Origin of the sequence: Lacticaseibacillus absianus (assembly GCF_013407595.1) — a bacterium.
In the GTDB taxonomy this organism is placed as follows: Bacteria; Bacillota; Bacilli; order Lactobacillales; family Lactobacillaceae; genus Lacticaseibacillus; species Lacticaseibacillus absianus.
Map to the genome: position 1 here is coordinate 381,865 of NZ_JABEKX010000001.1, position 230,686 is coordinate 612,550.

Sequence of the window (230,686 nt, forward strand, 5' to 3'; positions counted from 1 at the left end):
AGGACTACGACCACGCCATCAAGCGCGGGGCGCCGATCCTCGGCGAGGTCGCCGGCTACGGAACGACCAGCGACGCGTACCACATGACCGCGCCTGATCCGACCGGGACGCAGGCCGCCGCAGCGATGCGCTTGGCGCTGGCCGACGGTGGCTTAACGCCGGAAGCGGTCGGCTACATCAACGCCCATGGGACGGCGACACACGCCAACGACGAGATGGAGGCGCGCGCGATCGAGGCCGTATTCGGCGACCGACCGGTGCTGGTCAGCTCCACCAAGGCGCAGATCGGGCACTTGCTCGGGGCCGCCGGGGCGGTCGAGGCGATCGTGACCCTGCAGGCCATGGCTGCCGGTGTGCTGCCGCTCAACGCGGCCGCCGACACGCCGGACCCGGCGTGCGCCGTGCACTTGGTCACCGCAGCCAACCGGGCACAGACCTGCACCGCGGCGCTGAGCAATTCCTTCGGGTTCGGCGGCCATAACGCCGTCTTGGCGCTGAAGCGGGGGTGAGGGCATGGATGCAGAATTGATCAAGGCCCTGATGACCCAGCTGGAGGCGAGCTCGCTGTGCGAGCTCGAGCTCAGCCAAGGGGACGACCACCTGCGGCTCAAAAAAGCCGGCCCAACGGCACCGCCGGCCGCGGTCACGCCAGCCGCGCCGACACCGGCGCAGGCGGTGGACGCCGAAGCGACGATCACCGCGCCGCTGGTCGGGATCGTCTACCTGAGCGCCGAGCCCGGTGCGCCGGTGTTCAAGCAGGTCGGCGACCACGTGGCAGTCGGCGAAGTCGTGTGCATCATCGAGTCGATGAAAATGATGAACGAGATCCACAGTCACGTGAGCGGCACGATCAAGGCCGTCAACGTCGACAATGAGAGCCTGGTGGAGTACCACCAGCCGCTTTTCACCGTAGAGGAGGAACCTAATGCTTGAAGCAGATGAGATCATGCGGATCTTGCCGCATCGCTACCCGATGCTGATGGTCGACCGCGTGTTGACCCTGACCCCAGGGGAACAAGTGGTCGCGATCAAGAACGTCTCGGTCAACGAGGCGATCTTCCAGGGGCATTTTCCCGGCAACCCGACCTTTCCGGGGGTCTTGCAGCTGGAGGCGATGGCCCAAAGCGGGGCCATCGCCCTGCTGACGCTCCCGGCATTCAAGGGCAAGACCGCCTACTTAGGCGGGATCAAGAAGGCCAAGTTTCGCAAGATGGTGCGGCCCGGCGACACGCTGCGGCTGGAAGTGACGCTCGATAAGCTGATCGCCAACGCCGGCATCGGCCACGGCAAGGCGTATGTCGGCGACACGTTGGCCGCCAGTGCCGAGCTGACCTTCGCCATACAATAGGAAGTGATGGCATGTTTCAAAAAGTTCTAGTGGCCAACCGCGGTGAGATCGCCGTGCGCTTGATCCAGACGCTCAAGGAGCGCGGCATCACCAGCGTGGCGGTCTACTCTCAGGCTGACCGCGACGCCTTGCACGTCAAGCTGGCCGATGCCGCCGTCTGCATCGGCCCGGCCAAGGCGAGCGCCTCGTACCTGAATATGCAAAACATCGTCTCTGCCGCGGTCTTGACCGGGGCGGATGCGATCCACCCGGGCTTCGGCTTCCTCGCGGAGAACGCCGACTTCGCAGACCTCTGCGCCCGTGCGCATGTGGCCTTCATCGGGCCGCGGCCGGAGACGATCCGGCAGCTCGGCGATAAGGCGGTCGCGCGCCGCACCGTCGCCGCGCTCGGCGTCCCGGTGATCCCGGGGTCCGCCGAGCTGACCAGCTTGGGCGACGCCCAGGCTGCCGCGGCGACACTGGGTTACCCGGTAATGCTCAAGGCCGCGGCCGGCGGTGGGGGCAAGGGCATCCGGCTGATCGACTCGGAAGCGACGTTGATCAGCACGTTCGGGGCGGCGCAGGCCGAGGCGCAGGCGTCGTTCGGCGACCCCGCGATGTACCTGGAGAAAATCATCCGCCCGGCCAAGCACATCGAGGTGCAGGTGCTGGCGGATCGCCACGGGCACGTCTGGACGTTCCCGGAGCGCGACTGCTCGCTGCAGCGCCACAGTCAAAAAGTGCTGGAGGTCTCGCCGAGTCTGACGATGACCCCGCCGCAGCGCACGCAGGTCCAGCAGTTGGCGGCGACCATCGCCACCGGTGTGGGGTATGAGAACGCCGGCACCATCGAGTTTTTGCAAGACCGCGCCGGCGCGGTGTACTTCATGGAGATGAACACCCGCATCCAAGTCGAACACCCGGTCTCCGAGATGGTGACCGGGGTCGCGCTGCTGGCGCGGCAGATCGACGTGGCGGCCGGGGCAGACCTTGGCGTCAGCCAGGCCCTGGCACCGACCGGGGTCGCCATCGAGTGCCGGATCAACGCGGAGGATCCGGCCAACGGGTTCGCCCCGGCGGCCGGCACGCTGACGGCCGTGCGCTGGCCGCTGGGGGGCGCCGGCGTGCGCGTCGACCGCGGTGTGGACGCCGGCGATCTGATCAGCCCGTTCTACGATTCGATGATCGCCAAGCTGATCGCCCACGCTGAGACGGCCCCAGCCGCCTGGGCCAAGATGGCCCGCATGCTGGCGGAGCTGCAGATCCACGGCGTACGGACCACGCAGCGCATGCACCAGGCGCTGGTGCAGGACGCTCGCGTGCAGGCTGGCACCGCGACGACCGACTATCTGACCGAGACATGGCTTGCGCAGTGGCAGGCCGAAGGAGGGACCGACGATGAGCAATGAGAGCCAGTGGGCGGCCGACGCCTTGTCGCGCGAGGCCGCGCTGCCCAACGACTTGTGGCAGGCGTGCCCATACTGCCACAAGACGCAGTACAAGAAGCGCTTCGGCGCGCTGCGCGTATGCCCAGACTGCGGCTACGGCTTGCGGCTGGGCGTGACCGCGCGCATCGCGCAGCTGACCAGTCGCTTCGATCCGTGGGATCAAGACCTAGACCTGCCGAGCGCGCCGACCTTTCCCGGCTACGCCGAGAAGCGGGCGGCGGCGCAGGCCAGCAGTGGCCAGGTCGATAGCGTGGTCACCGGCCGGGCGCACATTGGCGGCCAGCGGTGCGCGCTGGGGGTCATGGCACCTGACTTCATGCTCGGTTCGCTCGGCCAAGTCGCTGGGACCAAGCTGACCCGCCTGTTCGACCGGGCGCGGGAAGCCCGCCTGCCGGTGGTGGTCCTGACCGCAAGCGGCGGCGCCCGGATGCAAGAGGGGATCCGCAGCTTGATGCAGATGGCCAAGGTCTCAAGCGCGGTGGCGGCACACAGCGCCGCTGGGCTACTGTATGTGACGGTCCTCACCGACCCGACGATGGGTGGGGTGACCGCGAGCTTTGCGATGCAAGGCGACGTGATCCTCGCCGAACCGCACACGATGGTCGGCTTTGCCGGGCGCCGCGTGATCGAAGCGACGATCAACCAGCAGCTGCCGGCAGAGTTCCAGCGGGCCGAAACGGTGCTGGCACAGGGCTTCATCGATGCGATCGTCCCACGAGCCGCGCTGCCGCAGACGATCGGCCACCTGCTGGCCTTGCATCAGGAGGTGGGCGCATGAGCGATGCGTTTGCAGTCGTTCAAGCGGCGCGTGCGCCGCGTCCGTACACCGTGCGCGGTCTGATCGACGGGCTCGTCGACGGGTTCGTCGAGCTGCACGGGGACCGCGGGTACGGCGACGACGCCGCGATCCTCGGGGGAATCGGGCAGCTCGCTGAGATGCCGGTGACCGTGATCGCAACAGTCAAGGGGGACACCCTGCAGGAGCGGCTCGCGACCCACTTCGGGGGCCCCGAGCCTTGGGGTTACCGCAAGGCCGAGCGCCTGATGCGCCAGGCGGCAAAGTTTCGCCGGCCGATCCTGACGCTGGTCAACACACCGGGGGCTTACCCCGGCCAGGAGGCGGAGGAGCTGGGCCAAGGGTCGGCGATCGCCTCACTGCTGACCACAGCCGCCACGCTCCCTGTCCCGATGATCGCCGTGATCATCGGCGAAGGTGGCTCCGGCGGGGCCTTGGCGCTGGCCGCTGGGGACCAGGTCTGGATGACGGATCAGGCGATGTACGCCGTGCTCTCGCCGGAGGGCTTCGCCTCGATCCTGTGGAAAGACGTCACCCGCGCACATGAGGCCGCAGACGTGATGGGCCTGACCCCGGACGCGCTGAAGGCCGCCGGCGTCGTTGAGCGCATCGTCCCGGACACCGGGCTGGCGCTGGCCGCTGACTTGAAGCAGGCGTTGATCCCGGCGTTCACGGCGCTGCGCCAGATGGCCCCGGCGGACTTGCTCGCCGCGCGGCGGGCGCGCTTTGCGCAGTTCTGACCTACACCAAACAGGGCGCATCCAGGAGATGCGCCCTGTTTGGTGTAGGTCTCAGTCCGACGACAGCGTGGTCAGCGCCGGCTTCTTGCCGTGGTTGGCCATGCGGACGAGGAAGTCGACCATGGAGAGCTTGAGGCTGCCGCCGCTTTGCTGGGCGAGGCGGATGATCGGCGTGTCCCAGACGATCGTGGCGAGGAACTGGCCTTCAGGCGACTGAGGGTCGGCCCCCGCTTTTTTCTGCATGTTGGCGATGACAACCTCGGCCACCTTGCGCGCGATGAACGAGTAGCGCGCAAGGTCGCGCGGCACGCTCAGGCGGGAAAAATCGCCGGGGCGCGGCGCGGTCGCTGGCTTGGGCTGGATCCCGCTGAGCGCGGTGAAGGCAGTCAGCGGTGGCTGGCCGCTCGGGGCCTGGTACCACGCCGGCGCGTCGACGCGAAAGGCCGGGGCGTCGACGGTCAGCGGCAGGGTGGCGACGAGGTCGCGGCTGCTGGTCCCGATGGCGACCTGCCACGCCCCACCGGCCAGCGTGAACTGCTGGTTGGCCTCATCCCAGCGCGAGAAGGCGCGGGCGGGCAGTGTCAGGGTGACGGCCTGCTGCTCACCTGGCTCGAGCCAGACCTTCTGGAAGGCGGCAAGTTGCCTGAGCGGCGTCAACTGGGCTTGATCCTCGGGCCCGACGTAGACCTGCACGACTTCTGCGCCGCGCACCGAGCCGGTGTTATGAACCGTCAGGGTGACTGTGACAGCGCGGTCGCGGACGGTGAGGCGCGCCTGCTCGAGCTGGGTATCGGCGAGCGTGAAGTGGGTGTAGCTGAGGCCGTGGCCGAAGGGGAACGCGACGGGCTGGTTCGCCTTGTCGTAGTACCGGTAGCCAACATAGAGGCTCTCGGCGTACGGAACGGTCACCGGGTCCTCACCGAACAGCGCGCTGGACGGCACGTCGGCGTAGCGCAGCGGGTAGGTCTCCGCCAGCTTACCGGACGGGTTGGCCTGACCGAACAGCAGGCGCGCAGCGGCGTCGCCGACAGACTCGCCGCCGAGAAACAGGTTCAAGATCGCCTGGGCGTCCGCCGCCCAATCGGTGGTGACGACCGAGCCTGAATTCAGCAGGACCACGACGTTCGGGTTTGCGCTGGCGACGGCGTGGAGGAGCGCGACTTGGTCGGCCGGCAGGGCCATGCTCGTGCGGTCCAACCCCTCGGCCTCTGCGGTGTCGGGCAGGCCGAGGACGACGATCACGTCATCCGCGGCGCGGGCGACTTGGACCGCCTTGGCGACCAGGGCCGGGTCGGCTTCACCGGACAAGGCGTAGCCCGGCGCGTACAGGGCGTCGTGCCCCGCGGCTTTCAGGCCGGCGCGGATCGAGGTACTCTGCGGGGTGGTGATGTGCGAGGAGCCGGCGCCTTGAATGCGCGTCTGGTCTGCCAGCGTCCCGATCAGGGCCAGCGGGCGCCCGGGGTGCAGGGGCAAGCGGCCGGTGTTCTTCATCAGCACCGCGGACTGCTCCTCGATGGTCTGCGCCAAGGCGGCGTGTGCGACGAGCAGGTCGCCCATGGCCGCAGGCGCGGCGGGGCGCTCCCGGTCGGCGATCGCCGCGATCGCGCTCACGGCCCGGGTGAGCCGGGCCCGGTCGAGCGTGCCGGCGCGCAAGGCGGCCAACGCCGGGCGGTCGAACAGGTGACCGGAGCTCGGCATCTCCAAGTCGTTGCCGGCGTTCAGGCTGGCGGCCTTATCGTTCAAGGCGCCCCAGTCGCTCACGACCGCGCCCTTGAAGCCCCACTGGCCGCGCAGCACCGTGTTGAGCAGGTACTCGTGGTCGGTCATGTAGGTGCCGTTGACCAAGTTGTAGGCGGTCATCACCGTCTCCGGCTGGCTGGCCGTGACCGCCAGGCGAAAGGCTTCCAGGTAGAGCTCGTGCAGTGCGGTCGCATCGATCAGCGAGTCCGAGCGCAGGCGCGCGGTCTCCTGGCTGTTGCCGGCAAAATGCTTGAGCGAGGCGCCGACCCCGTGCGATTGCAAGCCGTTGATCCACGCGGCGCCGAGCGTTCCCGCCAGCACGGGGTCCTCCGAGAAATACTCGAAGTTGCGGCCGCCCAGCGGGTTGCGCTTGATGTTGACCCCGGGTCCGAGGACCACGTCGACCCCCATGGCACGCGCCTCATCCGCGATCGCTTCTCCCATCTGCGTGAGCAGCGCCGGGTCCCAGCTGCTGGCCGAGGCGCTGGCGGTCGGGAAGGCCGTCGCCATTGCGGCGTCGTTGATCCCCAGGTGGTCGGCGGCCTGCGCCTGGTAGCGCAGCCCGTGCGGCCCGTCACTCATCTGAATGGCCGGGATCCCGCCTAAGGCTTCGGTCCGCCAGAAGTCGCGGCCGGAAGTCAGCTTGATGGCGTCCTCATCGGACAGCTCGCGGCGATGGGCGCCGCTTCCAATGATAATGGTCATGATCGATTTCCTCCAGTTCGCCAAGCGCTGGTCGGCGTTGGGGCGAACACATCTGATGGGTGGGTCAGTGGTTGAACTTCATATCGTCGAGCTTGATGTCGACCGGTGTCGGGAACGGCTCGGGCCGCGCGGTGACCGGGATCCCTGGGATCGCGATCGGTGGCACGCTGGCCAGGTCGGCCTGGTAGTCCTCGCCGCAGGAGCGGTAATCCGCCAGCAGGCCGAGCTTGATGAACAGGGTCTGCTGGTAGGCGATGCGTGCGTTCCACTCGACGGTCTCCATGATCCGGACCGCGATGTGCAGATCGGTCGCGGTGATCAAGATCCCGTGGCTGTCGAGCAGGAAAATGTTCTCCATTGCGCGGTCTTTGATCGCGATCAAGGCGTCATGGACCGTCGTGGCAAGCGCCTGGCTCGTCGCTGGTGCGAACGGCAGGACGCGGATGCGCCCGAGCTCGCGGGTCGCTTCGGTGACGTTAGGCATCTCGAGCCCGCTGGTGGCCCAGAACATCGACTCCGGGGCGTGGGAGTGGTAGACACACCGGATCCCGGGGTGCGCGGCGTACGCGCCTTCGTGCATGTTGATCTCGCGGGTGACTTCGCCGACCCCGTCGACTTTCTCACCGGTGAGAAAGTCGACCACGATGATCTGCGCCGGGTGCAGTTCGGAGTAGAACGTCTCCGCCATGAACGTCGGGGTGATCAGGATATAGGGGTGACCCTCTTGGTCAAAGACCTTCACCGACATGTTACCCCCGGCGGTATTGGTGTCTTTGCGGTCGAACATTACACGGACGGTATGGGCGAGATCTTCTCGTTCGCTTTGAAACATCATCTTCATGCTATTTTCCTCCATCCTCTTTTAGCGTTATTATAACTGAGAGGGGGATTTGTTAGCGTTCTTACGCTCGTCTTGGGACTTCGTCAGATAAGATCGCTAAACTTCTTCTTAATCATTCAAGATTCATCATCTCAGCAGCCCGCGCACCACGACCGAAGTGAACGAGGGGGAATGACCAGTGTTTAAAAACGACCGTTACAACAAGATCCTCGAGATCCTTGAGAAGAAGAAAGTCGTCTCACCCGCCTACCTGCAAGGGGAGCTCTACGCCAGCGGGTCGACGCTGCGACGCGACCTGATCGCCCTGGAGAAAATGGGCCGGATCACGCGCAAGTTTGGCGAAGTGGCACTCATCAAGCCGAATAACGTCGAGCTGTCCTACCTGTTTCGCGAGCAGGAACACGAGCAGGAGAAAAAAGACATTGCCAGGATCGCCAGCACCTTCCTCGGTGACAACCAGGCGATCTTCATCGATTCGAGCACCACGGCGTCGTTCCTGGCGCCGCACCTCAGCGTGCTGCGCAACACCATCGTCGTGACCAACGGGTTGCGCATCGCCGTCTCACTGGACGGCCTGCGCCAGGTCAAGACCTTCCTGGCCGGGGGCCGCTTGCGCGCCGGTTCGGGGTCGATCCTGGGCGACGACGCGCTGGACTTCATCGGGAACTTCCGCGCGGACCTCGCGTTCTTATCGTGCTCCGGCATCACTGAGGACGGCGTCTTCATGGCCAGCCAGGAGCAGGCGACGATCAAGCGCAAGATGATGCACCTGTCCGACCAGGTCGTGCTGCTGTGCGACCACTCTAAGTTCAATACGAAGGGCTACTTCAAACTCTCCGATCCGTCGCGGATCACCGCGCTGATCACGGATGAGGCCGCGGATAAGCGGCTGATCTCTAGCTGGGAACAGCAGGGTGTTGAGGTGCTCAACTGATCGCATCAGCGGCTCTTGCGTCGAGCCGGGGGGCGACACACGCCACGACCGGCATCGACCGACCGTGGCGTGTTTGCGTTCAGGCAACCGCTACCAAAAGAATATTTTTGGCGGACCATGCGTGAATTTTTTGAATAAATTGAATATTCGCCAACAATAATCATATTTGTTCAGTTTAAGTCTAAAAGCTGGTAACATCAAGAAACAGAAAGCGTTTTCCCTTAAAGGAGGAAATCAGAATGTTGGACATGACTTTTCCGAAGATCGGCATTCGGCCGACGATCGATGGCCGCCGGCACGGTATCCGCGAGTCACTAGAGGACCAGACGATGCAGATGGCGCAAGCCGTGGCCAAGCTGCTCGAGCGCACGCTGCGCTACCCGGACGGGACGCCGGTGCAGACCGTGATCGCCGACTCGACCATCGGCGGCGTCGCAGAGGCGGCGCGTGCTAAGGCCAAGTTCGACCGCGCCGGGATCTGTGGCACGATCACCGTCACGCCGTGCTGGTGTTACGGCAGCGAGACGATGGACATGAGCCCCGACCTGCCGCACGCGATCTGGGGTTTCAACGGAACGGAGCGCCCGGGCGCCGTCTACCTGGCGGCAGTGCTAGCCGCGCATGCGCAAAAAGGCATCCCGGCCTTCGGGATCTACGGCCACGACGTGCAAGACGCTGACGCCACCGCGATCCCGGCGGATGTGGCGACCAAGCTGATCCGCTTCGCCAAGGGGGCGCTGGCCACCGGGTTGATGCACAATAAGTCATACTTATCCATCGGCGGCGTCGCGATGGGGATCGCCGGGTCGACTGTCGATCCAGACTTTTTCCAGGATTACCTGGGGATGCGCACCGAGTACGTGGACATGTCCGAACTCACGCGGCGCATCGACGAGCACATCTACGACGAGGCGGAATTCCAGCAGGCGCTGGCCTGGGCGCACGAGAAGACGCCGATCGGCCCAGATCTCTACAACGCGGACAATCCGTTGCAGTTCGATGACGCGGCCAAAGAGGAACAATTGCAGGCCAGCATCAAGATGCTGATGATCACGCGGGACCTGATGCTCGGCAACCCGCGCCTCGCCGAGCTGGGCTTTGCCGAAGAGGCGGAGGGCCACTTCGCGCTCGCCGGTGGGTTCCAGGGGCAGCGCCAGTGGACCGACCACTTCCCGAACGGCGACTACATGGAGGCGCTGATCAACTCGCAGTTCGACTGGACCGGCAAGCACGCGCCGCAGATCCTGGCGACCGAGAACGACAGCCTGAACGGCGCGACGATGCTCTTCAGCTACCTGCTGACGAACACGCCGCAGATCTTCGTCGACGTGCGCACCTTCTGGAGCCCCGCGGCCGTCGAACGGGTGACCGGTGAGCGGCTGACAGGCCTGGGCCAAGACGGCTTCTTGCACCTCAGCAACTCCGGGGCCCAGACGCTCGACGCGACCGGCCAGGAGACCGAAGACGGGCACCCGGCGATCAAGCCGTTCTGGGCGCTCAGCGACGCTGAAGTCGAGGCGAACCTGGCGCACACGCGCTGGATCCCGGCCAACACCGGCTACTTCCGCGGCGGCGGCTTTTCCAGCAACTACGTCACGACCGGTGGCGACCAGGGCATGCCGGTGACGATGAGCCGCCTGAACCTGGTCAAGGGCCTCGGCCCGGTGTTGCAGATCGCCGAAGGGTACGCCATCGACCTGCCGGACCACGTGTTCGACACGATCAACCAGCGGACCGATCCGGGCTGGCCGTCCACCTTCTTCGTGCCGCGTCTGACCGGTAGTGGCGCCTTCAAGTCAGTGTACGACGTGATGGATAACTGGGGCGCTAACCACGGCGGCGTCTCATATGGGCACATCGGGGCAGACCTGATCACCCTGGCGGCGATGCTCCGCATTCCGGTGAACATGCACAACGTCCCCGAAGACCAACTGTTCCGGCCGCGGGCCTGGCAGTTGCACGGCACGGCGAACGCTGAGGCTGCAGACTTCGCGGCGTGCAAGACATTCGGCCCGCTGTACCGGTGAGCGGGCAGCGATCAGCGCCAGACGCAGTTAAGGGAGGGCAACAGCGATGACACCGAAACATCTGATTGCGATCGACCTCGGGGCCAGCTCGGGACGCCTGATCTCGGGGACCTTCGACGGGCGGACGCTGACGACCGCGCCACAGTTTCGCTTCAGCAACCAGCCGGTCGAACAAAACGGCCGGCGTTACTGGGACGTCTTGAAGCTCTATCAGGAGATCAAGTACGGCCTGAACCTCGCCAGCCAGGCCCTCGGCCGGCTGGACAGCCTGGCGGTCGACACCTGGGGCGTGGATTACGGCCTCGTCTCCGCGCGCGACGAGCTCCTGATGGCGCCGCACAGCTACCGGGACACCCGCGCCGTGCCGTACGCCCAGCAGTTCGAGGCCAAGCTGCCCGCTGCGACGCAGTTCGCCCAGACCGGCAACTTCCCGGCGGCGATCAACTCGAACCTGCAGCTGTTCGCCGACCTTCAGCGCCACCCCTTCCTGAGCGACGCGGTCGCACAGGTGCTCTTCATGCCAGGGCTGGTGAGCTGGTTCTTGAGCGGCCAGGCCGTCAACGAGTACACGATCGCCTCGACTAGTGGCCTGCTCAACGCGACCACACGGCAGTGGGACCACGCGCTGATGGCTGAGCTGGGCATCCCGCACCAGTGGTTCACACCGGTCAGCCTGGGTGGGGTCGACCTCGGGCCGATCCTACCAGAGATCGCCCAGGAGCGGCAGCTCAACCCCGACTTGCGGGTGATCGCAGGGGCGGGGCACGACACCGCGGCCGCGCTGCTCGGGCTTCCGATCGATCCGGCGGCGCGCGAAGACGTCGCCTTCATCAGCTCGGGGACGTGGTCGATCGTCGGGCGGCAGACTGCCCGACCGGTCTTGTCCGGCGCGGCCTTCGACCATGGCCTGACCAACGAAGGGACCTTCGACGGCGGCAACCGCCTGTTGAAGAACGTCACGGGGCTGTGGATCGTGCAGCAGCTGCAGGCCGAGTGGTCGTACCAAGGGGCCGTGGTGACCTACGCCGAGATGGCGGCCGAAGCGGCCGCGGTCAGCGACAACCACAGCTACATCGACCCCAACGACCCCTGGTTCAGTGAACCGGGCCAGATGGTGCAGCGGATCACGGACTACCTCGACTTGACCCAACAGGCCCGGCCGCGCTCGCGCGGCCACCTGTTGCGGATCGTGTACGAGAGCCTCGCCTTGGCCTACCGCCAGACGCTCGATCAACTCGCGGCGGCGACCGGCAAGCCGATCCAGGTGGTGCACCTGTTCGGCGGGGGGATCCAGAACCAACTGCTCGTGCAGCTGACCGCCGACTTCACGCAGCGCGAGATCGTCGCGGGACCGGTGGAGGCGAGCGTGATGGGGAACCTGGTGAGCCAGCTTCTTGTCGAGGCCCACTTGGATCCAGCTGAAGCGGTGGCGGTCCTTCGCGCCTCGTTCACGGTCGAGCGCGTGCAGCCCGCGACCGACGACCCGCACACTGCGGTCGCCGCCTTTGCGGCACTCGCACGCCCCGACACCACCCCGACACCACCCCGGCACCGCGCCATTGACTAAACAATAGATAGGACGGGTAAACATGATCAAAAACAAACGTGACCAACTGCCAGACTGGTTCAAGCAGGCCGACCTCGGTATCTTCATTCACTGGGGGGTCTACTCGGTCCCGGCGTACGCACCGGTCGAATCGGATGACTTCGACACGATCTCGCGTAACGAGAACGACGCCTACCTTTTCAAGCACTCCCCGTACTCGGAGTGGTACGCCAACTCGCTGAGGATCCCGGGGTCAGACGTCGCGGAGTTCCACGCGAAACACTACCCGGGCAAGCGCTACGAGCGCGATTTTGCCAACGAGTTCAAGCAGACCGCCAAGAACGTCGACCCGGAGCAGTGGGTGACCAGCTTCAAGAAGGCGGGCGCCAAGTATGTGGTGCTGGTCTCCAAGCATCACGATGGCTTCCAGCTCTATGATTCCAAGGTGCTCAACCCCTTCGCCCCCGAGTACCACCTGGACTTCGACTTCGTCGGCCAGCTGGCGGCGGCCTGCCGTGCGCAGGGGCTGAAGTTCGGCGTCTACTATTCCTCGCTGTTGGATTGGACCTTCACCGAGAAGCCGGTCCGGCTCCTGGCTGACATGCTGCTGGGCAACAACAACAAGCCGGTGTACACCGACTACGCCCTCAACCAGTGGAAAGAGATCATCGACCGCTACCACCCGGACCTGCTCTGGAGCGATATCGGTTACCCGGCAGATGACCGGATCGAGGACCTGTTCGCCTACTACTATAACGCCGTGCCGGATGGCATCATCAACGACCGCTGGAACCAGTACCCGAACTTCCTGCGCAACCCGGTGGGCCGCTGGGCGTTCGAGCGGGCAGCCCGCTACGTGACGAAGAAGCCGAACCCGTCCAAGAAGCTGATGGCCGCCAAGTACTACGACTACCGCACGACGGAATACACGCTCGACGTGGATCCGGAGGACAACTGGTTCGAGATGTGCCGCGGCATGGACCGGTCGTTCGGCTATAACCAGTATTCCCCGCAAAGCAACTACGTGACGGCGGCCGCTGTGCGCGAGATGCTCGCGAAGCTGGTGCCGATGCGCGGCCGCCTGCTGCTCAACGTCGGCCCGGACAAGAACGGGCAGATCCCTGAGTTCCAACAGGCGATCCTCGACGACCTTGCGACTACCGCCACTACTCAAGCCACGACTGGAGGCGATCAACTTGGCTAAGCCAGGTGTCGTGCCACCCGCTGAATCGACTGCCGCACCGGTGACTACGCGCTCGGAACGGCTCTCTTACTGGATCTATTACCTGGGCCAGGCGATGGCGTACGTCGTCTTGATGGGGTTCTCGACCAGTTACCTGATGATGATCGGCGTCAACCTGGGCGCCGTGGCCACCGCCATGTTCGTCGCCAAGCTCTGGGACGTGTTTGCCGACGCGATCTTCGGCGTCTTGTATGACAAAGTCAAATGGAAGAGCGGCAACAAGTCGATCCCGTGGCTGCGGCTCGCCAGCTTCACCGTCCCGGTCACCACGGTGCTCCTGTTCCTGATCCCGTCCGGCGTGAGCCCGGCCTTCAAGCTTGTCTGGTTCGTGGTCGCCTACATCCTGTGGGACACCAGCTACACGATGAGCGACGTGCCGATCTACGCGATGGTCACCAGCATGACCAACCAGGTCAACGAACGCAACCAGATCCTGTCGATGGCGCGCCTGTTCGCGCTCGGGGGCTCCTTCGTGGTCTCGGTGATCGCGCCGCTGTTGCTGAGTGAAAAAGTGGGGATGAGCTTCTCCAGCATGGCGCTGGTGATCTCAGCGCTGGTCCTGGTCACGATGTTCCCTGTCTCCGTCTTCGGCAAGGAGCGGATCAAGGTGCGCAGCGGCGAAAGCACGCACTACGCCTTCAAGGACATCCTCGCATACCTGAAGCACAACAAGTTCCTAGTTCTCTACTACCTGGGCTACCTGTTCTGGGGGATCTCCGCGACGGACACGGTCACCAGCCTGTTCACCGCGTACTACCTGTTCGGCACCGCCGCCTTTGCGACCGTCGCGACGCTGGTCGTCGCGCTGCCGACCATCATCATCTCCCCGTTCATGGGCCGGATCCTGCAGCGGATCGATAAGTTCAAGCTGTACTTCTGGAGCATGGTCGGCTTGGCCGCCATGAGCTATGTGATGTTCGCCGTTGGGTACCACAACACCACGCTGTACCTGCTGGTCTTGGTCATTCGCGCCATCCCGCTGGGCATCGTCGGGGTGCTCGGGTTGACTTTCACCCCGGACATCGTCGAGTACGGGCTGTACAAGACCCACATTGACGCGCGCGGGATCGCGTTTGCCTTCCAGTCTTTCGTCGCCAAGCTGAGCTCCATGAACTCACCGCTGGGGCTGTTCCTGCTGAGCCTGTTCGGCTGGAAGACCGTCGAGGCAGCCAACTTCGCGGAGCTCGCGCGCAAAGGCGTTGAGCAAAGCGCCGGGGCGCTCGGCGGGCTGTGGGCGACCAATGCGCTGGTCCCAGCGATCGGGTGCACCCTGGCCGTGATCCCGCTTCTGTTCTACAAACTCAACGACCATGACGTTCAGCTGATGGCGAAGTACAACTCCGGCGAGCTCGACCTCGAGGCCGCCAACCGCCAGATGACGCACAAATACTGATCCGGCCAGGCGCCGGGCAGTCACCACCAAATTAACCCTTGAGGAGTGGCGTAACGTGAATAAGAAGATCCGTAATTTTGGCCTGACCCTGGTCGCCGCCTTGACCCTGGGCGGCTACGTGAGCCCGGCCGTCGTGACCAGCGCCCAAGCGGCGACCATCGAGCGGCTCCCGGACCTCACCAAGTCCCCGAGCACGACGCAGGTGCAACAAGCCCTCGACGAGTTCGACGCGCAGTCCGGCGACCGCTCTGTCTCCGACTTACAAAAACAGATCGGCAACGCCTTGTTCAACCTGATCTTCAAGCAGGGGAGCCTGCAAGCCTTCCAGCGGACCCTGGATGACCTGGGCCTCGGCGGGCTGGTCGGCGGGCTGATGCCGGCCGCGAGCACGACCGCGATGAGCCCGGAGTACGCCGCCGTGCAGGCGGAGTTCAAGGCCTTTGAGGCCGGTACGACCAACTGGCTGGCGTCGGTCCCCAAGAAGCGCGACCTGACGATCGACTACAACGACGCCTACGGGCAGGGGAAGTTGCACGCGACCTACGTGCCGAATCCCACCCCGACCAAGAAGACGATGATCGTGGTGCACGGTTACCTCGCCTCCGGGGTCGAAAGCGCGCTGTGGGGCAAGCTGGCCGCCGACCTGGGCTACAACCTGCTGCTGCCGGATCAGCGCAGCCACGGTCAGTCTAGCGGGGACTACGTTGATTTTGGCTACTACGCCCGCTACGACTTGGTCAAGTGGGTCAAGGCCGTCGACCGGCTCAACGGGCCGGACTCCGCGGTCGTCTTGTACGGCAATTCGATGGGCTCCGGCGCGATCACGCAGGCCGCCGGGATGGCGGACCTGCCACGCTCGGTCAAGGGCATCGTCGCCGAGGCGGGCTTCGCCGATGTGCGCGAGCTGTTCACCAACTACACGGACAACCTGATCACCTACCTGCGTGAGCTGGGCCAGTCTTGGGGGCTGCTCGCGCCGGTCTACCAGTTCGGCTTGAGCAAGCTGCTGGAGGTCTTCGACACCCAGAAGCTGCTCAACGTCATCAGCACGCTGGTCCGCCAGCATGAGGGGATGGCGCTGGAGGCGATCTCGCCGAAGGCCACCCTGGCCGCCGAGCGGCCGGAGTTGAGCATGCTGTTCATCGACACGGAAGACGATTCGCTGATCCCGTACGAGCACACCGTGACCAACTACCAGGCGGCCGCGGCCCAGGACAAGAAGCTCTGGCTGCTGCCGGGGACGCTGGGTGGGCACACGTCGGCGATCCAGGACTACCGGCTGTTCAAGCGCCAGATGCAGCAGTTCACCACCCGCGTGATGGCGGGCAAGGTCATGTCGCGCGACGGGCTGCGCTTCCAGGAATTGTTCGCGCAGGCGCAGACGGTCAACCGCAACCTGTTCACCAACGCCCAGCTGGCCACCCGCGACGCGGCGCTGCGTCAAGTGCAGACTGACTCGCTGGCCGCCCAGCCGGATTACCCGGCGCTGATCGCCCGGCTGCAGACCATGCGGCGCACCGATCCCGTCGCCCCGATGCGCCTCAGCGCACCGGTGGCCTTGACCAACGCGACACGCTTTGCCGCGCTCAGCAAGGGGGACCTCGGCACCGTGCAAGTCGGCGACTACTCGACTTTCTACGTCGACGCGCCGGTCGCCGGCGACTACGAGCTGACTTTCGACTTCCAGACGCGGGATCTGATCACCATTCCGGGCACCGTGCTGGACAACAGCCTGACACTGAACCAGATCAAGACGGTGTACGGCAAGAACACGCCGACCCCGTTGGCCCGCTTCGATCTGCCGCAGACCTTCCAGCAGAAGGCGCAGATGAAAAAGACGATCCACCTCGCCAAGGGCCGCGCCGTGCTCCAGCTGGCCAGCCAGACCGACAAGCTCTGGCTGAACAACGTGACGCTGCGGCCGGCCCCGGCGGACCGCGCCGTCCGCCTGCCGGCAACGCCGCAAGGCACCGTCAGCTTTGCCGCCGCGTCGTTCTCGGCGGCGGCCGACGGGGGCTACTTCGCCCTTCAAGGCGACAAGATCGGCTACACCGGCCGAAGCGGCGGGCAGTTCCAGTACACCCTGGCAGCGGCACCGGCGGGCAGTTACACCGTGCAGTTCCAGTATGCGACGCCTAACCTCAACGCGAAGCTCCGCCTGGCGCTCGTTGATGCGACCCAGCAGGTGATCGCGACGACCGAGGTGCAGGCCTCGCAGAACAACTGGTTCGGCCTGTTCGACCGGATAACCACCAGCCCGGCGGCCAAGCTGACCATCACCGATCCGGCGCGGGTCAAGTACCTGCGCGTGATCAACCAGGGCGACTCGCTCGTCTTGGGCCAGTTCACCATCACACATGATTAGCACGACCGGGAGGGGCAAGCGCCCCTCCTTTTTGTCGTTATCATAATCGTGCAAAAAATATCAGATAAAATAACGAATCGTACGGAATCGTCCCACGAATAGGTCGGCAGGTGCACGCGTGGGACAAACCCGGTAAGTTAGGGCGGTTAGGCGATGCCAGTGTCGAGGGGTCAAAACCGAGACTTCTCACACCGCTTTTTTACCACACGCTAAAATAACATTTTTTGCAACGAGTTTTTACAAAATATGACTTAAAATCTAGCGGATCTGCATGGTAAAGTTGAGGGGTTAAACGTTCTGTCTGCGGCAGCGCGCAGTTGGGTGCCGACGCTGCCGGGGACTGGTTGGACACAGAGGAAGGTAGAGGGATATTATGACGAAAAAGTTGACATTGGGCTACGTACTGATGGCTGGGGCCGTCCTGGCGACACTGGCGGGCCAGCCACAAGCAGGCGTGCACGCATCGGAACAGGCGCCGGCCACCGCGACGAGCGCAGACGCGACGCCGCAGGCCAGTGAGGCGAGCGCTACGGCGACGACCAGCACGGTCCCTGCCGGTCAGACGGTCAAGACGACCGGGACGACGGACACCATCAGCCCCGCCGATGCGGACACGACCGACTACAAGAACGTCGGGGAGAACGCGAAGGTGATGGTCTCCCAGCAGTATGACGACGACGGGAACAAGCTCGACACCTACAAGGCCACCGCGGTGAACCGCGACGCCTTTATCGGCGACGATGCCCCAGACAGCAACGAAGGGGTGACCCTGCTGGATGCGGCGACGATCATGGACGGCGACACCACGCACTACGCGGAATACGTCAATGGCGCGTGGCAGGTCAACGGCCTGACCATGAACGGCGGCCAAAAAGTGGCCGGCCGCGAAAGCTTCGACGTGGATGTGACCGCCGTGCTCAACGGCAGCGAGATCACCCACGATTTCACCCTGGCGGATGGCGTCAAGGTCCAGGTCGGCAAGACCGAACACGACCAGGCGCTGAACGACAAGTACGGCAACACCATGGTCACCGGGACCTATCTGACCGTCTCCGTGTACGGGGAAAACACCTTCGACGACAACTGGCAGGGTCGCGTCGGTGAGCCTGACACCATCGGCCAGATGGGCACCGGGTTCGTGAACGTACCGTTCACCTTCCACTACTACACCGCAGCGGGTGAGCTGATGACCGGGACCCTGAACTTCGTGAATGGGGCCAAGGTGACCGCGCCGACAGACACGGACACGGATAAGGGCACGACCACCCCGGATCCGGATACGGACAAGGGCACGACCACCCCGGATCCGGATACGGACAAGGGCACGACCACCCCGGATCCAGACACGGATAAGGGCACGACCACCCCGGACCCAGACACGGATAAGGGCACGACCACCCCGGATCCAGATACGGACAAGGGCACGACGACGCCAGATCCTGACGCCGACAAGGGCACGACCACCCCGGCGCCGAAGCAAGACGCCCCGCAACCGGCCACCGATCCGAAGACCCCAGCCAAGGCGCCTGCGCCGAAGACCGTGACCAAGGCCGCGGCGACCAAGACGGCCAAGGCGATCGACCAAAAGGCTGCGCTGCCGCAAACCGGCGAGGCGAGCTCCAGCATGGCCCTGCTCGGGCTGTCGCTGCTGGCCCTGCTCGGCATGGGCGAGGTCGTACGCAAGCGCAAGGCCTAATCAAGACGAACACGGACCGTCCACGCGTTGGGCGGTTTTTTTGATCCGTCGACCGCCCAAAAAACGCCACCCGGCTCTGCGGGTGGCGTGAGGGTAGTCGGTCGCGGTTATTCGGCCGCCGGGGCCAGGGTCGGGTCCTGGGTCTTCGCCGCGGCGGCGTGGCGCGCCTGGGCGATGAAGCCACCGAGAATGGTGAAGACTGCGGTGGTCAGCACGACGCCGGCGAGCACCAGCGGGTTCAGGGTCACGGTGAGCGCGCCGCCGCTCAAGTTCTTGATCACCGACGGGACGATCAGCATCAGTGCGCCGGTCGTCAAGGCGCTGGCGCCGGTGAGGAGCCCACCGGTCAGCCAGGTCAAGCGGCGCAGCGCAGCCGCGACTTCACCGCGCGGCTTGTCCTTGACCCCGCCGAGGACGCTGAACAAGGCGGCGGTCACGCTGATCAAGCCGAGGAGCGCGAAGCCGAACCACGGCCATGCCGGGGCGCTGGTGGTCAGTACCGGGGCGACGGCGCGCCCGGCCTTGGGCTTTGTGATGGTGGTGCCGAGCGTCGTCAGCACGCTTTCCGCCTGCGCCAACTGTTTTTGGCCCGCGCGGAGCTGCTTGGTCGCGTCGGCCTTGCCGCTCACGTACAAGGCGTGGTTCTTGTCCCACTCGGCTTGCCCGGCGTCGACTTGCGCCTTCTGGGTCGTGTAGGTCTGGACCCCGGCCTGATAGGACTTCTCACCCTGCTGGAACTGGGCGAGGCCCGCCTGGTAGGCCGTCTCGTTGCGGTCGTACTCCGCCTGGCCGGTGAGGTACTGCTGCAGGCCATCGGCGTACTGTGCCCGCCCGTTGTAGTACTGGGCGGACTGGGTCGCGAACTCCTGGCGCCCGGCTTGCAGCGTCTTGGCGCCGGCTGCGAGGGCTTGCTCGCCGGCGGCCACCTGGCGTTGGCCGGCCTCATAGGCCGCGATCTGGGCCTCGCCGTCTTTGATCTGGGTCGCCAGCGACTGCTTCAGTTCGCTGAAGGTGGCCGTGAATTCGGCGCTGCCGAGAACCTTGGCGAGCGCGTCGGCCTTGGCCAGCCGCTGACTCAGCGTCGCTTCCGGCAGGGCGACCACGGTGGTCAGCGCGCTCAGGTCAGCCTGAGGGGCGAAGGTCTTGACCTGTGGCAAAAAGCCTTGGAGCTGCGCGGCCACCGGCAGGATCGCCTGCGTGACCGCGTCTAACCCCTGGCTGACCGCCGTGCCGGCCTGGTTGAAGCTCTGGATCACCGTTGGCTGGACTGCGGCGGTGACCTGCGCGGTCGTCGCGTCGATGACTTCCGTTGGGGTGCCATCAGGCAGGGCCGGCATGTTCGCCGCGACGGCCTGCTGCGTCAGGCCGGCATACAGTGGGGCGATGTCCGCCGCCACCGCGTCTTGCTTGGCCGTGGCCAGCGCCGTGGCCCGGGTGGCGAACTGGGCCCAGGTCGTCAGCCCGTCGAACAGCGGGGCAGCGTCGCCGAGCTGCGGACCGACCGTCTGGCGCGGGTCCTTCATCGCGGCGACCAGCTGCGGGAGCTGATCGCTGAGCTTGGCCAGGGCCGCCTGGGCCTGCTTGCCCTGCGCGATCGTCTGTCGGCCCGTCGCGACGGCCGCGGCGTTGGCGGCCAGCTGCGCTTTGCCGGCGTTCAGCTCCGCCTGCTTAGTCGCCAGGGTCTTGGCGCCGTCCGCCAGCTGCTGGCGGCCCGCCTCAAGCTGTGGGGCGGCGTCATCGAGCTGCTGCTTAGCGTCCGCCAGCTGACCCGCAGCGGCGTCGAGCGCCTGCTTGCCCGCGTCGAGCTGCACCGAGGCGTCCGCTAACGGGCCGCGGTTGGCGTCGAGCTGCTGCTTGCCGGTCGCGAGCTGGATCTTGGCTTCGGCCAGCTGCTGGTGGTAGCCGGTCAGCTGGTCGGCACCGTCGTCGAGTTGCTGTTTGGCCGAGCTGAGTTGCTTGGCGGCCGCCGCCTTGCCCTTGACGTAGGTGACATAGCCCTTCTTGTACTGCGCACTGGTCTGGTCGACCACCGTGCCCACCGCGGTCGTCGCCGTGACGGCGCCGGATGCGGCGGCCACCAGCAAGGCGCCCAATAGCGTGCGGGTCCCAAATGTATACTTTGACACCACTTATTCCTCCTTCGTTCGGTCCACTATAAAAATAACAAAATAATATCGTGTGTTTATCGTAAGCGCTACCAAAACTGATTTGAAGCCCTTTGTGCGAAGTTGGCATTTCGCCGTTTTTTGGTCATTATGCCGTCACAGATCGCCACAGTCCGCCATGGCGGTCGAGATAAAAAAACCTTTAGCACTCGCTTGACAAGAGTGCTAAAGGTGACTATCATGTATTATGTAAACAAGGAAAGAGTCACCGCCGGGCGAGCGGCAAACTTGCCCGCAGGCGCCGGACCTTGTTAGCATGAGTGTGGATCGAACCTGTCGCACTGTCAGGCGTCTCGCACGCTGAATCTATTTTTTGGGAGGAATTTATGATGGCGAATGATTTGATGAATCGTAATGACTGGTTGGCAGACCCGTTCTTCGATATGGGTCGGCGCTTCAATGAGTTCTTTGCCCCGGACAGCCAGGCCAAGGTGCTCAAGACCGACATCAAGGAAACCGAGTCGAGCTACGTCGCCAAGGTCGACGTGCCAGGGATCGCCAAGGACGCGATCAAGCTGAACTACCAAGACAACGTGCTGTCCATCAGCGTCAAGAAGGACGACTTTACCGACCACGCCGATCAGCAAGGCAACGTCTTGATGAGCGAGCGGCACTACGGCGCGATGAGCCGCAGCTACCGCCTGCCCAACGTCGATGAAGGCAACATCAAGGCCGCATACGCAGACGGCGTGCTGACCGTGACCCTGCCGAAGCTGACCGAGCAGCCGAAGAATCCCCACACGATCGAGATCGACTGATCGCTGACCGTTGATCATGACAACACCGCACCGACGCCTCATTTGAGGGGCACCGGTGCGGTGTTTTTGGCGTCTAATCGCGGCGCAGGCCGTAGTTGATCTTTCCTGCTAGGCTGATGAAGTACTCGGCCAGCTGGGTGGCCGCGGTCGGGTCGGCGGGGCCGAGCCCGAAGGCGATCTGCGGGTTCAAGATCGCCCGCGGGGCCAGCTTCTCTGTCGGCGTGTGCTTGGCGCGCTTCTTGGTCGCCGGCATGGTCTGGGTCAAGGCGCGCAGCGGCGTCTGGCCGAACGCCACCGGCGGATCCGCCTCGGGGGCCGGCGTGAGCGCTGGCAGCGCAGCCTTGGCCGGCGCGCTGGGTTCAGGCGGCGCCGCTGGGGCGGCCGGGGCCGCTGGCGTGCTGGCGACTGGCGCGGATGACGATGCGGCACTGGCGCTGCTGGCCGTCGCGGGCGTGCTGCTGGCGGCCGCCGGGGCGACCAAGCGGATGGTGAAGGTCGCTGGGGTGGCGGTGAAGGTCGCCGGGGTCAGCGTGTCGTTGGCCTGCACCTGGTAGCCGGCAGTCGTGTAGGCGAGCAGGACGTTGCCAACGTTGAAGGCGATCGCCGTACCGACGGTGCCGGTGTAGTGCTGCTGGGCCAGCAGGGCGCCAGTCTCATCGACGATGTTCAGCGTGGCGCGGCCGGTCTGGGTCGCGCTCGACTCGCTGGTCGCCTTGGGCTGCACGCGGATCGTCAGGGTCTGCTCGGCCGCCGTCAGGGTGTAGGACACCGCGATCGGCTGATCGGCGCTGCGGACGTAGCCATTCGGCGCGACGACGGCGAATGTGCCGGTGTTGCCGATCTGACCGGTCAGCGTGCTGACGGCGACCAGTGCGTTGTTGTCCGCCACGTTGACGTATTGGATCGTCAGCGTGGCCGCCGCGGCGACGGCATCCGGCTGCGGCGCGGCGTGGACAGGGGCGCCTGGCGTCGCGAAGTGCAGCGCCATCAAGGAGCCGGCGATCACCGCCGTCGTGGTCCCGACTTGGCGGAGCTTATGGCCGTCAAGCGTCATGGGGGGCACCCTCTTTCTTGAACAGGCGCGAGGTCTTGGCCTGCCGGATCATCAGGATCATGTCGGCGAGCTGGGACCAGTCGTTCGGCGTCGGCGGGTTCTGCCAGATTACCTGCGCGGCCCGGACTCCGGTTGCACGAAAATCCGAGATATAGATGTCCGTTTTGGCCGTGGCGGTGGTCTGGATCACGAGGTGGGCCTGGGTGAAGGCGTTGAGCGTCGTGATGATGTAGTCCGTGTACAGCGGACCCTGGGAGAAGTCGACACAGACGTAGACCTGGTCGTTCATCATCTGCGGCGGGATCGCCGAGATCAGTGCGAACATGTAGCTGAAATACAGGTTCGTCGCCATCGTCGTGGTCAGGGGCAGGGCGGTCGTGTGGCCGATCGTCTGGATGAACTGCACGAGCACGATGTCGAAGCCGGGGTACAGCTCGCGGAAGAAGGTCACCGCCTCTGGGTCGATGAAGGTCGTCGGCTCGATGAAGAAGGTGGTGAACTGCAGGTGCAGGTGGTACAGGGTCTCGCGCAGCTCGGTCTGATCCAGCGCTTGCGTGGCGAACAGGCCGCCTTGTTCGCTGAGCGCGGCCATCAGTGAGTCGGTCAGGGTGGTCGCCTGGGGGAAGGCCGCGGCCAAGCACGGCGCGTCCGGCAGCGGCAGGTAGCCCTGCGCGATCAGGAACAAGTAGAGGTAATCCAGCTCCGTCGCGCTGACGGGGATGGTGCTGGCCAGCACGGCCCCGCAGGCCCGCTGCAGCGTCTGGCCGGTCGGTGTGACCAGCGTGGGGTCCAGCAACGGGGCTTGGAAGGTCTCTGAATTCTGGACCCGCAAGAGCCACAGCTTCATGAACAGGCGCAGCTTGGTGGTCTGTGTCGGCTTGAGCGTGCCCAGCAGCGGCCCGATCGCCGTGAACAGGCGGTCGACCAGCGCGTCGAGCTCGGGGAACGCCGGGGCGACCCCGGCGTACATCGTGTAGTAGAGCTCGAACAGGCTCAAGCGGGTGGTGAACTCGGGATCGGTGACGCTGCCGGTCGGGGTGAAAAAGCCGGCTGCTTCCAGGTCTGTGTTCAGCTTGGCGGCCACGCTGTAGAAGGCCGGTGTGGAGATCGACTGGCGCTTGATATACTCGCGCCGCGTCATCTGGTTGCTGTAGAAGAAGTGGTATTCGAGCACCAAAAACGCGCTGGCGCGGTGCAGATACGTCAGCGCCAGCTGCTGTAGCGTGTAAGTGGTGATGTTGTTGGCGCGCCAAAACCCGCGAGTGCTTTCATCCAGATATGCCGGCACCGGCGGGTCGAGCGCCTTGAGGTCGAGGTTGATCATCTCGAAGGCCTTATTGATCTGATACGCCGTCAAGTCCCACTGCTCGCTCAGCGTGCGCTTGTCGAGCGCGACCGTCGCGCGCTGAAGGATCGACCGCAAGATCGCGTAGTGGCGCTGGTCGTCCTTATCGAAGAGAAAACTGTAATTCATCTGCACCGCTCCCGTGTCGTGTTGTCTGTTCCCATTATACCTGGTCTTTGCAGATTAATGGTCCCGATTTTGACCCCATCGGTGTCTGCGTTTATTGACCGATCAGCAAAAAACGCAGACACTGGCCGGCCGCGATCAGGCCAACGCGGGGGCGCCTTGCTTCGGTTCGGCTTCGCCTCACGCCGCAGGAATAGCGGCACGGGTCAGCGACGCCAGACCCCTCGGATCTAGGAGCGGTCCAAAGCGCCCGGCTAGGCTAGCCGTCCCGCTAAGGGCGGCCTTGCGCCGCTCTGGCACCGTCGAGCGCCGGACTCGCAACGCGGGCGCGTCTAGCCACGCTCAGCACGTCGAGCCTCAGTGCGGGCTCAACGCACTGAGCGAGGTTAGCCGTCCCGCTAAGCCCGCAGTCCTATGCGCTGGTTATCGTCGAGCGCCGCTAGGCCAACGCGGGCGCGTCTTGCTTCCGTTCGGCTTCGCCTTACTTCGCAGGACACATGAAACATAGCGGCATGGGTCAGCTACGCCGGGCCCCTCGGACCCAGGAACGGTCCAAGGCGCCCGGCTAGGTTAGCCGTTCCGCTAAGGGCGGCCTTGCGCCGCTCTGGCACCGTCGAGCGCCGAACTCGCAACGCGGGTGCGTCTAGCCACGCTCAGCACGTCGAGCCTCAGTGCGGGCTCAACGCACTGAGCGAGGCTAGCCGTCCCGCTAAGCCCGCGAGTCCTATGCTCTGGCAAAAAAAACAAAGCCCGGCAATGGTGGGCTTTGTCCTGGTGGAAGCTATGATCGACACCCGTGGGAGGAGTGCCGACGAAGTATTGTGCAGGTGCGTTGGGGGACGCACCATGAGGCTATCTTACCCAGCCTGACGGTGGCGTCAAGGGGGGCACCGGGGCGCCAGTCGGGCCGAAACCGTCAGGTGAGGATTTCTCCCGTTTTTGACGGGTTTGGCGTGGCAGCGCATCGGCCGGGGTAACATGGACCTTGTTCATCGGCCCCGTGCCGAGCTCACATTAATCCGTAGATGAGATGTCGCCCATGATCCTACGATTCCGTGCACCAAGTAAAGGAGGTCCACTCATGCAAGAGACGAAGCCGCAGCCGATGGTCAGACAAAACCGCCTGATCGTGCGCTACGTGGATCAAGATGGTCATAAGTTGAATGACGATCTCAGTATTTTTGGCGCGATCGACAGTGAATACACCGTGAACGTGCCAGCGTTCGCCGGGTTCCGCCTGATCGCCCAGTCGCGCCCCAGTACCGGGGTGATGCCGACCGATGAGGCCCCGACCCTGACGCTGACTTACTCGAAGCTCGCGTCGGTCATGGTGCTCGAAGACGGGCGCAAGCCGCAGGAACTGAAGTTGCAGGCGGACCCAGACGCGCCCGGCGAGCTGGTCCCACTGCAGCTCCCGCACCGCAGCGACGAGAAGCGCTACTACCTCAAGACCGCCAGCGGTTACGAGCTGATCACCGACCCGGCCCACTTCGTGCCGGCCGCGCCGTCGACGCGCACCGCGGTGTACGCGATGATGCCGCTGGAGTCGCTGGCCACCCCAGAAGTCCCGGCCGCCCCAGCGCCTGCGAAGGCCGCGCCTGCCGGTCGCGACGGCAAGGTCGACACCGCGTCGACCACCCCAGAAGTGCCCGCCGCGCACCGCCCGGCGGACCAGGCGATCGTTTTGCTGATGGCCAAGGCGCTACACCAGCAGGCGATGTTGCTCGACCACAACGTGGAGGCCGACTTGTTGAAAACAGAACAGGTCGCGACCCTGATGACGAACATGCGCGCGTTCATGCAGGCACTGGCCCTGATGACGCACTGACTAAGGAGGAACTCACATGAACTACGAACAGATCGAATCACTGATCAACCTGACCCCGATGAAAATGCTGACCGCTAACATGAAGCAAGTCGCTTAGGCGATCGAAGACTCCGTGGACCAAGGCGAGACGAGTAAGGTCAAGGACCTGGTCCGCAGCGGCAACCAGCTGCTGGATGCCATCGGCAAGCTGAACGGCTGACCACGCGCAGGCGCATGAAAGAAGGGGTGTCCTGATGATAGACCCACAAGAGATGACTGCGGTCACGTCGCCGAGTGTCGTACCGACGCCGCCGACGTTGCAAGGCGGGGCCATGGCGATTCAGCTGAATCGCTTCATCGGCGATCCGCTGAACGAAGACACGGCGCGACGGTTTGCCAGCATGCTGCAGACCGCGCAGTTCGAGGCGCTGGTCAAAGTGGCCACGACGGGTCAGGTGCAACGCGATGACGTCAAGCCGACGATGACCATGCGCCTCGGCGTCACCACCTATCTGGCCGACGGGCAGCAGTATATCCCGGTGTTCACCGACGCGGCGACGCGGCAACACTTCACGCAGCACATGGGCGCGAACCTCGACATGCGCAATTTCGCATTCGCGACCGCCGAGCTGATGCAGGAGGTCCGGCGCCTCGGCGTGCACGGTCTGCTGGTCAACCCCGGTCGCCAGTCGTTCCCGCTGACGCTCGACTACTGGGACTACATCACGCGCGTCGTGCCGGTGATGGAAGCCGAGGTCGAGCGCGTCAGCATCGAGGCGCTGACCATCGACAAGCTGGTCTTGTCCCGCGCGCTGACCCGTGCCGCCAAGCGACTGCACGGCGTCAAGCAGCTCTGGACGACGAATGTGCGTGAGACCACCAACGGCCCGCTGGCGCTCGCGATCATTGCCGATTACACCGGGACCCCGGCCGAGTTCGACCGCAAGTGTGCCCGCGCGTTGGTCGTGGCCTGCCGAGGCCTGCTGGCCGCAGATCAAGACGTTCTGATCGGCACGACCGCCGATCCGCTCGGGCAGACCATCAGCGGACAGATCACCCCGGTGTACCAGGCGACCGGGTTCTTGGGAAGGAAGATCAATTATGATTAGTCGTTACCGCAATCAAGTGCCGACCAAAAAAGAGGCCCAAGACTTCCAGCGCGAGCTGAAGCTGCTCAAGCCGCTGACCAAAAGCCCGGTGCGCGTCACCGCGATGGCCCCTGCAGCGACCTTCGGCGAACCCGTCGACCTGGGGATCTTCCCGCAGTTGACGGTATTGAAGCAACGCGAAGCGTAAGTGTGCGGGGCAAGGGGATGTGACACAACCCTGAAAAAAGGAACCAAGACTGGAAATCCGCTTAGGAGAATTTCCGATCTTGGTCCTTTTTGCTTCTCGTCAGACAGCCTTTTTAAGGCGGTCATGTCATCGGCCCCTGAAAAAAGGCAGAAAGGTGAGCCGTCCTGCTAAGAAGCCCGGGAGATGCGCACAACATTGTGGCTTTGGGGCTGACGTTGGGCGGGAACTCACCAATGGTTGGGTGCTTGCTTACTACTTCCCGATCGTCGTCGAGCTCTGCAAGGCCAACGCGGGCGCATCTTGCTTCCGTTCGGCTTCGCCTCACGCCGCAGGACACCTTGGACCCAGGAGCGGTCCAAGGCGCCCGGCTAGGCTAGCCGTCCCGCTAAGGGCGGCCTTGCGCCGCTCTGGTGACGTCGAGCTGCGGACTCGCAACGCGGGCGCGTCTAGCTACGCACAGTACGTCGAGCCTAAGTGCGGGCTCAACGCACTGAGCTAGGCTAGTCGTCCCGCTAAGTCCGCGAGTCCTCCGCTCTGGTTTCAGACACACCAAAGCCGCCCTCAGGGCACCTGAGGACGCCTTTGGCTGACTACCGCGGCTGTCCCGCGGGGGCGCCCGGCCGGGGGTGAACGGTCTGCCATCGACCAGCCGGGTGGTGACGCGGTCAGTCTGCGTCACCGTCTTGATTATCCCGCCAGATTCAGACCGTCTGGCGTGGCAGCGTGCAGTTGCACCGATCACCACCGTCTTGCCTTGTGCCCGGTGGTGTCATCCGACTTAGACCAGCTAACGTGAGCATACTCATCACGCCTCACCGTATCGATACTCCGGGCCTAGCCTACTGAGGAAGCAATATCCCCTGGATGATTTCGGCTACCCGTCGGTGAACGACCGCGTTGCGCTGACGCGATCACCAGGCGAGCTCCCCTTGGATTATCTGCAGTCTACTGCGAATCGGTTTTTGGGGCAAACAAAACGACTTGCGAGGGGAGCTGCGGGCGATCACAAGTAATCTGTAGACATCTTAAGGGCGCTGGATCGAATGAAGACGATGAATCGATTGGGACGGAGACGGTGCAGGTGCTTAATGTAGCGCTGACGGTGGCAGCGCAGAACGCTGGGTTGTTGGAGAGCGATGAGTGGACCGGGTGCAGGGGCCAGTGACCGGTGCCGGTCGGGGGCTTCTCGGTTTTTTGATCGACGGGCAAAAAACGCAGAAACAGAGGCGGTTAATTCCATTAACCAACATGCTAAGATGACTTCATCAGACGTCACCGTGAGAAGCGTGGCGTCATTGACGGAGTGTCAAGTGCGCCACGTGTGAGCATCTCGCCACGCCTTAAGACCACAGTGTGTTGACTTTGGGGAAAGTCGCACACGTTCAGCCGGTCGGAGGAAAACAGAGATGACGAATAATTACAGCGGTCAGATCGCCGCACCGCAGCTGCGGCTGGTCCAGCCCGGGGAGCACCCGGCAGTGAGCCCGCAGCCGGTGCCGACGAATTTTGCCGATCAGCTCGCGCAGTTCATCGCGCACCCACAAGACATGATGGTCGAGCGGCGCTTCGCCGCGCGCCTGCTGAAGTTGACCGTGTTTGTCCCGGCGCTTGAGGGCCCGGGCAAGCAGCGGCTGGCCAAGACGACCTACCTTGCAGACGGACAGGCCTATGTCCCGGCGTTCACCACGGCGGCGGCATGCGCCGCGTTTATCGCCACGGCGGCCGGGACCACCTGGCCGATGACGCCACAAGCACTCGAGATGAGCACGGTGATGACGGCCAGTGAGCAGTACGCACTAGCCGGGGCCCTGCTGGATCCGGGGACGAGCTCGATGCCCGTCACGCTGGCGTACTGGCGCTATATCAACCGGGTGATGCCGGTGATCGATCCCGAACTGAGTGCGGTCGCACTGCTGCCGGAGGCCTTCGACCTGACGGGGGTCAGCGCCGCGCTGGCGGCGTGTGTCGCGCAGGTGGCGGGGATCACCGCGTACTGGGCGGTGCCGGTGCGCCTGACGCCAGACGACACGGTGTGCTTGGCGGTGATGGCGGCGTACCGCGGTGATCCGGTGGTGTTCGACACCCAGATCGCCCGCGAGCTCGCGGCGGCGTGTCAGCCCGCCGTGCCCGCCGCTGTCGACATTGTCACCGGGACGTTGCAAGACGACCTGGGACAATACATCGCCCACCACTGCGCCTCGGTCCGCACCGAGACGCGCCAGCGACACCATGCCTGAGTGGGGGCGTGTGCAGACGCCCGCTCGCCCCTTCGAGGACCCATATCGAGGTGACGAGCGGACTTTTTTGGGTACAGACCCGCAGGAGGCAACGATGGAAGACCCGCTGATCGACCTTGGTGGTTTCACCCGCCAGTCGCAGACGACCTGGACGGACGCGCAAGGCCGCACCGTGACGCAGACCCAATACGACCACGCGCTGATCGTCGTGACGGTCGCTGACCCGGTGACCCAGACGATCCACGTGCAGAGCAACTGCCAGTGGCTGCGCGCCGGGCAGCGGTGGCGGCCGGACCTGAGCCAGCGTGACGCGGACTGGGCTCCACGGGGGGTGAGCCGATGACAGAAGTCGCCTTGATCGATTTTATCGACCAGACCCGCCGGATGAAGCACGTCTCGATCCAGGCCCTGGGGCGGTCGGCCGGGCTCTCGAGCTCGACGTACAAGCGGCTGCGTGAGGGGCAAGCAGAGCTCAAGATCCATGTCTTGATGAACCTGATGACGGCGCTGCGCCTGGAGATGAGTGACATCGACCCGTACCTGGCCGACGACCTGCTGACGACGCAGACGACGCTATCGGCGACGCAAGAGCTGATCAACGCGATCGTGAGGCGACAGGTGCCGCCGAGCGCGATGAGCGCCCACAGCCAGCGACTGCGGGCGGTCGCGACGCGCTCCGGCCTGCCCGGTGATGACTTACAGGCGCAGTACGCGGAGCTGATGGAGGCCAAACTGACGGGCGACGTCAGCGCGGCCGAACGCCGCGCGCTCGACTTGTACGGGGCGCTGACGACCTACACGGCCTGGACCGGCTTCGAGTACCAGCTGATCTTGCCGTGCATCAGCTTCCTCGCCTACACGCAGCTCAAGCGGCTGGCCGTACGCTTCTTCGGTGCGACGATGCCGGTGGTCTCGGCAGTCGCGGCGGAGGCGGTCGATGATGACTACATGGCGATGCTGAGCAACGTGATCGCGACGCGGCAGTCGGCACATGTCGGGCTGGTGATCGGCTGGATGCAGGCGCGCAAGACGCAGGCGGACCGCATGAAGTACCAGCTCTACCTGCGCTTCGCCCACATCGTCGAACAGGCGCTCCTGGTCGGCGCCGCCAAGGCTGAGGGGCAGTACCGGACGCTCCAGACCGTCTTGCTGCGGATCTGGCCGGACCAGGACTGCCCGTTCGCGAGCGTCTTCACCCGGCTCTGGGCCCAAGTTGAGCGGCTGTCTCGAGTCCGGCACCTGTCGACCCCGGCGGTGCCCAGCGGGGTGCCGATGCCGCTGGCGGCGCCGCTTGAGAACTTCGGTGCGCTGGTCAGCCGCTACCGGCAGGCCAAGCGGGAGCGCGGCGACGCGCTGCGCAAGGCGCTCTACGTGTCCAAGTCCGCGTTCTACCGCTTCTTCAGCGAAGGGGCGGACGCGAAGCTGACCGTGTTGATGGCAGCCTTCGACTACCTGCGCATCGACGGGGCTGACCTTGTCACGGCCCTAGAGGCGACCGAGCTGCCACTCGCCGCCGCCGCGCGGGAGACGTTCGCGCTGGTCGATACGCCACCGACGACGGCCATCGAGTTGCAGTACCTGCAGACGCAGATCGCCAGCCTGAAGACTCAGGCCGCCGCCACCGGTAACGTCGGCTTCGCGCAGCTCGCAACGCTGGTGGAGATCACGTGGCTACACGCGAGCGATGCGCCGCTGGCCGAGGCCAAGGCGATCGCGGCGCTGTACGCTGACCTGACCGCCTATGACAGTTGGAACGCCTTCGAGTACCGGCTGGTGATCCGGCTGCTGCCGGGGCTGGACTTCAAGGTCGCGGCCTTCCTGTTCGACCGGCTGATCCGCACCGAGCGCACCCGCAGCGCGACGATCAACGGTCTGACGCCAGAAGACCTCGACGCCGTCTACATGGGTTTGCTGCAGAGCGCACTGCGCTCCGGTGTGCAGGCGAATATTCAGCAGGCGACTGCGTGGATCATGGAGCGGCGCACGCCGTCCACCGCCATCGGCTTCCGGCTCAGCCAGGCGGTGGTCCGCGAGAGCATGAGCGTGCAGGAAGCGGAGGTCCGGCTGAACGACACGGATCTGGAGAATGCGCTGTGCGCGCTGTTCCCCGCGTCCATGGCGTTGCGGATCGCCACCCGCGTGCGGCTGTTCTGGCAGGACGTGGCGTGAGGGGTGAACTAGTGGCGACGGTTAACGATATAATGCGTTTTTTAATTCGTTTTTATTGAAATGTGACATAAAATGCGAAGATTCACATGATAATATAAATCCCGAATCAGTGACCCCCATGAACTAACTACTTACGGCCACCGGGCAACGTCTGCTGCGTAGGCGCTGTCCGGTGGCCGTTTGGCGCATCTTGGGCAGCAGTGAACGTGATGGCGAGTCCCTGATTTGACCGGTTTTCGCAACCCAGCGACCGGGCCCGGTAAGATAGTCACATAGCCTAACGTCGTCAGGCTGCCGCGTGCAGCTTGATCGCCGGTCAATGCCTCGGTAAGTGCCGGGCACGGGCCGCGTTCGGGCGAGACGAAGCATGACCTGACCACGAGGATCAGGGGCGTTCATGAGGAGGAATCGGAATGTATCGATGCAGTAAGGGGTCGCGGCTTCTACGCGACACAGCTGAAGAAAAGCGCCACTACAAGATGTACAAGAAGGGCAAGCTCTGGATGACCGCCGGGCTCTCTTTGCTGTATGCCGGCATGATGTTGACGAATCAGTTGCAAGAAGTCCATGCCGATGAAGCCGATGGCGCGACTGCCGTAGTGGCCGACCAAGCGGCGACGACGGAGACCACGACGCAAGGCGGCGTGGTGCTCCAGAGCAGCAAGCAGGCCGCGGCGACCACCGCAAGTGCGCAGACGACTCCAACGGCCGAACCGGCCGCGACTGGCGCTACCGCCAGTGCGGCGGGCAAGACGGCGACGGCTGATGCGGCTGAAGCGACCGAGATCACCGATCCGACGACCGCGACTGCCTCTGTCGCGGCGATCATCGGCACCGGCGTCACCCTGCAAGACCAGACAGTCACTAGTGACCAGGTCGAAGAAGCGCGGGTCTATTCGGTGACCCTGACCCAGGGCCTCGTCGCACCAGCATGGACCGCGGCGGATTTTGACGTCGCAAACTTATCGAGCGAATCGGGCACCTACGCCGTGACCTTGAGCGCTAAGGGCCTGCGCGCGCTGCAAGACGCGAACCCGAGTTACCGGGTGACGGCGGCCAATGTGGCCGCGGGGCACCTGATTGTGACCGCAGCGCAGTCCGCAGAGACCAAGACCTCAGCAACTGAGGCCGAAGTGACCACACAGGCTGCCCAGACGACTGCGGACACGGCAACGACCGAAGACGCCGCGACGATCGCTGCGACTGAGACCGAGACGACGCCGGTACCTGTCGCGGCCACCAACCGCTACAGCAGCGCGACGGCCCAGAACCTGGCCGAGGGTGCCGCCAAGACGCTGGCGCAGATCAAGGTCTTCGTGGCCCAAGACGACGCGCTGGCCGCAGCCGACGAGACCGACAACATCGTCAACAACGCGGCGATGAAGGCCCTTGAACAGCACATGACTACGGAAGCGGCAGCCATTGCTGACCTGACGGTGGAAGCTGAGGCGCTGTCCGTCACCGACGTCGAACAGGCGCTGGCGAAGCTGACTCAGGCCGCCAAGCTCCTCAACACGATGAACCAGGAACTGACCCAAGCGGCGTCGATGCTGGACAAGGACAAGTACGGCTACAAGCTCGGCGCCAAGCAGACCGCCGAAGATGCGCTGGCTCAAGCCGCGCTGCCGGATAACGTGTCCGCCATCGTCGATGACTATGGGGATCTGATCATCACGGCGTCCAGCGAGTCTAGCTACCAGGCCGCCGTGCAGGCACTGAAGGATCAGGGCCTGATCGGGGCGTTCCGGGAAATTGTAGACCCGAATGATCAGGCGGCGACGCATGTGGGGACGAATATCTTTGATGAGCAGGGGCACTATCGGGTGATCGCGGCATCACAAAGAGATTTCGCTGATGGGAAAATGACAGTCGCGGATATTGACTTGACGGGTATTGACCCAGACAACATTGTGGCGGCATATTTTGTGGCTCAGGCAGAAGCTGGTGATTCAGCTACACAGGCGAATCTGGTGAATGGTGGTCAGCTACAACTCTACTGGGATGACTTTACAATTAATCCAGGACGATATTTTGCGGGATATACGGCTGACAGCGACCATTCAAAGATCTCTTCTGCTGGGTTTGGTGGCTATCAACTCCCGGTTATGGCTGCGGGAAATGCGAATAACAATGCCTTCTTGGCGTACGTTAATGACCTTGATCTGGCGCGACAGTTAGCGGGAGGAAAGCATAGAGTAGCAGTTGGCTTGCCAGGGGTAAAAGCGGGTAGTTGGAATAGTGTATCTGTGTTCGTGGTCGTTCGTGACCCTAATGCGCCGCTTTCTCGCGTCACGATCAATGATTCAGGGGCTGCCACAGGTAGCACCAACAGTACCTCAGTTTTGACCATCCAATCGAATATTGCTAAAGGTTACCAAATCCCTGACGGGGCTGAGCTAAATGTCATGATTGGTCAGGGGTCTTTTCCAGATACTGGTGATTCTATCACGGGGACAGCCTCTGTTGATGGCGGGCCAGATACGCCACTAAACATCAAGGTGGTAGCGCCTGCCGAGGGCTGGATTAATGCTATCTCCGCAGATGTGAATGTGCAAGCGGGAGACACAGCGGGTTCGGTGACTGCTACGTTTAAGCTTTTTAATAAGGCGGGTTCCGGCCGGGATACCATGGGCTTTATCGTTCAGCAGATCGAGATCGAAGCCCAGGGGGCCAAGTTTCATTACCTAAGTAGCGAAACCGGTTTGCCAGTTGGCGTCGGTCTGCAGGGAGGCGAGCCGTTCACTGATGTGAACGGGGAGACGACCACACCGATGATCGACGAGAAAGGCACGTTCCTGCTTCAAGGGGCGCCTGGCGACCCGATCCCGCGGGAAGAAGTGGATATTCCTGGTTATTTCCTGTCTGGGAGCGAGACCGGCGACACCGACTGGAAGTTCAAGGCCAATGGGAGCACGATTGTCAAGTACTACTACACCCCGAACACTCAGAAGATCAATGTTACGTATGTGGATGACGACGCAACAGATCCACAGGACTTATCTGCCTTTGCTGAGACCATGAGTGGTAAGACGGACGCTGACGCTGACGACACCTTGTGGGACTTTGCCAGCGCTGGGTACGAATGGGTCGGAGAAGAGGACCAGTCGCAAGGCGCGCAAGGCTTGGGGACGAATGCCGATCACACCACGTTGACCGGGATCTACACGACGACCGAAGAGCTCGACCCAATCACGCGCAAACTCGTCACTGGCACCGAGACCGACCAATCCATCGTGATCCACCTAAAGCACAAAGTGACCGCGACTGAACTCGGGTTCTCGGTCAGTCGTGAGGTTCAACTTCTCGAACAGGGGACGGAGACCGAACTGCAGGCCCCACTGCTTCAGGCGGATCTGCCAGACCCGGCCGACCGCGTTACGGATGCGGATAAGTCTGGGGTGACCTGGCACGTGGTCTCTCTGTTCGATGAGGCGACACAGACGGACCTCGGTTACGACACGAACGGCGACGGGATCGCTGATACCAGCGATCCGTTGAGTGCAGCGTACCTTGATGCGGGCGAAAGCGATACCCTCGCGGCGATCACGGTCCCGACCATCAGCGGTTACACGGCGGTGGCGGTCACCGGGGATACCCAACCTGGGGATACCGCCACAACGATCGGGGCACTGACGATCGGCTCCGATTACAACGGCGCTAACGAGCTCAAGCTCACGGTTTACTATCAGAAGAACGTGGCCGAGGCGAGTGTGCAGATCAGCGGCTTCGAGAAGGTCTATGACAACGATTCGTCGCAGGATCCGACGACGTTCACCCTGACGTCTGCCGATCCGGCGCTCCAGATTCCGGCACTGACTGAGGACGATTTTGACCTGAGTGCCGTCTCACAAGAAGTCGGCACCTATGACATCAAGCTGTCCGCCGCCGGCTTACAAAAACTACAGGAGGCGAACCCGTCGTATTACCTCACGACGGCTTCGATTGGCGTTGGCCACTTCACCGTCACCCCGGCAGAAGTGTCCGTTACGCTGGCATACCTCCAGAAGATGTATGACGGCCAGGCGTTCCCTCAGGCGACGGCAGACGAGCAGGCGAAGATCGATAGCTATATCAATTGTTTCGACGTACCGACGCTGGGGATCACCCCAGTTCTGACGATCGGCGACCTGAGCGCGTTCGTCGATGTTGGGGACTATGACATCACCCTGGCACCTATCGACATGACGAGTGCGGCGAACCGGAACTATCACTTCACCGTTGAACCGGGGATCCTGCGCATCTATGATGCCGCAGCGACGAATCCTAACCAGTTGCTGATGAGCCAGCCGACCGAGACGATCACGTATCAATATGAGAATGGGGACCGTGCCAACGTCTGGAATACCGACGGCACGCCGGCACCGAACGGTGAGGGGCGGTTGAACACACACACCGAGACCGTCACCTTCACCCGTCTTGGGTACGCGCCGATGGCGTATACCAATATGATCGATTACAGCGAGTGGACACCGACCACGGTTAGCTTCAACGCTGTCGATACGCCGTCGATCGTGGGTTACACCGCTGATGTGACGACTGTGGCGGCGACGCCGGCGACGGCTGACGGGCAGCCGATCGCGGTCATCGTGACTTACAAGGCGAATGAGCAAAAAGCCGTGATCACCTACGTCGACGATAGCGCCGGTGGCGTGACCGTGCATACCGACACCATGACTGGCGGTAGCGCAGCGCAACTCGACTACACCGTCGTGCGTCGGGCGATTGAACATGGCCTGCTCACGCAAGGCTATCTGATCGACGGGGACGACCTACCGACCGGCAACGTGATCACCTTCGATACTGATGACCTGGTGAACCAAACCTACACGATCCACCTGAAGCATAGCGTCACCACGATCACGCCAGACGAGCCGGGCACACCGGGCGAGCCGATCAAGCCAGGGTTACCTGACTGGCCGGCAGACTCCGCAAAGGCGCAGCTTGAGCGGACCGTGACCCAGCGCGTGCAGTACGTCTACGCCAAGGGGGGTAAGGTCGCCGACGATATCATCACGACCAAGACCTTCCAGCGCACCGGAACTGTGGACAACGTGACCGGTAAGGTCACCAACTTCACCGACTGGGTGGCAGTAGACGGGGACAGCTTCGACGTGCTGACCAGCCCTGAACAGGCGGGTTACACGCCGGATCTGACCGCGACGGAGGCCTACACCGTGAACGCGAACACTGGGGATATGAACCTGGTGGTCACCTACACGACAGACGGCCAGCGGATCTTGATCAACTACGTTGATGACGATGCGAGTGGTGTGACGGTCCACACGGACACCTTGACCGGTGGCAGTGAGACGACGCACAACTACACCAATGTACGCCAGGCGATCGAAGGCGGGCTGCTTAGTCTCGGCTACCTGATCGACGGAGACGACCTGCCAATCGGCAACGTCGTGACCTTCGATACGGATACCAAGACAGATCAGACTTACACCGTTCACCTGAAGCACAGTACGACTGAGATCACGCCAGACGAGCCGGGCACACCGGGCGAGCCGATCAAGCCAGGGTTACCTGACTGGCCGGCAGACTCCGCGAAGGCCCAGCTCGAACACACCGTGACCCAGCGCGTTCAGTACGTCTACGCTAAGGGCGGCAAAGTGGCTGCGGACGTGGTCAATGTCAAAGTCTTCCAGCGCACCGGAACTGTGGACAACGTGACCGGTAAGGTCACCAACTTCACCGACTGGGTGGCAGTAGACGGGGACAGCTTCGACGCATTGACCAGCCCTGAACAGGCAGGTTACACGCCGGATCTGACCGCAACGGACGCCTACACCGTGAACGCGAACACTGGGGATATGAACCTGGTGGTCACCTACACGGCGGACCAGCAACAGCTGCGGGTCGTCTTCTTCGATGATACGACGCATCAGTGGCTGGCGACGAAGTACGCGACCGGGGAGACTGGCACGACGAGCCTGTACCGGACCGATTCCGACATCGCGATGTACCTGCGACTCGGCTTCGAGCTGGTGTCGGATGGTTATCCGACGACGGGCATCGTGTTCGACACCGACTCTACGCATCACCAGACTTACGGCGTGCACCTGAAGCACGGGATGGTCACGGCCACCCCAGCGCAGCCAGGGAAGCCGGGGCAAGCAATCGACATGGATAATCCGGACGGGCCGAAGTGGCCGGCGGAGACCGGAATCGATGGCCTACAGCGGGTGATCACGCAGACGATCCACTATTTCTACCAGGATCAGACGCAGGCGCATGCGGATGTGGTCGATCAAGTGACCTTCACCCGTACGGCGACGGTCGACAAGGTCACTGGCGCGACGGTCTTCACCGACTGGGTCGCCGTGGACCAGGATACGACTTTTGACGCCAAGACCAGCCCGAAGTTGACGGGATACACAGCGACGCCTCAGGCGATCGCGGCGGTCACAGGGCTGAACGCGGCAAGTGCAGATATGGAAGAGACGGTCATCTACGTCCGAGTGACGGACCCGACCGGCCCGACCGATCCGAAGGGGCCGAAGACGCCTCAAACGACAGTCGATCCGAATGAACCGCAGGGGCCAGCACTTCAGCCACTCGACTCACGCGTCGACGACACGACGACCGACACACCGGCAGTGGGGCAACTGCCGCAAACGGGCGACGAGAAAAATCAACTGCTTGCTGCGACCGGGCTCAGCCTGATCGGCATGCTTGGACTCGCGGGGGCGATGGTCAAGCGGCGGCGTGAGGAATAAGCGGAAAAATATGCGCATCCCTGAACTGGGGTGACATCACTGAATATTGTGGGGTATTCATCAAGTCGTCCTGATCCGTCAGGACGGTTTGGTTGAGTACCCCAAATATTTGGTCGAAATGGAGGAGCAAGATGCAAAAGTACTTATTTCATGAGGTGGAAATGGCGTATCGGCAAAGCGAGCACAAGCGGCTGTACAAAGCCAAGAAGCGCTGGCTCGTCAGCAGCCTCTCCGTGGCCACGTTAGCGCTTGGCACGATGGCGGTGTCCGAAGCGGTCCTTAGCCAGCCGGCGCAGACTGTGCATGCCGGTGGGATCCCGACACCGATGACCGTCAGCTTGGGCACGACGGTCAATACGAAGGTGTACGATGGCACGCCGGATTTTGCGGACATCCAGATTGCGAAGATCACCGGTATTTCTAACCCCAATGTGCCGACGTTGACGCCGGACGACATCGACTTCAGCGCAGTTGGTGCGGACGCAGGCAGCTACGATATCGCGTTGTCGCCAGCCGGTGAAGCCAAGGTGCTGGCGGCCAACCCGGATTGCACCGATGGCATCAAGAAGGCAAGTGGCAGAGTGACGATCACCAAGCGGCCGATCACGATCACGCCTGATAATCTGACTTGGGAAGTCGGCACCCCGAAGCCGGCCTACACGGCAACGGTGGACGGCCTGCTGCCGGGGATGACAGCGCCGGCATACACGATCCAGACGACGCGGGAGATCGCTGAAGGGAACTTCGGCACGACTACGCTTGAAGTGATCTATGACAAGAATGAGAAAAACTTCAAGATCGACGCCAAGACCGGCACACTGACGGTCACCGGGCACGTCATGTCCGCGCAGGTGGGCAACGTGACGAAGGAAGAAGACGGTTACAAGATCTTCACAACCGTCCCGACGGTCACCATGAGCAACGGTGACGTGATCACCGACTTGACCACCGATGATTTTAACTGGGATCAGGTCCAGGCCGCACCGGGCCGCTACGCGATCACCCTGAGCAATCAGGGGATCGCGGCGATCAAGGCCCGTTACGGGAGCAGTACCTCACTGCCAGACGACCAGATCACCGCGGGCTACGCGATCATCACGGCTAAAGGCGGGACGACCACACCGGCCACTGCCTTGCACGCGACCGTCGGCGGTCTGCACAAGACTTACGATGGCAACACGACCTTCACCGACCTGCCAGAGGTGACCCTGGACAACGGGGCGACTGTACCGACGCTAACGGCGACCGATTTCGACTTCAGTAAGGTCCAGGCGAATGCTGGTAACTACACGGTGACGTTGACGCAAAGCGGCGTGGACAAGATCGTTGCCGCGAACACGGACACGACGCTGGCACTCACAGATGTTAAAGCGGGCCAAGTCGTGATCGACAAGGCGGAAGCGACGATCACCGCAGATGCGGCAAATAAGGTCGAAGGCGACGCCGACCCAGCGCTAACCGCGACGGTTGAAGGGGCAGTCAACGGCGAGACACTCAACTACACGGTGGCGCGTGATGCGGGCGAAACCGCCGGCGACTACGCGATCACTGTGACGGCGGGGACTAACCCGAACTATGACGTCAAGGTGACAGGTGAAACCTTCACAATCACCGCTAAGCCAGTAGCGCCGAAGACGGCGTTGAAGGCGACCGTCGGTGATTTGCGCAAGACCTATGACGGCACGACGGACTTCGCTGACCTGCCGGCAGTCACCCTAGACAATGGGGCAACGGTACCGACGTTGACCGCAGCCGATTTTGACGTCTCTGCCGTGCTAGCAGACGCCGGCAACTATACCGTCACGCTCAACCAAGCGGGCGTGGACAAGCTCGTCGCGGCGAATGCCAACACAACCTTGGTCTTGGCCGATGTCACCGCAGGCCAAGTCGTGATCGACAAGGCGCAGGCGACGATCACCGCAAATGATGCGAATAAGGTCGAAGGCGACGCCGAACCTGCCCTGACGGCAACTGTCGACGGGGCGGTCAACGGGGAGACCCTGGACTACACCGTGGCGCGTGACGCGGGCGAAACGGCCGGCGACTACGCGATCACCGTGACGGCGGGGGCCAACCCGAACTACGCCGTCACCGTGGCTGGTGGGACGTTCACGATCAATGAACAGCCGGTAACACCGACAACCGTACTTCATGCGATGGTCGCAGGACTGACCAAGACCTACGACGGGAATGTAGACTTTACAGATGTGCCGGCAGTGATCCTGGACCACGGGGCGACCGTACCGACGTTGACTGCGGATGACTTCGATTTCAGCGAGGTCCAGGCGGATGCCGGGACCTACACCGTCACGCTTAACCAATCTGGCGTGGACAAGATCGTTGCCGCGAACACCGACACGACCTTGGCCCTGACCGACGTCACGGCGGGCCAGGTCGTGATCGATAAGGCTCAGGCAACGATCACCGCAGATGATGCGAATAAGATCGAAGGCGACGCTGAGCCAACGCTGACTGCCACGGTCGACGGGGCCGTCAACGGCGAGACGCTCAACTACACCGTAGCGCGTGACGCTGGTGAAACCGCTGGCGACTACGCGATCACTGTGACGGCGGGGAGCAACCCGAACTACGACGTCACCGTAGCCGGCGGGACTTTCACCATCACGGCGCAGGCGACGACTGCGCTTCACGCAACGGTCGGCGAGCTGCGCAAGACCTACGACGGCACGGCAGCCTTCACTGACCTGCCGGCAGTCACCCTAGACAACGGGGCAACGGTGCCGACGTTGACCGTGGATGATTTCGACTTCAGTGAGGTCCAGGCGGATGCGGGGACCTACACCGTCACGCTCAGCCAATCTGGCGTGGACAAGATCGTCGCGGCGAACACCGACACGACGCTGGCCCTGACCGATGTCACGGCGGGCCAAGTCGTGATCGATAAGGCCCAGGCGACGATTACCGCAGATGATGCGAATAAGGTCGAAGGTGACACTGAGCCAACGCTGACCGCAACGGTCGACGGCGCGGTCAACGGGGAGACCCTGGACTACACCGTGGCCCGTGATGCCGGTGAAACCGCTGGCGACTACGCGATCACCGTGACGGCGGGGGCCAACCCGAACTACGATGTGACCGTGGCCGGCGGGACCTTTACCATCACGGCACCGGCCTTCAAGGCCACGATCGGTGAGATCCGCAAGGTCTACGACGGCACGACGGCGTTCAGTGACCTGCCGGAAGTGACCCTGACCAACGGCGCGACGGTGCCGGTCCTGACGGTGGCTGATTTTAACTTCGACGCCGTGGGCGCCGGGGCTGGGCGCTACCAGCTGACGCTGAGCCAAAGCGGGCTGGATAAGCTTGCGGCGGCCGATCCAAGTCTGGCGCTGACCGCAGACGACGTGAGCGCCGGTCGGGCGATCATCGAGCAGGCGCAGGCAACCATCACGGTGGATGACCTGGTCAAAATCGATGGTGACCCTGATCCTGTGTTGACGGCGACCGTCACCGGGACCGTTGCCGGCGAGACGCTCGACTACACGCTCACCCGCGACCCTGGCGACAGGCTGGGCGCCCACGCCATCAATGTGACGCTCGGTGACAACCTGAACTATGCGATCCAGGTCACGCCGGGCACGCTAACGATCAAGCCGCGGCCAGTCGTGACCACGACGGCCCTGACGGCGACGGTCGGTGGGCTGCACAAAACCTATGACGGGACGCCGGCCTTCACTGACCTGCCGGCAGTCACCCTGGATAACGGGGCGATGGTGCCGACGCTGACCATAGATGACTTCGACTTCAGCGGGGTCCAGGCGGATGCTGGGACCTACACTGTGACGCTCAACCAAGCGGGCGTGGCCAAGATCGTGGCGGCCAACGCCAGCACGACCTTGGCCCTGGCCGACGTCACCGCTGGCCAAGTCGTGATCGACAAGGCGGAAGCGACGATCACCGCAGATGACGCGAACAAGGTCGAAGGTGACGCCGAGCCCGCCCTGACCGCGACGGTCGACGGCGCGGTCAACGGGGAGACCCTGGACTACGCCGTGACCCGTGACGCCGGCGAAACCGCTGGTGACTATGCGATCACCGTGACGGCAGGCGCCAACCCGAACTACGACGTCACCGTAGCCGGCGGGACCTTCACCATCACGGCGCAACCGGCGACTGTGCTTCACGCGACGGTCAGTGGCCTGACCAAGACCTATGACGGGACGCCGGCCTTCACTGACCTGCCGGCAGTCACGCTGGATAACGGGGCGACGGTACCGACGTTGACCGTGGATGATTTCGACTTTTCCGCCGTTGAGGCGAATGCGGGCAGCTACGTCGTCACGCTGAGCCAAAGTGGTGTGGATAAGCTCGTCGCGGCCAACGCCAACACGACCTTAGCCATGGCTGACGTCACTGCCGGGCAAGTCGTGATCGACAAGGCGCAAGCGACGATCACCGCAGATGATGCGAATAAGGTCGAAGGCGATGCCGAGCCAACGCTGACCGCGACGGTCGACGGCGCGGTCAACGGGGAGACCCTGGACTACACCGTGACCCGTGACGCCGGTGAAACGGCCGGCGACTACGCGATCACCGTGACGGCAGGGACCAACCCGAACTACGCCGTCACTGTGGCCGGCGGGACGTTCACCATCAGTGAACAGCCGGCAACGCCGACGATTGCGCTTCACGCGACGGTCGGTGGGCTGACCAAGACCTATGACGGGACGCCGGCGTTCACTGACCTGCCGACAGTCACCCTGGATAACGGGGCGACCGTGCCGGCGCTAACGGCAGACGATTTCGACTTTTCCGCCGTTGAGGCGAATGCGGGCAGCTACACCGTCACGCTGAGCCAAGCGGGTGTGGACAAGCTCGTCGCGGCGAACGCCAATACGACCTTGGCCCTGGCCGACGTGACCGCGGGCCAAGTCGTGATCGACAAGGCCCAGGCGACGATCACTGCCGACGCGGCAGGGAAGGTCGAAGGCGCCGCCGAGCCAACGCTGACGGCGACGGTCGACGGCGCAGTCAACGGCGAGACCCTTGATTACACCGTGGCCCGTGACGCCGGTGAAACCGCTGGCGACTACGCGATCACCGTGACGGCGGGGAGCAACCCGAACTACGACGTCACCGTGGCCGGCGGGACCTTCACGATCAGTGACCAGCCGGCGACACCGACGACTGCGCTTCACGTGATGATCAGCGCGCTGACCAAGACCTATGACGGGACGGCGGCCTTCACTGACCTGCCGGCAGTCACGCTGGATAACGGGGCGACGGTGCCGGCGCTAACGGCAGACGATTTCGACTTTTCCGCCGTTGAGGCGAATGCGGGCAGCTACACCGTGACGCTGAGCCCAAGCGGCGTGGCGAAGCTGCTGGCAGCGAACCCGAACACGACGCTGGCCCTGGCCGACATCACGGGTGGCGCCGTTGTGATCGATAAGGCGCCCGTCACGATCACCGCGGATGCGGCGACCAAGACTGAAGGGGCGGCCGATCCGACGCTGACGGCAACGGTCGTCGGTGCAGTCGCTGGGGAGACCCTCGATTACACCGTGACCCGAGACGCAGGCGAAGCGACTGGCGATTACGCGCTCACCGTGACCGTTGGGGATAACCCGAACTACGACGTGACCGTTGTGACGGCGGCCGCCGGGTGGTTCACCATCTCCGAACCGCAGGTGACACCGGCGACGGCGCTTCACGCGACGGTCGGTGGGCTGACCAAGACCTACGACGGGACGACGACCTTCCCTGACCTGCCGGCAGTCACCTTGGACAATGGCGTGACCGTGCCAGACCTGACGGCAGACGATTTCGACTTCTCCGCGGTTGACGCGAATGCGGGCAGCTACACCGTGACGCTGAGCCCAAGCGGCGTGGCGAAGCTGCTGGCGGCGAACCCGAACACGACGCTGGCCCTGGCCGACATCACGGCTGGCACCGTCGTGATCGACAAGGCCCAGGCGACGATCACCGCAGCAGCGGCGACCAAGGTCGAAGGGGCGGCGGAGCCGACCCTGACCGCGACGGTCACCGGGGCAGTCGACGGGGAGACCCTCGACTACACGGTGGCGCGCGAACCAGGCGAAGCGGCCGGCGACTACGCGATCACCGTGACCGCCGGGGATGACCCGAACTACACGGTCACCCTGGTCGGTAGCACCTTCACGATCGTGGCGGCAACGCCGGACGACCCAGACCAGTCAGGCGACCCGGACAACTCGGGCGATCCAGACCAGTCGGGTGACCCGGACAACTCGGGCGACCCAGACCAGTCAGGTGACCCGGACAACTCGGGCGACCCAGACCAGTCAGGTGACCCGGACAACTCGGGCGACCCAGACCAGTCAGGCGATCCAGACACGCCGGTCAAGCCAGACGTGCCGGGGACACCGGTCAAGCGGGTCACACCGACCGAACCGGCCGCACCGAACGCGACGGCGCACCTGGAGGAGGCGCCGACCACCGGGACGCAAGCGACAGCCGCAGCTGGCAGGGGTGCCAGCGCGACGACGCTGCCGCAGACGGGCGAGACCCCGTCGCTCCTGGGGCTGTTGGGCATGATGATCATGGGTATGATCGGGGCCTTGGGGATCCATCGGCGGTCCCCCAAGACCAAGTAACGACGCCATCGGCTGAGCGATCACGGCTCGGCGGGAAAAAGGGCCTGCATGCCAGGCCCTTTTTGGCGTCCAGTCAATCAGGTGTTCACGGTGCGGCGGAATACGGTATAGTAAGGGAAGATTCAGCAATGGAGGGGACAATGTGAAAGACGAAGGACCGCGCCAGGCGGTGCAGCTGCCCGCAGAGGTGTGTGCGCAGCTGGGGCTTGAGGCGGGGACGCCGATGCAGTTGGTGATCAAGAATGACGGGGTGACGATCCGCCCCGAGCCGGCCGAGCGGATGCGCAACCGCCGCTTGTTTCTGGTCTGGCCGCTGATCGTGTCAGCGGTGATGACGGTCGGCGTCTACGCGTACTGGGTGATGCAGGGCTACGAGACGATGTCGTTGACCGGCGGCCGCTACTCGGTGGCCAGCTTCGTGATCGGCTGCGGGCTGGTGACCGGGGTGCTGATGTTCGCCGGCTTCTTCATCAAAACGCGTAATGAAGGCGAAAACCGGTTCTCGCGGCAGATCTACTGGCGGAATTTTCCCGTCATCCTGCTGGCGTTCGGGGTGATCCTGGGGCTGGCGCTGCTGGGGATCTTCTGGGTCTTCGGCCAGATGTTCCCGGGGGCGAGCTTCGACCTGGTGACGGCGGCGCTGGTGTTCTTGGTGTTCATCCTGATCGCCAACGCCTGCATGGTCGCCGCCGCCTTATCGATCAACGCGGCGATGCTGAGCACGCTGCTGACGCTGGTGGTCATCACCGGGGTCGTGATCTCGATGGCGGCCAACGGCGAGCGCCGCTGGTGGCAGTACAACCTGAGCTTCTTAGGCACCAAGATGGCGAGCTACGCCTGGCAGTTCAACCTGACACTGGTGATGTCGGCGCTTCTGATGATCGCCTTAGTCGACTACCTGTTCGTCCAGCTGCACGAGCAGTACCCGCACAACTGGCGTCTGACGACGCTGCGGTGGCTGCTGACGCTGGTCGCCGTCGACTTGGCGCTGGTCGGGTTGTTCCCGAATGACGCCAGCTCGCACCTGCTGCACGACGAGGCGGCGGGGATGTTGGTCACGATCATCACGGTCTTGATCATCGCGATCCGCTGGCTGCTGCCAGGCGTCACGCGGGAATTCCTGTACGGCTCCTACGCGGTCGGCGGGGTGCTGATGCTCCTGAACTTCGGCTTCCGGCTCTTCCGCTACCCGTCGCTGACCGCCTTTGAGATCCAAGGCTTCGCGTTGGCGTTCGGCTGGTTGCTCCTGCTGTTCAACAGGATTCGGGTGCTGGCGGCGACCGGCACGGCGGTCTGGCGGGTGACGGTGATGCCACAGGATTGATTTTTCAGTTTAGAATCGTTATAATGTAGACAACGAGGAAAAACGGAGGGATCAGCGATGCACAATTATCGGCGGCTATGGGCAGTGTTAACGGTGGGGGCGGTGGCGCTCCTGTGTGCCTTCGGGTTCGGGCAGGCGCGCTGGGCGCAGGGCATCATCACGGTACTCGGCTCCCTGATCGCGCTGTTGATGCTGATCGACATGATCAAGACGCTGCGCGCCGGATCCTTCGGCGTCGACCTGCTAGCGATCACCGCGGTGGTCGCGACGCTGGCCGTCGGCGAGTACTGGGCCGCCTTGATCGTCTTGCTGATGCTGACCGGGGGCGACGCGCTGGAAGACTACGCCGCCCATGTCGCCAACCGTGACCTCAAGCGCCTGCTGGACAACACGCCGACGCAGGCGCACCGGCTGGTCGACGGGACGCTGACCAGTGTGCCCGTTGATGACGTCGCGGTGGGCGATACCATCGTGGTCAAGCCCAGCGAGCTGGTGCCTGTCGATGGGATCGTGACCGCAGGCACCAGCCTGGTCGACGAGGCGAGCCTGACCGGGGAGTCCCGGCCGGTGGACAAGGCCCCAGGCGCCGACCTGATGAGCGGTACGGTCAACGGTGACGCCGCGCTGACCGTGCGGGTGACCAAGACCGCTGCGGACAGCCAGTACCAAGGGATCGTCAAGCTGGTGCGCGAGTCCGAGGCGCGCCCGGCGCATTTTGTCCGCATGGCCGACCGCTACGCCGTGCCGTTCACGCTGGTCGCCTACGCGATCGCCGGGGTGGCCTGGGCGCTGTCCGGTGACCCGGTCCGGCTGGCCGAGGTGCTGGTGGTCGCGAGCCCCTGTCCGCTGATCCTGGCGGCGCCGGTCGCCTTGGTGTCGGGGATGAGTCGCACCAGCCGCGCCGGCATCATCGTCAAGTCGGGCACGGCGATCGAGCAGCTGGCGACCGCACGCACCGTGGCCTTCGATAAGACCGGTACGATCACTCAAGGGGTGCTGGCGGTCGATCAGGTCACCGCGGTGGCCGGTGACGCAGAGACGCTGTTGCAGCTAGCCGCCAGCGCCGAACAGCAATCCACTCACATCCTCGCCCGCTCGCTCGTCAGCGCGGTCGGCGCGGCCCAGCTGCTCGAAGCGACGGCGGTCGAGGAGGCGACGAGCTTCGGCGTGTCCGCGACGATCAATGGGCAGGCGGTGCGCGTCGGCAAGGCCGATTACGTCGGCGCCCCGGCACCCGTCGCAGCGACCGCGGTCTACGTCAGCGTCGCCGGCGCCTACGCGGGGGTGATCACCTTCACCGACCGGACGCGCCCGGAAGCGGCGCGGACGATCCGCGCGCTGCACGGCCTCGGTGTGCAGGAGACGCTGATGATCTCCGGCGATGCGCAGCCGATCGCGGCCGCTGTCGCCGAGGAAGTCGGCATCGACAACGTCTATGCCGAACAACTGCCAGCCGATAAGATCGCGGTGCTCGACGGCCTCAAGCCGACCCAGCGGCCGGTGATCATGGTCGGCGATGGCGTCAACGACGCGCCGTCTCTGGCCGTCGCCGACGTCGGCATCGCGATGGGCGCACACGGCGCGACTGCGGCGTCCGAATCCGCCGACGCGGTGATCCTGCGCGACGACCTGACCAAGGTCGCCGGGGCGGTGCTGATCGCCCAAGACACGATGCGCATCGCCAAAGAAGCCGTCTGGATCGGCATCCTCATCTGCACGGGGCTGATGCTGATCGCCAGCGTCGGCGTGATCCCCGCGATCATCGGGGCGATGTTCCAGGAAGTCGTCGACACCGTCTCGATCCTCTACGCCCTGCGCGCACGCAAGGGCCGGCGGGACGCGGACGCGGTGGCGCGGTGACCGAAGAAGCCAAAACAGCGGCCCTGTGCATCGTGCACAAGGCCGCTGTTTTGGCTGTTCGTCTCGGGGCTAGCGCAGTGCCGCCCCGTTGCTCTCGAAGACCTGCTTGAACCAAGCGAAGGACTTCTTCGGGATCCGGCGCAGGTCGCGGATCTCGCTGTTAGTGCGGTTGACGTAGACGGCGCCATAGCGCTTGTCCATGTTGCCGCCGGAGCTCGGGATGTCGATCAGGCCCCAGCCGAGGTAGCCGATCACCTCGACGCCATCTTGTTCGATCGCGTCTTTCATTGCCTGGATGTGCTGGCGGTGGTAGTCGATGCGGTAGTCGTCTTGGATCTGCTCGGTGGTGTCCGGCTCGCGGATGCCGATGCCGTTTTCGATCGCGAACATCGGCAGGTGGTACTCGTTGTAGACGCGGGTAAAAATGTCCCGGAAGCCCAGTGGATCGACGTTCCAGTCCCATTCATTGGCCTGCGTGTAGGAATTGTGCACCATGCCGTAGTCGAGGTAGCGATTCGGGATGGTGTTGATCGGTACCCGGCTGGCGTCGATCGAGTGAGAGCGATAGTAGGAGAAGGCGATGAAGTCGCTGTACAGGTCGTCGAAGGCGTCCTGGTCCGAGTCTTGCCAGTCGAACTGCAGGCGGTGGGTCTTGGTGAAGGTCAGCCACTCGTTGGAGTAGTGGCCGTGCACGAAGACGTCCAGCAGGTTGCGGTTCATGAACTCGTTGATCTGGCGGGCGTAGAGGATGTCGCGCGGGTTGTTCGTCGCCGGGTAGCACTCTTCGTAGGCGAGCATCCCGCCGATCTTGGCGTCGGTCTTGGCGTGCAGGTAGTTGGCGACCTGGGCGTGGGCGGTCATCACGTGGTGGGTGATGGTGTAGATCGCCGCGTCGCTTTCGCCGCCTTCCAGCGCCCCGGCGTAGACACGGGCGTAGCTGGTCGAGTAGAGGTTCTGCTCGTTGAAGGTGATCCAGTACGGCACGAGGTCGGCGAATTCGTCCACCATGCGCTTACCGAAGCGCACGAAGGCGTCGACGACATGGCGGCTGAGGAAGCCGTTGTATTTTTCGGCCAGGGCCAGCGGCATGTCGAAGTGGTAGAGGCAGATCATCGGGGTGATGCCGCGGGCGATCAGGGCCTTGATCTGGGCGCGGTAAAACGCGATGCCTTCCTCGTTGAACGCCCCGTCACCGGTGGGGCAGACGCGGCTCCAGCCGATCTGGAACCGGTAGCAGTTCATGCCCATCTGCTGCATCAGGTCGAAGTCTTCCTCGTAGCGGTGGTACTCGTCGATGGTGACGGCCCAGTCCATGTTGTTCGGGCCGGCTGGCCGTGGATCGTAGATGGACGGGCCGCGCCCGCCTTCGTGCTGGCCGCCTTCGGTCTGCATGCTAGACGTGGAATTGCCCCATAAAAACCCGGTTGGTAGTGCTTGACTCATGCTGTTAACTCCTCCTTGTCGACTTAGTGAACGCTGTTAGCGCTCTCATTTTAACGGAGAACGCGCCGGAGTTCAATTGCTGCTGAGGTGGGCTGAGTGGAAGTAGAAGCTGAACCCTGGATAGGCGTAGATCGAGCGTGAAAAGTTGAAGATCACGTTGTTGCGCATGTAGTTGATCTGCGCGAGCGACAGCATCGAGGTGCCGGGGCGCAGGTCCATCAAGTCGGCGCGGTCGGGGCCGATCGTGACCAGGGACATGAAGTCGTCGCTGGAGTACGGATCGATGTCGTAGGTGTCCTTGAGAAAATCAAAGACGGAGGTCTCCAGCGCCTCAGTCGAGATGAACGGCACGACGTCGCGCATGTAATAGGCTTCCTCCAGGCAGTACAGCGTGTCATTGAGGTAGCGCAAGCGGATGATGCGCCAGAGGTCCTCGTCTGGTGAGATCTTCATGGTCTGCGCCAGCGGGATCTGGGCCGCGTTGACCTTATCGAACGTGACGACCTGCGACTTCAGCGGGCCGTGCTTGACCAGCGACTTGCCCGCCCCGATGGACAGATTCACGGTCATCTTGCCCTGCAGCTGCAGCTCGTTGATATAGTAGCCGCTCCCTTGCACGCGCCGCAGCAGCCCGTGCTGGTACACGACGTCGATGGCCCGGCGGATCGTGTTCCGACTGACTTTGTACTGGTTCATCAGCTGCTGCTCCGTGGGCAGCTTGGTGGTGAACTGGCCAGACTCGATGGCCTGGATCAATTCCTCAGCGATTTCGTGATACATACGCGCCCTCCACAAATTTCTTGATACAGGTACTTGTTTTATTGGTACCCACGTATTATTATAGCATTGTAATGAAAGCGGTTAAACATCGCCGCAAAAAAAATATTTAGCTCAAGGGAGAGGTAAATTATGGCAGAAAAGACGATCATGCTGGTGTGCTCCGCCGGGATGTCCACGAGTCTCTTGGTTTCTAAGATGCAAAAGGCAGCCGCAGCAGAAGGCGTTGACGCTGAGATTTTTGCAACCGCTTCATCCGATGCAGACCACATGCTGGGCGAAAAGCACCCAGACATCCTGATGCTCGGACCTCAGGTTCGCTACATGCTCGGCCAGTTCCAGAAGAAGGTCGACATTCCCGTTGAAGTCATCAACATGCAGGATTACGGCATGATGAACGGTGAAAAGGTGCTCAAAGAAGCCCTGACCTCCATCGAAGCTGCCGGCAAGTAACCTGACCCACCGCACAAATGGGCCGATCCGACTGCGTTGCGTCGGCCTCATCTAAAGGAGTTTAAGCATGGCTGAAGAAGAAGAACAGAACATGGAGACCATCATGGGGCTCATCATCAATGGCGGTAACGCCAAGAGCTCCGCATTCGAAGCGATCGCAGCGGCCAAAGAAGGCGACTTCGACAAGGCTGACGACAAGTTGAAGGAAGCTGACGGCTTCCTGGTCGAAGCGCACAACGCCCAGACCAAGATGCTGACGGCGGAAGCCAACGGCGACCACGCGAAGGTCACCTTGCTCATGGTCCACTCGCAAGACCACTTGATGACAAGCATCACGTTCCGCGACCTCGCAGGCGAGATCGTTGACTTGTACAAGCGCTTGGACAAGTAGGCATCTGCGCAATCAAGCTGGGGCAGCGATGCCCCGGCTTTTTGTTACCAGAGCGCCCGCATTGCGACACCGGCGCTCGACGAACCAGAGCGGCGCAAGGCCGCCTTTAGCGGGACGTCTAACCTAGCCGGGCACCTTGGACCGGTCCTGGGTCCGAGGTGTCCGGCGTAGTTAGACGCGCCCGCGTTGGCCTTGCAGAGCTCGACGAACCAGAACGGCGGACGCGCGCCCTTAGCGCGACGCCAACCAGATCTCAGACCCATCGCACCGTCGGGGGGCGGGGCGGTGGGCCACCCAGCAAAGGAGTTTATGACAATGACAAAAGGTTACAAGATGCCAGAGGGCTTCCTCTGGGGCGGCGCCACGGCGGCGCACCAAGTCGAAGGTGGCTGGCAAGAAGGCGGCAAGGGGCTGTCGATCGCAGACGTGATGCGGGCGGGGTCTAAGGACGTCAAGCGCGTCGAAGATCCAGCCGTCCTCGACGGACAGATCTACCCGAACCACTGGGGCGTGGAATTCTACAGCCACTACAAGGAAGACATCAAACTATTCGCCGAGATGGGCTTCTCCTGCTTCCGGCTGTCGATCGCATGGACACGCATCTTCCCGAATGGGGATGAGGCGACGCCGAACGAAGAAGGGTTGGCCTTCTACGACGACGTCTTCGACACCTGCCTCGCCAACGGCATCCAGCCGATCGTGACACTGTCGCACTTCGAGATCCCGCTGAAGCTGGTCCAGGAGTACGGCGGTTTCCGCAACCGCCAAGTCGTGGACTTTTTCACCAAATTCGCGGAAGTCTGCTTCCGCCGGTACCACGACAAGGTGAAGTACTGGATGACCTTCAATGAGATCAACAACCAGACCAACTGGCACGACCCGCACCCGCTGTTGCAAAACTCCGGGCTGATCCTCGAAGACGGCGAGAACTGGGAAGAAGCGATGTTCCAAGCCGCACACCTGGAGCTGGTCGCCAGCGCCCAAGCCGTGCAGATCGCCCACGCCATCGACCCGACGCTGCAAGTTGGGGACATGATCGCGATGAGTCCGATCTACCCGCTGACCGCCAAGCCGCAAGACGTGATGATGGCCGAGCGCGCGATGCGCTACCGCTACTACTTCGGCGACGTGCACGCGCTGGGCGAGTACCCGGCTTGGCTGCTGAACTACTGGGCCAAGCGCGACATCCACGTCGACGTCACCGAGGCGGATGAGGCGATCCTCAAGGCCGGGGCCGTCGATTACGTCGGGTTCTCCTACTACAACTCCGGGGCCGTCGAGTACAAGGCGGACAATCCGGACATGGTCTACGACGAATCGAACTCGCAGGTGCCGAACCCGTACGTGCCGCGCTCCGACTGGGGCTGGCAGATCGACCCCGTCGGCCTGCGCTACGCGATGAACTGGATGCAGGCACGCTGGAACAAGCCGATGTTCATCGTCGAAAACGGCTTCGGTGCTTACGACACCGTCGAGGCGGACGGCAGTGTCCACGATGACTACCGCATCAAGTACCTGTCTGACCACATCGAGCAGATGGAAAAGGCCGTCGTCGAAGACGGCTGCCAGCTGATTGGGTACACCCCGTGGAGCGCGATCGACATCGTCAGCGCCTCGACCGGGGAGATGAAGAAGCGCTACGGCCTGATCTTCGTCGACGCCGACGATGCGGGTCAGGGGAGCTTCAAGCGCAGCCGTAAGGACTCGTTCTACTGGTACCAAAACGTGATCAAGACCAACGGCGCGGAACTGTAAGCGCCACGACTGCCAGCTGTTTATCAGCTGGTTTTTTGTTGTAGAGTGAAGCGGAGGCGTATATAGGGCGACAGGTTTCAGTGTAGCTCCAGACGGTCTGTGGAGTGAGGCAAAGCCGAATGGGAACAAGATGCTTGTCTGTTGCCTCCGTGTAGCACGACGATGCCAGAGCGAAGGCCCCACGGACTGATCGAGCCGTGTCCGGCGCTGGTACCCGCCAGGCACTTGCGGTATGCTAGTCCGCAGAAGCACGGAGGAGGTCACCTGGATGGCAGAGACACAACGGATCGCGTTACTGGCCGATATTCACGGCAATCAGACGGCGCTGGAGGCGGTGCTGGCGGATGCCCGCGCAATCGGGGCGACGGCGTATTGGTGCCTAGGGGATGTGTTCTTGCCCGGGCCAGCCACGGGGGCACTGGTCACGCTGCTGGAGGCGGTGCACCCACAGGTCTGGCTGAACGGCAACTGGGAGCAGGTGATGCTTGCGATCGCGGGCCACGCTCAGCCGGTGGACGCCCCGACGCTGGTCTATCTGGCCGAGCTGACGCTGTACGCGCAGGCGCACCTGACACCGGCGCAGTGGGCGGCGATCGCCGCCCGGCCGATCACGACGACCACTCAGGTCAACGGCCTGACGATCGTCGCGGCGCACAACGCGCGGACGAGCGCGGACGGGCGGATGCTGTACCCTGCCCAGCCGCAGTTGGCGTTCGACGCCTTGGTGGCGGGGGCAGATATCGCGGTGTACGGGCACACGCACCAGCAGGTGATGCGGCCGAGCAGCCAGGGCCAGATGATCCTCAACCCAGGCGCAGTGGGCCAGCCGTACAGCCCGTGGCAGCCGTTTTTTGCCGATCAGCGCGCGCATTACGCGGTGCTGACGATCGATCCAGCGGGGCGCTACGACGTCACGTTCCGCAAGGTGTCGTACGATATCGCCGCGGAGATCGCCCGCGCCAAGGCGCAGGGGGTGCCATACTTCGAGCAGTACCGCCACTTGCGCGAGACGGGCAGCACGATCACGCACGATCAGGACTTGCTGGCGCGAGTGAACGCCGAGACGGGGTACGACCGAGACGTTGCGGCGCACTTCGGGCGGTGATCAAGCGGGCAAAATCTGATTTTTTGACGCTAGCCGACATGTGAAACCTGTTACAATCAAGCCAATTAGATGAGTGATTTGTCTGGCAATGGGTTGAGAACAATGGGAGGCACACAAGATGATCTGTGACAAAGGGCACAAGAAGCGTTCAACTTGGGTAATCATCGGCGTGGCTGCGTTGACACTGTTTAGCGCGCAGCTAGGGGCACAGACGGTGCAGGCGGATACGGAGCCGGTCACGGCGACGACTGCGACGCAAGCAACGATCGCCGTTGAATACCGCGACACGGCCACGAATGAAGTGGTCGGTACACTGGATCTGACTGACCAGTACGACACCGAGTTCGCCACGCGCTCGCAAGAGATCGGGCAAAACATTCCGACGGGGTACACGCTCGACCAGACGCGCTTGCCTGACCAACTGCCGATGTACTTCGGCGACCCGACGGTGACCGCGTTAACGTTCTACGTGAAGCAACTCGCAGATGTGACGATCCCGGTCGAGTATCGAGACACGGCCACGAATCAGTTGGTCAGCACGCTGACCTTGACGGCCCAGTACGACACCGAATTTTCCACCCGCTCGCAAGAGATCGGGCAAAACATTCCGACGGGGTACACGCTCGACCAGACGCGCTTGCCTGAACAGTTACCGATGTACTTCGGCGACCCGGCGGTGCCCGCGTTGACGGTCTACGTGAAGCAACTCGCAGACGTGACGATCCCGGTCGAGTATCGAGACACGGCCACGAATCAGTTGGTCGGCACGCTGACCTTGACGGCCCAGTACGACACCGAATTTTCCACCCGCTCGCAAGCGATCGGGCAAAACATTCCGGCGGGCTATACGATCGATCAGACCCGCCTGCCCGTCCAACTGCCGATGTACTTCGGCGACCCGGCGGTGACCCGCATCACACTGTACGTGGTCAAGAAGACTCAAGGTGGCCATGGCGACAATGGGAACAATGGTAATGCGGGCGACAACGGTAATCAAGGGAATTCAGGCCACAAGGGCAACGGCAGTGATCAAGGACACTCAGGCAACCAGGGCAACCAGGGCAACACAGGCGGCAACGGCGGTGCGATCCGGCACACAACGACGACCAAGCCGCGGCGAGTGGCCGAAACAGGGGCTACACCCAAGCAGACGGTGACCGATGCGAAGGGGCAGCTGCCGCAGACCGGCGATGAGGCTGGCCACAACCTGCAAGCCGCAGGGGCGTTGACGCTATTAGCCGTCAGCATGATGAGCCTGCTCGGCGTAGCCCGCCGCAAGAAGCAAGGCTGATCGTGTTGGTCAGCGGCGTGGCCGCACGTCGCATTGAAACAAGCCAGTGGCGGGATCCTCGGATCGCCGACCACTGGCTTGTTTCAATGGGGCCAAGGCATGCGCAATGGCTGCCCAGACCAAGGCGTGTCGCCGAACGCCCGCTGAACCGATCGCGCCGCCTTCACCACGTGCCGATCAGGGGAGCTGCCGGTTTCGTGTGATGGACGGGAGCCTGCCCCCGGTGCGGGTCGTGCCCGCTCAGCGTCCTGGCGTGTCTCACCGCTCGCCCAGCGGCCGGTGCTTGAACAGCATCGTCGCGGCCACGGCCTGCTGCCAGCCCTCGTACAGGTTGGCGCGTTCTGCCGCTCCCATCTGGGGCGTGAAGCGGTGGCCGATCGTTGCGATCGCCTGCAGCTCATCGGTGCTCGCCCAGTAGCCGACCGCCAGCCCGGCGAGAAAGGCGGCGCCCATCGCGGTGGTCTCAAGGTTGGCCGCGCGTTCAAGCGGCGTGGCGAGCAGGTCGGCCTGGAACTGCATCAGGTAGTCGTTGTTCGCGGCCCCGCCGTCCACGCGCAGTGCGGGGATCGCGATACCGGTGTCTTGGACCATCGTGTCGACGACGTCGCGGGTCTGGTAGGCCAGAGCTTGCAAGGTCGCTTTGACAAAATCCTCGCGGGTCGTGCCACGGGTCAGCCCGAAGACCGCCCCGCGGGCATCGGCATCCCAGTAAGGCGCCCCCAACCCGGTGAAGGCCGGGACCACGTAGACTTCGTTGTGGCTCTTGGAGCGCAGGGCGATCTCCTCGGAGTCCGCGGCGTGTTCAAGCAGCTGCATCGCGTCGCGCAGCCACTGCATCGCGCTGCCGGAGACGAAGACCGAGCCTTCGAGCGCGTAAGTGACCTGGCCGTTCAGGCCGTAGCCGATGGTGGTCAGTAGGTTATTGGCCGACATCGTTGGCGTCGTGCCGGTGTTCATCACGATGAAGGAGCCGGTGCCGTAAGTGTTTTTGACCATCCCTGGCTCGAGCGCGAGCTGGCCGAACAAGGCCGCCTGCTGGTCGCCGGCCATCCCGGCGATCGGGACTGCGCTGCCGTAGAAGTGGGGGCCAGCGGTGTAGCCGTAAACTTCCGCGTTGCTGCGGACCTCCGGCAGCATCGCCCGCGGGATGTTCAGCAGGGCCAAGATGTCGGCATCCCACTTGAGCGTGTGGATGTTGAACAGCATGGTCCGGCTGGCGTTCGTGTAGTCGGTCACGTGGATCGCGCCGCCAGACAGCTTCCAGGCCAGCCAGGTGTCGATCGTCCCGAACAGCAGCTCGCCGCGTTCCGCCCGCGCCTGGGCGCCGGGGACCTGGTCGAGCAGCCAGCGGACCTTGGTCGCGGAAAAATACGCGTCGATGATCAGGCCCGTTTTGGCGTGGATCATGTCGGCGTGCCCCGCGGCCTTCAAGCTGGCGGCGATCTCGTTGGTCTGCCGCGACTGCCAGACGATCGCGTTGTGGATCGGCAGCCCGGTGTCCTTGTCCCAGATCACCGTGGTCTCGCGCTGGTTCGTGATGCCGATGCCCGCGATCTGCTTGGGCTGAATGCCGCTACTGATGAAGGCGCGCGATAGCGTGGCTAGCACCGCGGTCCAGATCTCGTTGGGGTCGTGTTCGACCCAGCCGGGTTGGGGAAAATACTGCGTGAACTCCTGCTGGGCATCGGCTTGGATCCGCCCAGCGTGGTCGATGATCAGGGCCCGCGTCGAGGTGGTGCCTTCGTCGATCGCTAAGATGTAGTTGTCTGTCATTCGAAACTCCTTTGCGGCGCATTTGCCCTAATGGTAGCGCAACCAGACGGCGCTCACAACCCGCCCCGGCCGCAAGCCGCACGTGAGTTCAGACCAGAGCCCAATGCCGCGCGAAGCTCGGCTTGGTAAAGTGAAAGGCAAAGGGGTGGGGTAGGTGCGCAAATGGATGATCGATCTCGGTGGGCTGGCGGTGATCTTGGCAGCGGTGATGCTGGTGGCCCCGCTGACGACACGCGACCAGACGACCCCCGGGGCGGCGATGCTCGACCGTATGAATCCGCTGCTGCCGACGCACACCGTCTATGTCAGCACCACTACCGATCACATCGAGCAGACCCGCAACGCTCACGGGGGTCTGGACTACCGCTATCGCCTGACCAGCTACGACCGCTGCGGGTGCCCACGCCGTCTGCTGATCACCGTCACCGACCACCCGCTTGCGCCGACCGCTTACCTGAAGGTCCGGGCCAAGGGGCAGACCGTGCTCGGCTGGCACGCGGTGCGCTACCGGCAGCTTCCCGCGCGGGTGCAAGCGCACTTACGCTGAGGGCTGAGCTGAGGCCCGGTGGCCACTGACGGTTGCGGTCTGCGCTGCGCCGCGGTATGCTGGATCGACGAAGGTGGGTGATCACATGGTGAGCGATCGACTAGATGAACAATGGGATCTTTATGACCGGGCGCTGCACCGGCTCGGCACTCAGCGCCGCGGTGATCCGATGCCGCCTGGGACGGTCCATCTGACCGTGGCCGCCTTGGTGTTTGGCCCAGACGGTCGGGTGCTCCTGCAGCGCCGCAGTCCGCAGAAGCTGCACCGGCCGAACACTTGGGACGCTTCTGCTGGTGGCTCGGTCCTGCTCGAGGAGACGCCGGCCCAGGCAGTCCGCCGCGAGGTGCAAGAGGAGCTGGGGCTGACGTTGGCGTTCGCCCCGGCGGATCGCTTCGCGCGCGTCTGGCACGCGACTTGGGTGGAGGACTGGTTCACGGTCGGGTTGCCGACGGTGCCGGTGCTTCACCGCCAGCAGACAGAAGTTGCAGCGTTGACGTGGTGCGCCGTCGCCAGCGCCTGTGCGCGCTTGGCGGCGCAAGGCGACGCGGCGTATGCCGACCAAGTGCGTGCCGCGCAGGCGTGGCTGGCGCGGCCATAGGTGGATCACGACAGGGACTGGGGTCAAGGTCAAACTTGACCCCAGTTTTTTGGGTCCGGCGATCGCGGTCGTCGCCCCCTATAGCTGAAGGAGCAAGAGCAGCGCCAAGGCGGCAACGGTCTGCAACCCCCCGACACCCAGACCGTACACCAGAAACTTGGGCCCTTGCTGCAAGAAGCGCGCGAGGTTCAACCGTAGCCCGATCGCGGCTAAGGCGATCGTCTCGAACCAGCCGGACAAGGTGTGGGCAGTCGTGGCCAGAGGCGCCGGCAGGCTGAGCGTGGAATTCAGGATGCACAGGACCAAGAAGCCGAGCACATACCAAGGCACCGGGAGTCGCCGCCCACGTTTGCGGGCCGCGATCGCGGCCCCGCCGCGAGGCTGGACCTTGCGGGTGAAGATGGCGACGACGGCGACGAGCATGATGATCCGGGTCAGCTTGAACAGCATGGCGTAGTTAACGGTGGCTTGGCTCAGCAGACTGGCCCCTGCGACGACTTGGCCGACCGATTGCAGCGTGCCACCGAGCAAGGCGCTTTTGGCGAGCAGGTCGTCACCGAAGATCGCGACGCCGAGGAAGGGCAACGTCAGCATCATCACGGTGCCGAGCAAGTTGACGAGGGTGATGATCTGGCCTTTTTCCTCGTCATCGGCGGCGATGGCCGGGGCGATCGCACCGATCGCACTAGAGCCGCAGACGGCGTTCCCACCGGCCATCATCAGGCTCATCTTCTCACCGAACCCGAGGCGCCGGCCGAGCCCGTACGCGCCTAGGATCACTGTGGCCATCATCGCGAGAACGTAGACCAGGCCGCGCCAGCCCATCTGGCCGATGGTCTGGAAGGTGACTGTTACGCCGAGCAGGACAACAGAGTATTCTAGTAGGCGGCTTTCGGCGAACTTGGTGCCGCTCGCCAACGTCGGGGCCTTCGCAAGCGTATTGCCAAGGACGATGCCCAGCAGGATCGCCAGCGTGGCGCCCCCGAGCTGAGGCAGCAGCAGGCCGAGGCCTTTGGCGGCACAAGCGACGAGCAGTGCGAGCAACAACCCGGGGGCAAGCGTCCGGGCGCGGGTGGTCAAGGGGTGTGACATGAATAGCGCCTCCGATCTGTAATGGTTTGAGTATACCGAAGTTTTGTCATCGATATAATTGATTGATATAATAGGCGTTATCAGAAAATGTGATCGAAAGGATCCGGCATGAAAAACCTCGAGACCTTCAAGGCGGTTTATGAGACACGCAGTTTCTCGCGGGCCGCGGCCCTGCTCTTTATCGCGCAGCCTACCGTCTCCGCACAGATCAAGGCGCTTGAAGCTGAGTTTGCCACGCCCCTGTTCATTCGCAACGGCCGCGGTGCGCTCGGGGTGACGCCGGCTGCCGAGCAGCTCTATGGTCGGGCCACCGCATTCCTTGACGACTGGGCGCAGCTGCATGCAAGCTTGGCCAGCGCCGCCCCTGTCAGACGGTGTCGCCTGATTGCCTCACACACCTTCGCCACGGCGTTGCTCCCCAGCCTGCTGCCGCGGCTTGTGGCCCAGTTCCCCGCGGTGCAGTTCGACGTCGCGATGGCGAATTCACAGGCGGTGCTGCGGGCGTTGAGCGCCCATGACGCCGATCTGGGCTTCATCGAAAAACCGCTGACCACGCCGGGGCTGACCCGCACGCCACTACAGCGCGACCAGCTCGTGCAAGTCGGTACCAGCGGCCCGTGGCTGGTGCGCGAACCGAGCTCTGGGGTGGGCTACTACACGCGGCGCTACCTGGCCGAGCAGAACCACCAGGAACCACAACTGCAGGTTGCCAGCAACGCGATCATCGTGGCCCTGCTGCATCAGGGCTTCGGGCGTGCGATCATCTCACAGCGCGCCAGTGCCGGGTTGGCAACCGTCGACCTCGGTCCGCGCTACCGCCGTCAGTTCTTCATGTTGGCGCGGACTGCGGCGGAGGCGGAGGCGGACCTCAGCGCCGCCGTCACGGCTTGGGCGCAGGCGGATCGCAGCGACCCAGACTTGCCGTGACCCCGCGGACTCGGCTATGCTAAGGCAAAGGAGGTGCCATATGTTACGTGTGTTCAAATGGCTGGGCATCGGGCTCGGTGCGGTGGTACTGGTGGTCGCCGGCTACATCGGCTACTTGTACCTGAGCTACCACCGCTTGCCTGACGATCAGGCGCTCACGCCGCAGCATCGGGCTGCCGGTGCGCCGGTGCGCGTGGGGGAGACCTACACGGCGATGACGTATAACATCGGCTACGGGGCGTACCCACCGAGCTACAGCTTCTTCATGTCCGGCGGCAAGTACTCGCGCGCCTACAACAAGCAGGTCGTGCAGGCCAACCTTGCCGGCGTGATTGGAGTCACGGCGCAGCAGGCGCCGGATTTTGCCTTCTATCAGGAAGTCGACGTCGCTGGGGACCGGGCGTTCAACGTCGATGAGGTCGCGTTGCTCGACCGCGGCCTGCCGACGTACAGCCGGGTCTACGGGCAAAACTACGATTCGGCGTACCTCTTCTACCCGCTGACCCAGCCGATCGGGCGCGCCAAGTCAGGGCTGGTGACGTTGAGCCGCCCCGGGATCACCAGTGCCCGACGCTACTCGCTGGCTGTCGACACCGATTACAACAAGTTCATGGACCTTGACCGTGCCTTCACCGTCACCCGCACCGCCGTGACAGGGGGCCAGACGCTGGTGATGGTGAACATCCACATGTCTGCCTTCACGCCGAACCCCGCGATCCATCAGGCCCAGTTCGATAAGCTCTTCGCGTTCATCGCCGCGGAGTACGCCAAGGGCAACTACGTGATGGTGGCGGGGGACTACAACCACCGTGTCCTGCGCAACGCACCGGCCGTCTTCGGCACGCGGGGAGCGGATAAGACATGGACCCACCCGTTCCCGGTGGCCGATCTGCCGGCCGGGTTCTATGTCCCGACCCAGGGTCTGGCGGCGGCTAAAGTCCCCTCAGCGCGCGGGATGGATCGTGCGTACCAGCCGGGCAAGAGCTTCGTCACGTTGATCGATGGCTACATCCTGTCGCCGAACATCGCTGCGCAGACCGTGCACGTGGTCGACACTGGCTTCCAGTACTCGGATCACAACCCGGTCGTGCTGACGTTCAAGCTTCAATGACAACGCATAACGCCCCGGTCAGCCGACCGGGGCGTTGTTTGGTCATTCAGTAGACAAAATCGAGGATCAACCAGCCCATTACCCCGAGGATCAAGAGGCCCAGAAGGTTCAAGCCGAAGAAGCCGAGGAAGAACTTGCCCGAGTGGTGCCGGCCGAAGTTCGTGTACTCTTTGTAGACCAGCAGGTTGTTCATCGAGCCGATGATCGTGCCCAGCCCGCCGATGTTGGAGCCGAGGAACAGCGCGGCCGCCAGGTTCGTGAACTTGCCGATCAAGACGGTCGACGGCACGTTGCTGATCACCTGACTGGAGATGATCGACGTGAGGTAGACGGAGTGCTCGGTGCTCATCAGCCCGGAGATCAGGGTCACGACCCACGGGATCTGTTGTAGCACGCTGACGATCATGAAGAAGCCGCCGAACGTCAGCACAATGGCGTAATCGACGTCGCCCATGATCTTGGGGGAAAAGGCGAAGGCCAAAGCGATCGCCGCCACCGCGCCGACCCATGATGGGAGGACGTCGAAGACCCCCGCGAAGATGACGCCGGCCACGATACAGGTGATCACAGTTGGGCGTGCCTGGATGCGGATGTCACGCACTGGCACCGTCGGGATCGGCTGTTTTTGGACGAACATCGTGAACAGGATCAGGAGCAAGACGCTGGCGATCAGCAGTGGGATGGACCAGCTGAAGAAGCGCGCGCCGTTGATGTGGTAGTGGTTCATCAAGAAGATGTTGTGCGTGTTCCCGAACGGGGTGAACGCACTCCCGAAGTTCGCGGCCATGCCGATCAGCGTGACCGGCAAGATCTCCGGCAGGTGGTAGCGCTTGGCGACGCGCAGGTACAGCGGCACCAAGGTGATGACCGTCACGTCGTTCGTGAGGAACATCCCGGCGACGGTGGCCAGCGCGACGAACAGCCACGTCAGCTCGCGCGTGTTCTCGGCGTGGCTGGTCAGGCGGTAAGCGAAGTAGTCGAGGATATGCAGGTATTCGAAGATCTGGATGATCGTCATCATGGCCAAGATGGACCACAATGTCGAAAAATTGATATCAGCCAGTCTTGGCTTGGCGAAGAACAGGCTGATCACTGCAATCACCGCGGTGATCTGTAGCACCCGGTCTTTTGCAATGTTTTTGATTACGGTCATGTTTACACTCTCCAAAAATGACTCAACGGTACTATTTTGCGCTTTATTGCGCAAGCTGACAACGGTCCGCATGTAAAACTATCGTAAATGTAACACGGGGTCAACTAACTCGAAATACACGAAAAAACGCGGAAGAATCGCCATATAAATCCCGTTAAACCGGCATTCTTGTTTTTACGCCTCTGCAAAGCGGGTTTTGGTGCCACCTTGGATGTTGTGTAAAAAACGCGTAATAAGTGCCGATCTTGTCAATTCAGCGTAAACATTATTGCGGCGAGATGTCGGTGTCGTCACACGGTGGCCAGACTGTATTATTTTTGGAAGCGCTAACATTAATGGGTAATGTTGCGAAAATTGTTTGGGGTTTACAAAAGTTGACCCAAACCGGCGGGGCGGCGTTGCGTAAAATAGAGGGAGAAGCGTCGCGGCGACCGCGACGGACCGGAGGAGACAGATGAACGCAACCACACATGGCCGAAGCAGGTGGCGGCAAGGCATCGGGGCAGGCCTGATCGTGCTTGCCGTGACGTTGAGCGGGTTGGCGATCGCCACCATTGCCCCAACACCTGCGGCAAAGCTCCCGGCGTCAGGCACGATCACGACGATCACCCTGGTGCAAGACAGGGAGGGCCAGGCGACCGGCTACATTGCCGCGCTGCTGGATGGCCGCCAGTTCGCGGTGGACCGCGGCGCCTACACACAGTGGATGCGCCTGGGCGCCGGCACGATCGGTGCGGATAAGGTCGTGACGCATGCACTGCTTGCGCCGCGCGCAGCCTATTGGCGCGCCGCGCTGTGGGGGGTGATGGCCGTGTGGAGCTTGCTCAAGGGGCTCGGCCTGCTGCTACGGGGACGGTGGCGGCCGGCCGGGGCGTGGCGCCAAGGGACCGGTGCGCTAGCTGCCACGGTCGTGATCGTCGCCGCAATGGGCGGCCTGGGGCAGCCCGCCTTACAGGCGCAAGCTGATCGGCACGCTGCGGCGGCGCCGACGAACGGGTGGGTCACCGCTAAGGCGGTCCAGCGCCTGGCCGTGGACCGCGGCCAGGCCACACACTTCGTCGTCGGCCTGAGCTATGTCACTGGCCAAGGGACCGTGGCCGCTTGGCAGCAAGTTGGGCCGACCACATACGCGCATCTGGCGCGCGGGCAGCAAATCACTGTGACACCGCTCACTGGTGGCGCAGGGGCCTTCATCCTCAAGGCCCCTGCCGGCAGCGATCCGCAGCTCGACTGGCTGTTGGCGCCCGCCCACCTGCTGTGGCTCATCTTATTGCCGGTGTGGACCGTCTTCGCCGTGGTGGACCTCAAGGGTGGCTCCCGGCGCCGTCGCCCGCCGCACGCCCCGAAGCCGGCGCGCCGACCGGGCCTTCAGCGGCCGCGGCAGTGGGCGAATGCGGCGCACCATCCCGCCCACCAGCTCGGCCGATTACCGCTACCGGTGGGCTGGCTGACGCTGACCGGTGCGCTGATCGTCATTACCGGCGGGTACGCCGTCTACCAGCCGCAGCTGCTTGCGCCGCAGTCGACTCACGCCGCGGTCGCTAGACCGCGTCCCGGCCAGCAGACTGTGAGTGCGGGCGAGGCGCGGGCCCACATTCTGGCGACCATGCCGGCGATGGCCCCTGCGGAACGCGGCCAGCAGTGGGCGGTGTAAGCGCAACTGACCGATGGGTACGCCCAGCTCGTCGCCGATCTGATGAACGGCCACAAGCGGACGACTGCGCAGCGCAAGGCGAACCGCACGCGCGTCGCGACGCTGGCTAAGCAGATCCAGGCGCCGACCAGCCACGAGGGCCAAGCGCTGCGCACCTATGCGCATGACGTGGTCGAAGCCTTGACCTTCTTCGACAGCGCCAACGCGGATCAGGATGCCTTCGACGACTACCTGCCAGATCACCTCGTCTACCTGTCGGCTGAGAGCATCGTCCTCAGCCACCAGTTCTACGATGATCGCGTGCCCAGCGGGCTGACTGCGATGGGCAAGGTGTACCAGAACGGCTGGGCGCAGGCCAAGCCGGCGGTCAGTGCCGCTGCGGCGTTCAGGGAAAACCAGACTCGCTGGTGCTACGCAACACAGCTGCAGTCCCGCAAGCAGATCCAAGCCAGCGCCCGACCGCTGTTGACCCTGTTTCAGCTCGAAGACGCCAGTCGCGCCGCCTACGACATCAAGGACGTGCACGTCGGCCAGCGCAAGCTGACGACGCCGGGGCTGACCCTGACCTTCGACCGCGCCCGTCGCGTCGGCAAGGACCGCCTGCTCGTCGTCTACACCGTCACGAACCGCACGAAGCGCGCCTACCTGGCGTTGCACCTGCTCAACAACTTCGGCGTCGGCTTCACCCAGCGGACGGATCAGCGAGTCGACCAGAAGCTGACCACACTGCCCTCGACGGCGGGTCTGACCGCCGCCGAGCGCAAGCTGGTCCAACGCGAGTCGCGCTACCTGCTGCCGGGCCAGACCAGCCAAGCGGCCGTGGTGGTCACCGGCACCGTGGCGACGGCCCCGGTCAATTACATCGTCGGTGGGGGCCGCAACCGGGTGCTGGCGACCTGGACACTGAGCGACTGAAGCCAAGCGTGGGGGCGCACCGCCCCCTTTTTTTGCTATACTGGGAGCAGCAAAAACTGGAGGAGCAGCGTATGAACATCAAGATCATCGGCGTCGGCAAGTTGAAGGAGAAGTACTTCAAGGATGGCATCGCCGAATACAAGAAGCGCCTCAATAAGTTCGCCAAGGTCGATATCGTCGAGGTGCCAGACGAGAAGGCCCCGGAGTCCCTGTCCGAAGCCGAGATGGCCCACGTCAAGGCCGTCGAAGGTGAACGCATCCTCGGCAAGATCAAGGACAAGGAGTGGGTGATCGCACTGGCCATCGAGGGCAAGCAGCGCAGCTCCGAGGCCTTCGCCCAGGAGCTCCAGGACCTGACCACCTACGGCCATTCCGACATCACCTTCGTCATCGGCGGCTCCCTGGGCCTCGCCCCGGCGGTCATGAAGCGCGCCGACAACACGCTGAGCTTCGGCAAGCTGACCATGCCGCACCAGCTGATGCGGTTGGTGCTGATCGAGCAGGTGTACCGGGCGTTCATGATCGGGATCGGGAGTCCGTATCATAAGTGAGGCGGTTTTCTGTCATCCGGAGGTATGTTAATGGCGATTCAGATTAGACGGTTTGAAACAGATGATGCCGAAGAAGTAGCGGCACTTGTCGCACGAACGCTTCGAGAATCGAATGGCAAAGATTACTCTGCGAAATATATCGAAGAGGAGATCCATCGAATGCCGGCAGCCTTCTTTGTTGAGAAGGCCAAACAGACTCATTTTTATGTCTTCTGTCATCAGGATCAAATCATCGGCACAGGGGCCATCGGATCTTACTGGGGAAGCGAGACTGAGTTCAGCCTGTTTGACATCTTTGTCCTTCCGGAATATCAAGGACGCGGTGTTGGTCGCCTGGTTATTGAAACACTTGAGGCAGACGAGTATTTCAAGCGGGCCCAACGGGTTGAAATCCCAGCATCGATTACGGGCGTCGACTTCTATCGTCACATGGGATATGACTTTAAGCGTGGTCATGCAGTCCTTGACGAGGAGCGGTTATACCGGCTAGAAAAGCACAAAGTACAGTGAGCAACGAAAGATGAATATTTGAGACTGAATATGCGGGATGCCGGCGGGTATCGTTTTCAGGTAACTGGATGTTTGACTGTTATCGCCAACCCCGGTTGATATTGGTTAAGTACGATGTTGATTATTCACGCGTTAAAGTGCAGGTAGACGAAATTGAACAGTTATATGCAAAAATCATACGCGCGACCATTAGCTATGCGCAGCGTATGGGCATCAGCGTAGAAGGATCTAGGAGGCATTATGATGACGATCGATGTGACGATAGCGTGGTCAGACGATCCGCAGGCGAATGTCCAAACGGTACAGACCATTTTGGCCGACTTACCTGAGTGGTTTGGCTTGCCGGAATCGACGCAGTCGTATATTGATGAGGCGGCGCATCTGCCGCTATGGGTCGCGAAGACGCAGGGGAAGATCATTGGCTTTATCGATCTCAATGAAACCAGTTCTGCCACGGCTGAGATCAGCTGCATGGGGGTCCTCAAACAGTATCAGCACTTGGGTGTGGGCACCTTGCTGGTTGGGGCCCTCACTCAGTTTGCCCAGCAGCAGTACCAGTACCTTCAAGTGAAAACGGTCGATGAGGGCCACTACAAGCAGTACGACGAGACGATCCGGTTTTATGAAGCGATGGGATTCGGTCGACTTGAAGTCTTTCCGACGCTCTGGGACGCATGGAACCCGTGTTTGATCTTGGTTCAGCACCTCGGTCACTGCGCGGATCGTGATCAGAGGGAGACCGATATTGCCAGGACCGGCGCCCATCAACCCCGTCACCGACAGGGCAACCAGCGGCCCGATCGGCGCACCAAAACCACCGCGAACGATTTCACGCGTTCGCGGTGGCTTTTTGCTGTGTGCTCGATCAGTTGCTGACGACCGGTTCGCCTAAGCCACTCAAGGTCTGGGCGAAGATGCGCAGGCGCTGGGCGTAGCTGGGGTGATCAGACTGCGCCGCGAGCACCTGCTTCAGGGTGCTGAGGTCGTCGGTGATGATCCCGTCAACGTCGGCGAAGACCATCGCGGCCATCGCGTCGCGGTCGTTGACGGTCCACGCCCACACGCCTTGATGGCGCGCGTGAACCGCGTCAACGAGGCTGGTATCGAGTGTGGAGTACTCGACGGTGTAGGCGCTCAGGTCAGTCTGCGGGGCGACCAGGCTGTACGGCATGATGAAGCTGACGTACAGCGCGGGGACTCGGCGGTGGAGCTGGACCATCAGTGGATAGTTCAACGAGTGCACGCGGTCACCGTGCGCGATCAGGCGTTGGGCGTAGCGCTGGATAAAATGGGCCAGCATCTGGGGACTGTCGGCGCTTGTCGTTTTGAGCTCAACGATCAGCTTCTGATCCAGGGCCTCGGCGGTCGCGAGATAGTCATCGAAGCTCGCGAGCTTTGCGTGGTGCCCGTTCTCACGCACTGTGATCTGGGTCAGTTGCGCCAGGGTCAGTGAGTGCGGGGTGCGGTCGATCCCGGCCAAGGCGCGCAGGTCCTCGTCGTGGAGCACGATGAACTGGCCGTCTTTGGTCTCGTGCAGATCCATCTCGACGTAATCGGGCCGTTCAGCCGCGGTTTTGCGCAGCGCCGGCAGGGTGTTCTGCACGCCGTTACCGGCGTCGACCCCGCGGTGCGAGATCGTCAGAGGCTGTTCTGTCAAGGCGCCCCGCATATAGACCGCGCCGAACGCGGCCATGATCGCCACGATGAGGCCGCCGACGCCTAAGACCAGAGCCCGGCGGAGCCAGTGATGCCGGGGACGCAGCGTGCTGGGGACGCGATCGGCCGTCGGCGACTCGGGGGCGACGAGGAACAAGAGGAACAAGACGCTGCCCATGCCGGCGAGCAACTCTTGCCCCGCCAAGAGCAAGGTCAGTGTGGTGACCGCTGCTGGGAAGGCCACGCGGGTCTGATCCAAGGTAGTCTGCAGCGCGATCAGGCCGCTAGTCCACGCGTAGCTGAGCACCGCCATCAGCACGGTCAGCAGTGTCACGCGCCAGAGGTACTGCCAGACATGGTGGCGCGTCGCTTGCCAGGAGTGCCGGGCCGCGACCATGAGGGGCTGATCGTGCAGGATCGTGTTCGGCAGCACGTGGATCCACCGGATGCCCAGCACCGTCACGACGAGGTAAAAAGCGAGCAAGAGGACGGCCAGCCAAGGTTTCGTCGCGATCCAATCGACGACAAATGTCGGGATCATCACCTTGCTCAGTAAGTCCGAGTGGATCACGATCCCGGCAAACGGCACGATCAAAAGCAGGTACAGGGCGAAGAAGCCGAAGCTCGCCAGCGAAAGGTGTCGCAGATCGCGAATGCCTTCCATGACGATCGTGCGAAGTCTGAGGCCGGTGCGGCGGCGGATATTGTCGATCCCGCCCAGCAACAGCGCGAACTGAAGGTAGACGAGTAACAAAATAAGCACTAGTAGCCCGAGCAAGCCGAGACTGGCGAACGGGTGCTGGGTGAGGACCGCCAGCACGTTATCCACGCCGAGGTAGGGGATGTGTGCGCGTTGCAGGAGCGCTGCTGTGATCCAGCGCAGCAGCGGCAGGATGACGCCCGAGGTCAGGAGCGAGACCGCGCCGACCAGGAGCAGGTAGCTCCCCCAGCGCGCGCCAAACTCGCGTAGCAGGTGATAGACATAACGAAACGATCGCATAAATTCGCCTCCGTGAATTTAGTCCAGCTTACCACAGGTCGCCGGCGGAACCTAAGCAGAGCACTCGGGCCAACCGAACGCCCCAAAAACGGAAAAACTGACCCGCACTCGGGCGTTGAGAACGGTATAATGGCGACACAATCACGTACCGACCAAAGGAGGGCCCCAACATGCAACTTGACCCAACGCACCGCTACGCCCAACAGGCGACGCCACGCACCCAACGACTGTTTATTGGCACCAGCGTGATGACGCTGGTCTTCATTGCCCTGACCATCTGGCACAGCTGGTGGTGGGGCCTTGGCGTGGTGGCGATCGTGAGCTTCTGGGCGCTGTATTCGACGCAGATGAAAACCGTCCCGGTCGCCGACCTGACCGATCAGCAACTGCTGACGGTGCCGATGGTCGAGTGGCGGGCGTTCAAGCAGGCGTACCCGACGCAAGTCGCGAAGGCCGGCACGCGCGTCTAACCGATCGACGCTGCCGTCAGGTTGCGGCGCGCACGACGACGAGCCGCCTTGGCATGCGCGGGCGGGCAGGCGGGCGGCTGAGTCGCTGACTTGCCTTAGCGGGCGAGATGCGGTATTATCACGCCAACACTAGAAGGAGGCGTGGGGATGAAGACAGCGGATCAAACAGCGCGGCAGGCTGGTAATCGCTACTATGGGGCAGGCGGTTTCAGCGCGGTCACGGCATTTTTCGGGAATTATGTGAATTTCAAGGGGCGCAGTACTCGCCGGGAGTATTGGTGGTTCACCCTATTTGCGGTGATCACCGGCTTCATCATTGGGGCGGTCTGGTTCGTGCAGATGTTCAGCCGGGTCGCGATGCTGACACAGCGGTATTCGGCGGCTGAGATCCAGGGGATGTCGCCGTGGGACCTCGTGTTCGGCGGCTCGGTGCCGCTGATGATCGTTGCCGGCGTCCTCTGGCTGGCCCTGCTAGCGCCGTCAACAGCGCTGGGGGTCCGGCGGTTCCGAGACGCCGGCGTGCACTGGGGCTGGTACATCGCGCTGTTAGTACTGGCGTGGACGGTGAACCTCCTGCCGGCGACTTGGATCGGGCTGAGAAGCATGATCAGCCTGAGCGACTCGATCGTGATCATCGTGATCGCAGCGCTCCCGAGCAAGCCGCTCCCGCCGCTTGACGAAGACTGACAAGCGTTAGAGGCTGCGCCACCAAGCGGTTGTTAGCCCAGCGGATACGTGCGCCCCTCTGTCAGACCCGAACTTAGGGGCGACAGAGGGGCGCACTGTTTTGGCGCGGCCTGTTCTGGACTCGTCAGGCGTCTCCCTCGGGCGTTGATTTTGGTACGGTCCCTTTTTGCCCGGATCAGGTGAGTTTGTGGTACATTAGTCATCAGATCGTTCGGGGAGGGCAACACATGCAACTATCCAAGACCAAGGCCAATACGCTGCTGATGCTGGCGGCGGTGATCTGGGGCGCCGGGTATATCTGGTCGAAACAGGCGACGAACGCCGGGCTGCCGGCGGGGGCGATCAACGCGCTGCGTGGACTGATCTACGCGGGGCTCGCCTACGCGTTCTTTCACCGTACGATCAACCGGATGACGCGACAGGACCTGCGCGTCGGACTGATCGCGGGTGGGATCAACTTTCTCGGCTATCAGTTGCAGACACTGGGGCTGAGCTACACGACCCCGGCGAACAACGCCTTTTTGACCGCGACATACGTGGTCTTGGTGCCGTTCATCGTGTGGTTGGTGTTCCACCAACGCCCAGAGCGCAAGAGCTTCTTGGCGATCCTGATTTGTATGGTCGGGATGGGCTTTTTGACCAACGTCTTCACTCAGGGGTTCGCCTTGCACATCGGGGACGCGCTGACCATCGTCTCGGCGGTGTTCTACGCCGGCCAGATCGTCTACTTCGGGATGGCAGACGGCACGCCGCCGTGGACGCTCGCCTTCATGCTGGGCGTGACGCAGGGCGTGTTCGGCGCGCTGTGGTCACTGCTGTTCGAGCGCGGCGCGTACGCGGCGATCGACTGGTCCGCCGGGCTGCCACCGGTGATCATCCTCGGGGTGGTCTCATCGTTTGGCGCCCAGACGCTGCAGCTGGTCGGCCAGCGGTTCACCGACCCCACGCCGGCGGGGCTGATCCTGATGACCGAGTCGATGTTCGGGACGCTGTTCTCCGTCGTGCTCGGCTTCGAGCCGTTCACGGCGAGCCTGCTGATCGGCGGCTCACTGATCGTTTTGGCCCTGCTGACGATGCAGGTGGGGCTGCGCCGCCTGTGGCCGTTTCGACAGCGCGTCCGTGACCACTGACTTGACGCTTACAAGGGGCTGTGCCATAACGCGGTTTTAGCCCAGAGTATAAGAGCGATCCCCTGAAAAACCCGAACTTAGGTTTTGCAGGGGATCGCTCTTATACGGCTAGGGCGTTGCGTTATGGCACGTAACGTTCTGGAATAGTCGTGCCACCAGAGGTTATGGCACAGCCCCTTGTCGTCTCGTGATGGGCGCTGTCCGCGTGATAGGGGCGTGGTTGGGGGGCAAAAAGGGCGTCGATCAGCCGGAGTTTGTGACGTTCTCATGAACGTCTCATCAAATTGCTTGACATTATGCCACAGTCTTGTAAGCTGAGTTAAATTTGACTTTCAGGATCGGAGGGATCGCTTTGCAGATCACCACAGTTACGGCTCACCAGATGACCCTTCAGTTGCGCCAGCCCGCCACGGTCACCTTTGCCACGTTTTCCACCATCCCTAGCCTGCTCGTACGGGTCGAGACGGACACCGGATTGGTCGGTTACGGGGAGGCCAATCCCGTCGAGCAAGTCACCGGCGAGACTTGCGCCACTGAGCGCGCCGCCTTGGCGGTGTTGGCCCCGGTACTAGTCGGGCAGGACCCGCTGGCGATCGAACGGGCGCACCGCTTGATGGACGCTGCCTTGATCGGACACACGGCGTTGAAGGCCGGGATCGATCTGGCGCTATACGATCTGTTGGGCAAACAGGCCCAGCTCCCGCTCTACCGGCTGCTGGGCGGCAACACCGACCGGGTGACGACAGACATCACGGTGATGCTCAACGCCGTCGACGTGATGGTGGCCGAGGCCGAGCAGCGTGTTGCCGAAGGGTTCACGCAGTTGAAGATCAAGACAGGCGTGGATGAGGCACACGACGTCGCGGTCGTCACCGGGATCCTGGCCGCCGTGCCCTCAACGGTGTCGCTCAAGCTGGACGCGAATCAGGGGTGGACCCCGAAGCAGACGATCCGCTTCATGAACCGCTTCGATGCGCCGAACCTGACGATCATCGAGCAGCCGTTGCCGGCCGCTGACCACGTCGGGAACCAGCTGATCCGGCCGCAGATCAGCCAGACGCTGATGCTGGATGAGCAGGTCCACAGCCCCGCGGACGCCGCAGCGGCGGTGGCCGCGGGCGAATGCGATGCGATCAACATCAAGCTGATGAAGTCGGCCGGGTTGTACGGGGCTGAGGGGATCAACCGGGTCGCAGAAGCAGCGGGGCGCCCCTGCATGATCGGCTGCATGGCCGAGAGCCGCATCGGGATCACGGCGGCGGTGCATTTTGCCGCGGCCCACGCCAACGTGCGCCACTGCGACCTAGACGCCGTCTTATTGTTGGAAGAGACACCGTGGCTGAGCGGTGGCTTCACTCAGGTGGGCGAGCAGATGATCCTCAGTGACGCCCCCGGGTTGGGGCTGACGGTGGATGAGGAGGCGTTCCATGACGACCTTTGAGTTCTACCAAAGCGGGATCCGCGAGGCGACGTTCACCGTTGAGGCGGCGCACACAGCCGTCAACGGGCGGCCGCTGACCGATGCCGACTGGCGCTTCTGGGCAAGCTGGGCTCACTTTGATTTGGCACGCTGGTTCGCCGACTGGGCGGACCAGCCGCTGCCCCCGGCCGTTGACGGCGTGATCACCGCCCATGGCCAACGGTACGTTGCGACCGACGACCCGCACTGTTGGCAGCAGCGGGCCGCACGGCCGGCGGTGAACCTGATCGTGGCCGCCGGGCGCGTGGTCGGATGCGAGACGACGAGCAATTCGCTGACTAGCGTCGTGATCCAGCCGGCCCATGTGGCGCTGTCGAGCTTGCGCCACTGGCAGCAAGCCGGGTTGTTACTGCAGACGCCGGCTCCGTTGCCGGCCCCGCAAGAAGCGCGCGTGCCGATGACTGACGGGGTCGAGCTGGCGACGACCGTTCAGCTACCGGCGACGCCGGGCCCGGTGGGCACGGTGTTCATGCGCACGCCGTACGGGCGCCAACTGTACGCGCAGGGATTGACGCATTTTGCCCAGCGCGGCTTTGCGGTGGTGATCCAAGACGTGCGCGGGCGCAACGACTCCGACGGGGTGTGGCAGCCGATGGTGCACGAAGAGGCCGATGGCGCAGATGCGCTGGCGTGGATCGCCGCCCAGCCTTGGAGCAGCGGCAAGGTCGGGATGTTCGGGGGGTCGTACTCCGGTGGGGTGCAATGGGCCGCGGCGGCTAGTCGCAGCCCGCACCTGACGGCGATGATCAGCCAGGTCACCTCAGGCGGGCCGTTCGATGACATGTTTTACCGCAACGGAGCCCCGCTGTCGGCGGTGGCCTCGTGGCTGTTCGCGACGGACGAGCGGTATTTTGACCCGGCCAAGATGCAGCGCACCGATTGGGATGAGCTGCTAAAAGTCCGGCCGTTGCGCGATATCCCGGTCGCGGGGCTTGGCCACGAGATCCCGGGGTACTCGCAGATCACGGCGCATCAGGATTATGACGCCTGGCATCAGGCGATGGACTGGCCGACCCGTGTTACCGGGATGACAGTGCCGGTGTTGATCCAAAGCGGCTGGTACGATGACGACGGCATCGGCACCACCGATGCACTGCAAGCCACCGCGGGCTACCCGGCGGGGCGCCAACGCGTGATCCTCGGCCCCTGGCTGCATGGCGGCAATGCCCAGTACGATCTCGGCCCGATCCACCTCGGCCCGCACGCCCTGCGCTTCGACCTCGACTTGATCCATCAGCAGTGGTTCGACCACTGGCTCAACGGGTTCGATAACGGCGTCGAGCAGGGGCCGACCGTCGAGTACTACGTGGTCCACGCCGACCGCTGGATGACGGCCGCCACCTTCCCGCCGTCGGGGACCCCGCGGACCTGGCACCTCGATGCGACGACTGCGGCCCTGACGCCGAGCCAGCCACAACAGGCCGCCAGCTTGCAGTTCGACTATGATCCGAGCGACCCGACCCCGCAGCTGCTGGACGTCAGCGCCAACGAGTTCGAGTACCCCAACGATTACGCGGCGGTCGAAGCACGGCCAGATGTGGTCAGCTTCACCTCGACGCCGTTGGCGGCGCCGCTAGTGATCGCCGGTTGGTTCGACGTCGAGTTCGACGCGGCCTCCAGCGCGGTCAACACCGATTGGGTGGTGCGCCTGACCGACGTGACCCCGAGCGGTGAGAGCCTGAGCATCGCCGATCAGGTGATGAACGCGCGCTTCCGCGCCGGGTTGGCGCACCCGAGCCTGCTGACGCCGGGGCAGGTCGAGCACTACCACCTGCAGACGCAAAAAACGGCGTACCAACTGGCCGCCGGACACCGGCTGCGGCTGGACATTGCCAGTGCGGCCGATCACCTGATCTTTCCGAACAGCAATACCGCCGCGGGGGTCGAAGGCCTGACGTCGGTGGTCGCGCACCAGACCATCGTGACCGGCCCGGCCGCTCACAGCGCGGTGCACTTCACTGAGATCAGCCTGTGAGGCGCTCGGTGCTGCTATTTCCCGCGCTGACGAGTGCACCGGCGATCACGGCGGTGCGGGCGCAGCATGATCCGCTGGCGGCACCCCACTGACGCTCGACTTTGCCGGCCCCGGTGCTGGCGGCCAGCCTCGATTGGTCGGCGCTGGCTGGCCGGGCCCGGATCGACCGGGTCGCGATCGCCCACATCCTGCCCAATAACGATTCGGCGGTCTTCGCCGAGTTGCCGCTGGGCTGACGCAACACCCCAAAAACGGGATCAGCGCTGTGGCTGGTCCCGTTTTTGGGTCCGATCGGTCATTGGTCGGCGTCGTGCTTGCGCCGCTTCCGCAGCAGATCGGCCAGTGCGGCGATCTCGGCGGCGCTGGTGCGCGTGTCATTCAGGTGCAGGTGGGGAAAGCTGCGGAGCAACCGGCGCTGGACGTAGCTCAGGCGCGGCAGCTTCTCTCGGCGCGCCGCGCTCGTGCGGTACTGGTCGAGCCACGGGTACTCCTGCTCGAGCTTGGCCCCGGTTGCCGCTGCCTTGGCCCGCAGCTCCTGCTTGGTCGCCTCGATCGTGTCGCCGATCCGCTTGGTCGCGGCACCGAATGCCAGCAAGTTGGCCAGGGTGAAGCCGAAGTCGAACATCAAGCCGGCGATCAAGGCGAAGGCGGCAAACATCCCGTAGGTCGTGTCAATGTGGCCGACGACCTGGGCGACCAGGGGGTGCAACCACTTGATCAACGCGACGACGCCCAGCCCCCAGAAGGCGGAGATCGGCAGGGCGACGCGCCCGTTGAGGTTCAGTGGCACGTTGCTGTAATCCCACCAGCGCGCGTGAAACAGCCGCTCCATCAGCCAGGACGTCACGTATTCGATCACGGTGATCACCAGCGCCGAGCCGAGGTACAGCGCAAGCAGGTTATCCCGCCACGGCGCCAACAGGGTGAGGACTGCGGTCATCGAGAAGCCGTAGACGGGGATCACCGGGCCGGTGAGGAAGCCGGAGTTGACCCACCGGCGTTTTTGGACGCTGACATAGGCACTTTCCCAGAGCCAGCCGACGAACCCGTAGGCAAAAAAGTACAGCACCCAGGTCGTGAACCCTTGTTCAAGTTGAAGCAGTTGCGCGGCGTGTGACATGGTGATCCCTCCTTGCCGCCAGTGTAGCACGCCCGCACACACGCCGCCAAGCCCGTCTGGTATGATGAGACATAACGATCAGGAGGTAGACGAGATGCAATTCGAATTACATGGTGAGCCCGGCAAGGTGATCCCGATGGCCCAGTATATGAAGGGTCAGTTCCCGTTCGTCGGCGTACAGACGGTGGCCCGCCGTCAGCAGAGCAAGCCGTTGCTGCTGGCGGCCCGCACGGCACCGGTGTCTGAGGTGCTGGACTGGGTGCGCGCCTTGTCTGCCCGCACCGAGCGGGAGTACCAGTACGTCGCGTACGACCTGGCGAGCAGCGTCGTTCGGCGGCTGAGCTGGCCGGAGCTACGATCATTGGTCCCACTGATCACGGTACGGCCGTGGTGGGATACCGTCGACGGCTGGCGGGCGGTGTACGGCGAGTACATCCGGGCACACCCATTGCGTAAGCGCGACGTGTTCGCCCAGTTTGCCGGTCAGCCGGACTTTTGGCTGCGCCGCGTGGCGATCACCCTGCAGCTGATGGAGAAGGGGAACACAGACCGGCACCTGCTGACGACGGCGATCGTCGCCGACGCCGAGACGGATGAATTCTTCATCCAAAAAGCGATCGGGTGGGCGCTGCGCCAATACAGCAAGACGGACCCCGCCTGGGTGCGCGCCTTCCTAGCGACGCACGCCCTCAGCCGGCTGGCGGTCCGCGAGGCCAGCAAGTTCTTATGACCTTGCGCCGCGTGACGATTAGGTGTTGAATGGAAGACGCACACTTGAAAGAAGGGCTTCCTGTTGTCTAAGCGTCAGATCACGATCGTCACCCTTGCCTTACTGCTATCCAACGCAATGAGCGGCCTCGATGCCACCATCGTCAACACCGCCTTGCCGGCGATCATCGCCGATCTGCACGGCCTGCGGTGGATGGCGTGGATCGTCGCGGTGTTCCTGCTGGGGACCGCGGTGTCGACGCTGCTGTGGAGCAAACTCGGCGAGCGCATCGGCAACAAGGCCAGCTACCAGCTCGCCGCGGTGTTCTTCGTGGTCGGATCGCTTCTGCAGGGGCTCGCACCGAACATGTTGACGCTGATCCTCGCCCGCGGTCTGGCCGGCCTCGGCAACGGCGGCATGGTGTCACTCCCGTACATTATCTATGCTGACCTCTACGCGCGGCCGCGTCAGCGCATGCAGGTGCTCGGCTTCGTCAGCGCCAGCTACAGCGCGGCGACGATCATCGGCCCACTCGTCGGTGGAGCGATCGTCGATACGCTGTCGTGGCACTGGGTATTCTACTTGAATGTCCCGATCGGGCTGCTGTCGGCGGTGCTGGTCCAGGTTTTTTACCGCCAGCCACGGCGGCCACGGCCGAGTGGCCCGACGGACACGCTGGGCGCTGGCTTGATGGTGCTCGGGTTGATCAGCCTGCTGGGTGGGATCGAGCTGATCGGGACCGCCAGTGCGCTGGCGGTGGCCGGTTGTCTGGTCGTCGCGCTAGGGGCCTTCGGCGGCTTGGTGCACGTCGAGCGGCGGGCCAGCGACCCGATCATCCCCGGCCGGCTGTTTCACGACCGGGCGCTGGTCGTGGATTTTGCCTTGTTCACCCTGATCTGGGGCGCCTTCGTCGGCTTCTTGACCTACAGTCCAATGTGGGCGCAGGGGTTGATCGGCACTACGGCGCTGATCGGCGGGGCGACGCAGATCCCGAGCTCGATCACGGATTTTTTCGGTTCTGAAGCGGTGCCTGAGCTGCGCCGGCGCTTCTCGCCCCACCAGGTGGTCGGGCTGGGGATCATCACCTTGATCATTGCCTTCGTGCTGATGGTCGGCGCAGGGGTGCACGCGCCGTACTGGCTGCTGTTGGTCGCCGGGGCCTTCGAGGGCTTCGGCAACGGGGCTTGCTTCAATGAGTTGCAGGTCAAAGTGCAACAAGACGCTGCGCCGGCGGATGTGCCGGTGGCGACGAGCTTCTCGTTTCTTATTCGGATGCTCAGCCAGACGTTCACCACGGCGATCTTCGGTCTGCTGATGAACCGCGCGCTGGCGCGGGGCATCGCGCACGCTAAGGACCACATCACGATGGCGATGATGAACAAGCTGTCCGATGCGGCCAGCCGCAGCGCCTTACCGCAGCACCTGCTGCCGCAGATGCGGGCGATCCTGCACGGTGGCTTGCACCAGATCATGGGCCTGTCGCTCGCGCTGATGCTGGTCGCCGGGGCGATCAACTGGTGGGCGCAGCGGCAGGCGCGCCTGGGCCAGGCTTGACCGCCCAAAAAAGCTCGTGGACGCAGCGTTAGCCGTGTTCACGAGCTTTTTTGGGGTCAAAGCGCGGCGTCAGTTCACCGCGAGTTGTGCAAGGTGTACGAGGGTCTCTGCCAACTTGCCCATCGCCTCGGTCGAGACGCACTCATAGGGGCCGTGGAAGTTGATCCCGCCGTTGAACAGGTTCGGCGTCGGGATGCCAAGGTAGGTGATCTTCGAGCCGTCCGTGCCACCGCGAAAGGGCAGGTAGTGCGGCGTCAGCCCGGCGGCTTCGATCGCGCGCTCCGCCAGGGTGAGGGGCGTGCGGTCTCGGTCGATGATGTCAGCCATGTTGTAGTATTGGTCCTTCATCGTCACCGCGTAGCGTGGGGTATCGCCTGCAGCGTTGAGGGTATCGATGACTTTCGCGAACGCGGCCTTGCGCGCGTCGAACTCGGCGCGATCGAACGCGCGGATGATATACGTCAGGGTCGCGGTCTGGATCGTCCCGCTGAAGTCATGCAGCAGGTAGAACCCTTCCCGCCCCGCGGTGTACTCGGGTCGCTCGAAGCGCGGCAGGGCAGCGTCGAGCTGCTCGGCCAACGTGATCGCATTGACCATCAGATCCTTGGCTTCACCGGGGTGGACCGAGGTCCTGGTGACGGTCACGACCGCCTGCGCCGCGTTGAAGGTCTCGTACTCGATCTGGCCGAGGTCACCGTTATCCAGGGTGTAGGCCCAGTCGGTGGCGAATCCCTTGGCGTCGAACCGGTCGGCGCCGGCCCCGATCTCTTCGTCGGGCCCGAACGCGAGCTTGATCTCGCCGTGGGCGACTGCCGGATGCGCCTGTAAGTAGCGGACGGCAGCGATGGCGGCGGCGATGCCCGCCTTATCGTCAACACCCAGCAGCGTGGTCCCGTCGCCGGTGATCAGGGTCTGGCCGAAGTACTGGCGCAAGGCGGGGAACGCCGTGGTGTCGAGGCGTAGGCCGTTGGCGAACACGATCGGCTCGCCGGTGTAATTGGGGTGCAGCTGTGGCCGCACCTGGTCGGCCGGGTAATCGGCGGTGTCCAAGTGGGCGATCCAGCCAATGCTGGGCGCTGGCGCGTCGGTCGTGGCTGGCAGCGTGGCGGTGACATAGCCGTTGGCGGGATCGAGGCGGACATCCACCAGGGCCATCGCGGTCAGCTGGGCGACCAGCGCCGAGGCGAGCTCGGTCTGGCCGGGCGTCGACGGCACGCGGTCGGCATGGCGCTCATCCGAGCGTGTGTTGATCTGAACATAGCGGAGAAAGTCTGCCTGCAGGGTCGAGAGGTCTAATTCCATTCTAATCACTTCTTCATCATTGATACCGTGATTATAGCCGTTGCACCTGCGCAGCGCCACCCACCTGCGCCAAGACGCGGCCGAGGGCTGCACAACCGGCGTCGATCTGCGCCGACGTGACGCCGGTGAAGCTCAGGCGCGCACTGTCGCGGTAGTGCCCCATCGGGCTCAGTGTTGCCCCCGGCACGATCGACACATGCGCCTGCGGCAGCAGGACGTCGCGCACCAAGGCGGTCAGGTCGACGCCAGGCACGGTCAGCCAGAGGAAAAAGCCGCCGGCCGGCTGCGTCAGGGTGGCGCCAGCCGGTAGAAGCGGGGCCAGGGCCGCGCGCATCCGGGCCATTTTGGCCGCGTAGACCTGGCGCAAGTGCGCGATGTGGGCATCGAGGTCGCTGTGCTGCAGGTAACTCGCGACCGCGTGGGTGACCACGCTGCTGGTCTCGAGGTCCGCGCCGCCTTTGAGCGCTAGCAGCGGCGCCAGGAGCGCAGGATCGGCGTTCACCCAGCCCAGGCGCAGGCTTGGGGCGAGGATCTTGCTGAAGCTCGAGAGGAAGATCACGCGCCCTTCGGTGTCAAAATGCCGCAGGGGCGGCAGCTGCACGCCGCTGTACCGCAGTTCGCGGTACGGCGCGTCTTCGAGGATCACGCAGTCGTAGCGGTTCGCCAAGGCGACCAGCGCCTTGCGCTTGGCCAGCGACATCACGGCCCCGGTGGGGTTGTGGAAGTCCGGCACGGTGTAGATCAGCTTGACCTGGTGCTTGCGCAACACGCGCTGCAAGGCGTGCAGGTCCATCCCGTCGGCTTCCATCGGCACCTCGTAGTAGTGCGGCTGGTAGCTGTCGAATGCGGACAGTGCGCCGATGTAAGTCGGGCCTTCGACGACCAGGCCGTCACCGGGATCCAGCAGCAGGCGGGCGACCAGGTCGATGCCTTGCTGCGCGCCTTGGGTCAGCATCACGTCTTCGGCGGTGCCGGGGATGCCATCGCGCTGCATCCGGACCGCGAGTTGCTGGCGCAAGGCGGCGGCGCCAGCGGGGGTGCTGTACTGCAGGGTCGTCGCCGTCGTGTTGGCCGCCAGCGCCGCGCCGAGCTCGGCTTGTGGGAACAAGGCGGGATCTGGATACCCCCCGGCAAAGGCGATCAAGTCTGGATCGTTGCCTGCAAACAAAGCATCCATCCCGTTGTTCTGATACGCGGCTAACCGTGCTGCAAATTTCATCTGACCCCACTCCGTTCGTTTTTATCGTTGACTTTAGGATAGGGCCCGCCTAAGATGAGGTAAAGCTCAACTTGTTCATACGAAGTTGAAATTAATTCACCTTTGGAGGTCGCGATGAGTAATTTTAGCTATGAAGTCTTTCGGGCGGTGGTCGAACAGGGCACCTTCATTCAGGCGGCCAGCCGCCTGAATGTCACGCCCAGCGCCGTCAGCCACAGCATCGCGCAGTTGGAGACGGACCTCGGGTTCCCGCTGTTCATTCGCAACCGCACCGGCGTCGAACTGACGCCAGACGGGGCGAAGATCCTGCCGACGGTGCAGTCGATCCTCAACCTGGAAGAGCAGCTGACGCAGATCGCTGACAACATTAATGGGCTCAACACCGGGCGGGTGCGGCTCGGCGCCTTCTCGTCCGTGTCGACGAACTGGCTGCCGCCGATCATCCTGAACTTCAAGCGCCGCTACCCCGAGATCGATGTCTCTGTGATGCAAGGCAGCTTCAATGAGATCGTGGCGCAGGTGCGGACTGGTGCGATCGACATCGGTTTTTCCCTGCTGCCGGCCGATCGGTCACTGGTCGTGCTGCCCCTGGTCAAGGACCCGATCTTCTGCCTGACGGCGACCAGCGATCACCCGCACAACGGACACGACATGACCGACGCCGACATGGCGGACAAGACCTTCATCCTGCAGCGCGGCGACTACGACCGCGACACCAAGGCGGCGCTGGATCGCTATAACGTGTCGACGAACTCGTTGTCGTATTCGATCGACGACCAGTCGATCCTGTCGATGGTCGAGGCGGGCCTTGGCTGGGGCGTGCTGCCCGAGCTGGCGCTGCAGAAGCTGACCGGTGCGGTCAACGTCTTCCCGTTCTCCGAACCCTTCGCCCGCACCTTGTGTCTGGTGATGAACCCGACGACGCAAAAATCACCGTCAGTCGCGCACATGCTGACGGTGATCCAAGCCTACTTGCAGGCCGAGTACGGCGAGCGGTGCCTGTTCGATTAAGCGGCAGCCTGTCGTGCGCGCAGCGCGGGGACGCGGGTGCAGTGCCACCTGACAGACCGGCACCGATGGCGCGTCGTCACGCTGGTCCCGTGTGACGTCCCGCTACGGGCGTCACAGCTGATCCATGGTGCGGTTCAGCGCGGCATCGACTTCATTGTTATGCTTGTTTGTCGCGTGGCCTTTGACCTTCTGGAACGTGAGCTGGTCGAAGCGGTCGACCTGGGCGAGCAGCTGCTGCCAGAGCGCTGCGTTTTTGACCGGCTGGCCCCCCTTGACCCAGTGGTTCTGGCGCCACTTGACGTACCACTTCTGCTGCATCGTGTTGATCACGTAGGCAGAGTCGGAGAACACGGTGACCGGGATGTCGGTGCGCTTGATCGCCGACAGGCCCTGGATCACCGCCATGATCTCCATGTAGTTGTTCGTGCGCCCGAGCTCGCCGCCGCTTAGCATCTTCTGGTGGTCACCGTACAGCAGGAGTGCGGCCCACGCGCTTTTGTCAGTGGGGCGGACCGACCCGCCGGCGACGTTGCCGGTATTGCGGTTGCCGCCGTCGGTATAGAGGTGGATCTCAGTCATGTGCATCGTCCTTTCGTGAACGTCCTATATTGTACGGTGAATCACGAATTTGGGCAAACGGACGATGTCTGGTAAGATAACCGGAAGAGTGAACGGAGGGACGGAAATGAAGCAAAAATTGATCGCGTTGGACCTCGACGGCACGACGCTGAACGATGATGGGCAGCTCAGCGCCACCACGGTGCAGGTGCTGCAAGCGGCGACGGCGGCGGGGCACCTTGTGGTGATCGCCACCGGCCGGCCGGACGGGATCTCCGAGCCGTTCTACGACCAGCTTGGCCTGACGAGCCCGCTGATCAACTTCAACGGGGCGCTGATCCACAAGCCGCACCAGGCCTGGGCGGCGGAGCGCGCGGTGACGATCCCCGTGCCGGTCGCACTGGGGCTGCGGCGCTTCAAGGCGGATTACCCGGTGCGGGTGATGGTCGCGGAAGGCAAGCGGATGCTGCTCGCCGACCACGGGTACACCGGAGTCCCGTTTTTGCCGGACATGCCGGCCCCAGCGACGCTGTTCGATGAGGCCGGCTTGGACCGGGCGCCGATCTCGGTGACGATGTTCATCGATGAGCCGACGTTGGCCCCGCTGAGCGCCGCAATCCACACCCAGTACCCGCAACTAGTGGGGAAGACCTGGGGGGCTTGGAGCGGCGAGCACACCGCGCTAGAGGTGACGACCGGCAACGCGTCGAAGTCGCGGGGGCTGGCCTATGTGGCTGGGGCGTATGGCATCGATCAAGCCGACATCATCGCGTTTGGCGACGACATGAACGACTTAGACATGATCGAATACGCCGGCGTCGGCGTGGCGATGGCCAACGCCCGCCCGGCGATCTTGGCCGCGGCCGACGCGGTGACCCCGACGACGAATGACCAAGACGGCGTCGCCAATTACCTGGCGACCGCCTTGGCGCTATAGCAAAGGAGCGACTCGTGACAGAACTGTGGATCGTACGGCACGGCCAGACCGTGTTCAATGTTGAAGACCGGGTGCAGGGAATGGCGAATTCCGCGCTGACGGCGCAAGGCGTGGCGGAGGCCACCGCACTTGGTCGTGGGCTCGGGCAAGCGGGGGTCCGCTTTGACGCGGCGTACAGCTCAGACCTCAGCCGCGCGCTGGACACGGCGCGGCACGTCTTGGTCAACGCCGGGCAGGCAGATCTGCCCCTGACGCTCGACGCGGGCCTGCGTGAGGAAAACTACGGCCGCTTCGAAGGGCAGTTGACCAACGACTTTGCCCAAACCCTGTTCGGTCTGCCGGACTTTGCGGCGGCGCTGCGCACGCACCAGATCAGCCTAGCGCAGATCGCCGACGCGACCCGCGCGGCCAACGCGGACCAGACCCCGAACCGGGCGGAGGACAACGCGATGGTCACCCAGCGCTTCGACGCGGCGCTCCGGCAGCTCGCCGGTGACCAGGCGGGGCGGCTCCTGGTGGTGACGCACGGCACGGTCGTGTTGATGTGGCTGCGTCGTCTCGGCTTCGACACGCGCGGCCAGGACATGCTGCACAACGCCAGCGTGACGCGGGTCCGCTTCGACGGGCAGACGTTCACGGTCACCGACTTCGACGATCTGACCTACGTCAACACCGGCAAGGAGGCCTGAGATGGATCACCGACTGACGAGACGCGAGCTGTTTTTTATCGGCGCGATGCTGTTCGGCCTGTTTTTCGGGGCCGGCAACCTGATCTTCCCCGTCTTTGTCGGCCAAGAAGCCGGCGTCCAGTTGTGGCCGGCCTTGATCGGCTTCCTCGTCTCCGGGGTCGGCTTGCCGTTGCTCGGGGTCGCGGCGATCGGCCTGACCAAGTCTGCCGGGGTCTTCGGCTTGGCCCAAAAAGTCAGCCGACCGTATGCCTATGGCTTCACCGTGCTCCTGTACCTGTGCATCGGCCCGGCCTTCGCCCTGCCGCGGTTGGCGTCGATCTCCTATGAGGTCGGCTTGACGCCCTTCGTCCCGCGCGCGCACGGCACGGTGGGGCTTTTGGCTTATTCGATCGCGTTCTTTGCGGTCGCTTGGTGGCTGGCGCGCAAGCCGAGCAAGATCATGACCACCGTCGGAAAGGTGCTGACGCCAGCGTTCTTGATCAGCCTCGGCGTGCTGCTGATCGCCGTTGTGGTGCACCCGCTGGGGTCAGGTCAGGCGGCTGCGGGCGCGTACCAGACCCAGCCGCTGCTGACCGGGTTCACCGCCGGCTACTCGACGATGGATGCGCTGGCGGCTTTGGCCTTCGGGATCATCGTCGTCGACGCGCTGCGTGAGCTTGGCGTGACGGCACCAGCGGCGATCGCCAAGGATACCATTCGGGCCGGGGCGTTATCGGTCGGGATGATGGCGGTGCTTTACGCCTTGCTGGCTCTGCTGGGCCGCAACGCCTTGGGGGCGTTCCCCCGGGCAGCTAACGGCGGCCCGATCCTCGCTAACGTCGCCCACGCCTACTTCGGACCGCTGGGGAACGCCTTACTGGCGGTGATCGTGATCCTAGCCTGCCTCAAGACGGCGATCGGATTGATCACGGCGTTCGGGGACACCTTCAAGACACTGTTCCCCAAGCTGCCGTATCCGCTGCTGATCGCCGTAGCGACAGTCGTACCGCTGATCTTTGCCAACGTCGGGCTGGACCGACTGCTCGCCGTGTCGACGCCGGTGCTGGTGGCGATCTACCCCTTGGCGATCACGTTGATCCTGCTGGGGTTGCTGTCACCGGTGCTGGGGGAGTCCAAGTGGCTCTTCGGCACGGTCACGGCCTTCACCGCGCTGCCGGCCCTGCTGGATGGGCTCAACGCCTTGCCGCCGGCGGCCCACACCGGCTGGATCGCGCAGCTCTTGCAGCTCGGCGCGTGGCTGCCGGGATTCGCTTACGGGCTGGGCTGGAGCGTGCCGGCGGTCGTCGGCCTGATCATCGGGCTGGTGGGCCAACATTATTCCGCCAAATAAAAAAATGGCTTTTTCGTCCTTTTTGGGATGAAAAAGCCATTTTTGATCAATTTTCTTCTTCAGGGGCGGGTTCGGGGTCGATGACCCCGCCGCCCAGGTTTTTCGTGATCGCCTTGAAGTTGATCACGATCTTAAAGTTCAGCTCAGCGGCGTTCTGGCGGTCGCCGGCTGCGTAGTCTGTGATGGTGAGCAGCGCGGAATTTTCGTAGACTTTTTGGACGGTGCCGGTGAACGGCGCTTCCATGTCCTCTTTCACCTTTGCTGTCACCGTATCGCCGAGGTGGATGTCTTCCTTCTTCAACAGAACCATTTCCTTTCGCATGATCAACCGGTCCAGCCGATTGATAGGTTGCATGGTATAACAAGCGATTAGATAAATCAAGCCATTTTGCGCAATAATTTACTTTCTATATCATTTCTTGCATAATCCGGGGGTTTTGCCCTATCCTAGTAAGGAACTTAAGATGAAAGGGTGGCTGTCGACCATGACAGAAGCAGCATTGACCATTGACGACCTGACCCCCGACGCCCAGCGCGCCGCGGTGAGTGGGTTCGCCAAGTTTTATTTGAACAAGTACACGCATGAGGGGTTGGACGTCCTCGCCCAGCGCAATAGTAGTGGGCACATCGCCGACATCAACCAGTGGCTGGTCGACAATGTCAACTTCTCGAGCGAGGAGAAACTGACCGGGTTGATCACCAGTCGCTACGACAACCTCGTCGCGCTCCTGAAGGCGCTGAAGACGCCGTTCAACAACCAAGGCATTCCGGCTGAGCCTTGGGCGGACTGGTTTGACCAGCAGCTGGCGCGGGTGGTCCAGGGCCGCTGAGCGATCGACGTGGGCGGGGGTGACCCCGCTTTTTTGATCCGCGCGGGTGTGCTGACGGTGGCGCCGGTGAATCCCGGTCCGGCGTCTGGTACAATAACGGCAGGAGGATGCTTATGGACAACTACTTGATCGTCAGCGATGTCGATGGCACGCTGGCGTATGATGAACAGCACATCACGGCCCGGACCAGCCGGGTGCTCAACCAGCTGATGGACGCCGGCCATGAATTCTACTTAGCGACCGGCCGCATGTACGCCCTCGCGGCTTCGATGGCGACGCAGGTCGGCCCGCGCGCTGAGATTATCGCTGCGAACGGCGCCGTGTACGATTTTGCTGGTGCACGGGTCCACCATCGCCTCGGCGAGGTGGGGCTCGCGGCGATCGAGCAGGCCGTGGCGGCCAACGACTTGGCTGCGCTGTACTTCAGCGATGACACCGTCTACTACACCCGGGAGCCAGTGGCGACCGTGCAGGCGATGCTGACCGCGTTCACCCCGGCCACGTCGCCGGTGCAGGTGTGTCAGGTCGCAGATCTTGCGGCGCACGCGGCGCAGATCAATAACGGGATCGTGTTCGCGCCCCACGCCCCCGTGGCGTTGGCGGCCACGCTGGCTGAGCTGAAGCAGTCCCCCGCGTTGGCCGTCTCGGCCAGCGATCCCACGAATCTGGAGCTGATCGCGAACGGTGTCGATAAGGCGGTGGCGATCGCCGAGCTCCAGGCCCGGACCGGGATCCCAGCCGAGCGGACCATCGTGTTCGGTGACGGGATGAATGATCTGGGGATGCTGCAGGCGGCGGGGATCAGCGTGGCGATGGGCAACGCGATGCCGGCGGTCAAGGCGGTCGCGCGCTACGAGACCGCGTCCAACAAGGAAGATGGCCTCGCCCAGTTCTTGGAACGATACTTCGACTGATGCTTGTGTTACCGTTGTCTCATGGAGGGATGTCTAATGTACGACGCAAAAACTGATCGATATGACCATGTGCCTGTGCGCCACGCCGGCACGAGCGGATTGATGCTCCCGGTGATCTCACTGGGGCTGTGGCAACACTTTGGTAGCGGCGATCCACTGGCTGCGCGGCGCGACGTGATCCTGGCGGCGTTCGACCGCGGCGTTTTTCACTTCGATTGCGCGAATCACTATGGCGACGGCGACTTCGGCTCCAGCGAAGCGTTGCTCGGCCAGGTGCTCGGCAACGAGCTTCGCCCGTACCGCGACGAGCTCGTGGTCTCGACGAAGGTCGGCTACGAGATCCACCCCGGACCGTATGGGACCGGCACGAGTCGCAAGGCGGTGATGCAGGGCATCGATAGCTCCTTGCGCCGCCTGCAGCTGGATTACGTGGACTTGTTCTACGCGCACCGGTTCGATGAGACCGTCGATGTCGCCGAGACCGTGCGCGCGCTGGACGACGTGGTGCGCGCAGGCAAGGCCCTCTACATTGGGGTCTCGAACTTCGAGACGCCCCAGGCCCAGCAGGCGATCACGCTGTTCAAGCAACTGGGGACGCCGTTCGTGGCCAACCAGATGAGCTACAACATGTTCAACCGCAACGTCGAGACCAGCAACTTGCTGGATCTCCTGCGGCGCAACGGGGCAGGGCTGGTCGCCTACGGACCGCTGTCGGAAGGGCTGCTGTCCGATCGCTACTTGGACGGGATCCCGGAGACCTTCAAGATCCACCCGACCAACCAGGCGACCTTCGCGCAGGGCAAAGCCCCAGTCGTTCACTGCTTGAACCAGTTGAACGACCTCGCCGCTCAGCGCGGGCAGACCCTGGCGCAGATGGCGCTGGCCTGGCTGCTGCGCGACCCGGTCGTGACCAGTGTGATCATCGGCACGACAAGCGTTGCGCACCTCGAGGACAACCTGGCGGCCGTCACCAACCTCGACTTTTCCGAAGCGGAACTGACCGCGATCGACCGACTGACCACGTTGGCCTGATCGAGTTTTGAGATAACGGCGCGTCTCTTATGAGGCGCGCTATTTGTGTGCTTTCGGGGCATATCAGAACAGCGTTTACAAATTTTTTTGTGTAATAACGAGCGTTCTGATTGTGGCGGATCGCACGAACTTGTTACGTTTAGTGTGGGACTGTTGACTAATGGTAACGATTAACGGATAGGAAAGGCTGGGTGACGAATTGAAGGCAAAAAAAAGAGTATGGTCAGTAGCGCTGCTCTGTGCGCTACTGATCCCATATCTGGTCACGCTGTGGACCAGTTGGCCGCGACATGTTCAAGCGGTCGACACGACGCAGCAGACCCTCGTCAGCAATGACAAAGTTCAAGTCAAGACTGCTTATGAGGTGAAGGGTGATGCGATCAACTGGACCATCACTTATGCGAAAAACCTCACAGACGGCCGGACTGGCCGGCTTAAATTCAAGAGTGAGGCCACGGATCAAGTGGCGGGCAAGGATTGGCTCAAGGTCAATGACTGGGTCGTGGAGAAGGACTTCACGGCCAAGAACCAAGGCCAACTGCAAGTCACCGTCCCGAAAACGACCCCCACAGTCCGGGTGACGGTGCAGTTGGATGAACAGGAACAAGTTGTCGCAACGGCGGAAGACACTGAAGACGATGGAGAGGCACCCATATCAGCAACCACTGAATTGATGACCTATCCGGACCAGTTGTCAACAGCTGAAGCAGGACCACATACGCTCACTGCAGAGATCCCGGCTGACAAGCCAACGACTGAGGCCCCTAAAGTCGAGGCGGCGGCCGATGACGCGACCGACGAGAAGACGTCGGCTGCGCAACCGGTGGTGGATGTGGCAGAAGAACTTGCCAATGCAGGGGTGACACAGGCACAGATCCGCGCCCCACGGATCAGTACCGACACAGAGGAAACCGAATTGTATCCGCTCAGTGCAACAGATCCGTATGTTTATACCGATCTGGCGAGTGCGGATGGCCAATACCCGAAGCACTATTACGAGGGAGAAGCCTCAAGTAACGTCCGTAACTATGACTACTCCAAAGCTGAGGATGCCGAGGACCCCGAGGCATCCAAGGCGCGGGCGATGGCCAGATTGCCATTTATCTGGTCGGAAAAAGCTGGTGGCCAGACCTTCGCGGACGGGTTCCTTGATTACAATAGTGCAGGATTGCGTAAGTGGGCGACCGCTGATGAAACCGACCCGAACAAGTTCAACATCACGCTCGAGGCGATCGGGAACGAACACAATCCGATGCCAGAAGTTGATATCGTGCTGGTTATGGATAAGTCGCCGAGTATGTCGGGAAGTAACAATGATCAGTTGATTGAGGCCGTGAACGCTTTTATTGATACGGTGATGGAGCGCAAGGAAAAAATCAGCGTTCGAATCGGGATGGTTGCATTCCGAGAAAATCACAATACGGTCGTCACTGAGTTCAGCGATGATGAAGAGACGCTCAGGGGCTCTGACGCGTTGAATGCTACCCCAGGTGGTGCAACTGGGATGACTTTCGGGTTAAAGTCGGCGACGGATCTATTTGCCACCTCCGCGCGTCAGGATGCGACGAAGTATCTGATCTTCTTTGGCGACGGTGGGGCCAATCGCTGGCATACGCCAACATATGGCGCGACGAAGTATCCCAATACAGGTGGCCTACTGATGCAGAATTTTGGCACGGTACCTTCGGGCGCTACTGCGATCACAGCGAGTGATGGTTACTATACGGATTATTCGAATGCTGTGAGCTCGGGCGGTGGTGCGTATGGTAATTCGGATTCGATGATCGCGACCACTGGGTACGTGCATTACTTGCGTGCTGAATATGAGGGGGGAAGTTGGACCGATCAGGGGATCACCCCATATGCTGTCGGCTACAAATTGGGTAACGAAGGGGCGGTCACCAGTTGGTACGCGGCCAACACGCTCACCAATATCGCGGGTGATCCAGATCGATATATGCAGACCGCTGACGCAGGCGAGTTGAAGGGACTGTTTGAGAAGTTGGCGGCAAAGGTGACCAAGACGGTCATGGACGCAACGATCGTCGATCCGCTGTCTCAGTACGTCGACCTGATCGGCACTGATGTCGACAGTTTCAAAATCAGTAGCTTCAAGTTGACAGAGGATGGATATGCGGATGCGGCAACCGCACACGTTAAGCCAGAATTTGACGCAAAAACGCAGACTTTCACGCTGAGTCAAGTTGATCTTGGCACGAACGAGGGGATCCGGATCGAGTACTCGGTGTCTCTGAAGGCGGACTACCGCAACAGTAAGTTCTATCCTGCCAACGAGGCAACCTATTTGGTCAATGGCGGCGGTGATGCTGAGAAGGAGCGTGCACACTTTGCCGTCCCATCACTGCGGGCTGCACCGGATACAGTCGACTTCACACTGACCAAAGAAATTGCTAAGACCAATATCGCCCTTGGCGGCGTGACGTTCCAGCTCGCCAGGGATAAAGACGGGCAAGATCTGGTCGGGGCACCGGTGACGTCTTCTGAAGATGAGGACGATAAGGGGACGTTGCAATTCACCGGTGTTGAACCGGGTGATTACTGGCTACACGAAACGGACACGCCGGATGGGTTCCAAAAAATCGACCCGATCCAGATCAGTGTCAGCGCTGACGGCGCAGTGACAGGCCTTGAAGGCGACGAGCATGTGATCGAGAACGCCCTCAAGCCGATCGACCTCAAGCTGATCAAGACCGATGGTCAAGCGCCACTCGGTGGTGCGACGTTCGTCTTGCAACAAGACGGCAAGATCATCAAGACATTCGATGATGCTAACGGGGTCCAGACCCTGACAGACGTGCAACCGGGGACTTACCAGGTGGTCGAGACCGTTGGGCCAGAAGGTTATGACGTGCTCGGCGAGATCGGCACGCTTGAGATCGGTGAAGACGGCCAGGTGACGTACACGATCAAAGGGCAAGCGGCTGCGGTCACGGTCAACAAGAAGGGCGCGCGGATCAAGGTCAAGCTCCCGGAAGTTGCCAACACCCTCAAAGACTACCAGCTGCAGCTGAAGAAGATGGATCTGGAAGACAACGCACCGCTTAAAGGCGCCCAGTTTGCGCTGTACGAAGTGGACCCAAGCGCTTACCCCACGGCTGTACCGGTGGCCACGGCGACGTCAGAAGAGAATGGCCTAGGCGTCTTTGTCACCGAAGCGGAAACTGCATATGGACTCAAAGTCGGCCAGACCTACTACGTGAAGGAGACTCACGCGCCAGACGGTTACGATGACCTGGCCGGAGTGATCCAGATCACCGTCACCGGCCCGACGACCGCGACGCTGAACTTCTCCGGTGAAGCGGGCATGGTCAAGCTGGGGAGCGTCGCCACGACGACCGCCGGCCTGAACACCATCAGCTTCAAGGCTTATAACCGGCCGGCGCCGGCGATCCTGCCAGTCACCGGCGGGCCTGGCCTGCAAGGCCTGATGGCGATCGCGATGACGATCATGATGATCGCAGGTGGCGCCTGGCTATGGATGCGGCGCCCAGGAATGGAGGTGCGTTAGGATGCTGAAGCGACTTTTGCTATTCTTCGCTGCGCTGGCCTGCGCGCTGCCGTTCATCGGCAACCGCCCAGCCCAAGCAGCCGACGGTGAAGTCACGATCACGCTGCACAAGCGCGTGTTCCGTGATGTGCGCGTTGACTGGGACAATTTTTACTACCAAAACGACGGGTTGGTGATCGACCCGAACAATCTGATCCCCGAAGAACAGGCGTTGCTGGACGGCTCATACGGGCTGAACGGCGTCCACTTCCGGGTCTATGACGCCACTGATCTGTTCCAGACGGCTAAGGACAGCGGCCAGAACGCGACGGAATTCGTGGCGAAATTCAACCAGATGACGCGGCGTGAGGCGATGAAATTCGTGCAAGACGAAGGCCTGACGGAGATCGACCACGTCGTGACCCGGACGGTCGACAACGAAGACGGGATCGCGCGCGGGACCGTCCCGTCGCGTATCGACGGCAAGTCCGCGGCGTACCTGATCCTTGAAACCGAGATCGACCCGGACAAGCTGTTGAACATCGACATCAACATGCACTCCAGCCCGATGATGATCGCCTTGCCGGTCGCGCATCCGCGCAACGAAGGCGAGATGCTGACGGACATTCACCTCTACCCGAAGAACGTTGGGTATATTCGTGATCCGTACTTCTTCAAATTCGGGAAGACCGTGGCTGGTGACGACGTGCGGCTGCAAGGTGCGATCTTCGCCTTGTTCCAGTACGACGACAACGGCAATAAGATCTACCTCAGTATGATGGAGAACGACTTGAAGAACCGCTGGGTGACCTCGACTGATCCGCTCAACGACACCGAAGTGAACAAGTTCATCTCGGACAAAGACGGGTTGGTCAACACCGGGGAGCGGTTCCTGCCGAGTGGGACCTACTACTTCGAGGAGTTACGCTCGGTGCCTGGCTACATCAACGATCTGACTGAGACGAGCGTCAAAGTCGAGATCCCGACAAGCTGGACGGACGACGACGGCAACTTCAACCCCGTACTCGTTAATGGCGAGGCCATGGACGAATGTATCTCCGGGGTCGTGCGGCCGGAGACGATCGTCAAGGGGCGCCCGCGCGTGTACAACCACCAAGACCCATCGAGCAGTAACCAAGGCAGCACCACACAAGATGATGACACAACGAGCACTGGCAACTTGCCGCAAACAGGCGCAACGATGAGTATCGCGCTGGTCGTGTTGGGGTTGCTAGTCATGACTTTCGCCGGGACGGCAGCGCGCCGCCGCCGGCATCAATAGGAGGACATTGATGAAAGCCACCAAACTGACACGCCTAGCACTGGCTAGCATGATGACGTGCACCATGGCACTGACGACGCTCAGCACGATGACGACGACCATAGTCGGCGCGACAGATACTGAGATCGTGCATGGGAATCAGGACAAGTTGCCGGAAAGCGTCACGATGAAGATCCACAAGATGAAGTTCCTGAAAAACTCGACGGCGGCGCAGCAGAACACTGGCCAAGTCCTGACGGGTTACAACGCCGACGCGGGACTGGGCAATGTCGATTTTCAGAGCTACGAGATCCGCGCGCTGTACGATGCACTCTTGGCGAACAGCGGGCAAGCAGGCTGGCCAACCGTCACGAAGGAGACCATTGCCGACTACATTTCGCTCAACTGGAACGCGTTGAAGGGTACGTACGGTGAGCTGATTGCGTCTAAAGGGATCCAGACGACGAGCAACTGGGATACTAGCAAAGGGATCGCCACGTTCACCGGGATGGAGACCAAGACGGGAACGGGTAAGTATGCCATTTACCTGTTCGAAGAATTAGAGAGTGAAGGCAACAAGAACATGCTGCAATCCTTGCCGATCATTGCGGGGTTCCCGATCAAGAAGGGGAAGACGCATTTGGATACGGTGCATCTGTACGTCAAGAACTCAGGGATCTCCAAGGCGTTGGATAAAAAGGGCGGGATCACCGAAGACCACAAAGCGTACAACTTTGAGGTCGGTGAGATCATCAACTATACGGCAACGGCACACATTCCAGTCGACCTGAGCAAGTATACGACCCTGAAGATCCAAGATACGATGACCCACGTTGGGACGGATCTCAAAACACTGACCGTATTTGCGGGGAGCGAGGATATCACGCAGCTACTGTTAGACGCCCAAGTGTTGACTCGGCAGAGCGACCCCGCGGGCTTTACGCTGGAGATCGATCTGACCAATTCAAAGATGAGCGACTTGGTGAAGAAGCTGGCTGGTAAGTCGCTGTCTTTCAAGTATGAGATGGTGATCAATGACCAGGCGGCGCCATCGCAGGACTACCAGAACAAGTTCACCGTGGCGCTGGATGACCAGCTCCTGGAGACGAACGCGCCGAAGATCGAGACCGGTGGCTACAAGTTCAAGAAGGTCGACTCTGAAGACGGTGCGGCGCTCAGCGGCGCGAAATTCGTGATCAAGCGTAAACTTAACAATCGGCCGACCGAGTATGCTCAGTTCACGGCTAACGGGAGCGTCCAGGAAGACTGGGTCGTTGAAAGCGGCCTCTACACGCCGTCAGACATCGAGTGGGTCACGGACAAGAAGGACGCCACGCAGATCACCTCCGGGACCGATGGCCTGCTTCAAATCAACGGGCTGAAGTCGGGTGACTACCAGCTGGAAGAAACCGCTGCACCGAATGGCTACGTGATGATGACGGGGACCACTAAGTTCACCGTTGCGAAGGGTAAAGCGGGTGAATCCTTCATCAAGACCAAGAAGACGGAAGTCAAGAACACCCCAGAAGACGGGCTGCTCCCGATCACTGGGTCGACCGGCATCGCCGCGTTCCTGATCATGGGGACCGCCGCGATGGGGACCGCAGTCGTGATCAAGAAGCGTCGCGCTTGATCTGAACGGTCGCAATAACGTGATGCGCTGACCAGCAGACTGCCATGTGACGGCGGTCTGCTTCAGTGCATCTTGTCTCGTCGTAGCAAGCCGCGCCCAGTCGCGTGACCGTCATGCCGCATCTAGAAAGGAGCCATCCCTATGGGTCGACCACGACCAGCTAAGCGCAAGCCGCGCAAAATGACCGATATCCTCGTGCTTTTGATCTTCGCTGCCGGGCTGGCCGTGTTCGCCTACCCATTCGTCGCCCAGGCAGTCAACCGGGTGACGGTCGCCATCCGCGTGCAGCGTGACGAGAAGTTGGCCGCAGAGAATGCGGCCAAGCTTGAGGCGGCGCAAGAAGCGTACAACAAGGAGCTGGCGAAGTACGGGATGCGCCCGACAGCTGATGCGTTCACCGAGCCCGGGCAGGGGATCCAGCAGGTCCAAGCGCTGGACGACCACTTGATCGGCGCAGTGACCATCCCGAAGCTGTTCGTCAACCTGCCACTCTATGACACCGTGTCGGAGACCCTGCTGCAGGCAGGGGCGGTCGTACTGCCCGGTACGAGCTATCCCCGCGGCGGCAAGAGCACTCACACGGTCGTCTCGGCGCACAGCGGGGTGCCGAGCAAGACGCTGTTTTCGACGCTGCACAAGCTCAAGAAGGGGCAGCTGTTCATCTTCACGGTGGGGGAGCAGAACCTCGCCTACAAGGTGGACAAGATCCAGACGATCGAGCCGGATGACACCCGCGCCTTGACGATCACCAAGGGGGAGGACCGTGCGACGCTGATGACGTGCACGCCGATCGGGATCAACTCGCACCGCCTGCTGGTCTCCGGTCACCGCGTTCCCTACACGGCGGGCACTGCCGAGTCAGTCAAGGCAAGCCAGCAGCGTGCTTGGTGGCAAAGTGGCGGGGTGATCGCTGCTGCGGTCGCGGCGCTCGGCGTGCTCGGGTGGCTGCTGGTGCGGACCCTGCGGCGCCACTGAAGACAGACGAAAGCGCTAGATCGAGGCGGCCCCGTCAAGGACGGCGATTGCACGATCTAGCGCTTTTTGGTGTGTCTAGGCGTTGAAGCGGGCGAGGTGTTCCGCCAGGTAACGACCGGTGTGGCCCGCGCTTGCCGCCACCTCTGTTGGTGTGCCCTGGGCGACGATCTGGCCGCCGCGGCTACCGCCTTCCGGGCCAAGGTCCAGGATGTTGTCCGCGTTGGCGAGCACGTCGAGGTCGTGTTCGATCGCAAGCACGGTGCCGCCAGCGTCGATCAGGCGTTGGCAAACTTGTAGCAGGGTGCGCACGTCCAGTGGGTGCAACCCGACGCTTGGCTCATCGAAGACGAACAGCGTCCCTTTGAGCTGGCGGCCCATGTGTGCGGAAAGCTTGAGGCGCTGGGCCTCGCCTCCAGACAGCTCTGGGGTGCGCTCACCGAGGTGGAGGTAGCCCAGCCCCATGTCGTGCAGGGTCTGCAAGCTGCCCGCAATGGCCGGCTGATCGCTGAAGACCGGCAGCGCGTCGTCGACAGACAGCGCCAGCAGGTCGGCGATGTTGTCGCCGTGCCAGCGGATCTCGAGGATGGCGGGGGCGTACCGGCGGCCACCGCAGGTCGGGCAGACTTGTTGCATGTCTGGCAAGTACTGAATGTCGAGGCTGATCTGGCCTGTTCCGCCGCAGGTCGGGCACGCCCCGGCGGCGACGTTATAGCTGAAGTGGCTGGCGGTGTAGCCGCGCGCCTGGCTGGCGGGCAAGGCAGCGAACAGGACGCGCAGCCGGTCGAGGATCTTGGTGTAGGTCGCGACCGTCGAGCGGGCGTTCTTGCCGACGGGTGCGGCATCGATCGCCACGACCCGCCGCAGGCCGCCGCGCACTAGGTCGCGGACGAACGCCGGCGCCGGGGCGGCCTTGGTCGCAGTCAAGGCCGGGACTAAGGCGTCAAAGACCAGGGTCGATTTGCCGGCGCCGGAGAAGCCGCTGACGACTGACAGCTGGTTGACCGGAAAGCGGACTGACAGCCCATGCAGGTTGAACCGGTCGGTGACGGTCAGCCCGAAAGTCTGGTCGGCGGTGACATGCGCCCGCCGTGCGGTCGGCCGCACGACGAGCTCGGCGCGGCCGCTGAGGTAAGGGCCGATCAGCGAGTCATCGGCGGCCGCCAGCGCCGCCGGGGGCCCCTGATTGATCAACTGGCCCCCGGCGGCACCGGCACTGGGGCCGATCTCCAACACCTCATCGGCGGCCTCGATGATCGCCGTATCATGATCGACCACGATCACGGAGTTGCCCTGTGTGACCAGGCCGCGCATCACGGTCAGGAGGCCCTGCACATTGGCGGGGTGCAGGCCGATGGATGGCTCGTCGAGGACGTACAGCACGCCGGTCGTCTGCGTGCGGAGCGTGCGGGCCAGCTGGATCCGTTGCAACTCACCGGTGGACAGGCTCGCGCCTGCGCGATCGAGGCTCAGGTAATTCAACCCGAGGTCGATCAGGGGGGTGAGGATCTGCGTCAGCTCACGGGTGAGGTCTTGCCCCAGCGCCTGCATGTCTGCGGGCAACCAGGTCAACACGCGCGGAATGAAGGCCTGCAGGGCGGCTAGGGACATCGCGGACACTTGGGCGATGTTCTGGTCTCGAAGCAGCTGGCCGAGTAGCTCGGGGGCGAACCGGGTCCCGTGGCAGGTCGGGCAGACATCGAAGCGGTAGAAGCGCTCCAGGCGGGCGATCGCACGCTCGTTGGTCGTGGTCGCCATCGAATCGAGGACCGCGTTGAAGGCGTTCTCGTAGACCGCGTTGTCCATGTGAAACACTTTGCCGGTCTTGGCCGGGATGTTGATCGCATAGTGCTCACGGGGCCCGTGCCAGACGAATTCCTGCTGGGCCGGTGGCAGTTGAGCGAACGGCGTGTCGATGTCGATCCCGGCGTACTGCGCCACGATCGGCATGAAGTTGCGCCCCGGGAGCCGCCACGACGCGACCGCCCCGTCGCGGATCGTCAGCTGCGGATCTGGGATCAGCCGATCGACGGCGAGCGTCTTCGCTTGGCCGGTGCCGTCGCAGGTCGGACACGCCCCGACGGAGTTGAAGGCGAACGACTCCGCCCCGAGCAGTGGAAACTCAACGCCGCAGACGGGGCAGGTGAGGGTCGCGTCTTTGCCGGCCGTGTCCATCTGGTGGGCGATCGCCAGCGTCGGTGGGAGCTGGTGACCGTTGGGACAGCGCGGCGAGCCGAGGCGCGAGAACATCAACCGGAGCACGTTCAGCGCCTCGGTGGTGGTCCCGACGGTCGAGCGGATGCCGGGGACCGTTGGCCGCTGGCGTAAGGCGATCGCGCTGGGGATGTGTTCGATGTGGTCGACCGCCGCGTGGCCGACTTGGCCGAGGCGACGGCGCGTGTAGGTGGACAGCGCCGAGACATAGCGGCGCATCCCTTCGGCGTAGAGCACGCCCATGGCCAGCGAGGATTTGCCAGAGCCGCTGCGGCCGGTGATCGCGACCAGTTGGTGCAAGGGGATGTCGACGTCGAGGTGGCGCAAGTTGTTCACATGGGCACCGCGGACTTTTATTTTGGTGGGAATCGTGGCATCATTCATTGAGAAGCCTTCCTTCAGTCAAGATCGATCAGACGCCCTTATGATAACACGCGGGCGCGCCACGCCAAAAAAACCGCCGCCGACAAGCGGCGACGGCTAGCGGTGTGATCAGGGGATCCTGACGTTGGCGCGCGCGGTGGTGCGGCAGTGATCGCAGTCGTCCGGATCGATCGACTCACCCATCAGGACCCGGTTGGCCTGCTCGAGCAGGCCGATCAGCTGGTCGAACTTGTGCGCGCCGAGCCCGTCGCGCAGCGCGCGCATCGGTTTGAAGTAGGTATCCGCCAGGTCGCGGACCTCCTGCTTGCCCGCTTCGGTCAGATCTAGCGTGAAGCTGCGGTTGTCCAGTGGGTCGGGTGTTTTGGTCACCAGGTGCTCGTCGACCAGCGGATTGATCATCTTAGTGATCGCGGCTTTGGTCAGATCCATCGCCTCGGCCAGCGCTGTGGGCGTCTGGGGGGTCTCTTCAGCGGCCAGCCAGAACAGCAGATTTTGCTGTGACAAGGCGCGGCTAGCATCGGCCGACGGTTGACTGAGTCGGTTGAACTGGTTGAGCGTCTGGTTCATCTGCAAATGTTTGAATTTCATCGCGGGCCTCCTTGGTTTGTGTCTCTAGTCAAATTGTATCGAGTCGACCCGCGTCGGCACAAGGAATATGCCCGGTGGGCAGGGAGTGAACACATGACGGAAGAAACGATCTTGATGGCGCACGTTCAGCGCGTGCTGGCGGCCGACGCGAGCGGCCACAGTCTGGACCACATCCAGCGCGTCGTGGCGACGACGCGGACCCTCTTGGCGCAGACGCCAGAAGCGGATGCGCGCGTCGCGGTCGCTGCCGCGATGCTCCATGACACTTATGACGATAAGCTCGTCGCCGACGTTCCGGCCGCCAAGGCGGCGACCCAGGCGGCGATGACAGCGGCGGGGTTGCGTGCGACCGAGCAGACGGCGATCCTGACCATCATCGACCACATGAGCTTCAAGCACAGCCTGGCCGGCCATCAGGTCCTGAGCCTTGAAGGCCAGCTGGTGCAAGACGCCGATCGCCTCGATGCGATCGGGGCGATCGGCATCGCCCGGACGATGATGTACGGCGGGGCTCACGCCAGCAAGCTCTACGACCCGGCGCTGCCGCCGCGGACCGCGTTGACCGCTGCGACTTACCGCAACGAGGAGAGCACGATCATCAACCACTTTCACGAGAAGCTCCTGACGCTTGCCGCGCAGATGAACACGCCAGCCGCCAAGCGCATCGCGGCACATCGCCAGCAGGTGATGCTGGATTTTCTTGCGGAATTCACGGCCGAATGGCAGGGCCAAAGTTAAGCAGGCGGGAACTTTTTTGGCCCGAAGGGTTGCACGATATGCGGAAATATTGTATATTGATTGGGCAGTTGTTTTTGGTTAAACAACCACGGAATGCCGTCTTAGCTCAGTAGGTAGAGCGCATCCATGGTAAGGATGAGGTCGCTGGTTCGAATCCAGTAGACGGCATCGACGAGGCCTTGAGGGCCTCTTTTTTTGTGTATTTTTCGCAAGATTAGTGATTATGCCCGGCGCCAAGGAACGTGGTATCATGGGCGTATTGGATAGACAAAGGACGTGACACCGTGAATTTCAAACGCTTCTTAGGGCGCGGGCTGATCGTGGCTGCGATCTTCTTCGCTTACCAGCTCATCACCGCGATCGTGCTCGTGCCGAGCATGATTGGGCCGCAGTCGACGCTATTCAACGCGCTGCTGTTCACCGTGGCGTTCGGCGGCCTGATCTGGTTCGTCAGCATTGTGTATCAGCGCTGGCTCCAGGCCGACCAGTCGCAACACTTCGGTATCCGGCGCTTCACCAGGCGCACCGCCTGGATCCTGCTGGCGGCGGTCGGCGCCTTGATCGCCTTGCAGTGGCTGTCGACCCTGATGATCCAGTGGCACTGGACCCCGGAGGCCGAGAACCAGACGGATCTGATCGCACTGATGCGTCAGGCGCCGCTACCGATGGTGCTGATCACGGTGGTCGGCGCGCCGCCGGTGGAGGAGCTGACCTTCCGGGGGCTCCTGATGCATAGCTTCCCGCACCAGGATCAGCCACGCTGGCGTTGGCTCAGCGGGGCGATCGGCGCGCTGCTGTTCGGCCTCGCGCATACCGGGTTCACCGACCCGCTGAACCTGTTGATCTACACGGGGCTGGGGGCGGTGTTCACCGCGGTGTACGCGGTGACAGGGGACCTGCGGTACTCGATCGGACTCCACTTCTTGAATAATCTGGCCGCCTTGTTCCTGTGAGGCGCCGGGCGCAAACGCGCCGGCCACGTCAGCATTCGATGAGGAATGCGACGCGGCCGGCGCGTTTGCGGTCATGCGGTGGGGTCAGTCGGGCAGCTGTGGGCGCCGGTTGGTCAGGTCCTTGAAAAACAGGCTCAGGTAGGTCTCGATCAGCAGGTCGGCTTGCACCATGATGAAGGAGCGCGAGGTGATGTCGTAGTTCTCATAGACATTCGTCGGGATGTCGGAGCTGAGGCTGATGTCCATCATCTTCGCGAGGCTGCTCTGCCCGTTGTTGGTGATCGCGAATAAGGCGACGTTGTCGATGTAGCGCATCTTGCGCGCTGCTTGGATGATCGTGTGCGTTTCCCCACTCATCGACAGGAACAAGATGATGTCGTTGGGCTTGGTGAAGGTGGGGATGAGCTCGATGATGTGGTATTCATAGGTGTACAGCGTCGATTTGTTGAGCTGCAAGAAGCGTTTGGCGATGTACTCCGCGATCGGCTTGGTCAGACCGACGCCCACGATGTACACCGTCGGGGCGAGCCGGATCTTCTTGGCCATCTGCTCCAATTTTTCGAGGTTCACGCTGTCGAACAGACGCTCGAAGTAGAACCGAAACTGAGCGAGCAAGTCTTGTTGCGGGATGAACTGCGTGCGGCTGGTGATCCGCTCGGCCATGTACTTGAACTCGGAGTAGCCGGACAAGCCCAGCTTCTTGGTCATGCGGATGACGGTCGTGTTGGAGGTCGACAGCTTCGTCGCCAACTCCGACAGCGTCATTTCGCGCACGGTCGAGGGGTGCTCGTCGATGTAGTAGAAGACATATTTCTCGGTCTCGGACAACTGTGCGATGTGTGAAGCGAACGATTCTTCGATGGCGCCCATGGCGGCCTCCTTGCGTATAATTATACGGATTATGAACTACATGCAACCGTTTTAAATGCTATAAATAGTCTGTTCATATATGGATAGTTAATTTTAAAGGGTAGCGAGGTGAGTGCCGGTGCTTGATAAATCAGTAGCGGAGCACTTAGAAAGAATATACCACGACGCGGCGACGCGGGCACAGGCAGAGACGTATTTTGATACGTTGTTGGCGGATTACCGCCCGGCGGATTTTGAACCCGTCGCCCCGTTGACCGCCCAGAACGTTTATCTGATCACGTATGGTGATGCGTTTCAGACCCCCGGCCAGCACCCGCTGGCGACCCTGGACCACGTGCTCCAGCAGACTTTGGCGGGGCTGATCACAGACGTGCACATCCTGCCGATGTTCCCCTACACGTCTGACGATGGCTTCGCGGTCACGGATTATACGACGATCGATCCCCACTTAGGGGATTGGCAGGACATCGCGACCTTGCGCCGGCATTACCGGCTGATGTTCGATTTTGTGGCCAACCATGTCTCCGCGTCTCATCCCTGGTTCCAGCAGTTCTTAGCCAATGTGCCCGCATTTCGCCACGCGTTCATCGAAGCGACCCCCGAGTTTGATGTCAGCCACGTGACGCGCCCCCGCACCACGCCATTATTTCATGAGTTTTCAGATGCGAGCGGGGCGGCGCGCAAGGTGTGGACGACGTTCAGCCGAGATCAGATCGATGTGAACGTGCAGGATCCGCAGATGCTGGTGCGGCTCACGCAGGTCCTCTTGGACTTCGCGCAGCGCGGCGCTGCCTCGATCCGCCTCGACGCGATCGGATTTTTGTGGAAGACGTCAGGGACCACGTGTATGCACCAGCCCGAGACGCATGAGATCGTGCGGCTCTGGCACACGTTGTTGCAACGGTACGCGCCGCACACCCAGATCATCACTGAGACGAATGTCCCGTACCTTGAGAATATCAGTTACTTCGGCCACGGGGATGACGAGGCGGATCAAGTCTACCAGTTCCCACTGCCACCACTATTGCTACACACGTTCCTGAGCGGCGATGCAACCGTCTTCAAGGACTGGGCCAAGACCCTGACGCTGCCGAGTGACCGGGCGACCTACTTCAACTTCCTGGCGTCCCATGACGGGATCGGGATGCGGCCGGTCGAAACACTGCTCACCGATGCGCAACGCGAGGCGCTTGCGGCGAATACCCTGGCACAAGGCGGGCGCGTCTCGTACAAGACGAACCCAGACGGGAGCCGCTCAGTCTACGAACTCAACATCAACTACGGCGATGCCCTGCGCCAGCCGGGTGACTCGGATTCACTCGCGGCACAGCGCTTGATCGCTGCGCACCACATTCAGCTATCGCTTGTCGGGGTCCCGGCGATCTATTACCACTCGCTGTTCGGCTCCCGCGGCGATCAAGCCGCGGTGGCGCGCACGGGTGACAACCGGCAGATCAACCGTGAACGCCTGCAAGCTGAGCCGCTGCTGGCCGCGATCCGCCAGCCTGGGTTCCGTCAGCGCGTGTTTGACGGGCTGACCCAGCTGATCCGGATCCGCCAGCAGGAGCCTGCGTTTTCACCGTACGGCACCCAGACGGTGCAGCCGAGCCCGGCGGCGGTCGTTCGCCTCGAACGGACCGCGGCAGGGGCCGCGCCGATCGTCTGCTTGACCAATATCACTGCCACACCACAGACTGTCGACGTCCCGACCGGACGCGAACTGATCCAGGACCGTGCCGTTACCGGCACGCTCACCTTGCCACCGTACGGGTGCGCCTGGGTCAAAGTCGATCACCACTAATACTGGAGGAAAAACTATGGATCTTAGTCAGATCACGAGCCAAGCACTGATCTTTGTCGATCAGCCTTGGACGACGCAAACAGAAATCTTGGATCACCTGATCACCGCGTTTGCCGATCAGGGGGTCATCACTGATGCCGCCGCTTTTCGGCGCGCCGTCGAGGCCCGCGAGCAGATCTCGCAGACCGGGATGGATAACGGCTTTGCGATCCCGCACGGCAAGTCCGCGACCGTCAAGACGCCACAGCTGGCGATCGCCACGCTGAAGACACCGTTGCAGCCTAACGACTGGCCGTCGATCGATGAGGCCAACCGGGTCGAAGCGGTCTTCTTGATCGCCGTACCGGAAGATCAGGCGGGGGACAGCCACCTGAAGATCTTGTCCCAGTTGAGCACACAACTGATGGATCCGGCCTTCGTGGACGCGATCAAGGCGGCGCAATCCCCGGCCGCTGTGCTGGCCGCGCTGCAGCAGGTGAAGCAGACCGCGACGCCGCAGCTCGCGACGTCGGGCAAGCACCTGCTGGCGATCACCGCATGCGCGACTGGGATCGCGCACACCTACATGGCGGCCGAGGCGCTCCAAAAAGCCGCCGCGACCCTGGGTGTCGAGATGAAGGTCGAGAAGCAAGGGGCTAACGGGATCGAAGATGCGATCACCCCAGCGGAGATCAAGGCCGCTGACGGGATCATCTTCGCCACGGATATCGCCGCCAAGGAGAAGGGGCGCTTCGAGGGCATGCCATTCGTCCAGGTCAAAGTCGCCGCACCACTGAAGGACGCGGCTGGCTTGATCGACCGCGTGTTGACCAACCCAGACGGGGAGGTCGAAGCCGACGGGGCGACGACCGTGCCTGTCGACGTGGAGAAAAAGCAGTCCGTCGGGAGCACCTTGATGCAGGCGGTCATGACCGGGATCTCCTACATGATCCCCGTGCTGGTCGCAGCCGGGATCATGATCGGGATCGGTCAGATCGGCGCAAGTGCCTTCGGGTTGAGCAAGACGATCTCCGATGCCGCGATGGCGACGAACCCGAACCAGATCGTGCGGATCCTGCACTTCATCGCACTGACCGGGTCGTTCACGATGACCTTCATGTACCCCGTTTTCACCGCCTTCATGGCGTATTCGATCGCGGATCGACCAGGCTTAGCCGCTGGGTTCGTCGGTGGGGCCTTTGCCGCCGGCTTGCACAACACGCTTTGGGGCATCACGACCGGGGTCCCATCCGGGTTCTTCGGTGCCTTGATCCTCGGCGCTGTGGTCGGCTATGTCTGCAAGTTCCTGCGCGATAAGATCCACCTGCCCAAGAACCTGTCTGCGATGAAGCCGATGCTGATCATTTCTGGCCTCTCGATCCTGGCGGTCTTCTTCGTCAACTACTTCCTGGTCGATCCCGTGTTCGGTGGGCTGAACCAGTGGCTCCAGCAGACGGTGGTCAAGTATCAGGATTCCGGTAATGTCGTCTTGTCTGTGATCATCTCCTGCCTGACTGCGTTTGACCTCGGTGGGCCGGTGAATAAAGCGGCCGGTGCCGTCGCGATCGGGATGGCGGCAGATAAGGTCTTCCCGCTGACGCCGCGCGTTTTGGCGATCGTGATCCCACCGATCGGGGTTGGTCTGGCGACGATCATCGACAAGTACGTCGTTGGGCGCCGGGTCTTCGATGAAAACCTGCGGGTGACCGGGCGGACCTCACTGCTGCTCGGGTTCCTGGCGATCGGTGAAGGCGCGATCCCATTCGCGCTCCAGAACCCGCTGATCACGATCCCGATCAACATGATCGGGGCGTCGCTGGGTTCCGTCACCGCCGTCCTGCTAGGCGCCGTTCAGTGGCTGCCACTGCCGGCGATCTGGGGCTGGCCGCTGGTCGAGAACTTCCCGGCCTACCTGCTCGGGATCATCGTCGGGGTCGGGTTCATCGCATTAGCTAACGTTTTTGTCCGCTTCGCGCTGATCAAGCGTAAGGAAGCCAAGCAAGGTAAGTAGGGAGTTAGTCAATTATGTCTAAAGAAGTCTATGCCGTTGCACATTCACACTGGGACCATGAGTGGTATTTTACCCATGAAGATGCAGATATCATCCTGGTGGAGAACCTGGATTATCTGATCAACACTCTGGAGCAGCGTCCGGACTTCACGTGTTACACCTTCGACGGCCAGTCATCGGTGATCGATCGTTACTTGAGCATCCGGCCAGAGAACCGCGGCCGGGTGGCAGCGCTGGTCGCGGCACGCCGGTTGTTCATCGGCCCGTGGTACACACAGGCCGATGCGCTGCTGGGCACGACGGAATCGCTGATCCGCAACCTCGCTTACGGGATCCGCTCGGCGCGGGCGCTCGGTCATGTCATGAACATCGGCTACGCGCCAGATATCTTCGGCCAACACGCGTATCTGCCGTCGATCTACCGCCGCTTCGGGTTGGATTACTCGGTGTTTCAGCGCGGCGTGTATAATGACCAGGTCCAAGCGCAGCTGAACTTCACCTGGGTCGCGCCTAACGGGGAGTCGATCCCGACGAACAATATCTTCTTTGGCTACGGCCCCGGCAAGTTCCTCAGCACGGAACCGGACTACGTCAAGGAGCGGCTAGCGCCGATCCTGGCGGCCCTGAGCGCGCGCAACCAGGCGACGACCAGCATCCTACTGCCTTCGGGCGGCGATCAGGTCCTGATCAATACGGCCTTCCCGGAGACGGTGGCCGCGCTGAATCAGACGTTGCCGGATTACCATTTTCAGCTGAGCGACTATGAGACCTTCATGGCTGCTGCCTGGACAGAGCACCAGGACTATCCGACCATCGAAGGCGAGCTGATCGCCGGGCAAAAGTCTCGGATCCACAACACCTGCCGCTCGGAGCGCTACGACATCAAGCAGTTGAATGCGCAGGTCGAAGACCAGCTGCTCCATGTGCTCGAACCGATGATCGCCATCGGTCGGCGCTTCGGCGTCACGGTGCCCGCCAAGTGGATGGATGAGATCTGGCTCAAGGTCTTCAAGAGTCAGGCGCACAACGGGATCGGGGCGTCGAACTCAGATCCCGTCAACCAAGATATCATCGATCGCCTGACCAGTGCGTCACGCCAAATCCTGGATCTGATCAACCTGATCGAGCGCAAGATCGGCTCAGGCAGTCAGGTGCCGGCACCGCTGCTAGTGTTCAATACTAGCGCGCGGGAACGTCACGAAGCTGTCACCGCGGTGGTGTTCACCGCGACCCCTGCATTCACGCTGCTGGGCCAAGACGGCCAAGTTGTGCCGTACACGCTGACCCAGCAAGCGGAGCTGAACGGTGGCCGCAAGGTGATCGTGACCGCGGCGGGTGAACAAGAGGTCGATGTGCCGAATTACTACCGCAGCGAGCTGCTGATCGCGCCGCTGACGCTGCCCGCACTGGGCTACGTCACGCTTCAGGTACAGGCAGGCACGGCGGTGCAGCGCGACCAGGTGACAGACACGCCAGACACCGAGATCGTCAATGACGCTTACCGGATCGCGTTCATTGACGGGCGGATCGACGTGACGACCGCGGCTGGTCGGCTGATCCCTGCTGCCTTCACGTTCAACGATACGGCCGATTATGGCGACTCCTTCGACTATTCGCCGCTTCCGGGGGATCAGCCGCTGACGCTCGACGCCGCGCGGCTGGTATCGGTGACGCGCAGCGCGACCGAGCAGACGATGACGGTGGCCCATACGACCACGTTACCCGCAGGGCTGGATGGCCAGGCACGCGGGGCGACCCAAGTCCCGTTCACGGTCTCGACCACCCTGACCCTGCGGCTGGGGGAGGACTTCATCCGGGTCCACCACGCGATCGATAACCACGTCAAGGATCACCGGGTGGTCGTTGACTGGCAGACCGACGTCGCGGATTGCACGACGAACTTCGGCGATCAAGGGTACAGCCTGATGCAACGGGCGAGTGAGAACCCTCACCTGGCCACTTGGCGGGAAGAAGGGTTCGTCGAGAAGCCGATGGCGATCTACCCGTTCGAATCAGTCGCCGGCACCGCAGATGCGACCCGGACGTTCAGCCTGCACACCGGGATGCTCAAGGAATATCAGGTGCTCCCGGCGACGCACACGTTCGAGCTGACGCTGTTTCGGAGCAACGGCCTGCTGGGCCGCGATGACCTTGCGTGGCGGCCAGGGCGGGCGTCGGGCATCAACAACAAGGTCGTGACGACCCCGGACGGGCAGATGCAACAGGCGATGACCTTCGATTACTTCGTGGCGTACACCGCCGGCCCGGCGGATCCGCAACGCTTGTTCGCGCGCTCAGAGGCATTCGAGACGCATGTGGTCGCCTACCAGGTGCAGGGCTTGAATTCGTTCGAGCACCGGATCGACCGGTTCCAAGTCCCAGCCCTTGGGACCGCGACCCCGGCCGTCAGCACCGGCTTGACACTGCGCAACTCGGCACTGTTCGTCAGTGCCATCAAGCCCGCCTTCGCGGGCGGCACGGTCGTGCGTGTCTTCAACCCGACTGATCAGCCGCAGCCACTCGCGTTGACTGGTGTCGCCCGCACCGCGCTCAAAGTCGTGGACCTGAATGAAGCGGTGATCGCAGACGACGTCCCGGCAGAATTAGCCGCCAAGGATTACATCTCGCTGTTAGTTGCGACGAACAAGGAGGAACTTCAATGACTTACGAGCTTCACCCGGTCATCGCGGTGAAGCAGGAAACGGCCACAGTCGGTGACGACATGTGGCCGCTTCTCGCTCACCAGCTTGGCCCAGATCAGATCTTATGTCTCGAGTGTTACCCCGGAGTCGACCTCGCCCGCCTGCGTCAGCAGGTCGAGGACCAGTTGCACCCAGCACTGCTGATCGATGCGGCCGAGTGTACGCTGGCCCCGGCGGTCGTCTCGGCCGCGCTGGCCCCCACATTGACGGATGACCGCGTGTTCGGCCTGATGACGCACGCCAAGATGGCGGACTATTTTGATCAGGCCGCCATTGCCGCTGCCCGTCAGGCGATCGCGGCGGCCGAGGGCCTGGTCGTCGTCTACGGCGTCGGGGCGAGTCTGGTCGCGCCACGGTGGGACTGTCTGGTGTATGTCAACATCACGCGCTGGGAGATCCAGAAGCGGTTTCGCAAGGGGTTGAACAACTGGTTAGCGGCCGCGCCCGAGCCAGATCAGCTCAAGAAGGTCAAGCGCGGTTACTTCTTCGAGTGGCGCATCGCCGACCGGCAAAAATCTGCGCTGCAAGCGCAGATCGATTACCAGATCGACGCGACGACGAACGAACGCTGGGTCATGGTCGCACAGGCGACCTGTGAACGCCTTAAAACAGCGGCGGTCACCCGTCCATTTCGCCTGGTCCCGTACTTTGATCAGAGCCCATGGGGCGGCCAGTGGATGAAGACGCACTTCGGGCTAGACCCACAGACCCCGAACTACGGCTGGGCCTTCGATGGCGTGCCTGAGGAGAACAGCGTGCTGTTCGAATTGGCCAATGCGCGCTTCGAGCTACCGGCGATCGACTTGGTCCACGAGCGGCCACTGGCGCTGCTTGGGGAGCGAGTCTACGCCCGCTTCGGCGCCGAATTCCCCATCCGCTTCGACTATCTGGACACGATGGGCGGGGGCAACCTCAGCCTGCAGGTGCACCCCAAAGTCGGCTATATTCAGTCCGAGTTCGGGATGGCGTACACCCAAAACGAGAGCTACTACATCATGGCCGCCGGGCCCGATGCGTCGATCTACCTGGGCGTCAAAGATGGCGTCGACAAGGCCGCGCTGTTCGAGGCGCTGACGCAGGCGCAGGCGGATCCGCAGGCCGGGTTCGACGATACCCAGTTCGTCAACCGCTTCCCGGTCAAAGCCCATGATCACTATTCCATCCCGGCTGGCACGATCCACTGCGGCGGGCGCGATGCCGTCGTCTTGGAGATCAGTGCGACGCCGTACCTCTTCACCTTCAAGCTGTGGGATTGGGGTCGACTGGGGCTGGACGGTCGACCGCGCCCGATCCACCTGGCGCACGGCCGCCAGAATGTCGACACGCGCTTCAACACGAGCTACGCCCAGGCGCACCTGTTTTCACCTGAGACCGCACTCCCGACGACGCAAGCGGAACACGTTGAGCGCACCGGCCTAAGCGACTTAGAGTTCATCGAGACTCGGCGGCATACGTTCGCTGAGCAGATCACGCTGCCGCACACCGGGACCGTGAACATGTTGAACCTCGTCGAAGGCACTGCAATCACGCTCCAGGCGGTCGATCAGGCGTTTCCGCCGGTCACGATCCACTACGGCGAGACCTTCATCATTCCGGCTGCGTGCGGGGATGTGCGCGTGATCAACGCCGGGTCGGCCCCCGCCAAAGTCCTGCAAGCATTCGTCAGATAGGAGAAGCAAACGTGAAAGTTGTGATTGCGCCGGATTCATTCAAAGGGAGCTTGAGCGCGCCAGACGTGGCGGCGGCGATCAGCCGCGGTGTCCGTCAGGTCCTGCCTGCACTCACGCCAGTCTGCGTGCCAATGGCGGACGGTGGGGAAGGGACTGTTGATGCGCTGGTGACCGCGCGGCAGGGTCAGCGGGTGACTTGCCAAGTCCACTCGCCGTACGGGCCGCAGACGGCTGCGAGCTACGGGCTGCTCGAAGGCGGTCAAGTCGCCGTGATCGAGGTCGCCGCCGCCAGTGGGATCCAGTTCATGACGCCGACCAGTGATGTGCGGTTAGCGTCAAGCCTGGGGACCGGTGAGCTGATCGAAGACGCCTTGGCCCGCGGGGCCAAGACGATCATTGTCGGGCTGGGGGGCAGTGGCACGAACGACGGCGGCGCCGGGATCGCGCAGGCGCTTGGGGTGCGCTTTTACGACGCACAGGGTCAGCTGTTACCGCTTGGCGGGGCCGCGCTGCGGCATCTGGCGACGATCGACTGCACCGCCCTAGATCCGCGGGTCGGCCAGGCGACCTTCATCCTCGCCAGCGATGTGACGAACCCCTTAGTCGGACCGAATGGGGCCTCTGCCGTGTTTGGCCCGCAAAAAGGCGCGACGCCGGCGATGGTCGCGGAGCTGGATGAGGCCTTGGCGCAATACGCGGCCGTCGTCACCGCGACGCTGGGGCGCCCGATCGCCGCGCGGCCGGGTGCCGGGGCGGCTGGTGGGTGTGGCGCCGGGTTACTGGCGTTCACGAACGCAACGCTGCGCCCTGGCGTCGAGATGGTCCTGAACGCGAGCCACTTTGAGTCACTAGCGGCCGACGCGGACCTGGTCTTTACCGGCGAAGGGGCGCTCGATTTTCAGACGCGCTTCGGCAAAACGCCGTACGGGGTGGCTCAGGCGGTCCGCCGGGTCGCACCGCAGGCCACCGTGGTGGGGCTCGCCGGCAAGGTGGGCGATGAGATCGAGGCGCTCTACGCACCTGTGGGCCCGTTCGATGCGATCGTGGCGATCGCGTCCGGGGCCAAGACGCTCGAGGCCGCCGTTCGCGATACGGCCGCTGATCTGACCACGACCGCTGCTAACTTGACGCGGTTGTACCTGGCGGGTCGCGCGCGCGGCGCCACCAGCTGACCGTGGGCACATAAACAGGGCTTCAGGACACGGCGCGTGCCGTTGCGATAATCCCTTCATGGTTATCGGATGAAATGTCATAATTCATCTGATAGTCATGGAGGGATATTTGTATGCCCAGATCTAAGTACTCGGCAGCTGAGAAGCTCGCATTTTTAGAAGCGTTTCATCAGTCCAATTTGCCTCGAACAACTTTTGCACGGCAACATGGGATTGGCAAAGCTACCTTTGCGACATGGTCGGTCCGCTATGCGCGTGACGGCATCGGAGGTCTTGAGGAGACACGGCGTAACCAACACTACACAAAAGAGTTGAAGCTTACAGTCGTTCATGCGTACCGCGCTGGCGAGGGAGCGTATGCTTTGTGGGTCAGCTGGTTCAGGTTCGTGCCCGGTCGGCGCAGAGCGAGGTTTTCCTGCACGCCGGTTTCGTGATCAAACTTGGGTTGCACCAATCGCGACTTCGCGGCAAGAGATTTGGCGTAGGCGCTTAAGGTCATGCCCAGGGTTGAAGAGGACGCCGAAAGTTTCTTAAACTCGGCTTCTGAGAGCCGGAAATTGATTTGCTTTTTACTGACGTTTTTTCGGTCTTCCGTCATGGTGAAACCACCTCGTTGTATAGCGTCAGCGCTCCCTATTCGGTCGCCCTGGCACCAAGGATATGTAAGCCTAATTGCTCGCTTCGCTCACAACCGATCTAACATATCCCACTATGATGGCAGGCAGTGCGAGTGCTAGACAAATGCTTCGCATTGTCTGCCCTCGCCGCTTGCCAAAAGGGGGCTCCGCCGCCTCTTTGGATTCCCCCAAAATCAAGATCAAGGGCAGCCCGATTCCGCTTCGCGAAACGATCTTAAAAGCATTGCCACTCGCTAGCGAATGGCAATAAAGAACCCCCGCGCCATCTGCGGGCGCGGGGGCGGATCAGTATGAGTCATCTTCATGGCGACGTTTAGAAGATTTCCTTTTTCTTTCCGAATCGAGAGGAAGGAAGGGCGCATTTAGATTCCGGGCGAGTAGTGTCAAGAAGCTGGAAACACCTCTAACCAAGGACTGAAAAATTTTTTTCATGCTCACACCTTCCTAAGCCAGTAACACTAGCTCTACTTGACGGGTCTTGGAACTTGCACTTGTAGAGAAATACTATGAATTCCCGGCATACCATAGACATGTGATGTCCCCCAAGACCAACGGTTTGCGTAGCCGCCAGAGGCAATGCTACCGCCACTAGAGCGACAACGACGATTCGTCATAATCAGTCCCCCTTATATTTGACAGTTGCGACCGCTGCCCCTACTAGCCCTGCAGTGCTGAGGAGTGCGGTCCAAGGTAGAGAAATAACACGTAACACGCCAAGACACATTGCTCCAGCAAAGATAGCCATTGAGACCCACCCCCACACGGAGCGCCCTAGAAATTTATACGACATCGCATTTCCTCCTTTGTCTTAGCTTTTTAAGAGTATAAAACTAAATTGCCAAAAAGGGAATCAGTAAGCCGCGTGCATACTGGCGCTAGTGCCACAGGCCGTTTATGCCATTAAGAAATTCCCACCGTTTACTATCGTGTAGTGGATTTTTAGTTGTTCTAGGTTGGCGGCGTAAATGGCCCTCATGCGCGCCAGTGTCTTTTTTTCGTCAACGGTGAGTTTCTGACCTTGAGATACCAGCTGGTCAACGCGGGCAATCTTGGCATTGATCTCTTCCAGATGTTCAGCCTCTTCTGGCATCAGCACCGTTTCGGCCTGAACCCTTTCGGCCTTCAACCAGTCGGGCAGCCCTTCGAAGAGGCTGAGTATGCGACGCACAGTTTGTTCCTTCTCGTCAGTGATCAGGTTGTTGTAGTGCACTTTGTCGAGCTTTTTGGCGCGGTCGGCATCTGACCCCCTTGAGAAGTCGTCAGATTTTTTGGCTTTTGGTTTCCACGTGAACGTGTAGCCGACTACAGGTTTGCCATGTCCCCTGCCGTGACGCTTAGTGATTTTGAGGCCTGGAAAAAGAGGCGCCAGCTCTTCCTTGGGCTATACGCCTGCTTGTCTACCTAAGTAGGAGTATAGCCGGGACTCCTTTCAGGACACTTTTATTATGGCACAAGTATCCTTAGAAGCAGACAAAGTGTATCCTATAACGCGCTGCGATACTATTCCTTCAAGGGTTGCAGCCACTCTAAGAGAGGTCTAAATGCACTGAAGCCCTGTTTGACGTCAGCTAGATCAGGTCGAGGCGTTGGTCGTTAAGCGCGTCTGCTCGAACAGCCCCGCCGGCAGGGCGGTCAAGAGTGGGCTCGGTGCATCTAGCGCCAGCAATACTAGCGTGTGCAAGGCACGTGAGGCCAGCGTATAGAGGATGTCGCGGTCTGAGTCGCGTGCGTAGGTCGACGCGGAGACGTCGTAGCCGATCACCGCGTCGAATTCAAGGCCCTTGGCGAGGTAGACCGGCAGGATCACACAGCCGGTGTGCATCTGATGGTCCTGCGGCGAGAGCAACGTGATCGGTACATCCAGCTGGAGCGTGGCGAACAGTTGGGTGGCCGTCGCCATATCTTTGGTCAGGATCGCTACGGTGTGGTGCGCCTGCAGCAGCTGGTTGACTTGACGGATCAGCCCCAGGCGCGCGGCGGCGCGCGGCAAGACCAGCAACTGAGGCAGCGCACCGTCACGGTTGAATGCCAGGATGTGCGCATGCGCCGGCAACAGGTGCTTGGCCAATCGTGTGATCGGGGCCGTCGAGCGGTAGCTGCGGTTGAGTTCGATCGACCGGATGCGGGCACCGGCGAACACCGCGCCGATCTCATGGATAAAGTCGCTGGGCTGGTAGTCACTGGTGAACACGTCTTGTTTGGCGTCGCCGAGTAGCGTCATCTTGGCCTTGGGAAACGCGTGGTGCAGGTAGCGCAGCTGCGCCATGCTGTAATCCTGCATTTCGTCGACGAACACGTACTGGATCAGGTGGTTCTGCCCGGTGCCGGTCAGGGTGTCGCGCAGATACAGGATGGGGGCAGCGTCGGCCAGCCGGAGCACGTGCTGCTCGAGGTCCTGCTGGTAGGCGTCGCACATGGCTTGCCAGGTCTCAGGCGCGACCGGGGCCGGGACTTGCGCCAAGAAGCGGCCGTAGTCCTCGTAGCAGTCGAGGAAGTAATCGTTGTACAGCGCATCATATACGGGGGCGAAGGCGCGCTCGACGAGCTTGGTGGCTAAGAAGCGCTGCTCGGCGTCGCCGCTCGCGAACTGCCGGCCCCCGGCCAGGGTGCGCGCTTGATCTGCGCTCAGGTCGCCCAGGGCGTCTTGGACCCAGTCGTCGTAGACCGCGAGTTTGATGCGGACCTTCAGCCGGCGGATCAGGGTGTTCTTGGTGTCGAGGAACTTGTTGGCCGCTGTGGCGCGCTCGGGTTGGCTGGCGTAGATCTTCGCGATCGTCTTGGCGGCGAAGAAGACTTCTCCGTTCAGGGTGATATCCACGAAGTTTGGGATGTAATCGGCGCGCTCGGTGTAGGCGCGCACCGTGTCGAGGTAATCGGCGCGTTCCTTGAAACGCCGGATCACTTTGGCCGCGTCCGGCAGGCTGGCCAAGTCGCGCTCGTAGCGCTCGAACAGGGTCTCGACGTGCAGGCCGTCGAAGCGCTTGGCGAAAAACTCATAGAGCGTGGCCTGACGCATATTTTTCTCTCCCAGGCTTGGCAGGACCGCGGAGATGTAGTTCGCGAACAGTTGGTTGGGGGAGAACAGGACCATCTGGTCGGCGTCGAGCGCCTGGCGGTTGTGGTAGAGCAGGTAGGCGACGCGCTGCAACACGGCCGAGGTCTTCCCGGAGCCGGCGACGCCTTGGACCACCAGCAGGTCGGATTGGGTGTCGCGGATGATGTCGTTTTGCTCCTGCTGGATTGTCGCCACGATATTTTGCATCTGCGCATCCGTCTGGGCCCCGAGCACTTGCTGGAGGATCGCGTCACCGACGGTTTCATCAGTATCGAACATCGTCGTGATCTGGCCCGCTTCGATCATGAACTGACGCTTGTTCTCCAGGTCGGCGGTCGCGGGGCCCATCGGCGTCTCGTAGGTGACGGGGCCGAGGGTCCCGTTGTAGTACACCGAGGCGATCGGTGCGCGCCAGTCGTAGACCAGGAATTGGTCATCCTGGTCGATGAAGGTGCCGGTCCCGATGTACAGGGTCTCAGCCGTGCCGTCTTGGGTGATGTCGATGCGCCCGAAGTACGGCTCGTCCTTCAGCCGGTCCAAGCGCTCGGCCTCGTGGCGCAGAATGGCCTCGTTCTCAACGGCCCGGGCGACCATCATTTTCTGTTGCTGGACGGCCGCGTTCGTCTCCATGCGGTCGTCGACTTCGGTGACGTTGACGCGAGTCGCATCACCGTAAGACTGCTCGACGCGAGTCGTCTCTTGGTGTGCGGTGGTCAACTGGGTGTTGACCGTGGTCTGGCGCGCCTGGATCTTGGCTCGCACGGCGTCGACGCGGGCTTGTTCTTCGGCTTGCGTAGCGTTTTGCATCTCCGTTGCCTCCTATAAGATTGAGTCCATCTAGTTTAGGCGTGTTTGGCGCAGGCGTCAAGGCAGGAAATTTTACCCCGCCTTGCCAAGTCGGTATACTGGCGGTGAAGGCCTTGCGCCACTGCACGGCCTGGTCAGAAGAACGACGCGCGATAGGAGGCATTCGGATGGAAAAATACGATGTGATCGTGATCGGTGCGGGTCCCGGCGGCTTGGCCGCAGCCTTTGCCCTCGCCCCCACGAAGCGGGTGCTGGTGGTCGAACGTGACCGGTGGGGCGGGACCTGCCCCAATTACGGTTGCGACCCGAAGAAGATGCTCTACAGCGCGGTTCAAGCCAAGGAGCAGGCCGCCCGGATGACCAAGGCCGGGTTGGAGGGGGTGCCGGACATCAACTGGCCGCGCTTAATGGCGTTCAAGCGGCGCTACACGGACACCGTGCCGGAACGCACGTTGACGGGACTGGGCGAGGCCGGGATCACGACTGTGGCAGGTGAAGCGAAGTTCATCGATCCCCAGACGATTGCAGTCGGCGATGCGGTCTACCGCGGGGAGCAACTCGTCATTGCCACCGGCCTACAGCCGGCGCCGGGCCCGATGCTCGGCCATGCGTTGCTGGGGACAAGCCGTGATTTTTTGGCCATGGCGCAGCTGCCGCAGCGCTTGGCCTCCATCGGTGCGGGCTATGTCAGCTTAGAGCTCGCCAACATCGCGGCGAGCGCCGGCGCGACGGTTCACATCCTGAACCGCAGTGACCGGGCATTACGCGCGTTCCCGCCGGCGGTGGTGGGCAAGCTGCGCGACGCGATGGTGGCGAAGCGGATCATCTGGCACGATCAGGTGACCGTTGATGAAGTGCGGGCCGTGGCGACCGGGGTCCGACTACTGGGGGCGGGCCTGGATATCACCGTTGCGCGCGCGTTCACCGCAATGGGGCGGATCCCGGATCGGGCACTGCACCTGTCACGCGGCGAGATCGACGCGACGACTGGTGGGATCACCGTCGATGACCACTTGCGCACGACGAATCCGGCCGTGTATGCCGTCGGGGACATCGTTGCCAAGACCCAGCCGAAGTTGACCCCCGTCGCCAGCTTTGAGGGCCGGTACGTGGCTGCGCAGATCCTGGGCGACACGCGGCCGATCGCTTATCCCGCGATCCCGGTCGTGGTGTACGGCGCGACCGAGCTGGCCAAGGTTGGCGTCAGCCTGGAAGCCGCGCAGGCCGATCCGGCCCGCTACACGGTGACGACCAACGACGCGCGGACCTGGTATACCTACAACCGGATCCAGGCGACGGTGGCTGATCTGACGATGATCACCGACCGGACGACAGGCGCTGTGGTCGGGGCGGTGGTGCTGGCCGATACCGCAGAGGCGCTGATCAACCTAGTGACGGTGTTCATCAACCGCGGGGTCAGCGCCGCGCAGGCCAAGGCGCTGATCTGGGCGTATCCGAGCGCCGCGAGCGACCTGCCGTACCTATTCTGAGGGGGGTGAGCCCATGGCCCAGATCGACCGGAAGACCGCGCGCCAGATCGCCGCAAAATACGCCAAGGCGCACCGTTACACGGACACACGCTTATTGACCGGACTGCATCAGGGCGCGTTCCAAAACGCGAGCTATGTCTTCGAGCTGATCCGCCCGCACCGTGCGGCCGGCCAAGCGTGGCCGCTGTACCTCTACATCGACACCGAGACCGGTGCGACGATGACGCAGCAGGGGCCGTGGGTGTGACGCCCTTGACCGGATAGCCGTTGACAGTCGGCACGCGGTTCCTTAAGATGAACGTAGACGTCAACGCACGCGAAGAGTAGCGCCAAGTGGCCGCACAGGAAGCCCTCGAGACTGGAAAGAGGGTCGGCCCTTCGGCGCGAAGTGGACCGCGTGGGACGAACCGGTGGGTGCGCCTTAAGCCTGAAGTGGCCGCGATATCCGCGGCAAGATAGGTGGTACCGCGCACAGCCGCCCTATCCTGGTGACGGGATAGGGCGGCCTTTTTTGGGGCCCCGGACAGATAATAGGAGGAACAGCATGGCGCAACATACATTTTTGACTGGCGACCGCCCGACCGGCCGCCTGCATATCGGGCACTACATCGGGAGCCTGCAGAACCGCGTGACCCTGCAAAACTCGGGGGAATACGACAACTTCATCATGATCGCCGACACGCAGGCGCTGACAGATAACGCCCGCAACCCCGAGAAGATCCGCAACTCGCTGATGGAAGTCGCCTTGGACTACCTGGCGGTCGGGATCGATCCGGCTAAGTCCACGATCTTGATCCAAAGCGGCGTGCCGGCCTTGGCGGAGCTGACCATGTACTACCTGGACTTGGTCACCGTTGCTCGGTTGAACCGTAACCCGACCGTCAAGACCGAGATCCGGCAAAAAGCCTTCGGTGAATCTGTCCCGGCAGGTTTCTTAGTCTACCCGGTCTCCCAGGCCGCCGACATCACCGCCTTTAAGGCGGACACCGTGCCGGTCGGTGACGACCAAGAGCCGATGCTCGAGCAGACGCGGGAGATCGTACGGACGTTCAACCGCACCTACGGCAAGGACGTGCTGGTCGAACCGGAAGGCTACTTCCCGCCGAAGGGCTCGGGGCGCCTCCCAGGCATCGACGGCAACGCTAAGATGAGCAAGTCGCTGAACAACGGGATCTACCTCGCCGATGACGCGGACACCGTGAAGCGCAAGATCATGTCCATGTACACGGACCCGAATCACATCCACGTAGACGATCCGGGGCAAGTCGAGGGGAACGTTGTTTTCACCTACCTCGATATTTTCGATCCCGATCAGGCACATGTCGCCGAGCTCAAGGCGCAGTACCAGCACGGTGGGCTCGGGGACGTGAAGATCAAGCGTTACCTCAACGACGTGATGGACGCGGTCTTGACCCCGATCCGCACGCGCCGCGAGACTTACGCCAAGGATATGGCCAGCGTGCAACAGATCCTGATCGACGGGACGGCCAAGGCCAATGAGGTCGCCGACCAGACGTTGCAGGAGGTGCGCGACGCCATTGGGTTCAACTACTTCAAGTGACCCTGGCGCCGACCGGGGATTGAACGGGGCTGGGGCGGCTAGCGAAACGCTGGCGCCCTAGCCCCGTTCGTCGTGCCGACGCCTACGCCTCCGGACTGATGCTCACAGCGACAGTCATGGTAAAATGGAGGGGTAGATGACGCATAAAAGGAGTTAACGAAGATGAAGCAAAAAAAATTGAGCCCGGTGGCCATCACCGGCATCGTGATCGGGGTCGTCGCGCTGTTCGTCGCGATCTTTGGCATCAGCACGTACAATTCGCTGGCCAAGCAGAACCAGACAGTCGAAGCGCAGTGGAGCCAGGTCGAAAACGTGATGCAGCGCCGGGCAGACCTAGTACCGAACTTGGTGAGCGCCGTCAAGGGCTCGATGGCCCACGAGACCAAAGTGTTCGGCAGCATCGCCAAGGCACGCGCGAACTATAACGGTGCCAGTGGTACGAAGGCCAAGGCGAACGCTGATGCCGAGTTGAATCAGAGCGTCGGCACACTGCTCAACGTGATCAGCGAGGATTACCCAGACCTCAAGAGTAACTCGGAAGTCAGCACGCTGATGACGCAGCTGGAAGGAAGCGAGAACCGCATCTCGGTCGAGCGCAAGCGGTATATCGAGGCGGTGCGCGATTACAACGCCAGCGTGGTGACGTTCCCGAAGAACCTCTTGGCCAACATGATGGGCTTGGGTCAAAAAGCCACCTTCAAGGCGGACCCGAGTGCCTATAAGGTCCCATCCGTCGACCTTGGCGAGTAGCGGGGTGAGGCGATGAGAAAAGGTGCTTGGTGGTGGCTGTTGTTGCCGCTGGTCCTGATGGGTTGGTCCGCCACACCGGTCTCGGCGGCCAGTTTACCGAGTGCCCCCACGGCGCACTACTACTATGACGGACTAGACTTGCTCACCAGCCAGACTCGCGAGCGGATCGACGCCAAGAATCAGTATTATCAGACCACCAAGCCCCAACCGCAGATCGCCGTGGCGGTGGTCGACTCCACCGGTGGCGACGCGATCGGCGCCTACGCCCCTGACCTGTTCCAGAAGTGGGGCGTGGGAGCCAAGGGTGAAGATAACGGGGTCATGATTGTCTACGCCGACAACGATGGGGCGCACAACATGCGCATCGAGGTCGGCTACGGCCTTGAAGACGTGCTGACTGATGCCTTGGCGGGGCGGATCCTGCAGCAACACCTGGCAGACATCAAGGCCAAGGATCCCGCTCGGGTCGACCGGGCGATGCGGGCGGTGTTCAACGCCGTCGCAACGGTGATCGATCAGCGCTACAAGTTCCCGAAGGACTCAGGAACTGTCTCGGACGCGACGATGCGGCAGTACCAGCGTGACGACACGACCGACCGCAGTCGCAATACAGGCGGCGGGATCCTGCGCCTGATCGTCGGCGGCTTCTTCGTGTTGATCATCGCCGTGCTCTTGATGGGCGGTGGTGGCGGACGCGGTGGCCGTGGGGGTCGGCGCGGCAGCGGCGACTGGTGGCTCTGGTGGCTGTTGGGCAGCCTGATGAGTAGCGGCCGGCGGCGCGGTCCATGGGGCGGCGGTGGCTTCGGTGGCGGTAATAATTCCGGCTTCGGCGGTGGCGGCGGCTTCGGCGGCGGCTCCAGCTGGGGCGGTGGCTCTAGCGGTGGCGGCGGGGCTGACGTCTGATCTGAATACGATGGATCGAGGAACCGGCGGGACAGCGATGTGCCGCCGGTTTTTACGGTTTGATGACACCAGCCAAATAAATCACTTTGGGTCTCGCCGCTTGTCAACAAGTGTGATAAGGTGTATCGAGATTGTAAATTTTGGGGTCTGCCCGGCTGATTGGTATGGGTCGGCCACGTCGCCAAGGAGGACTCGTATTGCGCACGTTGACGAAGGGGAATCCCCTCAAGCTGGTTTTTTTCTTCACGATCCCGTTGTTGATCGGGAACGTGTTCCAGCAGTTGTACAGCTTCATGGATGCCCTGATCGTCGGCCGCACGATCGGTAAGGACGCGTTGGCGGCGGTCGGGGCGACCGGGAGTCTCAACTTCCTGATCATCGGCTTCGCCCAGGGGCTGACGGCGGGGCTATCGGTCCTGACCGCGCAGGCTTACGGGGCACGCGACGCCAAGAAGGTCCGACGTAGCTTCGGGGCGAGTATCTGGATCAGCCTTGGCGTGGTCTTGATCCTGACGGTGGTGGCGGTGAGCCTGACGCGCCCAATGCTAGAGCTGATGCAGACGCCATCAGAGATCCTCGATGATTCCGTCGCCTTCATCCGGGTCATCTTCATGGGCATCTTCGCCTCGATGGCCTTCAACCTGCTGTCGAACATGATGCGCGCACTTGGGGATTCGCGCACGCCGCTGTTCTTCTTGATCATCGCCACGCTGATCAACATCGCGCTGGAGTTCACGTTCATCCTCGGCTTCCACTGGGGCGTGGCCGGCGCTGGTTGGGCGACGGTGACTGCACAGGTGATCTCGGCGCTGCTCTGCTGGCTGTACATCCGGCGGAAGATCCCGATGCTGAACATCCGGCGAGAAGACCTTGCGTTCGACTGGGCGAACATCCGGCACCACATCGTTGTCGGGATGCCGATGGGCTTCTCGATGTCCATCATCGCGATCGGCTCGGTCATCTTACAGGTGATGCTGAACACGCTGGGGACCGATGCGGTCGCGGCCTACACGGCAGCTGGGCGGATCGATCAGCTCGCGACGCTACCCGCCTCGTCCTTCGGGGTCGCGATGGCGACCTACGCGGCGCAGAATCTCGGCGCCCGCGAGTACGGCCGCATTCGCCAAGGCGTGCACCAGACGCTGCTGATGAACGTCGGGATCTCCGCGGCGTTGGGGGTGTTGATCATCGCGTTCGGGCGGCCATTAGTCAACCTGTTCCTCGGCCCGAACCAGCCGGCGGTCACCGCGCTGGCGCAGACGTATTTTCACTATAATGCCAGCATGTACTGGCTGTTAGCGATCCTGTTCACGATGCGCAACCTCTTGCAGGGGCTGGGCCACACACTCGTGCCGACAGTCGCAGGGTTCTTCGAACTAGGGATGCGCGCGTTCGCTGGGATCGTCTTGGTCACGCAGTTCGGGTTTGCGGGGGCCTCGATGGCGAACCCGCTGGCCTGGGCCGGTTCAGTCTTCGTTCTGGTCAACATGTACATCCGGACGATGCGTAAGATCCGGCAGAAGGAAGACGCGCAACGCAACGGTGAGGAACTTGGGGGCCCCGGCGTATGACCGGCCGCAAGCAGTGGCAGCAGCTGCGCCAGCTCTTGGCGCTGATGGGGACTGTGGTCCTCGTGATCGGTGTGATCTTCGGCGTGCGCGTGGTCCTGGGGTTGTTTCTTGAAAACAACAGTATCTCGGGTAACTCGATGGCGCCGACGCTCGAACCCGGGGAACGGATCGTCTCCCGGCGAGACCAGCCGGTCCACCGCAACGATATCGTCATCCTCGATAGTCCGGACGGCACGGATCACCTCTACATCAAACGAGTGATCGGCATGCCGGGGGATACCGTCGCGGTCCGCAACGAGCAACTCTACCTCAACGGGCGCAAGACGGCCCAGCCGTACCTCAAGCGGGCATTCATGGCGGATGCGGTTCGGCTGTGGGCGCGGCGCAACAAGCGCACGGCGGAAGGCGGGCAGTTCACCGATGACTTCGACCTGACCACGCTCAAGGCGACCGCGACGCTTCGAGTGCCAAAGGGCGAATACTTCGTGATGGGCGATAACCGGCGGGTCTCCTATGACAGTCGGAACTTCGGCTTCGTGAAGGCCAGCGCGATCCAGGCCACGGTCGTCTGGCGCTACTGGCCGCTGGATCAGATGAAGACGTTTTGAGCGGTGCCGGGGTGAACTCGGGCCGCTTTTTTGGATCTGACGCGCGGGGCGACTCAAAAACCCCCACCGCAGCTGGCAACAACGGTGGGGGCGCGGTCCGCTCCCGAGGGGCGGATCTGAGTAAGAGATTGAAGAAAAGTGGTTGGGTAAGAAGCAAGCAGTGCTTGTTTCTATGCAGTTCACTATACGGGGCAAATGTGACGATTGTTTGCCCAAAGCGCGAGAACTTTTGGTTCACCCCGGCAATGATCGGGTATGGTATGCTATCGGTATTCCAAGAAATGAGGCCCAGTAATGTACAAAATGATCGTCAGTGACCTAGATGAAAGCTTGCTGCGAACGGATGGCAGTGTGTCGCCGCGCGACATCGCGACCATCCACCGACTCAAGCAAGAAGGCGTGAAGTTCGTGCCCAACACCGGGCGTGGGTTCGCCTCGGTGCAACCGCTATTGCAGGCACTGGGGACGGCCGGGGAGGCTGGACAGTACGTGATCTCGTATAACGGTGGTGCGATCGTCGACAACGCCCACAACGAGATCCTGATCGCCCACGCCTTGCCGTTCGAGGTCGCCGACCAGATCTACCGCATGGCGATGGCCAGCGGGCAGTTCTGCGCGCATGTCTACACCTTCCACCATGTCTACATCGCCAATCCGAACCCGGACGAGCTGGCGTACATGGCCAACCGAGGGGTCGCGTACGAGCCGTTGACGGCCGGTGACTTGAGCAGCCTGGTCGGGCGGCCGATTGCCAAGGTCATCTTCCAGAACCTTGACCTCGCGGTGCGACGCACCTTGCGCGAGCAGGTCGAGGCCACGATCGAGACCCCACTGAACGTGACGTACTCGTCGAACCGTTACGTGGAGTTCAATCCGGCGACGGTCGACAAGGGGGATGCGGCGATCGCGCTGGGCGAGCGGATCGGGATCGCACCCGAGGAGATCATCGCGCTTGGCGATAACGCCAACGACCTGAGCATGCTGACCAAGGTCGGCCTCGGCGTCTCGGTCGCCAACGGGATCCCTGCCGTGAAGGCCGCCGCGGGGCTGGTCTTACCTGTGACGAACGACGAAGACCCGGTCACGGCCCTCTATGCGGCCGTGTTTGGACCAACTGAATAGGGCCGATCTGTTAGTGGCGCGTTCACGGCTCACCTGTGGACGCGCCACTTTTTGCGTGCAGCTGTACTACATCGTGTACTAGTTCACAACCGCAGGGGAGACGAGGAGCCGCGCGCAAACTCATTGAATTCTTAGAAAAATCGGCAATTTTGTCGATTTTCGGAATTTTTTTAGCCGGTGTACCGGCCGGCTAGCACAGGGGATACCACAGGGGCTAGGCCTGCTTCAAAAGCGGGTCAAAACCCCGAGAGCCACCGTCGCTAGTGAAAGTAAGAAAATGAAAGCGTGCCAACCAATTTCACTAGGCCAATCCGGTAAGCGGCTACAAATGCCGGTAAATCAACAGATTGGTTCGGTTGACATCGTTTTGACAAGCGGTTACACTGTCGGTGGTTGGTACCAATTAGGAGGCGCGCGTATGGCAATTGAAGATCAGCCACTGCATGATCGCCTGGTCGACTTGCTTCGCGAGCAGATCAGGTCCAGCATGGCCCCGCACAGCAAATTACCATCGGAACGCGCACTGGCTGAGCGTTACGGCGTCAGTCGCAACACGGTCCGAGCGGCGCTGTCGAAGCTGGAGATGACCGGCGTGATCTACCGCAGCCGCGGGCGCGGGACCTTCGTGGCCAACCCGGTGGCCGAGCCGACTGACCTCGCGGAGACGTATAGCTTCTCCGAGCAGATGTCCGATCAAGGTCGGACGCCTGAGAGCCAGGTGCTCTACCTACAGGAGTTCCCGGCAAACGACTACATCGTCACGCACCTGCACGTACCACTGGGGACTCCGACCTATAAGCTCAAGCGCTTGCGCTGTGCGGACGGGATCCCGCTGATGGTCGAGCGAACGTTCCTGCCGGCGGATCGCTTTCCGAAGCTTTCTGCCAAGGATATTGAGCGTGACGGGTTGTACCAAGTGATGCGGACCAAGTACGGTTGCGCGGTCTCCGATGCAATCGAAGCCTTCTTCGCCAGTCTGACCGGCGCGCACGACGCGAAGCTGCTCAAGGTGCCTAACGGTTCCCCGAGCCTGAGCGTTCAGCGCACGACCACGGCGACGAACGGCGAGATCGTCGAGTTCACGCTCAGCATCACCCGGGCTGACCAGTTCGTCTATCGTTACCACCACAGTCAAAAAGGGACGACCACCTGAGGCCATCGACCAAAACTTGGCGTCCTGGCAGCTAACCTGCCAAGATCGCTCGCATCTGCCCCGCCGACCCGTTATGGTAGGGGACAGAGGCCTGCGAGCATTATCGGAATCGATTCGAGGAGGAATCAACGTGTTTGAGAAATCAGTAGAAGAACTCACTAAGATGGGCGCTCAGATCACGACCCAGGAGATCAAGCAGCAGCCGGAACTCTGGCAAGAAGCGTTCACGACTTACACCGCCAAGAAGGCAGACATCGACGCATTCTTGGCCCGCGTGATCGCGGACGCCAACGGCCAGGTGGTCCGGGTGATCTTCACCGGCGCTGGCACCAGCGCCTACACCGGTGACACGGTCACCCCGTACTTGCAAAAGCACGGTGACCGCGCACACTTCCGCTTCGAATCCATCGCGACGACAGACATTGTCTCTGCGCCGTACGACTACCTCGAGGCAGAGACCCCGACCGTGCTCGTCTCCTTCGCCCGCTCAGGGAACTCGCCAGAGTCTGTGAAGACCGTTGAGCTGGCCGAACAGGTCATCAAGCACCTGCACCAGATCACGATCACCTGTGCGCCGGACGGCAAGCTCGCGCTCAAGGCACAAGGCGAAGCCGACAACCTGCTGCTGATGCAGCCGGCCGGGTCCAACGATAAGGGCTTTGCGATGACCGGCAGCTTCTCCTGCATGGCGCTGACGGCGATGCTGACCTTCGACCAGACGGATGAAGCCAAGAAGGCGGATTACCTGAAGACGATCGTCAACATGGGCCACGAGGTGATCAGCCGCGAAGCCGAGATCCAAGACCTGGTCAATGAAGACTTCGATCGAATCACCTACCTGGGCTCCGGCTCACTGGGTGGGCTGACCCGCGAGGCTCAGCTCAAGGTGCTTGAGCTGACCGCGGGCAAGCTTGCGACGATCTTTGACACCTCGATGGGCTTCCGTCACGGTCCGAAGTCCTTCGTCAACGACCGCACACTGGTCTTCGACTTCCTGTCGAACGACGCGTACACGCGCCAGTACGATGTGGACGTGATGGAAGAGATCAACGGCGATCATATCGCCAAGCGGATCGTTGCGATCGGCACTAGCCAGGCCAACGACTTCTCTGGTGAGAACTTCCTGTTCGCCGCTGGCGATCAGGCCCTGCCCGAAGGCTACCAGGCGCTGCCTGACGTGATGTTCGCCCAGACCCTGGCGTTGCTCGCCTCGATCAAGGTCAACAACCTGCCAGACACACCGAGCCCGACCGGGACCGTCAACCGTGTGGTCAAAGGGGTCATCCTGCACGACTACCAAGGCTGATGTGAGCGGCGCCGCCGCTTTCCAGATGAGCACACTTCCGCTGAAGCGTGCTGTTTTGGGGGGCGGCGGCGCCACCCAGCGAGTCGTCGCCACTGGGGCTACGGCTAATTGTAAGCAGTCACATTTTTAACGCGGTACCAATGCCATTATTATCGGCGAGTTTGAATACACTTAGGGGCCCTGATTTAAACTTGAAGTGCAACACCTAGCCAGTCTCGAATTGACTAGACCAAAAAGGCCATGATGACCTATTCTTATAAGCAACCAAGCAAGTAAGAAAGGAATCGTCATGACCCAAACTCAGCCTACCATGCCTCGCCACTACCGACAACTATCGCTTATTGAACGTGGCCAGATTGAGGCCCTCTATGTCACCGGGAACACCATTACTGCCATCGCTGAAGTACTTCATCGCAGTAAGTCTACGGTGAGCCGTGAAATCAGACGCGGAACCACTGATCAGATTCGTGGTCGTGGTGAACACTTCCAACGCTACTTTGCCGAAACTGGGGCTGCTGTGTATGCCAATCACCGTGCTCACTGCCGCCCGCAAACGCGCTTTGAACAGTGTCCTGACTTCTATGAACAGCTAGTCGTCGTACTTCGCCAGCGGCCTCGGATACATAGCGTTGATAGCTTCGTTCACGCGTATCGGCTCGATCATCCAGACGAGTTATGTCCTTCCACGCCGACGGTTTACCGCGATATCGATAAGGGTCTCCTAGCAGTACGCAACGGCGATCTGCCAATGAAGCCGCGGCGTCGAATCAAGAGCGATGCTCACAAGCACTCACGAACGAATAAGCGGGTCTATGGTCAGTCCATTGAAGAACGACCAGAGGAGGTCCAGGACCGTCAGATTATTGGCCATTGGGAGGGTGATCTGGTCAAAGGCACTCGCGTTGAGGACGAACCAGCACTGATGACAATGACGGAACGTGTCACCCACTTTGAGATCATCCTTAAGCTGCCAAACTACCACGCCGAGACCTGCTTACAGGGCCTTCAATCGATTCTTGATGACTATGGCGCTGAGCACTTCAAGACGGTCACCTTTGACAACGGCAGTGAGTTCTCAAAGCTCTCTGAAGTCACGGGTACCTCCGTTTTCTATGCTCACCCATACTCGCCCTGGGAGCGTGGGACCAACGAACGTGCTAATAGCTTGATTAGGGAGTTCATACCCAAAGGACGATCTTTGCATGACTACGACATCACAGATATCCAAAGCTTCCAAGACGCACTCAACCAGCGTCCAAGACGGTCCTTGGATTACCACTGTGCAGCAGAACTGATGCCAGATCTATAGCATCACCTAGACCAATTATTTGAATTGATCATCTAGTGTTGCACTTGAGTTGACAATCGGGGATACACTTAGGGGGTATGAACTATGGCAATTATTGCATCACGCATCGATGGCCGTCTGGTACACGGTCAAGTTGCAAACCTTTGGACCACTAAGCTGCAAGCGACCCGCATCATGGTCGTCGACAACGAAGTCTCCCAGTCGAAGATCGAGAAGAGCGGCCTGCGTATGGCCGCACCGGCCAGCGTCAAGCTGTCCGTGCTCGATATCGATACGGCAGCAGACCACATCCTGGCCGGCAAGTACGATTCTCAACGCGTCTTCGTGGTGGCGAAGAAGCCGGAGACGTTCCTCGCGCTGGTTCAAAAAGGGGTGCCGATCAAGTCTCTGAACGTCGGGAACATGTCCCAGACGCCTGAGACCCGCTCCATCACCAAGTCGATCAACGTGGTCGACGCGGACGTTGACGCCTTCAAGAAGCTCAATGACCTCGGCGTGAAGCTGACGGCCCAGATGGTGCCTGCTGACGACGCGAAGGACTTCATGAGCCTTCTGAACAAGGGATAGGAGGAATAAAGAATGATTGCATGGTGGCAAATTCTTCTTTTGACGCTGTACGCTGGGTATCAGATCCTCGATGAATTGCAGATCTACTCTTCCATGTCTGCACCAGTCTTTGCCGGCTTCTTCGCCGGTCTGGTGATGGGCGACATGAAGGTCGGTCTGACCATCGGGGCAGCGATGCAGCTGACGGTTTTAGGGGTCGGGACCTTCGGGGGCGCGTCCAAGATCGACGCGAACTCTGGGACCCTGCTGGCGGTCGCCTTCTCTGTTGCGACCGGCATGAAGCCTGAACAGGCGATCACCGCACTGGCGGTCCCTGTTGCAGCCTTGATGATCTACACGGATATCTTGGCCCGCTTCTCCAACACGTACTTCGCACACCGGATCGACAAGCTGGTCGAAGAGGACAACTACAAGGGCATCGAGCGCTACTTCCTGGCTGGGGCCCTGCCATGGGCACTGTCCCGGATGATCCCTGTTGGTCTGGGCCTGGCACTTGGTGGTTCCGTCGTCAACAAGATCGTTGAATTCATCAACGGCCCGCTGAAGTGGTTGGGTGATGGGCTCACCGTTGCCGGTGCGGTCCTGCCTGCCGTCGGGTTCTCCATCTTGCTCCGTTACCTGCCAGTTAAGAAGCACATCGCTTACCTGCTGCTCGGCTTTACGATCACCAGCCTGATGACCACGCTGTTCGGTTCTATCCAAAACATCGGGACTGCGCTTGGCGCAGCGCCAAAAGTGGCGGCGAACCTGGGGAGCTTCAACGGCCTGTCCATGCTGGCGATCGCGCTGATCGGGCTGGCACTGGCACTCATCTCTTACAACCACAGCGCGGAGCTTCTGAACCTTAAGCCGACTGCCGCTGCTGCAACGCAAGCGAACACTTCAGATGAGGGGGAGATCACAGATGACGAACTATAAGCTGAATGACAAAGACTTCAAGCAGATCAACCAACGCTCCCTGTTCGGCTTCCAACTGGGTTGGAACTACGAACGGATGCAGGGCTCAGGTTACCTGTATCACATCCTGCCGCAGTTGCGGAAGATCTACGGGGACAACACCCCTGAGTTGAAGGAAATGATGCGGACGCACACCCAGTTCTTCAACACGTCCAACTTCTTCAACACCATCATCACCGGGATCGACCTGGCGATCGAAGAAGAGCAAGGGATCAAGGGTAAGGAAACCGTTGCCGGGATCAAGGCCGGCTTGATGGGCTCCTTCGCCGCGATCGGGGACTCGATCTTCGCCGCGCTGGTGCCTGCGATCTTCGGGGCCATTGCCGCCAACATGGCCGCGAACGGCAACCCGGTCGGGATCTTCATCTGGATCGCCGCACAAGTCGTCGTCGACGTCTTCCGTTGGGTTCAGCTGAAGTTCGCCTACAAAGAAGGGGTCAACTTGGTCACCAACATGCAGCACACGCTGAATGCGTTGACCGACGCTGCTTCCCTGATGGGTGTGTTCATGGTCGGCGCTCTGGTCGCGACCATGATCAACGTCAAGTTCGCTTGGGCCCCTGTGATCGGCTCCGTGCCGACCAACATTCAAAACAACTTGGACATGATCCTGCCACGTCTGTTCCCGGCCCTGATCTGCGGGTTCGTCTACTGGATGCTGGGTAAAAAGGGCATGACCTCGACCAAGGCGATCTTCATCGTGTTGTTCCTGGCGATCGCGCTGGGCGCACTTGGGATCATCGCGAAGGGTTAATTTTCAACAAGTAAAGGACGGATTATTATGAGTGAATTGGTACTGGTTAGTCACGGTCAGTTCTGCACGGAACTGAAGAAGAGCGCTGAAATGATCATGGGCCCGCAGGACAACATCCACACGGTGGAACTGCTGCCAAGTGACGGCCCGGATGATTTTCGGGGCAAGTTCGAGCAGATCACGGCGGGTCTGAGCGACTTCACCGTCTTCGCAGACTTGATGGGCGGCACGCCTTGCAACGTGGTCGCACGCATCTTGATGGAAGGCAAGGGGTCCTTCGACCTGTACGCCGGCATGAACTTGCCAATGATCATCAGCTTCATCAACGGTGAGATGGTCGGCATGGCGCCGAACATCCTGGACGACGCGAAAGCCGGTATCGTGCACGTCAACGATATGCTGTCCTGATGACAAACGAGTTGGCCCGGGCGAGAGTCCGGGCCTTCTTGCGTCGATGGCCCCGCTTCTGGCCTAGACCAATGGCGTAACTCGTGGTACACTGTAAGATGAAAACGGATAACCTAGACGATAAGGAGATCATGTAATGAGCTACTACATTCATGCTGCGAAGTTTTTCCTGAAGAACACGACCGAAAACGGGGGCTGGCTCGAAGTCACCGATGACGGCAAGTTCGGCGACTTTACCCCGTCTTACGGGCAGAAGCCGGCAGGCGAGATCAAGGATTACGGCGAGCAGTGGATCGCCCCGGGCCTCGTGGACACGCACATCCACGGCTCACTTGGCCATGATGTCATGGACAACGACTGGGCGGGCATTAACGAGATGTCTGAAGGGCTGCTGAAGACTGGGGTCACCAGCTGGCTGCCGACGACGCTGACCGGTCCGTTCGAGCAGCTCAACGACGTCTGCAAGACCATCGGGGCACACGCCGGCGAAGAGACTGGGGCTAAGATCCAGGGGATCTACTTCGAAGGGCCATTCTTCACCGAGGAGCACAAGGGCGCGCAGAACCCGAAGTACTTCCGCGATCCGTCGATCGAAGAATACGATGAATGGCAGAAGAGCGCGAAGGGCTTGCTGCAGAAGATGGCGCTGGCGCCAGAGCGTGACGGGGCCGTTGCATTCACCAAGCACATGAGCCAAGACGGCAAGGCGGTTGCCTTGGGCCACAGTAGCGCGACTTACGAACAGGCGAAGGCCTGTGTTGAAGCCGGGGCGACCGTGTTCTGCCACACCTTCAACGGGATGTCGGGGCTGAACCACCGCGAGCCCGGGATGGTCGGCGCTGCGATGTACATGCAGATCGTCGACGACGAGCTGATCTGTGACGGCCACCACGTGCGCCCAGAGGTCGTCGGGTCCCTGATCCGTGAAAAGACGCCGGAGCACATCGCCTTGATCACCGACTGCATGGCCGCTGGGATGATGCCAGATGGTGACTACATGTTGGGTGAATTCCCTGTCGTCGTGGCGAACGGGACGGCCCGGCTCAAGGACGGTGCGCACAGCCTGGCTGGCTCCATCCTCAAGCTCAACGACGCGATCAAGAACGTGGTGGACTGGAACGACGTGACGCCAGAAGCCGCTGTGATGATGGGCGCCTATGTGCCAGCGAAGTCCGCGAAGATCGAAGACAAGTGCGGGTCGATCCTGCCGGGTCGCGATGCCGACTTCATCGTTTTGAACAGCGACATGTCGCTGGCAGAGACCTACCTCGATGGTGTCTCCCGTTACCAAGCTTAGTTAACCCGTTGTACTACCTGAACGACCGGACGCTTTTAGGCGCCTGGTCGTTTTTTGGTGCGCAAGATCTGACGAAATAATTCGCGGTTATTGCGCCAAAAAATGGCTGAATGGTACACCGGCGCCACGATCGGTCGGGTGGTGATCGTATGTAAACCCTGGTACTCCAGCGATCAAGGCGCACGATGGACAGATGTTGACCCGCTTGATTAAATTGGTAATTTACCTCGTATATAATAAGATTATGTACAATTATTTAATTTCATGCTAATATTAAGGCGTAGGGATAGGTTATCACTCGTGGGCGTCAGCAGACGTTGATGAGCAGACGTTCACTGTCAGATGAAAGGAGAAACGTATGAAAACAGTTAAACTTGCCGCCATTACTTTTGCGAGTGTCCTCGCATTGAGTGGTGTGCTGGCGGGGGGCGCTTCCGTTTCTGCGGCGACCGTGGATGAACCATCGACCCAAACGGGGACAGCGTACGTCACATTCACCAAGACCACCCCGACCGCACCGTTAGACCCGAATGACCCGACCGGGACCCCGGATCACGGCGACGACAACTCGACTGGAGAGGTCGGGGCGCTGACGCTTGACGCGATCCCGGCACGCCTGAACTTCGGGACGCACGAAGCGACGACGGGCGCGGTCGATCTGACCTTGAACAACTCGGCCGCACCGGCCACACCGAACTCCCAAGGGGATGGTCTAGAGACGACGGATGAAGACGGCTTGATCTACACCCAAGTCACGAACTTGATGTCGCCAGACGTGACCTGGAGCTTGGCCGCACAGCTGAGTGAGTTCAGCACGGCCGACGGCGCGGCCTCACTGCCGCAAGCGGTGATCACGTTAGGCAGTGGGCAGAACCAGCTCCTAAGCGCAGACGGGACCGCCTGGGAACCACAGGCCGCGCTGACCAACGCCGCCATCGCGCTGACGGCCGGTGGTGCGTCGGTGACCTACCTGGAATCCAACCAGGCAGGGACCACCCAGCAGTACTGGAACACCGATGATGTGAGCTTGGCCGTTCCGGCTGGGGCCCAGACGATCGGTGACTCGACCGCAACGATGACCTGGACGCTGAGCGCAGTGGTGAACTAATTCAACTGACCGGACGCGAAGACCTAAAGAGGTGAACACAACTAATAAACGATAAGGTGGGATGATCGTGAGAAGACACCGAGTGGGATGGTTGCTCGCACTGCTGTTGTTGCTCGCGCCGCTGAGCGATCAAGGCCGAACCGCGCACGCTGACGGGACCAAAGGCGTCCAGTCGGTGCCGTTATCGGTGATCCCGGTGACCAATACGTATCAGATCGGGCGTAACAAGGGCTATTTTGACCTCAAGATGGCCCCGGGGCAGTCCACGGAGCTCCAAGTCAAACTGGCCAATAGCGGACGCGATCCGCTGGTGGTCCGAGTTGACGCCACAGCGGCGAGCACGAACGATAGCGCGCAGGTGGACTATACCAACACGAAGACGACTTACGATGCGACGATGAAGTACCCGCTGCCAACGTTGATCAAGATCCCGAAGTCGTATCAGCGGCTGACCATCCCTGCACGCACCACGGCGACATACCATCTGCCGCTGACGATGCCAAGCAAGGCCTTCGACGGGGTGATCCTTGGCGGTCTCCGGGTCCGTCCGGTGACGGCAACGACGAAGCAGTCGGGGATCTCGAATCAGTACGCCTACGTGATGGCGGTGCAGCTGTCGAACGGCACGGCCGCACGACCAGACCTGACCTTGAAGTCTGTGGAAGTCGCACGTGTGGCGAACCAGACGACGGTGAACGCGACCTTGCAGAACCCCGAGGCAGCGCTTCTGCTGAAGGGCAAGATCGAGGCCCGGGTAACGAAGCAGGGGCAAAACCGCACCCTGAAATCGCTGGTGATGAATGAGGCCTCGACCGCGCCGAACTCGCGGTTCACGGTCAAAGTGCCTTGGGGTGGCGCGATCGCACCGGGTGCGTACACGCTGCACCTGACCTACCGTTCGACGGATAAGCAGTTTTTCAGCCCGCGGACCTGGACATTCACTAAGAACTTCCAAGTCACCACGCTCCAAGCGATGCAGTACACGCTGGCGGAGCTGCACATCCCGTGGTGGGCATACGCGCTGCTCGTCTTGATCCTGCTCCTATTGGTGATCGTGATCATCCTGCTCCTCAAACGCAGAAAGGGGGGAAAGCAACGTGACAAAGATTCCCTGGATGAAAGCCATTTTGATCGGGCTGATCCTGGGCTTGGGCATGCTGCAGGCGAGCGTGGCCCGCGCCGCATCGACGGCTGACGGGACCGGCTTAGTGACCTTCACCCAAAAGGCACTGAACCCGCGTGACCCGTCGCTACCGATCACCAATGGTGGCGGTGGCGGGACCACGACTGCCAAGCCACGCACACCGGCTGTCGTGGTGAACACCGAGCCAGAGGCCACGAAGGTCACGGCTCGTCAATCGACCGGCGCGCATCAGGCGCGGTTGCCCCAGACGAGTGGCGCGTCACTGCCGCTGTTCGCGGTGCTGATGATCGCACTGGCGGGGTTGGGACTCGCGGGCGGGACGCTATGGCGCCCCCTCCGCGCACGCGTGAGGTGAACGAGGGAGCGCTGGCGTATTCGACGCGCAGCGCTTCTTTTGCCCTCGACCTGAGAAAGGAGGTGACGACCGATGCGACGGTGGCGACGTGTGAACCAAGGTCTGGCGCTCATTGTGCTCGTGCTTGCACTGGCGGCGCTGGTCCGAGTCGGCTTCACGCTGTACAGTGACCACGCGATCCAGCCGGAACGTACCGTGACCCGCACCGCCGCGCTGTCTGCGCGGCCCAGCGACGACTTGCGCTTGACGCTGAAGCACTACCGCACCGGTCACGACTTTCTCGACCGACCTGCGCTTGTGGTGACTTACGAGTTGCGTAACCGGGCGGGGCAAGCGGCACTGCCGAGCTACGTATTCGACCGGCAGGTGCAGCTGCAGCAACAGACGCAGACCGGGCTGACCGGAGAGCTTGCCGGGACCCGCTTAGCGGCTGGACAGCTCAGTCCGCTCGAGGTGAACTATGTTGAAAATGGCCAGATCCGGCTGCTCGCAGGGCAGACGGTGCAGGCGATCGCGGTGTACCGGCTGGGGAGCCTGAACCTGCCGGTCACCGTCCAGATCGCCGGCCAGAAGTCGCGGGTCCTGCAGCCATGGACCCTGAAGGCGGTGACGCAAGATGGCTAAACGATGGGGCGCGGTCATCCTGACCGTTGGCCTGCTGGTGAGCGGGCTCGCGCTGAGCCTGTACCTCCTGCAAGACCAATTAGCGGCGCGCTTGATCGCGAGCCGGCCGGTGACCGTGACGGTGACCACTGCCGCGCAGAGGCATCAGGCCAAACAGGCGGCGAACTATGATTTTGCCTCCGTTCGGCCGCTGACGCTGGCGCAGCTCAGCCAGGCCGCCTTGGCGCGGCATGCGGTCCCCGCTGTCGGCAAACTGCTGGTGCCGGATGTGGCGGTGGCTTTGCCGGTCGCGGAAGGCGTCAGCCAGCGTGTCTTGGCCTTTGCCGCGGGGACGCTCAGCGCTGATCAGACCATGGGCCAGGGCAACTACGCCTTGGCAGGACACCACATGCACACGGATGAGTCGCTACTTTTTGGCCCGCTGGTGCGGACGCGTGTCGGGATGGCCGCTTACCTGACGGACATGTCGACGCTGTACACCTATGAGATCTACGGTCGACGTTACATCGCGGCCACGGAGACCGCCGTTTTGGCCGCGACGGGGCGAGCGGAGCTGACCTTGATCACCTGTGATGACGACGGCCAGGGCCGCTTGCTCATCCAGGCGCGCTTGGTGGACCAGCGGCCGGTCACCAAGGCGTCAGCGGCGCTGCAGCGGCTGATCAACGCAGACTGATAGACAACAGGCAGACTGGAGGAAGGTTATGAGCACACATTCGACGACCGCAACCCCCTGGCGGATCAGGCTGGGCCCACTTCTGGCGACGCTGTTGATCCTGGTCGGCCAATTGTTCGCCGCGTGGCCGGCCGCACAATAGACCACAGTGACCGCGGCAGCGGGCAGCGTGACGATCACGAGCCAAGACGCCACCAACGGCCGCTACAACGTCGGTGACAAGGTGAACCTGTTACTGACGGATTCCGATGCACCAGCCGGGTCCACCCTGACCTTTGACCTCAACGCGGCGCGCCTGACCTTCGATAGCGCGGCGACGTTGACGGCGGCCCAGGCCTACAACTCGTCGGTCACCTCACTGGATAACGCAGACTTTACGATGAGCGCCGCCAACGGGATCCTGACGGTGACGCGGCACGCCGCCGACGCCTTGCAGGTCTTCCCGCTGGTCTTCACCGTCGCCAGCGACCTGGGCGGGGGCACGACACTGACGGCGATGTCCAACGGTGCGGTGGGTGGGGCGATCACCCTGTCCGCTAATGTGACGACGTTCGATCCGACGACGTACAGCGCGGTGATCCTGTCCGCGAGCGCGGACCCTGACAACAATAGCCAGATCTACAAACTCGGGAACTCGCCGCTGTTCTACACGACGCAACTCGACACTGCTGGGAATAATCGGTGGTCACTGGCGACACGTGGCAACGCGACCGGCGGGACACTAGCCGATGTTCTGGCATGGATGCAGGCGGGCAGCACTGGGACTGTGCCTGAACGGGCGACCACCGGGACTGGCTACGATAGCCCGTTTTCGGCGTTCGGGCTCGACAGTACCAGCATCGGGGCGACTGGCGCCGCGATGACGTTCGACAACAAGTTCCGTCAAGACCGCCAGTACCAGCTGGTCGCATACCGGCCGGTCTCCGCTAGTGAACCCGCGAGCTTCGCCCGCGTGGGCTCGCTACTCTCGAACGTCTACTACATGCCGAGCACGACCACTCTGCCGCAGCTCACTTTTAGTGCGACTGGGACGCTGGGCATGATTCCGCCGGTGGAAGGTAAAGGGATCTACGGCCAGTACTACCTCAACTCGGCGAATCAGCTGGCGATCAAGGTCTACAAGGTCAAGCGCCTCCGCGTGATCAACGTGACGAACGGGGCCAACACCTCGATCAGTGGCGCCACGGTCAAGTTTACCGATATGCAGGTAACGACGACCGGTAACGACGGTGGCGAATTCCTCCCGCTCAATTACCCGACGAGCAGTACCGCCTTTTACTGGGGTAAAGGACTCGACAATGCGGGGACACAGCGGCTCGAAAGCCTGAGCTTCACGAACTCGTCGAACTATTACATTCTCGGTGGGACAAGTTTTGATCTGCACACGAGTGCGACTGATGTCCTGACCGCAACGGGGAACTCGACCGGAGTCTCGATTGCTCCGCGGACCGTTTCGAGTCGAACGATCAGTACCGTTGACGTGAAGGTCCAAGACCGCACCGCACTGGCCCCGGCGAAGCGCTATATGCAAGTCAAGGCGGTGAACGCGCAGACCCAGGCCGCCCTGGCCGGTATTAATTTTGACATCCAAGAGGTACAAAATACGGCGGGGGATACGATCACGGCAGGGAGCATGACGCCGACGGACACTGCGGGGCTCACCCAGTGGAATCAGATCCCCGAGGCGATGCTCGGAACGCAGACGCGCATCGTTGCGCTGACGCAGACCAACACGCTTGCCGGCTACCTGCCGGCGACTTCGACCTATTATGCGAAGTGGCAGCTCGGTAGCGGCTTCACCGCGGTGGGGACAGATCCGGCGAACCTGACGGCGACGACCAGCGGACGACTCAGCGTGAACGCCGACGGCCAGCTGCTGGTCGCCAACGCGATCGAGCCTGTGTACACGATCGCGACGCAATATCCGAGCGTCTCCAGTAGCACGAGTCAGACGACGCCACCAGAAGATGTGATCTACCAAGACCCACTCGGTGTCGGTGCAGTCGGGGTCAAGCTGAACCTGGCTGGGGCTAGCGGGACGTTCACTGGCACGACTGATCCAAGCGGGAATCTGACGGTGACGGCGACGGCACTCGCAACGGCGCTCGGCGTGCCGGTGTCGACGTTCAATACGACACAGGCGCTGACGCTGAGCATCGACAGTGCGGCGGCGGGGTACACGAACCCGGTCGCGCGGACCGTGAATTTCAGTGCGGCCAGCGGCTTTGCGATCCTCGCGAACACTACGGCGGATAACGCGACGATCCTCGACGCGACATCGGCGCATGGCCTGACGATCGCGGCCGGGAACTTGGTCGCGTTGCTCCGCTACGACGAGCTGGTGGTGCAAGGCCCGAGCGTGGATGGGGAGACGCCGAAGCCGGTCGCCAACGCCACGTTCCAGCTTCAGTTCTACACCAAATCCGGCAGCGTCTACACCGCGATCGGGAGCCCGACCACGGTGACCAGTGACGCGAGCGGTGCGGTGCTACTGCCAGACATCGGAACGCTGAGTCACGCGGCGATCGAGCCGAGAAACACCTACTTTGCCCAGCTGACCCAGACAGCACCGGTGAATGGCTTCGCCACGCTTCCGATGCAGGCGATGTTCAGCTACACCACCCAGATGGGCTACAGTCTGGTCGAGGTCACGCAGGCCGGACAGACGACTGCGGCCAACTTCACCGGCGGGTTCATTGACGGGGAGTACTACGTCGGTTACCAGGATACCGCGATCGGGTCGACCGCCTTCAACGCCAAGTCGCTGTCGCTACCGTTCCGCCGCGCGCGGATCACTGTTAGTCTTCTCGAGGCATCGATCTCGTTGGACAGCGTGCCGGCGAACCTGAACTTCGGGCGCACGCAGGCCAAGTCGATCGATCAGGCGATGCCGCTGCTGAGCCCGAGCGCACCGGCGGATCAGTTGGCGAGCTGGGGTGGGGTGGCTGCCCCTGCGACCGATGTGATGACGATCGGCGGGACGCCTGAACCGGCGATCGGCGTCCAAGTTACCCTCGATACCGCAACGGCGAGTTGGAAGCTGATGCTCCAGAGTCAACTGCTGACGACAGATGGCGAGACGGCCACGCTTGACGGCGCAACGCTCGATCTGGCGGCCCGTGACACTTATCTGGGGACGGCGACCACCAAGGGGACGCGGCAGGCGGCCCTGAGCAGTTCGACGCCGACCACGATCCCGCTGACCAATGCGGCGAGTCAGGCGGCGACGCAGATCGTGCAGGCGGACGCCGTGGCCATCGGGACTTACCGAATGCTGTGGCAGACCGACGCCGTGACGCTGAATCTGCCGCAGAACCGCGGCGCGACCGATGGGGCCGAGTACAGGACCCAGATGACTTGGCAGCTAGAGGCAACGCCATAGCACGTGACCGAGAGCCGGTGAACCGGCTCTTTTTTTCGACCAAAAAAGCCTCAGCGTCAGCTGAGACTTCAGTGATGGCGGTGGAGGATCAGCCACCCGGCGGCGATCGCCAAGCCGGAGGCGATGAGCACGAGGCCGGCGAACCACCAAGGGGATAACTTGAGCACGCGGTGCGGGCCGGTGGTGACGTGGCGCGCAGCGCGAACGGTGAAGGTCTTGTTGAAGCGCCAGCGCTTCGTCTCTGTGTGGGCGGTTACGCTGAGCCGGTAGCGGCCGTCCGGCAACGCTTGCGGGCTGGTGTTGAGGGGGAGCGCCAGCGTGCTGTTGGGCGCTAGCCGCAACTGGTCACGCGTCAGTCGCATCACTTGCGCCTCGGAATCGGTGCGCGTCAGCCTGGCCGTGACCTGCAGCCCCTCAAGGATGGCAGCCTGATCATTCGTCAGGTGGGCGGTCACGACGCTGCCACTGCCGACTTTGGCGGCGGTGGCGCGGCTCAGGCTGAGCCGTGGCGCCAGGGTCGCGGCTGGGCGCGTTCGGACTTGCAGCCCGACCACGTAGGCGGTTCGCGTCGCTTGGTCAGCCGCGGCGGTCGCGGTGACGCGGACCCCAGCGAGCAGGACCCCGTCGTAGGCCGTGGCAGGGACGTTCAGCGTCAGGTGGATGCGGCGGACGGCGTACCCGGCCACGCGGACGGTGCGCGGCACGCTGACCAGGGTCTCGAGGTCCGCAGGTAGGCTTGTCGGCGCTTTGGCGCCGTGCACGCTGTAATCGATCACGCCATTCACATTGGTCGTGGCACGGTTGACAGCGAGGTCAAACCGTTGGGTGCGGGTCGTCGTGTTTTGGAGGCGCAGGGTCAGTCGCTTCGTTGTGCCAGGCGTCAGCAAGAGGTCCCAGTAATTCAGCTGCCGGTCCACTTGTTCTGCGGGTAGCTCTGGCGTGACGGAGAAGCCTGGGTTGGTCGCGCCGTGGACAGTGGTGGGCGCAGTCCAGCCGGTCAGGCACCAGAGGCATGCAATGAGCAGCCATTTTTTCGTCGCGATCACCTCCCTGTGTCATCGACACCTTCTCTTTCCAGTGTAACAGGTCGAGCGGGTTAATCGTAGCGATAAGGTAGACTGACGTCACCAGTTAGTCAGGCTGGGTCACCGGACGTGGCCAAGTCTGGCCGATGAAGCGCGCGTAGCGGACCGCGACGGCGGCATCGACAACGCAGATCACCGCCCACTCGCTCCACTGTAGCGCGTGCAGTATGGCACTATGGGCGCCGAACAGGGCGGTATACTTGGTGATCGCCGTTGCGGTGATCGCCAGCGGAAAGGTGAACGCGCCCATGCTGGGCACGAAGGCATGGGTGAAGTAAGGCAACACCCAGACCAAGGCGACCAGGTAGAGGAGCTGGCAAAACCAAAAAAGGCCGGTCGCGAGCTGGGCGTTCGGCGGCGTCGCGACTGTCAGATAGGCGGCCAGACACAAGCTGGCGGGTGCGGCGATGATCGTCGTCAGCGGTTGGGCGGCGACGGGCAGCGGCACGCGGAGCATCCGCCAGAGCACAAGCGGGAACACGCCAGCATACAGGCCGAGGGCCAACCAAGTGGTGGGTAACCCGACCTGGGGCGCAAATGGGCCGCAGGTCAAGGGAATCACCCCGATCCCCACGAAGGCGACGAACCAGCTCGGCATGACCATCGCTAAATGCTTGGGGGCCAGCCACAGGTGGCGGACCAAGAAGACGCCCATGATCGCGTAGTGGCCTACGACTGCGGTCAGCCACAGGGCCAGCGCGATCGGGTGCGGCAACCCGTATGTTTGTCCGCATACCGCCAGCAGCATCGTCGCCATCGTCAGGTTGGGCATGACCGACGTGATCACTGGATCGGCCAACCCAGCGACAAAGCTACGCGGGGCGAGCACGAGCTTGAGCAAAATCATGACCCATAAGAGCAGGGCTAGCCCAGAGCAGAGCCAGTCACCGGCGGGCATGGCCAAGCTCGCATTGAGGCGGCCCAGGGACGCCAGCCCAAGCATCAGCCCGCACACTGGCAACGGTAGGCGCGTCAAAAAAGTTTTCATGTATTACCCCTCCAAGTGAGACAGTTCACGGAGAGTAGTGTATCAGCTGACTCGCCCGGATGCAATCGCTTTCCTAGCCGATGTCGGCGATGACTGGCCAGTGATCGGACCCCCAGCGTCCGGACGTCAGCGTCGCATCGATCGCGTAGCGCTTGACGGGCAGTGTCCGCGAGACGAACAGATAGTCGATCCGGGCTGTCACCATTCCAGCGGTCGGGGTGAATTGGTGGGTCGGGCGGTAGGTGCCGGGGTAGGGGCGGTGCCGCGTCTTGGCGATGACTTGTGCATCAGCGAGGACCGTGGTCATCAGACGGTAGGCTGAGCTCGTCGGGCCGGCGTTAAAGTCGCCTCCGATCAGTAGTGGTCCCGGCAGCTGACGGGCAAGGGTCTGCAGGCGGCGCGCACCAAAATCGCGTGCCGCCGCACTTCGGTGGTCTAGGTGAGTCCCGATCACGGTCCAGCGACTGCCGGTGGCTGTCGCGAGCGTGATCTGTTGCAAGGTGCGTGGGTAGCGTGCGCCGGGATAGCGCGAGGGGCGGTCGGGGGTCTCGGAGAGCCACTCGTGGTGCTCGGCGACGCAGTGAAATCGATCGGCGCGCCAGAAGAGCCCGACCGCTTCTCCGCGGTGGTGACCATCGTCTCTGGGCACGGCCACATGAGCGTATGCGGTTAGCTGGGTCAGGGCGGCGAGGTGCGCGGCTTCCGCTTCCGTCACGATCAGGATGTCCGGGTCATTGCGCTGGATATCTGTCAGCACGGTCTGTGCACGGTCGGACCAGCGCCAGCTGCCGTCTTCAGGTGCATCGACGCGTAGGTTGTAGGTCATCAGGCGCATGGGTAGGGCCCTCCTCGCGCAGTGAATGGTTAGCGCGTGCTATCGCGTGGGGTGATCGTGGGCAGCAGGCGAATGTATAGATTGGGTGACTCGGCGTCTTTGGCGCGGCGTTGTAGCTGGATCCAAGCGGCGTCAGCCATTCCGTCGAGATCCGTTGCGATGACAGTTAGCTTCGGGGTCACGACCTGGGCGATGTCGGTGTCGTCGAACGACAAGATCGCAACGTCCGCCGGGATCTGATAGCCAGATCCTTGAAGGTAAGTGACCAGCATCGAGGCATAGCCGTTGTTGACGGTGAACCAGACGTCTGGCATCTGGTCGAGCGCGTTGAGCTGTGCGAAGAGCTCATTGGGGTAAGCTTCCTGGATCGTTGTGATCTGATGTTCTGGGGCTGAGATCAGATCGGGATGCTCCGCGAGTGCGTTCTGAAAGCCGATATACCGCTCGGCATAGCTGGGTGAAAACCCGGTATTACCCAAAAAGCCGATCCGTCGATAGCCGCGGGTATACAGATAGTTGATCGCGATGCGTGTCCCGTCAATGTTTTCGGTCAAAATGCTATCGGCGTTGAGCGTGGGTGAGTGGTGGTCGATGAGGACCGTCGGCCGCCCCAGTGCAATGATCGCTTCGATATAGGCGTTGGAAATGAAGGACAGCACGAAGATCCCTGCGTAACTGTCTTGCTGGAGTTGAACAGGTAAGACGAGCCGATCGCGCATCTCTGCGGTGACGGGTAAGACCTCAAGTTGATAATCAGTCTGACGAAGGTCGTGCTTGAGTCGACTCAGAATGACCCCAAAGAAACTTTTGAGATCCAGGGTGAAGTCTGTGGCGATCAGGGCGATTTTTTGTTTGGGCTGCGTGGGGGATGGTTCAGGACTGTCTGTCGCAAAGTCATAACCGAGCATCGTCGCGGCTTCGAGAACAGTCTGTTTGGTCTGGGTGCTAACGCCCGGTTGATCGTTGAGCGATCGCGAAACGGTATTACGTGAGATCTTCAAGTAGTCCGCGATATCCTGAGTGGTGATTTTTTTCATGGGCTTTTCTCCTTGTAACGTTACATTAACACAAACCGTTTTACAAAGAAAGCCCTTTATGCGAGGGAATGGATATTACAAAAAATAAGGTTGACACGTTACCGCAACGTTACTATAATCCAAATTGTAACGTAAAGCGTTTACAAAAAAGGAGGACGAACAAGATGTTTGCAAAGAAAGCTTTAGTGGGGCTCAGCCTACTTGTAGCGGCAGGCACTTTGGCAGCATGTGGGGGCTCGAGCGATAAGTCGGGCACTGCAAACGGGAAGACCGAGATCACCTTCTGGGCGGCCCCTAACCCGACACAGGTGAAGTATTGGAAGCAAATGGCCAGTGATTTTGAAAAGGCAAACAAGGACATCACGGTCAAGGTCACCCAGATGAAGGAAAGCCCATCGTCTGAAGCGACGATCCAGTCGGCGATCGCCTCCGGGACCGCACCGACAATGTCCGAAAACATTACGCGAAGCTTTGCGGCGCAGTTGGCCCAGAGCAAGGCGATCGTTTCATTAAATAAAGACGCGGAGACGAAAAGTGCGTTGACGTCTATTGTCGATAGTCGTGATATGGCAAAGACCATCGATGGTTGGAAGTTTTCTGATGGTGGTCAGTATGTTGTGCCGCTCTATTCCAACCCGATGCTGTTTGGCTGGCGGTTGGATATGTTGAAGGACCTGGGCATCAAGTCAGTGCCGAAGACATACTCAGACGTCATGAATGTTGCGAAGGCGCTGAAGGCTAAAAACAGTAAGAGCGTTGTCTGGGCCCTGCCGACAGGGGCAGATCCGACCGCATGGCAGCGGTGGTTCGACTTTTTCCCACTCTATGACGCAGCGAGCGATGGGCAGGCCTTCGTCACCGGTAAGAAGCTAGTGGCGGACAGCAAGGCGGGCAAAGAGGTCTTTGACTTTGTTCAGGAATTACACCAGTCTGGCAACTTGCTGACCAGCAAGGCGACGGATCCGTTCGAGACCAAGCTAGCGGTGATGAACATTATCGGGTCGTGGACGTTCCCGAACTGGAAAGAAAAGTACCCAGATCTGGAATACGGCAAGAACTACACGCTGACGGCACCAGTCGTACCCGACAGCATGAAGGACGCCAAGAACGTGAAGACGTATGCGGATGCTAAGGGGATCGTCGTGTACGCCAAGGCGACGACCGCTCAAAAGAAGGCCGCGATGAAGTTCATGCAGTTCGTCTTCAAGGATGCGAAGAACGACCTCTCCTTCCTGAAGACGACGTCGCTCCTGCCTGCGCGTGATGATGCGGCGACGAACAAAGAATTCACGAGCTATTTTGAAGCGAACCCTTACATGAAGCCATACGCGGAGAACGTGCCGAACGCGATCCCAGCGATGGATAATGCAGATTACAACGATATTCAAGAAAAACTGGGTAAAGACGGTTGGATCCCTGCACTGAAGGGCGAAAAGAGTCCTGCTAAGGCCTGGAGTGACATGATCGCATCAATTAAAGGAAGTCTGTAATATGAATAAGCGCAATGACAAATTGGGCTTCGCGTTCACAGCGCCCTATATCATCTTCACAACGATCTTCTTCTTGCTCCCATTGTTGTGGTCGATCTGGCTGGCTTTTACGAACTGGAACCTTATCTCTCCCGATATCCAAAACGTTGGTTTGGGCAACTTTATCGACGCACTCAAGAGTCCAGCTATTCACGCGGCGTTCTTTGTGACGTACAAGTTTCTACTTGTCTTTGTGCCGTTAGCAGTCGTGCTGTCGATGATCATCGCGGTGCTCGTACACGGATTGCCCAAGTTCAAGGGACTGTACCTCGTCGCGTTCTTCCTGCCATACCTGTCCAGTGGCGTCGTGACGTCGCTGATCGTTAAAGGCTTCTTGTCCTACAACGGTCCGCTGAACACCTGGCTGCGCAATCGCTTCGACGTGAATATCGACTGGCTAGGCAGTCCAAACACCGCGCTGTTCGTTGTCTCCTTCATGATCGCGTGGAAAATGTCTGGGTACTATGCGCTGATCTTGATCTCAGGACTTGAGAGCATCAACGACGAGATCTACGAGGCGGCCATGATGGATGGCGCGAGCAACCGGACGATCTTTTGGAAGATCACGGTGCCGATGATGTATCCGTCGCTGTATACCGTTTTGATCCTCGCTGTTGGGGTCTCATTCGGGATCTTCACAGAAGTTTACCAGCTGACCGGTGGTGGTCCTAACTATGCGACGAACACGTGGCAGATGGAGATCTATAACCAGGCCTTCGTGAACCTGAAGTCTGGCTACGCGTCCGCGATCGCGATCTTGGCCTCGATCGTGACCTTCATGTCGATCTCTGTCATTCGCAAATTAATCGAGAAGTGGGGGCATCACTATGGTTGGAATTAAGAAAAACAAGCCGCGAACATGGCGCTACGTGTTGACGACCTGTGTGATGCTTCTGATGATCTATCCGTTCATCTACCTGGTGCTCAACTCGTTTGCGGCGTGGGATCAGGTGGATAAGAAGTTGATCCCGACGCACTACACGTTGAGATCTTGGCAATGGCTGTTCAGCAACAACGCAACGGCCGCGCCAGCCCCGTGGCTTCATGCTTTCTTCAACACCTTTGTAGTCACAACGCTCAGCGTGGCGCTGATGATGCTCTTTGCGATCATTGTCGCCTTCGCGCTGTCCAAGCTCAACTTCCGCGGCAAGAAATTCACGAACAACTTCCTGCTGTTTCAGATGTTTTTCCCGGGCATCATCCTGTTGGTGCCGCAGTTCTTACTGGTGACCAAGGTGGGACTGATCGATTCATACGCTGGCCTGATCTTGCCGACGGCGGTCAGCCTCTGGGCGATCTTCATGTATACCAACTTCTTCAAGTCGATCCCAGATACGCTGATCGAGTCTGCGACGCTCGACGGGGCCACGCCGCTGCAGATCCTGTTTAAGATCATCGTGCCGATGTCGAAGTCGATCACGACTGTTATCTTCTTGTTCCTGTACACGGAACGGTGGACGACGCTGCTGTGGGATATGATCGTCTCCAAGAGTGATGGGACCGTCACACTGAATGTCTTGATCTCTCAGATGTTCGGGCCGTACGGGACCTATCCGGGGCCGATGTACGCTGCATCAGTACTCTTGACACTCCCGTTGATCGTGCTGTTCTTGTTGTTCTCGAAGAACTTCCAACAAGGAATGCAGTACACACTGAAATAAAAGGGGCCAAATAGGATGGACTTTTCTGATTTGTTTCACGCATATGAAGTTGCGACCAAGCCGACTGCGCCGCACAAGATCATCTTTAGCGGTGCGGCGGGGTACGATGTCTACAATATTACGGCACCGTTCACGGATCGTGGCCGGACGTACATTGCCGGGCGTGTCGAGTTGCGAACATCGGAAGACGCCGAGGTGCGCTTCTTCGAACGAGTCGACGCGACGCACTATCGGGCGAGTACATTGCCGACGCTTCACCTCCAGGATCCGTTCGTGACACGGATCGGGAGTCAGCTGGTCGTCGGCGGGGTGCATGTGACGCCACAAGCCGATGGGACAATGCGGTGGCGAACGGACTTCTATGTCGGTCAGCACCTCGATTCACTTGAGTTCTTGGTTGCCGGGCCTGATCAGATGAAGGACATCCGACTGGCAGAAACACCGGATCACCAGATCCTTGTGTTGACCCGACCGCAAGGCGGGGTCGCCGGGGCCGGTAAGATCGGGATGTGTTTGATCGATCGCCTGGCGCAGTTGACCGCTGAACGGATCGCGACGGCACCACTGCTTGCCGACAATATTCCGGATGGTAACTGGGGTGGGCCGAATCAGGTCTTGGCGATCGATCGCTCGACCGCAGTCGTACTGGGGCACCTGGCGCGGCGTAAGGCGGATCAGACGCTTCAGTACACGAGTGTGATCTTCGAAGTTGACTATCGCCAGCAGCGGATCGCACGGACCACGATGATCGCGACCCGCGAAGATTTTGAAGATGGCCCAGCCAAACGTCCTGATCTGACCGACGTGATTTTTAGCGGTGGGTATGCAGACGGCAAGCTGTACGTTGGGACCGGAGATGCGGAAGCACAATTTGCTGCCGTTGAGTTGAAAGGATATCAAGTAAATGCACATTAAACGTTTTGACCTTAACCCCTTAGTGACGCCTGCGGATGTCCGGCCGTCTCGGCCAGACTTCGAAGTGGTCGGCGCCTTCAACGGGGCAGTTGCTAAATTTGGTGATGAAACGATCATGTTGTTGCGGGTGGCTGAGCGGCCGATCCAACAGCCAGGTCAGCTTTTGACCCCGGTCTACGATGCGGAGAAGGACACCACAGAGGTCGTGAAGCTGGACCCGGCCGCGTACGATCTCAGTGATTCACGTGTGATCCGGCCGAAAGGGGAGAATGCAGAGTTTGCGTACCTGACCTCACTGTCGCACATTCGTTGTGCGCGGAGCCGCGATGGGCAACACTTCACGGTGGATGACCAGCCGTTCATCTATCCGCACGACGCGTACGAGACCTTTGGGATCGAAGACCCACGTTGCACGCAGATCGGTGACACCTACTACATCAACTTCAGTGCGGTCTCCAAGATGGGGATCTGTGTCCAGTTGGTTTCCACGAAAGACTTTGCGCACTACCAAGATGAAGGCATCATGTTTTTGCCGGACAACAAGGACGTGGCGATCTTTGAGGGCACGGCCTCTGGTCGCTACTGGACGTTGAGCCGGCCAACGGTCCCCTCCACCGGGGTGCACGATGTGTGGATCAGCGCTTCGACGAACCTTCATGATTGGGGCGGCCATCGCTTCTTGTTCACGGGCAGCCGTGATGGCTGGGATAACGGTCGCGTCGGTGCAGGCATGCCGCCCTTCTTGACCCAAGCGGGCTGGTTAGAGATCTATCACGCAGCTAACAAGCAGAATCAGTACTGCCTAGGGGCGATGCTCCTTGACCGCGATGATCCAACTAAGATCCTGGCCCGCACGGCAGCGCCGATCATGGTCCCGAGTGCGCCGTATGAAACAGACGGCTTCTTCGGCGATGTGGTCTTCACCTGTGGTGGGATCGTTGAGGGGGACCGATTGACGCTGTATTATGGCGCGGCGGACACCCGGATGGCGGCCGCAGAGCTCAGCATCCAAGAGATCCTTGGGGCGCTCAAGGTGGCGACTGATGATGAATGAACGCTATCAAGCGTGGTTGGCCCACCCGTTGATCGATGGGCTGGATCAGGCCCTGGCGGGTCTTTCCGAGGCTGCGATCGAGGAACACTTCGAGGGCTATCCGGCCTTTGGCACTGGGGGAATCCGGGCCTTGATGGGCGTGGGGACCAACCGGCTGAACGCCTATACGATCGCTCGGGTGACGACGGGGCTCGCGCAGTATATCCAAACGGCAGGGCCTGAGGCACCATGCGTCGCGATCAGCTTTGACACGCGCGCGCACTCGAAAGAGTTTGCGCAGATCAGCGCTGCGATTTTGGCAACCAAGGGTTGTCGCGTCTACCTGTCGGACCGGCCACGGCCGACCCCTGAACTCTCATTTATGACGCGGCATTTCGGCGCATTTGTCGGGATCATGATCACCGCGAGTCACAATCCTGCCCAATATAACGGGTACAAGGTCTATGACGCGAGTGGTGGTCAGATCACGTTGGATCAAGCACGTACGATCACGGCTGCGATCGAGCAGGTCACAGACGAGCTCGCACTCCCGGTATCAACCGGGTTACCAGAAGGGGTCCACTTGGTCGGAACGGAGATCGACCGCGCTTACCTGGCATGTCTGAGTGCTGTCATCCAGGCCCCCGATACGACACGGGCGAATGGACACCAACTCAAGGTCGTCTATACGCCGCTTCACGGCACCGGTGAAGCATTGGTGACCGCAGGCTTGAAACAGGCTGGGTTCACCGCACTCCGCGTTGTCCCTGAGCAGTCGGTGCAAGATCCCAACTTCTGCACGGTCAAGCTGCCGAACCCCGAGTACCACGACGCGTTCGCGCTTGCACTCGCGCTCGCCAAGCAGACCGACGCGGATATCGCGATCGCGACAGACCCGGATGCGGATCGGCTCGGGATCGCGGTCAAGCACGCTGGTCAGTATCGGTTCCTGTCCGGCAACCAGCTCGGTGCGATCTTTACGGATTATCTGATCCGGATGTTGAAGCAGACCGGGCGTGATCTGACCGACTATCGATTGATCAAAACGATCGTGACCTCAGACTTTGGGCAGGCGATCGCAGGGCGCCACGGGATCCCAACGATCGAGACGTTGACCGGGTTCAAATTCATTGGCGAACAGGCGGATCACCTGGAGGCCACTGGCCGGTTGAAGTTTCTGCTCGGCTACGAGGAGAGCTTTGGGTTCTTGATCGCACCGTTTGTGCGTGACAAAGATGCGGTCCAAGCGGCGGTATTGGCATGTGAGGTCGCGCTTGACTGTAAACGTGAGGGTCAGACGATGATCGACCGGCTAACGCGGTTGGAAGATCAGTACGGCGTTTACCGCGACCGCTTGGTCAGCGCCGACTTTCAGTCGAAGGCGGAAGAAGCGCGGATCCTCGCACGAGTGACGTCACTGCGACAAGCGCATCCACGACAGCTGGCGGGGATAACGGTGTCGGCGTATGAAGACTACGAGACGTCGCAGCGTGTCACGCTGGCCACTGGGCAGACCACAACGTTGACGCTACCGAAGTCCAATGTTCTCAAAGTTTGGTTTGAGGACGGGAGTTGGCTGGCGGTCCGTCCGAGTGGCACAGAGCCCAAGATCAAGTCGTACCTGGCGACGCGCGATCCAGACGCGCGAACGGCTGAGGCGCGACTCGAGGCATTGGCTACCTGGGTCAAGCAGACGCTGTATGCTTAAATGATCAGTCAAGCGAAAAGGTCGGTGCCGAGGGCATTGACCTTTTAGTTTCCAAAAAAGGAGCAAAAAATGATGAGCAAATGGTGGCAGCGTGCCGTTTTTTATCAGATCTATCCGCAGAGTTTTAAGGATAGCGACGGGGATGGGATCGGTGATCTGCGAGGCATTACCTCAAAAGTGAGTTACCTGCATGAGTTAGGCATTCAGGCGGTATGGCTCAATCCGATCTATGCTTCACCGATGATCGATAATGGGTATGACATTGCAGATTATCGACAGATCAATCCGGTGTACGGGACGATGGCCGACTTTGAAGAGATGCTGACGCAGCTACATGCGCATCAGATCAAGCTCGTGATGGATCTGGTGGTCAACCACACTTCGGATCAACATCCGTGGTTCCAAGCTTCGCGACAAAGCCGCGATGATCCGTTCAGCGATTATTACATCTGGGCAGACCCGCGAGCCGACGGCAGTGCGCCGAACAACTGGGGCTCGACGTTTGGTGGCTCCGCATGGACCTATGTGCCCGCCCGGGGGCAGTACTATCTGCATCTGTTTTCCCCCGCACAACCGGACCTCAACTGGCGAAATCCGGTCGTGCGTGAAGAAGTGTACCGCTTGATGCGCTTTTGGTTCGACAAGGGGATCGATGGGTTCCGGATGGATGTGATCAACTTGTTGTCCAAACCGGAACACTTTGAGGACCGACCCAAGGACCCGGGCAGTGAGTACGCCGATTTTTATCCCGTCGTTGCGAACGGCCCTGAGATGCACGCTTATCTACATGAGATGTACGACCGTGTCTTGAAGGACTATGAGGGCATGACGGTCGGCGAAATGCCGCACGTTACACCCGACGAAGCGAAGCGGTACACAGATCCAGCACGACATGAGCTGAACATGGTCTTTCAATTCGACCACACCTATATCGACGAGGGCCAGTATGGCAAGTTCTCAACGGTCCGCTTCAAGTTGAGTGACCTCAAGCAGACCCTGGACCGCTGGCAGCTCGCATTGAACGAGACAGGATGGAACGCATTGTACCTCGGCAATCACGACCAACCGCGGGTCGTCTCTCGGTTTGGCGATGAACATCAGCACCGGGAGGCCTCGGCGAAGATGTTGGCGACGTTGTTACTCTGCCAAAAAGGCACGCCGTTCTTTCTCCAAGGAGACGAGCTGGGGATGACGAATGTCCACTTGCCGCTTGAGGCATACCGCGACATCGACACGCGTAACGCGATCCGAATGCTGAGTCGGCAAGGCTGTGGGGTGGCGGACGTGCGGCAGATGGTCTACAACAAATCGCGCGATAATGCCCGGACGCCATTTCAGTGGTCGAGTGCCGAGCACGCGGGGTTTTCAACACACGCGCCGTGGCTGGCCGTTAACCCCAATTTTGCGGCGATCAACTTGGCTGAGCAGCAGACGAGAACGGATTCCGTTTTTCACTACTACCAGCGACTACTCGCGTTTTGCCAAACCGACGAGACGATCATTGCGGGGGATTACCGCCCCGTCGCGACAGCCGACTCGGCGGTCTACAGTTATATGAGGTGTCACGGCGAGACGCGCTACCTCGTTATCTGTTCATTTGCCGCCACGCCAGTTCGGTATCTACTGCCGGTCGAACCAGAGGCGGTGGCGCGCGTGGTGTTGAGCAGCGCTGAAGAGCGGGCGCATGCGGCGGTGACGCAGTACCTGACGCTTGCGCCGTTCGAGGCAACAGTCTTGGCGTTGAACACAAACGAGGAGGTGAGCGGATGCTCCGTTAGCGGGCGGTGGCGCGCGCAGTCCGAACCTGCTCAGCGTTGACCCGCCTCTGCGCGGTGTGATAGCATCGGATTAGATAGGCATCACGATCAGGAGGAGGCGTTATTGATGACTTATTGGCAGAAAAATAGACCCCATTACCGCACGGCGATCGCGGCGGTGATCAGCGGGGTCGCAGCGTTGACTGTCGCGGGCGCACAGGGGTTGAGCGGGCAGCCGGTCTCTGCGGCGTCGGTCGAGATCACGGCGGCCGCGCCGCGGGATGAAGTCACGGATGACCTACTGGCACGTGTTGAGGCCAATCGTGAGGCGTTCGGGGCTTATCTGGCGCTTCAAAACCCGGTGACCGGGCAGACGTTCGCGGCGGATCATGACGCAACCGTTCAAGCGATCAACGACGGGATGATCACGTCGCGGCTTGAGCTGTATGAATACTGGCTACCGATGGCGGAGGGCCTCAAGCAAGTCATGCAGGCGCAGTACAAGGCGCAGATCAGTGCAGTCGGTGACGTGGTCAATTCGGCCAGTGGTCAAACGTTCGACCAGGATATCGACCAATTATTCGCGGCCCCAGCGACCGCCACTGCGGACGGGGTCAACTTCAACGTCGACTTTGCAGCGGTCGAGCAACTGGTCGCCCGCGCGCTGGCGCTCGAACCGCTGATCACCGACTTGCTCAACCGGGTCGACAACAATCGCGCGCTGGTCAAGGACTACCTGTCACTTCAGAACCCGAAGACCGGCCGGACTTTTGATGAAGAGTTTGATCGAACGGTCCAGGCCATCAAGGCCGGCGAGATCACGTCACGACTCGCCCTGTATGAATCTTGGCGACCGGTCGCCGAAGGGCTCAAGCAGGTGATGGCGGCGCACGTGAAGGCGCAGATCGCTGCGGTCGGGCACGTGGTCAATCCGGTCAGCGGGCAGACCTTCGACCAAGACGTTGAGCGGCTTTTTGGGCGGCCCGTGATCGTCAATGAGGACGGCGTCGACTTTAACCTCGATTTTGATGCCTTGGCCCGGCTGATCGCACAGGCCGAAGCGATGATCAAACAGATCGAGGCGGAGGCTGACAAGGACGATAACGGTGGCGAGCCCACGCCAGGGGAAGAACCGGCGAGCGAGACGCCGTCAACGGAGACTTCGACGGCGGCCAAGGATGTGCCGACGTCAACGGCGACCACACCGGCCCATGGCACGAACAAGCAACTGCCGCAGACGGGCGCACGAGAGGACCGTGCGCTCGCGGGCCTCGGACTCGTGGCGACCAGCATGGCGCTGGTGGCGCTTGCCGGGACTTCGATCAAGCGACGTGCAGACGTGCAGTGATCGCGCCGCGTGGGACAAACAAAAAACCGCCAAATCGGCGGTTTTTTTGTTTGTCCTAGGTCAGCTTAGATCTCAGCTGGGACGAGCTTAACTTGCTTGGTCCCCATCCAGCCACAGATCTCCTTGAAGGTATCCGTGATCGCCTGGGTGCCAGGTGCCAGCAACTTACGAGGGTCGTAACCCTTGCCTTGCTGGTCCTTGCCGGCGAGGATGTATTCGCGCGTTGCCTTAGCAAAGGCAAGCTGGCATTCGGTGTTGATGTTCAGCTTGGCAACACCCATGGAGATCGCCTTTTGAACTTGGTCGACCGGGATGCCGGAACCACCGTGGAGGACCAGCGGCTGCTTAACGGCTTCGCCGATCTCCTGAAGGCGGTCGAAGTGCAGACCCTTCCAGTTAGCTGGGTATGGGCCGTGGATGTTACCGAAGCCAGCGGCCAAGTAGTCAACACCCAGGTCAGCAAAGGTGGTTGCTTCTTCAACGGAAGCCAGTTCACCTTCGCCGACAACGCCGTCTTCTTCACCACCGATGGAGCCAACTTCGGCTTCGACGGAGATGCCCTTCGCGTGGGCCAGGGCGATGATCTCCTTGGTCTTTTCGAGGTTCTCTTCGAAAGGCAGGTCGTGGCCGTCGAACATCACGGAGTTGTAGCCGGCAGCGATCGCAGCCTTGGCTGCTTCGTAGTTACCGTGGTCCAGGTGGATCACGACCGGAACGGTGATGTCCATTGCCTTAACGGTAGCTTCGATCAACTTTTGGCAAAGTTCGTAGCCACCCATGTACTTAGCAGCGCCCATGGACGTCTGGATGATGACCGGAACATTGAGTTCTTGTGCACCGGCCAGGATCGCGCGGGTCCATTCCAGGTTGTTGGTGTTGAAGGCACCAATGGCGTAGTGACCTTCACGAGCTGCCTTGACAAGTTCAGTGCCGTTAACTAATGGCATAAGTGTTTTTCCTCCTAAAAGATGAAAACAAAATTTTTTACTTCCCTATTCTAGCATAGATTTTCAAAATTTGCGCGTTCAAATTCTCTGGGCTTTCATTCGGTCGCACCGGCGCTGGTGCCACACGGTTGGCACCGCTTCCGGTGGGATTTGCAAACCAGATGATAATAATTGTATTGGGCGCATGCACCGTGTCAGACTAAACTGAAGGGCCTGTGATTTTAGATTGACAAATGTAGACAATAAGCATAATCTACATTTGTAAACAAAAGAGATTGAGAGGGATCAAATCATGTCAAGCGAACACGGCGCAACGTCATCTGAGACGCATGACCAGATGGCGCACGGCGAGCACGAGGCGATGGATCACGCGCACATGGAACACGGCGACCATGAGGCGATGGATCACGCGCATATGGCGCATAGCGATCATGAGGCGATGGATCACGCGCACATGGCGCATGGCGCCATGTCTGGCCACGCGATGCACCACGGGAACTTCAAGCGGAAGTTTTGGGTCTCGCTGGTCGCAGCGATCCCAGTCTTTGTACTGTCACCGTTCATGGGGCTGTCACTGCCGTTCCAATTCACGTTCCCGGGGTCGGACTGGCTCGTCCTTGTGCTTGCAACGTTTCTGTTCGGGTATGGCGGACAGCCATTCCTGAGCGGGGCACGCGACGAGTTGAAGGCCAAGGTGCCTGCAATGATGACGCTGATCGCGATGGGCATCTCCGTCGCATATGCGTACAGTCTGTATGCGTTCGTCATGAATCACTTTGTCGCCCCACACGCGCATGTGATGGACTTCTTCTGGGAGCTCGCCAGTCTGATCGTGATCATGCTGCTGGGTCACTGGATCGAGATGAACGCAGTGATGAACGCGGGCAATGTCCTTGAAAAAATGGCGGCGTTGCTGCCGGGCGAGGCGCATGTCCAGCAGGCGGATGGCTCGGTCCAAGACGTGCCGTTGGCCGAATTGGCCGCAGGAGCGACCGTGGTGATCCGTGCTGGGGAGAAAGTGCCGGCAGACGGTCGAGTCCTCAGTGGGACGAGTGCTGTCAATGAAGCGCTGGTCACCGGTGAGGCCAAGGCGGTCACTAAGACGACCGACGCCACGGTGATCGGCGGGTCCGTCAACGGCGATGGCACACTGGTCGTACGGGTCACAGGCACCGGGGAATCCGGCTACCTGGCCCAAGTCGCCAAACTGGTCGCCAGCGCGCAGCAGGAGAAGTCCAAGGCGGAAGGGCTGGCGGACCGGGTCTCACGGGCCCTGTTTTACGCCGCGCTGGCTGTTGGCCTGGTCGCCTTCGTCGTGTGGTGGCTGATCGCCGATACCGCCACGGCGTTGCAGCGGCTGGTCACCGTCCTCGTGATCGCCTGTCCGCACGCGCTGGGGTTGGCGATCCCGCTCGTTGTCGCTCGGAGCACGAGCCTGGCGGCGAGCCACGGGCTGCTAGTCCGTGACCGGCAGGCGCTTGAGGCGGCCGGCACGATCGACACGGTGTTGATGGACAAAACGGGCACGCTGACGCAAGGGGTCTTTGCCGTCAATGCAATCCAGCACACGGCAGCGGCGGATGAGGATACGGTCTTGGCCCTGGCCGCCGCCCTTGAGGCGGGGTCGAGCCACCCGCTAGCGGCGGGGATCCGGTCGGCGGCGGAAGCGGCCAAGCTGACGGTCCCGACCGCATCGGCGATCCAGACCCTTCAAGGCGTCGGCGTTCGCGGGGACATTGATGGGACCACAGTCGCCCTTGTGACCGCGCGTTACCTTGATGAGCATGACGTCGCCTACGACCAGACGGGCTACCAACAGCTCGCGGCGGCGGGGAACTCGGTCAGCTTTTTGCTGCGCGACCAGCAGGTGCTCGGGGCGATCGCCCAAGGGGATGCGATCCGGCCAGAAGCGCCTGCGCTGATCCAGGCATTGCGGGCGCTGGGGATCACCCCAGTCATGTTGACCGGAGATAACACCCCTGCGGCGCAGGCGATCGCGCATCAGCTCGGCGATATCGAAGTTCGCGCTGAACTGCGACCGGAAGACAAGGCGGCGATCGTGGCCGAAACACAGGCTGCGGGCCACCACGCGATGATGGTCGGTGATGGGATCAACGATGCACCCGCGCTCGCCCGAGCCACGATCGGCATGGCGATCGGCGCGGGGACCGACGTGGCGATCGACGCTGCCGATGTCGTGCTGGTCAAGAGCGATCCACAAGACATCTTGGCGTTCCTGCGCCTCGGTCGCGCGACGACGCGCAAGATGGTCCAGAACCTCTGGTGGGGGGCAGGGTACAACCTGCTCGCCTTACCGCTCGCGGCCGGCGTGCTCGCCGGCATCGGTGTGATCTTGAGTCCGGCGGTCGGTGCGGTCCTGATGTCGGCTTCGACGGTGATCGTGGCGATCAACGCGATGGGCTTGAAACTGAAGTGAGGCGCCCCGAGACCAAAGGCGGTCCTGGGGCTGGCTGTCCGGCGACCGGTCTCCGGCAGTCGGGCAGCCTGACGGACGCAAGCTCAGTGCCGGTCGTTTGAACCGGCAGCCTGCTGGCCCGTGACAAGCAAGGACGCGTGACTTTTGTCAGGCGTCCTTTTTTGTCCAGCCGTGGCCGGTTTTTCTGCTACACTAGAAGCATGATGAAGCGGGAGGTCATGGCATGACAAAGACACTGTATCTGATGCGGCATGGCGAGACGTTGTTCAACGTCCTCGGTCGGATCCAAGGGTGGTGCGATTCGCCCCTCACACCACGCGGGATCGCGCAGGCGAAGCAAGCGCAAGCGTGGTTCGCGGCTCAAGGCGTGGCGTTCGACGCCGCCTATTGCTCGACCGCAGAACGCGCCGCCGACACGCTGGAGCTCGTGACCACCAGACCGTACACGCGGCACAAAGGCCTGCGTGAATGCGGCTTTGGACGCTTCGAAGGGCAGGCGGAGTACCTGAACCCGCAACCGCCTTATGGCGACTTCTTTGTCCCGTATGGTGGCGAGTCGCAAGCGACGATCGATGCACGGATCGGGGGGACGGTCGCGGACTTGATGGCGCAGGCTACCGGGGAGACCGTTCTGATGGTCTCCCACGCAGGGGCGATCCACCACTTTATCGCACAGTGGACGGACCCAACGACCGCCTTGCCGGATCACCGGCTACCGAACTGTGCGATCGTGCAGTTCGATTACGGTGCCGGTCAGTTCAGGTTCGTGCGAGTGGTGGCACCGGCTGACGTGGACTGAGTGGGCCTAGGCGCACATTGAGGGAGGTGGCGAGATGCCGAACCGTGTTCACCCTGAGGAATTGCGTGCCTTGCAGGTCCTTCAGACGATCGAGCCGGCCAAGTTTCGCACCGCAGTCAACCGCGATCGACCGGATATTCAGTGCCTGGATGGGACGGTGGGCGTCGAGGTGACGCGCGCGATCGAACAGGCCGTCTCGGCGTTGCTGGCGACCGACCAACACTCGGCCCACCGGCGCCCACACCCGGCGCGCCTGCACCTGGGCCACACGGTGGGCGGGCCGCGTGATGCGGTGTTCCCGAACGCCCGGTGGACGTCTGGTAACGACATGGTCGCCGCGTACCAGCGTAAGGCGCGCCTGCTACCGGGATACGCGTCGTTTGCCGAGCAGGACCTCTTCTTATTCATGCTCCCGGAGGCGAGTGATGTGGCCCGACTGCGCGGCTATCTGCGCACGGTCACGCCGGTGTTCACTGTGATCTATATGTACGATCAGCGCCACTGCTGGCGCTTGGAGACGGCGTCGAACACGATCACCCGCTTCGTGGTCGCCGGTCGGTCGGCAGACAGCGGGCGCCACTTGTAGGCGATCTCGCACCAGTATCGACGTTCGCGGCCCGTCGCGTGGCCAGTTCTCAGCCCAGCCTGAAGCATATCGGGCCCCAAAGCCCCGTTCAGCGCACAGTCATTGTGCACTGAACGGGGCTTTTTGGGCCGCACCTTGGGTATGGTCACGAATCCTTGAGTTTGGCTATTGGTCGCTGGTCGGGGGCTCGCTAGAATGGAAGCGTCACTTGGCCTCGTGGCCGAGGTGGCGCTGGAGCAAGGCGAGCACTTGGGTGTAGACCACGATGAAGACCAAGCCCAAGGCAAAGGAGCGCAGGCCAAACGTCCACGCGCCAAGGCCCAGCACGGCAAGATTGATCACCCGCAAGCCCAACGCGACCGAAAATTGCGGCCAGCGCTGATGAATGACCAAGGCGAAGACGTCGAGCCCAGCGGTGGACGCGTGGTGATCGAGGCACAGGAAGTAGCCGGCCCCGACCACTGCACCAGCTAACGGTAGGCTGAGCCAGAGCGGCCAGTGGCTCAAGTCGAGTTGCCAGCTCTGCGCAAGGGTGAACCAGCCCATGTAGCTGAAGCTTGAGACCAGTGAATTGACGAAATTGCGCCGCCCGAGAAAAGCGAGCGACGCCGCCAGGCAGACCAAGGTGATCGCATTGGTCCAAAAGGTGACAGACCACGGCGTCAAGCGCGCCGCGATCATGCTGGAGGCGGTGACCCCGCCCGAGATGACGTTCAGGCGCACGAGCACCCAAGAGTAGGCGAAGGCGGTGATGCCGTTGCCGATGATAACGCCGATGAGATCTTGGGTCGCCTCGCGGGCGCTGAGCGTGCTGGATCGATTCATAAGTGATCGCCTCGTTAGTCGGAATACCCGTATTGTAGCGGAGTCCCACAGGCAGGGAAATCGCCAAATTAAAGTTTTTATGATTGGTGTATGGTGGTATGCCAACTTTGCCCGGCAAAATGTTGGCGCTTACTTAGACGCCGGATAGACTGGGCACTAGAGAACCTTAAAGGAGGTCAGCTCAATGAAACACAATGTGATCTTGATGATCGCCGATGACCAGCGCTTCGACACGATCCACGCACTGGGCAACCCGCAGATCATCACCCCGAACTTTGACCGGCTCGTCGCCCGCGGCACGAGCTTCACGGAAGCCTTCATTCCAGGGGGCTCCAGCGGGGCCGTCTGCATGCCGTCGCGCGCGATGTTACATACCGGCCGCTATGTCACGAGCTGGGATGACGACGGTGACACGATCCCCGATGATCAGGCGCTTCTTGGTGAGGAGTTGGCACGCGGCGGGTACGCGACGATCGGTGTCGGCAAGTGGCATAACGGGACGCGCAGCTTTGCCCGCAGTTTCACCGACGGCGGCAACATCTACTTCGGTGGAATGTGGGACCACTGGAATGTGCCGGTCAACGACTTTGACCCGACCGGCCGCTATGACCACATCCGTCGCTTCACGCAGGACGCGTTTTCGTCCAAGCGGATCACCGAATTGCCGGCGGATCGCATCAACCTTGGGACGCACTCGACGGATCTGTTCGCGGACACCATGATCGAAAAGATCCAGGCCTACGCCGACTCAGATCAGCCGTTCTTCATGTATGGGGCATTCATGGCGCCTCACGATCCGCGTGTGATGCCGGATAAGTACTCGGCGATGTACGATTCGGCGACGATCGATATCCCGGATAACTACCTCCCGCAGCATCCCTTCGAATTCGACATGCGCGCGCAGCGAGACGAGTCGCTGGAAGCCTACCCTCGTCCGATCGCGGCTGTTCGCCAGCACATCGCGGATTACTACGCGATGATCACGCACATCGATGACCGTGTCGGCGACATCGTGGCCGCGCTTGAGGCCACCGGCCAACTGGACAACACACTGATCGTCTACGTGGCTGACCACGGGATCTCCCTGGGGCAACACGGATTGATGGGTAAGCAGAACCTGTACGATAACAGCATCCGCATCCCGATGATCCTGGCGGGGCCAGAGATCCCAGCGGACCAGCGGGTGGCGGGCAAAGCGCTCCTCTTGGACATGATGCCGACGATCCTCGATTACGCCGGCTTGCCCGTACCGGACGGCGTCTTTGGCCGCAGTCTCCTGCCGCAGATCCAGGGCCAAGCTGGGGGCCGCGATGAGGTCTACTTACAATTCACCGATAAGCTGCGCGGGTTGGTCACGCCGGACTACAAGCTGATCGAATACCGGACTGTGCAAGGCTCGCACACGCAGCTGTTCGATCGGCACACCGATCCGAATGAGGAGGTCGACCTCTCCCATACGGCGGCGGCCCAGCCGATCATCGCGCACTTGCGGCAGCGGCTGCGTGCACTGGCGGCGGCTCAAGGCGACTTGGACTTCTACCAAGGGCAGAAGTTCTGGGCGCGGGAGGAACGCTGATGCGGATCACGACGTATAATGTGCGCTACGATACCCCCCAAGACGGGGACTGGCGCTGGGCGCAACGGCGCGCGGCGGTCCTGGCGAACCTGACGCACCTGGCGCCAGACATTTTCACCATCGAAGAGGCACTGCCTCACCAATACGCTGACCTCAACGCGCTTGCGGGCTACGCACACTGCGGCGCCCCGCGTGAAGATGGCTTCAGCACAGGGGAAGCGACAGCGATCTATTACCGCGCTGGGGCCTTCGACTTGTTGGACGAGGGTCACCGCTGGGTCACCACGACACCACTGGTGCCGAGCACGTACCCGGGGACGGGTAACAAGCGGGTCTTTCAGTGGGCACATCTGCGGCGCGTGGCCGATGATCAGGAGCTGGTCGTGGTGGCGAACCACCTCGATGATTGGATCGCAGACGCCCGAGTGTTGGGCGTCCAGCAGGTCACGGCCTTCCTTGCACCGTACTTGGCCGCCGCGGTCCCGGTGATCTGGTGCGGGGACTTCAACATGCAGCCAGGAGATGTCGCGTATCAGGCGGTGCCCAGTGCACTGCGCGACGCGGCCTTGCACGCGGCGACGATCGTGGATCCGTTCGGTGGGACTTGGCCGGATCAAGCGGATTTTGCCCCTGTCACCACGCAGGACGTGCAACGGTTAGACTTCTTCTTCGTCAACGCGGCGGTTCAGGTTGACGCCTACGCGGTGGAGACGACGGCGACGGCGGACGGGCGCTATGCGTCGGATCATTTTCCCGTCACGTTAGACGTACGATTGGAGGCACACCATGACGACTAAGCAACCGAACATCCTGTTCATCCTCACCGACCAGCAACGCAAGGACACGCTGGACGCCTATGTCGATGGGACGCTGTGCAAAACGCCGAACCTCGACGCCCTCGCGCAGCAGGCCACGATCTTCGACAACTGTTACACCACCTGTCCGATCTGCACGCCGGCGCGTGCATCCCTGCAGACCGGGCTCTACCCGATGCACCACGGGATGCTAACGAATTCCTATAATTATGTCAACATGGTGCAGGAGCTGCCAGACACCCCGGAACTGCTGTCTCGGCGGTTGAACGCCGCGGGCTACCGCACCGGCTACACCGGTAAGTGGCACCTTGGGACCGGCGTCTACAACGTGCAGCACGACGAGTATGTGCAGCACTACATGGGCGATATCCAGTTCGCGGAGCTGACGAAGGGGTTCGATTCGGTGCCGACACACCTCGGCTATACCGGGGATGATTTTCCCGGCCATGGCTTCGGGGAGTTCGGCTATCCGGAGTATCTGGACTGGCTCCGGGCGCAGGGTAAGGAACTGAAGATCGAACATCGCATCAATGGGTTCTACGAAGGGCATCAGGCCGGGCAGATCACGAGCGGCATCGAGACCAGCATCGACGAGTTCCTGGTCGACCGCACCGAGCATTACCTCGCCGACTTCCAGCAGCAGGGGCAGCCGTGGTACTTCCAGCTGAATTTCTGGGGCCCGCACGAGCCGTACTTCGTGGCCAGTGAGTTCCTCCACGAATACGACGACGTGGATTTGCCGCCGTGGCCCAACTTCCACGATCCGGCCAATAGCCCCAAACCGCGGGTGCATGACTTGAAGCGTGGCAACATCGCAGACTGGGCGGCGCTTGAACCGATCGTCAAGCATTATTACGCTGAGATCACCTCGATCGATTACCAAGTCGGGCGGCTGATCGACTGGCTCAAGGCGCAGGGGATGTATGACAACACGCTGATCATTTTTTCTGCGGATCACGGGGAGTCACTGGGAATCCACGGCGGCCTGTTCGATAAAGCGATCTTCATGTACGACGAGACGACCACGGTCCCGCTGATGGTCAAACAACCGGGGCAGGTCAGCCAAGACCGGGTCGCCCCGTTCGTCACGAGCGTGGACCTGTATTCGACCATCCTCGACTATGCGGGGGTCGATCAGGCGACGCGTGAGCGCGACAGCCAGAGCTTCCGGCCGCTGATCGACCACGCACCGGTCGACTGGCCGGAGACGGTGGTCACGGAGTGCTCTGGCATCGGCAGCGTCTTGTTCTCGCAGCGCATGCTGCGCCGCGGTCAGTTCAAGTACGTCTTCAACTGTGGCGACATCGACGAGCTGTACGATCTGGACCAGGACCCGCACGAGCAGGTCAATGAGATCGATAATGTCGGGTACCAGACCACGCTGCACAGCCTGCGTCTGGCCATGCGCGACTGGATGATCGCCCACCATGACAATCTGATCTACGAGTTCAACCACATGCGCCTACCGCTCAACGAACGCGACAGCGGGCCGACGTTCTAGCCGGCGATTCTGACAAGGAAAGGCATCACCATGAAAAAAACCGTCAACCTCTTGATCAAACCCGCATCGGCGCTGTGCAACCTGCGCTGTAAGTACTGCTTTTATGCCAATATTAGCTCGATCCGAGAGGTGCGCTCATACGGCAAGATGAAGGCCGCCGTGGTTGATGAGATGATCCCCAACGTCTATGCCGACCTGAACGACGGCGATGAGCTCTCGATCGCCTTTCAAGGGGGCGAGCCCACGCTGGCGGGGCTGAGCTACTTTGAACATTTCATCGACGTGATCGAGCAGCAACCCAAGCGCGTCAAGGTGCACTACGCGATCCAAACCAACGGGACGATCATGTCTGAGCTATGGATGCCGTTGCTGCGGGATCACCACTTCCTTGTCGGGTTGTCGATCGACGGCGGGCCGCTGTATCACGACCTCAACCGCGTCGATACCCATGAGCGCGGGACCTTCTGGCGCGTGTTGAAGACTAAGGCGCTCTTCGACCAGTACGGGATCGATTACAACGTCTTGTGCGTCTTGACCAACGAGCTCGCCAAGCACCCACAGAAAGTCTACAAGTTCTTTCAGGAACAAGACGTGCAGTTCATCCAGTTCATCCCGTGCTTGGATGACCTCGATGCGACGGCCAAAAGCGACTTTGCGCTGACTCCTGAGCGCTTTGCCAGCTTCTACCAGCAGCTCTTCCCCCTGTGGTGCAATGAGCTGAAGGCGGGGCGCTACCGCAGCGTCAAGCTGTTCGACGACGTGTTGAACCTGTTTTTGCACGGTCAGGTCAACGCTTGCGGGCTGACCGGACAGTGCCAGATCCAATACGTGATCGAAGCTGACGGGTCCGTGTACCCGTGCGACTTCTACGCGTTGGATGAGTATCGACTGGGCTACATTCAAGAATCGACCCTGCGCGAGCTGTTCAGTCAGCCGATCGCCTTCGACTGGCTCAACAACAAGCGGACGCTGCCAACCTACTGCGACACCTGCCCATTCAAGCAGATGTGCTGCGGTGGGTGCAAGCGGATGAAAGACGCGATGTACGTTGCGCCATCCAACCGGTTCTGCGGTTACCGGACCGTGCTCGAAACGGTGCTGCCGCAAGCAGAACAGGTGATGCAGCTGGTGGGGCAGTGCGGCGGATAACCTCATCTGGTTGCGGCGCGAACACGCGGGGGGCGCAATCAGAAGCTCACGGTGAATGCAGCCGATTCAAGAACGGAACGGGCCTTGGCGTAGTGCCCTTTCTCACGTGCCTGGCTGGTACTCATGACGTTTGAATGGACAACACAAGACGTTATAGGGGCTGTGCCATAACCTCTGGTGACACGACTATTCTAGAACGTGACGTGCCATAACGCAACGCCCTTGCTTCCGTCCGGCATAGCCGGACTCCGCAGCGCGGCATTCTAACGCATGTCTGCCTGTAACTCACTGCGTTCTTATACTCGGGGCTAAAACTGCGTTATGGCACAGTCCCTTATATTCGGTGATCAAGTCGCTTGATGGCGCTCAGCGGTGTGGCATCGCCGAAGTGTGTGACACCGACTCAGGGTAGAAGGCGCAGCTTGGTCGTGAACTGACCGCCTTGCATCAGGGTGTGATGGGAGATCGTGTTCGTCAGCGGTTGACCGTTGAATGTACGGGAAGCGACGAAGTTAAAGAAAGGTTGATTATTGGTCGTTGTCAGGTGAAGGTCACCGGCAGGCAGATGCATGGTCACTTCGTCGAACAACGGAATGCCCAAGACATAGGTGCCGCTCCCGGGTGTGACAGGGTAGAAGCCTAAGCTAGAAAACAGGACCCAGCAACTCATTGAGCCATTGTCCTCGTCGCCAGGGTAGCCGGCAAAACCGGGGTCGAATGCCTGTGTCAGTAACGTTTTGACCAAAACTTCGGTTGAGGCTGGATCATTGGCGAGCGTGAACAGGTAGGGTAAATGAAAACTCGGCTGATTCGAGATTGCGAGTTGGCCGAATGGCAGCGCAGACAATTCGCGCATCTCGTGAATTGTCTGACCATAGCTACCGACCTTGAAGTGTGCGGGCTGATTCACCAAGTGGTGAAGATGGTCCGCGAACGCCTCAGGACCACCGCAAGCATCGATCAGACCCGGCAGATCCTGATAGACGGCGAAGCTATTTTGCCATGCGCTGCCCTCGGTGTAACCGTTACCCCAGGCCAGGGGGTCAAAGTCCGCCAAAAAGTGACCATCTCTGTCTTTGGGCCGCATCAACTTAAGTTCCGGGTCGAATAAGTTGCGCCAGTTCTGGCTGCTAGCAGCGTAAGCGGTCGCGACCCCTTCGTGACCTACTGCTCGGGCGACGACACTGATCAGCCAGTCTGAGTAGGCGTAATCCAATGTCTTGTTGACACTTTCGTGAATATCGGCGGGCACATAGCCCAGTGTCCGATACTCCTGACCGCCTTCGCGACCGTAGCGCGGATCAGGACTGACCGTTGTGGCTTCATCGATCATTGCCGCCAGAAATTTAGGCATCAGGTCAGTCGCGATCCCCTTGACTGCAGCGTCTGCAATGACGGCATCTAACATAGTTCCTGGCATGACACCACGCTCATCAGGAGAGAGCCAACGCGGCAGGAATCCGGTCTCCAGATAACTATTATAGAACCCTTCCAGCATCTCAGCGTATCGCGCTGGCTGCAGTAAGGAGAGTAGCGGAAATGCAGTTTTGTAAGTATCCCAAAATCCGTTGTTGGTGAACATCTTGCCGGCTCGGGGTTGGCGACTGGTGGTGTCGTAATGCCAAGGCGCGCCTTGCGCATCGATCTCATAGAACTGCATGGGAAATAGTTGCGCACGGTAGAAGTTGTGATAGAACAGACTGACATGACTTGGATTTGCGTCATGGATGGTGATCTGATCCAACGCTGTTTGCCAGACGGCTCGATTCTCAGCTACCTGGGTGTCAAACGGTTTCTCGATGAGCGGGCGAAGGTTAACGTTCGCCTGGTCCGCACTGATGAACGAGGTGGCCCAGCCAAGCGTTGCCTCGCGGGCGTCTATCGTTAATGTGACGGCATGCTCACCGATCGTTAACGTGGTCTTGGGCGGTAGGGCAAGGGATAGAAACATCGTGAACTGAGGGTCTTCACTACCGCTAAAGTTGACGATCGCGAGCATCAGACGCTCGGGTGTGTGGGTCAAAACGCGCGCCCCCGCAGCACTGATCCGAAGGTACAGCGGTGCCTCAGTATGGGCCGACAAATGTAACGCGCCGCCGGTCGTATTGGCAGTCGCCTCAACGGTGACTTGGGCCTCTTGAACGCGCAACGCGAGGCGGTGTGGGGCGAAGGTCGCGTCATCAGGGACATAGGTCTCAAGCAAGGGCTGGTCGACTTGCGCCACCGGCGTGAACAACACACTTGAAAAATCACCGACCCAAGGACTGGGCTGGTGTGTCAGACGAATACCTGCAAAACCAGCGTCTCGTGGGGAGAACCACCAGTTCGTCTCCTCGTCGGTTGTTTGGACGCTCAAGTAATTCATGCCAAAGGGGACCCCGCAAAGCGGTAGTGTATTGCCGTGTGAAAAGGTCGCAGTGCTATCGGTACCGATCCGTGTATCGATTTGGTCTGGGTTCATGGTGCTGCCTCCTTAATCAGAGATTGGGTTGAGTTGCGTACAACGAGTTTGACCGGGACGGTGATTCGATCAAGGTAGCACTGGTCAGGCACGTTGATCTGCTGGAGGATCAAGTCGACGGCTTGACGGCCGAGGGCCTCGAAGTCCTGTGTCAGCGTGGTCAATGCGGGGGAGTTACTGGCTGCAATCTCGATGTCATCGAATCCGACGATCGACAGGCGGTCAGGCAGTGACCACCCGATTTTTTGTAGTGCTTGGCTGAGGGCGACCGCTTCGAGGTCGTTGCCCATGATCACCGCGGTGATTCGTGCGTGTGTGAGGTATTCTGCAAGCGTCGTGACGTCCGCGCATCCGCTCAGGTCCTGTGCCCACTGAAGCGGTAGCGTTGGCGCGATCCCGACTGGATGATAGGCGTTGAGGTAGCCAAAAAAACGGTCAGACACGGTGCCCGACCAGTCTTGCCAGAAAGGGACACGGCTACAAAAAGCGATCCGTTCGTGGCCTAAGTCGAGGAGGTGGGTCGCAGCAAGGTGGCCACCGCTCACATTGTCTGAAGCGACGCTGGGAAGGGCAAGCGCACTCGGGGGTGCGTCGAGGATCACGGTTGGCATATGCAGTTGAGCCAATGTGATCAATGTCGGCATCTCCGCATTGCGTTCTCTCGGGTAGAAGAAAATGCCGGCATATTGATCAGTCGCAGCGATAAGGTGACGCTGGCGGAATTGTTTGGACGTGATCGTCTCGAGCTGCCAAGTTGTCCCGGCCAGTCCCGTCGTGATCCCACTCGCATAATCGCCCATCTTTAGGTTGGCATAGGGTAGCACGAGAAGCAGCTTGCGTGAGCGACTAGCAGCATGCGGTTTGACGAAGCTTCCCCGGCCCTGAACGCGATAGGCAAGATCCGCTTTGACGAGTTCATTCAGGGCGCGTTTGGTCGTGATTCGGCTGACTTGGTAGTGGATCGCGAGCGCATTCTCGCTAGGTAGCAGATCGTCCGGTGCATATTCACCACGCAGAATGGCAGCGCGTAGTCGCTCGTATAGCGTCTGATATTTTGGCATTCGGCTCCTCCAGTTGGTATAGGCGACTAAGACGACTTTTTGACGAGAATGTTAACGCTTGCACCAATAATGGCACCTAACATGATATATTGCAAGTGTAAAAAAATACCAAGGAGAAAAAGATGACAGACTTCTTAACTCAAGGTGCCGACACCTATATCAAGAAGATCGTTGCTCAGTGTGGCGAGGAGCACCCAGCCTGGGCGGAAACTTTTGCGTTGACGTATGCTGATACGCTGAAGCACGCCCTGATTGCGGATGGTCCCGATCGAATTTTTGTGTTGACGGGAGATATTCCGGCGATGTGGCAGCGCGATTCCACTGCCCAGATGCGGCCGTACCTCGTCCCGGCGCGCACAGACGCTGCCCTTGCAGATGTGATCGAGCGTGTGATCAATCGCCAGTTCTTCAATATGGCCCTTGATCCATACGCCAATGCATTCAATCAGACGCCCAACAATGCCGGGCATCAGACGGATGAGACCCAAATGGGCCCATGGATCTGGGAACGTAAATATGAGTTAGACTCGCTGTGTTACCCTGTACAGTTGGCATACTTGTTCTGGCAGAACACTGGCCGAACCAGTCATTTCAATGCTGGTTTTGAAGTCGCGATCGAGAAACTGCTTCAAGTGATCGTTGCAGAACAGGACCACCGCCATTCACCATACCGATTCGCGCGCACCGAGGACCGTCCAGAGGACACCTTGATCGATAAAGTCGGTCGCCCGGTTGCGCCCACTGGCATGAGCTGGAACGGATTTCGACCGAGCGACGATGCATGTGTGTATGGCTACTTGATCCCAAGTAATCTGTTTGCGGTTGAGATCTTGCGTGACCTGGCCGAGATCTACCGCGAGGTCCTTCATCGGCCCGCGGAGCGCTTTGAGTATTTGGCTAACACGATTGAGGCGGGTGTGGCACGTTATGGACTGACAACTAATGCTGCGGGCGAAAAAATCTATGCCTTTGAGGTTGACGGCCTTGGCAATCAACTCGTGATGGACGATGCGAATGTCCCGAACCTGTTGTCGCTGCCGTATCTTGGCGCCGTGGCCGTTGACGACCCGATTTATCGGGCGACGAGAAAGACGATATTATCTTCGGAGAATCCGTATTACTATGCGGGGACTTTTGGTGAAGGACTTGGGTCACCGCATACCCCGAACGGATATATTTGGCCGATCGCTAAGGCGATCGAAGGGCTGACCGAACAGGATCGTTCAGTTAAGGCCGCGCGCTTAGACGGGCTTGTGGCAACCACCGCAGGTACCAGAATGATGCATGAGGGCTATAACGTGGAGAACCCGACGCAGTACACACGTGAATGGTTTAGCTGGGCCAATATGATGTTTTGTGAACTGGTGATGGATTACTTCGGTGATCGCGTGGACACGATTCGCTGATCATCGGGCTTGGAAGGTGGAGGCAACGATATGACAAAGAAAAAAGTGTACATCATCTCGCATAGTCATTGGGACCGTGAATGGTACATGGGTTACGAGCAACACCACATGCGATTGATTAGCCTGATGGATGATCTATTTGATCTATTTGAGCATGACCCAGAATTCGATAGTTTTCATCTGGATGGACAGACCATTATTTTGGACGATTACCTTAAGGTTCGGCCCGAAAAAAAAGACGAACTCGCAAAGTGGATCCGTCTGGGGAAGCTACGCGTTGGCCCGTTTTACATCCTGCAAGATGATTTTTTGATCAGTCCGGAAGCCAATGTGCGTAATACTCAGTATGGGTTGCGTGACGCCAAACGATGGGGGCAACCCGTTCCTTTGGGGTATTTCCCCGACACGTTCGGGAATATGGGTCAGACGGCGCAGATGATGACACTAGCAGGACTCGATACTGTTGCGTTCGGACGGGGCGTGACCCCAACCGGGTTGAATAACCAAGTGAGCCATGGCGATTTCGATTCGACTTACTCGGAGATGTGGTGGCAGGGGCCTGATGGGTCCAAAGTACTGGGGATCCTTTTTGCAAACTGGTATTCGAATGGGAATGAGATCCCCGTAGACCCCACCGAAGCAAAACGATACTGGGATCAAAAGTTGGCTGACGCAACGCGCTATGCCGCGACACCAGACCTGCTTTTTATGAATGGCGTGGATCACCAGCCGGTGCAGATGGATCTGAGTGCCGCGATCCGAACCGCCAACGCGTTGTACCCGGATTATGAGTTCATCCATTCGAACTTTCCTGACTATATTCAGGCGCTGCGAGCCGATCTGCCCGCTCACCTTTCGACCATTCACGGTGAGCTAACTTCACAGGCAACCGATGGGTGGTATACACTTGCCAATACGGCATCAAGTCGGGTTTACCTCAAACAGCAGAATACGAAAACCGAGCGACTGCTTGAAGATCAGGTCGAGCCCCTGCTTGCGCTAGCGGGAATGGCAACGACGGCTAACCAAGATAAGCTGGATTATGCATGGCGATTGTTGTTGCAGAATCACCCGCATGATAGTATTTGCGGCTGCTCGGTCGATCCGGTCCACGCGCGCATGATGACAAGATTTGCGGCAGCACAGCAGGTGGGTCAAAGCCTGAGCGAACAGGCTTTGCGTCACTTCGCGGATCAACTTGATACGACCGGGTTCAGTGCCGCCTCACACCCCTTTGTCTTATTGAATACGAGTGGGGTCACCAAGCAAGAAGCCGTGCAGGTCGAAGTTGAATTAGACCGGGCCTTGTTCAAGGACGGGGCCCCTCGAGAACAGTATGATCGGCTTCAGGCGAAGGCGGATAGACTACCCGCACTGCGAGTGGTCGACGCGACTGGTCACGTGATCCCTGCCCGGATTTTGGCGCCATATGTGCGCTTCAACTACGAGCTGCCTGATCGCAGTTTTCGCGTTCCGTTCATGGGCTTGTACGTCACGGTTGAGGTTGCGGCACAGGTGCCAGCCTTTAGCTGGCGAACGTTGGCTGTCGTCGAAGGGGAGCCGCCTGTGTTGGATGCGCCACCAGCGTCTATGGCGATCACAGACCAGACGCTCACGGTTGCGCTGGAGGCTGACCACAGCGTGACCGTAACTGACAAAGTCACGGGGCATGTTTATCGAAACGCCTTGGTCGTCGAGGATACTGGTGATATTGGCAACGAGTATATCTATCGTCAATCACATGATCAGCTGACCATCACCGCCAAGGCGGGACAAGTCCGTCACGTTAAGACGGAAGTCACTGCGGCTGGTCAGCAACTGAGTTTTGACCTGACACTAACGATCCCGGCTAGTGCTGACCATCGGCTAGATTATGAGCGTCAGGCAATGATCGACATCACTGAGCGAATCAGTGAACGGAGCAGCGAGTCCGTCACACTACCGTTGCATGTGACGTTGGCATTGGCTAACGATGCGCGCGTGCAAGTACGGGTGACGGGGGATAATCACGCTCGGGATCATCGGCTGCGCGCAGTGATCGCGACTGGGCTTGAGACGACCACGCATCAAGCGGAATCGATCTACGAAGTTGTGACGCGGCCCAATGGCGTTGGGCCTAACTGGCGGAATCCCACGAATCCGCAACACCAACAAGCGTTTGTGACTGTTCACGATACACACCGCGGCGTCGTGGTCGGCAACTTTGGCCTTAACGAATATGAAGTCGGACCGCAGGGTGAATCGATTGCGCTGACCCTGTTACGTTGCGTGGGTGAGATGGGTGATTGGGGCTACTTCGCAACACCGGATGCACAGTGCCAAGGGGCATTTGATGCAGCGTTTTCACTTGCCTTCACGGATGGAAGCACTGCTGAGCAGCTGAGGGCAATGCAGGCGGCCCGGGCGGATCAGGTCCCACTGATCAGCACACAGACAGGCCATCACTTGGGCCAACGGTCGACAGACGGCACGTACCTGACGGTCACGAACGAGGCTTTTGCCGTGACCGCAACGCAACAGGTGGGCGCGACGATGATCGTTCGGGGCTATAACCTGACTGACCAGCAACAGCCAGTAGCGGTGCGCGTCGCGGGTCAGTCGGCCACAAGGCTGATGGATCTGGTCAATACGCCGCTATCACGACCCGTTGCGCAAGATCTGGGCCCAGCAGAGATCCGCACCTATGCGTTTGATCGACAGGGGGAATGAAGACTATGATCGAATGGATCGGACTTCCTGAGCAGTACACGACTGCCGTTGAACTGATCGCGGCGCAATATCACACCGATCGAATTCAGGCACAGGTCAGCGTCAGTCAGGACGCGCCCGGATTGACCATCACACGTGAGGGCACTCAAGGCACACTCAGGTATGGCAGCGCACACGACTTGATGCGGGCCGTGACGCTTTGGCTCGGACATGCGCAACAGACTCAGACATTTGAACTGAGCGAGACCCCCGCGATGGATGAGGTGGGGGTGATGATCGACCTCGCGCGTAACGGTGTGTTGACAGTCGAGACGCTTAAGCAGGTGATCATTCGGCTTGCGAGTCTTGGGTACACTGAACTATGGCTGTATTTAGAAGACTGTTTTGAGATCCCTAAGGAGCCTTATTTTGGGCATTTGCGTGGCCGCTACAGCCAAGAAGATCTGCATGCGCTGGCGCTCTTTGCAGATCAGTTCGGCCTTCGCCTGGTGCCTGCGATCCAGACACTCGCACACTTGCAGAACGCCTTGAAGTGGACGGCGTTTGAGCGTATTAAAGATACACCTGACGTTTTATGGGTCGAGAAGCCAGAGACGACCACCTTTATACGGGCCATGTTGAAGGCTGCGACGGCACCGTTTTTGACGAATAAAATCCATATTGGCATGGATGAGGCATATGGCTTAGGACACGGGAACCGGCTGTATCATGAGGGGTACGTGGATCAAGCGACACTGATCCAGGCCCACCTGCGAACCGTCAGCGGCTTGTGCTCGGAGTTGGGGCTAGTGCCTTACATGTGGAGCGATATGTGGTTCACGATTGCCAGCCCGCAGAATACGATGTATGACGAATCGGTGCATTTTGATCCCGCCTTCGTGGCTCAGATCCCGCCGGTTGGACAAGTGTATTGGGACTATTACCACGAGGACGTCGCAACGTACGAGAAGCGTTTGGCTCAGCATTTCGAGCTGAAGCAACCGATCGTTTATGCGGGTGGCTTGTGGACGTGGTCAGGGCTTGCCCCACACCAAGAAAAAATGCTGCAGTCAGTTCAAGCTGGGATGACTGGCGCCAAAGCGGCAGGCGTGAGACAGGCGATCGCGACGATGTGGTTCGATGATGGCGCAGAGACGCCGATGGCAGCGAGCTGGTTGGGCCTTCAGACCTTTATTGAATATCAGTATCACGATACCGTCTCGCTCGCATATTTGGCGCAGCAGTTCAGGCTTATGCAGGGTGAATCTGCAGCTGCCTTTCAGCTACTGGATGATTTCGATCATCTGACTGGCGCGCCCGCCAATCTGACAGGAGAGAACCCGAGCAAGCTACTCTTGTATGAGGATCTTATGCTCCAAAAATATGTCGTCAATCTTCGCCCGTTCGATCTAGAAACACACTATACGCGGTTAGCTGCAAAACTGAGCAATGCATCAACGACTGCAGACTCGCGGCTGTTATTCGACTACTACCGCGAGTTGGCGTTGGCCTTAGCCAAGAAGGCGCGGGCATTACAGCAACTCAAAACGCTGCCGAGCGAAGGGGTCGGTGCAGTGGCGGACGTGAAAGCGGCGCTTGTTGCGTACAAGGATCAGTTGGGCGTCATGATCCGAACGTATCGGGCGGTTTGGCATCGAGAACGGCGTGGCAACGGGTACGAGGTGATGGACATTCGGTTAGGGGGTCAACTGGAACGCGTCGACACTGTGCTTTGGCGACTTGAAGAGTTGGCGGCTGGCCGAGATGACCTTGCTGAGCTGCAGGCGCCGGAATTGTTGGCGGATAAGTGGACCACCGGCCCGGTCGGCCACGGTCTGTACATGCAGATTGCCAGCGCTTGCGATCTATCGCATTGAATGCGCGCTGACGAATCGGCTGTTTGTTTTTGAGCCTGAGACATCAAGCGGTTATCGCCAAGCGTATAAGCGCCCCCTGTAAAACCGAACTTAGGTTTTTGCAGGGGGCGCGCTTATGCGGCGTACTGCCCGCCCGAACGCAGTGGGTGACGGGTAACTAGGCGCGTGAAAGGGTCGAGGCATGATTAACGGCCCAGGACTAGTCGGGCATCCACTGTGGGTCGTTCCTGATGTGGCGCCCCTTTTTGAGTGATGTCGTGATGACCAGCTCGGTAGCGGCAGTGGTGGCTTGCGAGCGGTCGGATCGTCTGAGTGGTCTGCCCGCTAAAAAAGGCGTGAAAACAAAATATTAGGTGAACGTCCTTTAATTAGGAGAGAAAGTCCTAAACTAAGTTGATTGTCGCATCGTTGGAAAACGCTTACCATTAATTCATAAAGAGAGAAAGGAGGGGAGACGATGACACAAGATGTGGTTGTCGGGGAAACCGCTCCGCGGCCGAAGAAAAAAACTAACTTTTTCCAGCGGCTTTGGGCGAATCGAATCTTTCTACTACTGGTTGCACCGGGCACGATATTCCTGATCGTATTCTTCTATATTCCGGTACTTGCTAACGTTGTTGCATTTCAAAACTTTCAATACTCTGATCAGGGATTCTTGTATAGTCTGTTCCATAGCCCGTGGGTCGGCTTCCAAAACTTTGAGTTCTTCTTCAAGTCTGCAGATTTTTGGATCGTCCTTCGTAATACGGTCGGATACAACATGATCTTCCTGCTAATGAACTTCTTCTTCGCGATCTTCTTTGGGATCGTGATGAGTCAGTTGCGTAACGCCAGGTTATTGAAGGTGTACCAGACGTCCATGCTGTTCCCGTATTTCCTTTCATGGGCAATCCTCGCATACTTCGTCTATGCATTCTTGAGCACCGACAAAGGGATCCTGAATCAGCTGATTCAAGCAATGGGCGGTAAGCCGATCGATTTTTATAACACGCCGGCGGTCTGGCCGTTCATTCTAATTTTCTTGGGCGTTTGGAAGGGCATCGGGTACAACAGTATTCTATACTTTGCGACAGCCATGGGGATCGATCCATCGTACTATGACGCCGCAATGATGGATGGTGCCAGCAAGTGGCAACAGATCAAGAACGTGACGTTGCCGCATATTCTACCCGTTGCAGTGTTGATGCTTATCCTGAATATCGGCGGGATCTTCCGTAGCGACTTTGGACTGTTTTATCTGATTCCAAGGGGCTCCGGGACGCTGATCAACGTCACGCAAACCTTCGATACGTACATTTATCGAGCGCTGACAACGACCAATGATATTGGGATGTCGACTGCTGCCGGATTGATGCAATCTGTTATTGGGGCGATGTTGATCGTTGTTTCAAACTGGGTCGTTCGACACGTTGAACCTGAATCTGCACTATTTTAGGAGGTGACGCCAGTGCGTAATAAAAAACACATTTCAGCAGTTGAGATTCGCAAGTTTGGGGCTGGCGCCAACCTGTTCTTCAACATCTTTTTGGCCGTTTTTGCACTGAGTTGTGTCCTGCCGTTCTTCTTCATCATCATTTTATCGTTGACGAAGGAATCCGACATCACACTGTATGGTTATCAGTTCTGGCCGAAACATTTTGTCCTCAGCAGTTATAGCTACTTAGCTAAAATGGGCCACCAAGTGATCGTTTCCTTCGGCGTGTCGGTTTTCGTTACCGTAGTGGGGACACTGATGAATAGTCTGTTCAGTTCGACCTATGCTTACGCGATTTCACGATCAGATTTTCTGTATGCACGATTTTTCACCATTTTTGCTTTGATCTCGATGCTGTTTGTGCCTGGGATGGTCCCGACGTACTTAGTTGTGACGCAGATGTTACACTTGCAGGATAACATCTGGGCACTGATCTTGCCGATGTCTTTCGGGGTCTATAACGTGCTGATCATGCGGACGTTCTTCAAGACCTCGATCCCAGAGGCGATCATTGATTCGGCTAGAATAGATGGCGCGGGAGAACTACGGATCTTCCGGAGCATTGTCATCCCGCTAGCGATCCCTGGCGTCGCGACGATCTCGCTGTTTTCGGCGTTAGGCTACTGGAACGACTGGATGAACGCCTTGCTTTATACGAACAGCGATAACGTGACGCCGTTGCAGTATTTGTTGGTCAAGATCGCGAATAACATTCAGTACATGGCCCAGCAAATGTCCAGTGGTGGTTCAGCGGCCATGGCCGGCGCTAATCTGCCGACGGAAGGGATGCGCTTTGCAGTTGTCGTCGTGGCAACGTTACCGATCGCGCTGACCTATCCGTTCTTCCAGAAATACTTTGTCAAGGGAATGACGATTGGTGGGGTCAAAGGCTGATTTAGGGGTTGACCGCCACGCGCTTGGAAGACTCATGTTGATCTCAATAATATAGGTTTGGGGAGGAAAGAATTATGAACAAATGGTTTAAGGGGTTGGCCCTGGCCGGGGTTGCGAGTGCAAGTGTACTTGCGCTGGCTGCCTGCAGTAATAGTTCTAGCGGTTCCGGCGACGGCGCTACGACGACCGTCTCCATGTATATGCCTGGCGATAAGCCGAAGAACTACGATGCGTTGATCAAGAAAGCAAACGCCGAGATCCATAAGACGTATAAGAACATCGACGTGAAGATGACCTTCATTGGCTGGGGCGATTACACCCAGAAGTACAATGTTATGGTGACATCCGGCGACAGCTACGACCTCGCCTTCGCTCAGAACTATGTGAATAACGCTTCTAAAGGCGCCTATGCCGATATGACGGATCTGCTCAAAAAAGACGCCAAGAAGGCGTACGATACCGTTGATCCAGCCTACTGGCGTGGTCTGACCGTCAACGGCAAAGTCTATGGTTTCCCGATCAATGCAAATGTGTTTGCGTCTAACTCGCTGACTTTCAATGACTATTTTGTCAAGAAATACAATCTAGACATCTCCGAGATCAAGTCTTACGCCGATATGGAGGATGTGTTGGCTAAGTTCCACAAATCGGAGCCAGGCGTTGCGGCCTTTGCGATCGGCAAGGACTACAAGGCGTCTCCACGGCATATGGACTTCCCACTGGGGAACGGATTGCCGTTTGCGATCGATTCAAGCGGTAAGAACACGAAGGTCGTTAATGCCTACGATACGGATGAAGTGCAGGGGATCCTCAAGACGTTGCACAGCTATTATCTGAAGGGGTATATCCCACAAGACGCGGCTACGGCAACGACGCAGTATAACTTGCAGGATAACACGTGGTTCGTCCGTCAAGAGACGAATGGTCCTTTCGACTACGGGGCAACTGCATTGATCAACTCTGCGGGTGGCAAGAAGATGACGGTCAAGCCGATCACCGATCCGTACAAGTCCACTGCCCAGGCACAAGTCGCGGTTTGGTCTATCTCGAAGACGTCCAAGCACAAGACCGAAGCGATGAAGGTCTTGAACCTGCTCAACACGGATAAGAAGCTCCTGAACAACATCGTTTGGGGGATCCAAGGGCAACAGTGGAACTTCACGGATGAGGCCAACGGTAAGATTAAGACGACCAGCAAGTACCAGCCTGGCTACTTCATCGGCGCTTGGATGATGGGGAACAATAAGATCCTTTACACGCAAGATAGTGTAACGGATGCGCAGGTCAAGGAACGCGATGAGAGTATTGCAGCGGCCAAAGAGTCAGCTTCCCTTGGATTCAATCCCGACACAACGGCGCTGAAGACCGAAGTGACGAACTTGTCTAACGTGATGAGCAAATACCTTGATATTCTCAACACAGGGACTGCGGATCCTGTTCCGACCATCAAGAAGATGGATGCTGAACTTAAGACCGCAGGCTACGATAAGGTTCAAAAAGAGTTGCAGAAACAGTATGACGCCTTTCTTGCCAACAAGGATTAAGCGTTGCAAACTTTATTGGGCGGAGTTGGGGCGGCGTGCCCCAGCTCTTTTTGTGTCAACGCGGGTGAACCCTAACGCAAAAGGAGGGAGAAAATGCGGCAACATTGGTGGCAATCAGCGGTTGTGTATCAGATCTATCCGCGCAGTTTTCAGGACAGTGACGGTGACGGAATTGGGGACCTGAACGGAATTATCTCGCGGCTCGATTATTTGCAGCAGCTGGGGATTGGTGCGATATGGCTCAGTCCGGTGTACCGCAGTCCGAGTGCCGATAATGGGTATGATATTGCGGATTACCAGGCGATCGATCCGTTGTTCGGGACGATGGCAGATATGGATCGGTTGATCCTTGAGGCAGGGAAGCGTGGCATTCGACTGATCATGGATCTGGTCGTTAATCATACAAGCGATGAGCATCCTTGGTTTGTTGCCGCCCGGCAGGATCCGAATGCAGAGACGCGAGACTACTACATCTGGGCAGACCCCGTCGATGGACACGAGCCGAATGCACTGACTTCGGGTTTTACCGGCGGCTCGGCGTGGGAGTTTGACGAGCGTAGCGGTCAGTACTTCTTACACCTCTTTTCGCGTCAACAGATCGATTTGAACTGGGCGTCACCAGCCCTTCGACAAGCGGTTTATCAGATGATGAATTTTTGGATAGATCGCGGAATCGCGGGCTTTCGCCTAGACGTTGTCGATATGATCGGCAAGGACTGGTGTCATAATGGTGTCGTCAACGGCCCGCATTTGCATGAGTACCTTCACGAGATGAATCGCAAGACGTGGCGAGACCGTGATTTTTTGACCGTGGGTGAAGCGTGGAGTGCAGACCCAGAATTGGCGCGAGGATACAGTGATCCGCAAAATCAGGAGCTTTCGATGATCTTTCAGTTCGGCTTTACCTGGGCGGATCGGGTGCTTGGCGGTGCGAAGTGGGAGACCCAACCGCTTGATATTGTTGCGTTGAAGCAGGCCCTCTTTGAGAATCAGTGGGCGATGGCGTCAGCGGGTTGGCCGAGTCTTTTTTGGAGTAACCATGATTTGCCACGAGCAGTGACGCGCTATGGTCAGAATTGTCCGGTGGCCGCCAAGATGCTAGCGATCGTTTTGCACGGGCTGCGCGGGACGCCCTTCATCTATCAGGGTGAGGAGTTGGGGATGACGAGTGCCATGTCGGAGACAATCGAAACGGTCGATGACGTGGAGGCAAGGGCGATCTACCGACAGCTGCGGAAGCGTGGTGAATCTGCCGGTCAGGCGATGGCCAAGCTCAATGTCTTTAACCGTGATCAGGCACGCACTCCGATGCAATGGGATGCGACCCCTAAGGCGGGCTTCACGACAGGAACGCCTTGGTTGGCGATCAACGCGGATCATACGCAGGTCAATGCTGCCGCTGAGGTGGGGGCCGCTGATTCTGTCTGGGCGACTTACCGCCAGTTAATTGCGTTGAGACGTCACAGTCCAATCCTTCAGACTGGGACATTCGGCGCACTTGAGGGGGACCCGGAGCAGATCATTGCGTACACGCGGTCGTTGGGCGAAGAGCGCTGGCTGATTGTCGCTAATTTCGCTGAGACGCCAATTTCAACGACCTTAGCCTCACCGGCAATGCACCTCGACCGCTATCTGATCTCCAATTATGCGTTGCCTGAGTCGGAGGTACCCACGCTCAGGTTGAGACCGTACGAAGCATTTATCGCGAGGCTGAAGTGAGGCATGTCTGCCTCGACCGGCAATTTTTGGTAAAATGGGGTATCAACTAAGGGGAGGTTATTTATGTTAGGGCGTACAACTCAGAACGTGTTCACTCGAGTGTTTGTCATGTTGATTTTGAGCCTGTTTTTCTGGGTCTATACATTCGCGGGACTGGTCATACTAGGGCTAGGACCGGCGCTTCGTGCGGTGGCCGAACTGTATCAGGCCAACCGCTGGGAATGGCGCGGCTATTCGTTCAGGGCCGGGTGGCGACAGTGGCGGGCTGAGTTTTGGTCAGTCAATGCGCATACCTGGGGGTTCTTGGGGATCCTCCTGTTCCTGGGGTACAATCTGTACCTAAGTGTACAGCTACATCAAGCGTGGATCGTCTTCGTGCAGTTTGTGATCATTGCGGCGATTGTGCTCACCTTTAGCCTGGGTATTTTTACGCTAACGCTCCGGGCACACTATGACATTGCGTTTAGAGATGCCCTGAAACTTGCGCTGGTCCAGTTCTTTAGCAACTTCTACCAGTTGGCCCTATTTATATTAGCGACGATCGCGACCGTGCTGATCTCCCTGAAGTGGCCAGGACTGATCATCTTCCTCAGCGTGGGGGCGTACATTGTGTTGGCTGACTGGCTCTCTGGAAAGATGTATGCGCGGATCGATGCCAGTATCGCGCCATGAGGCATCAGGAGCACCGCGTGCGTGAGACTTTGGTGCAGTCGAGTTTTATTCGTCTGATCAAGGTCTACACATGGATATTAGCGACCTCGGTCATCGCGGTGACGAGTATCTTTATTGTCGTCAACGTCCGTAATTACGAATCCGAGTTGCGACAGGCAGAGAACGCGGCGATGTCGCGGATCACCGATACGGTTTCGCATAATCAACAGGTGGTGGCAGACTTTGCCTCCAAGCTCATGACGACGCCAGAGGATCTGGCCAGCTTAGATAAGTACTTCACGACGCCGCTGGCGGACTACGCGGATTATGCGATCGACCGTAGTTTGGCGGTCGGCGGCCATTACTTTTTTTGGCCGACAGAGTCGAGTCAGTTCTTCTTGCAGAATCCGCAGATCACAGAGATGACGCTGAGGATGGGCGACCAGAGCAAAGTTTTCGTTGCCAGTTCGACGAAACCAGGCGGTGAATTACTGAGCGCAGGTACTGTCAAGAAAAAGCTGGCGCTGTCGGCCCCTCTGATCAATCAGTACACACTTGCAACGGCAGGCGTCGTCAGCATTGGGTTCAACCAGCAGGAGTTGCGCCAGCAGTTGACTGAGATTCGTGCAACGGCGCCAATTCAGATCGCAGTGGTGTCAGACTCCGGGGTGCGGGCGTTTTATTATCGGGGTCAGGGGGTGACGCGAGACGAGGAGAAGCGCGTTAAACACGCATTGGCAACGGGGACACTTGATAAGTTGACGGGTTATAAAGTCACCAGCAAGGCATTGACGTCCGACTACCAACTGATCCAAGTGACGAACGCGCATACGATCCAGAATCTGATCATGTGGCGAGTGTTGCCATTGATGCTACTCGGTCTGGCCTTGCTGACCGCGCTGAGTGGTGTTCTGTGGCTGATCTTCCGGCGTTACCAGCACCAGCTCAGCATGATTGTCGGAACGGTTCAAGCGGTGTCTGAGGGTGACCTTAATGCGCGAGTGGCCATTGAGCCCAGTCCGACCGACCTAAAAGTGCTGGCTACAGGGATCAATGCGATGCTGGCAGAGATCCATGAGCATATCTACACGATCTATCAACTGCGGATCGCACAGCAGGAGGCGAATATTAAGGCATTGCAGGCGCAGATCAATCCGCATTTTATGTCGAATACGATGGAGTATATTCGAATGGCTGCGTTAGATGCGGATCAACCGGAGCTTGCGCAGGTCGTTTACAGCTTTGCCGCCTTGTTGCGCAACAATACAGATTTTTCGCCTATGACGACGCTTAAACGTGAGCTGGACTTTATTGATAAATACATCTTTCTTTATCAAGTGCGGTTTCCAGACCGCTTAGCATATCAGATCAGTGTATCGCCAGAGGTCGCGAAGCTCAGTTTGCCCAAGTTTAGTTTGCAGCCCATCGTCGAGAACTACTTCGTTCACGGGGTGGACTTTGCCAGAAAAGATAATGCGATGCACTTGAAGGCGTGGCGTGAAGGAGATCAGGTCACCATCACGGTCGTGAATAACGGCCGGCCCTTATCAGTGGCCGAAGTGGCCGCGGTGAATCAGAAAATGAAGGCACCGCTGGGTCTTTCTCAACGGGACTCGATCGGATTGCAAAACGTCTATTCCCGACTGAGCGATTACTTCGGTGACAGTTTTGATATGAATCTGAGTAGTGATGGGGTCGAGGGCGTTCAAATGACCATGAGGTTCATTGACAAGGAGGAGAGCCTGAATGCGCAAGGTGATGATCGTTGACGATGAATACATGTTGCTACGTGGGCTGCGTAAGTTGATCGATTGGACGAGCCTGGGGTTGCGCGTTGAGAACACTGAGCAAAACCCAGTCAGGGCATTGGCGTATCTACGCACCAACCCCATCGATATCCTTGTCTCGGATATGAATATGCCGGAGATGCCGGGGCCAACGTTCGTGGCGGCAGCCAAGCAGATACAGCCTGAGATGGAATTGATCGTGGTCTCGGGATATGCAGATTTTGACTACGTGAAGGCTGGTCTGCAGCAACATGCGGTCAATTACTTGAGCAAGCCGATCGATGCTGATGAGCTAGACGAGGCAGTGCGTGCGGCGATCGACCGCCTTGAGGCGCGCCAGCAAGTAGACGCTAACGCAAGCCTTGCGGCGCAGACGCAGTTAAGGACATTGGTAACGACTGGTGCGGTAGAGCTGGCGAAGTCGCTGGGGGTGTCTTTCGATCATGAGCAAGCCCCCGTGCGTTTACTAGCGGAGTTGAATCCGCTGCCACCCAATATATTAACTGCATATCTAGACGCAGTGCCAGGCGTCCGTGGCTTTTTCCGGGAGGCGCAAGACTTTGTCATCTTGTTTCAGGGTGATCAGCAGCATCTGTCTACTTTTATCAATGAATCGCCTCGGGCGGTCGCCTCAGCCCAACGGCCAGTGTTGGTCGGACCAGAGGTATCAAAAGTCGACCAACTGCCGGGTTCATATGCCCAGTTGACCGCGGAGATCGCTCGCCAGTATTTCTTTGAGACTGCCAGCGGGTTACGCGTAATGCTAGCCGCCGGTGAAGCGGATAACGTGCCGACATTACCAGATTTTTCTAGTGTGCGTCAGCAGATCGCAATGCTTGAACCGGCCGCATTCAAGCGGTGGCTCGCAGGGCAGTTCGAAGGGTTACGTGAAGCCAATGCCTCGGTCTTGTTGACCAGACAGATGGCCTTGTTGGTACTGATGGTATTGGCTGAAAAATTGACGCGTTTTGAGGACAAGGCAGAAGTGATCGCAACCATCAACCAGGCCCCGGTTGTCACGAAGCTGAGTGAGATCCTCGTGGCAGTTGCCCAAAGAGCGGCTACGCATGGGACCAGACGCTACTCCCGTAACGTGGCGGCGGTGCAGCATATCATCCACGAACGCTACGCTGAACCATTGACCCTGAGTAATGTTGCGGCAGAGCTTCACCTCAATTCGGTCTATCTTGGTCAGCTGTTCAAGCAGGAAACCGGTCGAACTTTTGCACAGTATCGTAACGATTGGCGGATCGGTGTTGCAATCGATATGCTGCGCAATATTAACTACGATATCAATGAGATCGCGTTGGCGGTCGGGTATCCTAATCCCAACTATTTTTACAAGATTTTCAAGTTGCAGACAAGTATGTCACCTCGTGAATATCGTGAGGCGATGGGCCGCTAATCCTGCGCGCATGTGTGATAAGGAGAGATGATAGTGACGGAGATCAAAAGCCTTGAGCTGGGTCGTTTGCAGATCACGGCGATGCGCCGAGCTGATGTTGTCGCACTCGGCCAGGCCTTCGTCGCTCAGGGCTGGTCGGCGCGGCTGGCGGTGCTCGAACGCTATTGGGCGGAACAAACCGCCGGTATGCGAGCAGTGTTCGTCGCGCGCGACTCGACGCGCGTGCTCGGCTACTTGACCCGCGTGCCGCAAGCGGCGCACGGGCCGTTTGCTGGGCAACTGCCGGAGCTGGTCGATTTCAACGTCTTTGGGCCGTACCAGCGCCAGGGCGTCGGGACCGCGCTGATGACAGCGGCAGAAGCCGGTGCGGGGCCGCGGATCAGCCTCGGCGTCGGCCTGCACGCCGGCTACGGAGCGGCGCAACGGCTGCGGGGGTATGTGCCAGATGGTAGTGGGCTCTGGTACCGCAATGCACCGCTGGCGCGAGGGGCGGTGTGCGTCAATGATGATCTCGTGTTATACCTAGTCAAAGAAATGCAAGAGGGATAAGCATGCAAAAACATTGGTGGCAAGAAGCCGTGGTGTACCAAGTCTACCCACGGTCGTTCCAAGATAGTGACGATGACGGGCTGGGCGACCTTAACGGGTTACGTCGGCGCCTGCCGTACATCAAGCGGCTGGGGGCCGACGTGATCTGGCTGACGCCGGTGTACCGGTCGCCGGATGATGATAACGGCTACGACATCAGCGATTACGAGTCGATCCAGCCAGCGTTTGGTACGATGGCCGATTTTGATGCCGTGCTGGCCGATGCGCATGCGCTGGGGCTCAAGATCGTGATGGATCTGGTCGTCAACCACACCAGCGACGAACACGCGTGGTTCGCCGAGAGCCGCAAGGCGGTGGACAACCCGTACCGCGACTACTACATCTGGCGCGACCCCGTCGACGGGCACGAACCGGCACCGTGGTCCTCGACCTTCTCTGGCTCAGCCTGGGAATTCGATGAGGCGACCGGGCAGTACTACCTGCACCTGTTTTCCAAAAAGCAACCGGACCTCAACTGGCGCAACGATACGGTGCGCGACGAGATCTATGGGATGATGACCCGCTGGCTCGACCGCGGCATCGACGGCTTCCGCATGGATGTGATCAACTCCATCTCCAAGCCAGAGGACTTCACCAACACACGGCGGGGCGATGACCGGCAGGCGCAGGTGCACGCCTACCTGCGCGAGATGAACGACCGCGTGCTGTCCAAGTACGACATTATGACGGTGGGGGAGACCGGGGGCGTAACACCGGAGTCGGCGCAGCTGTATGCGGGGTATGATACCCACGAGCTGAGCATGGTGTTCCAGTTCCAGCACCTCAGCTTGGATCTGGACCGCGAATTCGGGCGCTGGCGCCACCACCCGATCCAGCTCAGCCGGCTCAAAGCGATCATGACGCGCTGGCAGGTCGAGTTGGCGGGTAAGGCGTGGAACTCGCTGTTCTGGAGTAACCACGACCAGCCGCGGGCCGTCTCGCGCTGGGGCAACGACCGGCCGCTGTACCGGGAACTGTCCGCCAAGATGCTCGGCGCGGTCCTGCACTACCAGCAAGGCACGCCGTACATCTACCAAGGTGAAGAGCTGGGGATGACCAACGTCTACAACGTGCAGTCCATTGACGATTGCCGCGACATCGAGACCCTCAACGCGTGGCAGGACCTGGTCGAAACTCGCCACCTGTTGGCGCCAGACGAGATGCTGCTGGGGATCGAACTCTGCGGGCGCGACAACGCCCGGACCCCGATGCAGTGGGACACCAGCGCTAACGCCGGCTTCACCAGTGCGGGCGTCACCCCGTGGATCGGCCTGAATGACAATTACCCCAAGATCAACGCGGCCAGCCAGGTCGATGACCCGAATTCCGTGTTCAGCTTCTATCGCGAGATGAACGCGCTGCGCAAGCAGTACCCGATCATCACGTACGGCGACTACACCCTGCTGGCGCCTGAAGACGAGCAGGTCTGGGCCTACACCCGCACCCTGGATGGGCAGGTCCTGACGGTCGTTGCCAACTTCACGGATGAGACCCTGACGCGGCCAGAAGCCGCACCGGCGGGCACCCTGTTGCAACAGAACTATGGCGACGACGCCGGTGAGCGACTGCGGCCATACGAAGTGAAGGTCTACTTGAAGTAAGCTTAGCCCCAAAAACCGGCGATCCCCCCGCGTTCCGCCCCGTCAGGCGATGTGTCTGACCGGCAGAACGTGAGGGGGTCGCCGGTTTGGCGTGACCTCCAAAATTGATAGATGACCTAGACCAATCAGTCGAAGTACGCCCTAGCGATCGCTTCAAACTCGCGGATCGTCTCGTGGTAGCGAGTCAAGCTGACATACTCGTCGACTTGGTGGGAGACGCTACCGGCTTCGTTGCCGGGCCCGTAGATGATCGTCTCGAAGTGGTTGGCGCTCTTGGTGAACTCAGAGGCGTCGGTGGCGCCGTGGGAGATCGTCAGCGCGCGCGCAGCGCCGGTGGTCGCAGCGATCGCCGCGTTGGCGCGGGTGACCAGACGACCGGTGCGCTCAGTCAGAACGGGGAAGAAGCTGTGGGTCAGCTCGAACTCGAGCTTGCCCGGCCCGGCCGCGTCTAGCTCGGCGACGAGGGCTTGCAGGCGAGCGGTGACTTCGGCGTTGGTGAAGCTTGGGGTCGGCCGGATGTTACCGGCTAGCTCCGCGTAGTCGGGGATCGTGTTGACTTGATCACCGGCGCGCAGCACGGTGACGCTGTGCACGAGCTCGCCGATCACAGGATCGACTGGTGTGTCCGCAAACAGGGTGCGTTCGGCCTGAACGAAGTCGACCAGCTTGGCGATTGCGTTGACCCCTGTCTGCGGCAGGGAGCTGTGGACGGACTTGCCATAGCTCTTGACCTTGTAGTTGTAAGAGCCAGCGTGGGCGTACTCGATCTTGCCACCGGTCGGCTCGCCGACGATCAGGGCCGCGATGTCATCTGCGTAGCCGAGGTCGGTCAGCTGGCGGGCGCCCATCGCGCCGTACTCCTCACCCACGGTCGCCATGAAGCGCACATGGTGGGGGAAGCCGCTGGTTTTGAGCGCGATGAAGGCCAGCGCCATGGCGGCAAGGCCGGATTTCATGTCAGACGCGCCGCGTCCGTAAAGCTTATCGCCGTCGATCGCGGCCGCAAACGGGGGAAAGTGCCACTGGCTGAGGTCGCCGACGTTGACCACGTCTTCGTGGCCAGTGAAGGCGAACACCGGTTGACCGTCGCCAAATTCTGCCACCAAGTTCACGCGGTGGTCGGCATAGGGGATCAGCTTGACCGCGATCCCAGCCGCCTCGAACTTCGCCTGGAGCAAGTGCGCGATCGCTTCTTCGTTGCCGGTTGCGGTCGAGGTATCGACCTGTACCAATTCTTGTAAAAACTGTGTTGCTTCGTCCATTTTTGCTCACCATCTTTCGCCCCCAAAGGTACACGAGGCCAAATGAAAAATCAACTGTTGACATTAAAAATTGGCGTGGTATTCTGAGTGCAACTTAAAAAACGATGAAACGACGTCAAGTGAGTAGGCGTGGCAAGACTGCACAGAGAACCCGGGTAGCTGAGAACGGGGTAGCACGACGCACCGAACATGGCTTGATCAACATGGCGCACCGAGTCCCTCGGACAAGGCTGCGATGGCTGGCACCCATTACCGTGCACGCAGATTATTGTCTGTTGTGGAGGACGGCCGTGCGCCGTCGAATTAGAATGGTACCGTGGGCCCGCTCACTTCTAACGTTGGTTAGAGGTGGGCGGTTTTTTTTGCCCCGGAGCAGCGGCCGCGCACCGCGGATGGTCAGGTTGCCCGGCCAGCCGGTACCGCCGTTGTGCGCTCGACGCCACCCCACTCACGTGGCTGCGTTTCATCACAGGAGGACATATCATGAAAATCAGTTTGAAGCATATTGGGATCGTTGCCGCACTAGGGTTGCTCTTGACGGGTTGCGGGCAGGCCAAAAAAGGCAGTGACGCGGACAAGACGACTACCGTTAAGATCGGGATCGTCGGCGCGGACCAAGACATCTGGAATGCGGTCGCGAAGAAGGTCAAAAAAGACGGCATCACGATCAAGATCGTGCAGTTCCAGGATTACAATCAGCCCAACACGGCGTTGCGTGACGGGGACATCGACCTCAACGCCTTCCAGCACCAGTACTTCCTGGACAACTGGAACAAAGAGCAAAATGCGGACTTGATCTCGATTGCCAAGACTGTGATCGCCCCGGCCGCGGTCTACTCCCAGAAGATCAGCAGCCTCAAGCAACTCAAGAAGGGGGATAAGATCTCGATCCCGAACGACGCGACGAACGAGGGGCGTGCGTTGCAGCTTCTGGAATACGCCGGGTTGATCAAACTCAACGATAAAGTCGCCCTGCCAACGCCACGAGACATCACCGAGAACAAGTTGTCGCTCGATATCCAGGCGCTCGACGCCGCGCAGCTGCCGGCCTCCCTGCCGGATGTGGCCTGCTCGGTCGTGAACTCCGGGGTCGCCGTCGACGCCAAGCTCGACCCGAAGAAGGCGATCTACCGCGAGGCGATCACCAAGAAGTCCATTCCGTGGATCAACATCATCGCGGCGCGCAAGGCGGATAAGAACAATGCGACGTACAAAAAGATCGTCAAAGCATACCAGACTGACGACATCGCGAAGTTGATCAAGAAGCAGTATAAGGGCACTGAAGTCACCGCCTGGAACATCGATCTGAAGTAGCCTGACTGGCGCAACCGCTAACTGGATAGACGTCTGACCACCTGGTCGGACTGTCGCTCGCAACGCATCCTTTCACGGAAGGGTGCGTTTTTGGCGTGCAGGCGCGTCGCTCGGCATTCGGCGATGGATGGACAAGCTAGTTCACCCCGATGGCTTTCTTTCTATAAGGAGTTTTGGTCCCCGAATACTGGGTCTAGTCGGCTTTTCTCGCGCGCGTTAGGTGGTGACGAAAATTTTGGGGTCAGCGCTTGACTTAGAGTGCACTCGAAGTCGTATGGTTGGTCTATGAAGGGAGTGACCAGCATGGACTACACATCACTAGGTAACTCAGGGATCGAAGTTTCCAAGCTGTGTGTCGGCGCGATGAGCTTCGGTCAGGCTGGCACGATGCATGATTGGACGTTGGATCCTGCGCAGACGGATCGCGTCGTCGCACATGCGCTGGCGTTAGGGATCAATTTTTTTGACACGGCGAACACCTACTCCGCTGGGACCAGCGAGCAGTACCTCGGCGCGGCGTTGCGGCAGCATACGACGCGCGATCGGGTCGTGATCGCATCGAAGGTGTACTTCAACCCAGGGCGGCTGTCGCGGGCGGCGATCATGCGGGAGATCGAGGGGACGCTGCGGCGACTGGGGACGGACTACCTCGACTTGTACCTGATCCACCGCTTCGACTACGAGACCCCGATCGAAGAGACCATGGTGGCGCTAGACGAGCTGGTGCAACAGGGGAAGGTCCGGGCGCTGGGCGCTTCGGCGATGTACGCCTACCAGTTCTACAACATGCAGCTGGCGGCCCGCGACCATGGCTGGACCCCGTTTGTGGCGATGGAAAATCACTACAACCTGCTCTACCGTGAAGACGAGCGGGAGCTGATCCCGCTGTGTCGCCAGATGGGGGTGGCCCTGATGCCCTACAGCGCGCTCGCCGCAGGCCGACTGGCGCGGCCGGGGTGGACCAGTGACACGCTGCGCAGTCGGACTGACCGGGTGGCACAGGGCAAGTACGATCACACCCAGGCGCAGGATCAGGCGATCGCGGCGCGCGTCGAGGCACTGGCGACGCGCGAGGGGGTGACGATGGCCCAGATCAGTCTGGCTTGGCATTGGGCCAAGGGCGTGACGTCTCCGATCATCGGGGCGACGCGCACGCGCTACCTCGACGACGCAGTGGGAGCCCTCAAGGTCCAACTGACAGCGGAAGACGTTGCGTTCTTGGAGGCGCCGTATGTTCCGCACCAAGTGATCGGCGCGATCGATCACAACCCAGCCGCCGGCGTCACGTTGCTGGACGCGGACCCCAAGTGAACGGAGGGAGACAATGACGCAATATCGGATCGGCGCGTTTGCCGAGCGCGTTGGCCTGAGCAGTTTCACGCTGCGCTACTATGAGCAAGCGGGACTGCTTCGGCCGCATCGTGACGGCAACGGCCAACGGTTTTACACCGAAGAAGACGAAAAATGGCTCTTGTTCGTCCTGCACCTGAAGGGAACAGGTATGACGATGGCCCAGCTACAGCGTTACGTGACGCTGCGCGCGCAAGGCGACGCGACGATCCCGGCCCGCATGGCACTGCTCGCGGACGTACGGGCGGCCGCCGAGGCGCAGATCGAGGCGATCCAGAAGAATCTGACCGTGCTGACGCACAAGCTCGATTGGTATCAAGGCAAGGTCGACTGCACGATCGCTGAGGATGAGAATTTCGAGGCATACTTGCAGCGCATTGGACAGGAGGAACGACCTAATGGATCCGTCAAAACTGTATGAACGCGGTGACCTGAACACGGCCTACGCCGCAGTGTTCACCGGCACCAGCTACCTGCGCACGTTGGTGGCAGACCCGGCCGTCAACGTCGGTGTGGGCGAGGTGACGTTTGAACCCGGTTGTCGCAACCATTGGCACATTCACCACGGCGGCTACCAGCTGCTACTTGTGACCGGTGGCGTGGGTTGGTACCAAGAAGCGGGCCACCCAGCGCGCCGCCTGACCACTGGTGATGTGGTGGTGACCCACGATGGCGTGAAACACTGGCACGGCGCGACGCGCGATGCGTGGTTCAGCCACATCGCGATCACGGCGGGCACGCCGGAGTGGCTGGAAGCGGTCGACGATGTGACGTATGATGCATTGGACACAACGGTCGCCGGTGACCTCACCGCGACCGCCGAGGAGGACTGAGATGACGAACCAAACTGCTGGTCGCGATCAGCTGGGGGCCTTGGCCCCGCAGTTTGCGGCCCTGAATGACGACGTGCTGTTCGGTGAGGTCTGGGCCCAGCCGGACCTGTCGGCGCGCGACCGGAGCTTGATCACGGTCAGTGCATTGATGGCGCAAGGCCTGTTCCCACAGCTGGCCGCGCATATGGCGATCGCTAAGGCGAATGGGGTGACGTGCGCTGAGATGGTCGCGTTAGTCACGCACCTGGCGTTTTACGCCGGGTGGCCCAAGGCGTGGAGCGCCTTTGATCTGATCAAGCAGACCTACGGAGAGGATGATGACAAGCTTGACTGAGACCGTTGAACTGAACAATGGCGTCACGATGCCGCGGCTGGGGCTGGGCACGTGGCTGATCCCGGATGATGCGGTGGCCGCGGTGGTGCGCACCGCGCTGGAGGCCGGCTACCGCCACCTCGACACCGCGCAGGCGTACGGGAACGAGCGGGGCGTTGGGGAGGGCTTGCGCGCCAGTGGCCTGGCGCGCGAGTCAGTCTTCGTGACCACCAAGCTGGCCGCCGAGGCGAAGGACTACGCCTCGGCCACCGCGGCGATCGATGGGTCGCTGACCGCGCTGGGGCTGGCCGAGATCGACCTGATGCTGATCCACAGCCCGGAGCCCTGGGCGGATTGGCGCAACGGGGAGCACTACTTCGCCGGCAACCTAGAGGCCTGGCGCGCGCTGGAAGACGCGCAGGCGGCGGGCAAGCTACGGGCGATCGGGGTGTCCAACTTCGAGCCGGTCGACCTGGAGAACCTGCTGACGCACGGGCGCGTGCGCCCGGCGGTCAACCAGGTGCTCGCCCACATCGGCAACTGGCCGCGAGCCGTGATCGATGATGACCGGGCGCACGGAATCGTGACCGAGGCCTACTCGCCGGTGGCGCACGGCGCGATGCTCAACGAGCCGACGATCGTGGCGATGGCGGCCCGCTACGGCGTCGGTGTGGCGCAGCTGGCCCTGCGCTTTTGCCTGCAAAAAGGCCTGGTGCCGTTGCCGAAGTCGACCAGTCCCGCCCACCTCGCGGCCAATCTGGCGCTGGACTTCGAGATCGCGCCGGCCGATATGGCGACGCTTGAGGCGCTGCGCTTCGCCGACTACGGGCAGGACCGCGCCTTTCCCGTGTACAGCGGCAAGTGAGCGGCGCACCCGCCAACTGGATCGCCCCCGCCTCACCTGGATCCTCGGGTGGAGCCGGGGCGATCGGCGTCAGCGGGCTTGCGTCGCCGGAAAATCAGCGTTATCTTGTGGACATGACCGCCACCGGCGCGTGCCCGGTGCCTAATGAAGGGATAGTGAGCGAGATGCAAGCAGCAGTATTCGATCAATTCGGTGATCCGGGCGTGATCCACCTGGCGTCGGTGCCGGACCCGGTCGCCGGGCCGGGCGAAGTGGTGGTGCAGGTGGCCGCCGTCGCGGTGAATCACGTGGACACCTTCATCCGCAGTGGGGGGTTCCAGACCGCGCTGGCGACCCCGCACGTGATCGGCCGCGACCTGGTCGGCACGGTGCAGGCACTGGGGCCCGGGGTGACCGGTTTCACGCCGGGCCAGCGGGTCTGGACCAACTCTGCCGGCTACGACGGGCGCCCCGGGGCGACCAGCACCCTCGTCGCGGTGGCGGCCGATCGCCTGTACCCGGCCCCGGCCGGGATCGCCGACTCGGCGCTGGTCGCGGCGCTGCATCCCGGCGCGACGGCGGCGATCGTGCTGGCCGCGGTGATGCACGCAAAGCCCAAGCAGCGCCTGCTGGTGGCCGGGGCGGCGGGCCACGTCGGCCGCGCGTTCGTCAGCCTCGCGCACCGCGCCGGCCTGCAGGTGGCGACCACCAGCAACGCCGCCGACGCCGAGCGGCTCGCGGCGCTTGGCAGTGGCGACTGGACGGATTACCACCAGCCGCTGCCGCCACGCTGGATCGGCCAGTTCGACCATGTCGTCGACACCTCGGGGCGCGCGCCGCTGCAGGCAAGCCTTGACGCGCTGCGCCAGGGTGGCGAGGTGACGCTGATCACGGCTCCGGCTGACGATCAGTTCAGCTTCGCCGTGCGTGGCTTCTACATGGCCCAAAAGCAGCTCAACGGCTTCGTCATCAGCCACGCGACTGGCGCCCAGCTGGCGGCTGCCGCCGTGGTGCTCAACGCCGCGTTTGCGCGCGGCGACTTGCTGGACGCGCCGCTGCTAGTCCGACCATTTGGGGATGCCGCCTGGGCCCATGCCGCGCTTGAGGCGGGCGCGCACCACCGCGAGCGGCTGGTGCTGGTGCCGTGAATGCGGCAAAATGCTTGCGTTCGTCTATACGATTGGATATACGTGTGCTGGAGGTGATACCATGACAATGACGGTTGACACGACGCTCAAGCATTGGGGTAATTGCGCGGGGGTGCGGATTACGAAGGAATCGATGGCTGCTGCCCAGATCGATATCAGCGAGCCTATCGAGATCACAGTGACAGACGGACAAATCGTGATCAAGAAACAGCGACGTAAATCGTTGGCAGAACTTTTTGCGCACTACGACGGCTACTACGACCCAACTGCTGAAGATACGGATTGGCTGGCCATGGCACCCGCTGGGGAGGAATGGAGATGAGGTAGCGACCGCGTATGGGAGATATTGTCCTGCTTGACTTTGCCCCTTCCCAAGGGCACGAACAGGTCGGTAAGCGTCCAGCTTTAAGTGGTCAGTAATGATCTTCTGGCTGAGACGTCACCATTCGCTTGGGTCGTTTCGATCACGCATGGTCAATGGGCTTATCCGACGCACATTAGCCTTGACGGGCGCACTAAGACAGACGGAACGATCTACGTGGAGCGGCTGCTGACGATCGATCACCGTATTTGTCAACCACGTTTTTTGGAGAAACTCCCGGCTGACAAACTGGCGGATGTGTTGCATCTCGTACATGAGCTGACTCGCCCTTAAAGGTGTGACCAGCTGCCTAGACGCACGGTAATCAAAAGCAGCGACCCAACGCCAAATCGTGGCATTGGGTCGCTGCTTTTCTGTTGCTTACAGGTACTGCCCGGTGATCGACTCGGCGCAGGCGCGCACCCCGGCGACCGGGCCTTCGTAGACCACGCGGCCACCGCGGCTGCCGCCGTCCGGCCCGATATCGATCAGCCAGTCGGCCGCCCGCATCACGTCGAGGTTATGCTCGACCACGATCACGGTGTTGCCGGCGTCAACGAGATCGTTGATGATGCGGCTCATGTTGGCCGTGTCGGCGGTGTGCAGGCCGGTGGTCGGCTCGTCGAGGATCAGGAGCCGGTGGGCCTGGCTGAGCTCGGCGGCGATCTTCAGCCGCTGCGCCTCACCGCCGGACAGGGTGTCGAGCGTCTGGCCAAGCGCGAGGTAGCCGAGGCCGACGTTTTGAACCGCGGCCAGCTGGGCATTGATCTTGGCGTCGGCGAAAAAGCTGGTGGCTTCCTCAATTGTCATTCGCATCAGCTCGACGATGTTGACGCCGTGCAGGCGGTAGTCGAGCACTTCTGGCCGGTACTTCTGGCCGTCACAGTCGGGGCAGACCACCTCCACGTCGTCCATGAAGGAGAGGTTGAGCGCCACCACGCCCTTGCCCTTGCAGGTCGGGCAGGCGCCCTTGGAGTTGGCGCTGAAGAAGCCGGCGGGCTGACCGCTGGCCTTGGCGAACAGGGCGCGCAGCCGGTCCATGATGCCGGTGTAAGTCGCGATGCTGGAGCGGCTGTTGGCGTGCAGCGGCGCCTGGTCGATCACCTGGGCGTCGGGGTGTTCGCGGGCAAACACCTGCTGGACCAGCGTGCTTTTGCCCGACCCGGCCACGCCGGTCACCACCGTGAACAGGCCCAGCGGGACCTTGAGCTGCGCGTGCTGGAGGTTGTGCCGGTCGCTCGGGGTGCTGGTGACCCAGTCGTGCGGTGTGCGCGGAGCGGGGTTGATCGGCAGGTGTTGGGTGAGCGCGCGCCCGGTCAGTGTGTCACTGGCCAGCAGCTCGGGGTAGGTGCCGGTGAAGGTGACCGTCCCGCCGTGGCGCCCGGCCCCGGGGCCCATGTCGACGACATAGTCGGCGACCTTGATCACATCAGGGTCGTGCTCGACCACGATCACCGTGTTGCCGTTGTCGCGCAACTTGATCAGCAGCTCGTTGAGCCGGTGCACATCACGCGGGTGCAGGCCGGTGCTGGGTTCATCGAGGATGTAGAGCATGTCGGTCAGCGCGTTGCCCAGATACTGAACGGTCTTGACCCGCTGGCTTTCGCCGCCGGACAGGGTGCGCGTGTCACGCGTCAGGCTGAGGTAGGCGAGCCCGATATGGATCAGGTCGCCCAGCCGCCGGCGCAGATCGGCGATCAGCGGTGCGACGCTGGTGTCATCCCAGGTCGCGAGCAATGCATCCAGCGCGTCCAGTTGCATGTCAGTCAGGTCGAACAAGTTGTACCCGTGCACCTTGCACGCCAGGACCCCAGCATTGTAGCGCTGCCCGTGGCAGGCGGGGCACACCGTCGTCTGGGCGTAGGTGGCCAGGCGCTTGGCGGCCCCTTCACCAGTGTCGCCGTCATGCCCCGCAGTTTGGCGGAAAAACTGACGGCTGATGCCTTCGAATTTTTGCTTCTTGCGCACCGCCTCATCTGGATCACCGTTCAGAAGTCGGGCCAGCTCTGCAGCGCTGTAGTCCGCCAGTGGTTTATCCGGATCGAACAACTTGGCCTTGAGCAGCTGTTGCAGGTAGTAGCCGTGGTCGCCGTAGTTCGGCAACAGGATTGCACCTTGCTTCAGACTCAACTTGCGATCCAGCGTTGCGTCCAGATCCAACACGTAGGTTTCGCCCAGACCTTGGCACGTGGGACACATGCCAGCCGGATCGTTGAACGAGAACGCGTTGGCGGCGTGTCCGTGGTGTGGTTGCCCGAGCCGCGAAAACAGCAGGCGCAACAGTGGGTTGATATCGCTGATCGTCCCCAGCGTCGAGCGGGCATTGCCACCCAGCGGTTTTTGCGCGATCACGACCGCTGGTGATAAGTTGCGTACCGCTTCGACGTCGGGCCGGTGGTACTTCGGGAGAAACAGGCGGGCGAAGTTGCTGAAGGTGCTGTTGAGCTGGAGGCCAGCTTCTTGGGCGATCGTGTCAAACACGATCGATGACTTGCCTGAGCCGGACACCCCGGTGAAGACGGTGATGCGGTGCTTGGGCACGCGCAGATCCACGTGCTTGAGGTTGTTCTCGCGGTCACCGACGATCTCGATCCATTCCGTTGCGGTCATGCTGTTCCTCCTCTGATGTAATGGGGTCCCTACTGTACCACAGTTGCCTAGGGTTGCAAAGCGCTTGCGGGGAACTAGACCCAAGGGGCGCGGCGATCGGGTCGGGTGAGTCGACTGCGGTGGTCAGGTCGTGCGGAGGCGCATCGCTGGTGCGGGTATGAACGGGTCAAGCCCGTGTGCGCCTCGGGTGGGTGCAACCCAAAACCGCCGCCGCGACTACTGCGGTGGCGGGCCTTCGAAATGCATTACTTGACGATCGTCCAGTCCTCGATGGTCTTGCCGGCGGCGTCTTTGAGCTGTAGCCAGCTGTTGGTGTTGCCGAAGTAGAGAAATAGGCCGACTTCGTTGACGCTTTTGAGCACCAGATCACGGGTGGTGGTGAAGGTCTGGGGGTCAAACGCGTCGGCGTTTTCGTGACGCAGCTGGGCGGCGAAGCGGGCGTCGAAGCCGAGGCTGCCGTCGGCGTTGAGGTCGGCCTCTGGCTTCATCTGCGCGCCGGCCAGGAGCATGAGCTCGTTGCGCTTGCGCCAGTAGACGGTGGCTTGGGTGCCGGCCCAATCAGTGGTGAACGGCACCGTGGCGACAGCCGCCTTCCAGCGGTGCTGCGCCTTGGCTGGGCGCTTTGGCGCCGGGGCGAGGCTGACGCCAAGCACCATGAGCAGTGGCGCCAGCTCAGCCCAATACGCGGTGGCCGTGGCGCGCTGGCTGGCCGGCAGCTTGGCGGTCGGCGCGGTCTCCAGCTTGAGCTTGGCGGCCTGCGCCAGCTCCGCGAGCAGGCGGCTCAGGTATTGCGGCTCAAGCGCTGAAGGTCTGATCTGCAGCGTGCGCGTCACCGTGGCTTTAGTCGGCGCGGCATCGAGGCCGACTAGTTGCGTGCCGGTTAGGTAGAGGGTGGCCGCCGTCGGCTCGGGGGTCGCCGCACCGGCCACCAGGCGCAGCTGCCCATGGGCTAGTGCGAGCGTCAATGTGTCTTGGGTCCAATCACCGTCAACTTGTGTCATCAGAGACCTCCTAAGGGGATATAGGTCCATCATAACAGATGCGCACGAGCCAGACTTGTCAAAAACGCATATTTAAGGTATACCTTAAAACGAGCCCCGAACCCAAGGTGCTCGGAAGGAAGGAATACCCGATGATACGATTCCAACCGGTTCATTCGATGCCGCAACGGCGGCAATGTCTCGAAGTTTACCGAGAGGCGATGGATTACTTTGCCCGCTGCGGGCTGCCGTACCCGAGTCGCAGCACGGTGGCAGATGATCGCACTGGCGTTCCGGCAGGCGTGCAGGGGACCAAGCACTATGCGCTGATCTGCGACGACGCACAGGTGGTCGGGGTGATCGCCTACGTCACCGGTTGCCCGCGGCCGGGTGTGTTGACACTGCAACTGCTGCTGATCCCGACGCAGCTGCGCGGGCGCGGCTACGGGACTGCGGCGCTGGCCACGTTGGCGGCGCAGGCGGCCAGCGCCGGTGATCGACGCATTGCGCTCACGGTGGTCAACGCGACGCCGAGTGACCTCACGTTTTGGCGCCACCGCGGCTTTGCGATCGTCACACGTGACCGGGTGGCGCAGGCGGCGGGCACCTACCATGACGTCACGACACTTCGGCACACCTTGGCTGTGCCAGTCACCGAATGACAACCTGGCCCCGCCTTGCGCGGGGCCTTTTTGGCCCCGAAAGCGACGTGGCGCGTGTCAGGGATGTGGTCAAAACCAGCTCAGTATGTGATCGATCAGCCCACTGTCCCAGAAGACATAGCAACCGATCAGGATGTAGCAGCCCTTCATCAATTGTTCCCCGTAGTGGGCCAGCACCCGGGTGACGGCGGGACTGTCGGCGATCAGGTGGATCAGCCAGACGATCAGCACGGTCAAGGTGCCGATGAAGAGCAGCGTCAACCCGAAGTGGGGGAGCGTCTCATTGGCCAAGACGGGTAAGAAGATCGAGAGATTGCAGCCTGCGCACACCGATAGGTAGGTGACGAAGACGTTCCAGACCGGTGCACCGGTGCTGCGAGCATCATCATCATCGTCGTCGTCGCGTAGTGCAAGCCAGATCGGGAGCACCCCGAGGACACCGAGCACCCACTCCGGCAGTATGGTCGCCAGGGCTTTGCCCACGCCAAAGCTCAAGGTCAACAGGGTCAGTGTGCCGAGCAGATACCCAAGCATCACGGCCGGCATCCGGTAGCGCTTGAGTAGGAACAGTAGCATGAAGAAGAAGTCTAGGTTCACGCTCAAAAACGTGATGGCCAGTAGCCAGTAATTCACAGGAAAGCCCCCTTAAGTCGATAGCGAGAGTATATGTCTAACTAAACATATATTCAACCGGCTGCGGGGGCTGATGGTTTTTTCAGCGCTTGCTCAGTTTTTGGGGCGGCGGCATACGTGATATTCGGGCAGGCTAATAATATCGGCGCACTTGGATGAATGAGCGCCAGTGGCGCTTGACGGCACACAATGACGTCGGCGCCGGAATGACCGCAAAGAAAGCGGATTCTGTGAAAGCCGATCGGACGGGCGGAAGTGGGTTTGCGCAAATGCTGAATTGCACGCCATTAATCATGTTTAATAACTATTTTCGTAAAATCGTTTGCTGTTCCTAACTTGATCAATCCCTTGATATCAGTGGTTATACCCGAACCATCAGAAATAAGTTAGCTCGGCCTCAAAAAAATCTTTACTTTGGATTTTTCTGCCGTATACTAACGGTGGTTTCAAAATTCCTCGTCGTGGCGAGGCGCCGATAATTCGGCAGTTCGAGCCTGGGTTGGCTCGGGCAGAAAGGATGGTTGAGATGAACGATGCACCACAGACACCCCGTAAGCATAAGCTGATCGAGTATGCGAACGGGCCCTCACTTGAGGAGATCAATGGCACGGTCGAGGTGCCGAAGGGCAAAGGATTCTGGCGGACCTTATTCGCTTATTCCGGTCCCGGCGCGCTTGTTGCCGTGGGGTACATGGATCCAGGTAACTGGTCGACCTCCATCACGGGTGGGCAAAACTTCGGTTACCTGCTGATGACGGTGATCTTGGTCTCAAGCTTGATCGCGATGCTGTTGCAAAACATGGCGGCCAAGCTTGGGATCGTGGGGCGGATGGACCTCGCGCAAGCGATCCGTGCCCGCACGAGCAAGACGCTGGGGATCATTCTTTGGATCATGACCGAATTCGCGATCATGGCGACAGATATCGCGGAAGTGATCGGCGCCGCGATCGCGCTGTACTTGCTGTTCCACATTCCGTTAGTCATCGCGGTGTTCCTGACCGTATTGGATGTCCTGATATTATTACTGCTAACGAAAATTGGGTTCCGCAAGATCGAGGCGATCGTGGTCTGCTTGATCCTGGTGATCCTGCTGGTCTTTGTCTATCAGGTCGCGTTATCTGACCCGAACTGGGGCGAGATCATTCGGCGCTTGGTTCCGTCTGCGGATGCGGTCGCCACACACCCAGAAGTGAACGGCATGACGCCGTTGGGTGGTGCGCTGGGCATCATCGGTGCCACTGTGATGCCGCACAACCTGTACCTGCACAGTGCGGTCTCCCAGACGCGTAAGATCGACCACGATGACGAAGAAGAAGTCGCCACGGCGGTGCGCTTCAGCCAGTGGGACTCTAACATCCAACTGAGCTTTGCGTTCATCGTCAACTCCCTGCTCCTGATCATGGGGGTCGCGGTCTTCAAGTCCGGCGCCGTCAAGGATCCGTCCTTCTTCGGGTTGTTCGAAGCCCTGTCGGACACATCCACGCTGAGCAACGGGGTCCTGATCGCCGTCGCTAAGTCGGGGATCCTCTCCATCCTGTTCGCCGTTGCCCTGCTGGCGTCCGGCCAAAACTCGACGATCACCGGGACCCTGACCGGGCAGGTGATCATGGAAGGGTTCGTGCACATGCGCATGCCGCTGTGGGCGCGCCGGCTCGTGACCCGTCTGATCTCTGTCGTTCCGGTCCTGGTCTGCGTGGCCATGACCAGTGGGATGAATAAGGTCGACCAGCATGAGGCCCTGAACACCCTGATGAACAACTCGCAGGTCTTCCTGGCCTTCGCCCTGCCGTTCTCCATGCTGCCCCTGCTGATGCTGACCGACAGCAAGGCCGAGATGGGCAAGCGGTTCAAGAACTCTACTTGGGTCAAAGTCTGCGGGTGGATCTCTGTGATCGGGTTGACGTTCCTCAACCTGCTCAACCTGCCGGATTCCTTCGCCGCTTTCCTTGGCGATAACGCCAGTGCAGGCGCGGTCCAAGGCGCACACATCGCCGCGTATATCGCGATCCTCTTGATCCTGGCGCTACTGGCTTGGTGCATGGCCGACCTGTATCGAGGCGACAAGCGCTTGGCCGAACGGGAAGCCGCCGCTGAGTTGGCGAACAAGGAGGCAGAATAATGGCAGATGAGTTCAAGAAGATCTTAGTCGGCGTCGATGACTCGGCGGACGCGTTAGCTGCGTTCCAGTACGCGATCCACCGCGCCAAAGCGGATGGGGCCGAGCTGATCATCGCAAGCATCCTCGAATCCGATGAGATGAATGTGTATCAGGCCATGACCAAGGATTACGTGCACGGTGAACGTGACGCGCTGGAACGACACCTCAACGAGTACTGCCAGTTGGCTAAGCAGGCGGGGATCGCAAGTGTTCGCGCGATCATCGGCGAAGGCGACCCTGGGGAGACGATCGTGAAGGTGATCATCCCGAAGGTCCAACCAGACCTCTTGATCATCGGCGCCGAGGCGAAGAAGGGGCTGGCGAAGCATTTTGGCAGCCAGGCCACTTACATGGTCAAGCATGCGAATATCTCTGTCCTTGTCGTCCGCGAGTAGCGCACCGGAAGAACTTTCTCACCCAGTCAGGAGATCACGTCTTGCGTGATCCAGCCTGATCAGGTCACTGAGCGGAGGGGCGTGCGCCTTTCCGCTTTTTTGGCGGTCAAGCCCGGCTTGATGCCGCCTCACGCCCCCACTCGGTGACCAGAAGGGAGCGACATGACCAATAGTGAATCGATCCGTTCTGAACAGCGGGCCAGTATCCTGGCGGTCGCCCGGCAATTGTTTGCCCGGCAAGGCTATCAAGCGACCACGACGCGGCAGATCAACGCCGCCTTTCGCGGGAGTGAAGGCCTGTTGTATTACTATTTCAAGCGCGGTAAACGAGAGATCCTCGATGCGATCATCGCCGCGGGCGCGGATTGGCCTCTGCCCGACGCCTGGCGCTTCAGTGCGCCGCAGACGCCGCAAGCCTTGGAGCAGCAGGTGCTGGCCGGGCTGGCGTGCTGGTGGCAGACGATGATGACGCCAGCGGTCTACGAGACGATCCTGATCTTGATCCGCGAGCGACCACAGCTGCGTGACGCCCAAGTCGAGTGGTGCGCAACGCGGGACCACCAACTACGCGCGAGCCTAGCGACCGCGTTGCAGGCACTCGGGCAGCCGTTCACGATGCCGGAGGCCAAGGCGGAGACATGGGCGACGCTGATCGTCGGCCTGTACCAAAAGGTGGTGCTCGAGCAGCTCTTGATCGCCGGGCGACCGTGGCAGACGGTCGACTTGTACGCGGCGCTGCAGCCAGGTGTGCACGAGCTGGTCTGCGAGCTGGGAGGCGCTGAGTGATCCCGGTGACCGTTGCGTCTCAGGTCGCGCGGCAGCTGACCCAAGCAGCGCTGGCGCCGACGCCAAAGCAGTACCAGCAGCTTCAGCGGACACGCTTGTTGTTGGATGTGCTGAGCACGGCGGGACCGCGGGTCGAGGGCCCACAGATCAAATACCGGACTTATGCGCATCAGTTGCTGATCCTGCTTCGCCCCAGCCCCCATGACCTCCTCTACGTGGTGCCGGCGCAAGGTGGGTACCGCGTGGCGGGTAGTGTCGACTACCGCGATAGTCGCGAGATCGACCGCGCTGCCCAGCAGGTCGTCGCGGATCGGCACCAGTCGGCGTCAGCGCCGGTGGACTGGCAGCGGCTGCGCATGCGGGTCCCGCGGCTCAGTGCCGCCGACCGCCTGATCCTTGATGCGTTGGCGCAGTTGCACGCCCAGCGATTTTTGCAGGGGCTGTCAGCGGCGGCGCTGGCAGCACGCATGGGGGTGACCGTCGCACAACTGGCCAAGATCGAGCGCGTCGACACGCTGCCGAGCTTGCCGACGTTGCAGCGCTACGCCGAGGGCTTGGGGCTCGCATTGGCGCTTCAAGTGGCGAAGTGACTTGATCGCCCAAAAACGGCACCAAAAACGGCTCGATATGGTGAATGTTCGCCATATCAAGCCGTTTTTAGTGTCTCTAGTGGGCGGCCGTGGCAGATCGCCGACTGGAATGGACAATGGTGTGTGTCGGGTCGGGCAGATCGGTCATCTCGGCTAGTGGGCGCGCGATGCGCGACTAGTTGCGTTACCGGCTGAATGGCCAAATGGTTCAGATGAAGGTGGTGTGCAGCGCGAGGCGCCCTCGCGCTGCGCCTTCAGTATACAGCTGATCAAGCCGAGCGGGTGGTGAAAACTGGGGGGATGCCCGCCGTCAGCCCTGCATCATTTGGCGGGTGGCCGGCCGCGCGACCGGGTGTTCGAACCCATAGGTGGCCTGGATCACGTAGGCCGGTCGGCGGCGCGATGCGGTGAAGACCCGGCCGAGGTAGCTGCCCATGATCCCGATGGTCGCGGTGATGCCTGCGCCGATGATGAACAGGCTGACCAACAGCCAAGTGAGTGTTGTCACGGTGCCGGCTAGGCCGTTGCCCAGCAGGATCAAGGCGGCGGTGAGGCCAAAGCTACCTGCCAGCCAGTTGGCCAGGGCGAGTGGGACCGTCGAAAAGCTGGTGAGCCCATTCATGGCGAGGCGGATCATCTGGCGTAGCGGATACTTGGACTCGCCGGCGGTCCGGTCCTGCCGGTCGTACAAGACGCTGGTCTGGTCGAAGCCGACCCAGGCGACCATGCCCCGAACGTAGGGGTCCGACTCGTTCATCGACTTGAGGACGTTGACGACCCGGCGGTCCATTAGGCGAAAGTCGCCGGTGTCCACAGGGATGTCGGTGTTGGTCATGGCCTTGAGGAGCCGGTAAAATGCGGCAGCGCTGGCCTTTTTGAACCAGGTCTCCCCGCTACGGTGCCGGCGCTGGCCGTAGACGACGGCGGCGCCGGCCTGCCACTTGGCGATCATGCTCGGGATCACGCTGGGCGGGTCTTGGAGGTCGGCGTCCATGACAATGACGGCGTCCCCGTGTGCTTCACGGAGCCCGGCACTGATCGCGAGCTGGTGCCCGAAGTTGCGGGCGAACTGCACGATCTTGAGGTTGGGGTTGTGCTGCCGGGCAGCTTGGAGCTGCGCGAGGGAGTCATCGGTGGAGCCGTCGTCGACAAAGATCAGCTCGAAGCGCTCGGGTTGGACCGAGACGAAGTGTTCAAGCGTCGCGATCGTCGTCTGAATCCCGGCGGCTTCGTTGAAGACGGGCAAAACGATCGAAATTAGGGGTTGCGTTGACAGTGTGTGCATGTGATCCGCTCCTTTCGGTCAATCGACCATGCTTGCGGTAAGCTGATACAGGGTGCCGCCACCCATGCCACCGCCCATACCACCAGTGATCATGTTGCCACCTGTTGAGTTAGTCGTGGTCGTGGTGTTGTACTTGCTGCTAGCTATTTTCTTACCGACTTTTTGGACCCACTTGGCGATGGCGTCGTTGCTCCCGGCGCGTTGGCTGGCGAGGTAGAACTTGATCTCCCCGTTCTTGACCAGCTGCTTGAACTGTTTCAGCGTGATCGCTGGATCGGTGCCGTTGTAACCACCGGTCGCCATGACGGCTTTGCCAGTCTTGATGATGTACGGGGCAGCGGAGTTGGCGTCGCTGGTGGCGAACAGGTAGGTCGCGGACCCGACGCGTTGCTGAATGTAACTCAGCAGGCCGCTATCGACGCTCCCGGCCATATCACCCCCCTGGCTGCCTTGTTGCAGCAACGTCGGGCTGGCGTACGGAATGGCGGAAGACTCGCCGGCCAAGGTCGGCGTCAGCGCCCACCAGCCCGGTGCGGCTAGGAGTGTCGCCAGGGTGATGGCGATCCCGGCCCGGCGCAGTCGATGGGTGCGCAGGCCAAACATTGCGGCGAGGGCGGCCAGGCTGATCGCAGCGAGCGCCCATGGTTGCCAAGTGTAGACCAGGCTGACATACCAGACCTGGAGTGCCATCGTTAGCGTGAAGGCGATCGGGAGCAACCAGCCAGTCCAATGCTTAAGGGAGCGCTGGAACTGACGGAACATCGTGACGAGCCCGATCCCAGACAGGGCGGCTAACGGTGGCGCCAGCATGATCATGTAGTAAGGGTGGAAGAAGCTGGCGATGGAGAAGAAGCCGGCGACAGGCACGAGCCACGCCGCCCAAAACAGCAGATGGTTCTGCTGTTCGGTGGTCTGGTACCACCGCTTCTTGCGGTCGAGGAAGTAGGCGAAGGCGCTGATCAGGCCGATCAGGGCGACAGGGGCCAGCCAGCTGATCTGTGGCCCGAGGTCAGATTGAAGCAGGCGTAGCGGACCCGCGGTGCCGATCGCAAAGGCGTTGTTGCCGCCTTGGCCGTTCCCCCCGGGGCCACCTTGACCAGTGCCACCGGGCTGACCGCCACCTTGCGTAGGGGCGCCGGTGGTGCCGGCTTGACCCCCAGCGGTGCCGCCGTTATTGCCGGTGGTCCCGGAAGGCGGGGTGCCACCGCCAGTGTTGCCGGTGGTCCCAGACGGCGGGGTGCCACCGCCGTTGTTGCCAGTGGTCCCAGACGGCGGGGTGCCACCGCCGTTGTTGCCGGTGGTGCCACCGGCTTGCTGCTGGGTGTTTTTGCCCATACCGGCGAAGGCGGCGCCCGTCCCGGTAGTCTGACCCAGCAGGCGCTCGGTCCCGTTGTAGCCGAAGGCGAGTTCTAGGAGGGAATTAGTCTGCGAGCTCCCGATGTAAGGGCGGCTGCTGGCGCTGGTGCTATCAACGGCGAGCGGGTAGGCGAGCGTGAACCCGGCCAGGGCGGCAGTCGCGATGACCAGTGTCACTAGCTTGCGCTGCCACTTGACGTTAGACGCCAGCCAGTAGAAGACGTACATGGCCGGCAGGATCATGAATGCTTGCATCATCTTGATGTTGAAGGCGACGCCGATGAGGGCGAAGCTGACGGCGACCAGCCAAGTGCGGTGCCGACTGACGGCGCGCATCAGTAGGAAGCTGGCCAGCAGGAGGAAAAAGATCAGCGTGGCATCCATATTGTTGGTGCGTGAATCGGCGACGACGATCGGGGTCAGGGTCATGACTAAGGCGGACAGGCGCCCGGCCCAGGCACCAAAGCGGGGCTTGACCATCGCGTACATCAGACCGACGGAGCCGATGCCAAACAGGACGGAGGGCAACACGATCGACCAGCCGTGGATTCCGAAAAGCTTGGCTGAGATTGCCATGAACCACAGCGCGATCGGGGGTTTGTCAACGGTGATGAAGCCCGCGGGATCGAAGGCCCCATACCAGAAGTTAGACCAGCTCTGGACCATGCTGGTGATGGCGGCGGTATAATACGAATTCGCGCTGCCGGCCGCCCAGATTTTCCAGGCGTAGAGGAAGGTGGCTAACCCGAGGATCCCGACGAGCCACCAGTCAAGGTGGCGTGATTTAATTTTTTGCATGGGGCACGACTCCTTTTTCATTGAATATCCAGTACTTGCTCAACAAGAAGTTGACCGGGATGGTGACCATCAGGCTGAATGCGGGGGCTAAGGGGGTAGCCCCTGCGAACCCGGTGGTCCACAGCGTGGTCAGCCCGACGCTCAGCAGCCAGGTGAACGCATAGGTGCTGTAATAGCGGCCGACGATCGCCGGGGTGGTGGCTGTCGCCTTGAACACCCGGTGGTTGAGCGCCAGCCCGAGCAGTGAGGTGGCACCATAGCCGATCGCCATGGCCAGGGTCGGGGTCAGGGGCCGGTACAAGGCCAAATAGAGGAGATAAGTCAGCAGGGTGTTCAGCCCGCCGACGAGGCCGAATTGAATGAATTGCTTGAGTTTGAGCGCCAAGAGGTCGCCTCCTTTCTGGATTATCATCAGCATAGCCCGGCAAGCATAAACGAAGCTTAAACCGCAGGGGCGCTGACTATATATTCTGGGCAACATGCGGTAGCATGGGATTAATCGAATCCTCGAAGGAGTGGATGCCTTGTGACCCAACCTAAGATCCTGATCATTGAAGACGATCCAGTCTTGAGCCAAGATATGCAGACCGCAGTGACTGCGTTCGCGACCGCCGACGTCAGTCTGAGCGGTCGCGCCGGCTTGACGATGGCGGGGACCGGCGTCTATGACGTGATCGTCTTAGACATCATGCTCCCTGAACTCAACGGGTTTGAGGTGCTCAAGGCGCTGCGCGCGGATGGCATCGACACCCCGGTATTGATCCTGACCGCGCGGGGGACGATCGCGGATAAGATGCGTGGGTTCAACAGCGGTGCTGATGACTATCTGACCAAGCCGTTCCACCGCGAGGAGTTACAGATGCGCCTGAAGGCCTTGCTTCGGCGGGGTGGGCGCCTGGCGGAAGACGCGGTGCTCACGGCCGGGCCCCTTCAGGTGTGGCCCGAGCGCCGTCAGGCTGAGGCGGCGGGTCAGCCGGTCACGCTGACCGGTAAGGCCTTCGATCTCCTGGTGTATCTGATGCAGAACCAAAACATCATCATCACGAAGGCTCAGATCTTCGATCGGCTCTGGGGGCTCGATTCGGATACTGCCCTCACGGTGGTGGAGGTCTATATGTCGAACATGCGCAAGCAGCTCAAGCCCAGCGGTGCCGACCGGCTGATCAAGACGATCCGCAACGTGGGCTACATCTTACAACCGGAGGGCCAAGATGAAACCAAATGAGGCCATCAAAAAAACGCGCCGTCGCCTGTTTTGGGGGCAGGTGCTGAGTTTCACCCTGATGTTCGTCATCCTTGGCGTGGTCGTCGCGGTCAGCTACGAGCGGGCGGTGTATCAGGACGTCGATCAAGGGCTACGGGCGCTCAAACCGACGCTGACCCGAGGCGCGGCCGCGACCGGTGCTGGCGATCCGCCGCCAGGTGACGGTGGGAGCCCGACCGCTGCCGCCAACCTGGTGGCGTTTGACGACTCAGGCAAGATCACCAACGCCGAGATGCTGGGTGACCGGTTCTATGGGTATTTCAGCACACTGAAGCTCCACAAGTCGCAGGTCAACACGCTGCAGACGGTCACGACCACTGGGGGGACGTACCGGACGCTGCTCGTGCACCTGACCGCTCGGACCGCCGATCCCGCCTTGAACGGGACCTATGTCCTGATCTTGGTGAACATCGGGCCACAGATCGCCGCGATCGCGTCGTTTCGGCAGGTCCTGCTGTTGACGGTGGGCGTGTTCTTCCTGCTGTCGCTGGGGCTGGCCTGGTGGCTGGCGCGGCGGGGGATGCGGCCGATCCTGGTGGCGTGGCAAAACCAGCAGCGTTTCGTGGCAGATGCAGCCCATGAGCTGCGCGCACCGCTGGCCGTGATCCAGAGCCAGCAGGAGCAGATCCTGACGCACCCCGGGGACACGGTGGTCGCCCAAAGTGAAACGATCGCAACGACGCTCAGCTCGGTGAAGCGGCTGCGTCGGCTGACGGCCGACCTGCTGACCATCGCGCAAAGCGATGCCGGCGCGATCGAGGTCGTGCCCGAGCGGCAGTCGCTGGCGGCGGCCTTGGCCCCGGTGGTGAAGCCGTACCAAGAGATCGCGCCTGGCCAAAAGCGCGTCTTGACGGTGACTCTGCCGCCGACCGATGTCGCGGTGGTCGTTGATGCGCAGCGGCTCCAGCAGCTGGTGGTGATCTTGCTGGACAACGCCTTCAAGTACACCACTGAGGGGGAGTCGATCTGGGTGACCGTGAGCGTGGGGAACGGCTGGCAACTGACCGTGGGCAACTCGGGGCAGACGATCGCCGCCGACGCCAAGGCGCGGATCTTCGACCGCTTCTACCGCGAGGACCAGTCGCGCAGCCGCCAGACAGGTGGCAGTGGGCTGGGGCTCGCCATCGCCCAGTGGATCGTGCAGGCCCACCGTGGGCGGCTGACGGTGCAGGACGTCTTGCCGCACGGGGCAGCCTTCGTGGCGACGTTCCCCCCGACGCCGAAGCGCGGCGGGGCTACCGGCCCCGCGCACCGCTAGAGACGCCCTTGCGGCGCTGGAAAAAAGCGCCAAGACATCGCGACCGGTCCCAGAATGACGCGCGACGATGCCAGAATGATCCGCGCCAGCAGGCGACGCCCAGTCTCGCGCATGGCTATCGCTCACGGCATTCGAACGGGCAAAGCAAACGGCCCCGTGAAACCCGAACTTGGGGGTTTCACGGGGCTGGTCTGCTAATATGCCGGGTTAAACCGGCTTGATGGCGCAGCCTAGTTGGTTGGGGCGGCTACTGGGCCAGCCCGTCGTGGATCTTGTCGAGGTTCCACTTCATCATGCTGTAGTAAGTGTCGCCGGTCGTGCCCTTCTTGGCCAGCGAGTCGGTGAAGATCTTCGAGTAGACCTTCAGGCCCGTCTCTTTGGCGACTTTGTTCATCGATTTCGGCGAGACCGAACTCTCGACGAACAGCGCGCGCACGTCAGAGGCGGCGATCTTGGCCAACACCGCTTTCATCTGTTCCGGCGTGCCTTGCGCCTCGGTATTGATCTCCCAGATGTAGGCGGGAGTTACATGGTACGCCTTGCTGAAGTACTTGAAGGCCCCTTCAGAGGTCACGAGCAAGCGCTGCTTCTCCGGAATGTCCAGGAACTTGGCCTGCGCGGTCTTGTGCAGGGTCTGGAGCTTGGCGATGTAGGTGTCCGCGTTGTGCTGGTAGGTGCTGGCGTTTTTGGGGTCTTTTTGCTTGAGCACCTTGGTGATGGTGCGGACGTACTGGATCCCGTTGGCGAGGTCGAGCCACGCGTGCGGGTCTTCCTCGTTGACGTTGGTGGTCAGGTGCTGGGCCTTGACCCCGGCGCTAGCGGCGAAAACGTCTCGGTCGAAGGCCTTGTGACTGGTCTCGACGAGCTTCTTGAACCAGCCGTTGCCGCCGGTCTCCAGGTTCAGGCCGTTGTGAAACAGCACGTCGGCTTCGGTCGCGGCCTGAATGTCAGAGGGGCGCGGCTCGTACTCGTGCGGGTCGGTGCCGCGCTGCACGATGCTGTAGAGTTCGATCTGGTCGCCGCCAACGTTGGCGACTAGGTCCTCTAGGATCGAGTTGGTGGTCACGACGCGTAACTTCTGGGTGTCTGCGGGACTGTCGCTACGCGTGGTGCGGTGGCTGATGAACCAGTAGACGCCGCCGATGAAGGCCAGCACTGCGGCCAAGGTGATGATCAACTTTTTCATGGTGTGAGTCTCTCCTCCGTGTGGTTACTTGCGTTTGGGCAGGAAGCCTTGCTTTGGGGAAATAGCGAATGAGATGGCGAACAAGGCCGCCGCGACGATCACGATCGCCGGGCCCGATGCCCAGTTGAAGGTGTAGCTGAAGTACAGCCCGACGATCGCGGAGATCACGCCGACGCCGGCTGCCATCACCAGCATCGTACTGAGCTTGTCGGTCCAGAGGAACGCGGTCGCTGCCGGGGTGATCAGCATCGCAACGACCAAGATGATGCCGACGGTCTGCAGCGCCGACACGGTGACCAGGGTCAACACCAGCATCAGCCCGTAATGCAGGAGCTGGGCATGCAGGCCATAGGTGCGGGCGTAGGTCTCGTCAAAGGAGGTGATCAGAAGCTCCTTGTAGAAGCCGACGACGAACAGGATCACGATCCCCAGCACGACCGCGGTGGTCATAATGTCGCTATCGCTGACGGCGAGGATGTTCCCGAACAGGATGTGGTGTAGGTTCGTCGCGCTTTCGGCCATCGAGATCAGAATGAACCCGAGGGCGTAAAACGCGGAGAACACCACCCCGATCGAGGTGTCGGTCTTGATCTTGCTGTGTGCGGCGACGAAGCCGATCAGCAAGGCGGCGAGGATGCCGAAGACGCTCGCGCCGATCAGTACATTGATCCCGAGCATGTAGGCGACGGCCACGCCGGGCAGCACCGCGTGGGAGATCGCATCGCCCATCAGCGACATCCCGCGCAGGATGATGAAGCTGCCGATCACGCCGGACATGATGCCGACCATGATCGCGGTGATCAAAGCGCTTTGGAGGAAGTCATACCGGCCAAGCGCGGTGAAGAATTCGGTCAGTGTGCTCATGCTTGCCCCTCCTTTGCGTCGAACAAGACGGCGGACAGATCCGCGCTGAAGGCCTGTTCGATGTTGGCCGCGGAGTATGTCTGCGCGACTGGCCCAAAGTCGATGATGCCATGGTTCATCACGACCAGATCATCGAAGTAGCGTGAGACCTTGTTCAGGTCGTGGTGCACGACGATGATCGTCTTGCCGGCATCGCGCCAGGCCTTGAGGATGGTCATGATCGCCGTTTCGCTCTGTAAGTCGATCCCGACGAAGGGCTCATCCAGGATGATGATGTCGGCTTGCTGCACGATCGCCCGGGCGACGAAGACCCGCTGGAGCTGGCCGCCAGAGAGGCTGCCGATCTGCCGCGGGGCGAAGCCGGTCAGCTCGACCTGGGCCAACGCCTCATACGCGGCGGTCCGCTCCGCCTTGCCCGGGCTCCGAAAAAGGCCCAGCTGACCGTAAGTGCCGGTCAGGACAACGTCGAAGACGTTGATCGGAAAGGTGAGGTCGAGGTCCTTGCGCTGTTCGACATACGCGATGCGCTTTTGCTGGTCGCGCAGCGGCTGGCCGTTGTACGTTGCAGTCCCGCTCAGGGGTTTGATCAAGCCCAGCATGGCCTTGATCATCGTGGATTTACCTGCACCGTTTGGTCCGATGATCCCAGTAATTTTGCCTGCGTCAAAGTTCACGGCAACATCAGTGAAGACTGGTGTGTCATCGTAAGCAACGGTGAGGTTCTTGAGTTGTAACATAAGAGCCTCCAAATTTTTAGGGTTATCTAACTATCCTAAAGATAGTATACTGGATTTTTTGAAATCGGGCAATGTATTTGTTAAGCGCGGCTAACAAAACTTGCGCGTGCACGCGCAATGCGGCTGGGGGGGTTGCACATTGCGGTGTATTACGTATAATAGTACACGTAATACGAAAGGACGGTGCACTCATGGATGACGCGCGTTTTACGCATCTCGCCTACTACGAACGGCTGGTGCTTCAGATCAAGCAGCAAGTCGTCTCAGGGGTCCTGCGCCCAGGAGAGAAGCTGCCTTCAGTGCGGGAGATGGCCAAGCAGGTCCGGTTGAACCCGAACACGGTCGCCAAGGCGTATAAGCAGCTAGAACTCGATCAAGTCGTGATCGTGCGTCCCGGGCTGGGGTCGTTCATCGCGGCGGATCAGCCGCCGGCCGCCGCGGCAGTGGCGCAGCTGCGTCAGCGGTTCGATGAGGCGGTGGTCGCGGCCAGGGCAGCGGGTGTCACGACGGCCCAGTTGCGGGCGTGGTTGGAGGAGGAGCAGGAATGAAACTGACAGTACAGAATCTGCGCAAGCAAGTGTCTGGGCAGGTGGTGTTGCAAGACATCAGCTTCACTTGGGCACCAGGCGAGATCATCGGGCTGGTGGGCCAAAACGGCGCTGGGAAAACGACACTGATGCGCACCTTGGTGAACCAGTACCGACCAGACGGTGGGGCGCTGCTGCTCGATGGGGAGTCGCTCGACGCCCACCCGGCGCGCCGCGAGTCGCTGATCTACATCGACCCGACCCAGACGTTTTTTGGGCGCTACACCCTGGCAGCGCTGGTCGCGTTTTACGCCGAGGCCTACCCGGCGTTCGACCGCCGGCGGTTCGCGTCGATGGCGGCCGACCATGGGCTGAAGTTGGGGCAGCGCTACCGGGAGCTCTCCAAGGGCTATCAGGCGTTGGTCGTGATGCTCTTGACGCTGGCGTCCAATGCGCCGCTGATGCTACTCGATGAGCCGTTCGATGGGCTAGACCTGTTCGTCCGTGAGGCGATCGTCGGTCTTGTGATCAGCGAGGTCGCGGAAGGGCGGCGGGGGTTCTTGATCGCGTCGCACAATCTGATCGAGCTGGATGGATTGGCGGATCGGATCTTGTTCCTACGCCGCAACACGATCAGCCACGATTATCAGCTGGAGGACTTGCGCGCCAAGGCGGTCAAACTTCAGCTGGTGTTCACCCAAGACGGGATCCCGTCAGTCGTGCGAGAACTCGGCCAGGTGCTGAGTGTGCGCGGCCGAGTGGTCGAGGTGTTGTTTCGCGATTACACGCCGGCCGTGCAGGCGCAGATCGAGGCGCTGGCACCGGTGCTGATGGCGCCGTTGCCGCTGGATCTGACCGATATTTTCAGAAGCGAATTCAGTCGAATGGAAGGGGAGCGATAGGATGGCGACACGATTGATCTGGCGGCGCCACCGCTGGTTGTGGCTGGTGGCCGCGCTGCTGATGCTGCTGTACACGGGCAATGTGGTCCGGTCGGGGGCGAGCCAATATAATGACCTGCGCACATCGATGATGACCCCCCAGGCGTTCGCCCGCGACCGGGCCAAGCCGGACAAGGACCGACAGACCGGTGAGCAAACGTACCGGGCGTATAAGGATCACTGGCTGATGTTCTACCAGAACTACGGGGAAGAGGCGGTCGACCACGCGCTCTTGCCAACTGGCGTGGCGAATGGGCCACTGACCATCGATCTGTTTTATCTGCTCGGGCTTTTCCTGCTGGGGCTCGTGGTCAGTGCGTGGGACCACTTCGGTCGGTTCGACCGGTTCCTGATGGCGACGCGGTTCACCCGCAGGCGCATTTTTTGGACGCGCACTGGCGGCTATCTGGGGCTTGTGATCGGCGGGACTATCGCGGTGAATGGCCTGGCGGCGCTTGGGCTACACCTGCTGATCCCCGCGCATTACCTGAACTTGTCGGGGTCGATGGTGCTTGGCCTGACGCTTTATAACACGGCGTTAGCCGCCCTCGGATTCACCACGGGGCTCCTGTTCGGGATGCTCTGTGGGCGGGTGTGGCTGTTGGCGGCGCTGGCAGTGGCGACGGTGGTCGTGGCCGATCAGACTGTGCAGGGGCTGTCGACCGTGTGGGGACAACTGACGCAGGGGACGGCGTCGTTATCGTGGGCCTCGCTCGCACAACCGCTTTGGGCGTACTGGCCGCTGATGATCGGGTACGTGATCATGACCATTGCGCTGCTGATCCTGGGGGCGTGGAGTTACACGCAGTTGTCGTTAGAACAAGACGGGCAGGCACTCATCTTGCCACGGTTGCGCCCACTGGTGGTCGCTATCGGAATGGTTGTCGCATTCGGGACGTTTCTTGGCACGGATCAACATGGGCGGTTCGTCCTGGGGAACAGCATCCAGGCACCGCTGATCGTTCTGGCACTGGGCGTGCTCTGGGCCTTTTGGCCGCAGTTGGCGGTGCGCTTGCGGGCTTGGCGGGTCCAGCATCACTGATCGCGACGCGGGTCCGGATGCGCGATGACACGAATAGGGCCAAGAGATCATGAACGGCCCAAGAATGACGCGCGACGATTCCAGACTCGGACGCGCCAGGCGCGACGCCCACGCTTCCGCCCGGTGATAGCGAAGGCCGCAGCTAGGAACATGCTTCCGTCCGGCGATGCCGGACGCCGCAGTAAGGCCCATGCTTCCGTCCGGCGATAGCGGAGGCCGCAGTGAGTCAATCTAACGCAGGTCTGCCCATCACTCACGGCGTTCGACTGGGTAACGCAAGCCATATGAGCACGGCCCCGTGTCACCCGGCGCTGGTCCGCGTCAAGTAGACAGGTCAAATAATTAAAGTGCCTATGCAGTTTTCCTTACGGCATGATTCCGATATTCCATCGGGGTCATGCCGTTTAGTGTTTCTTGGCGGCGTTCGTAGTTATACCAGTTGATTGCCGCTTCGATACTCTTCATCATCTCAAGCTCGGACAAGCAGTGCTCAAAGGCGAACCACTCAACCTTAAGATGGCTCCACAGGCTCTCCATTGGGCTATTATCGCCAGGAGTGCCCGGCCGCGACATGCTGTGGATAATTCCTTCACCTGCTAAGCACGTGTTGTAGGTGCGCCCGGTGTACGCGGATCCTTGGTCACTATGCGTAATTTCTGGCCTGATGCCATTGTTGCTCTTGATGGCCAGCTTAATCGTCTTGGTGGTAAGCGCCGCGGTTTCGCTCGGTGCCACACACCAGGCGATCACGCTGTGATCATAGAGATCCTTCACGGCACTAAGCCGCAGTTTCTGTCTACCATCTTGACCGTAAGTGAGCTCGGAACAGTCGGTCACCCAGACTTTGTTGGCCGCGCTAGGGTGGAAGGCATGCCCCGCATCGACGGTGTACAGCTTGTTGGCTAGGAGGAACTCCTTCCTCTCGGCTCTGCGATCGTGCTTCGCTACACGGATAGAGGCTCGAATCCGTCCCTGACGCATGAGCCTGCGGACACGACCGTGACTCACGTGATAGGGTGTTTCCTTATTGATATACGTCACGAGCCGTTTGACCCCGAAGACATAGTGATGCTTTTCCTCAAGGGTCACGATGTAGGCCAGAATAGCCTGGTTCTCCCGTTCATGGGCCGTCACCTTACGATGCGTCCACTTGTAGTACGCTGCACGCGAGATACCCAGAAACCGGCATGTCTCACTGATGCCATAAAGCTGACCGGAGTCGGGATTCACTTCTTGCGCGAGTTGCTGAATGGCCTGATATTGCCTGTCTGATCGACATTCCCTCTTTCCAGTTCTTGGAGTTTTTTTAACACTGCGACCTCCGTTGACACACGGGTTAATCGTGCCTGTAGTCGCTTGTTCTCGAGCTTCAAACGCTCTACTTCAGTGAGCTGACTATTATCTTCCTTCGCCTTACCGCGGCGGTCTGCGAGGGCGGACTCACCACCTTGCTTGAACTTTTTGACCCATGCATAAACCTGTCCATACGAAACGTTGAACCGCTGGGTTGCGGCGACGTAGTCGTGTTCGTTGGCGATGGTCCATTGTGCGATCTCGATACGTTCGAGCTGCGTAGTCTTGCGTCCATCCTTCATTGGCTTGGCCCTCCCAGTGGCTTGTAGTGATTTACCACTAGTATACAGGGATACCCATTGACTGATGACGGTTTTACCCGGAATGCCGTAGGCAACAGCCAGCTGCCGAAAAGATGTGTTACCGGCTAGGTACTTCTGCACGACTTCTAGCTTGAACTCCCGAGAATACTGTTGGTTAGTATGCCTGGACTTAAGACCATCCATCCCATCAGCTGCGTAACGTTCTAACCACTGGTTGACCTGGTGGTGATCGATACCGTGTATCCTTTCCACTGCCTGTGAACTCCAGCCGCCCTCATTAACCAAACCAATGTAGAACAGTTTCTCTTCGGGCGTGTATCTTGAACCTATCCGGCCCATAAAAAAACTCCTTCCTAAGAAGGCAAGCTTTAATTATTTGCTTGTCTACCTAGGTAGGAGTATAGCCCACCCCTCAGTTCAGGGAGTTCACGGGGCCGTGCTTTATGGGCTGGGCCAAAACTGGTTGATGGCTCAGCCGCTGATTTGGGGGTCAGTGGGTCGGAACGGCGCGGATACGGTCGCTCAAGATGAAGCTCGCGGCGAGAAAAGCCACGACGACCGCGTACGGGATGTGGTAATTCCAATCGAGCAGCGCGCTTGAGATGAGTGGTCCGGCAATGTTGCCGACGGAGGTCAGCGACATGTTGAGCCCGTTGATTACGCCTTGGTGCTCACGGCCCTGCTTGGTCAGTAGTGTCGTGATCGCTGGGCGCAGTAGGTCAAAGGCGGTGAAGGCGATCAGGGTGGCGACCATCACGCTCACTTTGTTGTGGGTGAACATCAGCCACAGTACAGCCAGCGCGGAGGCGGCAAAGGCGATGCGGATCAGCCGCACCTCTGTCAGCGCCTGCACCAGGCGGTCGAAGAACAGCACCTGCGCAATCAGCGAGATGACCCCATTGAGTGTCAACACCAGTGCGATATCGCTGAGCGTGAACCCGAAGACCTCATTGACGAAGATGCTGTAGATGCTCTCGAATCCCTGCAGGCCGAAGCTCGACACGAGGATCAGCACGAACAGCATCAGCATCGGGCCGCCAAGGACCGCGCGCCAGTCGGTCGCCGTCGGCTGAACTGCACCCGATCGCGGCGCCTGGGTGGGCCGGTGGTCAGCGGGGAGCCAGACCGTGGTCGCCAGTAACCCCGCCAGCCCTAGGCCGGCGGCGACCCAAAACGGCACCTTGTAGCCGGACTGCGCCAGCAGGCCGCCGAGCCCCGGGCCGAGGATCAGGCCACCGGAAAAAGCGGCGGAGAGCCAGCCGATCACCTTGGCGCGGTGGCGCAGGTCGGTGACGTCTGCGGCCAGGGCCTGGGCGGTCGGCACGAACATGCCGGCGGATAGACCCCCGATGATTCGCGAGAGGTCGAACATCGCCAGCTGGTTGGTCAGCGCGAAGAGCACTTCGGATAAGGCGAACAGGGCCAACCCGCCAAGCAGCAGCGGCTTGCGCCCGATCCGGTCCGACAGCCGGCCGACCAGCGGCGACGCGATGAACTGGGTCAACGCGTACAGGGACGACATGATCCCCATATCCGTGGCAGACAGGTGCAGGTCGTTTTTGATGAACGGCATGACCGGGAAGATCAGACTCATGCCCAGACAGATCAGGAACTCACTGAAGATCAAGATGGCGATGGTGCGTTTGGCGCGAGGGTGCATGATCAGGCCTCCGAACTTAGACGTTAGCCTCTAATCTATCACACCTGATCGCACACTGACACCTGACGTGACACGGTCAGGCGCGCGACCAGAGGTCCACGCTGGCAGTGGCGAGGATGTGGCCGGCCATTGCGTGGCGCATCTCGGACAGCCAAAACCCTGGCGCTAGCGGCAGGGGTGCATCCAGCGCGAAGACGGTCAGGGTGTAGGCATGATCGGCGTTGGGCGGCTGCGGGCCGACGTAGCCGGTCGCCACTTGTGGGTCCGGGTGGTGGATCAGGCTGCCTGCGTTGCTGTTGCGCCCCTGAAGCATCGGGACGGCGTCGGTGCGGCTGGCGTCTTCTGGCACTGTCGTGACCGTCGCGGGCAGGTTCGCGGCGACCCAGTGGATCCACGGGAACCCGGACACCGGCACTGCGTCGTAGTCGATCAGCTGAAGCGCGAACCCCTGCGTGTCGGCTGGTGCGTCGGTGATCGTCAGCGGAAAACTGCGCTTGGGGTGGGCCGCGTGCAGGTCGGTGGGCTCGGCGTACTTGCCGAAGCGGTCTGCGAGGTAGCCATCAGTCGTTGGAACATGGATTTCCATTGAATCGCTTCCTAAATATGGTTACTCTTAGGATAGCACGAAACCGGAAAGGAAGCGGCCCATGACCTATTACGATCAGCACGTGCACACCTATTTTTCCTTCGATTCGACCGCCGAGTTCGAGGCCTACCTGGCGCAGACGCACCAGCCGTTCGTCACGACCGAGCACCTGGAGATGGCGAACCCCGACGACGCGGGGCAAGACGACGCCCCGGATTATGCGGCCTATGTGGCCAAACTCAAGGCGTTGAAGGCACATTACCCCAACCAGCTGCTGCGTGGCGTTGAGGTCGGCTACTACGCCCCGCGCGCGGCGGCGATCCGGGCGTATGTGACGGGTCACGACTACGACTTGACGCTGCTGAGTTTTCATCACGATGGCGCGCATGACTACCAGGATCCGGTCTTTCTTGACCGCGATCCGAAGACCCACGTGCAGGCGTATTATCGCACGATGTTGGCCGGGCTGCAGGCCGTGGACTACGCGGATGTGCTGGCCCATTTTGACTACGGGCTGCGGGTGCTGGATATCGGGCCGGACGCGTTGATCGCGTGGGCCGGGGCGCAACTCGATGACATCTTGCGCCTGGTGATCGCCAAAGGCATGGCGCTTGAGTTCAACACGAAATCCGCCTATCATTGGGGCAACGCGGCGCTGTATGAGGTCGTCTTCCCGCGCTACGTCGCACTGGGTGGGACTCGGGTGACGCTGGGCAGCGATGCGCACACCGCCGATAAGTTCCAGACCGAATTCGACCGCGCCAAGCGGGCGCTGCGGCGCGCCGGGGTCTCACACCTGACGACGTATCGCGCGCACCAACCCCATGAGGAGGACTTCTGACCATGATCCCAGAGATGCTAGACCCACTTTTGGCAGACGTGCAGGCGCACTACGCGATGCCGATCGAGGTCGCCGTGAGCGGCCCCGCCAGCGGCCGGCTGACCCATGAACAATCGCACCAAGAGCTGCTGGGCAACAACCACCTGCAGGTCAGCGTGACGGATACCACGGCGGTCGCCTACACGCTGAGCCACGAGTTGCTGCACATGCAGCTGACGACAGCGGGTTACCCGCCGCTGCAGTTTCACCTGACGACCGGTCAGCCCCAAGTCGACCAGCAGTTCTTTGCCGTGGCCACTGCGCTGTACGACGCGGCGTTGCACGGGCAGATCCGTGCGTGGCAAGTGGCCCACGGGCTGTTCACCCCGGCGGTGACGCAGGCCCTGGCCGCCGGCTTCGCCGAGAAGCTGAGTGGCGATGACGATACCGCGTTGAGCGTCTTTCGGATCCTGACGGCGCTGGACGCCTATGTGATGTTCGATGGCCGCGCCGGCGACTGGCTGGCCGCCGTGCCGGATGAAGCCGCGGTCGCTGCGGACTTGTACGGGCTGCTGGTCGACAAACCGATCGACTCGCCGTTCGCGTTTCGCCGCGCGGTGGTCAAGCTCTGGCGGGCCTTTGACGTCACGCTGACGCGCCACGGCTTCCAGGAGACCGGTAACGCGGAGTTCGCGACCCTGCCGCCGGTGTTGTCCGCCCGACAGCTGCGCCTGGCGCTGAACCAGACCTTCGAGCTGCGGCACAGCGAGATGCGCAACCGCAATACGCGTCAGCGCGCCTATGTCGCCCAGGGTAAGGGCGACGGCCAAAACGCCTTCGTGCTACCGCTGACACAGGCCCTCAGTCCGGCCGCCTTTCAGACGCTGTACCAGACCCCGTTGCAAGACGTCTTGCAACGCTACGATCTGGATTACACGCTGCGCTAAGCAGAGGGGGTGGCGCGATGTTTGCACTCAAGACCGCGATCGAAGCGGCCCGGTTCGTCACGTTCCTGACGGGCGCCGGGGTCTCGACCGCGTCGGGGATCCCAGATTACCGCAGCCAAGGCGGGTTGTACGCCGGGCGTGATGCCCCGGAAGACGTCCTGTCATACGATTACCTGCAAGCGCACCACCAGGCGTTTCACGACTGGGTCTGCGCCAACATGATGCACCCTCAGGCGCGGCCGAACGTGATCCACACACGCATGGCGGCGATCGCCAACGCTAAGGGCGCGATCGTCACCCAGAACGTCGACGGGTTGCACACGGCCGCTGGGGCCAAGCACGTGGTCGAGTTCCATGGCCGACTGGATCGCCTATACTGCCAGACCTGTGGTGAGTTGGTCGACCCGGCGACGTACCGGCGGTCAGATCGACACGCCGTGGACGGCGGGATCATTCGCCCGGGGATCGTGTTGTATGGTGAGCCGATCGCGCCTGCGGTGGTCGAAGCCGCGGTGGCCGCAGTCCAATCTGCCGATCTGCTGGTGGTGGTCGGCACGAGTCTGCAGGTGTACCCGTTCGCCGGGTTACTCCGTGAAGCCCGCCCGGCCGCCACACTGGTCGCGGTCAACCGTGAGCCGCTGACCCTACCACCCGGGGCCCACATGGTGGTCGCACCGGCCGAGACTGTCTTTGCCCAACTATGACCTGACGCGTGGGGGCGCGTGAACGGAGGAAAAAAGATGCCTAAAAGTCGACTAGAAGCCTTTACCGATGGCGTGATCGCCATCATCATCACGATCATGGTGTTGGAGCTGCGGCCACCGGAAGGCGGGACCTTCGGCGCGCTGTGGAATCTGCGCTACTCACTGCTGATCTACCTCGTGTCGTTTTTCACCCTTGCCGTCTACTGGAACAATCACCATCACCTGTTTTTGATCGTCCGCAAGATCAGCGGGCGGGTCCTGTGGGCGAATATCGGGTTTCTCTTCACGATCAGCCTGTTCCCGTTCGTCACCGCATGGGTGGGGGAGCACCACATCGATAGCGCGGCGCCGGAGATGACCTATGGAATGGTCATGTTCGCGACCAATGCGGCGTTTTACCTGCTGATCCGGTGCCTGAACCAGGCCGATAAGGATAACCACGCGTTCCATCAGCTGGTCGGCAAGGATTATTACAAGCCACTGGTCTCTGTGGGGGGCGCCTTCCTGGCGATCTTCGCCGCGCTGCTCTGGCCGCCGTTGACGATCCTGATCAACGCGGCGTTGATGGTGCTGTGGATCCAGCCGGAGCAGCGGATCGAACGCCATGTTGCCCACAAGTAGGAGGAGAAAATGCGATCAAGGCACAAACTGGCGGCGCTGATCGGCGTCGTGATCGCGCTGTGGGGCCTCGCCTTAGCGGTGGCACGCCCACAGCCGGTCGCCGCGGCTGAGCGCCAGTGGGTCAAGGACTCGGCCGGCGTGTTGACGCCGACCACGATGGCGCTGATCGACCGCCTCAACAACGTCACCTTCGCCAAGCTGCCAGGCCACCCGCAGCTGGCGGTGGAGGTGCGCCGCGCGCTACCGGCAAGTGAACAGGATATCGACGACTACAAGGCGGACCGCTTCGCCGAGTGGGGCGTCGGCCGCAAGGGGTGGGACAACGGGCTACTGCTCGTGGTCGCCGTGAAGGACCGCAAGTACGGGCTGGAGGTCGGCTATGGTCTGGAAGCCGCGGTGCCGGACGGGTCAATGGATGACATCGTGACCGACAGCGTCACCGCCGACCTCAAGGCGGCCCGCTACGACGACGCAGTGCGTGCCATGGTCGATCACTTGAGTGCGGTGCTGGCAGACCACCGCAGTGCGATCATGACACCGGCCGGGATCAAGGCTGAGCGCGCCGCGCAGCAGCGGAGCGCCGACTTAGATCGTCTGCTGGTCGAGATCGCCGTGCTGGTGGTCTTGGTGATCGTGGTGTGGCTGGTCGTGCGCAAGGCCACTCGGACCCGCTTGCTGGTCAAGCGACTCAATGACCCAGCTGAGCAGGCCGCGTTGCCGCTGTACTGGGGCCTGCCGGAGGCCGAGCGCGTGCGCTTCGCCGAGCAGCTCAAGGCCCCGATGCGCGGGCCGCTGGACCAGGCATTGCTGGCCCGCAAGCTGACCGCTTACCTGTATGATACCCTCGGTGAGCTGGTACTGCGCAGCGCGGATCCGCTCCCCTATCCCTGGTACGTCTATGGTGCGGTGATCAAGCGGCGCGACGCACAGGCCGTCGTGGCGCAGCCGGATTGGGCCAGTTTTCTGGGGCTGATCGAGCCGGATGTGGCGCCTGTATACACGCCGTATGCGGCGTATGCGCCGGGGTTCGAGACATGGGCTAAGGGCGCGCACGCCCGGGCGCTGGAGCAGCAGGCGGTCTGGCAGGCCTTCATCTCGCACGTCGAGTTGAAGGACCCGCTGGATGAGGCGACACTGGCGCTGACGCTGGATGCGATCCTGCAGTACCAGCGCGATCCCAGCCAGCACAACGCCACCGATGGCCTGCCCCTGTGGGTCGGGGCCAATTACGCTGGCGGGAGCAGTGGGGATAGTAGCAGCTTTGGCAGCGGCTTCGGCGGCGGAAGCAGCGGTGGGGGCGGCTTCTCCGGTGGCTGGTAAGGCCTCGACGGTGGCGATCGACGGTCACCACGGCGTGGAGCAATGAAAGGATGAGTGCAATGACCTGGGGAACGATCGCAACATGGCGGATGGCCCACGATGGCGTGCGCAAGGCCAGTGACCTGTTGGCGCAGGCGGGCCGCGCAGGGGATGCTGTCGAGGCGTTGATCAACGTCGTCGAGGCTTACCCGTACTACAAGAGCGTCGGTTACGGGGGCCTGCCGAACGAAGAAGGGGTCGTCGAGATGGACGCCGCCTTCATGGACGGGGACACGCTGGCGCAAGGGGCGGTCGGTGGCATCCGCAACGTGATGCACGCCGTCTCTGTCGCCCGCGCGCTGTCGGCGCAGCACTATAACAGCTTTCGCGTCGGCGAGGGGGCGACGAAGTTCGCCGCGCTCAACGGGTTCGAGATGACGAACATGCTGACCGATCGCGCCAAGGCTCAGTGGCAGCACCGCTTGGCAGAGCTAGCGGCCGCCGACCTCGACCCTTACGACGGACATGACACCGTCGGCGCGATCACGCTGGACCGCCAGGGCTCGATGGCGGCGGCGACCTCGACCTCGGGGCTGTTCATGAAAAAAGCTGGCCGTGTCGGCGATTCGCCACTGTCAGGGTCCGGCTTCTATGTGGACAGCGAGCGCGGTGGGGCAACGGCGACCGGGCTGGGTGAGGACATCATGAAAGGTTGCTTGGCCTATGAGATCGTGCGACGCATGGGCGACGGCGAGACGCCGCAGGCAGCTTGTGACCACGCTGTCTACCCGTTCATCGAGACACTCAAGCGGCGCTACGGTAAGGCGGGAGAATTTTCGCTAATCGCGATGAACCCCCGCGGGGACTGGGGTGTGGCGACCAATGTCGAGTTCACCTTCAGCGTGGCGACCTCAGCGGCCGCCCCGCAACTTCTGATGGCGACCCCCGGCCCGGCGCAGACAACGGTGATCGCGCCAGTCACACAGGCGTGGCTAGAGGCGTATGAACAGCGGCTCAAGGCCCCAATCGACCTCAGTCGGTAGCTGTCGCCGTGACCGAATACCCCCCTGATCCGGCGGATCGGGGGGGTATTCGCGTGACGCAAAAACCCCATCCGGAGGGGGTCCGGATGGGGCGGGGTTGGATATCGGATAAAAGGAGTGGAATCAGGCCTTGGCCTGTTCAGCGTTCATCGCTTCTTCGGCTTCTTCGGCCACGATCGCGTTGGTCGTCTCCTTATCGAAGAAGTGCGCCTTGTTGATGTCAAAGCCCATGTCGACTTGGTCGCCTGGGTTGTGGAAGTCACGGGCATCAACGGTCGCGACGAATTCGGTGCCGTCGACCTTGGAGTACAGCTGAGAGGTCGCCCCGAGCAGTTCGGAAACCACGACTTCGGCGTGTACGGTCGCATCTGGCCAGGTCTCGATGAAGGCGCCTTCGGTGTGGATGTCTTCTGGACGGATCCCGAAGACGATCTCCTTGCCGTCGTAGCCGCGGGCGTCGAGGACTTTAGCGCGGCCCTCTGGGAGGGTCAAGACGAGGCCTTTGCCATCGGAGATCTTACCGTCCTTGTAGGTGACGTTGAAGAAGTTCATCGCCGGTGACCCCATGAACCCTGCGACGAACATGTTGCGAGGGTTGTCGTAAACTTCGGCCGGGGTCCCGATCTGCTGCACGCGCCCGACAGACATGACGACCACGCGATCGGCCATCGTCATCGCTTCGGTCTGGTCATGGGTCACGTAGATCGTGGTGGTGTTCAGGCGCTGGTGCAGCTTGGCGATCTCGGCACGCATGGAGACACGCAGCTTCGCATCCAAGTTCGACAGCGGTTCGTCCATCAGGAAGATTGGTGCGTCGCGGACGATCGCACGCCCCAGCGCAACACGCTGACGCTGACCACCGGAGAGGTCGGCGGGCTTGCGGGCGAGGAATTCGGTCAAACCGAGGATGTCGGCGGCTTCGTCGACCCGCTTTTTGATGTCGTCCTTAGCGTACTTGCGCAACTTCAGCCCGAACGCCATGTTATCGAACACGGTCATGTGCGGGTACAGCGCGTAGTTCTGGAACACCATCGCGATGTCGCGGTCTTTAGGCGCCACGTCGTTCATGAGCTTGCCGTCGATCGTCAGCTCACCTTTGGTGATGTCTTCGAGCCCGGCGATCATGCGCATGGTCGTGGACTTCCCACACCCAGAAGGACCAACGAACACGATGAACTCTTTGTCCTTCACGTGCAGGTTGATATCCATGACGGCGTCTTTTTCGCCTTCCTTGGAATCCGGGTAACGCTTGTAAATATGATCCAGTGCGATCTCTACCATTCGAACCACTCCTATCTTAATTGACACTTATTAGTATAAATGTAAGCGGTTCATTTTGAATGCACGATGTGCCCAAAAAAACGGCGGTTTTTTGGACGGATTGACCAAAAACGTATGGTACACTGCTATCGAGGTGAGAAAGATGGCAAAAACATGGACGATGGTGCTGGTCAAGACGCCAAGCGGGATCGTGATGATCAACCGGCAGAAGCCGCCGTACCGCGGGTTGTGGAACGGCGTGGGCGGCAAGGTCGACCCCGGTGAGACACCGCAAGCCGGGGCCCTGCGCGAAGTTGAAGAAGAGACCGGCTTGGCGCTGACCCCGGCCGACTTGCGGCCGGCGGGTGTGATGCACTGGCATGTCAACGATAAGTGGTTGGGCGACGTGTGGCTGTTCGTCGCCCGTTCCGCGACTGCCTTGCCGGGGGCACAGATGACGCGTGAAGGGGTGTTGGCGACCTGGTCGCGCGAGTGGCTACTGGCGTCAGATAACCTGGGCATCGTGCCAGACCTGCAGCCCTTGCTGCCACACCTGCTAGGGGGCGAGCAACTGGAGTTCGATTCATGGTTCGCCGATGATCTCTTGCAGCGCCTTGAGGTCTTGGGCCCATGGGCATGATGCGGCGGATCGACGTCGGGCTGACCAGCGTGGCCGACCACCCGACGCTGGCCAGTCAAGGCAAGGCCAGCACACTGGCGGATCTGGCAGGTCACCTGCCGGTCGTCGAGCTGGACACGACGTTTTACGCCCTGCCGACCGCAGACGCGGTGCGTCGCTGGCAGCAGGCGGTCCCGGCCAGTTTTCAATTCATTGTCAAGGCGACGCAGTTCATGACGCGGCACAAAGAAGCGCCTGACCACGAGCCGGTGGCCGAGTTCACCGCGTGGCGCCGGGCGCTGGCCCCGCTGATCGAGGCGGATCAGTTGGCGGCGGCGTTGTTTCAGCTTCCCCCGTACTTCGGGGTCACCGCCGAAAATGTGCGCTACCTGCACCTGATCCGCCGGCTGTTGCCAGGGGTGCCGGTGGCGCTGGAGTTTCGCAATGACGGGTGGTACAGCCCGGACTACCGCGGCAGCACGCTGGCGTTGATGCGCGAGCTGACGTTCAGTCATGTCGTGGTGGACGAGCCACAGACGGCCAGCGGTAGCGTCCCGCTTGTCGCTGAGGTGACGGATCCCGCGCTGGCGATCATGCGACTGCACGGGCGTAACACCGCGGGGTGGCTGGAGCGCGATCCACAGTGGCGAAGCTGCCGAACGAACTATCGGTACAGCGATGCTGAACTGCAGGCGCTGGGGCAGGTCGCGACCACGCTGGATGCCCGCCGCGTGATCGTGATCTTCAATAACAACGGTGGCCACGACGCGGCCGCCAACGCCTTGGCGTTCATCGCTCAGCTCGGGTTACAGTTCGACGACCTGGGGCCCAGCCAACTGTCACTGTTTTGACCCCGATACGACTAATCGTGCCCTGGCCACGTGGCGGTCAGGACGGCCAGCGCATGGGCCTTGGTCCGCTCGGCGAGGGTGACGCTGGGTTCATTGGTGGTCCAGTGGTCAGCCGGCAGGTCGATCAGGCCCCAGCGGCGGTAGAGCGTGTCGGCCCACGTCGTGTTGGTGAGCGTCGCGCTCCGGTAGCTGACGGCGTAGTGCTGCCCGTTGAAGTCGACGGTGGTCGTCGCCGCGAAGAACCCGTGGGTCAGGATGCACAGCGCAAGCGATAACACGATGCTGGCGTGCACCAAGCCGCGTCCAGCCGCCGGGTGACGGAAGCTGCGGCCGACCAGGTAGGTGTCGAGTCGCGTCGGCACCAGATTGACTGCGGTGCGTAACAGCATGTGATTGCTGAATAGCAGACAGATGCCGAGAAGTTCGGCCGCGAGCAAGGCACGATTATTCATGGGGTCACCACCGATCACGCATCGGAGGTCTTACGCTTCAGACTTGACGGGGAATCGACCGTCAGACGCCCTGTAGTCTACGCTTATGTGAGCGGGCTAGCCCAGAGTGACCGGCCTTTTAACCGGGTTTTAGCCAGTTTGGTGTGTCGTCGCCGGGCACTTGGGCGCACAAAAAGCGGTGGCCGGCCGCGCGTGAATATGAATATGGGCCGGCCAATGGTATAATGAATGGCAGTTTAAGCACTTTTCACACACCCGCACCATTCGCGGGGAGATGAAACCAGGAGGCACAGTTATTCATGGCAAAACCAACGTTCTACGTGACCACGCCGATCTATTATCCGAGCGGCAAGCTACATATCGGTAACGCGTACTCGACCATCGCGGCGGATGTGATCGCGCGCTACAAGCGGTTGATGGGCTTCGACGTCTTTTTCCTGACCGGGACAGACGAACACGGCCTGAAGATCGAACAAAAAGCCGAGAAGCTCGGCATCACCCCGCAGGCGTACGTCGACGGGATGGTCGCTCAGATCAAGACGCTCTGGCAGCTGCTGGAGATCACCAACGATAAGTTCATTCGCACCACTGACGCGGAACACGTCAAGGCGGTCCAGACCATCGTCGAGCGCCTGATCAAGCAGGGTGACGTCTACCTCGGTGAGTACACCGGCTGGTATTCGGTCGAAGACGAAGAGTACTTCACTGAACCGCAGCTGGCGGAGGTCTACCGCGATGAGGACGGCAACGTCATCGGCGGTAAGGCCCCATCCGGGCACGACGTTCAGCTGGTCAAGGAAGAGAGCTACTTCTTCCGCATGAGCAAGTACACGGACCGGCTCGTTCAGTTCTACGATGAACACCCGGACTTCATCCAGCCGGAATCACGTAAAAACGAGATGCTCAACAACTTCATCAAGCCGGGGCTTGAAGACCTCGCAATGAGCCGCACCAGCTTCAACTGGGGCGTCCCGGTGCCGGAGAACCCGAAGCACGTCGTCTACGTGTGGGTCGATGCCCTGCTCAACTATATCACCGCGCTGGGCTACGGCTCGGACAACCACGACCTGTTCGACAAGTACTGGCCGGCAGACCTTCAGCTGATCGGCAAAGAGATCGTGCGCTTCCACACGATCTACTGGCCGATCATCCTGATGGCGCTAGGGTTGCCGATCCCGAAGAAGATCTATGGGCACGGCTGGCTGGTGATGAAAGATGGCAAAATGTCCAAGTCTAAGGGCAACGCGATCTATCCTGAGATGCTGGTCGAGCGCTACGGTCTGGATGCGCTTCGCTACTACCTGATGCGCGCCATTCCGTTTGGCAATGATGGCATTTTCACCCCTGAAGACTTCATCGACCGCATCAACTACGACTTGGCCAACGACTTGGGCAACTTGCTCAACCGGACGGTCGCGATGATCAACAAGTACGAAGGTGGGGTGCTGCCAGACCTGAAGCAAGTTGAAGCGACGCCGTTCGATGACGACCTTGAAGCCGTGGCCGCCAAGACGATCGCGGATTACCACACGCTGATGGGCAAGCTCCAGTTCAACGACGCGCTGGATGCAGCGTGGAAGCTGGTCGCCCGCGCCAACAAGTACATCGACGAGACCGAGCCGTGGAACCTGGCCAAGGACCCGGCCAAGGCGGGACAGCTCGCCAGCGTCATGGGCCACCTAGCCGAAAGCCTGCGCCTGATCGCGCTGTTGATCCAGCCGGTCATGACCCATGCGCCGAAGCAGATCTTCGGTCAGCTCGGGCTGGATCCGGCGATCGACGAGCAGGAGCGCCTTGAATGGGGGCACCTGCCGGCCGGCAACCAGATCGTCGCTAAGGGGACACCGATCTTCCCACGCCTCGACGTCGAAGAAGAGGTCGCCTACATCAAGGCGCAGATGACACCGCCTAAGCAGCAGCCGACCGTTGACCCGGCGACCCGCAAAGGCGAGATCGAGTTCAAGGCCTTCGATCAATCAGAGATCCGCGTGGCCGAGATCCTGAATGTCGAGAAGGTCCACGGTGCGGATAAGCTCCTCAAGTTCACGCTTGATGCGGGGGATGAGGGCACGCGCCAGATCCTGTCGGGCATCGCCGAGTATTACCCGGACTACGACGCGCTGAAGGGGCAAAAAGTGATGGCGGTCGTCAACCTGAAGCCGCGCAAGCTGAAGGGCGAGATGAGCGAAGGCATGTTGCTGTCAGCCGAAGACAGTCAGGGCCACATCACACTACTGGCCGTCGACTCGAGCCTGGAAAACGGGAGCTTGGTCGGATAACAATTGCACACACGACAAGGTCGCGGCGATCGCCGCGGCTTTTTTGTGTGGTTGGCAACTGGCAGCCACGCAAAATTTAATAAATAACAAAGGTCCGCGTGCATCCCGACGTGAAGAGCGGGTCAGCTGGGCCCAGCGGTCGCTTTTTGAGAGATCGGATTTTGATTTTTGAGGGCATGGAAGCGCGCCCACGGAATCGGGACCCGATCGTAGTCGCCGGACAGAGGGATGGGTTGAAATGACCGCACGTGACGCGAGAGAAAAGGGGGGGCAAACCGTTCTGTTGATTCAAATCGTAAATGAAATTAGAAAAGTACAATTTATTAATTAGACTAACAATTAATTAAATGCTGAAATATATAATTGAACAACCATAATGATTCGCCTGAAACAAACTGTTTTTACAATTTTCGGTATAGACACGATAGTTTATATAGCTTACAATTCGGCTAATATCCGAAGTACGTGACTTGGGGGAGTCCGCGGGTAGAAATATCTTAATTTTAGGGGGATTTTGATATGAGGGATCAAGGGGAAAAAATGGCCGCGGTGCGTAAGACCTGGATCGCTGCGGGGATCGCCGCAGCGACACTGTTCAGCGTTCAGGCGCTCGGGGCACAGACGGTGGCGGCGGCAGAGGCCGCGCCGGCAGTCGCAGAAGTCAGCGTTCAAGCAGATCTGCTGAATCGTATTGCGAACAACAAGAAGATGGTGCAGGCGTTCGGCAACGTCAAGGACACCGTGACGAATCGGTCGTTCTACGGTGACTTCGATTACCTCGCCGGGTTGGTGCGTAGTGGCAAGATTGCAGATAAAGACGCGCTGTACGCCGCAATGAAGCCGATCGCGCAAGGCGTCAAGGAATACCTTAAGGCGACGGCGAAGAAGCAAGTCGCCGCAGTCGGCAACGTGACCGACCCGGTCACCAAGCGCAGCTTCTACGGTGCGATCGACTACCTGTTCAACAGCGCAGTGGTCACCGTCGACGATAGCGGTGTCGGGTTCACTTTTGACCCAGCGGAACTCAATGCGATCATCGAGCGGGCCCAAAAAGCGATGGTGACGGAAAAAGCAGATGACACCTATGCCACGACTGACCGGACGCCGCACATCAAGACGCCGGTAACAGAGACGGTGGATGACACCTACGCCACGACTGACCGGACGCCGCACGTCAAGACGCCGGTAACAGAAACAGTGGATGACACCTACGCCACGACTGACCGGACACCACACGTCAAGACGCCGGTGACGGAAACGGTGGACGACACCTACGCCACGACTGACCGGACGCCGCACATCAAGACGCCGGTAACGGAAACGGTGGACGACACCTACGGCCAGGGCGACCGGACGCCGCACGTCAAGACGCCGGTAACAGAGACGGTGGATGACACCTACGCCACGACTGACCGGACGCCACACGTCAAGACGCCAGTGACGGAAACGGTGGACGACACCTACGGCCAGGGCGACCGGACGCCGCACGTCAAGACGCCGGTGACAGACCCGATCGATGACAACAACGATCAGACTGACCCGACGCCGCTGCCTAAGACGCCGGTGACGGATCCGACCGACGACACCAAGGGCCAAGGCGACCCGACGCCGACGATCAAGCCAGTGGCGGCCAAGACGCCGGCACCGCGTGCAACCAAGGCAGCGCTCCCGCAGACGGGTGACGAAGTGAACCCAGCGATCGCCTCCCTTGGGGTCGTGGCGGTGATCGGGGCCCTGTTTGGCCTCGCAGGGCACGACCGCAAGCGCCGCGCCTAACCGCAGTCGGCTGGATGAAGCGCGTGGTCCGCGGGCGCGCACCCCACGGATGACTTGAACATGACATTGGAGGGATCTTTGACCGGCAGCGGCTCAGGGGTCCCTTTTGGCCCAATCACAGGAGGGATGAGATGGTCTACACACAGCAGAACCAATCACAAGGGGCGTCTGGTGGGTATCCGCTCAACGCCGACAACGAGTGGGTCGAACTCGCCGGTCAACTGCCTTGGCAGGCGCTAGAAGCGATCTATCAGCTCGACTTTGCCGCGGATTCGGGCCGCCAGGGGACACCCTTTCGCCAACTCTATGCCGCCCAGCTGATCAAGGACCGAACGGGTCTGACGGATCGAGCAGTCTTCCAAGCGATTCGGGAGGTCCCGGCGTTCCAGTACTTCGTCGGCCTGACGGGGTACCATCCGAGCCTGCCGTTTTCCGTGGGGTCTTTGGCCCACTTCCGCCGCCGCATCGCGCCGCTCAAGCCGATCTTGGACCGGGTGATCGCCAGGCGCTTGGGTGAACTGATCCAAGCCGCGTTGCAGGGGTCAGACTGGACGCTGGTCGAGGCGTTTTGGTCCAGTTGGTCGGATGACTGGGAGGCGGTCGAGTACCTGGGCCAGGCCGCCTTGGCGGAGCTCGACTCAGATCAACAGCTGATGGCCAAACAGCTTAGCCGCCCCGCGGTTGCGCCCCGCGGCGATCGTCCGACTGGCGCGGTCGCCCAGTTGATCGAGGCGTTAGAGGGCGAACAAGCGCGCGTCGAGCAGCTTCAGGCGGCTGGTGGGCACCTGAGCCCCCGTAGGCAAGCCGTGCTGACTACGATCCGCGCACTGAGCGACGAACTGGCGGCGCGTCAGGCGATGATCGCGCGTGCGGACGACACGCCGAGCTACGCGCAGGCGCTGAGCGCGCGCACCGTCGAGATCACGCATTTTCAGCTCGGGGTGCCGCGGCCGGTGACGGCGTTCCTCGAGGCGTTGCAGCGGGCTGGCGGGCGGCGGCCCAGCTTCATCTTGACCGCTGGCGGGCAGCTCTCGGCGCTCGAACGCGCTCAGTGTGAAGCAGCGGGCCTGCAGGTGCTCGAACGGGCACAGGCGGGCAGTGGGATCGCGTTGATCGGGCTGCCCGACACGTCGGACCTGCTGATGCAAATTCAACTTCAACAGTTGGCCGTGAAGCTCGAGTCCGTGATGGTCAGCGCCAAGCTCGGGCCACTCCTGAGTCTCTACGATGGGCCGCTCGTGCTGACCCTGGCACGGGGCGCGCATCAGTTTCAGCTCCAGTACCGCGATCTGCCCCAACCGCCGCTGGCGTGAACTTGTGGGCGGGTCGCTAAGCGCTGGCGCACTTTCGGGGGCATTGAGCTTGACGGGCTCGCCCGCGCGGCACCAGCAATGGGCATGGCTCGGCGGCCCGGGGCGGCTGAGGAAAGTCTCGATGAACGCAAAAAAAGGCCGTATGGCCTTTTTTTGGTGGTGCGATCGGTCTCAGCTGTGCTTGCGCCGTGTCCCAGCGAGCCCGATGAGGCTGACCAGCGTGAGAAGCGCGCCGGCTCCCGCGGCGGCCGGCGTTGTTGTTGCACCGGTCTGCGGCAGCACTTGTTGGGTGCTAGTTGTCGGTGGCTGCTGATCGGCGCTGGGGTGGCTGACCGTGTCGGGGTTGCCGGACGGCTGGCCATCGATACCGTTACCGTTCGTCCCGTTACCAGCCGTGCCGTTGCCGCCAGCACCATTGCCTTGGTCACAGTTGCCGCCTGGCGTGGTCGCGACCAGGTAGAAGGTCAGACTCGTGACGGCGGGATCGCCGAAGTACAGCGGGAGCTGCTCCGGCAGGCGGGTGGTGTCGATCGTGTAGCCGGCCGGGACGTTTTGCCCGATCTCCTCGGAGCGGGTCGAAAACTCGGTATCGTACTGGGCGGTCAGGGCGAGGGTATGGATCAGCGCACCGGTCTTGGTGTCGCGGTAGTAGACGGGGATCGTCACGTCGGGTAGTTTCTGAACGTAAAACGTCAGGCTCGGCACGGCGGGGTCGCCGAAGTACATCGGCAGTTGGTCCGGCAGGCGGGTGGTGTCGATCGTGTAGCCGGCCGGGACGTTTTGCCCGATCTCCTCGGAGCGGGTCGAAAACTCGGTGTCGTACGCGTCGGTCAAGGCCAGGGTGTCGATCAGCGCGTCGGTCGTCGTGTCGCGGTAATAGACGGGGATCGTCACGTCGGCGCGCGGGGCAACGGCGGTCGTCACCGGTTCGACGACCAGCTGGATGGCCTGCGCCGGCCCGCTGAGGAAGCGCCCTTCGCCGGCGTCTGGCCTTGGCTGCGCGGCAAATTCGAGCAGTCAGTAGCCATCTGGCAGCAGCGCGGTGACATTGGCGATGAATGGGGCGGTGAACTGGCCTTGGGCCTCATCGCGCCACGCGACGCCGAGGGCGCCTTGAACGGTGGCCTGGCCGACGCTGGTCATCTGGTCTAGGGTGGCGCCGCTTGTCTTGTCTTTGAAGGTGATCGTCAGGGTCCCGAGCGCGCGATCGCTGGTTTCTTGGGCATCAGCGGCTTGGACCGAAGCGGGTGGGGCCACTGCCAGGCTGAGCAGTAAGCCTGCCGCCAAGCAGACGGTGAGCCAGCGCCAGACGGCCTGCCCGTGGTTGATCGTGGTATGATGCTGAGTCATGCTATCGTCCTCCTCCGAGTGGGTGTGACCAGGGTCGATCATTGACAGCGAAGGTCTCGGCGTGCGCCAAGCCCATCTATCTAAAGTATAGTGAGTCAACCTTCTCGGGGGCAAGCCAGACGCCTCGCGCAGCGGGGCGTGATCAACCAAGTGCTTACCGGTGGCCCCAAAAAGACCCGCAGCCCAAGCGGGACTGCGGGTCAGGGGCAGCGGTGGTCACCCGAGGGTCAGGGTGGTCGTCATCGTCCGCTGCTCACCGCCTTCAATGACGGTGTTGCCAAGTTTCTTGAACCAATTCGTCGGGGTCCCGGCGGCGTCCGGCAGGCCGTTGAACGGCTCGACGCAGACGAACGGGGCGTTTTGGCCTTCCGGGCTCCAGAGTGTCAGGTACGGGAA

Annotated in this window: 192 protein-coding genes, 1 tRNA gene and 1 pseudogene (2 of these 194 running past the window's edge); 145 read left to right on the plus strand and 49 right to left on the minus strand. The window is 61.2% G+C overall.

Annotated elements, in window-relative coordinates; all coding sequences use genetic code 11:
* The 6 genes in view from fabF to HII33_RS01505 are tightly spaced (at most 11 nt apart) and all read left to right on the plus strand, a layout consistent with a single transcriptional unit that may run on beyond the window.
* A protein-coding gene (gene fabF / locus HII33_RS01480) for a beta-ketoacyl-ACP synthase II (protein WP_179394025.1) crosses the window boundary here: on the plus strand, nt 1-509 show its end. Its footprint begins 715 nt before the window's first position; only the last 509 of its 1,224 coding nucleotides appear in the window; its start codon lies beyond the left edge, outside the window; it ends in the stop codon at nt 507-509.
* 4 nt (nt 510-513) lie between these two features.
* A complete protein-coding gene (locus HII33_RS01485; RefSeq protein ID WP_179394026.1) occupies nt 514-933 on the plus strand; it encodes an acetyl-CoA carboxylase biotin carboxyl carrier protein in 420 nt (139 codons plus the stop codon).
* The gene (gene fabZ, locus HII33_RS01490; protein ID WP_179394027.1) at nt 926-1,348 is read left to right on the plus strand and encodes a 3-hydroxyacyl-ACP dehydratase FabZ; all 423 of its coding nucleotides are present in this window, start codon (nt 926-928) and stop codon (nt 1,346-1,348) included. Before HII33_RS01485 ends, fabZ begins: the two co-directional genes overlap by 8 nt.
* 11 nt (nt 1,349-1,359) lie before the next feature.
* On the plus strand, nt 1,360-2,736 hold the full coding sequence (locus HII33_RS01495) for an acetyl-CoA carboxylase biotin carboxylase subunit (RefSeq protein ID WP_179394028.1): 1,377 nt from the start codon (nt 1,360-1,362) through the stop codon (nt 2,734-2,736).
* Nucleotides 2,726-3,553: an acetyl-CoA carboxylase carboxyltransferase subunit beta gene (locus HII33_RS01500; RefSeq protein ID WP_179394029.1), complete on the plus strand. Its 828-nt coding sequence runs from the start codon at nt 2,726-2,728 to the stop codon at nt 3,551-3,553. The genes HII33_RS01495 and HII33_RS01500 overlap by 11 nt, the downstream gene beginning before the upstream one ends.
* The gene (locus HII33_RS01505) at nt 3,550-4,311 is read left to right on the plus strand and encodes a carboxyl transferase domain-containing protein (RefSeq protein ID WP_179394030.1); all 762 of its coding nucleotides are present in this window, start codon (nt 3,550-3,552) and stop codon (nt 4,309-4,311) included. Before HII33_RS01500 ends, HII33_RS01505 begins: the two co-directional genes overlap by 4 nt.
* Before the next feature lie 51 nt (nt 4,312-4,362).
* Here the strand turns inward: HII33_RS01505 and HII33_RS01510 are convergent, their stop codons facing one another.
* Both HII33_RS01510 and HII33_RS01515 read right to left on the minus strand, forming a co-directional pair.
* Complete coding sequence (locus HII33_RS01510; protein WP_179394031.1) at nt 4,363-6,756, minus strand: glycoside hydrolase family 3 C-terminal domain-containing protein; 2,394 nt, start codon at nt 6,754-6,756, stop codon at nt 4,363-4,365.
* A gap of 64 nt (nt 6,757-6,820) precedes the next feature.
* Entirely contained in the window at nt 6,821-7,597 is a 777-nt protein-coding gene (locus tag HII33_RS01515) for a class II aldolase/adducin family protein (RefSeq protein ID WP_179394032.1), read from the minus strand.
* Between the two features lie 178 nt (nt 7,598-7,775).
* Here HII33_RS01515 and HII33_RS01520 point away from each other — a divergent pair, with 178 nt between their 5' ends.
* The 7 genes from HII33_RS01520 (at nt 7,776) to HII33_RS01550 (ending at nt 18,801) form a co-directional block, all read left to right on the plus strand.
* On the plus strand, nt 7,776-8,531 hold the full coding sequence (locus tag HII33_RS01520; protein ID WP_179394033.1) for a DeoR family transcriptional regulator: 756 nt from the start codon (nt 7,776-7,778) through the stop codon (nt 8,529-8,531).
* Nucleotides 8,532-8,770: 239 nt separating this feature from the next.
* Nucleotides 8,771-10,558: an L-fucose isomerase gene (locus HII33_RS01525; RefSeq protein ID WP_179394034.1), complete on the plus strand. Its 1,788-nt coding sequence runs from the start codon at nt 8,771-8,773 to the stop codon at nt 10,556-10,558.
* Between the two features lie 46 nt (nt 10,559-10,604).
* Complete coding sequence (locus HII33_RS01530; protein ID WP_179394035.1) at nt 10,605-12,125, plus strand: rhamnulokinase; 1,521 nt, start codon at nt 10,605-10,607, stop codon at nt 12,123-12,125.
* Nucleotides 12,126-12,147: 22 nt separating this feature from the next.
* The gene (locus HII33_RS01535; RefSeq protein WP_179394036.1) at nt 12,148-13,308 is read left to right on the plus strand and encodes an alpha-L-fucosidase; all 1,161 of its coding nucleotides are present in this window, start codon (nt 12,148-12,150) and stop codon (nt 13,306-13,308) included.
* Nucleotides 13,301-14,740, plus strand: coding sequence for an MFS transporter (locus HII33_RS01540; protein ID WP_179394037.1), 1,440 nt, complete (start codon nt 13,301-13,303; stop codon nt 14,738-14,740). Before HII33_RS01535 ends, HII33_RS01540 begins: the two co-directional genes overlap by 8 nt.
* 55 nt (nt 14,741-14,795) lie before the next feature.
* Entirely contained in the window at nt 14,796-17,105 is a 2,310-nt protein-coding gene (locus HII33_RS01545) for an alpha/beta fold hydrolase (RefSeq protein ID WP_179394038.1), read from the plus strand.
* A 373-nt stretch (nt 17,106-17,478) separates the two neighbouring features.
* A complete protein-coding gene (locus HII33_RS01550; RefSeq protein ID WP_179394039.1) occupies nt 17,479-18,801 on the plus strand; it encodes an LPXTG cell wall anchor domain-containing protein in 1,323 nt (440 codons plus the stop codon).
* A gap of 107 nt (nt 18,802-18,908) precedes the next feature.
* Here HII33_RS01550 and HII33_RS01555 read toward each other — a convergent pair whose 3' ends face one another.
* On the minus strand, nt 18,909-20,927 hold the full coding sequence (locus tag HII33_RS01555) for a coiled-coil domain-containing protein (protein ID WP_179394040.1): 2,019 nt from the start codon (nt 20,925-20,927) through the stop codon (nt 18,909-18,911).
* Between the two features lie 368 nt (nt 20,928-21,295).
* On the opposite strand from HII33_RS01555, the gene HII33_RS01560 reads away from it, so the two are divergent.
* A complete protein-coding gene (locus HII33_RS01560; protein ID WP_179394041.1) occupies nt 21,296-21,724 on the plus strand; it encodes an Hsp20/alpha crystallin family protein in 429 nt (142 codons plus the stop codon).
* 73 nt (nt 21,725-21,797) lie between these two features.
* Here the strand turns inward: HII33_RS01560 and HII33_RS01565 are convergent, their stop codons facing one another.
* Nucleotides 21,798-22,778 (minus strand): hypothetical protein, encoded by a 981-nt coding sequence (locus HII33_RS01565; protein ID WP_179394042.1) that lies wholly within the window; start codon nt 22,776-22,778, stop codon nt 21,798-21,800.
* Entirely contained in the window at nt 22,768-24,252 is a 1,485-nt protein-coding gene (locus HII33_RS01570) for a hypothetical protein (RefSeq protein WP_179394043.1), read from the minus strand. The genes HII33_RS01565 and HII33_RS01570 overlap by 11 nt, the downstream gene beginning before the upstream one ends.
* A 1,078-nt stretch (nt 24,253-25,330) precedes the next feature.
* Here HII33_RS01570 and HII33_RS01575 point away from each other — a divergent pair.
* From HII33_RS01575 to HII33_RS01620, 10 genes are all read left to right on the plus strand, one after another.
* A complete protein-coding gene (locus HII33_RS01575; RefSeq protein WP_179394044.1) occupies nt 25,331-26,077 on the plus strand; it encodes a MucBP domain-containing protein in 747 nt (248 codons plus the stop codon).
* 233 nt (nt 26,078-26,310) lie between these two features.
* Nucleotides 26,311-27,165, plus strand: coding sequence for an SseB family protein (locus HII33_RS01580; RefSeq protein ID WP_179394045.1), 855 nt, complete (start codon nt 26,311-26,313; stop codon nt 27,163-27,165).
* Nucleotides 27,158-27,352, plus strand: coding sequence for a hypothetical protein (locus HII33_RS01585; protein WP_179394046.1), 195 nt, complete (start codon nt 27,158-27,160; stop codon nt 27,350-27,352). Before HII33_RS01580 ends, HII33_RS01585 begins: the two co-directional genes overlap by 8 nt.
* Before the next feature lie 1,406 nt (nt 27,353-28,758).
* Nucleotides 28,759-29,589, plus strand: coding sequence for an SseB family protein (locus tag HII33_RS01590; protein ID WP_179394047.1), 831 nt, complete (start codon nt 28,759-28,761; stop codon nt 29,587-29,589).
* A gap of 94 nt (nt 29,590-29,683) precedes the next feature.
* Nucleotides 29,684-29,932: a hypothetical protein gene (locus HII33_RS01595; RefSeq protein WP_179394048.1), complete on the plus strand. Its 249-nt coding sequence runs from the start codon at nt 29,684-29,686 to the stop codon at nt 29,930-29,932.
* Nucleotides 29,929-31,758 (plus strand): hypothetical protein, encoded by a 1,830-nt coding sequence (locus tag HII33_RS01600; protein WP_179394049.1) that lies wholly within the window; start codon nt 29,929-29,931, stop codon nt 31,756-31,758. The genes HII33_RS01595 and HII33_RS01600 overlap by 4 nt, the downstream gene beginning before the upstream one ends.
* A gap of 413 nt (nt 31,759-32,171) precedes the next feature.
* Nucleotides 32,172-38,480: a mucin-binding protein gene (locus HII33_RS01605; RefSeq protein WP_179394050.1), complete on the plus strand. Its 6,309-nt coding sequence runs from the start codon at nt 32,172-32,174 to the stop codon at nt 38,478-38,480.
* A 131-nt stretch (nt 38,481-38,611) separates the two neighbouring features.
* On the plus strand, nt 38,612-45,076 hold the full coding sequence (locus HII33_RS01610; RefSeq protein WP_179394051.1) for an MBG domain-containing protein: 6,465 nt from the start codon (nt 38,612-38,614) through the stop codon (nt 45,074-45,076).
* A 142-nt stretch (nt 45,077-45,218) separates the two neighbouring features.
* Nucleotides 45,219-46,400, plus strand: coding sequence for a DUF998 domain-containing protein (locus HII33_RS01615; protein WP_179394052.1), 1,182 nt, complete (start codon nt 45,219-45,221; stop codon nt 46,398-46,400).
* 57 nt (nt 46,401-46,457) lie between these two features.
* Complete coding sequence (locus HII33_RS01620; protein ID WP_179394053.1) at nt 46,458-48,260, plus strand: heavy metal translocating P-type ATPase; 1,803 nt, start codon at nt 46,458-46,460, stop codon at nt 48,258-48,260.
* 69 nt (nt 48,261-48,329) lie between these two features.
* Here the strand turns inward: HII33_RS01620 and HII33_RS01625 are convergent, their stop codons facing one another.
* Together HII33_RS01625 and HII33_RS01630 are read right to left on the minus strand one after the other, a co-directional pair.
* The gene (locus tag HII33_RS01625; RefSeq protein WP_179394054.1) at nt 48,330-49,703 is read right to left on the minus strand and encodes a glycoside hydrolase family 1 protein; all 1,374 of its coding nucleotides are present in this window, start codon (nt 49,701-49,703) and stop codon (nt 48,330-48,332) included.
* A 72-nt stretch (nt 49,704-49,775) separates the two neighbouring features.
* A complete protein-coding gene (locus HII33_RS01630; RefSeq protein WP_179394055.1) occupies nt 49,776-50,483 on the minus strand; it encodes a GntR family transcriptional regulator in 708 nt (235 codons plus the stop codon).
* 129 nt (nt 50,484-50,612) lie between these two features.
* Here HII33_RS01630 and HII33_RS01635 point away from each other — a divergent pair, with 129 nt between their 5' ends.
* The 5 genes from HII33_RS01635 to HII33_RS01655 all read left to right on the plus strand — a co-directional run bounded on the left by HII33_RS01635 (nt 50,613) and on the right by HII33_RS01655 (nt 55,475).
* Nucleotides 50,613-50,933, plus strand: coding sequence for a PTS sugar transporter subunit IIB (locus HII33_RS01635; RefSeq protein ID WP_179394056.1), 321 nt, complete (start codon nt 50,613-50,615; stop codon nt 50,931-50,933).
* A gap of 67 nt (nt 50,934-51,000) precedes the next feature.
* Entirely contained in the window at nt 51,001-51,324 is a 324-nt protein-coding gene (locus HII33_RS01640) for a PTS lactose/cellobiose transporter subunit IIA (RefSeq protein ID WP_179394057.1), read from the plus strand.
* 315 nt (nt 51,325-51,639) lie between these two features.
* Nucleotides 51,640-53,079: a 6-phospho-beta-glucosidase gene (locus HII33_RS01645; protein WP_179394058.1), complete on the plus strand. Its 1,440-nt coding sequence runs from the start codon at nt 51,640-51,642 to the stop codon at nt 53,077-53,079.
* A gap of 268 nt (nt 53,080-53,347) precedes the next feature.
* Nucleotides 53,348-54,184: a metallophosphoesterase family protein gene (locus HII33_RS01650; RefSeq protein ID WP_179394059.1), complete on the plus strand. Its 837-nt coding sequence runs from the start codon at nt 53,348-53,350 to the stop codon at nt 54,182-54,184.
* Nucleotides 54,185-54,302: 118 nt separating this feature from the next.
* Nucleotides 54,303-55,475, plus strand: coding sequence for an LPXTG cell wall anchor domain-containing protein (locus tag HII33_RS01655; protein ID WP_179394060.1), 1,173 nt, complete (start codon nt 54,303-54,305; stop codon nt 55,473-55,475).
* A gap of 258 nt (nt 55,476-55,733) precedes the next feature.
* On the opposite strand, the gene glpK is transcribed toward HII33_RS01655, so the two are convergent.
* Nucleotides 55,734-57,248, minus strand: coding sequence for a glycerol kinase GlpK (glpK, locus tag HII33_RS01660; protein WP_179394061.1), 1,515 nt, complete (start codon nt 57,246-57,248; stop codon nt 55,734-55,736).
* A gap of 154 nt (nt 57,249-57,402) precedes the next feature.
* Here glpK and HII33_RS01665 point away from each other — a divergent pair, with 154 nt between their 5' ends.
* Together HII33_RS01665 and HII33_RS01670 are read left to right on the plus strand one after the other, a co-directional pair.
* Nucleotides 57,403-57,795 (plus strand): YxeA family protein, encoded by a 393-nt coding sequence (locus HII33_RS01665; protein WP_179394062.1) that lies wholly within the window; start codon nt 57,403-57,405, stop codon nt 57,793-57,795.
* 85 nt (nt 57,796-57,880) lie between these two features.
* Nucleotides 57,881-58,393, plus strand: coding sequence for an NUDIX domain-containing protein (locus HII33_RS01670; protein ID WP_179394063.1), 513 nt, complete (start codon nt 57,881-57,883; stop codon nt 58,391-58,393).
* 78 nt (nt 58,394-58,471) lie between these two features.
* Here HII33_RS01670 and HII33_RS01675 read toward each other — a convergent pair whose 3' ends face one another.
* Nucleotides 58,472-59,485 carry a YeiH family protein gene (locus HII33_RS01675; RefSeq protein ID WP_179394064.1) on the minus strand — a complete coding sequence of 338 codons (1,014 nt, stop codon included), beginning with the start codon at nt 59,483-59,485 and terminating at the stop codon, nt 58,472-58,474.
* 108 nt (nt 59,486-59,593) lie between these two features.
* On the opposite strand from HII33_RS01675, the gene HII33_RS01680 reads away from it, so the two are divergent.
* Together HII33_RS01680 and HII33_RS01685 are read left to right on the plus strand one after the other, a co-directional pair.
* A complete protein-coding gene (locus HII33_RS01680) occupies nt 59,594-60,412 on the plus strand; it encodes a LysR family transcriptional regulator (protein ID WP_179394065.1) in 819 nt (272 codons plus the stop codon).
* A gap of 40 nt (nt 60,413-60,452) precedes the next feature.
* Complete coding sequence (locus HII33_RS01685) at nt 60,453-61,523, plus strand: endonuclease/exonuclease/phosphatase family protein (protein ID WP_179394066.1); 1,071 nt, start codon at nt 60,453-60,455, stop codon at nt 61,521-61,523.
* Nucleotides 61,524-61,569: 46 nt separating this feature from the next.
* Here HII33_RS01685 and HII33_RS01690 read toward each other — a convergent pair whose 3' ends face one another.
* Complete coding sequence (locus tag HII33_RS01690) at nt 61,570-62,676, minus strand: SLC13 family permease (RefSeq protein ID WP_179394067.1); 1,107 nt, start codon at nt 62,674-62,676, stop codon at nt 61,570-61,572.
* 454 nt (nt 62,677-63,130) lie between these two features.
* On the opposite strand from HII33_RS01690, the gene HII33_RS01695 reads away from it, so the two are divergent.
* From HII33_RS01695 to HII33_RS01715, 5 genes and pseudogenes are all read left to right on the plus strand, one after another.
* The gene (locus HII33_RS01695; RefSeq protein ID WP_179394068.1) at nt 63,131-64,330 is read left to right on the plus strand and encodes a hypothetical protein; all 1,200 of its coding nucleotides are present in this window, start codon (nt 63,131-63,133) and stop codon (nt 64,328-64,330) included.
* Nucleotides 64,331-64,372: 42 nt separating this feature from the next.
* Complete coding sequence (locus HII33_RS01700) at nt 64,373-65,245, plus strand: hypothetical protein (protein WP_179394069.1); 873 nt, start codon at nt 64,373-64,375, stop codon at nt 65,243-65,245.
* Between the two features lie 71 nt (nt 65,246-65,316).
* Nucleotides 65,317-65,796 (plus strand): 23S rRNA (pseudouridine(1915)-N(3))-methyltransferase RlmH, encoded by a 480-nt coding sequence (gene rlmH / locus HII33_RS01705; protein WP_179394070.1) that lies wholly within the window; start codon nt 65,317-65,319, stop codon nt 65,794-65,796.
* Between the two features lie 30 nt (nt 65,797-65,826).
* Entirely contained in the window at nt 65,827-66,306 is a 480-nt protein-coding gene (locus tag HII33_RS01710; protein ID WP_179394071.1) for a GNAT family N-acetyltransferase, read from the plus strand.
* Between the two features lie 240 nt (nt 66,307-66,546).
* A pseudogene (locus HII33_RS01715) lies at nt 66,547-67,014 on the plus strand (GNAT family N-acetyltransferase); the annotation flags it as partial.
* A 157-nt stretch (nt 67,015-67,171) separates the two neighbouring features.
* On the opposite strand, the gene HII33_RS01720 reads toward HII33_RS01715, so the two are convergent.
* Complete coding sequence (locus tag HII33_RS01720; RefSeq protein ID WP_179394073.1) at nt 67,172-68,962, minus strand: glycerophosphoryl diester phosphodiesterase membrane domain-containing protein; 1,791 nt, start codon at nt 68,960-68,962, stop codon at nt 67,172-67,174.
* Between the two features lie 170 nt (nt 68,963-69,132).
* Between HII33_RS01720 and HII33_RS01725 the strand changes: the two genes are divergently transcribed.
* From HII33_RS01725 to HII33_RS13870, 6 genes are all read left to right on the plus strand, one after another.
* Nucleotides 69,133-69,432 carry a hypothetical protein gene (locus HII33_RS01725; protein WP_179394074.1) on the plus strand — a complete coding sequence of 100 codons (300 nt, stop codon included), beginning with the start codon at nt 69,133-69,135 and terminating at the stop codon, nt 69,430-69,432.
* A gap of 147 nt (nt 69,433-69,579) precedes the next feature.
* On the plus strand, nt 69,580-70,119 hold the full coding sequence (locus HII33_RS01730; RefSeq protein ID WP_179394075.1) for a DUF805 domain-containing protein: 540 nt from the start codon (nt 69,580-69,582) through the stop codon (nt 70,117-70,119).
* A gap of 227 nt (nt 70,120-70,346) precedes the next feature.
* Entirely contained in the window at nt 70,347-71,249 is a 903-nt protein-coding gene (locus tag HII33_RS01735; RefSeq protein ID WP_179394076.1) for a DMT family transporter, read from the plus strand.
* A gap of 352 nt (nt 71,250-71,601) precedes the next feature.
* Entirely contained in the window at nt 71,602-72,690 is a 1,089-nt protein-coding gene (locus tag HII33_RS01740) for a mandelate racemase/muconate lactonizing enzyme family protein (protein ID WP_179394077.1), read from the plus strand.
* Entirely contained in the window at nt 72,677-74,704 is a 2,028-nt protein-coding gene (locus HII33_RS01745; RefSeq protein WP_179394078.1) for a CocE/NonD family hydrolase, read from the plus strand. Before HII33_RS01740 ends, HII33_RS01745 begins: the two co-directional genes overlap by 14 nt.
* A 101-nt stretch (nt 74,705-74,805) precedes the next feature.
* A complete protein-coding gene (locus tag HII33_RS13870) occupies nt 74,806-74,940 on the plus strand; it encodes a hypothetical protein (RefSeq protein WP_281362191.1) in 135 nt (44 codons plus the stop codon).
* A gap of 59 nt (nt 74,941-74,999) precedes the next feature.
* On the opposite strand, the gene HII33_RS01750 is transcribed toward HII33_RS13870, so the two are convergent.
* Nucleotides 75,000-75,824: a putative ABC transporter permease gene (locus HII33_RS01750; RefSeq protein ID WP_179394079.1), complete on the minus strand. Its 825-nt coding sequence runs from the start codon at nt 75,822-75,824 to the stop codon at nt 75,000-75,002.
* 94 nt (nt 75,825-75,918) lie between these two features.
* Between HII33_RS01750 and HII33_RS01755 the strand changes: the two genes are divergently transcribed.
* Both HII33_RS01755 and HII33_RS01760 read left to right on the plus strand, forming a co-directional pair.
* Complete coding sequence (locus tag HII33_RS01755; protein WP_246287251.1) at nt 75,919-76,554, plus strand: DNA alkylation repair protein; 636 nt, start codon at nt 75,919-75,921, stop codon at nt 76,552-76,554.
* A 63-nt stretch (nt 76,555-76,617) separates the two neighbouring features.
* Complete coding sequence (locus tag HII33_RS01760) at nt 76,618-78,087, plus strand: MFS transporter (RefSeq protein WP_179394080.1); 1,470 nt, start codon at nt 76,618-76,620, stop codon at nt 78,085-78,087.
* A gap of 69 nt (nt 78,088-78,156) precedes the next feature.
* Here the strand turns inward: HII33_RS01760 and pepT are convergent, their stop codons facing one another.
* Both pepT and HII33_RS01770 read right to left on the minus strand, forming a co-directional pair.
* Complete coding sequence (pepT, locus tag HII33_RS01765) at nt 78,157-79,389, minus strand: peptidase T (RefSeq protein ID WP_218841887.1); 1,233 nt, start codon at nt 79,387-79,389, stop codon at nt 78,157-78,159.
* A 31-nt stretch (nt 79,390-79,420) separates the two neighbouring features.
* On the minus strand, nt 79,421-80,608 hold the full coding sequence (locus HII33_RS01770; RefSeq protein ID WP_179394081.1) for an aminotransferase-like domain-containing protein: 1,188 nt from the start codon (nt 80,606-80,608) through the stop codon (nt 79,421-79,423).
* Nucleotides 80,609-80,722: 114 nt separating this feature from the next.
* On the opposite strand from HII33_RS01770, the gene HII33_RS01775 reads away from it, so the two are divergent.
* On the plus strand, nt 80,723-81,619 hold the full coding sequence (locus tag HII33_RS01775) for a LysR family transcriptional regulator (RefSeq protein WP_179394082.1): 897 nt from the start codon (nt 80,723-80,725) through the stop codon (nt 81,617-81,619).
* Nucleotides 81,620-81,730: 111 nt separating this feature from the next.
* Here HII33_RS01775 and HII33_RS01780 read toward each other — a convergent pair whose 3' ends face one another.
* Nucleotides 81,731-82,198: a ribonuclease H family protein gene (locus tag HII33_RS01780; protein ID WP_179394083.1), complete on the minus strand. Its 468-nt coding sequence runs from the start codon at nt 82,196-82,198 to the stop codon at nt 81,731-81,733.
* 106 nt (nt 82,199-82,304) lie between these two features.
* Here HII33_RS01780 and HII33_RS01785 point away from each other — a divergent pair, with 106 nt between their 5' ends.
* From HII33_RS01785 to brnQ, 3 genes are read left to right on the plus strand one after another with little or no spacing between them, the layout of a single operon-like run.
* A complete protein-coding gene (locus HII33_RS01785) occupies nt 82,305-83,114 on the plus strand; it encodes a Cof-type HAD-IIB family hydrolase (protein ID WP_179394084.1) in 810 nt (269 codons plus the stop codon).
* Between the two features lie 14 nt (nt 83,115-83,128).
* On the plus strand, nt 83,129-83,803 hold the full coding sequence (locus HII33_RS01790) for a histidine phosphatase family protein (protein ID WP_179394085.1): 675 nt from the start codon (nt 83,129-83,131) through the stop codon (nt 83,801-83,803).
* Nucleotide 83,804: 1 nt separating this feature from the next.
* Nucleotides 83,805-85,133, plus strand: a complete 1,329-nt coding sequence (brnQ, locus tag HII33_RS01795) for a branched-chain amino acid transport system II carrier protein (protein WP_179394086.1) — start codon at nt 83,805-83,807, stop codon at nt 85,131-85,133.
* 46 nt (nt 85,134-85,179) lie between these two features.
* On the opposite strand, the gene HII33_RS01800 is transcribed toward brnQ, so the two are convergent.
* On the minus strand, nt 85,180-85,434 hold the full coding sequence (locus HII33_RS01800) for a DUF2187 domain-containing protein (RefSeq protein ID WP_179394682.1): 255 nt from the start codon (nt 85,432-85,434) through the stop codon (nt 85,180-85,182).
* Between the two features lie 184 nt (nt 85,435-85,618).
* Between HII33_RS01800 and HII33_RS01805 the strand changes: the two genes are divergently transcribed.
* The 7 genes from HII33_RS01805 to HII33_RS01835 all read left to right on the plus strand — a co-directional run bounded on the left by HII33_RS01805 (nt 85,619) and on the right by HII33_RS01835 (nt 95,286).
* Entirely contained in the window at nt 85,619-85,963 is a 345-nt protein-coding gene (locus HII33_RS01805; protein WP_179394087.1) for a hypothetical protein, read from the plus strand.
* A gap of 113 nt (nt 85,964-86,076) precedes the next feature.
* On the plus strand, nt 86,077-86,877 hold the full coding sequence (locus HII33_RS01810; RefSeq protein ID WP_179394088.1) for an HAD family hydrolase: 801 nt from the start codon (nt 86,077-86,079) through the stop codon (nt 86,875-86,877).
* A 36-nt stretch (nt 86,878-86,913) separates the two neighbouring features.
* A complete protein-coding gene (locus HII33_RS01815) occupies nt 86,914-87,909 on the plus strand; it encodes an aldo/keto reductase (protein WP_179394089.1) in 996 nt (331 codons plus the stop codon).
* A gap of 199 nt (nt 87,910-88,108) precedes the next feature.
* A complete protein-coding gene (locus tag HII33_RS01820; RefSeq protein WP_179394090.1) occupies nt 88,109-91,438 on the plus strand; it encodes a SpaA isopeptide-forming pilin-related protein in 3,330 nt (1,109 codons plus the stop codon).
* Nucleotide 91,439: 1 nt separating this feature from the next.
* Complete coding sequence (locus tag HII33_RS01825) at nt 91,440-92,699, plus strand: pilin N-terminal domain-containing protein (protein ID WP_179394091.1); 1,260 nt, start codon at nt 91,440-91,442, stop codon at nt 92,697-92,699.
* A 10-nt stretch (nt 92,700-92,709) separates the two neighbouring features.
* Nucleotides 92,710-94,311 (plus strand): SpaH/EbpB family LPXTG-anchored major pilin, encoded by a 1,602-nt coding sequence (locus HII33_RS01830; protein ID WP_179394092.1) that lies wholly within the window; start codon nt 92,710-92,712, stop codon nt 94,309-94,311.
* A gap of 141 nt (nt 94,312-94,452) precedes the next feature.
* Entirely contained in the window at nt 94,453-95,286 is an 834-nt protein-coding gene (locus tag HII33_RS01835; protein WP_179394093.1) for a class C sortase, read from the plus strand.
* A 75-nt stretch (nt 95,287-95,361) separates the two neighbouring features.
* On the opposite strand, the gene HII33_RS01840 is transcribed toward HII33_RS01835, so the two are convergent.
* On the minus strand, nt 95,362-97,881 hold the full coding sequence (locus HII33_RS01840) for an excinuclease ABC subunit UvrA (RefSeq protein WP_179394094.1): 2,520 nt from the start codon (nt 97,879-97,881) through the stop codon (nt 95,362-95,364).
* Between the two features lie 108 nt (nt 97,882-97,989).
* Nucleotides 97,990-98,469: a MarR family winged helix-turn-helix transcriptional regulator gene (locus HII33_RS01845; RefSeq protein ID WP_179394095.1), complete on the minus strand. Its 480-nt coding sequence runs from the start codon at nt 98,467-98,469 to the stop codon at nt 97,990-97,992.
* A 93-nt stretch (nt 98,470-98,562) separates the two neighbouring features.
* Here HII33_RS01845 and HII33_RS01850 point away from each other — a divergent pair, with 93 nt between their 5' ends.
* The 3 genes from HII33_RS01850 (at nt 98,563) to HII33_RS13935 (ending at nt 100,160) form a co-directional block, all read left to right on the plus strand.
* Nucleotides 98,563-99,207, plus strand: a complete 645-nt coding sequence (locus tag HII33_RS01850) for an HD domain-containing protein (protein ID WP_179394096.1) — start codon at nt 98,563-98,565, stop codon at nt 99,205-99,207.
* 95 nt (nt 99,208-99,302) lie between these two features.
* Nucleotides 99,303-99,375, plus strand: a tRNA-Thr gene (locus HII33_RS01855).
* A 116-nt stretch (nt 99,376-99,491) separates the two neighbouring features.
* Nucleotides 99,492-100,160 (plus strand): CPBP family glutamic-type intramembrane protease, encoded by a 669-nt coding sequence (locus tag HII33_RS13935; RefSeq protein ID WP_179394097.1) that lies wholly within the window; start codon nt 99,492-99,494, stop codon nt 100,158-100,160.
* A gap of 84 nt (nt 100,161-100,244) precedes the next feature.
* On the opposite strand, the gene HII33_RS01865 is transcribed toward HII33_RS13935, so the two are convergent.
* Nucleotides 100,245-101,030 (minus strand): MurR/RpiR family transcriptional regulator, encoded by a 786-nt coding sequence (locus HII33_RS01865; protein WP_179394098.1) that lies wholly within the window; start codon nt 101,028-101,030, stop codon nt 100,245-100,247.
* A 118-nt stretch (nt 101,031-101,148) separates the two neighbouring features.
* On the opposite strand from HII33_RS01865, the gene HII33_RS01870 reads away from it, so the two are divergent.
* Genes HII33_RS01870 through HII33_RS01890 form a run of 5 tightly spaced genes read left to right on the plus strand, consistent with a single transcriptional unit; the run spans nt 101,149 to nt 110,365 of the window.
* Nucleotides 101,149-102,831, plus strand: a complete 1,683-nt coding sequence (locus HII33_RS01870) for an alpha-amylase family glycosyl hydrolase (protein ID WP_179394099.1) — start codon at nt 101,149-101,151, stop codon at nt 102,829-102,831.
* 16 nt (nt 102,832-102,847) lie between these two features.
* The gene (locus HII33_RS01875; RefSeq protein WP_179394100.1) at nt 102,848-104,821 is read left to right on the plus strand and encodes a fructose-specific PTS transporter subunit EIIC; all 1,974 of its coding nucleotides are present in this window, start codon (nt 102,848-102,850) and stop codon (nt 104,819-104,821) included.
* A gap of 14 nt (nt 104,822-104,835) precedes the next feature.
* Nucleotides 104,836-107,484 (plus strand): glycoside hydrolase family 38 N-terminal domain-containing protein, encoded by a 2,649-nt coding sequence (locus HII33_RS01880; protein ID WP_179394101.1) that lies wholly within the window; start codon nt 104,836-104,838, stop codon nt 107,482-107,484.
* Complete coding sequence (locus HII33_RS01885) at nt 107,481-109,193, plus strand: class I mannose-6-phosphate isomerase (RefSeq protein WP_179394102.1); 1,713 nt, start codon at nt 107,481-107,483, stop codon at nt 109,191-109,193. Before HII33_RS01880 ends, HII33_RS01885 begins: the two co-directional genes overlap by 4 nt.
* Before the next feature lie 11 nt (nt 109,194-109,204).
* On the plus strand, nt 109,205-110,365 hold the full coding sequence (locus tag HII33_RS01890) for a glycerate kinase (protein WP_179394103.1): 1,161 nt from the start codon (nt 109,205-109,207) through the stop codon (nt 110,363-110,365).
* A 328-nt stretch (nt 110,366-110,693) separates the two neighbouring features.
* Here the strand turns inward: HII33_RS01890 and HII33_RS01895 are convergent, their stop codons facing one another.
* The 3 genes from HII33_RS01895 to helD form a co-directional block, all read right to left on the minus strand.
* Complete coding sequence (locus HII33_RS01895) at nt 110,694-110,963, minus strand: plasmid mobilization protein (protein ID WP_179394104.1); 270 nt, start codon at nt 110,961-110,963, stop codon at nt 110,694-110,696.
* Between the two features lie 932 nt (nt 110,964-111,895).
* Nucleotides 111,896-112,213 carry a hypothetical protein gene (locus tag HII33_RS01900; RefSeq protein WP_179394105.1) on the minus strand — a complete coding sequence of 106 codons (318 nt, stop codon included), beginning with the start codon at nt 112,211-112,213 and terminating at the stop codon, nt 111,896-111,898.
* 363 nt (nt 112,214-112,576) lie between these two features.
* Nucleotides 112,577-114,865, minus strand: coding sequence for an RNA polymerase recycling motor HelD (helD, locus tag HII33_RS01905; protein WP_179394106.1), 2,289 nt, complete (start codon nt 114,863-114,865; stop codon nt 112,577-112,579).
* Between the two features lie 167 nt (nt 114,866-115,032).
* On the opposite strand from helD, the gene HII33_RS01910 reads away from it, so the two are divergent.
* From HII33_RS01910 to HII33_RS02015, 22 genes are all read left to right on the plus strand, one after another.
* On the plus strand, nt 115,033-116,355 hold the full coding sequence (locus HII33_RS01910; protein ID WP_179394107.1) for a dihydrolipoyl dehydrogenase family protein: 1,323 nt from the start codon (nt 115,033-115,035) through the stop codon (nt 116,353-116,355).
* Between the two features lie 13 nt (nt 116,356-116,368).
* Nucleotides 116,369-116,602 carry a hypothetical protein gene (locus HII33_RS01915; RefSeq protein WP_179394108.1) on the plus strand — a complete coding sequence of 78 codons (234 nt, stop codon included), beginning with the start codon at nt 116,369-116,371 and terminating at the stop codon, nt 116,600-116,602.
* 297 nt (nt 116,603-116,899) lie between these two features.
* Nucleotides 116,900-117,916, plus strand: a complete 1,017-nt coding sequence (gene trpS / locus HII33_RS01920; protein WP_179394109.1) for a tryptophan--tRNA ligase — start codon at nt 116,900-116,902, stop codon at nt 117,914-117,916.
* A 162-nt stretch (nt 117,917-118,078) separates the two neighbouring features.
* Nucleotides 118,079-118,666, plus strand: coding sequence for a LemA family protein (locus HII33_RS01925; RefSeq protein WP_179394110.1), 588 nt, complete (start codon nt 118,079-118,081; stop codon nt 118,664-118,666).
* A 12-nt stretch (nt 118,667-118,678) separates the two neighbouring features.
* Nucleotides 118,679-119,569 (plus strand): TPM domain-containing protein, encoded by an 891-nt coding sequence (locus tag HII33_RS01930; RefSeq protein ID WP_179394111.1) that lies wholly within the window; start codon nt 118,679-118,681, stop codon nt 119,567-119,569.
* Nucleotides 119,570-119,766: 197 nt separating this feature from the next.
* Nucleotides 119,767-121,140 carry an MATE family efflux transporter gene (locus HII33_RS01935; RefSeq protein ID WP_179394112.1) on the plus strand — a complete coding sequence of 458 codons (1,374 nt, stop codon included), beginning with the start codon at nt 119,767-119,769 and terminating at the stop codon, nt 121,138-121,140.
* Nucleotides 121,137-121,748, plus strand: a complete 612-nt coding sequence (lepB, locus tag HII33_RS01940) for a signal peptidase I (protein WP_179394113.1) — start codon at nt 121,137-121,139, stop codon at nt 121,746-121,748. Before HII33_RS01935 ends, lepB begins: the two co-directional genes overlap by 4 nt.
* 294 nt (nt 121,749-122,042) lie before the next feature.
* Nucleotides 122,043-122,870 (plus strand): Cof-type HAD-IIB family hydrolase, encoded by an 828-nt coding sequence (locus tag HII33_RS01945; RefSeq protein ID WP_179394114.1) that lies wholly within the window; start codon nt 122,043-122,045, stop codon nt 122,868-122,870.
* Nucleotides 122,871-123,288: 418 nt separating this feature from the next.
* Nucleotides 123,289-124,023 (plus strand): GntR family transcriptional regulator, encoded by a 735-nt coding sequence (locus HII33_RS01950; protein WP_179394115.1) that lies wholly within the window; start codon nt 123,289-123,291, stop codon nt 124,021-124,023.
* 130 nt (nt 124,024-124,153) lie between these two features.
* Entirely contained in the window at nt 124,154-125,329 is a 1,176-nt protein-coding gene (locus tag HII33_RS01955; protein WP_179394116.1) for an SIS domain-containing protein, read from the plus strand.
* Between the two features lie 289 nt (nt 125,330-125,618).
* A complete protein-coding gene (locus HII33_RS01960; protein WP_179394117.1) occupies nt 125,619-126,638 on the plus strand; it encodes an IS30 family transposase in 1,020 nt (339 codons plus the stop codon).
* Nucleotides 126,639-126,722: 84 nt separating this feature from the next.
* Entirely contained in the window at nt 126,723-127,205 is a 483-nt protein-coding gene (locus tag HII33_RS01965; protein ID WP_179394118.1) for a PTS sugar transporter subunit IIB, read from the plus strand.
* 12 nt (nt 127,206-127,217) lie between these two features.
* Nucleotides 127,218-128,123: a PTS mannose/fructose/sorbose/N-acetylgalactosamine transporter subunit IIC gene (locus HII33_RS01970; protein ID WP_179394119.1), complete on the plus strand. Its 906-nt coding sequence runs from the start codon at nt 127,218-127,220 to the stop codon at nt 128,121-128,123.
* A complete protein-coding gene (locus tag HII33_RS01975; RefSeq protein WP_179394120.1) occupies nt 128,110-128,916 on the plus strand; it encodes a PTS system mannose/fructose/sorbose family transporter subunit IID in 807 nt (268 codons plus the stop codon). Before HII33_RS01970 ends, HII33_RS01975 begins: the two co-directional genes overlap by 14 nt.
* 27 nt (nt 128,917-128,943) lie before the next feature.
* Nucleotides 128,944-129,324: a PTS sugar transporter subunit IIA gene (locus HII33_RS01980; RefSeq protein ID WP_179394121.1), complete on the plus strand. Its 381-nt coding sequence runs from the start codon at nt 128,944-128,946 to the stop codon at nt 129,322-129,324.
* Nucleotides 129,325-129,460: 136 nt separating this feature from the next.
* Nucleotides 129,461-130,621 (plus strand): N-acetylglucosamine-6-phosphate deacetylase, encoded by a 1,161-nt coding sequence (gene nagA / locus HII33_RS01985; RefSeq protein WP_179394122.1) that lies wholly within the window; start codon nt 129,461-129,463, stop codon nt 130,619-130,621.
* 358 nt (nt 130,622-130,979) lie between these two features.
* Nucleotides 130,980-131,729 carry a WxL domain-containing protein gene (locus HII33_RS01990; RefSeq protein ID WP_179394123.1) on the plus strand — a complete coding sequence of 250 codons (750 nt, stop codon included), beginning with the start codon at nt 130,980-130,982 and terminating at the stop codon, nt 131,727-131,729.
* Between the two features lie 67 nt (nt 131,730-131,796).
* Nucleotides 131,797-132,924, plus strand: coding sequence for a WxL protein peptidoglycan domain-containing protein (locus tag HII33_RS01995; RefSeq protein ID WP_179394124.1), 1,128 nt, complete (start codon nt 131,797-131,799; stop codon nt 132,922-132,924).
* Nucleotides 132,845-133,228 (plus strand): hypothetical protein, encoded by a 384-nt coding sequence (locus HII33_RS02000; RefSeq protein WP_179394125.1) that lies wholly within the window; start codon nt 132,845-132,847, stop codon nt 133,226-133,228. Before HII33_RS01995 ends, HII33_RS02000 begins: the two co-directional genes overlap by 80 nt.
* A gap of 72 nt (nt 133,229-133,300) precedes the next feature.
* The gene (locus HII33_RS02005; protein WP_179394126.1) at nt 133,301-133,852 is read left to right on the plus strand and encodes a DUF5067 domain-containing protein; all 552 of its coding nucleotides are present in this window, start codon (nt 133,301-133,303) and stop codon (nt 133,850-133,852) included.
* Nucleotides 133,845-134,528: a class A sortase gene (locus HII33_RS02010; RefSeq protein ID WP_179394127.1), complete on the plus strand. Its 684-nt coding sequence runs from the start codon at nt 133,845-133,847 to the stop codon at nt 134,526-134,528. Before HII33_RS02005 ends, HII33_RS02010 begins: the two co-directional genes overlap by 8 nt.
* Nucleotides 134,529-134,697: 169 nt before the next feature.
* A complete protein-coding gene (locus tag HII33_RS02015; protein ID WP_179394128.1) occupies nt 134,698-137,910 on the plus strand; it encodes a WxL domain-containing protein in 3,213 nt (1,070 codons plus the stop codon).
* A gap of 68 nt (nt 137,911-137,978) precedes the next feature.
* Here the strand turns inward: HII33_RS02015 and HII33_RS02020 are convergent, their stop codons facing one another.
* From HII33_RS02020 to HII33_RS02035, 4 genes are all read right to left on the minus strand, one after another.
* A complete protein-coding gene (locus tag HII33_RS02020; protein ID WP_179394129.1) occupies nt 137,979-138,956 on the minus strand; it encodes a WxL protein peptidoglycan domain-containing protein in 978 nt (325 codons plus the stop codon).
* An 85-nt stretch (nt 138,957-139,041) separates the two neighbouring features.
* Nucleotides 139,042-139,983 carry a TDT family transporter gene (locus HII33_RS02025; RefSeq protein WP_179394130.1) on the minus strand — a complete coding sequence of 314 codons (942 nt, stop codon included), beginning with the start codon at nt 139,981-139,983 and terminating at the stop codon, nt 139,042-139,044.
* 73 nt (nt 139,984-140,056) lie between these two features.
* Nucleotides 140,057-140,818, minus strand: a complete 762-nt coding sequence (locus tag HII33_RS02030) for an endonuclease/exonuclease/phosphatase family protein (RefSeq protein WP_179394131.1) — start codon at nt 140,816-140,818, stop codon at nt 140,057-140,059.
* Nucleotides 140,819-140,847: 29 nt separating this feature from the next.
* Nucleotides 140,848-141,855 (minus strand): LacI family DNA-binding transcriptional regulator, encoded by a 1,008-nt coding sequence (locus HII33_RS02035; protein ID WP_179394132.1) that lies wholly within the window; start codon nt 141,853-141,855, stop codon nt 140,848-140,850.
* Nucleotides 141,856-142,019: 164 nt separating this feature from the next.
* Here HII33_RS02035 and HII33_RS02040 point away from each other — a divergent pair, with 164 nt between their 5' ends.
* From HII33_RS02040 to HII33_RS02075, 8 genes are all read left to right on the plus strand, one after another.
* On the plus strand, nt 142,020-143,345 hold the full coding sequence (locus tag HII33_RS02040) for an ABC transporter substrate-binding protein (protein ID WP_179394133.1): 1,326 nt from the start codon (nt 142,020-142,022) through the stop codon (nt 143,343-143,345).
* A 1-nt stretch (nt 143,346) separates the two neighbouring features.
* Nucleotides 143,347-144,225, plus strand: coding sequence for a carbohydrate ABC transporter permease (locus HII33_RS02045; RefSeq protein ID WP_179394134.1), 879 nt, complete (start codon nt 143,347-143,349; stop codon nt 144,223-144,225).
* Nucleotides 144,212-145,045 carry a carbohydrate ABC transporter permease gene (locus HII33_RS02050; protein ID WP_179394135.1) on the plus strand — a complete coding sequence of 278 codons (834 nt, stop codon included), beginning with the start codon at nt 144,212-144,214 and terminating at the stop codon, nt 145,043-145,045. Before HII33_RS02045 ends, HII33_RS02050 begins: the two co-directional genes overlap by 14 nt.
* A gap of 15 nt (nt 145,046-145,060) precedes the next feature.
* Nucleotides 145,061-145,960, plus strand: coding sequence for a DUF1861 family protein (locus tag HII33_RS02055; RefSeq protein WP_179394136.1), 900 nt, complete (start codon nt 145,061-145,063; stop codon nt 145,958-145,960).
* Nucleotides 145,950-147,014 carry a glycoside hydrolase family 130 protein gene (locus HII33_RS02060; RefSeq protein WP_179394137.1) on the plus strand — a complete coding sequence of 355 codons (1,065 nt, stop codon included), beginning with the start codon at nt 145,950-145,952 and terminating at the stop codon, nt 147,012-147,014. The genes HII33_RS02055 and HII33_RS02060 overlap by 11 nt, the downstream gene beginning before the upstream one ends.
* A complete protein-coding gene (locus HII33_RS02065; RefSeq protein ID WP_179394138.1) occupies nt 147,007-148,701 on the plus strand; it encodes a phospho-sugar mutase in 1,695 nt (564 codons plus the stop codon). Before HII33_RS02060 ends, HII33_RS02065 begins: the two co-directional genes overlap by 8 nt.
* 72 nt (nt 148,702-148,773) lie before the next feature.
* Nucleotides 148,774-150,519 carry a glycoside hydrolase family 13 protein gene (locus HII33_RS02070; RefSeq protein ID WP_246287253.1) on the plus strand — a complete coding sequence of 582 codons (1,746 nt, stop codon included), beginning with the start codon at nt 148,774-148,776 and terminating at the stop codon, nt 150,517-150,519.
* Between the two features lie 66 nt (nt 150,520-150,585).
* The gene (locus HII33_RS02075; protein WP_179394140.1) at nt 150,586-151,806 is read left to right on the plus strand and encodes a hypothetical protein; all 1,221 of its coding nucleotides are present in this window, start codon (nt 150,586-150,588) and stop codon (nt 151,804-151,806) included.
* 65 nt (nt 151,807-151,871) lie between these two features.
* On the opposite strand, the gene fba is transcribed toward HII33_RS02075, so the two are convergent.
* The gene (gene fba / locus HII33_RS02080) at nt 151,872-152,753 is read right to left on the minus strand and encodes a class II fructose-1,6-bisphosphate aldolase (RefSeq protein ID WP_179394141.1); all 882 of its coding nucleotides are present in this window, start codon (nt 152,751-152,753) and stop codon (nt 151,872-151,874) included.
* A 292-nt stretch (nt 152,754-153,045) separates the two neighbouring features.
* Between fba and HII33_RS02085 the strand changes: the two genes are divergently transcribed.
* The 3 genes from HII33_RS02085 to HII33_RS02095 all read left to right on the plus strand — a co-directional run bounded on the left by HII33_RS02085 (nt 153,046) and on the right by HII33_RS02095 (nt 156,575).
* Nucleotides 153,046-155,190 (plus strand): copper-translocating P-type ATPase, encoded by a 2,145-nt coding sequence (locus tag HII33_RS02085; protein WP_179394142.1) that lies wholly within the window; start codon nt 153,046-153,048, stop codon nt 155,188-155,190.
* Between the two features lie 223 nt (nt 155,191-155,413).
* A complete protein-coding gene (locus HII33_RS02090; protein WP_179394143.1) occupies nt 155,414-155,989 on the plus strand; it encodes a histidine phosphatase family protein in 576 nt (191 codons plus the stop codon).
* 34 nt (nt 155,990-156,023) lie between these two features.
* Nucleotides 156,024-156,575 (plus strand): hypothetical protein, encoded by a 552-nt coding sequence (locus HII33_RS02095; protein ID WP_179394144.1) that lies wholly within the window; start codon nt 156,024-156,026, stop codon nt 156,573-156,575.
* A gap of 204 nt (nt 156,576-156,779) precedes the next feature.
* Here HII33_RS02095 and HII33_RS02100 read toward each other — a convergent pair whose 3' ends face one another.
* Nucleotides 156,780-157,400 carry a YitT family protein gene (locus tag HII33_RS02100; protein ID WP_179394145.1) on the minus strand — a complete coding sequence of 207 codons (621 nt, stop codon included), beginning with the start codon at nt 157,398-157,400 and terminating at the stop codon, nt 156,780-156,782.
* Nucleotides 157,401-157,584: 184 nt separating this feature from the next.
* On the opposite strand from HII33_RS02100, the gene HII33_RS02105 reads away from it, so the two are divergent.
* Genes HII33_RS02105 through HII33_RS02120 form a run of 4 tightly spaced genes read left to right on the plus strand, consistent with a single transcriptional unit; the run spans nt 157,585 to nt 162,441 of the window.
* Entirely contained in the window at nt 157,585-158,976 is a 1,392-nt protein-coding gene (locus HII33_RS02105; protein ID WP_179394146.1) for a sulfatase family protein, read from the plus strand.
* Nucleotides 158,976-159,773 (plus strand): endonuclease/exonuclease/phosphatase family protein, encoded by a 798-nt coding sequence (locus tag HII33_RS02110; RefSeq protein ID WP_179394147.1) that lies wholly within the window; start codon nt 158,976-158,978, stop codon nt 159,771-159,773. Before HII33_RS02105 ends, HII33_RS02110 begins: the two co-directional genes overlap by 1 nt.
* A complete protein-coding gene (locus HII33_RS02115; RefSeq protein ID WP_179394148.1) occupies nt 159,763-161,292 on the plus strand; it encodes a sulfatase-like hydrolase/transferase in 1,530 nt (509 codons plus the stop codon). Before HII33_RS02110 ends, HII33_RS02115 begins: the two co-directional genes overlap by 11 nt.
* A 30-nt stretch (nt 161,293-161,322) precedes the next feature.
* Nucleotides 161,323-162,441: a radical SAM/SPASM domain-containing protein gene (locus HII33_RS02120; protein ID WP_179394149.1), complete on the plus strand. Its 1,119-nt coding sequence runs from the start codon at nt 161,323-161,325 to the stop codon at nt 162,439-162,441.
* A gap of 403 nt (nt 162,442-162,844) precedes the next feature.
* Here HII33_RS02120 and HII33_RS02125 read toward each other — a convergent pair whose 3' ends face one another.
* Both HII33_RS02125 and HII33_RS02130 read right to left on the minus strand, forming a co-directional pair.
* Nucleotides 162,845-164,902: a GH92 family glycosyl hydrolase gene (locus tag HII33_RS02125; protein ID WP_179394150.1), complete on the minus strand. Its 2,058-nt coding sequence runs from the start codon at nt 164,900-164,902 to the stop codon at nt 162,845-162,847.
* The gene (locus HII33_RS02130) at nt 164,899-165,963 is read right to left on the minus strand and encodes a GntR family transcriptional regulator (protein ID WP_179394151.1); all 1,065 of its coding nucleotides are present in this window, start codon (nt 165,961-165,963) and stop codon (nt 164,899-164,901) included. The genes HII33_RS02125 and HII33_RS02130 overlap by 4 nt, the downstream gene beginning before the upstream one ends.
* A gap of 122 nt (nt 165,964-166,085) precedes the next feature.
* Between HII33_RS02130 and HII33_RS02135 the strand changes: the two genes are divergently transcribed.
* From HII33_RS02135 to HII33_RS02190, 12 genes are all read left to right on the plus strand, one after another.
* Entirely contained in the window at nt 166,086-167,369 is a 1,284-nt protein-coding gene (locus tag HII33_RS02135) for a glycoside hydrolase family 125 protein (RefSeq protein WP_179394152.1), read from the plus strand.
* A gap of 30 nt (nt 167,370-167,399) precedes the next feature.
* Nucleotides 167,400-170,078: an alpha-mannosidase gene (locus HII33_RS02140; RefSeq protein WP_179394153.1), complete on the plus strand. Its 2,679-nt coding sequence runs from the start codon at nt 167,400-167,402 to the stop codon at nt 170,076-170,078.
* A 5-nt stretch (nt 170,079-170,083) separates the two neighbouring features.
* Nucleotides 170,084-171,934: a beta-N-acetylhexosaminidase gene (locus tag HII33_RS02145; protein ID WP_179394154.1), complete on the plus strand. Its 1,851-nt coding sequence runs from the start codon at nt 170,084-170,086 to the stop codon at nt 171,932-171,934.
* A gap of 457 nt (nt 171,935-172,391) precedes the next feature.
* A complete protein-coding gene (locus HII33_RS02150; protein WP_179394155.1) occupies nt 172,392-173,369 on the plus strand; it encodes an ABC transporter permease in 978 nt (325 codons plus the stop codon).
* Nucleotides 173,370-173,381: 12 nt separating this feature from the next.
* On the plus strand, nt 173,382-174,302 hold the full coding sequence (locus tag HII33_RS02155; protein WP_179394156.1) for an ABC transporter permease subunit: 921 nt from the start codon (nt 173,382-173,384) through the stop codon (nt 174,300-174,302).
* A 74-nt stretch (nt 174,303-174,376) separates the two neighbouring features.
* A complete protein-coding gene (locus tag HII33_RS02160; protein WP_179394157.1) occupies nt 174,377-175,846 on the plus strand; it encodes an ABC transporter substrate-binding protein in 1,470 nt (489 codons plus the stop codon).
* A 93-nt stretch (nt 175,847-175,939) separates the two neighbouring features.
* Entirely contained in the window at nt 175,940-177,565 is a 1,626-nt protein-coding gene (locus tag HII33_RS02165; RefSeq protein ID WP_179394158.1) for a glycoside hydrolase family 13 protein, read from the plus strand.
* A 63-nt stretch (nt 177,566-177,628) separates the two neighbouring features.
* Nucleotides 177,629-178,237, plus strand: coding sequence for a YesL family protein (locus HII33_RS02170; protein ID WP_179394159.1), 609 nt, complete (start codon nt 177,629-177,631; stop codon nt 178,235-178,237).
* 32 nt (nt 178,238-178,269) lie between these two features.
* Nucleotides 178,270-179,985 carry a sensor histidine kinase gene (locus HII33_RS02175; RefSeq protein ID WP_343036818.1) on the plus strand — a complete coding sequence of 572 codons (1,716 nt, stop codon included), beginning with the start codon at nt 178,270-178,272 and terminating at the stop codon, nt 179,983-179,985.
* Nucleotides 179,963-181,408: a response regulator gene (locus HII33_RS02180; protein WP_179394161.1), complete on the plus strand. Its 1,446-nt coding sequence runs from the start codon at nt 179,963-179,965 to the stop codon at nt 181,406-181,408. Before HII33_RS02175 ends, HII33_RS02180 begins: the two co-directional genes overlap by 23 nt.
* A gap of 81 nt (nt 181,409-181,489) precedes the next feature.
* Nucleotides 181,490-181,957 (plus strand): GNAT family N-acetyltransferase, encoded by a 468-nt coding sequence (locus HII33_RS02185; protein WP_179394683.1) that lies wholly within the window; start codon nt 181,490-181,492, stop codon nt 181,955-181,957.
* 2 nt (nt 181,958-181,959) lie between these two features.
* Entirely contained in the window at nt 181,960-183,597 is a 1,638-nt protein-coding gene (locus HII33_RS02190; protein ID WP_179394162.1) for a glycoside hydrolase family 13 protein, read from the plus strand.
* Nucleotides 183,598-183,722: 125 nt separating this feature from the next.
* Here HII33_RS02190 and HII33_RS02195 read toward each other — a convergent pair whose 3' ends face one another.
* Nucleotides 183,723-184,859 carry an ArgE/DapE family deacylase gene (locus tag HII33_RS02195; protein ID WP_179394163.1) on the minus strand — a complete coding sequence of 379 codons (1,137 nt, stop codon included), beginning with the start codon at nt 184,857-184,859 and terminating at the stop codon, nt 183,723-183,725.
* 483 nt (nt 184,860-185,342) lie between these two features.
* On the opposite strand from HII33_RS02195, the gene HII33_RS02200 reads away from it, so the two are divergent.
* The 10 genes from HII33_RS02200 (at nt 185,343) to HII33_RS02240 (ending at nt 191,316) form a co-directional block, all read left to right on the plus strand.
* A complete protein-coding gene (locus tag HII33_RS02200) occupies nt 185,343-186,173 on the plus strand; it encodes a MetQ/NlpA family ABC transporter substrate-binding protein (protein WP_179394164.1) in 831 nt (276 codons plus the stop codon).
* A gap of 303 nt (nt 186,174-186,476) precedes the next feature.
* The gene (locus HII33_RS02205) at nt 186,477-187,484 is read left to right on the plus strand and encodes an aldo/keto reductase (protein WP_179394165.1); all 1,008 of its coding nucleotides are present in this window, start codon (nt 186,477-186,479) and stop codon (nt 187,482-187,484) included.
* A 13-nt stretch (nt 187,485-187,497) separates the two neighbouring features.
* Nucleotides 187,498-187,944 (plus strand): MerR family transcriptional regulator, encoded by a 447-nt coding sequence (locus tag HII33_RS02210; protein ID WP_179394166.1) that lies wholly within the window; start codon nt 187,498-187,500, stop codon nt 187,942-187,944.
* Entirely contained in the window at nt 187,922-188,356 is a 435-nt protein-coding gene (locus HII33_RS02215) for a cupin domain-containing protein (protein WP_179394167.1), read from the plus strand. The genes HII33_RS02210 and HII33_RS02215 overlap by 23 nt, the downstream gene beginning before the upstream one ends.
* 1 nt (nt 188,357) lies before the next feature.
* Nucleotides 188,358-188,690, plus strand: a complete 333-nt coding sequence (locus HII33_RS02220; protein WP_179394168.1) for a carboxymuconolactone decarboxylase family protein — start codon at nt 188,358-188,360, stop codon at nt 188,688-188,690.
* Complete coding sequence (locus HII33_RS02225) at nt 188,683-189,534, plus strand: aldo/keto reductase (RefSeq protein WP_179394684.1); 852 nt, start codon at nt 188,683-188,685, stop codon at nt 189,532-189,534. The genes HII33_RS02220 and HII33_RS02225 overlap by 8 nt, the downstream gene beginning before the upstream one ends.
* Before the next feature lie 164 nt (nt 189,535-189,698).
* Nucleotides 189,699-190,661: an alcohol dehydrogenase catalytic domain-containing protein gene (locus HII33_RS02230; RefSeq protein WP_179394169.1), complete on the plus strand. Its 963-nt coding sequence runs from the start codon at nt 189,699-189,701 to the stop codon at nt 190,659-190,661.
* 61 nt (nt 190,662-190,722) lie between these two features.
* Nucleotides 190,723-190,983, plus strand: a complete 261-nt coding sequence (locus HII33_RS02235) for an AbrB/MazE/SpoVT family DNA-binding domain-containing protein (RefSeq protein WP_179394170.1) — start codon at nt 190,723-190,725, stop codon at nt 190,981-190,983.
* A gap of 14 nt (nt 190,984-190,997) precedes the next feature.
* Entirely contained in the window at nt 190,998-191,081 is an 84-nt protein-coding gene (locus HII33_RS13875; RefSeq protein ID WP_281362223.1) for a type II toxin-antitoxin system PemK/MazF family toxin, read from the plus strand.
* Nucleotides 191,071-191,316 (plus strand): type II toxin-antitoxin system PemK/MazF family toxin, encoded by a 246-nt coding sequence (locus HII33_RS02240; RefSeq protein ID WP_343036819.1) that lies wholly within the window; start codon nt 191,071-191,073, stop codon nt 191,314-191,316. The genes HII33_RS13875 and HII33_RS02240 overlap by 11 nt, the downstream gene beginning before the upstream one ends.
* 87 nt (nt 191,317-191,403) lie before the next feature.
* Here HII33_RS02240 and HII33_RS02245 read toward each other — a convergent pair whose 3' ends face one another.
* Entirely contained in the window at nt 191,404-193,632 is a 2,229-nt protein-coding gene (locus tag HII33_RS02245; protein WP_179394171.1) for an ATP-binding cassette domain-containing protein, read from the minus strand.
* A 245-nt stretch (nt 193,633-193,877) separates the two neighbouring features.
* The gene (locus HII33_RS02250) at nt 193,878-194,633 is read right to left on the minus strand and encodes a hypothetical protein (RefSeq protein WP_179394172.1); all 756 of its coding nucleotides are present in this window, start codon (nt 194,631-194,633) and stop codon (nt 193,878-193,880) included.
* Between the two features lie 131 nt (nt 194,634-194,764).
* On the opposite strand from HII33_RS02250, the gene HII33_RS02255 reads away from it, so the two are divergent.
* Entirely contained in the window at nt 194,765-195,274 is a 510-nt protein-coding gene (locus tag HII33_RS02255) for a GNAT family N-acetyltransferase (protein WP_179394173.1), read from the plus strand.
* Nucleotides 195,275-195,343: 69 nt separating this feature from the next.
* Here the strand turns inward: HII33_RS02255 and HII33_RS02260 are convergent, their stop codons facing one another.
* On the minus strand, nt 195,344-195,907 hold the full coding sequence (locus tag HII33_RS02260; protein WP_179394174.1) for a cadmium resistance transporter: 564 nt from the start codon (nt 195,905-195,907) through the stop codon (nt 195,344-195,346).
* Nucleotides 195,908-196,433: 526 nt separating this feature from the next.
* Between HII33_RS02260 and HII33_RS02265 the strand changes: the two genes are divergently transcribed.
* The 4 genes from HII33_RS02265 (at nt 196,434) to HII33_RS13940 (ending at nt 199,836) form a co-directional block, all read left to right on the plus strand.
* Nucleotides 196,434-198,026, plus strand: a complete 1,593-nt coding sequence (locus HII33_RS02265; RefSeq protein ID WP_179394175.1) for an Nramp family divalent metal transporter — start codon at nt 196,434-196,436, stop codon at nt 198,024-198,026.
* Nucleotides 198,026-198,460, plus strand: coding sequence for a universal stress protein (locus HII33_RS02270; RefSeq protein WP_179394176.1), 435 nt, complete (start codon nt 198,026-198,028; stop codon nt 198,458-198,460). Before HII33_RS02265 ends, HII33_RS02270 begins: the two co-directional genes overlap by 1 nt.
* A 162-nt stretch (nt 198,461-198,622) precedes the next feature.
* Nucleotides 198,623-199,246: a TetR/AcrR family transcriptional regulator gene (locus tag HII33_RS02275; protein ID WP_179394177.1), complete on the plus strand. Its 624-nt coding sequence runs from the start codon at nt 198,623-198,625 to the stop codon at nt 199,244-199,246.
* Nucleotides 199,243-199,836, plus strand: coding sequence for a helix-turn-helix domain-containing protein (locus HII33_RS13940; RefSeq protein WP_343036820.1), 594 nt, complete (start codon nt 199,243-199,245; stop codon nt 199,834-199,836). Before HII33_RS02275 ends, HII33_RS13940 begins: the two co-directional genes overlap by 4 nt.
* Nucleotides 199,837-200,146: 310 nt before the next feature.
* Here the strand turns inward: HII33_RS13940 and HII33_RS02285 are convergent, their stop codons facing one another.
* From HII33_RS02285 to HII33_RS02295, 3 genes are read right to left on the minus strand one after another with little or no spacing between them, the layout of a single operon-like run.
* On the minus strand, nt 200,147-201,121 hold the full coding sequence (locus HII33_RS02285; RefSeq protein WP_179394178.1) for a glycosyltransferase family 2 protein: 975 nt from the start codon (nt 201,119-201,121) through the stop codon (nt 200,147-200,149).
* An 18-nt stretch (nt 201,122-201,139) separates the two neighbouring features.
* Entirely contained in the window at nt 201,140-203,275 is a 2,136-nt protein-coding gene (locus tag HII33_RS02290) for an ArnT family glycosyltransferase (protein WP_179394179.1), read from the minus strand.
* Nucleotides 203,262-203,660 (minus strand): GtrA family protein, encoded by a 399-nt coding sequence (locus HII33_RS02295; RefSeq protein WP_179394180.1) that lies wholly within the window; start codon nt 203,658-203,660, stop codon nt 203,262-203,264. The genes HII33_RS02290 and HII33_RS02295 overlap by 14 nt, the downstream gene beginning before the upstream one ends.
* A gap of 195 nt (nt 203,661-203,855) precedes the next feature.
* Here HII33_RS02295 and HII33_RS02300 point away from each other — a divergent pair, with 195 nt between their 5' ends.
* Together HII33_RS02300 and HII33_RS02305 are read left to right on the plus strand one after the other, a co-directional pair.
* Entirely contained in the window at nt 203,856-204,500 is a 645-nt protein-coding gene (locus tag HII33_RS02300; protein ID WP_179394686.1) for a response regulator transcription factor, read from the plus strand.
* Entirely contained in the window at nt 204,487-205,797 is a 1,311-nt protein-coding gene (locus tag HII33_RS02305) for a sensor histidine kinase (RefSeq protein WP_179394181.1), read from the plus strand. Before HII33_RS02300 ends, HII33_RS02305 begins: the two co-directional genes overlap by 14 nt.
* A gap of 247 nt (nt 205,798-206,044) precedes the next feature.
* Here HII33_RS02305 and HII33_RS02310 read toward each other — a convergent pair whose 3' ends face one another.
* From HII33_RS02310 to HII33_RS02320, 3 genes are read right to left on the minus strand one after another with little or no spacing between them, the layout of a single operon-like run.
* On the minus strand, nt 206,045-206,983 hold the full coding sequence (locus HII33_RS02310) for a metal ABC transporter solute-binding protein, Zn/Mn family (protein WP_179394182.1): 939 nt from the start codon (nt 206,981-206,983) through the stop codon (nt 206,045-206,047).
* Between the two features lie 24 nt (nt 206,984-207,007).
* Nucleotides 207,008-207,847: a metal ABC transporter permease gene (locus HII33_RS02315; protein WP_179394183.1), complete on the minus strand. Its 840-nt coding sequence runs from the start codon at nt 207,845-207,847 to the stop codon at nt 207,008-207,010.
* Nucleotides 207,844-208,584 (minus strand): metal ABC transporter ATP-binding protein, encoded by a 741-nt coding sequence (locus HII33_RS02320; protein ID WP_179394184.1) that lies wholly within the window; start codon nt 208,582-208,584, stop codon nt 207,844-207,846. The genes HII33_RS02315 and HII33_RS02320 overlap by 4 nt, the downstream gene beginning before the upstream one ends.
* Nucleotides 208,585-208,775: 191 nt before the next feature.
* On the opposite strand from HII33_RS02320, the gene HII33_RS02325 reads away from it, so the two are divergent.
* From HII33_RS02325 to HII33_RS02335, 3 genes are read left to right on the plus strand one after another with little or no spacing between them, the layout of a single operon-like run.
* Entirely contained in the window at nt 208,776-209,132 is a 357-nt protein-coding gene (locus tag HII33_RS02325) for a GntR family transcriptional regulator (protein WP_179394185.1), read from the plus strand.
* Nucleotides 209,129-210,013 carry an ATP-binding cassette domain-containing protein gene (locus HII33_RS02330; protein ID WP_179394186.1) on the plus strand — a complete coding sequence of 295 codons (885 nt, stop codon included), beginning with the start codon at nt 209,129-209,131 and terminating at the stop codon, nt 210,011-210,013. The genes HII33_RS02325 and HII33_RS02330 overlap by 4 nt, the downstream gene beginning before the upstream one ends.
* A 1-nt stretch (nt 210,014) precedes the next feature.
* Entirely contained in the window at nt 210,015-211,094 is a 1,080-nt protein-coding gene (locus tag HII33_RS02335; RefSeq protein ID WP_179394187.1) for a hypothetical protein, read from the plus strand.
* 351 nt (nt 211,095-211,445) lie between these two features.
* On the opposite strand, the gene HII33_RS02340 is transcribed toward HII33_RS02335, so the two are convergent.
* From HII33_RS02340 to HII33_RS02355, 4 genes are all read right to left on the minus strand, one after another.
* The gene (locus HII33_RS02340) at nt 211,446-212,324 is read right to left on the minus strand and encodes an IS3 family transposase (RefSeq protein WP_343036822.1); all 879 of its coding nucleotides are present in this window, start codon (nt 212,322-212,324) and stop codon (nt 211,446-211,448) included.
* The gene (locus HII33_RS02345; protein WP_179394188.1) at nt 212,321-213,049 is read right to left on the minus strand and encodes a helix-turn-helix domain-containing protein; all 729 of its coding nucleotides are present in this window, start codon (nt 213,047-213,049) and stop codon (nt 212,321-212,323) included. Before HII33_RS02345 ends, HII33_RS02340 begins: the two co-directional genes overlap by 4 nt.
* Before the next feature lie 151 nt (nt 213,050-213,200).
* Nucleotides 213,201-214,370 (minus strand): MFS transporter, encoded by a 1,170-nt coding sequence (locus HII33_RS02350; protein ID WP_179394189.1) that lies wholly within the window; start codon nt 214,368-214,370, stop codon nt 213,201-213,203.
* Nucleotides 214,371-214,446: 76 nt separating this feature from the next.
* Nucleotides 214,447-214,956, minus strand: a complete 510-nt coding sequence (locus tag HII33_RS02355) for a YbhB/YbcL family Raf kinase inhibitor-like protein (protein ID WP_179394190.1) — start codon at nt 214,954-214,956, stop codon at nt 214,447-214,449.
* Nucleotides 214,957-215,017: 61 nt separating this feature from the next.
* Here HII33_RS02355 and HII33_RS02360 point away from each other — a divergent pair, with 61 nt between their 5' ends.
* From HII33_RS02360 to HII33_RS02385, 6 genes are read left to right on the plus strand one after another with little or no spacing between them, the layout of a single operon-like run.
* A complete protein-coding gene (locus tag HII33_RS02360) occupies nt 215,018-215,797 on the plus strand; it encodes a PHP domain-containing protein (RefSeq protein ID WP_179394191.1) in 780 nt (259 codons plus the stop codon).
* Between the two features lie 2 nt (nt 215,798-215,799).
* The gene (locus HII33_RS02365; RefSeq protein ID WP_218841888.1) at nt 215,800-216,723 is read left to right on the plus strand and encodes a hypothetical protein; all 924 of its coding nucleotides are present in this window, start codon (nt 215,800-215,802) and stop codon (nt 216,721-216,723) included.
* Nucleotides 216,724-216,740: 17 nt separating this feature from the next.
* Nucleotides 216,741-217,427, plus strand: coding sequence for an NAD-dependent protein deacylase (locus HII33_RS02370; RefSeq protein ID WP_179394192.1), 687 nt, complete (start codon nt 216,741-216,743; stop codon nt 217,425-217,427).
* 36 nt (nt 217,428-217,463) lie between these two features.
* A complete protein-coding gene (locus HII33_RS02375; protein ID WP_179394193.1) occupies nt 217,464-218,048 on the plus strand; it encodes a TMEM175 family protein in 585 nt (194 codons plus the stop codon).
* A gap of 9 nt (nt 218,049-218,057) precedes the next feature.
* Complete coding sequence (locus tag HII33_RS02380) at nt 218,058-219,368, plus strand: TPM domain-containing protein (protein WP_179394194.1); 1,311 nt, start codon at nt 218,058-218,060, stop codon at nt 219,366-219,368.
* Nucleotides 219,369-219,418: 50 nt separating this feature from the next.
* Nucleotides 219,419-220,390, plus strand: coding sequence for a glycosylasparaginase (locus tag HII33_RS02385; protein WP_179394195.1), 972 nt, complete (start codon nt 219,419-219,421; stop codon nt 220,388-220,390).
* A gap of 123 nt (nt 220,391-220,513) precedes the next feature.
* Here HII33_RS02385 and HII33_RS02390 read toward each other — a convergent pair whose 3' ends face one another.
* Nucleotides 220,514-221,671, minus strand: a complete 1,158-nt coding sequence (locus tag HII33_RS02390; RefSeq protein ID WP_179394196.1) for an ABC transporter ATP-binding protein — start codon at nt 221,669-221,671, stop codon at nt 220,514-220,516.
* 142 nt (nt 221,672-221,813) lie between these two features.
* Between HII33_RS02390 and HII33_RS02395 the strand changes: the two genes are divergently transcribed.
* Nucleotides 221,814-222,290 carry an NUDIX hydrolase gene (locus HII33_RS02395; RefSeq protein ID WP_179394197.1) on the plus strand — a complete coding sequence of 159 codons (477 nt, stop codon included), beginning with the start codon at nt 221,814-221,816 and terminating at the stop codon, nt 222,288-222,290.
* Nucleotides 222,287-223,120, plus strand: coding sequence for a DUF72 domain-containing protein (locus tag HII33_RS02400; RefSeq protein ID WP_179394689.1), 834 nt, complete (start codon nt 222,287-222,289; stop codon nt 223,118-223,120). Before HII33_RS02395 ends, HII33_RS02400 begins: the two co-directional genes overlap by 4 nt.
* A gap of 11 nt (nt 223,121-223,131) precedes the next feature.
* Here the strand turns inward: HII33_RS02400 and HII33_RS02405 are convergent, their stop codons facing one another.
* Nucleotides 223,132-223,572, minus strand: coding sequence for a hypothetical protein (locus HII33_RS02405; protein ID WP_179394198.1), 441 nt, complete (start codon nt 223,570-223,572; stop codon nt 223,132-223,134).
* A 299-nt stretch (nt 223,573-223,871) separates the two neighbouring features.
* On the opposite strand from HII33_RS02405, the gene metG reads away from it, so the two are divergent.
* The 3 genes from metG to HII33_RS02420 all read left to right on the plus strand — a co-directional run bounded on the left by metG (nt 223,872) and on the right by HII33_RS02420 (nt 228,940).
* Nucleotides 223,872-225,851 carry a methionine--tRNA ligase gene (metG, locus tag HII33_RS02410; protein WP_179394199.1) on the plus strand — a complete coding sequence of 660 codons (1,980 nt, stop codon included), beginning with the start codon at nt 223,872-223,874 and terminating at the stop codon, nt 225,849-225,851.
* Between the two features lie 519 nt (nt 225,852-226,370).
* The gene (locus HII33_RS02415) at nt 226,371-227,627 is read left to right on the plus strand and encodes an LPXTG cell wall anchor domain-containing protein (RefSeq protein ID WP_179394200.1); all 1,257 of its coding nucleotides are present in this window, start codon (nt 226,371-226,373) and stop codon (nt 227,625-227,627) included.
* Between the two features lie 131 nt (nt 227,628-227,758).
* Nucleotides 227,759-228,940: a transposase gene (locus tag HII33_RS02420; protein WP_179394201.1), complete on the plus strand. Its 1,182-nt coding sequence runs from the start codon at nt 227,759-227,761 to the stop codon at nt 228,938-228,940.
* A 171-nt stretch (nt 228,941-229,111) separates the two neighbouring features.
* Here the strand turns inward: HII33_RS02420 and HII33_RS02425 are convergent, their stop codons facing one another.
* The 3 genes from HII33_RS02425 to HII33_RS02435 all read right to left on the minus strand — a co-directional run.
* The gene (locus HII33_RS02425; protein WP_179394202.1) at nt 229,112-229,864 is read right to left on the minus strand and encodes a MucBP domain-containing protein; all 753 of its coding nucleotides are present in this window, start codon (nt 229,862-229,864) and stop codon (nt 229,112-229,114) included.
* A gap of 93 nt (nt 229,865-229,957) precedes the next feature.
* Entirely contained in the window at nt 229,958-230,290 is a 333-nt protein-coding gene (locus HII33_RS02430) for a hypothetical protein (RefSeq protein WP_179394203.1), read from the minus strand.
* Between the two features lie 216 nt (nt 230,291-230,506).
* Nucleotides 230,507-230,686, minus strand: the 3' end of a protein-coding gene (locus HII33_RS02435; protein WP_179394204.1) for an aldose 1-epimerase family protein. Its footprint extends 696 nt past the window's final position; 180 of the gene's 876 nt are visible here — the last part of the coding sequence; the start codon falls outside the window, past its right edge; its stop codon occupies nt 230,507-230,509.

Coding starts and splice junctions, on each gene's coding strand:
- HII33_RS01990 (WP_179394123.1), top strand. CDS start 130,980: ATGAAAACAGTTAAACTTGCCGCCATTACTTTTGCGAGTGTCCTCGCA.
- HII33_RS01515 (WP_179394032.1), bottom strand. CDS start 7,597: ATGAAGATGATGTTTCAAAGCGAACGAGAAGATCTCGCCCATACCGTC.
- HII33_RS02170 (WP_179394159.1), top strand. CDS start 177,629: ATGTTAGGGCGTACAACTCAGAACGTGTTCACTCGAGTGTTTGTCATG.
- HII33_RS02315 (WP_179394183.1), bottom strand. CDS start 207,847: ATGAGCACACTGACCGAATTCTTCACCGCGCTTGGCCGGTATGACTTC.
- HII33_RS02095 (WP_179394144.1), top strand. CDS start 156,024: ATGCCGAACCGTGTTCACCCTGAGGAATTGCGTGCCTTGCAGGTCCTT.
- HII33_RS01570 (WP_179394043.1), bottom strand. CDS start 24,252: ATGAATTACAGTTTTCTCTTCGATAAGGACGACCAGCGCCACTACGCG.
- HII33_RS01550 (WP_179394039.1), top strand. CDS start 17,479: ATGACGAAAAAGTTGACATTGGGCTACGTACTGATGGCTGGGGCCGTC.
- HII33_RS01895 (WP_179394104.1), bottom strand. CDS start 110,963: ATGACGGAAGACCGAAAAAACGTCAGTAAAAAGCAAATCAATTTCCGG.
- HII33_RS02115 (WP_179394148.1), top strand. CDS start 159,763: ATGACGACTAAGCAACCGAACATCCTGTTCATCCTCACCGACCAGCAA.
- HII33_RS01885 (WP_179394102.1), top strand. CDS start 107,481: ATGACTTACGAGCTTCACCCGGTCATCGCGGTGAAGCAGGAAACGGCC.
- HII33_RS02005 (WP_179394126.1), top strand. CDS start 133,301: ATGCGACGGTGGCGACGTGTGAACCAAGGTCTGGCGCTCATTGTGCTC.
- HII33_RS01880 (WP_179394101.1), top strand. CDS start 104,836: ATGTCTAAAGAAGTCTATGCCGTTGCACATTCACACTGGGACCATGAG.
- HII33_RS02430 (WP_179394203.1), bottom strand. CDS start 230,290: ATGACTCAGCATCATACCACGATCAACCACGGGCAGGCCGTCTGGCGC.
- glpK (WP_179394061.1), bottom strand. CDS start 57,248: ATGACAGACAACTACATCTTAGCGATCGACGAAGGCACCACCTCGACG.
- HII33_RS01950 (WP_179394115.1), top strand. CDS start 123,289: ATGGCAATTGAAGATCAGCCACTGCATGATCGCCTGGTCGACTTGCTT.
- HII33_RS01755 (WP_246287251.1), top strand. CDS start 75,919: ATGCAATTCGAATTACATGGTGAGCCCGGCAAGGTGATCCCGATGGCC.
- HII33_RS01590 (WP_179394047.1), top strand. CDS start 28,759: ATGACGAATAATTACAGCGGTCAGATCGCCGCACCGCAGCTGCGGCTG.
- HII33_RS01595 (WP_179394048.1), top strand. CDS start 29,684: ATGGAAGACCCGCTGATCGACCTTGGTGGTTTCACCCGCCAGTCGCAG.
- HII33_RS02380 (WP_179394194.1), top strand. CDS start 218,058: ATGCGATCAAGGCACAAACTGGCGGCGCTGATCGGCGTCGTGATCGCG.
- HII33_RS02050 (WP_179394135.1), top strand. CDS start 144,212: ATGGTTGGAATTAAGAAAAACAAGCCGCGAACATGGCGCTACGTGTTG.
- HII33_RS02210 (WP_179394166.1), top strand. CDS start 187,498: ATGACGCAATATCGGATCGGCGCGTTTGCCGAGCGCGTTGGCCTGAGC.
- HII33_RS01680 (WP_179394065.1), top strand. CDS start 59,594: ATGAAAAACCTCGAGACCTTCAAGGCGGTTTATGAGACACGCAGTTTC.
- HII33_RS02100 (WP_179394145.1), bottom strand. CDS start 157,400: ATGAATCGATCCAGCACGCTCAGCGCCCGCGAGGCGACCCAAGATCTC.
- HII33_RS01735 (WP_179394076.1), top strand. CDS start 70,347: ATGCAACTATCCAAGACCAAGGCCAATACGCTGCTGATGCTGGCGGCG.
- HII33_RS01960 (WP_179394117.1), top strand. CDS start 125,619: ATGACCCAAACTCAGCCTACCATGCCTCGCCACTACCGACAACTATCG.
- HII33_RS01610 (WP_179394051.1), top strand. CDS start 38,612: ATGCAAAAGTACTTATTTCATGAGGTGGAAATGGCGTATCGGCAAAGC.
- HII33_RS02230 (WP_179394169.1), top strand. CDS start 189,699: ATGCAAGCAGCAGTATTCGATCAATTCGGTGATCCGGGCGTGATCCAC.
- HII33_RS01840 (WP_179394094.1), bottom strand. CDS start 97,881: ATGAATGATGCCACGATTCCCACCAAAATAAAAGTCCGCGGTGCCCAT.
- HII33_RS01850 (WP_179394096.1), top strand. CDS start 98,563: ATGACGGAAGAAACGATCTTGATGGCGCACGTTCAGCGCGTGCTGGCG.
- HII33_RS01630 (WP_179394055.1), bottom strand. CDS start 50,483: ATGTATCACGAAATCGCTGAGGAATTGATCCAGGCCATCGAGTCTGGC.
- HII33_RS01525 (WP_179394034.1), top strand. CDS start 8,771: ATGTTGGACATGACTTTTCCGAAGATCGGCATTCGGCCGACGATCGAT.
- HII33_RS02290 (WP_179394179.1), bottom strand. CDS start 203,275: ATGCAAAAAATTAAATCACGCCACCTTGACTGGTGGCTCGTCGGGATC.
- HII33_RS01930 (WP_179394111.1), top strand. CDS start 118,679: ATGAGAAAAGGTGCTTGGTGGTGGCTGTTGTTGCCGCTGGTCCTGATG.
- HII33_RS01835 (WP_179394093.1), top strand. CDS start 94,453: ATGGGTCGACCACGACCAGCTAAGCGCAAGCCGCGCAAAATGACCGAT.
- HII33_RS02125 (WP_179394150.1), bottom strand. CDS start 164,902: ATGAACCCAGACCAAATCGATACACGGATCGGTACCGATAGCACTGCG.
- HII33_RS02060 (WP_179394137.1), top strand. CDS start 145,950: ATGCACATTAAACGTTTTGACCTTAACCCCTTAGTGACGCCTGCGGAT.
- HII33_RS01605 (WP_179394050.1), top strand. CDS start 32,172: ATGTATCGATGCAGTAAGGGGTCGCGGCTTCTACGCGACACAGCTGAA.
- HII33_RS02160 (WP_179394157.1), top strand. CDS start 174,377: ATGAACAAATGGTTTAAGGGGTTGGCCCTGGCCGGGGTTGCGAGTGCA.
- HII33_RS02135 (WP_179394152.1), top strand. CDS start 166,086: ATGACAGACTTCTTAACTCAAGGTGCCGACACCTATATCAAGAAGATC.
- HII33_RS01785 (WP_179394084.1), top strand. CDS start 82,305: ATGAAGCAAAAATTGATCGCGTTGGACCTCGACGGCACGACGCTGAAC.
- HII33_RS02075 (WP_179394140.1), top strand. CDS start 150,586: ATGACTTATTGGCAGAAAAATAGACCCCATTACCGCACGGCGATCGCG.
- HII33_RS01635 (WP_179394056.1), top strand. CDS start 50,613: ATGGCAGAAAAGACGATCATGCTGGTGTGCTCCGCCGGGATGTCCACG.
- HII33_RS01815 (WP_179394089.1), top strand. CDS start 86,914: ATGTACGACGCAAAAACTGATCGATATGACCATGTGCCTGTGCGCCAC.
- HII33_RS02250 (WP_179394172.1), bottom strand. CDS start 194,633: ATGACACAAGTTGACGGTGATTGGACCCAAGACACATTGACGCTCGCA.
- HII33_RS02370 (WP_179394192.1), top strand. CDS start 216,741: ATGTTTGCACTCAAGACCGCGATCGAAGCGGCCCGGTTCGTCACGTTC.
- HII33_RS02130 (WP_179394151.1), bottom strand. CDS start 165,963: ATGCCAAAATATCAGACGCTATACGAGCGACTACGCGCTGCCATTCTG.
- HII33_RS02205 (WP_179394165.1), top strand. CDS start 186,477: ATGGACTACACATCACTAGGTAACTCAGGGATCGAAGTTTCCAAGCTG.
- HII33_RS01625 (WP_179394054.1), bottom strand. CDS start 49,703: ATGAGTCAAGCACTACCAACCGGGTTTTTATGGGGCAATTCCACGTCT.
- HII33_RS01695 (WP_179394068.1), top strand. CDS start 63,131: ATGAACGCAACCACACATGGCCGAAGCAGGTGGCGGCAAGGCATCGGG.
- HII33_RS02055 (WP_179394136.1), top strand. CDS start 145,061: ATGGACTTTTCTGATTTGTTTCACGCATATGAAGTTGCGACCAAGCCG.
- HII33_RS02385 (WP_179394195.1), top strand. CDS start 219,419: ATGAGTGCAATGACCTGGGGAACGATCGCAACATGGCGGATGGCCCAC.
- HII33_RS02355 (WP_179394190.1), bottom strand. CDS start 214,956: ATGGAAATCCATGTTCCAACGACTGATGGCTACCTCGCAGACCGCTTC.
- HII33_RS02345 (WP_179394188.1), bottom strand. CDS start 213,049: ATGGGCCGGATAGGTTCAAGATACACGCCCGAAGAGAAACTGTTCTAC.
- HII33_RS02275 (WP_179394177.1), top strand. CDS start 198,623: ATGACCAATAGTGAATCGATCCGTTCTGAACAGCGGGCCAGTATCCTG.
- HII33_RS02215 (WP_179394167.1), top strand. CDS start 187,922: ATGGATCCGTCAAAACTGTATGAACGCGGTGACCTGAACACGGCCTAC.
- HII33_RS02105 (WP_179394146.1), top strand. CDS start 157,585: ATGAAACACAATGTGATCTTGATGATCGCCGATGACCAGCGCTTCGAC.
- HII33_RS01945 (WP_179394114.1), top strand. CDS start 122,043: ATGTACAAAATGATCGTCAGTGACCTAGATGAAAGCTTGCTGCGAACG.
- HII33_RS01600 (WP_179394049.1), top strand. CDS start 29,929: ATGACAGAAGTCGCCTTGATCGATTTTATCGACCAGACCCGCCGGATG.
- HII33_RS01825 (WP_179394091.1), top strand. CDS start 91,440: ATGCTGAAGCGACTTTTGCTATTCTTCGCTGCGCTGGCCTGCGCGCTG.
- HII33_RS02310 (WP_179394182.1), bottom strand. CDS start 206,983: ATGAAAAAGTTGATCATCACCTTGGCCGCAGTGCTGGCCTTCATCGGC.
- HII33_RS01725 (WP_179394074.1), top strand. CDS start 69,133: ATGCAACTTGACCCAACGCACCGCTACGCCCAACAGGCGACGCCACGC.
- HII33_RS02110 (WP_179394147.1), top strand. CDS start 158,976: ATGCGGATCACGACGTATAATGTGCGCTACGATACCCCCCAAGACGGG.
- HII33_RS02350 (WP_179394189.1), bottom strand. CDS start 214,370: ATGCACCCTCGCGCCAAACGCACCATCGCCATCTTGATCTTCAGTGAG.
- HII33_RS02195 (WP_179394163.1), bottom strand. CDS start 184,859: ATGGACGAAGCAACACAGTTTTTACAAGAATTGGTACAGGTCGATACC.
- HII33_RS01775 (WP_179394082.1), top strand. CDS start 80,723: ATGAGTAATTTTAGCTATGAAGTCTTTCGGGCGGTGGTCGAACAGGGC.
- HII33_RS01655 (WP_179394060.1), top strand. CDS start 54,303: ATGATCTGTGACAAAGGGCACAAGAAGCGTTCAACTTGGGTAATCATC.
- HII33_RS02145 (WP_179394154.1), top strand. CDS start 170,084: ATGATCGAATGGATCGGACTTCCTGAGCAGTACACGACTGCCGTTGAA.
- HII33_RS13875 (WP_281362223.1), top strand. CDS start 190,998: ATGGGAGATATTGTCCTGCTTGACTTTGCCCCTTCCCAAGGGCACGAA.
- HII33_RS01650 (WP_179394059.1), top strand. CDS start 53,348: ATGGCAGAGACACAACGGATCGCGTTACTGGCCGATATTCACGGCAAT.
- HII33_RS02335 (WP_179394187.1), top strand. CDS start 210,015: ATGGCGACACGATTGATCTGGCGGCGCCACCGCTGGTTGTGGCTGGTG.
- HII33_RS02185 (WP_179394683.1), top strand. CDS start 181,490: ATGCGCCGAGCTGATGTTGTCGCACTCGGCCAGGCCTTCGTCGCTCAG.
- HII33_RS01690 (WP_179394067.1), bottom strand. CDS start 62,676: ATGACCGTAATCAAAAACATTGCAAAAGACCGGGTGCTACAGATCACC.
- HII33_RS02270 (WP_179394176.1), top strand. CDS start 198,026: ATGGCAGATGAGTTCAAGAAGATCTTAGTCGGCGTCGATGACTCGGCG.
- HII33_RS02190 (WP_179394162.1), top strand. CDS start 181,960: ATGCAAAAACATTGGTGGCAAGAAGCCGTGGTGTACCAAGTCTACCCA.
- HII33_RS01845 (WP_179394095.1), bottom strand. CDS start 98,469: ATGAAATTCAAACATTTGCAGATGAACCAGACGCTCAACCAGTTCAAC.
- HII33_RS01865 (WP_179394098.1), bottom strand. CDS start 101,030: ATGGGCGCCATCGAAGAATCGTTCGCTTCACACATCGCACAGTTGTCC.
- HII33_RS02320 (WP_179394184.1), bottom strand. CDS start 208,584: ATGTTACAACTCAAGAACCTCACCGTTGCTTACGATGACACACCAGTC.
- HII33_RS01620 (WP_179394053.1), top strand. CDS start 46,458: ATGCACAATTATCGGCGGCTATGGGCAGTGTTAACGGTGGGGGCGGTG.
- HII33_RS02150 (WP_179394155.1), top strand. CDS start 172,392: ATGACACAAGATGTGGTTGTCGGGGAAACCGCTCCGCGGCCGAAGAAA.
- HII33_RS02400 (WP_179394689.1), top strand. CDS start 222,287: ATGATGCGGCGGATCGACGTCGGGCTGACCAGCGTGGCCGACCACCCG.
- HII33_RS02010 (WP_179394127.1), top strand. CDS start 133,845: ATGGCTAAACGATGGGGCGCGGTCATCCTGACCGTTGGCCTGCTGGTG.
- HII33_RS02235 (WP_179394170.1), top strand. CDS start 190,723: ATGACAATGACGGTTGACACGACGCTCAAGCATTGGGGTAATTGCGCG.
- HII33_RS01530 (WP_179394035.1), top strand. CDS start 10,605: ATGACACCGAAACATCTGATTGCGATCGACCTCGGGGCCAGCTCGGGA.
- HII33_RS01560 (WP_179394041.1), top strand. CDS start 21,296: ATGGCGAATGATTTGATGAATCGTAATGACTGGTTGGCAGACCCGTTC.
- HII33_RS02285 (WP_179394178.1), bottom strand. CDS start 201,121: ATGCACACACTGTCAACGCAACCCCTAATTTCGATCGTTTTGCCCGTC.
- HII33_RS02375 (WP_179394193.1), top strand. CDS start 217,464: ATGCCTAAAAGTCGACTAGAAGCCTTTACCGATGGCGTGATCGCCATC.
- HII33_RS02390 (WP_179394196.1), bottom strand. CDS start 221,671: ATGGTAGAGATCGCACTGGATCATATTTACAAGCGTTACCCGGATTCC.
- HII33_RS01510 (WP_179394031.1), bottom strand. CDS start 6,756: ATGACCATTATCATTGGAAGCGGCGCCCATCGCCGCGAGCTGTCCGAT.
- fba (WP_179394141.1), bottom strand. CDS start 152,753: ATGCCATTAGTTAACGGCACTGAACTTGTCAAGGCAGCTCGTGAAGGT.
- HII33_RS02090 (WP_179394143.1), top strand. CDS start 155,414: ATGACAAAGACACTGTATCTGATGCGGCATGGCGAGACGTTGTTCAAC.
- HII33_RS01535 (WP_179394036.1), top strand. CDS start 12,148: ATGATCAAAAACAAACGTGACCAACTGCCAGACTGGTTCAAGCAGGCC.
- HII33_RS01505 (WP_179394030.1), top strand. CDS start 3,550: ATGAGCGATGCGTTTGCAGTCGTTCAAGCGGCGCGTGCGCCGCGTCCG.
- HII33_RS02330 (WP_179394186.1), top strand. CDS start 209,129: ATGAAACTGACAGTACAGAATCTGCGCAAGCAAGTGTCTGGGCAGGTG.
- nagA (WP_179394122.1), top strand. CDS start 129,461: ATGAGCTACTACATTCATGCTGCGAAGTTTTTCCTGAAGAACACGACC.
- HII33_RS01875 (WP_179394100.1), top strand. CDS start 102,848: ATGGATCTTAGTCAGATCACGAGCCAAGCACTGATCTTTGTCGATCAG.
- HII33_RS02085 (WP_179394142.1), top strand. CDS start 153,046: ATGTCAAGCGAACACGGCGCAACGTCATCTGAGACGCATGACCAGATG.
- HII33_RS01670 (WP_179394063.1), top strand. CDS start 57,881: ATGGTGAGCGATCGACTAGATGAACAATGGGATCTTTATGACCGGGCG.
- HII33_RS01780 (WP_179394083.1), bottom strand. CDS start 82,198: ATGACTGAGATCCACCTCTATACCGACGGCGGCAACCGCAATACCGGC.
- HII33_RS02220 (WP_179394168.1), top strand. CDS start 188,358: ATGACGAACCAAACTGCTGGTCGCGATCAGCTGGGGGCCTTGGCCCCG.
- helD (WP_179394106.1), bottom strand. CDS start 114,865: ATGCAAAACGCTACGCAAGCCGAAGAACAAGCCCGCGTCGACGCCGTG.
- HII33_RS01720 (WP_179394073.1), bottom strand. CDS start 68,962: ATGCGATCGTTTCGTTATGTCTATCACCTGCTACGCGAGTTTGGCGCG.
- HII33_RS01750 (WP_179394079.1), bottom strand. CDS start 75,824: ATGTCACACGCCGCGCAACTGCTTCAACTTGAACAAGGGTTCACGACC.
- HII33_RS01965 (WP_179394118.1), top strand. CDS start 126,723: ATGGCAATTATTGCATCACGCATCGATGGCCGTCTGGTACACGGTCAA.
- HII33_RS02000 (WP_179394125.1), top strand. CDS start 132,845: ATGAAAGCCATTTTGATCGGGCTGATCCTGGGCTTGGGCATGCTGCAG.
- HII33_RS02360 (WP_179394191.1), top strand. CDS start 215,018: ATGACCTATTACGATCAGCACGTGCACACCTATTTTTCCTTCGATTCG.
- HII33_RS01485 (WP_179394026.1), top strand. CDS start 514: ATGGATGCAGAATTGATCAAGGCCCTGATGACCCAGCTGGAGGCGAGC.
- HII33_RS01710 (WP_179394071.1), top strand. CDS start 65,827: ATGGCGATTCAGATTAGACGGTTTGAAACAGATGATGCCGAAGAAGTA.
- HII33_RS01685 (WP_179394066.1), top strand. CDS start 60,453: ATGTTACGTGTGTTCAAATGGCTGGGCATCGGGCTCGGTGCGGTGGTA.
- HII33_RS02245 (WP_179394171.1), bottom strand. CDS start 193,632: ATGACCGCAACGGAATGGATCGAGATCGTCGGTGACCGCGAGAACAAC.
- HII33_RS01675 (WP_179394064.1), bottom strand. CDS start 59,485: ATGTCACACCCCTTGACCACCCGCGCCCGGACGCTTGCCCCCGGGTTG.
- trpS (WP_179394109.1), top strand. CDS start 116,900: ATGGCGCAACATACATTTTTGACTGGCGACCGCCCGACCGGCCGCCTG.
- HII33_RS01495 (WP_179394028.1), top strand. CDS start 1,360: ATGTTTCAAAAAGTTCTAGTGGCCAACCGCGGTGAGATCGCCGTGCGC.
- HII33_RS01585 (WP_179394046.1), top strand. CDS start 27,158: ATGATTAGTCGTTACCGCAATCAAGTGCCGACCAAAAAAGAGGCCCAA.
- HII33_RS02140 (WP_179394153.1), top strand. CDS start 167,400: ATGACAAAGAAAAAAGTGTACATCATCTCGCATAGTCATTGGGACCGT.
- HII33_RS01770 (WP_179394081.1), bottom strand. CDS start 80,608: ATGAAATTTGCAGCACGGTTAGCCGCGTATCAGAACAACGGGATGGAT.
- HII33_RS02045 (WP_179394134.1), top strand. CDS start 143,347: ATGAATAAGCGCAATGACAAATTGGGCTTCGCGTTCACAGCGCCCTAT.
- HII33_RS02325 (WP_179394185.1), top strand. CDS start 208,776: ATGGATGACGCGCGTTTTACGCATCTCGCCTACTACGAACGGCTGGTG.
- HII33_RS01645 (WP_179394058.1), top strand. CDS start 51,640: ATGACAAAAGGTTACAAGATGCCAGAGGGCTTCCTCTGGGGCGGCGCC.
- HII33_RS02180 (WP_179394161.1), top strand. CDS start 179,963: ATGCGCAAGGTGATGATCGTTGACGATGAATACATGTTGCTACGTGGG.
- rlmH (WP_179394070.1), top strand. CDS start 65,317: ATGAACATCAAGATCATCGGCGTCGGCAAGTTGAAGGAGAAGTACTTC.
- HII33_RS01925 (WP_179394110.1), top strand. CDS start 118,079: ATGAAGCAAAAAAAATTGAGCCCGGTGGCCATCACCGGCATCGTGATC.
- HII33_RS02040 (WP_179394133.1), top strand. CDS start 142,020: ATGTTTGCAAAGAAAGCTTTAGTGGGGCTCAGCCTACTTGTAGCGGCA.
- fabZ (WP_179394027.1), top strand. CDS start 926: ATGCTTGAAGCAGATGAGATCATGCGGATCTTGCCGCATCGCTACCCG.
- HII33_RS02265 (WP_179394175.1), top strand. CDS start 196,434: ATGAACGATGCACCACAGACACCCCGTAAGCATAAGCTGATCGAGTAT.
- HII33_RS02200 (WP_179394164.1), top strand. CDS start 185,343: ATGAAAATCAGTTTGAAGCATATTGGGATCGTTGCCGCACTAGGGTTG.
- HII33_RS01805 (WP_179394087.1), top strand. CDS start 85,619: ATGACAGAAGCAGCATTGACCATTGACGACCTGACCCCCGACGCCCAG.
- HII33_RS02070 (WP_246287253.1), top strand. CDS start 148,774: ATGAGCAAATGGTGGCAGCGTGCCGTTTTTTATCAGATCTATCCGCAG.
- HII33_RS01700 (WP_179394069.1), top strand. CDS start 64,373: ATGAACGGCCACAAGCGGACGACTGCGCAGCGCAAGGCGAACCGCACG.
- pepT (WP_218841887.1), bottom strand. CDS start 79,389: ATGGAATTAGACCTCTCGACCCTGCAGGCAGACTTTCTCCGCTATGTT.
- HII33_RS02415 (WP_179394200.1), top strand. CDS start 226,371: ATGAGGGATCAAGGGGAAAAAATGGCCGCGGTGCGTAAGACCTGGATC.
- HII33_RS01970 (WP_179394119.1), top strand. CDS start 127,218: ATGATTGCATGGTGGCAAATTCTTCTTTTGACGCTGTACGCTGGGTAT.
- HII33_RS02395 (WP_179394197.1), top strand. CDS start 221,814: ATGGCAAAAACATGGACGATGGTGCTGGTCAAGACGCCAAGCGGGATC.
- HII33_RS01915 (WP_179394108.1), top strand. CDS start 116,369: ATGGCCCAGATCGACCGGAAGACCGCGCGCCAGATCGCCGCAAAATAC.
- HII33_RS02030 (WP_179394131.1), bottom strand. CDS start 140,818: ATGCGCCTGATGACCTACAACCTACGCGTCGATGCACCTGAAGACGGC.
- HII33_RS01500 (WP_179394029.1), top strand. CDS start 2,726: ATGAGCAATGAGAGCCAGTGGGCGGCCGACGCCTTGTCGCGCGAGGCC.
- HII33_RS01565 (WP_179394042.1), bottom strand. CDS start 22,778: ATGACGCTTGACGGCCATAAGCTCCGCCAAGTCGGGACCACGACGGCG.
- HII33_RS02255 (WP_179394173.1), top strand. CDS start 194,765: ATGATACGATTCCAACCGGTTCATTCGATGCCGCAACGGCGGCAATGT.
- HII33_RS02065 (WP_179394138.1), top strand. CDS start 147,007: ATGAATGAACGCTATCAAGCGTGGTTGGCCCACCCGTTGATCGATGGG.
- HII33_RS02035 (WP_179394132.1), bottom strand. CDS start 141,855: ATGAAAAAAATCACCACTCAGGATATCGCGGACTACTTGAAGATCTCA.
- brnQ (WP_179394086.1), top strand. CDS start 83,805: ATGGATCACCGACTGACGAGACGCGAGCTGTTTTTTATCGGCGCGATG.
- HII33_RS02305 (WP_179394181.1), top strand. CDS start 204,487: ATGAAACCAAATGAGGCCATCAAAAAAACGCGCCGTCGCCTGTTTTGG.
- HII33_RS01640 (WP_179394057.1), top strand. CDS start 51,001: ATGGCTGAAGAAGAAGAACAGAACATGGAGACCATCATGGGGCTCATC.
- HII33_RS01730 (WP_179394075.1), top strand. CDS start 69,580: ATGAAGACAGCGGATCAAACAGCGCGGCAGGCTGGTAATCGCTACTAT.
- HII33_RS01745 (WP_179394078.1), top strand. CDS start 72,677: ATGACGACCTTTGAGTTCTACCAAAGCGGGATCCGCGAGGCGACGTTC.
- HII33_RS01810 (WP_179394088.1), top strand. CDS start 86,077: ATGGACAACTACTTGATCGTCAGCGATGTCGATGGCACGCTGGCGTAT.
- lepB (WP_179394113.1), top strand. CDS start 121,137: ATGACCGGCCGCAAGCAGTGGCAGCAGCTGCGCCAGCTCTTGGCGCTG.
- HII33_RS01830 (WP_179394092.1), top strand. CDS start 92,710: ATGAAAGCCACCAAACTGACACGCCTAGCACTGGCTAGCATGATGACG.
- HII33_RS02365 (WP_218841888.1), top strand. CDS start 215,800: ATGATCCCAGAGATGCTAGACCCACTTTTGGCAGACGTGCAGGCGCAC.
- HII33_RS02120 (WP_179394149.1), top strand. CDS start 161,323: ATGAAAAAAACCGTCAACCTCTTGATCAAACCCGCATCGGCGCTGTGC.
- metG (WP_179394199.1), top strand. CDS start 223,872: ATGGCAAAACCAACGTTCTACGTGACCACGCCGATCTATTATCCGAGC.
- HII33_RS01580 (WP_179394045.1), top strand. CDS start 26,311: ATGATAGACCCACAAGAGATGACTGCGGTCACGTCGCCGAGTGTCGTA.
- HII33_RS01980 (WP_179394121.1), top strand. CDS start 128,944: ATGAGTGAATTGGTACTGGTTAGTCACGGTCAGTTCTGCACGGAACTG.
- HII33_RS02405 (WP_179394198.1), bottom strand. CDS start 223,572: ATGAATAATCGTGCCTTGCTCGCGGCCGAACTTCTCGGCATCTGTCTG.
- HII33_RS02420 (WP_179394201.1), top strand. CDS start 227,759: ATGGTCTACACACAGCAGAACCAATCACAAGGGGCGTCTGGTGGGTAT.
- HII33_RS01975 (WP_179394120.1), top strand. CDS start 128,110: ATGACGAACTATAAGCTGAATGACAAAGACTTCAAGCAGATCAACCAA.
- HII33_RS01575 (WP_179394044.1), top strand. CDS start 25,331: ATGCAAGAGACGAAGCCGCAGCCGATGGTCAGACAAAACCGCCTGATC.
- HII33_RS02025 (WP_179394130.1), bottom strand. CDS start 139,983: ATGAAAACTTTTTTGACGCGCCTACCGTTGCCAGTGTGCGGGCTGATG.
- HII33_RS02165 (WP_179394158.1), top strand. CDS start 175,940: ATGCGGCAACATTGGTGGCAATCAGCGGTTGTGTATCAGATCTATCCG.
- HII33_RS02300 (WP_179394686.1), top strand. CDS start 203,856: ATGCAGACCGCAGTGACTGCGTTCGCGACCGCCGACGTCAGTCTGAGC.
- HII33_RS01910 (WP_179394107.1), top strand. CDS start 115,033: ATGGAAAAATACGATGTGATCGTGATCGGTGCGGGTCCCGGCGGCTTG.